The organism is Actinomycetospora chiangmaiensis DSM 45062 (assembly GCF_000379625.1).
GTDB classification, from domain to species: Bacteria; Actinomycetota; Actinomycetes; order Mycobacteriales; family Pseudonocardiaceae; genus Actinomycetospora; species Actinomycetospora chiangmaiensis.
In genome coordinates this window covers 171,074-397,608 of record NZ_KB903218.1, presented here as the reverse complement: position 1 = coordinate 397,608, position 226,535 = coordinate 171,074, and the positions used below count along the sequence as shown (strand labels likewise).

Genomic DNA, 226,535 nt, shown 5'->3' with positions numbered 1-226,535 from the left:
CGACCCCGACCACCTGCACGGCGGCGCGCGGGCCGCGGTCCCCTCACAGGTGAGCCGGTCGCAGGCCGACGCCACCGCGGCCCTGCAGCGGGCCGGTTACACGGTGCGAGCCGTCCCCCTCGCCAGCCGGGTACCGGCGGGGACCGTCGCCGGGCAGACCCCCCAGGGACCCGGGGCGAGCCCCGGCGAGCAGATCACCCTCTACGTCAGCACCGGCGTCCCGCCCGCGCTCCCGCCCCTGCCGGGCTGACGGGTGCGATCCTGGCGACCGTGCGCCTCTCCCACCGCGTCGCCGCCGGGGTCGACTCGCCGATGGCCGCCGCCTACGACGGGCTCCGGGCGGCGGGTGGGCGCCGGCCCCTGCTCGACCTCGCCCGCGCCGCGCCCGCCTACCCGCCGGCCCCGGAGGTCGTCGAGCACGTCGCCGCGGTGGCCGCCGACGCGCGCTACGCCGCGCAGGCCGGGCTCCCGCACCTGCGCGAGGCGTTCGCCGCGGACCTGCGCGCCGACCACGGCGGCGACGTCACCGCCGACGACCTCGTCGTCACCGCCGGCTGCAACCAGGCGTTCTGCCTCGTCGCGGACGCGCTCTGCGCGCCGGGCGACGAGGTGGTCGTGGCCCGCCCGACCTACTTCAACCACGCGATGTGGCTGCGCATGCGCGGGGTCGAGCCCGTGGTGCTCGAACCCGACGCCGCCCTCGTCCCCCGGGCCGCGGACGCCGAGGCGGTCCTGTCGCCGCGGACCCGCGCGATCGTGCTCGTCACGCCCGGGAACCCGAGCGGCGTCGAGGTCCCGCCCGACGAGCTCGCCGCCTTCGCCGACCTCGCCCGTCGTCACGACCTCGCTCTCGTGCTCGATGAGACCTACCGCGCCTTCCGGTCGACCGGTCCGCACGCGTTGTACGCCGCGCCGGACTGGCGCGACACGGTGGTCACCCTGCACAGCTTCTCCAAGGACCTGGCCCTGGCGGGGTACCGCGTCGGCGCGCTCGCCGGCGGGGAGGCGCTGCGACGGCAGGCCCTGAAGCTGCTCGACTGCGTCGCGATCGGTGCGCCACGGGTCGGGCAGGAGGCCGCATGGGCCGGTCTCGAGAAGGCACACGCGTGGCGGGCGGAGCGGGCGGCCGAGGTCGGGGCCCGGCGGGCGGCGTTCGCGGCCGCGATGCGCGAGCGCCCCGGTGGGTTCGAGGTCGTCGCGCTCGGCGGGTTCTTCGCGTGGGTCCGGCACCCGCGCCGCGACGCGACCACCCCCGACGTCGTGATGGCCCTGCTGCGCGAGCAGGACGTGCTGGTGATGGCCGGGACCGACTTCCAGGACGTCGACGACGCGACGTTGCGGGTCAGCGTCGGGAACCTCACCGACGTCGACGACCTGGTCGCGCGGCTGCGGGAGTTCGGCGCGTGAGCGTCGCGGTCAACGTCTCGATCCGCTACCCCGACGTGCCGGTGCTCGAGCGCCCGGCGCGCGCCCGGGCCGACGGCTTCGACGTCGTCGAGTCCTGGTGGCCCTTCCCGACGGCAGGTCCTGCCGCGGCCGAGGTGGACGCGTTCTGCGCCTCGATCACCGACGCGGGCGTGCAGCTGATCGCCATGAACCTCTTCGGCGGGGACATGGCGGCAGGCGAGCGGGGCATCGTCGGGGACCGTCCGGTCGAGTTCGAGGACTCTCTCGCGACCGGGCTCGCGATCGGCCGGCGGCTGGGCTGCACGATGCACAACACGCTGGTCGGACGGGGTCCGGTGGCGGACGCGGCGGTGGAGCGGCTCGCCGCGGCGTGCGCAACGGCGGCGGCGCAGGGGTCGACGCTGCTGATCGAGCCGCTGTCGGCGGTGGCCGACTACCCGGTCCTGACGACGGGCGACGCGTTCGCGCTGGTCGAGCGCCTCGGCGTCGGTTCGGGTGTGCTCGCCGACCTCTACCACCTGGCGGTCAACGAGGAGGACGTCGACGCGGCGATCGCGGGCCGGGGCGCGGAGTTCACGCACGTGCAGATCGCCGACGCGCCCGGCCGCGGCGCGCCGGGGACGGGCTCGCTGCCCCTCGCCCGGTGGCTGCGGTCGTTGCGCGCCGTGGGGTACGCCGGGTGGGTGGCGCTGGAGCACGTGCCTCCGGCAGGTGAGCAGAAAGTGGGCCTCTAGCCCCACTTCCTGCTCACGAGGCGAAGCCACCCTCGAGCAGGATCCGCAGCAGGACCACGACGAGGCCGACGCCGAACGCGCCCACGGCGCCGAGGAGCGCGCCCCACCACCGGCACAGTGCCCGCCACCCGCCGACCCCACCCAGCACCACCAGCGCGACCCACCCGAGGTCGACCGTGATGTGCGCCGACTCCACGGGCCCCTGCACACCGGCGAAACCGGTCGCCGCCACGACCGCCACCACCACGAGCGGCACGATCCCCGGCAGCAGGTACTGCGCGGCCTGCCACGTCAGCGCCCGCAGTCGCCGGCCCGACGGCAGGGCCTGGTCGGCGTGCACGGCCTTCAGCGACGTGGCGAACAGGTGCGCTGCGGAGGTCGCGACGAGCGGGCCCAGGCCCAGCGACAGGACGTCGCGGAAGTCCGCGAGGCCGCGGTCGATCGCCAGCGCCAGCACCGTCATCATCACGACGGTGCTGTTCACCGCGGGCTCGATGTCGAGCGCGACCCGCCGCCTCATGCGCCGACGCTAGCCACCGCGCCCGATCAGCTCCAGGAGTGGAACCCCTGGCCGCTCTTGCGCCCCAGCTCCCCGCGCTCGACCTTGTCGCGCAGCAGCTGCGGCGGCGCGAACCGGTCGCCGAGCTCCGTCGCGAGATGCTCGGCGATCGCGAGCCGCACGTCGAGTCCGACGACGTCGGTCAGCCGCAGCGGCCCCATCGGCCACCGGTAGCCCAGCTCCATCCCGGTGTCGATGTCCTCGGCGCTCGCCACGCCCTCCTCGACCATCCGGATCGCCTCCAGCCCGACGACGAGCCCGAGCCGGGAGGTCGCGAAGCCCGGCGAGTCGTCGACGACGATCGGGGTCTTGCCGAGGTCGCCCACCCACTGCTGCACCCGCTCGACCACCTCGGCCGAGGTCTGCGGGGTCCGGATCAGCTCGACGAGCTTCTGCGCGGGCACCGGGTTGAAGAAGTGCATGCCGATCACGCGGTCGGCGGGCAGCTCGGCGCCGATCGCGGCCACCGACAACGAGGACGTGTTGGACGCCAGCACGGCGTCGGGGCACCGCTGTGCCACATCACCCAGGATCTGCTGCTTGAGGTCGATCTTCTCGGGCACCGCCTCGACCACGAGGCCCGCGTCGGTCGGCAGCTCCCCCGCCCCGACGACGAAGCGCGCCCGCTCCAGCAGCGAGTCCACCGTCTCGCCCTCGGGCAGCTTCCCGCGGTCCGCCGCCCCCTGCAGGCTCGTCCCGACGGCGGACCGGGCGGCAGCCGCCCGGGCGTCGTCGCTCTCCACCACGGTCAGCCGGACCGCACCCGCCGTCAGGAGGACGTGGGCGATGCCCGCGCCCATCGTGCCGCCGCCGATCACGCCGACGCTCTCGGGAATCGTCATGCGCGCACCTTGGCGGAGATTGCTCCGATCGACAGGACGGAGGATGGCGAACGCTGATCGAACATAGGTTCGAATGGCGCCTGTCGTCGCAGTTCGCAGGCCTCTACCATGGTCATCATGAGCATGAGTGCCTCGGACGAGGCGGTGATCGACCGGGCCCGGACCGCCATGACGGCCGCCCGCCTCGCCGAACACGCCCTGCTCGCCGCGATCGGCGACCTCGCCGAGACCGCCGCCTGGACCGCCACCGGACACCGCACCCTCGGCCGCTTCCTCGAGGAACTCTGGCGCGTCGACCACGCCCACGCCGACCACCTCGTCCGCCACGCCGAACACACCCTCCCCCTCGTCGCGCTGTCCGGGCAGACCCTGCCCCCACGCCTGCCCGGTTCGGCCCTGGCCGCCGCCGAGGGCGCCGCCGGAGAGGAACACCTGCGCGTCCTCGTGCGCGCCATGGACCGCATCGCCGCCATCGAGGACATCGACCCCGAGCAGGTCGCCGCCGCCGAAGATCTCCTCGCCGCCTCCGCACGGCAACTGTCCCCGCACGGCCTCGAACGGGTCGTCGCCCGGCTGCTGGCCACCCTCGACCCCGACGGCGCCGCCCCCGCCGAGCCCGGCGAGCCCGACGACGAATGGCTGCTCGTCCCCCGCCGCGACGGCACCCTCGCCTTCACCGGCCACATCCACGGCGCCGCCGACGTCGAGCTGCTCCTCGAGACCCTCGACGCCCTCGCCGAGCCCGCCGGCCCCGACGACACCCGCTCCCTCGGCGCCCGCCGCGCGGAGGTGCTGCTCGACCTCTGCGCCGCCGCCCACACCCCCGCCGGCCTCATCGACCCCGACGACCCGGAACCCCTCAACGAGCCCCGCGACGAACCCCGGTCCGACGCCGGCCGCACGGGGGACGACGGCGAGGACGGCGACGAGGACGAGGACGAGGACCTCGAACGTCGGCACGGCCGCCTTCACCTCGTGGACCCGGACCCGGACCCGGACCCGGACCCCGACCCCGACCCCGACCCCGACCCCGACGAGGACACCGCCGAGGACACCGCCGGACACACCGCCGACGCCACCCCGGTGCCGTCACGGCCGCGTGCGGCCCGGCCGGGGTCGCACCGGGCGGCCCGACTGCCGATCCCGACGCGGGCGCAGATCGCGGTCACGATCCCCCTCGACTGGCTCCGTGAGCAGGTCGGCCACGCCGAGTTCGACACCGGCCGCGCCCTCGACCCCGCGACCGCCCGGCGCCTCGCCTGCGACGCCCAGGTCCTCCCGGTCGTCCTCGGCACCCGCGGTGAGCCCGTCGAACTCGGCCGCGCCGCCTACGCCGTCACCGAAGCCCTCCGGCGCCTCCTGACCCTGCGCGACCGCGGCTGCGCCCATCCCGGCTGCACCCGCCGGCCCCGCCGCTGCCACGCGCACCACATCCGACACTGGGTCGACGGCGGGCCCACCGAGCCGGACAACCTCGTCCTGCTCTGCCGCTACCACCACCACCTCGCACACCACGGCGACTGGCAGATTCGCATGATCGCCGGCCGCCCCTGGTTCGTCCCACCCCGCTGGGTCGACCCCGAACGACGGCCCGTCCCCGGCGGCGGCAGCCCCCCGCGCACGGCCGCGGCATGAGGATCGCCGCGTCACACCTGCACGGCGAGCACCTGCCGGAGACACCTCGGCCGGTCGGTGATGATCCGATCCACCCCGAGGTCGAGCATCCGCCGCATCTCGGCGCCCTCGTTGACGGTGTAGACGCCCGGCGACATCCCGCGGTCGCGGATCGCGGTCGCCAGGTCGGCGTGCATCGCGCGGTGGTCGACGGTGACGAGCTCCGCGTAGGTCGCGATGTCGTCGAGCAGCGCGGCGTCGGGTGCGGCGGCGAGGAGCTGGCCCACGGTGGTTCCCGGCGAGGACACGGAGCGCACCGCGCCCGCGTCGAACGAGATCACGACGGCGGGTCGTCCGGCCAGCTCCGCCGTCACCTCGTCGGCGATGCCCGGGTAGTGCCAGGGGTCCTTGAGCTCGAGCAGCAGGTCCAGGTCGCCGGCCGCGTCGAGGAGCTCGGTGAGCGTCGGGACCCGCTCCCCGTTCCCGGCGTCGAGCGAACGGAGCTCCGCGAGCGTGAAGGAACCGATCGGCTCGTCGGCGCGGTCGCCGAGGACCGCGGCGGCGTCGGTGGTGCGCCGCGGGGTCGCGTCGTGGTGGAGCACGAGCGCGCCGTCGGCGGTCCGCTGCACGTCGACCTCGATGGCGACCGCTCCCTGGCGGCGGGCCTCGGCGACGGCGGCGAGCGTGTTCTCCGGGGCGTCGGCTGAGGCTCCGCGGTGGGCGACGACGTCGGTCATGCCCGCATCGGATCAGAGCCGCATGACGGGGAGGCGAACAGCTTGCGTCCACCTCGGGAGTCGGGCACCATCGGTAACCGAACGAACATTCGGGAGGGCACGTGGACGGGGACGAGCAGCAGCTGGCCGAGGCGTTCGACGCCACCGTGGCCGCCGAGGGCCGGATCGAGCCGCGCGACTGGATGCCGGAGGGCTACCGGAGGACGTTGATCCGGCAGATCGCCCAGCACGCGCACTCCGAGATCATCGGCATGCAGCCCGAGGGCAACTGGATTCTCCGCGCCCCGAGCCTGCGCCGGAAGGCCATCCTGCTCGCGAAGGTGCAGGACGAGGCCGGCCACGGGCTGTACCTGTACTCGGCCACCGAGACCCTCGGCGTCGACCGCACCGAGCTCACCGAGAAGCTGATCGACTCGCGGCAGAAGTACTCGTCGATCTTCAACTACCCGACGTTGACCTTCGCGGACATCGGCGTCATCGGCTGGCTCGTCGACGGCGCCGCGATCTGCAACCAGGTCCCGCTGTGCCGCTCCAGCTACGGCCCCTACGCGCGGGCCATGGTGCGGATCTGCAAGGAGGAGTCGTTCCACCAGCGCCAGGGCTTCGAGCTGCTCATGACGCTGATGGCGGGCACCGACGCGCAGCGCGAGATGGTGCAGGACGCCGTGAACCGCTGGTGGTGGCCCTCGCTGATGATGTTCGGGCCGGCCGACGGCGACTCCCCCAACACGCAGCAGTCGATGGCCTGGCGGATCAAGCGCCACACCAACGACGAGCTGCGCCAGCGCTACGTCGACATGTCGGTGCCGCAGGCCGAGAAGCTCGGGGTCACGTTCCCCGACCCCGACCTGCGGTGGAACCCCGAGCGCGGTTCCTACGACTTCGGCGAGATCGACTGGGACGAGTTCACCGCCGTCGTCAAGGGCGCCGGCCCGTGCAACGCGCAGCGCCTGGCCCACCGCCGCGCCGCGCACGAGGGCGGGCAGTGGGTCCGTGACGCGGCCTCGGCCTACGCGGCCAAGCAGGCGGAGCGCGAGCAGCAGGCGGTCGCGGCATGAGCATGGCCGACGACGTCACCGCGCACCCCGAGGGCGAGCCGGAGATCCGGCCCGGCGTCACGCCGGACCGCACGTGGCCGCTCTACGAGGTGTTCGTCCGCGGCAAGCGCGGACTGAACCACGTGCACGTCGGCTCGCTGCACGCCCCGGACGACCACATGGCTCTGCACAACGCCCGCAACCTCTACACGCGGCGCAACGAGGGCGTGTCGATCTGGGTGGTGCGGGCCGACGCGATCACCGCGTCGAGCCCCGACGAGAAGGACCCGTTCTTCGCACCGTCGGGCGACAAGGTCTACCGCCACCCCACGTTCTACGAGATCCCCGAGGACGTGCCGCACCTGTGAACGACACCGGGCACCACACGGACAACCACACGGACAACCACACGGACAACCACACGGACAACCACACGGACAACCACACGGACAACGTCTACGACGCCCTCGGCCAGGCCGATCACGAGGGGCGCTGGGCGTACGGCGCGGGCTTCGACGAGACGGTCGTCGAGGTCACCGCACCCGCTCCGGACGGGGTGGACCGCGAGGACCTCGCCGTGTACTGCCTCATGCTGGCGGACGACGCCCTCGTGGCGAGCCAGCGCCTCTCCGAGTGGGCCACGCACGCCCCGGAGCTCGAGGAGGAGGTCGCGCTCGCGAACATCGCGCTCGACCTGCTCGGCCAGGCCCGGGTGCTGCTCTCCCGCGCCGGTCACCTCGGGGCCGCGGAGCGCTTCCGGACGCCGGGTCTCGCCGCCGGACTGTCCGACGAGGACGTCCTCGCCTACTTCCGCGACGACCGGTTCTTCCGCAACGTCACCCTGGCCGAGTCCGACCTCGGGGACTTCGGCCGGACGATGGCGTGGATCCTCGTGTACTCCTCGTGGCGCCTCGCGCTCATGACGGCGCTGCGGGGCTCGGCCGACCCGGTCCTCGCCGCCGTCGCGGCCAAGGCCGTCCCCGAGCTCGCCTACCACCGCGAGTACGCGGCCGGCTGGGTCGTCCGCCTCGGCGACGGGACCGACGAGTCCCACCGCCGCATGCAGGCCGGGCTCGACGACGTCTGGCCGTTCGTCACCGAGCTGTTCCTCGCCCACCCCGTCGAGACCCGGCTCGTCGCGCGCGGCGTCGCCGTCGAGCCGGCGTCGCTCAGGGCCGCCGTGGACGACGATCTCGCCCAGGTCCTGCCCGTCGCCACGCTGACCGAGCCGACCCGCCCCGCCGTCGGGCTGGTGGGGGGACGCGGCGGCCGCGACGGGGTGCACACGGAGTCCCTCGGCCGCGTGCTCGCCGTCATGCAGTCGCTGGCCCGCGCGCACCCGGACGCGACGTGGTGAGCACGGTGGACCCCGACCTGTGGGAGGCGGCGGCCGCGGTCACCGACCCCGAGATGCCGATGCTGACCCTCGCCGACCTCGGCGTGCTGCGCTCGGTCGCGCACGACGACGGGCGGATCGTCGCCACGATCACCCCCACCTACGCCGGCTGCCCCGCACTCGACGCCATGGCGGCCGACCTGCGTTCGACCCTGAGCGCGTTCGGCGAGGTCGAGGTCACGGTGACCCTCACCCCGCCGTGGACCACCGACCTCATCTCCGACGAGGGCCGGCGCAAGCTCGCGGAGGCCGGGGTCGCGCCGCCGGCGCACATCGGCCCGCGGTCGACCGGCCCGGCGCCGCTCACGCTGGCCGCCCCGCCCCGGCGCGTGGACTGCCCACGCTGCGGCAGCGCCGACACCGAGGAGCTCTCCCGCTTCGGACCCACCGCGTGCACCGCACTGCGTCGCTGCCGGGCCTGCTCCGAACCGTTCGAGCACATGAAGGACATCTGATGACGACGGCTCCCGAGGCGCCCCCCGACACCGGGTTCCACGCCCTCCGGGTGGCTGCCGTCGAGCACCTCACCGACGACGCCGTCGCGATCACCTTCGACGTCCCGCCCGAGCTGCGCGAGCACTACGCGTTCCGCGCCGGGCAGTACCTGACGCTCGCCCAGGACGGCGAGCGGCGCTCCTACTCGATCTGCGCGCCGGAGGGCGCGGCGCCGCGCATCGGGGTGCGGCGGGTGGAGGCCGGGCTGTTCTCGGAGATGCTGGTCGACCGGCTGGCGGCCGGCGACACCCTCGAGGTCGGCCCGCCGGACGGCCGGTTCACCCCGGACCCGGTGGATCCGGGTGGGCCCGGCGAGCACCACACCCTGATCGCTGCGGGTTCGGGCATCACCCCGGTGCTCTCGATCGCCGCGACCGTGCTGGCCGCGCACCCCGACACCCACGTCACGTTGCTCTACGGCAACCGGCGCGCCGACACCGTGATGTTCGCCGAGGAGCTCGCCGACCTGAAGGACCGCTACCGCGCGCGCCTCCAGCTCGACCACGTGCTCTCGCGGGAGCCGGTCGAGGCCGAGATCTTCGCGGGGCGGCTCGACCGGGAGAAGCTGCGCACCCTGCTGACCCACCTCGTCCCGACCCCCCAGGTCGACCACTGGTGGCTGTGCGGGCCGCTGGAGATGGTGACCGGCGCGCGGGAGGAGCTCGCCGAGCTCGGTGTGCCGCGCGAGAAGGTGCACGCGGAGCTGTTCTACGTCGACACCCCACCACCGCAGCCGGTGCGGCACGAGGACGCCCCGGCCGAGGGCGCGACCGCGCGCATCATCCTCCACGGCCGTGAGATCACCGCGACGATCCCGGCCGACTCCTTCGTCCTCGACGCCGCCCAGAAGGTCCGCTCCGACCTGCCGTTCGCCTGCCGGGGTGGCGTGTGCGGGACGTGCCGGGCCAGGGTCGTCACCGGCGAGGTGGCGATGCAGCGCAACTTCGCGTTGGAGACCGAGGAGGTCGAGGCCGGGTTCGTGCTCACGTGCCAGTCGGTCCCGGTCTCCGACGAACTGACCATCGACTACGACGTCTAGGGGTTCGAAGTGCCGGTCGAGAGCTATCTGCAGGGTCGCTGGCAGGCCGGGTCGGGCGAGGGCCGGCCGATGTTCGACGCCGTGACGGGGGAGGAGGTCGACCGCCTCTCCACGGCAGGCCTCGACCTCGCGGGCGCCGCCGCCCACGCGCGCCGCACCGGCGGTCCGGCGTTGCGGGCCCTGTCGTTCCACCAGCGCGCCTCGCTGCTCAAGGCGCTCGCCGGGCACCTGCGCGAGCACCGCGAGGAGCTGTACGCGCTCTCCGCCCGCACCGGCGCCACGCTCGGCGACTCGAAGTTCGACGTCGACGGCGGCATCGGCGTCCTCCAGGCGTACGCCTCGAAGGGGAGGCGTGAGCTCCCCGCGGGCACCGTCCTCGTCGAGGGCGACGTCGAGCCGCTCTCGAAGGACGGCTCGTTCCTCGCCCAGCACGTGCTCACCCCGCTCCAGGGCGTCGCCGTGCAGGTCAACGCCTACAACTTCCCCTGCTGGGGCCCGCTGGAGAAGCTCGCGCCCGCCTTCCTCGCCGGGGTCCCGTCGATCATCAAGCCCGCCACCCCCACGGCCTTCCTGACAGCGGGTCTGGTCCGGCTGATCGCCGACTCCGGGCTGCTGCCCGAGGGCGCCGTCCAGTTCGTGGCCGGGAGCGTGGGCGACCTGTTCGACCACCTCACCGAGCAGGACCTGGTGTCGTTCACCGGCTCGGCGTCGACCGCCCGCCAGCTGCGCACCCACCCGAACCTCGCCGCCCGCGCCGTCCGCTTCACCGCGGAGGCCGACTCGCTGAACTGCTCGATCCTCGGCCCGGACGCGACGCCCGGCACGCCCGAGTTCGACCTGTACGTGAAGCAGCTGGTCACCGAGATGACGGTCAAGGCCGGCCAGAAGTGCACCGCGATCCGGCGCGCGTTCGTGCCCGTGGAGCACCTCGACGCCGTGGCCGAGGCGGCCTCCGAGCGCCTCGGCAGGATCGTCGTCGGGAACCCCACGAACCCGGACGTGCGGATGGGGGCCCTGGCGGGGCTCGAGCAGCGCGAGGAGGTGCGGCGGTCGCTGAAGGCGCTGGGCGGACGTCGGCTCTTCGGGTCCCCGGAGACCGTGGAGGTGACCGACGCCGACGCCGAGCGCGGGGCCTTCCTCTCGCCCGTGCTGCTCGCCGCCGACCCCGACTCCGCCGCCGTGCACGAGGTCGAGGCGTTCGGCCCGGTGTCCTCGCTCGTGCCCTACACATCGACGGAGCAGGTCATCGAGCTGGCGGCGCGCGGGCAGGGATCGCTGGCCGGATCGGTCGTCACCGGGGACGCGGACTTCGCCCGCGAGGTCGTCCTCGGCGTCGCGCCGTGGCACGGGCGGCTCCTGGTGCTCGACCAGGCCGACGCGACGAGCTCGACGGGCCACGGCTCGCCGATGCCGCAGCTCGTCCACGGCGGTCCCGGGCGCGCGGGCGGCGGCGAGGAGATGGGTGGGGTCCGCGGCGTGAAGCACCACATGCAGCGCACCGCGATCCAGGGCTCGCCGGAGATGCTCACCGCCGTCACCGGGCAGTGGGTGCCGGGGACGACCCGCACCGTCACCGACGTCCACCCCTTCCGCAAGCACCTCGAGGAGCTGCGCCTCGGCGACACCGTCGTCGGCGGCCCACGGCGGGTGACGCTCGAGGACGTGGAGCACTTCGCCGAGTTCACCGGCGACACGTTCTACGCGCACATGGACGCCGAGGCCGCCGCGGCGAACCCGTTCTTCGGGGAGCGCGTGGCGCACGGCTACCTCGTCGTCTCCTTCGCGGCCGGGCTGTTCGTCGACCCGGCGCCGGGGCCGGTGCTCGCCAACTTCGGCATCGACGCGCTGCGCTTCCTCACGCCCGTGAAGTTCGACGACGAGCTGACGATCACGCTGACCGCCAAGCAGATCACCCCGCGCGACACCGCCGCGTACGGCGAGGTCCGCTGGGACGCCGACGTCACCAACCAGCACGGCGACTCGGTCGCGCGCTACGACGTCCTCACGCTGGTGGCGAAGCAGTTGTGATCGCCGCCTCGGTCAAGCGCATGTGGGACGACGACGCCGCGTCCCGCAAGCTCGGGATGGAACTGCACGCCGCCGCGCACGGCGAGGCCCGGCTGACGATGCGGGTCTCCTCCGACATGGTCAACGGCCACGGCATGTGTCACGGCGGCTACCTGTTCCTGCTCGCCGACTCCGCCTTCGCGTGCGCGTGCAACTCCCCCGGCCCGGTGACCGTCGCGGCAGGCGGCGACATCACGTTCGTCGCCTCGGCCCGCGAGAACGACGTGCTGGAGGCCATCGCCATCGAGCGGACCGTGTACGGCCGCTCCGGGGTCTACGACGTCACGATCACCCGCCCCACCGACGGCCGGGTGATCGCGGAGTTCCGGGGCCGCTCCCGGGTGCTCCGCTCGTGAGCGCACTGCGGCTCACCTGGACCTCACACCGCTGAACGCCCCGACGACCGACCCCGCACGCCGCACGTCCGTGACCGCGCGTCGACGGCCGTTCGGCGCGTGCGGCCGGTCGCGGTCCTCAGGCGCGCGACGCCCGGCGCCGATGGGCCCCTAGCGTCCCGCCGCTGACGACCCGGGGGCCGGTGACAGGAGGACGTGCGTGCAGCCAGTGGGAGTCGGCCGGGGACCCGGCGACGGAGGACCCCACACGACGTCGGGCCCGGGCCCGACGCGCCGTCGGGATGCCGTCCCCCGCGGGGCCGTGCTGCTCGGCGGGGCCGCCGCGCCGCCTCGCACCCTGCTCGACGTCCTCGACACCACGGTCGGGAGGCACCCGCAGGCCCCGGCGATCGACGACGGCGAGCGGCGCCTGGACTACGTCGGCCTCCGCCAGGCGGTCGGTCGGGTCGCGCGGCTGCTCGCCCATCACGGTGTCGGGCGCGGCGACCGGGTCGGGATCCGCGTCGCCTCCGGCACGGTCGACCTCTACGTCGCCGTCCTCGGGGTGCTGGCCGTGGGCGCGGCCTACGTGCCGGTCGACGCCGACGACCCGCCGGAACGGGCGTCCCTCGTGTTCGGTGCCGCGGGGGTGCGCGGGATCCTCACCGGTCCGGACCGGTTCGAGCCGCTGCGGCGCGGCCGGTCCGCCCCGGGGCGTCCCCGTCCCTCCGACGACGCGTGGATCATCTTCACCTCCGGCACCACCGGCACCCCGAAGGGCGTCGCGGTCACCCACCGCAGTGCGGCGGCCTTCGTCGACGCGGAGGCCCGGCTCTTCCTCCCGGACCGGCCGCTCGGCCCGGGCGACCGGGTCATGGCCTCGCTGTCGGTCGCGTTCGACGCGTCCTGCGAGGAGATGTGGCTGGCCTGGCGGCACGGCGCCTGCCTCGTGCCCGCACCGCGGACCCTCGTGCGCTCCGGCGCGGAGGTCGGCGACTGGCTGCACGAGCGGGGGATCACCGTCGTCTCCACGGTCCCCACGCTCGCCGGGCTGTGGACCGCGGAGCAGTGCCGCGGCGTCCGGCTCCTGATCCTCGGCGGCGAGGCGTGCCCGGCGGCGCTCGCCCACCGGCTGGCCGCGGTGTGCGACGAGGTGTGGAACACCTACGGTCCGACCGAGGCGACGGTCGTCGCCTGTGCGGCCCGCCTCCTCCCGGGTGCCCCCGTACAAATCGGCCTGCCGCTCGCCGGGTGGCAGCTCGCCGTCGTCCACCCGGACACCGACCTCCCGGTCTCCGCCGGTGAGGTCGGGGAGCTCGTCATCGCCGGCGTCGGCACGGCCCGCTACCTCGACGGGGCCAAGGACCTCACCGCGTTCCGGCCCCTGCCCGCCCTGGGCTGGGGCCGCGCCTACCGCAGTGGCGATCTCGTCCGCGCCGATCCGGCGGGGCTGACCTACGTCGGCCGCGCCGACGCCCAGGTCAAGATCCGGGGCTACCGGGTGGAGCTCGGCGAGATCGAGGGCGTCCTCACGGCGGTCCCGGGGATCGCCCAGGCCGTCGTGTCGACCCACACCCCGGACTCCGGGATCACCGAGCTCGTCGGCTACTACCGCACCGAGTCGGGTCTGGCCCTCGACGAGGGCGCACTCGTGGCCCGGCTGCGCAGCGCCCTCCCGGCCCACATGGTGCCGGCCTACCTGGAGCGTCTCCCGGCGATCCCCGTCACCACCAGCGGCAAGGTCGACCGGGCGGCGCTGCCGGTGCCGTCGGCACGCCGCGGGGGCGGCACCGGCCCGGTCGTCGCTCCCGCGACCCGTGTGGAGGAGCTCCTCGCGGCGGCGTTCGCGGCCGTCCTCGACCTCGACTCGGTGTCGGTCGAGAGCCACGTGATCGACGACCTCGCGGCCAACTCGCTCTCGCTCGCCCGCGTCTCCGCACAGCTCCGCGACGAGACCGACCTCCCCCCGGTCCCGCTCCGGCTGATGTACGCCCACCCGACCGTCCGGTCCCTGGCCGCCGCGCTCGGCGGTGCCGCCGTCGACCGGCCGCACGTGCCGGCGGCCGGGGATCGTCCGGCCGCGCCGGTCGGCCGCCTCGCGCACGCCCTGTGCGGGCTGCTGCAGCTCGTGGTGCTCGCCGGTCTCGCCGTCGGCGGCGTCCTCGTCGCCGACGTCGACGTGGACTGGGTCGACGGCAGCCAGGACCTCGGCGATCTCTACGTCCGGATCCTGGGGGCCCTCTCGGCGACCGCCGCGGTGGTCTGCGCGCTCCCGATCGCTGCCAAGTGGCTCCTGGTGGGGCGCTTCCGGCCCGGCTCGATCCCGTTCTGGAGCGTGGACTACCTCCGGTTCTGGATCGTCGCGACGCTGATCCGCTCGTCCCCGCTCGGGCTCCTCGCCGGCTCGCCGCTCTACTCGCTCTACCTGCGCGCGCTCGGCGCCAGGGTCGGGCCGGGCGCGGTGATCCTCACGCGGACGGCGCCGGTGTGCGCCGACCTGATCGAGATCGGTGCCGGCGCGGTGGTCCGCTCCGGGGTGTCCTTCGCCGGGTACCGGGCGTGGTCCGGAGCGATCCGTACCGGCCGGATCCGCATCGGTGCGGGCGCCGTCGTGGGAGAGGGCTGTCTGCTCGGGACCGCCACGGTGATCGGGGAGCACGCCCGTCTCGCGCACGCCTCGACCCTCCACCCGGGGCAGGTCGTGCCCGACGGCGCCTCCTGGCACGGCACGCCCGCCCGCGCGGCCGGGCACACTCCGCCGCCGCTCCCCTCCGCCCCCACGTCCCGGTGGCGACGGGCCCGGTGGGCCCTCGTCGAGCCGGGGATCGTGCTGCTCGCGCTCGCGGCCCTGCTCGCCGGCCTCGTCGTCGCGTCCGACCGGCTGCCGGCCCTCGGCGACGACGTGCTCCCGGGACCCTCCGGGCTCGCCGACCCGGCCTTCTACCTCCGGGCGCTGGGCCTGTCGGCCGTCCTCTACGCCGTCGCCCTGGTCCTCGGCGTGGTCGCGGTGTGCACCCTTCCCCGGCTCCTCGGACGGGCCGTCGTCCCCGGGAGCAGCCACCCGCTCCACGGCGTGGCCCACAGCTGCCAGCGCGCCCTCGCGTGGTTCACCAACGTCCCGTTCCTGGTCCGGCTGCTCGGCGACAGCTCCTACGTCGTCGGTTACCTGCGGGCGCTGGGCTACCGGATGACCGACGCGGGGCAGACCGGGTCGAACGTGGGTGCCGAGCTGCGGCACGAGAACCCCTACGCGATCACCGTCGGACCCGGCACGATGCTCTCCGACGGCGTGGACCTGGTGAACGTCGAGGTGTCGGCGACGGCGTTCCGCGCGGAGTCCCTCGACATCGGCGCCCGGTGCTTCCTCGGCAACGCGATCACCGTCCCGCCGGGTGCCCGGCTCGGCGACGACGTCTTCATCGGCAGCAAGACCGCCATCCCGGTCGACGGCCGGGACCGGTCGGGGGTCGGGCTGCTCGGTTCCCCGGCCTTCGAGATTCCCCGTCGACGGGCCGACGAGGCGGACTTCGCCCTGAGCCGCACGGGCCTGCGACGCCGCCTCGCCCGCAAGAACGCCCACAACCTGCGCACGATCGTGCTGTTCCTGCTCGGCGAGTGGGCGCGGCTCGCCGTGACGATGCTGCTCGGACTGGTCGCGGTGAACCTCGACGACACCGTCGGGTTCTCGGTGCTCGCCTGTGCCGCCCTGCTCGCCGGCGTCGTCGACCTCGGCCTCCGGGTGCTCATGGAGCGGCTGACCACCGGGTTCCGGGCGCTGCGCCCGCAGTACTGCTCGATCTACGACGAGTACTTCTGGTGGCACGAACGGTTCTGGAAGTTCTCGATCCAGCCGGGCCTGCTCGACGGCACCCCGCTGAAGAGCGCGGTGTGGCGGCTGCTCGGGGTGCGGGTCGGGCGCCGGCTGTTCGACGACGGGGCGAGCATCAGCGAGAAGTCGCTCGTCGAGATCGGCGACGACGTGACCCTCGGCGCCGGGGTGGTCCTGCAACCGCACTCGATGGAGGACGGCGTGTTCAAGTCGGCGCCGATCACCGTCTGCTCCGGGGCCCAGATCGCCTCGATGGCGTTCGTGCACTACGACACCGTGCTCGGCGAGGGCTCCTCCCTCGGCGGCAACGCGTTCCTGACCAAGGGCAACCGCCTCGCCCCCGGCGCCCGCTGGATCGGCAACCCCGCCGAGGAGGTGCCTCACTAGCCTCCACCCCGTGTCCTCCACCGAGATCGGTCTCGCCGTCGCCGACGGGATGGCGACGATCACCCTCGACCGCCCGGACCGGATGAACGCCTTCACCCCGACGATGGCCACGGAGATCGTCGCCGCGTTCGACCGGACCGACGCCGACGACGACGTCCGCGTCGTCGTGCTCACCGGCGCGGGGCGGGCGTTCTGCGCGGGAGCGGACCTCGGGCGGGGCGGCTCGACCTTCGACTACGCGGCCGTCCGCGACGCCCGCCTGCGCGCGGGCGGCACCATCGACGGGATGCCGCGCGACCTCGGCGGGGTCGCGGTGCTGCGGGTCGCCGCCAGCGTGAAGCCGGTGATCGCGGCGGTCAACGGACCCGCCGTCGGGATCGGGGCCTCGCTGCTCCTCCCCGCCGACGTGCGGATCGCCGCGGAGTCCGCCCGGTTCGGCTACGTCTTCACCCGCCGCGGCATCGCCCCCGACGGTGCGTCGAGCTGGTTCCTCCCCCGTGTCGTCGGGATCTCGCAGGCGATGGAGTGGGTGGCCACGGGACGCGTCTTCCCCGCGGCCGAGGCCCTGGCCGGCCGCCTGGTCTCGCGGGTGGTTCCCGACGACGAGCTCGGCGCGGCCGCGCGGGCGCTCGCGACGGAGATCGTGGCGAACACGTCCGGCGTCTCGGTCGCCCTCACCCGTCGGATGATGTGGTCGATGCTCGGCGCGGACTCCCCGTGGGACGCGCACCGGACGGACACCCGCGTGATCGCCGCTCTCGGGGCCGGGCCGGACGCCGCCGAGGGCGTGACGTCGTTCCTCGAGAAGCGGCCGCCGTCGTTCACGGCGTCCCCGCGCGGCTACCTGGACCTCGTCGACCCCTGGCCGGGTGTCCCCGACGACGTGGTGCCACCGACGTAGGCCGCGTCGCGCGCCGAGGGTGACGGGAGGCAGGCCGCCGGGCGTGCCCGACGGACACCTCGCGGCGCTGCGCCGTCCGCGGGCGGCGCTCAGTCCGCCGGGCGGGCGTCGGTGATCTCGAACGGTCGGCCCCCGAGACGGCGGAGCCGGATCCGGAGGCTCCGCTTCGGGGCCACCACGGTGAAGGCGACCCCCCGCGCGTGGGCGTCCCCCGCGACCGCGGGGATCACCCAGAGGCCGAGGTCGTCGTCGGCGGTGACGTCGGTCAGGTCGAGCACGACCGTCGTCGGCCCACCGTCGAGCGCCCCCTCCACCGACTCCCGCAGGAGCCGCGCGGTCCCGGCGTGCAGACCGCCGGAGAGCCGGACGACCGTGCCCCCGGGGCGGACCGCGAGGCAGGCCGTCAGCTCCGCCGCTCCCCCGGCCCGGGCGCCTCCGGCCGACGGCGCGGCCGGCTTGATCACCATCACAGCTCCCCCTCGTCCCCTGGGCAGGCGGCGTCGCCCCGTCGCCCGTGGGTGGCTGACGTGGGTCCCCGACTCCGTGATCGCGCGGCGGCGGGGCGGGGCCCCGGCGGCGCCGGACCGCGATCGTGTCGCTGGACCATAGGCGGCGCCGGGGGCGGCCGGAAGGGGACCGCTCGGGCTGAAGCAGCGCGGAAAACGAAACGTCGCACACCGTTCACCCGACTGCGCTGGTCATCGCCGGTGCGGCCGGGGCCACTCGACCCGCCCGGTTACCCCGCACGCAGCAGAAGGCGGCTGTGCACACGTGCACGTGTGCAGGGGTGCTTGTGAGCACCCGCGCACGGGTGTCACTGTGCTCCCCCGGTACCGCCGCACCCGGCAGGCGCGCCGGTCGGGGACGTCGGGGCGGGGGTGCAGGCTCGATGCGCGTCGCGGTGGCCAACAACAAGGGCGGAGCGGGCAAGACGACCGCCATCGCCCACCTGGCCGAGGCGCTCGCCGCGCGCGGCCGGCGGGTCCTCGCGGTCGACCTCGACCCGCAGGCGAACCTGTCGCGACGCCTGGGCTACGGCGAGGCCGACCTCGCCGACATGGTCACCGCCGCGGAGGTGGTCGCGGCGAACCAGAAGGGGTGCGCCGCGGACGCCCTCGTCGGGTGCCGCTGGGGCGGGAGCGCCGCCGATCTCGCGACCCGGATCGACCTGCTGCCCGCCCGCTACGACCTCGAGGCCCGGGTCTCCGAGGCCGGCCAGCTCGGGTCGCACGAGCGCCTCGACGTCGCCCTGACCGGCGTCGCCGAGGACTACGACGTCACGCTGCTCGACTGCCCGCCCTCCCTCGGGCACCTCACCCAGCTCGGCCTGGCGGCGGCGGACGCGGTCGTGCTCGTGCTGCGCCCGGAGTACGACCACCTGCAGGGTGCGATCCGGGTCCGGGACTTCGTCGCGGCCTACCGCCGCCACCTCGGGCGCCCCGAGCTCGCCGTGGTCGGGGTGATCGTCAACGAGCACGACCGTCGTCGCGGCCTGCACGCCTGGCACACCGACTCGGTGGCGGACACCTTCGGCGACCTCGTCTGGTCGCCGCCCGTGCCGTCGCGGGCGGTGCTCGCCGAGGCCATCGACGCGGCCCAGCCCCTGCGGGCGCGCGGCGCCCCGGCCCGGCCGCTGGTCGAGATCTTCTCCACCCTCGCCGACCAGCTGGAGGTCCGGCTCGATGACGCCGTCTGAGCCCCGCGCGACCCCGCCGTCCGGCCGGTCCGGGCCCGACCCGGCGGCGGCCCGTCGTCGCGCGGTCCCGCCGTCGGCCGCGCGTCGTCGTCCGGAGCCGACGTCCATGCTCGCGCCGTCGCCCAGTCCCCTCATGCCCGTGGACGCCGCGCCGCGCGGGCGCCGGTCACCTCGCCAGGAGCTCGTCTACCTCTCCGGACGGGTACCGCGGGCGTTGCGCGACGAGCTGCACATCCGGGCGATCGAGGAGGGCCGCCCCGTGGTGGAGCTGCTCCGCGACGCGATCCGGGGCTATCTCGACGCCGGCGCGACACCCCTCTGAGGGTCGGCGGGGGACCTTCGACCCTGTCGTGGAACGGCACCTGCGGCCACGCTGCGGTGGTCCCCCGAGTCCCGGTCGGAGAGGCCCGCGACATGAGCGAGCACGCGCCAGCAGCGGTGTACCGCCTGATGTACACCAGTCACAGCCGCATCCCCACGGCGGACCGCCCGACCGTGCTCGTCGATCTCTTCCGGCAGGCCAGGTCGCACAACCGGGCCGCGGGGATCACCGGCGCGCTCCTGATCACCGACCACTACTTCGTGCAGGTGCTCGAGGGGGCGCAGGAGGCGGTCGACGCGCTGTACGGCCGCATCGGGGCCGACCGGCGGCACGAGGCGGTGACGCTGGTCGAACGAGCGTACGCCGTGCCCCGGGTGTTCGCCGGCTGGGCCATGGCCGAGGTGTCCGCGATGGGCCGGGCCGACATCCCGCTCCACGTCAGCGACGGGGAGCTGCGGCCGCGCGCCGCCACCCGGACCTCCCCCGCGCAGGAGCAGGTGCTCACCCGCATGCGCAACATGATCGGCGCGGACACCGTCTGACCGGGAGGTGGCCTGCGGCCCTGTGAGAAGTACTCACGGGCGGAGCACCTCAGTGGATGTGCGACCCGCCGTTGACGTCGTAGGTGGCCCCGGTGATGTAGCCGACTGCTCGCGACACAGGAAGGTCACCAGGTTCGCGACGTCCTCGACCGAGCCCAGCCGGCCCGTGGGGATGCCGGCCAGCATCGCCTCGAGCCGCTCCCCGGTGATCGCGCCGCCGGTGATGTCGGTGTCGACCAACCCGGGCGCGACGGCGTTCGCGGTCACCCCACGCGGGCCCAGCTCCCGGGCGAGGGCCCGCGCGAAGCCGAGCAGACCCGCCTTCGCCGCGGAGTACGCGACCCCGCCGAACACGCCGCCGCCCCGCTCGGCGGACACCGAGGACAGGAAGACGATCCGCCCGAACCCCCGCTCGGCCATCCCCGGGGCCACCCGACGGGTCACCGTGTACGAACCGCGGACGTTCACCGCGAACACCCGCTCCCACTCCTCGTCGGTGACCTCCAGGAACGGGATCGGCGACGTCACGCCCGCGTTGTTGACCAGCCCCCCGACCGGCGGCAGCGTCGCCTCCACCTCGGCGACCGCGGCGTCGACCGCGTCGCGGGAGGTGACGTCGCAGGCCAGCCCCAGCGTGGCGTAGCCGTGCCGGTCGGCGACCTCGGCGGCGGTGTCGCCGGGGTCGAGGTCGAGCACGGCGACGTGCCAGCCCGCGGCGGCGAGGTGGTGGGCGGTGGCCCGGCCGATGCCGCGGACCGAGCCCGCCCCCGTGACGATCGCGGTCCGGTTCATCGGGTCTCCTTCACGACGATTCCCCTCCCCGTCGCTGCGCCCGCCCCGACAGGTCCTGCCGCACCCGCTCCACGACCGCGGCGGTCGAGAGCCCGTACCGGTCGTGCAGGGTCGGCAACGCCCCGGCCGCCAGGAACTCGTCCGGCAGCCCGATCCGGCCCAACCGCACCGCGCGCCCGGCCAGCGCCAGCGCCGCCCCGACCGCCTCGCCGAGCCCGCCCGCCACGGTGTGGTTCTCGGCGGTCAGCACGAGCCGGCCCCCGGACGACGCCTCGGCGACGATCGTGTCCACGTCGAGCGGCTTGATCGTCGGGACGTGGAGCACGGCGACGTCGACGTGGTCGGCCTCGAGCGCACGGGCGGCGGCCAGCGCGCGCATCGTCATGAGCCCGGTGGAGACGATCAGGACGTCGCGGCCCGGCCGGATCGCCACGGCCCGCCCGAGCTCGAAGCGGTAGTCGTACTCGTCGAGCACGCTCGGGACCGCCCCGCGGAGCAGCCGGAGGTACGAGGGGCCGTCGAGCGCGGCCAGCGCCGGGACGATCTGCGCGAGGTCGACGGCGTCGCACGGGTCGACGATCGTGAGGTTCGGGCAGCCGCGCAGGATCGCCAGGTCCTCGGTGGCCTGGTGGCTGGGCCCGTAGCCCGTCGTCAGGCCGGGCAGCCCGCCGACGACCGTCACGGGCAGCCGGGGCTCGGCGATGTCGAGGCACAGGAAGTCGTAGGCGCGCCGCGTCGCGAACACCGAGTACGTCGACGCGAACGGCCGCAGCCCCACCTCGGCGAGGCCGGCCGCCGCGCCGAGCAGCACCTGTTCGGACATGCCGAACTGGAAGAACCGGTCGGGGTGCGCGTCGCGGAAGACGTGCATGTCGGTGTACTTCGTGAGGTCCGCGGACAGTCCGACGATCTCGGGCCGCTCCTCCGCCAGCGCCGCCAGCGCCCGGCCGAACGGGGCCTGCACCGTCCGCTGCCCCGGATCGGCGAACGAGGCGATCATGGCCGAGGTCCGCGTCACGTCAGCTGCTCCCTGGCCTGCGCCCACTCGTCCTCCCGCACGGGCAGGAAGTGTGCGCGCTCCCGGTCCTCGAACATCGGGACACCCCGCCCGGGGCGCGTGTCGGCGAGCAGGATCGACGGGCCCGTGGGCGCGGCCGTGAGCTCGTCGAACGCCGTCACGAGGGCGTCGAGGTCGTGACCGTCGGTCCGGCGCACCGTCCAGCCGAACGCCTCCCACTTCCCGACGAGGCTCCCGCTCGCCAGCACCGTCGCGCCGTCGGCCTGCAGCCCGTTCACGTCGACGACGGCGAGCACGTTCGCCAGCCCGAACTGGGCGCACGCCATCGCCGCCTCCCACGTCGAGCCCTCGTCGAGCTCGCCGTCCGAGAGCAGGGTGACCACCCGCGCGGACGAGCCGCGATGACGCAGGCCGAGCCCCATCCCGGTGGCGATCCCGAGCCCGTGCCCGAGCGACCCGCCCGAGATCTCCATGCCGGGCGTGGACGACGCCATGGCCGACATCGGCAGCGACGAGCCGTCGGCCCCGTAGTCCGCCAGCTCGGACGGCTCGACGATGCCCGCCTCGGCGAAGGCCGCGTACGCCGCGATCGCGTAGTGGCCGACCGAGAGCAGGAACCGGTCGCGTTCCGCCCACGCCGGGTCGTCCGGGCGGAACCGCAGTACGTGGCCGAAGAGCACGGCGAGCACGTCGGCCACGCCGAGCGCCTGCCCGATGTAGCCCTGGCCCTGCACCTCGCCCATCTCCAAGGCGTACCGGCGGATGTTCCGGGCGGAGTCGGCGAGGCCCGTCCTCATGACCGCCCTAGGTGTCCGATGATCAGCTCCGCCAGCTCGCGGGGCTTCTCCTCGGGCACCCAGTGCCCGCAGTCGTCGAGCACGTGACCCGTGACGTTGTGCGCCATCCGGCGCAGGGACTCCTCGACCTCGGCGCCCCGGCCGAAGGACGTCGCGCCCCCGACGGCGAGCACGGGCACGTCGGTCTTCGCCAGCGTCTCGTTGGCGGCGATGTCCAGCGGCACGGTGCGGTACAGCTCGAATCCGGCACGGAGCGCCCCGGCGGCGGTGTAGCAGCGCAGGTACTCGGCCACGGCATCGTCGGGAAGGACCTTCTGGTGGTGGCCGTAGTGCTCGTAGAACCAGCGCAGGAACACCTCCTCGCGGCCGCTGATCAGGGCCTCGGGGAGGTCGAGCGTGCCGAGGAAGGCGTGGTGCCAGCGGCGTCCGCCCTGCGAGATGTTCGGCTGCCCGTCGCCGGGTATCGCGACGTCGACGACGCCGAGCCTGCTCACCCGCTCCGGGTGCCGCGCGGCGATCGAGAAGGCGACGACCCCGCCCCAGTCGTGCCCGACGACCGCACACCGGTCGATCCCGAGGGCGTCGAGGAGCCGGACGAGGTCCTCGCCGAGGGTCTGCTTGTCGTACCCGTGCAGCGGCCGGGTGGAGTCCCCGAGGCCGCGCAGGTCCGGGATCACGCACCGGTACCCGGCGTCGACCAGGAGCGGTGCGACCTGCGTCCACGAGTACCAGGTCTGCGGGAACCCGTGGATCAGGAGGACCGGTGCACCCTCGCCGACCTCGGCGACGTGCAGGACCACCTCGCCGACGTCGACGTAGGAGTGCCGGTGGTCGGCCATGGCCCTCGGATGCCCCGCGCCGACCCCGGCCATGCCAGGGTGGGCGACCGTGCCGATCTTCCCGCCGGGTTTCCACTGGGGCAGTGCCACCGCGAGCCACCAGGTCGAGGGCAACAACACGAACAACGACTGGTGGGACTGGGAGCACGACCCGGCCTCACCCTGCGTCGAGCCCTCCGGCGACGCGATCGACCACTACCACCGCTACGACGACGACTTCGCGCTCCTCGCCGCGCTCGGTCAGAACGCGCACCGGTTCTCGCTGGAGTGGTCGCGCATCGAGCCGGCGGAGGGCGAGTTCTCGACGGCGGCCCTGGACCACTACGCCCGGATGCTCGACTCGCTGGCCCGCCACGGCCTGACGGCGTTCGTGACGCTGCACCACTTCACGCTCCCGCGCTGGTTCGCCGCCCGCGGCGGGTGGCTCGCGCCCGACGCCCTCGACGTGTTCGGCCGGTACGTCGCCCGGGTCTCCGCCGCCCTCGGCGACCGGATGCCGTACGTCTGCACGATCAACGAGCCGCAGATCGTCGCCCGCGAGTGCTATCTCTCCGGGCAGTTCCCGCCCGGGCACCGCGACCTCACCGAGGCCGTGACCGTCAACGGCGTCCTCGCCCGGGCCCACCGGACGGCCGTCGAGGTGATGCGGGCCGGGCCGGGGTCGTCGCAGCTCGGGACGTGCCTGCACCTGCCGCACCTCGAGCCACTGCGCCCCGGCGACGAGGCCGACGAGGGCGCGACGGCGGCGGCGCGGCTGGTCATGGTCGACACCCACCTCGACGACCTGCGGGCGGGCGGCGACGTGGGCGACTTCGTCGGGCTGCAGTACTACTCGCGGGCGCTGATCGACGCGACCGCCGCCGACCTCACCGCTCCCCCGCCCGAGGGCGTGGAGACGACGCTCATGGGCTGGGAGGTGTACCCCGCGGGCTTCGGCGCGGTGCTGCGCCGGATTGCGGCGGCCGGGCTGCCCGTCGTCGTGACCGAGAACGGGATCGCGACGGCGGACGACGACCAGCGGGTCCGCTACCTCGCCTCCCACCTCGCGGAGGTGGCGTCGGCGCTCGCGGACGGGGTCGACGTGCGCGGCTACCTGTACTGGTCGTCGTTCGACAACTTCGAGTGGGCCGTAGGCTACCGGCCGACCTTCGGGCTCGTCGGGATCGACCGCACCGACGGGCTGCGCCGCACGCCCCGACGCAGTGCGGAGCTCTTCGGCGAGGTGGCCCGGACCGGGGACCTCACGGTGCTCAGGCCCGCCTGACCCAGCCCGTGACGAACGCGAAGTGGTCCTCGAAGCGCAGCACCGGCTCCTCGCGGTAGGCGTGGCGGAACTGCGCGATGCCCTCGGCCAGCTCGGCCTCGGAGAACTCGCCGAGCACCGACATGTACCGCGCCTCGAGCATGCGCACGTAGCGCTCGCGGTCGATCGCGACGGGGAAGGTGCGCCGGCTGACCGACGCGCGCAGACCCGCCGTCGTGAGGGCGTCGGCGATCTCGGCGGGGTCGGGCTGGAGGGCCTCGAAGCGGTCGTGGGCAGCGGCGAAGAGCGGGTGCCCGATCGTGCGGGGCAGCATCACCACGAGCATCCGGCCACGGTCGGAGAGCAGCCCGGCCAGCCCGCGCAGCGTCCCCGCCCGGTCGGACACGTGGTGGATCGCCTCCTTCACCAGGATCGCGTCGACCGGGCCCGGCCCCGGCAGCGACACCCGCCCGGAGGCGACGTCCTCGGCGCTCGCGAGCACCGGGCGCAGCAGCGGCGAGACGGGGACGCGGTCGAGCATGGCCGCGGTCGGGTCGACGGCGGTGATCGGCCGCAGCGGCTGCAGGTCGTCGGCGAGCTGGCGGGTGTAGAGCCCGGTGCCGCACCCGACGTCGACGATGCCGTCCCCGGGATGCAGCCGCAGCGCGCCGGCCATCGCCCGGGCGAACGCCCGGACGTACTCCGGGTCGTAGGTCCAGTGGTCGTCGTAGGTCGCGGCGAGCCGGCGGTAGTGGTCGGCGAGCTGTCCGGTCATCCGGACCAGCGTGACAGGTCGGGGCGCCCGCGGGCGGCCCTCGATCGGGTCAGCTCGCCGGGCGCATCCGCCGCGCGGAGCCGGCGGCGCCCAGCCCGACCATGAGCACGACGACGCCGCAGAGCACCAGCGCGACCGTCGCCAGCCCCCACACGTCGACCGCCAGCCCCGCGAGCAGGCTCGACGCCGCGGCCGCGAGGTAGCAGTACAGGTAGACCGCCGACAGGGTGCCGGCATGGGCCCCGGCGGGGCTCCGGTCCAGCAGCACCCGCATGGCCCCCGCGAACGCGGTGCCGAACCCCACCCCGGCGACGACGGCCGCGGCGAGGTAGACCGCGAAGCTCGCGACGAGGATGCCGACGACGTAGCCCCCGACGCCGAGCGCCAGCACCGCCGCGCCCCCGGTCAGGGCGTGCGCCGCGCGCAGGCGGCTCGACGCCAGCCCTGCCGCGGGGCCCACGAGGTGGAAGACGCCGACGGCCAGGGCGCCGCTGAACAGGTCCTGGCGGCCCAGCACCGACACCGCCAACGACGGCGCGAGGGCCTGGGTGAAGCCGCCGAGGACGTAGGTCGCGGCGACGAGCACGCAGACCGCGGGGAACACGGGCCGCGCGCTCGGCGGGATCCGCACCACGGGCCGCAGCGAGGCGAGCGCGCCGGGCCGGCCGCCCGAGGTCTCCGGCAGGAGCGCGACGGTGACGCCTGCCGCCGTCAGGACCCCGGCCATGACCAGGAAGGACACGACGGGCGCCGTGTGCGGCGCGAGCTGCACCGCCGCGCCCGAGGCGAGGGAGCCGATCGCGATGCCGCCGGGCGGGGCGCCACTGGTGACCGCCCCGGCCGCACCCGGCCGGGACACGGGCGCGAGGTCGACCACGAACGCGCCGAGGGCGCTCAGCGCGAGGCCGATCGAGAGGCCCTGCAGCGCGCGTCCCAGGATCAGGGGCGCGGCCGAGTCGACCGTCGCGAGGACGAGGCAGGCCGCGATCCCCGCGAGCACCGCCGGCAGCGCGACCCGCCGTCGCCCGAGGTGGTCGGAGAGGCTGCCGCAGCAGAGCAGCGCGACGAGCAGCGGCAGGATGTAGACGGCGAAGGCGCCGGTGAGCGCGACGGTCGGGACGCCGTAGGTGCGGGCGTAGACGACGTACAGCGGGGCCGGGACCCCGGCCGCGGCGCACACGGCGACCAGCGAGACCGATGCGGCGACGAAGGCCGTCGTCCCGGATCGCCGCACCCCTCCGATCGTAGGCGTGGGTGTCGGGGGGTCTCGCTAGTGTCGCGTCACGTTCCGGGGGCGGGCCGGGTCGAGGTGGTGGACCGGCCGGCGGACGAGGGAGAGCGGATGAGCAGCGACACGCACACGGCGGACACCCACGAGCGGATCCGCGTCCTCGGCGCGCGGGAGAACAACCTGCGCGACGTCGACGTGGACCTGCCGAAGCGCCGGCTGACGGTGTTCACCGGCGTGTCGGGCTCGGGCAAGAGCTCGCTGGTCTTCGCGACGATCGCGGCCGAGTCGCAGCGGCTGATCAACGAGACGTACCCGTCGTTCGTGCAGGGCTTCATGCCGACGCTCGCCCGGCCGGACGTCGACGTCCTCGACGGCCTGACCACCGCGATCATCGTCGACCAGCAGCGGCTCGGGGCCGACCCGCGGTCCACGGTGGGCACCGCGACGGACGCCGGCGCCATGCTGCGCATCCTGTTCAGCCGCCTCGGCGAGCCGCACGTCGGCTCCGCGCAGGCCTTCTCGTTCAACGTCGCGTCGATCAGCGGGGCCGGCGCCGTGACGATGTCGAAGAACGGCCAGCAGGTGAAGGAGCGGCGCGAGTTCGCGATCACCGGCGGCATGTGTCCGCGGTGCGAGGGACGCGGCGCCGTGTCGGACTTCGACCTCACGGCGCTCTACGACGAGGAGCGCTCCCTCGACGAGGGGGCCATCACCATCCCGGGCTGGAGCATGGACGGCTGGTTCGGCCGCATCTTCAAGGGCAGCGGCTTCTTCGACCCCGCGAAGCCCATCAAGAAGTACACGAAGAAGCAGCTGGCCGACCTCCTGTACAAGGAGCCGACGAAGATCCAGGTCGACGGCATCAACCTCACCTACGAGGGCCTGATCCCGAAGATCCAGCGCTCGATGCTGTCGAAGGACCGGGAGGCGATGCAGCCGCACGTCCGCGCGTTCGTCGACCGCGCGGTCGTGTTCACCACCTGCCCGGAGTGCGAGGGGACGCGGCTCACGGCGGCGGCCCGGTCGTCGCGCATCCGCGGGGTGAACATCGCCGAGGCGAGCGCGATGCAGATCAGCGACCTGGCCGCCTGGGTGCGCACCATCGACGCGCCGTCGGTGGAGCCGCTCGTGGAGTCGCTGTCGCACACGCTCGACTCCTTCGTGCGGATCGGGCTCGGCTACCTCAGCCTGGAGCGGCCGTCGGGCACCCTCTCCGGCGGCGAGGCGCAGCGGACGAAGATGATCCGCCACCTCGGGTCGGCGCTGACCGACGTCACCTACGTCTTCGACGAGCCGACGATCGGGTTGCACCCGCACGACATCGCCCGGATGAACGAGCTGCTGCTCGCACTGCGCGACAAGGGCAACACGGTGCTGGTCGTCGAGCACAAGCCCGAGACGATCGCGATCGCCGACCACGTCGTCGAGCTGGGGCCCGGCGCGGGCACCGACGGCGGCACCATCCGGTTCGAGGGCACGGTCGACGAGCTGCGGGCGAGCGACACCGTGACGGGGAGGCACCTGGACGACCGGGCGGCGCTCAAGGACGCGGTGCGGACGCCGTCGGGGCAGCTCGAGGTCCGGGGGGCGGGCACGCACAACCTGCGCGACGTCGACGTCGACATCCCGCTCGGGGTGCTCGTGGCCCTGACCGGCGTCGCCGGGTCGGGCAAGAGCTCGCTGATCAGCGGGTCGGTGGCGGGCCTCGACGGCGTGGAGGTCGTCGACCAGACGCCGATCCGCGGGTCGCGGCGCAGCAACCCGGCCACCTACACCGGCCTGCTGGAGCCGATCCGCAAGGCGTTCGCGAAGGCCAACGGCGTGAAGCCCGCCCTGTTCAGCGCGAACTCCGAGGGCGCCTGCCCGAACTGCAACGGCGCGGGCGTGATCGACACCGACCTCGGGGTGATGGCCTCGGTGTCGGTGCCCTGCGAGGTGTGCGAGGGCAAGCGGTTCTCGGCCGACGTCCTGGAGTACCGGTTCGGCGGGCAGGACATCAGCGAGGTGCTCTCGATGTCGGTGGCGGAGGCGGAGGGCTTCTTCGCCGACGGGGAGGCGAAGCTGCCGGCGGCCCACAAGGTGCTCGCGCGGCTGGTCGACGTCGGGCTCGGGTACCTGCGGCTCGGCCAGCCGCTGAACACCCTCTCCGGCGGCGAGCGGCAGCGGCTCAAGCTCGCCGACCACCTCGGCGCGAAGGGTGGAATCTTCGTGCTCGACGAGCCGACCACCGGGCTGCACCTGGCCGATGTCGAGGCCCTGCTCGGGCTGCTCGACCGGCTCGTCGACGGCGGGACCTCGGTCATCGTCATCGAGCACCACCAGGCCGTGATGGCGCACGCCGACTGGATCATCGACCTCGGTCCGGGCGCCGGTCACGACGGCGGGCAGGTGGTGTTCACCGGGACGCCCGCCGAGCTCGTCGCCGCCCGGTCCACGCTGACCGGCGAGCACCTGGCCGACTACGTGCGGTCTCCCGCGACGTAGCCGGGCGCGATCCACGGCGGGAGCCGGTCGGGCGTCTCGACGACCACGCGGTGCTCGCGGAACCCGACCTCGGCGAGCCGGCCGTCGAGCGTGACCTCGACCGGCTCGAGGTTCTCCGGCTCGCCGGGGTCACGCCCGATGGCCGCGGCGACGAAGGCCCGCATCGGTCCGGAGTGGGTGCTGACCAGCGCGATCTCGTTCCGGGCGGCGAGCGCGGTGATCCCGGCCCAGAGCCGGTAGACCGCGATCTGGGGCGGCTCGAACCGCAGGGTGGTGGAGCTCAGCCAGCGGTCGATCGGTCCGCCGGTCTTCGACAGCTCGCCGTAGTTCGTGTCGAACCGGTCGAACTCGAGCGCCCAGTCGGGGTCGGCGCCGCTGCCCGGGTCGAGGGCGCGGCGGTCCTTCGCGACGCCGGACGACTCGCGCGCGGCCCCGTCGTGGAAGAACTGCAGGCTGTCGAAGTGCGCGTCGGGCTCGAGCCCGCCGAGCACGAGGCCGTGGTCGTCGCCGAGCGCCTCGGCCACGGTGGCGCGCAGCGTCACCGCGGTGGCCGTGCCCCGGGCGGTCGGCGCGTGCGGGAAGCGGATCCGGGTCCCCGCCGGGGCGGTGGCGGCGAGTTCCTTCGCGAGCTGCCGACCACGGTCCCGGGCCTGGGACTCCCCCAGCTCGGTCAGGCCGAGGTCACCGAGGTAGCCGTGGGTCTCGCCGTGGCGCAGGAGGACGACGCGGTACATGCATCCACCGTGCCGCACGGTCCGCGCGGTGCTCCACCCGTCGGTTGCGGCAGCGCGAACGCGCGAGGGGCACGCCCGGCACCGGCGGGCGCTCCGGGACCTGCCGGACATCACCCTCGCGACGCGACGGGGCCGACCGACCGTGGTGGGCGCACTCGGGATCGAACCGAGGACCGACGGCTTGTAAGGCCGGCGCTCTACCGCTGAGCTATGCGCCCTTCGACGGGCCCCGGGAACGCTACCCGGGGTCCGTCGTCGGGAAGGGGCACGATCTCAGGCGGCGGCCTTGAGCTGCTCGATCGCGTCCTTCCAGCCCTGCTGGTCGCGGGCCTCGCCGGGTCCGTTCTGCTCGGCGAAGCGGACGACGCCGTCGCGGTCGATCAGGAAGGTGCCGCGGAAGGAGAAGCCGAGGTCCGCGGAGAACACGCCGTAGCTGGCGCCGACCGCGCCGTGCGGCCAGAAGTCCGAGAGCAGCGGGAAGGAGTAGCCCTCCTGGTCGGCCCAGGCCTTCAGGGTCGGCGCCGGGTCGCAGGACACGCCGATCAGCTGGACGTCGTCGTTGACGTACGCCGACAGGTCGTCGCGCGCCTCGCAGAACTCGCCGGTGCAGATCCCGGAGAACGCGAACGGGTAGAAGACCAGGAGGACGGCCTTCTTGCCGCGGAAGTCCGCGAGCGAGACCTCCTCGCGGTCCTGGTTCGGGAGGGTGAACTCGGGGGCCTTCGATCCGACCTCGACCGTCATGGCGCGTACATCTCCTCGTGAGGGTGTGCCGGCTGGTGCCGGCGCCACCCTAGCGACCTCAGCGCCTTCCCTTGCCCCCCGACTTGGGCGCGACGAGCCGCGTCCCGACCCAGCCGTCGGAGATGTTGACGTTCGAGGTCTGGGAGAGGCCCGCCGTCGGGGCGGCCTCGGCGATCTCGGAGGGCTCGACGTGGCCCTCGTGGCCGGTCTTGGGTGTGAGGACCCAGACCACGCCGTTGTCGGCGAGGGGCGAGCGGGCGTCCATGAGGGCGTCGACGAGGTCCCCGTCGTCGTCGCGCCACCACATGAGCACCACGTCGACGACCTCCTGCGCGTCCTCGTCGAGGAGGTCCTCGCCGGAGCGGTCCTCGATCGCGGAACGGACGTCGTCGTCGACGTCGGAGCCCCAGCCCACTTCCTGGACGATCATCCCCGGCTCGACCCCGAGCTTGCTGGCCAGATCACTCCGGTTGCCGTCGGAGTCCCCCGCGGCCGCGACCACGTCTCCCGTCCCTCCTCCGTGTCCGGGCGCACCCCGACGGGCCCGCCTCCCCCGACGCCCCGTCGGGGCCTCGTGACGCACAGCGAACACGGCCGCGGTGCCGGACGCAACCAGCCACGCGGCCGCAGGTGTCGACGACGTCGGGTCGTCGCGTTACTCGACGAGGGTGGGCTACCCGCCGGTAGAGATGACGTTCCGGCGACACGGGGTGACGATGGAGGGGCCCGACGGTGAACTCGCGGGCAGAATCGGTTCCGATCGCCCGAGTCACACCTGACCGGTGGACCGGGAACAAGACCAGAGCACGAGGAGTGGCAGCAGTTGTCAGCGCAGAACGACTCCCGTAACGACAACCGCGTGCACGTCATCCGGGACGGGCTCTCCACGCACCTGCCGGACATCGACCCGGACGAGACCGCCGAGTGGATCGAGTCCTTCGACGGCGTGCTGGACTCGGCGGGCCAGCAGCGCGCGCGGTTCCTCATCCTGCAGCTGCTCCAGCGCGCCCGCGAGCGACGCGTGGCGGTGCCGTCGCTGTTCTCCACCGACTACGTCAACACGATCCCCACCGACCAGGAGCCCTGGTTCCCGGGCGACGAGGACACCGAGCGCCGCTACCGCGCCTGGATCCGCTGGAACGCCGCGGCGATGGTGCACCGGGCGCAGCGGCCCGGCGTCGGGGTCGGCGGCCACATCTCCACCTACGCCTCCGCCGCCTCGCTCTACGAGGTCGGCTTCAACTGGTTCTTCCGCGGCAAGGACCACCCCGGCGGCGGCGACCACGTCTACATCCAGGGCCACGCCTCCCCCGGCATCTACGCGCGCGCCTTCCTCGAGGGCAGGCTCGGTGCCGAGCACCTCGACGGGTTCCGCCAGGAGCTCTCCCACGCCGGGCCGGGCGGCGGCCTGCCGTCGTACCCGCACCCGCGGCTCATGCCCTGGTTCTGGGAGCACCCGACGGTGTCGATGGGCCTCGGCCCGATCAACGCGATCTTCCAGGCCCGCTTCGACAAGTACCTGCACAACCGCGGCCTGAAGGACACCTCCCGGCAGCACACCTGGGCGTTCCTCGGCGACGGCGAGATGGACGAGCCGGAGTCCCGCGGCGCGATCCACGTCGCCGGCGCCGAGGGCCTGGACAACCTGACCTTCGTCATCAACTGCAACCTGCAGCGCCTCGACGGCCCGGTGCACGGCAACGGCAAGGTCATCCAGGAGCTGGAGTCGTTCTTCCGCGGCGCCGGCTGGAACGTCGTGAAGGTCATCTGGGGCCGGGAGTGGGACCGGCTGCTGCACGCCGACCGCGACGGCGCCCTGATCAACCTCATGAACACCACGCCCGACGGCGACTTCCAGACCTACAAGGCCAACGACGGCGCCTACGTCCGGGAGCACTTCTTCGGCCGCGACCCCCGCACCAAGGACCTCGTCAAGGACCTCTCCGACGACGACGTCTGGAACCTCAAGCGGGGCGCCCACGACTACCGGAAGGTCTACGCCGCCTACCAGGCCGCGATGGAGCACGAGGGCCGCCCCACGGTCATCCTCGCGAAGTCGATCAAGGGCTACACGCTCGGCCCGACGTTCGAGGGCCGCAACGCGACCCACCAGATGAAGAAGCTGACGCTGCAGGACCTCAAGACCTTCCGCGACGAGGTCCGCGTGCCCATCAGCGACGCCGAGCTCGAACGCGACCCCTACCTGCCGCCGTACTACCACCCCGGCAAGGAGGCGCCCGAGATCCAGTACATGCTCGAGCGCCGCCGCCAGCTCGGCGGCCCGTCCCCCGAGCGCCGGCTGCGGAACAAGCCGCTGGTGCTGCCGGGCGACAAGGCCTACGACGTCGTCAGGCGCGGCTCGGGCAAGCAGGAGATCGCCACGACGATGGCCTTCGTCCGCCTCGTCAAGGAGCTCACCCGCGACCAGGGCATCGGCAAGCGGGTCGTCCCGATCATCCCCGACGAGGCCCGCACCTTCGGGATGGACTCGTTTTTCTCCAACCTGAAGATCTACAACCCGCTGGGGCAGCTGTACACCTCGGTCGACGCCGACCAGCTGCTCGCCTACCGCGAGTCCGAGACCGGCCAGCTGCTCCACGAGGGCATCAACGAGGCCGGCTCCGTCGCCTCGTTCACCGCCGTCGGGACGTCGTACTCGACGCACGGCGAGCCGATGATCCCGATCTACATCTTCTACTCGATGTTCGGGTTCCAGCGGACCGGCGACGGCATCTGGGCCGCCGCGGACCAGATGGCCCGCGGCTTCCTGCTCGGCGCGACGGCGGGCCGCACCACGCTGGTCGGCGAGGGCCTCCAGCACAACGACGGGCACTCGCACCTGCTCGCGGCGACCAACCCCGCCGTCGTGGCCTACGACCCGGCGTTCGCCTTCGAGATCGGGCACATCGTGCGCGACGGCCTCGAGCGGATGTACGGCCAGGACGAGCAGGAGACCCCGCCCGCGGAGCCGGACCACGAGGCGTCCGCGTCGACCCGGCGCGACCCGAACGTCATGTACTACCTCACGGTCTACAACGAGCCCTACCGGCAGCCGGCCGAGCCCGACGGGGTCGACGTCGACGGCCTGCTGCGCGGGCTCTACCGCTACGCACAGGCCCCGGGCGGCCCCGGGCCGCGCGCGCAGATCCTGGCGTCCGGGGTGGCCATGACGTGGGCGCAGCGGGCCCAGGAGATGCTCGCGACCGAGTGGGGCGTGCAGGCCGACCTCTGGTCGGCCACCTCCTACGGCGAACTGCGCCGCGACGGCGTGGCCTGCGAGCAGCACAACCAGGCCCACCCCGAGGCGGAGGCGCTGACGCCGTACGTCACGACGGCGCTCGCCGAGGCCGCCGGACCCGTCGTCGCGGTCTCGGACTGGATGCGGGCGGTACCCGACCTCATCCGTCCGTGGGTGCCCGGCGACTACACCACGCTCGGCACCGACGGCTTCGGCCTGTCCGACACCCGGCCCGCCACGCGTCGGCACTTCGGGGTGGACGCCGAGAACGTCGTCGTGGCCGTCCTCGCGGCGCTCGCGCGGCGCGGGGAGGTCGACCAGTCGACGGTCCGCGACGCCGCGACGCGCTACCAGATCCACGACCCGCAGGCGGCCGGGCCGCAGGAATCGGACAGCGGGGTGGCGTGACCACCCCGGCGTCCCGGCGGGCACGGACGACCTCGTGACCGCGCGGTGACTTTTCAGGGCTCGGGGCTGGATTCCTCCCCCGGGGGTGCCGCTAGGCTATGGCCGACCGCCCGCTCCGCCTCGTAGCCAACGCAGGCGAGCGGCGGGTCCGGCGGTTGGAGTACATCGCTCCGGCGGCGGCTCGAAGGCCGGGGGCAGGAAGAAGCCCCCGGGACATCGGTATGAGGAGCAGGAATGGCAGAAGGCACCGTCAAGTGGTTCAACAGCGAGAAGGGCTTCGGCTTCCTCGCTCCCGACGGTGGTGGCGCTGACGTCTTCGTCCACTACTCGGCGATCCAGTCTCGTGGGTTCCGGACCCTGGACGAGGGGCAGCGCGTCTCGTTCGACGTCGAGCAGGGCCAGAAGGGCCTGCAGGCCGTTCAGGTCACGCCGCTGTAAGTAGCGCGAACACGCGTTCACCACGAGCGGGGCTCCGGCCGGCACCCGATGCCGGGCGGGGCCCCGTTCGTCGTTCCGGCTCCGGGGAGGGGGTGTCCTCGTGACACGCGTCTCCGCCGACACGTTCCGCCGCCTCGAACTGGCCACCGGCGGGGTCGCCGGGGCCGGCGTGGCCGAGATGTCCGCCCGGCTGCCGTGGTTCGACCGGCTCACCGCCGAGCAGCGGGCCGGGGTCCTCATGGTCACCCAGCTCGGCGCCGCCAACTTCGTCGCCTGGCTCCGCGACCCCGACGCGACGCCCCGCCTCACCGCCGAGGCCTTCCGCAGCGCCCCGCCCGACCTCGCGCGCCAGATGACGCTGCGCCAGACCGTCGAGCTCGTCCGCATCGCCACCGAGGTGTTCGAGGCGCGGATCCCCGTCCTCGGCGGCAGCCGCACCGAGCGGGCCACCCTCGTCGCCGCCGTCCTGCGGTTCGGGCGCGAGGTGGCCTTCGCCGCCGCGACCGTCTACGCCTCGGCCGCCGAGGCGCGCGGCGCCTGGGACGCCCGCCTCGAGGCCCTCGTCGTCGACGCCGTGGTGCGCGGCGACCACGACTCGGCCGGGGCGGTGCTCTCGCGCGCCGCGGCCCTCGGGTGGGATCCCGCGGCCCGCGCCCGCGTCCTCGTCGGCAACCCGCCCGCCGCCGACCCCGACCCCCGGCGCCCCTCCGGCCCCGACCCGCTCCACGGCGTGCGCCGCGCGGCCTACCGCGCCGGGACCGCGGTGCTGCTCGGGGCGCACGGCCGGCACCTGCTGATGATCATGTCGGCGGACGAGGACCCCGACGACGGCGGCGGCGGGTTGCGCGGGGAGTCCAAGGCGGTCCTGACGCTCACGGACGCCTTCGGCGCCGGACCGGTCGTCGCCGGCCCCGTGGTGGGCGGCCTGCTCGAGGCCCACGAGTCCGCCTCGAGAGCGCTCGCCGGGCACCGGGCGGTGGCAGCGTGGCCGGGGGCGCCCCGCCCGGTCGACGCCGACGACCTGCTGCCCGAACGCGTGCTCGCGGGCGACCGTGCCGCCGCGACCACGCTCGTCGAGGAGGTCGCCCGGCCGCTGCGCGAGGCCGGCGGGTCGCTCACCGAGACCGTCGAGTCCTACCTCGACCACGCGGGGGTGCTCGAGGCGTGCGCGCGGACGCTCTACGTCCACCCCAACACCGTGCGGTACCGCCTGCGTCGAGTGGCCGACCTCACCGGGTCCCATCCCGGCGACGCGCGCGGCTCGACGTTGTTGCGAATGGCCATCGCCCTCGACCGGCTCCGGGCCGCCGGCGTCGCCCCGGAGCCCGACGGATCGCTCTGAGCTGCACCGACGGCGTCGAGCGGCGCGGACCCGGCCGCTGTGGCCGGTCCGGTGGTTGCCGAGCGACCCGCCGTCGGGAAGGGTTGTTGTGGGAACCCGACAACGAACCCCGGCGAGGATTCGTCGTCGGATGAGCTGCTGCCGACCACCCGCCCGTGATGGAGTACGCCCCGTGATCGCGATCCTCGCGCCCGGCCAGGGCGCCCAGAAGCCGGGGATGCTCGCGCCGTGGCTGGAGCGGCCCGGCGCCCGGGACCGGCTGGCCGAGTTCTCCACGGCCGCGGGGCTCGACCTGGAGCACCTGGGCACCGAGGCCGACGCCGAGGCGATCGCCGACACCGCCGTCACCCAGCCGCTGCTCGTGGCGAGCGCGCTGCTGTCGTGGGAGGCGCTGCGGGACGAGTGGGGAGACGCAGCGCAGCGGAGCTCGACCGGCGGGAGCGGCGAGCTGCCCGAGGGCACCGTCGTCGCCGGGCACTCCGTGGGCGAGATCGCCGCCGCCGCCATCGCGGGCGTGCTCGCGGCCGACCGTGCCGTGGCCCTCGCGGCGGTGCGCGGGCGGGAGATGGCGGCGGCCTGCGCGGTCGAACCGACGAGCATGGCGGCCGTCCTCGGTGGGGACCCTGACGACGTGCTGCGCGCGCTCGCCTCCCGCGACCTCGAGCCGGCCAACCGCAACGGGGCCGGTCAGGTCGTCGCGGCCGGTCGCACGAGCGACATCGAGGCGCTCGCCGCCGAGCCGCCGGAGGGGGCCCGGGTCCGCCCGCTCGCCGTCGCCGGCGCGTTCCACACCCGCTTCATGGAGCCGGCCGAGAAGGCGCTGGGCTCCTGGGTCGCCGAGCACCGCTCGGAGCTGGCCCCGGCCGACCCGACGACGCCCCTGCTCTCCGACGCCGACGGCGCGGTCGTCACCTCCGGGGACGACATGCTCGACCGGCTCGTCGCGCAGGTGACGCTCTCGGTGCGGTGGGACGCCTGCATGGACACCCTGCGCGACCGCGGGATCACCGCCGCGATCGAGCTCACCCCCGCCGGCACGCTGACCGGGATGGTCAAGCGGCAGATCAAGGGTACCGCCACCGTGAACGTCTCCACGCCCGAGCACCTCGCGTCCGCCGTCGAGACCCTGCGGGGCACGTCGTGACCTCGCTGCGTACCGCGCCCCCGGTCGCCGGGGCCCGCATCATCGGTCTGGGGAGTTCCCAGCCCGACCGCGTGGTCACCAACGACGAGCTCGCCCAGCGCGTCGAGACCAACGACGCGTGGATCCGCAGCCGGGTCGGCATCGCCGAGCGCCGGTTCGCCGCGGACACCGACTCCGTGGTGTCGATGGGCGCCGACGCCGGGTCGAAGGCCCTGGCCGACGCCGGGCTGGCCCCGACCGACCTCGACGCCGTCATCGTCGCCACCTGCACGATGCCCAACCCGATCCCGAACGCGGCGGCCCAGCTCTCCGACCGGGTCGGGGTGAACGGGATCGCGGCGTTCGACCTCAACGCCGCGTGCGCCGGCTTCTGCTACGGCGTCGGCGTGGGCTCCGACATGATCCGCGCGGGCAGCGCCCGCAACGTCCTCGTCGTCGGGTCGGAGAAGCTCACCGACTGGCTCGACATGGACGACCGCAGCGTCTGCATCATCTTCGCCGACGCCGCCGGGGCCGCCGTGCTCACCGCCGCCGAGACCCCCGAGGAGGTCGGGGTCGGTCCCGTCGTGCTCGGGGCGGCCGGCGACCTCGTCAAGACCATCGGGATCGACGAGCAGAACTACCTGCGCCAGGAGGGCCAGGCGGTCTTCCGCTGGGCCACCACGAAGATCGCGCCGGTCGCGCTGAAGGCCGTCGAGCGGGCGGGCCTGACCCCGGCCGACATCGACGTCCTCGTGCCGCACCAGGCGAACCTCCGGATCGTCGAGGCGATCGCCAAGAAGCTGCGCTCCGAGGGTGCGCGCGACGACCTCGTGGTCGCCGACGACATCGTGTACTCCGGCAACACCAGCTCCGCGTCGATCCCCATGGCGATCGACCACATGCGCGCCGCGGGGCGCGTGCGCTCCGGGGACATCGCCCTGCTGGTCGGGTTCGGAGCCGGCCTGTCGTACGGCGGCCAGGTCGTCGTCCTCCCCTAGTCTCCGGCTGCACCACCTCCAAGGAAAGGAAACCGAGTGGCTTCCAAGGAAGAGATCCTCCCCGACCTCGCGAGCATCGTCGAGGAGGTGGCCGGCGTCGACGCCTCCGAGGTGACCCCGGAGAAGTCGTTCGTCGACGACCTCGACATCGACTCGCTCTCCATGGTCGAGATCGCCGTGCAGGCCGAGGACAAGTTCGGGGTGAAGATCCCGGACGACGAGCTCGCGAAGCTCACCACCGTGTCCGACGCCGTCGACTACATCTCCTCCCACTCGTGAGCGCCGCCGGCCAGGGGGTCGTCGTCACCGGGATGGGAGCGACGACCCCGCTCGGCGGAGACGTGCAGTCCACCTGGGACGGTCTCCTGGCCGGCGCCAGCGGGACGCGCCCGCTGTCGGAGGACTACGCCCGCTTCGAGCTGCCCGTGGACTTCGCCTCGCAGCTCGCCGTCGAGCCGTCCGAGGTCCTCAAGCGGGTCGAGCTGCGCCGTCTCGACCGATCCGAGCAGGTCGCGATCATCGCGGCCCGGCAGGCCTGGGAGCACGCCGACCTCGGGGACTACCCCTCGACCGACGGCGGGTCCCCCAAGGTCGACGGGCTGCGGCTCGCCGTCATCATCGGCACGGGCATCGGCGGCGCCACCACGCTGCTCAACCAGGACGACCTGCTCGAGCAGCAGGGCCTGCGCAAGGTCGCCGTCCTCACGATCCCCATGCTCATGCCCAACGGACCCGCAGCCCACGTCGGCCTCGAGTTCGGGGCCGCGGCCGGTATCCACGCCCCGGTCTCCGCCTGCGCCTCCGGCGCCGAGGCCATCGCCTGGGCCTGGCGGATGCTGCAGGCCGACGAGGTCGACGTCGTGGTCGCCGGGGGCGCCGAGGCGTGCATCGCGCCGATCACGCTCGCCGGCTTCTGCCAGGCCCGCACCATGGCGCACGACTGGGACGACCCCACGCAGGCCTCCCGTCCGTTCGACGCGAAGCGCAACGGCTTCGTGCTCGGCGAGGGCGCGGGCATGGTCGTCCTCGAGCGGGCCGAGTTCGCCGAGGCCCGCGGCGCGACCGTCCACGGCCGGCTCGCCGGAATCGGGACCAGCGCCGACGCCTACCACATCACCGCCCCCGACCCCGAGGGCACGGGCCAGTCCCGCGCCATCGCGGCGGCGCTGCGCACGGCGGGCCTCGACCCGTCCGACGTCGGGCACGTCAACTGCCACGCCACGTCGACGCCCGTCGGCGACGTCGCCGAGACGGTCGCGGTGCGCAAGGCGATCGGCGACCACCCCGTGCTCACCGCCCCCAAGGGCTCGCTCGGCCACCTGCTCGGCGCCGCCGGTGCCGTGGAGGCGATCGCGACGATCCTCGCGGTCAAGGAGGGCCAGATCCCGCCGACCGCGAACCTCACCGACCTCGACGGCGACGTCGAGCTCGACGTGGTCGCCGGCGAGGCACGCAAGGTGTCCCTCGACGCGGCGATCAACGACTCGTTCGGCTTCGGCGGCCACAACGTGTCCCTGTGCTTCGCTCGTGAGCACTAAGTGGGGCTATAGCCCCCTTCAGTGCTCACGAGCGCACCGCGCGCACTCGATGAACTCGCCGTCCCGGCCCAGCTGGACGAGGCGGGTCCAGAGGGTGCGCGCGGTGGCGCAGGAGTCGCCGTGGACCTCCTCGTAGCCGAACGTGAGACGGGCACGGCCCTCGAGCTCCGCAGCGTTGTCCCGGGCCCGGTCACTCAGGGCCGTCAGCCGATTGGCGTGGTAGATCCAGCCATCGAGCCGCACGGTGAGGATCCCGAGTGGCATCCGGTACTCGACGTCCTCGTACCGGTTGCTGTCGCCGACACGGTGCAGGACCTGACGGATGCCGACCGGCAGGCCGTGGGCCTGCTCGACGTCCACCGCCCAGTCGCCCTCGAGAACAGAACCGACGCCGGAGACCAGGAGCTCGGCGGCGGCTCGCAGTGCCTTGCGGTACCGACGCGGCCGACGGACGTCGAGGCTCTCGACGAGCTTCGTGGGGTCGATCCGCGCCGCAGCCGCTCCCGCCGTCAGGAACCGCATGCCCTCCCTGGCAGTCGGCGCCTCGACCGCGAGGTCGATGAGCGTGACGACCTTCGACGTGATCGCGAATCCGTCGCGCTCCGCGCCGATGTGCGCGAACGCGCGACTGCGGTGGACGACGAGGCCGTCGCATCCGCGGGCCGAGGAGCCGTAGGGCACAGCACCCATCGCCGGGCTGCGACGTTCGCGCGGACGACGTCCACGGTGAGCTGTTGGTCGAGCACCTGTTTCAGGCTGACGACGTTCTTCTGGATGTTCCGCAGGACCTGCCACGCGTCGTGTTCCTCCACACGGGCTTGGAGTGACGCGGGGCCGATCCGGTTCCCTGTGCTTCGCTCGTGAGCACTAAGTGGGGCTATAGGCCCACTTAGTGCTCACGTGGCTAGCCACATGGAGTCCGCAGCGAGCTCCCCGCCGACGGGTCGACGATCTTGAGCTGTCCCCGTTCGGTCACGATCGTCAGCGACACCTGCCAGCACAGCCGCGCGGCCGGGACGTCGGGCGGGGCGGCGGCGGGGTCCTGCGTGGTGATCCAGCCGGTGGGGACGACGTACTCGCCGCCGCCGACGGGGTCGATGCGGCGCAGGATCACGGAGCCGACGCGGACGGTGCGGTTCCGATCCGCGAACTGCGCCTGGGAGACCGCGGCGACCGACGTGGCCGACGAGGTGGCCACCCAGCCGGCGAAGTCGCCGGCGTTGCGGGCGTCGACCTGGCGCTGCACGAGGTCGCGGATCTCGGCCCCGCGGGGGGCGCCGGCGGCCGAGGGCGAGAGCGCGACGGTGGGCGGCCCGGCGGAGCCGTCCTCGGGGAGCGCCACCCCGGCGAGGGCGGGCCCGGTGTCGCCGAGCGCGTCGCGGGCGGTCCCGGCGGCCCGGCCGGCGAGCAGTGCCGCGACCGTCCCGAGCGCTGCGAGCACCAGCACCAGGGCGATCGGCACGGTCACCGCGGGCCGCAGGAGTCGCATGCCCACATCGAACCAGTCCGGGTCAGCCGACCTGGTGCAGCCACCCCACGGCGGAACCCTCGCCGGCGAAGCGGTAGGGCTCGAGGGCGTCGTCCCAGCGGCGGCCCAGGAGCTCGTCGAGGCGGTGGTGCAGGGCGTCGGGCCCGGTGCGGCGCGCAGCGGCCATGGCGGAGCGCAGCTGGTCCTCGCCGATCACGACGTCGCCGTTCGCGCTCGTGCGGCCGTGCCAGAGGCCCAGGCCGGGGACGTGCGAGAACCGCTCGCCGTCGGTGCCGGGGCTCGGGTCCTCGGTCACCTCGAACCGGAGCATGCCCCAGGCCCGCAGCGCGCTCGCTAGACGCGCGGCGGTACCGACCGGCCCCGTCCAGGAGCATTCGGCCCGCATCTGTCCCGGAGCCGCGTCCTGCACGGTCCAGTCCAGCTGAACACGGGCGTCCAGGACGCCCGAGATGGCCCACTCGACGTGCGGATTGACCGCAGGCGGCGACGAGTGGACGTAGACCACGCCACGGGTGCTCACTGCTGACCTCCGGTCGAGACGAGAAGCGTCTTCCCCAACGTCCTCGAACTCGGTCCTCGGGCTTCGCGATGACCAACCGGTGCAGCAGTGTGCCCTGTGATGCCCCTGGTACGCCAGTGCACCGCGTGCCTCGGCGTGTCGCGGGCACGAGCGCCGTGGATCTCGACCCGCCGTTCGCCTAGCGTGGCCGGACGATGACGGGGGGCGATCAGCGGGAGGACGACCGTCCCGCCACGTTCCGGGACGCGCTCGCCGTCCCGGCGTTCCGGTGGCTCTGGGCCGGGCAGCTGCTGTCGATCCTCGGGGACCAGGTCGCCCGCGTGGCGCTCTCGGTGCTCGTGTTCGACCGGACGTCCTCGGCCGCGCTCACGGCGCTCACCTACGCGCTGACGTTCCTGCCCGACCTCGTCGCCGGCCCGTTGCTCTCCGGCCTCGCCGACCGGTTCCCCCGCCGACGCGTCATGGTCGTCACCGACGTGGCCCGCGCGGTGCTGGTGGGCGCGATGGCGATCCCCGGCATGCCGCTCCCGGCACTCGCCGTCCTCCTCGTCGCGGGTCAGCTGCTCGCGGCCCCGTTCCTCGCCGCCCGCTCGGCGATCCTCCCCCACCTGCTCACCGGGGACCGCTACGTCGCGGGCAACGCGGTCATCAGCACGACCTACCAGGTCGCGCAGGTCCTGGGGTTCGCCCTCGGTGGCCCGCTGGTCGCACTCGTCGGGGTCTCCCCTGCTCTCGCGGTCGACGCGGCCACGTTCGTCGTCTCCGCGGTCGTCCTGCGGTGCGGGCTGCCGGAGCAGCAGGCCCTGGCTCCCGACGATGCAGCTGGGCACGCCGACAGGGGGTCGGCGCGGCCGGGGCTGCGCGGCGAGATCGCGCGGGTGGTGGCCGGCGCGCGCGTGGTGGGGTCCGACCCCCACCTGCGCTCACTCATCGGCCTGGCGTGCATCTCCGCGTTCGTCGTCACGGTGGAGGGGCTGGCGGCGCCCTACGCGGCGGAGCTGGGGGCGGGGACCGCGGCCGTGGGCCTGCTGCTCGCGGCGAACCCGCTCGGGCAGGTGCTCGGCATCCTGCTCCTCACGCGACTGGTCGCCCCGACGAGGCGGTCGCGGCTCATCGGGCCGCTGGCGGTCGCGTCGTGCGTCCCGCTCGTGGTGTCCGTGTTCGGGCCGCCGCTGTGGGTGCTCGTCGTGGCGTGGGTCGTCTCGGGGATGGCGTGCGCCTACCAGGTCCCGGCCAACGCGACGTTCGTGACGAGCGTCGACGACGCACGGCGGGGACAGGCGTTCGGGCTGGCGGTCACGGCGCTGCGGGTCACCCAGGGGCTGGGCGTCCTGCTCGCCGGCGTGCTCGCCCAGCGGACGAGCCCCTCGACGGCGGTGGCCGTCGGCGGGGCGGCGGGCGTCGTGGTGGCCCTCGTCATGGCGAGGGGGTGGCGGCGGGCGCGCGCGGGGGCTGTCGACGCGCGGGAGGCCGGCCCGGCGGCGGGGACCCCCGACTCCGCCTGACGGCGACGCCGGAGAGGTCCCGCCCTGCGGATGACCTGGACGCTCAGCGCCAGTGGGCGTCGCGCCAGTGGGCGTCACGCACCCAGTTCGAGTCGTCGCCGCGCACGGCGGCGCGCACCCAGTTCGAGTCGTCGCCGTGGACGGCGGAACGCACCCAGTTCGAGTCGTCGTGGCGCATGGGATCTCCCTGTCGTCGTTGCGCCCCGTGATGGACGGGACGCGGGTACGGTCGAGGTGTCGTCACCTGGAGTGACATCGACGGCTCGGCCGCGTCGGAGTGCTCGGTGACTCCCTGCGGTCGGCCGACTTCACTGTGCCAACTGTGGCTTTGGGTGACCAGGCGGCGACCAGGCGTCAACTGAACAGGTGAATCGCCACGAAAGGGTGATCCAGTGGGTCGCCTCAGGTGGGGCCCCCGGTACCGTTGCCCCCGGCGAGGTGCCACGGATTCCAGTCGGGATCGGGGGGCACGGGCATCTCGCCGGCGTCGGAACCCGAAGGCAGCCGAGCCTGGGAGGCAACAGAACGTGACCGCGCGCCGTGCGGAAGCACGAGGTCGGAGCACCGCGGCGGTCACGCGCCGCGACCGGCCCGGCGCTGTCGCCCTGCTCCCCACCCGGTGGAGCCTGTGGACGCTGCGGCCCCGCGCGCTCGCCTACGTCCTGGCCGTCGACGTGCTCGCCGTGGCCGTGATCGTCGCGTCCTTCGCCTGGCGTCCGGTCGACGCCCGGGACTGGGTCGTCGTGGGCCTGCTCTTCCTGGGGGTCGCGGTCCACGCGGAGGCGGCCCGGCACATCGAGCGCGTCCGCATCACCCAGGATGACCGTCCCTTCATCGACCTCAAGTCGATGTGGACCTTCGCCGGGCTGCTGCTCGTCGACCTCGGCCCCGCGCTCGTCCTGGTGGCCGCGACGTTCGCCTACTGGTGGATCCGCAACGAGCAGCACCCGCCCGTGCACCGCTGGTTCTTCTCCTGGGCCACGGTGGTCCTCGGCACCGGCGCGGCGGCTCTCGTCCTCGTCGACGTCGACCGGGCCCGGCTGCTCACGGCCGCGGCCGGACCCACCGGACTCCTGCTGGTCGCGCTCGCGGCGGTGGTGCGCTGGACCGTGAACCACGGCCTGGTCGTCGGCATCATCCTGCTGCTCTCGGCGCCGACCCCGTCGGTCCGCCGTCACCTCGCCAGTCCGGCGGACACGCTCCTCGGCCTGGGCGCCCTGGCGCTGGGCGCCGCGCTCGCCGTGCTGGCCTCGGTGTCCCCCTGGCTCGTCCCGATCCTGCTCGTCCCCGTGATCATGCTGCACCGCGGCGTCCTGGTGGACCAGTTCCGCCAGGCGTCCCGGACCGACCCCAAGACCGGCCTGGTGAACGGCGCGGCCTGGGCCGACATCGCGGCCAAGGAGATCGAGCGGGCGCGCCGGCACCACATCGGCCTGGCCGTGCTCATGGTCGACCTGGACAACTTCAAGGCCGTGAACGACCTCCACGGCCACCTCGCCGGCGACGAGGTGCTGCGCGCGGTGGCGGCCGCCCTCTCCGCCGAGGTCCGCGCCTACGACGCCGTCGGACGGTTCGGCGGCGAGGAGTTCGTGGTGCTCCTCTCGGGGGTCGACACCACGTCGGCGAGCGTCGCCGCCGAACGCATCCGCGGTCGGATCGGCCGACTCGAGGTCACCGTCAGTGGTGCCGGGGGCGGCCACCGCATCCAGGGGCTCACCGCCTCGGTCGGCTGCGTGGTGAGCCCGACCGCGAGCGGGGGCGTGGACGAGCTCGTCGGCGCCGCCGACGCGGCCCTGTACGCGGCGAAGCGGGCCGGGCGCGACCGACTGGTCTGCGCCCCGCCCGCCTGACCCGGCGTCGGGAGAACCCCTAGCGGAACGCGGCGAGCCCGGTGAGCGCCTGGCCGATCGAGAGCGTGTGCATCTCCTCGGTGCCCTCGTAGGTCAGCACCGTCTCGAGGTTCGTCATGTGGCGGAACACCGGGTACTCGAGGGTGATCCCGTTGCCGCCCAGCACGGTGCGGGCGGTCCGCGCGACGTCGAGCGCGGCGTGCACGTTCGCCATCTTCCCGAAGCTGACCTGCGCGGGGTGCAGCTCGTGCGCGTCCTTGAGCCGGCCGATGCGGGCCGCGGTGAGCGAGGCCTGGTTGACGGCGACCACCATCTCGGCGAGCTTGCGCTGGGTCAGCTGGAAGCCCGCGATGGGCTTCCCGAACTGCTCGCGGTCCATGGCGTAGGCGAGCGCCGCCTCGTAGCACGCCCGCGCGGCCCCCACGGCGCCCCAGAGGATGCCGTAGCGCGCCTCGTTGAGGCAGGACAGCGGGCCCTTCAGGCCGGCCACCTCGGGGAACATCGCGTCGGCCGGCAGCCGCACGCCCTCGAGCACGAGCTCGGCGGTCAGCGAGGCCCGCAGCGAGAGCTTGTGCTTGACCTCGATGGCGGTGAAGCCGGGGGTGTCGGTCGGGACGACGAACCCGCGGATGCCCTTCGACCCGGCGTCGGGGTCGGTCTGCGCCCAGACCACCGCGACGTCGGCCAGCGTCCCGTTGGTGATCCACATCTTGGAGCCGTCGAGGATCCAGTCGTCCCCGTCGCGGCGCGCGCGGGTGCGCATCGATGCCGGGTCGGACCCGGCGTCGGCCTCGGTCAGCCCGAAGCAGCCCAGCGCCTCTCCGGTGGCCATGCGCGGCAGCCAGGTCTGCTTGTGCTCCTCGCTGCCCCAGCGGTGGATCGCGAACATCGCGAGCGAGCCCTGCACCGACACGAACGACCGCAGCCCGGAGTCGACCGCCTCCAGCTCCCGGCACGCGAGGCCGTAGCTGGTGGCGTTGGTGCCGGCGCAGCCGTAGCCCTCGAGGTGCATGCCCAGCAGCCCGAGCGCCCCGAGGCCCTTCGCGATGTCGCGCGGCAGGGTGTTCGACTCGTACCACTCGCTGATGCGCGGGGCGAGCTCCGCGGTCGCGTAGTCGCGGACCGCGTCGCGGATGTCGCGCTCCTCCGCGCTCAGCTCGGCGTCGACGGCGAGGAAGTCACTGGGGTCCGGAGCGCTCATGCGACCACGCTAGGCGCTGGGCCCAGAACGCGGCGAATCCCGGGTGGAGGTCCAGGTCACCCACCTCGGCGACGGGGACCCAGCGCAGCTCGGAGGCCTCGCCGTCGGCGGGTTCCAGCGGCAGCGGCGCCTCCAGCGAGGCGTGGACCGTCGCGTAGCTCCACCCGCCGTGGTCGTCGGTGGAGACGGTCCCGACGACGGGTGCGGCCGGGTCGAGCCCCGTCTCCTCCGCCGCCTCCCGCAGCGCCGCCTCGACGGCGGTCTCGCGCTCGTCGCGCGCGCCGCCGGGGATGCCCCACGTGTTGCCGTGGTGGCTCCAGTAGATGCGGTGCGCGAGGAGGACCCGGTCGTCGGCCACCAGGAGCAGCCCGGCGGCCCCGTAGCGGCCCCAGTGGCGGTGTCCCTGCCCGCAGACCACCCAGCCGTCGCCGTTCGCTCCGCGTGGCACCCGATCTCCTGTTCGTCCGCCGACCCCTCCTGGGAACATCCCCCGTCGTGGAACGATCGACACGGCGCATGGGGGTCGAGGAGGAGCTGCTGCTCGTCGATCCCGACGACGGGACCCCGCTGGGGCTGGCACCGGCGGTCCTGCCCGCCGCGGCGGACCTCGACGGGGAGATGCGCGCCGAGCAGGTGGAGACCGGCTCGATCCCGCACGACGACCCCGGGGCGCTCGCGGCCGACCTGCGGCGTCGCCGGGCCGACGCGGCGCGGGCCGCGAGGATCTCGGGGGCGGCGGTCGCGGCGCTGGCCACCTCGCCGGTCGCCCCGGGCCCGGCCACGTCGGTCGAGGGCCGCTACGGCCGCATCCTCGAGCGGTTCGGCCGGATCGCCTCGGCGCAGCTGACCAACGGCCAGCACGTGCACGTCGAGATCGCCTCCCGCGAGGAGGGGGTCGGGGTCCTCGACCGGATCGGCTCGTGGCTGCCCGTGCTCCGGGCGCTGTCCGCGAACTCGCCGTTCTGGCAGGGCGAGGACACCGGCTACGCGAGCTACCGGTCGCTGGTGTGGGCCCGGATGCCCTCGGCCGGGCCCTCGCGGGTATTCGGCTCCGTGGCCGCGTACGACGAGGCGGTGGCGGCGATGGTCGCGACCGACACCATCGTCGACGACGGGATGGTCTACTTCGACGCCCGGCTCGCCGCGCACTTCCCGACCGTCGAGGTCCGCGTCACCGACGTCTCCCTCACCGTCGACGACGCGGTGACGGTCGCGCTGCTCGCCCGTGCCCTGGTGGCCACCGCCGCGGCGGCGTGGGCGGCCGGCGCACCGCCGGACACCGCGCCCGTGGAGGCGCTGCGCCTCGCCCACTGGCGGGCGGCCCGGGCGGGCTGCGTGGCCTCGGACGGCGAGACCGGCGTGCTCGTCCACCCCGTCACCGGACGTCCCGTCCCGGCGCCCGAGGCGGTCGCCGCGCTGCTCGACCACGTCGACGACGCCCTGGGGGACGACCGCGAGGCAGTCAAGGCGGGCGTGGCACGGGTGCTCGACGGAGCGACCGGGGCGGCCGTCCAGCGGGCCGCGTTCGCCTCCGGCGGCCTGACGGCGGTGGTCCGCGCGGCGCTCGTCGACCCGTAGCGGCCTACTCGGCGGCGCGGACGGCACCCCGCGCCATCGGGCCGAACACCAGCGGGGCGCCCACCCGCAGGACCGCCCCGTACGCGACCCCGGCCAGCCCCGACGGTGCGAAGGCGACCTCGAGGGTCAGGGCCGCCCCTCCCCCGTCGTCGGGACGGACGGTGAAGACGAGCCAGAGTCGGCCCGGCACCTTGAGGTCGGCGCGCAGCCGCAGCGAGCTCAGCCCGTCGTCGTGGTCGAGGGACCCGACCCGCCAGCCGTCGATGACGTCGCCGACGACGAGGTCGCGCCCGTGCGGGCGGCCCCGGTAGCCCCCGACGCCGCCGAGCAGCTGGTCGGCCCAGCCCAGGGCGCCGAACACCCCGGGCGGGGCGTACCAGCCCGTGTCGCCCCCGATCCGCTGCACCGCGGCCCAGAGGTCCTCCGGCGTCGCCGTGCCCCGCACGGTGGTCGACCAGCGCCACGTGGCCCCGCCCGACCCGATCGGGTCGGAGGGCAGCGCGAGGGCGGCGGGCCGACCGGGCTGGCCGAGGACCGGGGTGGGGTCGCGGTCGGCCGGGTCGACGCCGTCGGAGCGCCGTCCGAGGGCCGCGCGCACGGCCGCTCCGTAGGTCGTGGGGCCGCCGGGCGGGTCCCCGAGCAGCCGCCGGGCGTCCGCGAGGGACGCCGGATCGCACACGAGCTCGTGGCGCAGTGACTCGATCAGTGGCTCGACGAGCCGGCGCGGCAGCGGCGAGAGCAGCTCCATCGCCATGGCGGCGACGACGGGGCCGCCCGGTGGGACCGGGAGCGGCACCGGCACGGCCACCCGCTGCGGGAGGCCCGCGAGCCGGGCGTAGCGCTGGACGAGGTCGAGGTAGGTGAGGACGTCCGGGCCGCCGACGTCGAACCGGCGGTCGACCTCGGACGGCAGCACGGTGGCCGCGACGAGGGCGTGGAGGACGTCGTCGACCGCGATCGGCTGGGTCCGGTGGGCGAGCCACGGAATCGCCGGCAGGACCGGCACCCGCTCCGCCAGGTACCGGATCATCTCGAAGCTCGCCGAGCCGGAGCCGACGACGATGCTGGCCTCCAGCGCCGCCGTCGGGATCGCGGAGGCCAGGAAGACGTCGGCGACCTCGGCCCGCGAGGCGAGGTGGCGGGAGCTCGCCGTCCCCGCCGTTGGGCGCAGCCCCCCGAGATACACCAGGCGCCCGACACCCGCCGTGGTGGCCGCCCCGACCACCGTGTGCGCCGCGGCCCGGTCGCGCTCGGGGAAGTCGGACTGCTCGAGGGCGTGCGCCAGGTGCACGACGACGTCCGCGCCCGCCACGAGGTGCGCGACGGCCTCCGGGTCCTCGAGGGAGCCCGGGACCACGTCGACCGCGTCCGCCCAGGTGGTCAGGGCGAGCTTGCCCGGCGACCGCACCAGGACCGCGACCTCGTCGCCCCGGTCCAGGAGTCGGGGCACGAGCCGGGTCCCCAGGTAACCGGTCGACCCGATGACGGCGCAGCGCATCCGATCATCCTGGCGTGACGCGCCCACGCGTGCGCGGGTTTCCGGTCAGCCGCGCACGTTCGGCTTGCCCTCCCGGTCCGCCCAGCGCTGGTCGATGCCGATGATGCTGGGCCGCCCGTTGAAGATCCGGACCACCTGCCAGAGCCCGATCACGCCGAGCACCAGGCCGATGATCGGGTAGTGCAGGACGAACGCGACGAGGGCACCCGCACAGATCGCCGTGACGACGACGTCGCGCAACGCCAGGACGATCGAGCGCACGTCACCCTCCCGGTGTCATCGGTATCACCGGCCAGTGTGCCTCCCGGCGCCGCCGGATGCACGTACGGTGGTCCGAGCGAGATCGTCACCGACTGCGACCGTGGTCTGTGGTGCAAATCACAGTTCACCCGGACGCTGATCGGGACGACACTCGTTTGTTCGCGATGTTGTCCGGATATACATGAAAGCCGGATGGCGCCGCGAGCGCTGTCGGTCCGAGATCGCTCCACGTCCGCGGGAAACCGCTGGACGCGCAAGCGGATCGGGCGGCCTGATGTCACAGGCAGCAGGGGTCCCACCCAGGGATCGAACTGCGGCCCGCATCGGCGTGTCCCGGCTGGCAGCACCCACCGATGACTGACCCGTCACGGCGTCCGCACTCCAGGGCGCCGGGCGCGCGAGCGTGCGCACGCGCCACGACGGGAGCCCCACCGCGCGCAGGCGACACGACACAGGCGAGACCGGAAAGGACAGCAGGACCCATGGACTGGGAGCTCGCGGCCTGCCGCGACCACGACCCCGAACTCTTCTTCCCCGTCGGCACCGAGGGCCCCGGGGCGGAGCAGCTGACTGCCGCGAAGTTCATCTGCGGCACCTGCCCGCTCCAGGCCGCGTGCCTGCGCTGGGCGCTCGACACCGGCCAGGAGGCCGGCGTGTGGGGCGGCACCTCCGAGGAGGACCGCCGCGACATGCGGCGTGCGCGCCTCGCCGGCCGCTCGCTGGGCGTCACCGCCTGACGGTTCGATCAGCACGCAGGGCCCGTTCCCGGGACGACCGGGAGCGGGCCCTTCGTCGTGTCAGGGCGCCGACACCGGCCGACCCCTGGAACGAGCGAAGGGCCCCTCCGGTCGAGTAGATCGACCGGAGGGGCCCTTGGCTCAGGACGGGGTGGCTACCGGCGGCCGGTGACCTTCCGGGCGGCACCGGAGAGCAGCGAGCCGCCCGCCGAGACCACGGCCCCCGTCACGCTGAACGCCGTGCGGACCGCGAAGCCCGCGACCTGACCGGCGATGCGGACCGGGTTGTACGACGGCGCGGCGGCGGCCGCCTGCTTCGACGCCTCCTCCACGGCGGCGTCGACCTTGCGGGCCTGGGCCTCGGTGACGCTCGTGATGTCGCCGGCGAGGTCGTCGCCGACCGTGTTCAGCTCGCGGTCGACGCCCCGGCTCACGCGGGCGGCACGGTCGCCACCCTCGACGGCCTTCTCCCCCGCCTCCTCGGCGGCGGCACCGACCGTCTGGCCGGCACGCTTGCCCGCCCGGGCGGTGTCCTTGGCGATGCGCTCACCGGCCCGCGTGGTCGTCTCCGCGACCTGCGACCCGGTGGTCTGCGCGATGGTCGCGGCGTCCTCGGCCGCGGCCTTGGTGGACTTGCCGTTCGTGGCGGCCTTGGCCTCGTCGACCACGCCCTCGGCGCCGGCCTGCGCCTGCGCGCCGGCCTTCTTCGCCGAGGTCTCCGCGCGGTCGGCCACCTTCTCGCCGGTGGCCTTCGCGTCGGAGGCGACGGCCTGCGCGGTCTTCCCCGCCTTGTCGGCCGCGGCCTTGCCCGTGGCACGCGCCCCGGCCGCCGTCGCCTTCGCGGCGTTCTTCGGCGCCTCGGTGGCGGTGTCCGCGCCCGCCTTCACGGTCTGGCTCTCGCGGACCTTGCCGTCGGTGCCGTAGACGACGACCTTGCCGCCACCGTCCTTCGACACGATCTCGGTCGCCCGCGCGACGGCCTCCACCTGCGTCGGGGCCTTCGCGCTCGCACGCTGAGCCCCCTTCTTCAGCACCTGCCAGCCGTCGTCGGTCGGCTTCACGTCGCGGTCGGCCATGGCGGTTCCCACTACTCCCTGGTTCCGGGTGCGTTGCTACGCACAGTGTTCCCCGCCTCCTACCTGCACAAACACCGGGGAGTGACCAGTGCCACTCACCCGGTCAGTGCAGCGGTGGCCTTCTCCTGCAGCTCGAGGTAGCGGGCGCCCGCCTCGTCGCGGACCTCGGCCAGCCGCTCGAGCAGGGCGGCGATCGCCGACCCCTCGGGCGCGACGACGTCGCCGTAGCGGCGGACCAGTTCCGGCCCGACCATCGAGGCGGCGGTGGCCAGGGCCGCCGAGCCCGCGGCCTGGCCCCAGGCGATCGGACCCAGCGGGGTGCAGCCGAAGAACTGGCTCACCCCCGGCGTCTGGACCACCGCGAACAGCGCGCCCGCGGAGACCACGGAGGCCCCCACCACGAGCGGGCTGCGGTGCCCGCCGGCGGCCACGGTCTGCCCCAGCTGGGTCCCGACGAGGGCCGCGAGCGCCACCGTGCGCGCCCGGGCCGGGCTGCCGTACGGGGTGGCCTGCGCCTGGATCCACGCCAGGGTGGCGCCGCCGGCGGTGGCCGCCGCCCGCAGCCCGATCTCGCGGTTGAGCGCGTCGCCCAGCGAGGCCTCGGGGCCCTCGGCCAGCAACGACCGGGCGTCGCCGGGTGCCGGGGCCCGCACGGCCAGCGCCAACGAGGGCGCGAGGTCGGTGAGCAGGTTGACCAGCAGCAGCTGGCGCGCGGTCAGCGGGGACGTCCCCGTGGTCGAGGCGCCGAGGACGGTGAACGCGATCTCGCCGATGTTGCCGCCGACGAGCACGCCGAGCGCCTCGCGCACCGACGCCCACATGGCCCGGCCCTCGACCAGCGCCGCGAGGATCGTCTCGAGCCGGTCGTCGGTGACGACGAGGTCCGCGGCCGCCCGCGCCGCGGGGGTGCCGCGACGCCCCAGCGCGATGCCCACGTCGGCCAGCCGGATGGCGGGGGCGTCGTTCGCCCCGTCGCCCGTCATCGCGACGGTGCGGCCGAGCCGCTGGAACGCCTGCACCGCGCGGACCTTGTGAGCGGGCGTGCCCCGGGCGACGACGCGCACCGTCGGCAGGACCGCGTCCAGGGCGTCGTCGTCGAGCTCGTCCATCTCCTGGCCGGTGATGACGATGCCGCCGTTCAGGACGTCGAGCTCCGCCGCCACCGCCTCGGCGGTGCTCGGGTGGTCGCCGGTGATCATGACGACCTGGACCCCGGCTTCCCGGAGGTCGCGCACCGTGGCCTGCGACCCGGCGCGCACCGGGTCGGTGAAGCCGACGAAGCCGACGAAGCTGAGGTCGGCGACGTCGTCGTCGGTGACCTCGAGCCCCTCCTCGGGGCGCTCCCCCCACGGCTCCGCCCGCTCGGCCACCGCCAGCACGCGCATGCCCTGGCCGGCGAGCAGGTCGGTGTGCTCGACGAGGCGCTGGCGCGCCTCGTCGTCGAGCGCGGCCCCGGCCCAGTCGACGCACCGGGCGATGACCACCTCGGGAGCGCCCTTGACCGAGAGCACCTGCTCCTTGACGCCCTCCTCGTCGCGCGCCTCGCCGAGGGTGGCGTGGTAGCCGCGGCTCGGGTCGAAGTCGAGCGAGGCGACCGGCCACCAGGCGGTGCGCTTGTGCTCCGGGTCGACGTCGAAGGACTGCGCGCCGAACACGACCGCGCGGTCGGTGAGGTGGGCGAGCCGCTCCCCCGCCTTCGGGCGCGGCGTGGCCCGCAGCGCCGCGGCGAGGACCCGACGCTGCCGCTTGCGCAGCCGGTCGGTGGGCCGCAGCTTCACGCCGTCGGAGATGGCGGAGAGGGCCAGCTTGCCCTCGGTGAGGGTGCCGGTCTTGTCGAAGCACAGGACGTCGACCCGGCCGACCGCCTCGATCGTCTTCGGGTTCCGGACGAGCGCCCCTTCCGCACTGAGCCGGCGGGCGGAGGCCAGCTGGGCGGCGGAGACGATGAACGGCAGGCCCTCGGGCACCGACGCGACCGCGAGGCCGACCCCGGAGTGCAGGTTCTGGTTCATCGGCAGGCCGCGCACCGCGCCCGCCCCGACGACGGCGGCCGCGGAGGCCAGCGCGAGCGGCGTCGTGATCTTCGTGATGCCCGAGAGCCGCTGGTCGACGCCGGCGACCGGGGCATTGGCCCGCGCGGCGGCGGTGGAGCGGCCGACCTCGGTCGACGACCCGGTCGCCACGACCACGGCGCGGCCCCGGCCGGTGGCGACCGTGGTGCCCTCGTAGAGCATCGACCGGCGGTCGGCGACGGAGCGCGCGATCACGGGGGCGGCGGTCTTCGTCACCGGCAGCGACTCACCGGTCAGCGAGGACTCGTCGAGCTCGAGCGCGTCGGCGCGCAGCACGCGGCAGTCGGCGGGCACGACGTCGTCCGGGCCGAGCTCGACCACGTCGCCGACGACGACGTCCTCGGCGGTCACCGTGGTCGGCACCCCGTCGCGCAGCACCCGGGCGCGGGTGGAGGAACGCTCCAGGAGCCCGGCGACGGCGCGGTCGGTGACCACGCGCTGCACCCCGCCGATCAGCGCGGAGGCGGCCGTGACGCCGACGACGATGGCCGCGTCGGCGATCGCGCCGATCGCGGCGGAGAGCACCGCACCGCCGGCGAGCACCGGGGTCAGCGGGTTGTTCAGCTCGTCGATGAAGGCGCGCCCGAGGGAGGTCGTCTCCTCGGCGGCGGCCGGGTCCTCCCGGGTGCGCCGCACCGCCTCGGCGGCGGAGAGTCCCCGCTCGGAGGCATCCAGGCGCGTCAGGACGGTCTCGGCCGGCATGACGTGCCACGGCGTGCGGGAGACGCCGGGGACGAGGGTCTTGCGGCCGAGCTCGGAGGCCGACCAGGCGCCGGCGCCGAGCGCGACGCCGGCCGCGCCGTTCACCGCGAGCCCGGCGAGCGATGCGCCCCGAGGCGCGGTCCCGGCGGTGGCCATGGCGGCGCCGAGCACGGTGCCCGCCCGGGCCAGGGCGACGGAGCGGCCCGAGGTCGCCTTCGCGACCTTGACGCCCTCGATGAGCAGGGCCGCGGTGGTGAGGTCGTCGCCGACCAGCACGTGCGCGCCCCAGGCGGGGATGCCGTCGGCACGGGTGATTCCGATGCCGAGGTCGGCGGCCGCGAGCGCCCGGCGGTCGCGGGAGACCACGAGCACCCCCGCGCCCTCCGTCTGCAGCATGCGCACCGCGCCGGCCAGCCCCTCGCCGCCGGGGACCTGCCGGTCCACGGTCCGGCGCGTGGCGGGCACGGTGCCGTCGGCGCCGGGGAGGGCGATCCCCCCGCCGTCGTCGCCGTCGTCGCCGTCGGCTCCGGCGTCGTCCGCGCGGGCGGCGGTCGGCGTCCCCAGCGTCTCGTCCGTCCCGACGACGAGCGTGAGGCCGGCCCGGCGGGCGGCGGCCCCCAGGGCCTCCGCGGCGGCCGCGGGCTCCGGCAACGCACCGACGACGGCGACGAGGGCCTCGTCGTGCGAGAGCCCGAGCACGACGGTCGCGCCGTCGGTGCGCAGCGCGTCGACCGCCTCGGCGACGACGGGCTCGTCCTCCCGGCCGGCCGGGAGCGGGGCCAGCGACCAGCCGGCGTGGTGGGTGACCGCGCGCGTGGCGTCGGACGGGTCGAAGAGCTCGTGGACCAGCGGCGTGAGGGACTCGACCGACACCGGGGTGCCGTCGGGGGCGGTGAGGCCCTCCCCGTCGACGAGCGCGAGGTCGCCGAGCATCAACGCGCCGGTGGTGAGGGCGGCGGCGTCGAGGACGACGGTGTCGATCCGGTCCATGCGCCGGAGCACGGTGGGCTCGACGACGACCGCGCCACGGCGCGAGAGCACGCGCCCGAACGTCGTCGCGAACCCCTCGCGGCCCATCCGGCCGGCCTTGGGCAGCGTGGACAGGGCGACGCCGACGGCGCGGCGCGGACCGCCGAGGGCGAGCGTGGTGCCGAACCCGCCGAGGGCGGCGAGGCCGACCTGGTCGCCGTGGCGCTCCACCGGGCCGAGGGGGAACGGCACCGGGCGGGCGTCGAGGGACAGCGAGTCGTCGGCGCTCGCGCTCACCTGCTCGGGGTCGGCGAGCATGCGGGGCTCGGCCTGGGCGAAGGCGTCGTGCGCGGCCCGGGCCTCCGCGATCTGCAGGGCGCGGTAGGCCGCGTCGACGAGCAGGCCGGCCGACCCCTGGCCGAGGCCCTGCCCGGCGGCGTTGGTGAGGGCCAGCAGGATGTCGGCCCGCTGGCGCCCGAGGGCGCGCTCGACGGCGGCCCGCAGGCGGGGCTGGTGGTCGACGAACGAGGCCGCCGACGCCAGCTCGACGGGGAGGGGGGTGCGGCGCAGGATCGACCCGAGCCCGGCGGCGCCGAGCCCGGCGAGATCCGCGGCGAAGGTGGTGAGCGCCTGCGAGACCGCGGTCGGCGAGTGGCCGCCGACGGGGTGGAGGTCGCCGTCGGCGACCCGCTCCTGCTCCTCGAGCACCTCGACCAGGTCGACGAGGTCGTCCACGGTCTCGTCGAGGTCGTCCGGGGCGGACCCGTCCTCGGCGAGCGCCACGACCACCACGCCCAGCGCGGCGTTCACGCTCGCCCAGTCGACCGCCGGGTGCGCGGTCAGGGCCTTCTCCACCGCCCGCAGCAGCTCCGAGCCCGCCTCGCGGGACGTCGCCGGGACACCGATGTGGACGCGTCCGTCACCGCGCCACACCCGCCGTCCCCGGTACCGCGAGGGGTCCAGGGCGTCGACCGCGGCCCGGGCGACGCCGAGCGGATCGGCGAGACGCGCCAGCAGCGAGCGGGAGCGTCGGGGGCCGTCGGTGGCGGTCTCGGGATGCATGGGGGGTGGGACTCGTCCTTTCGACACGACGTGCGGGGTGTGACGGGAGGCCACGTCGGCGGAGCGCCCCGAAGGTGTCTCTTTCCCGGCTTCCACGGCGCCGAAAACGGCGGTGCCCTGCGACGATGGGCCATCCGAGCGTACGCCGGAGGGTGAAGTACCGATCGAGCGACAGTCTACGGAGTCCGGCCGCCCGGCCTCCCGGACGACGCGGTGACCGTCCGGTGAACGTCGGCGTCGCGGATCCGGGCGCCGCTGCCGAACAGCCGCGACACGATCGGCCGGGACGCGACGCGCAGCGCGGTCGCCCGCAGGGCGGTGACCACTCGGTTGCCCGGGAGGAAGAAGTGCCGCGCGCGACGGGCCGCCGTGCGGGCGGTGCGGGTCCCGGGTCGGCGCTCGGCCTCCCACGCCGCGAGCGCGGCGGGCACGTCCGGCCCCGACCGGTCGTCGGGAACGCGCAGGTGACGACCGAGCGCCTCGCCGCCGGCGAGGGCGAGCGCCGAGCCGTGGCCGGAGTAGAGCGTCGGACACCAGGCCGAGTCCCCGAGCAGCACCACCCGGCCGCTGCTCCAGCGCTGCAGGTGGATCTGGCCGACCGTGTCGGCGTGCGTGGCCCCGGCCTCGACGACGAGGTCGAGGATCTCCGGCATGAGCCCGTCGAAGTCGCCGTAGACCGCGCGCAGGGCCTCCTCGGGCCGGACGGTCGGATCCGTCCCGGCCGCCTGCGCGAGGTCGGAGCGGTAGGTGAAGAACACCACCGGGTCGTGGCCCGCCATGCCCATGAGGTGGGCCGTGCGTCCCGGCTCCACGAGCACCACGTAGTCGCCCTCGACGAGCGCCCCCGGCAGCCGGGGCAGCACCGCCGAGATCACCACGTGGTCGAAGTCGTGGCGGAAGGCGGCCTCGGGGCCGAACACCATCGCGCGCACCGCCGACCGGACGCCGTCGGCGCCGACCACGAGATCCCAGCGTCCGGACGTGCCGTCGAGCGTGACCGTGCCGTCGTCGGCGACGGCGTCCGGGGCGGCCCCGAAGCGGACCTCGACCTCGTCGGGCAGCCCCGCCCACAGCGCGGCCTCGAGGTCCCCGCGCACCAGCGCGAGGCTCACCCCGTCCTCGACGATCGCCGCGTCGACCCGGGAGGTGGTGCGCCCGCGGCCGTCGAACCCGGTGATGATCCCGTCGGCGGGCAGCCGGCTGCGCAGCGTCTCGTCGACGCCGAGGCGTTCGGCCGCCGCCACGCCCTCGGGCGCGAGCCGGACGAAGTACCCACCGGTCCGCCGGGCGGGGGCGCGCTCGCAGACGACGACCCGCCAGCCCGCGCGGTGCAACGACGTGGCCGCGGCCAGCCCGGCGATGCCGGCGCCGACGACGAGGGCGCGGGGCCCCGGCCGGACCGGCGGGAACACCGCCGCGGCGCGCGCCGGATCGTCGACGGTCGTCACCACACCGAGAGTAGGCGGGTGCGGCGTAGCACGCCGTCGGAAGCGATGCGGGTCTCGTGGTGCCCCCGGGGACGCGGAAGGCCCCCGGCCCGCGGTCGGTGACGGCGGGGCGAGGGCCCGGGTCGGCGCGGGCTCAGATGCCCGCGGGCTCCCAGCGGACGAAGGCGCGGCAGTCGCACTGCGCGCAGTCCTGGGCGGCGTGGTAGTGCTCGTGGGACTCGCGCGGGTGCTTGCAGGTGCACAGGTCCACGAGCGGGATGCGGGCCAGCGAGGGCGGCATCGGGCGGCGGAGGACAACCGGGCGGTGGGTGCGGGTGGGCTCGATGAGCTTCATGGCGAGGTGATGTCCGTCGTGGTCGCAGGGGTGGTCGACGAGCGCGCGCCGGCCGGGGACGTCCCGGCGACGCGTGGGAGTCCGGGCACGCGGTTCACGTGCACGGACGACCCGGACCGAGCGGTGCTCTCGGTCAGGGCCTTCGTGCTGGCCTTGACTGCCTCGGCCGACTCCCGGCGCACGCGGGCCAATTCCCGGCGCGTGCGGTCGAGCTCGGCCAGGGCGACGTCGCGCTCACGCTCGACCTCGCCCACCCGGTCCTCCAGGGAGACGACCTTCCAGGCCGCGGTGAGGGTCAGCCCCTCGTCGAAGAGCGCGCGCACCCTGGCGGCGAGGGTCAGTTGCCGGCGTGTCCAACGCCGGTGCCCGCCCGCCGATCGCTGCGGGCGAAGCATCCGACCCGCGTCCAGACTGCGCAGGAATGCCGGTTGCACCCCGAGGACGTCCGCGGCCTGACCGGTGGTCAGGGCGGGTACGTCCTCGTCGTCGAGGCCCTCGGCGCCCACTGCTCGTCGCGTCCTTGCGGTTCGTCCCCGGGAGGCCCGGGACTGCTTTCGGTGCAGGTCGCGCGCGGCTCGACCACGTGCGACCCGTGCGAAAGTTCTACTCGGCACTGCAACTTCTGTCAACGATTCAGACGGCCGTGTCACCCGGGCTCCGGACGGCTCACATCTTCGGGGGAATCGAGACGTGTTCGGCGGCCGATCGGGGTAACCGCACGGGACTATTCGTTGGCCCGCGAGCGGTGGAGGTTGACCCGGCATGACGACGGTGGGCGTCCCGACGTTGCCGACACGCCTGTCCGCCCGTTACGAGACCGGCGCGGTCCTCGGCCGGGGCGTGGGCTCGGTGGTGATCCGCGCGCACGACACGCTGCTCGGGCGCGACGCGGCGGTGAAGATCTTCCGGGTCGAGTGCGACCCGCGGGCGGACCGCGAGCTCAGCCTGCTCGCCCGCTTCGACCACCCCGGGCTGGTCCCCGTCTACGACGTCGAGGAGAGTGCCGGCCGCGCCTTCGTGGTGATGGCCCTGCTCGACGGCGGGTCCCTGGTCTCGCGGCTCGCGGCCGCCGACGACGGGCTGGGGCTCGCCGACGCCCTGCGCACCGCGGCCACCGTCGGGGGCGCGCTCGACCACCTGCACCGGGCGGGCGTCACGCACCGCGGGGTGACGCCCGCGAACGTCCTCTACGACGTCGACGGCCGGGCGCACCTCGCCGACTTCGGGGTCGCGCTGGTCGCCGACGCCCCCCGCATCACCGACACCGGGCTCTCCGTGGGCGCCGCCCCCTACCTCGCCCCCGAGCAGGTCCGGGGCGAGGTCGCGGGCGCCCCCGCGGACGTGTACGCCCTCGGCCTGGTCCTCGTCGAGGCGCTCACCGGACGCCGGGCCTTCCCGGGCGACCCGCTCTCCGCCGCGCAGGCGCGCCTCGACCGTGGGCCGGTGCTGCCCGAGGGCCTGCCCGACGACGTCCGCGCGCTGCTCACGGCGATGACGGCGACCGACCCCGCCGACCGGCCCGACGCCGCGACCGCCTCCGGGACGCTGCGCCGGGCCCTGGTCCGGGCCGAGCCGCCGACCGCCGCCCTGCTCACCGCCCCCGGCGTGCGCGCCGTCGGCCCCGCGGCGACCACGGGCCTCGGCGCGCTCGTCGGCGCGGGCGGCACGTCGGGCCGGGCCCGTTCCGACCGACGCGGAACGCCGCGGGCGACCGGGACGCGCGGGGTCCTCGTGCTCGCGGGCCTCGCCGCCAGTGCCGTCCTCGCCGGTACGGTGGCCATCGCGTCCTCCGGGCCCGTCGCCGAGGTGTCCGCCGACGACCGGCCGGCCGTGGTCGCCGGCGGCGCCACCGTGGGCGCACCCGACGCGGCCCCCGCACTGCCGGCCTTCGTCGTGCCTGCACCGGCGTCGTCCGCCGGGGACCCCGGCTCGGCCGGCTCCGGCACGTCGGACGCGTCCGCGGCCCTGGAGGCCCCCGCGACCTCGGGGAACACCTCGGCGCAGCCGGTGCGGCGCGTGACGAGCCCCGCTCCCCAGACCGCCACGGCCCCCACCACGACCCACACCGCGCCCACGCGCACCGGCGGACCGACCCGGCAGCCGGCCGCACCCGCCCCGACCGACCCGGACGGGTCGGCGGCACCGACCGGGACGACCGGCGCGGGCGACACGCCCTCCCGCCGTCCGGGCGCGGTCGGCGAGGTGCTGCAGGGCGTGGGCGGACTGGTCGGCGGCGTCCTCGGCGGCGGCCGCTAACGCTCGACGGCCTCCACGACCACCTCGCCGCCCGCACCGTCCGCGAAGCCCGCGAGCCGCGCCTCGATCCCGGCCAGGGAGGCGGCGGCCCGGCTGCACGGGAAGCCGTACTTCGCACGGACCCGCTCGCTCGCCTCGGTCAGCGCCACGCGACTGCGCCGGCCGAACTCGTCGAGCGGGTAGGACGCGCCCTCCTCCAGGTACTCGGCGAGCACCAGCGACGGCGAGTAGACGCGGTCGGTGCGACCGTCGGGCCAGCGGAGGCGGACGTGCATCTCGGGCATGCCGACCATCCTCACCGACCCCGATGACGACCGTGTCACCGACGGCGACGCGTCACCGGCCCGCCGGGAACGGCTCGCCCGGCTTCGCCCGGCACGGCGCGCCCCACAGGCCGCGGTCGCCGTCGACGGCCTCGCCCTGCTCCCGGGCGAACACGGGCGCGTACCAGAGCTTGCGCGAGGTGTCGGCGGCCACGACGCCCGCGAGCAGGGCCGCGTCGGTGTAGCTGAGCTGGGAGGGCAGGACGACGTAGGCGAGCCGGCGCCCGGCGTCGTCGACCTCGGGGATCGTCGGGTCCGGGACGAGCGTGACCGTCTGCCCGGAGAGCGTCCGGTCCGCGAAGCGCAGCGCATCGTCGGCCCCGCACTCCCCCGTCGCCCGCTGCGGACCGGCGGACCGGGGCGCGTCGATCCCCAGCACGGCGACGACCATCTCCGTCCCGTCCACCCGGACCACGACCTCGTCGCCGGAGTCGACCCGCACCACCTGACCGAGCAGGGTCGGGTGCGAGGCGGTCGGGCCCGCGACCGGGGAGGTCACCACCGTCGTCGTCGGGACCGTCGCCGTCACCTCCGCCCCGCGCGGCGCGACGAGCAGGCCGACCCCCACCCCGACGGCGAGCAGCACGATCCCCGCGAGGACGAGCCACGCCCGGGACGGGCCGCGGCGCGCTGCGCGGTGGGCACCCGTCGAGGGCCCGTGCTGGATCCCCATCGGCCTCCTGTCGTCGAGGACGTACTCATTGCCGCTCTCCGCGCGCGTCACACCCCGCGGTTCGGAGGCAACGGGGTGAGGACGGTGGCTGAACGGGTGATCTCCGCGGGTACCCGGGCCGCGTGAAGAAGCTGATCAACGACGCCGGGGACGTGGTGCGCGAGGCGCTCGAGGGCGTGGTGCGCTCCACGCCGGGCGCGGCGCTCGTCGAGGGCACCACCGTCCTCGTCCGGACGGACCTGCCGACCGACCGGGTCGCGGTCCTCTCCGGCGGCGGCTCTGGGCACGAGCCCGCCCACGCCGGGTACGTCGGGCCGGGGCACCTCGCCGGCGCGGTCTGCGGCGAGGTGTTCGCCTCGCCCTCGGCCGACGCCGTGCTCTCCGGCATCCGCGCCTTCCGCGACCACCCGGGGGTCCTGCTCGTCGTCATGAACTACACCGGCGACCGGCTGAACTTCGGACTGGCCGCCCAGCTCGCCCGCGCCGAGGGCATCGCGTGCGAGATGGTCACGGTCGCCGACGACGTGGCCCTCGAGGCCGACGACGACGTCACCGCCGGCCGGCGCGGCCTCGCCGGCACCGTGCTCGTCACGAAGGTGGCCGGAGCGGCCGCCGACGCCGGCGGGTCGCTCGAGGAGGTCACCCGGGCGGCGCGGGAGGCCGCCGACGCGGTGGGGACGATGGGCGTCGCCCTCTCGGCCGCCACGGTCCCGACGGCGGGTGAGCCCGGCTTCTCGCTCGACGCCGACGAGGTGGAGATCGGCCTGGGCATCCACGGCGAGCAGGGGGTGCGGCGCGAGTCGCTGCGGCCCGCGGACGAGCTGGTCGACGAGGTGCTGGAGACCGTCTGCACCGACCGCGGGTTCGGCTCCGGCGACCGCGTGGCCGTGCTCGTCAACGGCACCGGGGCCACCCCGCCCATGGAACTGTCGATCCTGCTCCGCCGGGCGCTCGGGACCCTGGCGGACCGCGGGGTCACGGTCGAGCGGGCGTGGGCCGGCACCTTCCTGTCCTCGATCGACATGGCCGGCTTCTCGATCGCGGTCCTCGGGCTCGACGACGCGCGGCTGGAGTTCCTCGACGCGTCGGCGCGGGCGGCGGCGTGGCCGTCCGGGTCGGGCGTCGTGGCCGACGGGGTCCCGACCGTGCCTGACGCCGCCGAGGAGACGGTCGCGGGCGAACCGTCGGGCGTGGCGGCCCCGGACGGGCTGCGCAAGGCCGTCGAGGCGGTGTGCGCGGCCGTCCGCGAGGCCGAGCCGCACCTCACCGAGCTCGACACCGCGACCGGCGACGGCGACCTCGGCACGTCGCTGTCCCGCGGGGCGGCCGCGATCACCGACGAGCTCGACTCCTACCGCTGGGACGACCCCGTCGCGGTGCTGCAGGGTCTCGCCGCGACCCTGCGCCGGGCCATCGGCGGCACCTCGGGCCCGCTGTACGCCACCGGCCTGCTCCACGCGGCGGAGCACCTGGCTGACGCCGGATCGTGGGCGACGGCGTTGCAGGCGGGCGCCGACGGGGTCTCGGACCTGGGCGGGGCGAAGGCCGGGGACCGCACGATGCTCGACGCGCTCCTGCCCGCCGCATCCGCCCTCGCGTCCTCGGGGTCGCTGTCCGACGCGGTCGACGCCGCGCGGGAGGGCGCCGCGTCGACGGAGACGATGTCGCCGCGCCGGGGTCGCTCGTCCTACCTGGGCACCGGGTGCAGGGCCACCGCGACGCCGGGGCAGAGGCGGTCACGGTGTGGCTCGCGGCGCTCGACGGCTGAGCGCCGGGCCCGGGCCTCACCCGGCGCCGCCCAGGCTGCGGACGTCCAGCCGACGGAGCACCCGGTCGGCGACCTCGGGGTCGACGCCGGGTTCGGCGCGGGCGGCCACGACCTCGCGCCGGGCCGCGGCGAGCGCGACCGACTGCAACCGCTGCCACTGCTCGCGGCGCCGCTGGAGGCGGGCGAGGCGCTCGGCGTAGTCCCCGTCGACGTCGTCGTCCTCGTCGCCCGGCCGGGGCACGTCGTCGCCCGCCAGGGTGCGGCCGATGCGGGTGAACCGGGCGCGGACGGCGTCGAGGACCTGCTCCCCCTGTTCGTCGTCGACGCCGAGGGCCTCCCGGTCGACGGCGGCGAGCTCGTCCAGGGCCGCCCGCCGGGCGCGGGTGGCGAGCCGGCGCTCCGCCTCGGCCGCGACGCCGTCGTCCTCCCGCAGGCCCAGTCGACGCACCAGCCACGGCAGCGTCAGCCCCGGCCCGACGAGGGTCACCACCAGCACCGAGCAGGCGATGATGACGAGCTCGGCGCGGTCGGGGAACGGCGAGCCGTCGTCGAGGGTCAGCGGGATCGCGAGCGCCAGCGCGAGGGTGGCCAGGCCGCGCATCCCGGCCCATGTGAGCACCACGGTCTCGGCGGCCGTGGCGGGCGCCCGCTCCTCGCCGCGGCGGACCGCCCGGCCGGCGTAGGTCAGCCAGGTCATCGTCATCCACACCGCCCGGACCCCGATCACGACGAGGCAGACGATGCCGGCGTGCGCGAGGATGCCCCCGAGCGACCGGTCGGCCTGCTCCACGACGGTGCGCAGCTCCAGCCCGATCAGCGCGAACGCCACGCCCGTCACCAGCATCTCGACGACGTTCCAGAACGACGCCGACGTGAGCCGGGCCTCCGAGGCGTCGGCGTCGGCGTGCTGGCGCAGCTGCAGCGCCGCCACCACCACGGCGATCACCCCGGAGGCGCCGAGCGCGTCGGCGGCCAGGTACACCGCGAACGGGAGGACGAGCGTCAGCCCGTTGCCCGCCACCACGTCGGTGAGCCGCTCGAGCAGCCACCGCGCGAGGCGGGCCGCGACGACGCCCAGCACCACCGCCACGACGGCCCCGTAGACGAACCGGAGGAAGATCGTCACCCCGCCGAGCTCGCCCCCGGCCGAGGCGGCCGTGATCGCAGTGGTGAACACGACCAGCGACGTGGCGTCGTTGAACAGCCCCTCGCTCTGCAGCGTCGCGACGAGGCGGCGCGGGACCCGCAGCGGCCCGGCGACCGCCTCCACGGCGACCGGATCGGGCGGGGCGACCGCGGCCCCGAGCGCGAGCGCCGCGGCCACGGGCACCGCGGTGAGGGCGACGAGCGTGCCCGCCACCACGGCCACCGTGGCCGCCACCAGCCCGACGGCGAGGAACACGATCGCGCGCCACCGCAGCCGGAACAGGGCCCACGACGTCCGCTGCGCCGTGGCGTAGAGCAGGGGCGGCAGGAACAGCGGCAGGATCAGCTCGGGGTTGATGTCGGGCGCCTCGATGCCCGGCACGAACGCCGCCGCCGCGCCGAGGAGCAGCAGCAGGACCGGCCAGGGCAGCCGCAGCCGGTCTCCCGCCCCGGCGAGGAGCACCGCGGCGAGCATGGCGCCGACGACGACGAGGAGGACGGCCACCGTCCGACCCTAGGGGCCGTTCGGCATGCTGTGCGCCATGGCCGGATTCGGGGACTTCGTGGGCAGGGCGCTGCAGGTCGGGCTGGACCTCCTGACCTCCACCGAGAACGACGCGGGGCGCCGGGAGCCCGCGGGTACGCCGGCGCCCCCGTCGGCACCGGCGCCACCGGCGCCGAGCGGGGTCCGGACCGTGCCGTCGACCGAGCGGGCCCGGCAGATCAGCTACGCGCCCGACCTCGACGGCGCCGCCGACCCGGGCGAGATCGTGTGGACCTGGGTGCCGTTCGAGGAGGACGCGTCGCAGGGCAAGGACCGCCCCGTGCTCGTGGTCGCCCGCGCCTCGGAGGCCGACGAGGTGCTCGGGCTGATGCTCTCCTCGCAGGGCCACCGCGCCGGCGACGCCAACTGGCTGCCGATCGGCTCCGGGCCCTGGGACCGGGAGGGCCGCGACTCCTACGTGCGGCTCGACCGTGTGCTCGAGGTGCCCGAGCACGGCATCCGCCGCGAGGGCGCCGTCATGCCGCAGGACCGGTTCGACCGGGTCGCCGCCGAGCTGCGGTCGGCCTACGGCTGGCACTGAGTCCGGCTCCGGGGCCGGCTCCGGGGCTCAGGACAGGCTGAACCACGCCAGGCAGGCGGCACCCGCGACGATGCAGTAGACCCCGAAGGGGCGCATCGAGCGGTGCTCGAAGTACCGCGTGAGGAAGCGGACCGACACGTACGCCCCGACGCCGGAGAGCACCGAGCCCAGGAGCACCTGGCCACGGATGCCGTCGCCCGCCGGGCCGAACAGCTCCGGCAGCTTGAGCACCCCGGCGGCGAGGATGACCGGCGTCGCGAGCAGGAACGCGAAGCGGGCCGCGTCCTCGTGGGAGAGCTTCGAGAGCAGACCGGTGCCGATCGTGGCGCCGGAACGGCTGATGCCGGGGAGCAGCGCGAGGATCTGGGACGCGCCGATCAGCACCGCCGTGAGCAGCGGCAGGCGAGCCAGACGCGCGTCCGCCTGCTCCTCGGCGGTGGTCGGCGCGGCGACCCCGACCGACCCGCCGCGCATCACCTGCGTGGGCGCGTCGAGCCGCACGGTGGGGGCGTCGACCGAGGCCGCCGCGGGTCCGGGTGCCGGTGCCGGTGCCGCCCGGCGTCGGGCGAGCTGCTCGACGGCGATCAGCAGCACCCCGTTGGCCACGAGGAACGCGGCGGTGGGCACGGGCTTCGCGAGCAGCGTGCGGAAGAGCTGGTCGAGCACCAGTCCGGCCAGTCCCACCGGGATGGTCGCGAGGACCAGCATCCAGGCGAGGCGCTGGTCGTCGGTGGCCACCCGCCGGTCCCGGATGCTGGTGACGAGCCCGGTGAGGATCCGGACCCAGTCACGCCAGAAGTAGACGATCATCGCGAGCGCGGTCGCGACGTGGAGACCGACCACGAAGGCGAGGTAGGGCGAGTCCTTCGCGGTCACGTCGAGGTCGCGCGCCCACGAGCCGCCGATGACGGCCGGCAACAGGATGGAATGGCCCAGACTGGACACCGGGAACAATTCGGCGACGCCCTGCAGCGCCCCGATCACGGCGGCTTCCAGCCAGCTCAGATGTGCCGACACGAATGACGGTCCTTCCGGTCGACGTCGTCGCGGGGATCGTATCGGGGAAAGGATCGGCAAAGTCCCGCCCGACGACACGGAAAGGAGTCGGGGCGGACTGGCGGATCACGAAACGGTTGCTACTGTGACCCGGTCGGATCACGGCCCGGTCACGCTCCCCCCGCTCCCCCGACCGGGCCGCCGTCTGGAAGGTGACCCCGCACCATGACCGCTGCTCTCGGCGCCTCGTCCCTCGGCGTCAACCCGCTCACCGCCGTGCTCGGCCTCGCCGCCGGCGCGGTCGGCGCCGCTGCCCTCGGCGGCGTCGCGTCGCACGCGCCCTCGATCTCCGCGCCGTCGATCACCACCGTCGCCGCAGACCTGCACCTGACCGCCGGGAGCACTCCCGCGGCCTCGACCGCGCACACCGCCGTCGCCCCCGTGACCGCGGAGCCGACGTCGGCCGCCGCCACCGTGCCGGAGCTGACCAAGGCCGCGGGGATGGCCCAGGAGGTCCGCAAGGTCGACGCGGCGATCGCGAACTTCGAGTCGAAGATCGGGTCGACGAACTACGAGAACTGGTGCGAGCGGGCGGTGGAGAACGCGTTCGGCGTCCAGGGGCACTACGCCAGCGCGATCCAGGACTGGGAGTCCCAGCAGCAGCACAGCGACTGGCGGCACGCCCCGCGCGGCGCGATGGTCTTCTACGACACCTCCTCCGACGGCCACGTCGCACTGTCGCTCGGCGACGGCCGCGTCGTCTCCTCCAGCGCCCACCACCAGGTCGGCATCGTGCCCGTCGACTACTTCCAGCACCCGCTGGGCTGGGCCTACGCGCCGTACTGAGCCGGCGTCGGCCCGCCGCTCGACCCCGCCACGTCGTCGGTCCCCTCGGCTAGGGTGATCGACACCACGACGGGAGGGGGTGGACACGGTGAGCGTGACGGCGGAGCGGCTTCCCGACGCCGGGTCGTCCCCCACCTGGCGGACCCGGGTGGCCGACGCGGCGGAGCTCGGCCGCACCACGCGCGTGGGCCAGCTCGCCCGTGCCGCGCTGGTCACCCTGCTGCTGGTCCTGCTCGCGGGCGTGCTCGCCCTCGTCGCCGCGCTGCGCACCCAGGCGGCCGCCGACGACGTCGTCCAGCGCAGCGGTCCCCTCACCGCGTCGGCCCAGGAGCTCTACCGGGCGCTGTCGGACGCGGACACCAGCGCGGGGCAGGGCTTCCTGCTCGGCGCGGACGAGCCCCCGGGCCTGCGGCTGCGCTACCAGACCGACCTCGCGGCCGCGGGCCGTGCGCTGGCGGTCCTCGGCTCGGCGTCGACCGGCACGGGCGCCGACGACGCCGCGGTCACCACGCTCACGCAGGGGCTCCCGGCCTACACCGGGCTCGTCGAGACCGCCCGCGCCCTCGACCGGCAGGGCCTGACGTACGGGTCGGCCTATCTGCGCGAGGCGTCGTCGTTCCTGCGCACGGACCTGCTGCCGGCCGCCCAGCAGATCGGCGACCTCCAGGCCGCGGCGCTGGCCGACGCCCAGGACGGCGCGGCCGGCGGGGTGTGGGCGGTGCTCGCCCTCGTCGTCCTCCTCGCCGCCCTCGTCGGGACGTGGCGGCTGCACCGGCGCATCGCGCACACCACGAAGCGGCGGCTCACCCCGGGCGTGGCCCTCGCGGGCGTGGCGCTCGCCCTCCTCGGCGCGTGGGGGGTGATCGCCCTCGGGGTGTGCGCCCTGGCCACCACCACGGGCCTGGACGACGGGACGGCCCCCGACCGGGAACTGGTCGCCGCCCGTGTCGCGGTCCTGCAGTCGCGCGGCGACGAGATCCTCACCCTGGTCGCGCGGTCCACCGGCGGCTCCTACGAGCAGGACTACGTGCGCCGCAGCATCACCCTCTACGGCTGGCAGGGCACGCTCGACCGGGCACGGGCCGCCGCCGGCGGGGGTGCGGTGGCCGACGAGGCCGCCGCCGCACAGACCGCCGGGCGGCGCAACATCGTCGTGCACGAACTGGTGCGCACCCTCGACGCGGCCGGGCAGTACGACCAGGCGGTCGGCCTCGCGCTCGCCACCGGGGCCGACGGCGGGCAGGGCTCGGTGCAGCAGGTGCTCGACCCGCTCGACCGCGCCGTCGCCTCCACGGCGGCGACGAGCGCGGACGCCGCGGCGACCGCGCGGGCCGCGACGGTCCTGCTCCCCCTCGGTGTGGTGGTGCTGACGCTCGTGGCGGCCGGCGGGCTGGCCGCGGGCGTGTGGCCGCGGCTGCAGGAGTACCGGTGAGGGCCGCCCGGTGGGCGGCGCCGCTCGCGGTGCTCCTCGCGCTGCTCGCGGGCTGCTCGGCGACCACGCCCGCGGCCCCCGTGGCGCCGGTGCGCCCGGTCCCGGCGGGCACCACGATCGTGGCCGGGCCGGCCACGGCCGCGCGGGACACCAGCTGCGGCGACCCGCGCGTCAGCCTCACCCCCACCCCGCCGCCGGCGCCCGGGGCGATGCCGCCGGGGTCGACGATGGCGGCCGTCGTCGCCCGGGGGGCGCTCATCGTCGGGATCGACCAGGCCACCGTCCCGCTGAGCTACCGCGACCCGCGCAGCGGTGAGCTGACCGGCCTCGACGTGGCCGTGGCCCGCGAGATGGCCCGCGCGATCCTCGGCGACCCGAACCGCGTGCGCTTCCGCATCGAGAGCTCCGCGCAGCGCATCCCGAACCTGCTCTCCGGCTCGGTCGACATGGTGGTGCAGGCCATGACCATCACGTGCGAGCGCAAGCGGCAGATCGGCATGTCCGCGGTGTACTACGAGGCGGCGCAGCGCCTCGTCGTGCCCCGGACCTCACCGGTCACCGGGATCGCCGACCTCGGGGGCCGCCCGGTGTGCGCGCCGCTCGGCACCACCTCGATCGCCACCCTGCAGAACAGCCGCGGCGCCGACGGCCGGCCGCCCGTGGTGGTCGGCGTGCCCGAGAACAGCGACTGCCTCGTGCTGCTCCAGCAGGGCCAGGTCGACGCCGCGAGCACCGACGACGCGATCCTCACCGGCTTCGCGCTGGAGGACCGCCGGCTCGAGGTCCGCGGTGCCGCGCTCGACGCCGAGCCCTACGGCATCGGGGTCGCCCCGGGGCGGACCGACCTGCTGCGCTTCGTCAACGGCGTGCTCGACCGGATGCGCGCCGACGGCACGCTCGCCGGCATCGCCACGTCCACCGTCGGGAGCGCGGCCGCCGTCCCGCCCGCCGTGACCTACGCCGGGTGACCGCGATGAGCCCCGGGACCACCGCGCCGGACCGCGACCGGCTCGACGCCGACCTCGCCGCCGCCGAGGACGCCGTCGTGCGGGCGTCGGCGTCCCTGGTCGACCTCGAGGCCCACCCCGGACACGGCCTGCTCGCGCCCGGCGGCTTCACCGGGGTGTCCGCCCGCCGTCGCGAGGAGACGCTCGCGACCGTCGCGGAGCTGCACCGGGACCTCGCGCTGTACCGCCGCGCCGTCGCCGCCGCCCGCGCGGCGCGCGGCACCCGCTCGCGGCCCGGCGCCGAGGAGCTGGCGGCCGCCGACGAGGCGCTGCACGGGCACACCGTCGTCGTCGCCGAGGAGGCGGTGCCGCTGCAGCGCCGGGGGCTGCTCGGACCGACGTCGCACGTCACCCGCACCAGCGCCGACGCCCTGCTCGCCCGCATGACGGCGGGCTTCGACGCGGCCACCGAGGTCGTCGCCGCGGTGGCCGCGGTATGGGACGCCGTCGCCGTCCAGCTCGGCCCCCTCGAACGCGCCCTCGACGGGCTGCGCGGGCAGCTCCGGGCCGAACCGGACGAGCTCGCCGCCGGGCCCGCCGCCGCGCTCGAGGGCTGCGCCGCGCGCGCCGACGCACTGCGGGCCGCGGTGCTCGCCGACCCGCTGGCGCACACCGGCACCCCCACGCCCGTCGACGCGGCGGGTCTCGCGGCGACCGCGGCGGACGTCGACCTGATCCGCTCCGCGCTCGCCGAGGCCCGGGCGCTGCGGGAGGGCCTGGCCGACCGCGTCGCGGAGCTGACCGCCGCCGTCGATGCCCTGGCGGGCCTCGAGACGGAGGCCGCCGCGGTCGCCGCCGACGTCGCGGCCCGGATCGCCCCGACGCCCGGGCTGCCGGTTCCCGTGCGCCGGGCGCCGGCGCTCCGGGCGGCGCTCCGGTCGGCCCACGACCAGGCGCGGGCGGGACGCTGGACGGCGGCCGCGGCCGGGTTCACCGCCGTGGCCACCGACGTCGACGCCGCGCGTGCGACCGCGACCGCCGACCGGGACGTGCTCGCCGGCCTGCTCGACCGCCGAGCCGAGCTGCGCGGCCGGCTCGGGGCGCTGCGGGCCAAGGCCGCCGCGCGCGGCCGCAGCGAGGACCTCGACCTCGACGCGCTGCACTCCCGCGCCCGGGACCTGCTCTGGACCGCACCCTGCGACCTGCCGGCGTCGACCGTCGCCGTCCGTGCCTACCAGCGGGCCCTCGAGGACGGGGCGGGGTCGTGACGAGCGCCCCGCCCACGCCCTGCGCCCGTCCCGGTTGCGACGGCGCGCTCGAGGACGACGGGTTCTGCGACACCTGCGGCCGCGCGGCGGCACCCGCTGCACCGGCGGCACCCGTCGTCGAGGAGGGGCCCGCGACGGCGGCGTCCGTGGCGTCCGGGCTGTCCCACGGCTCCGGCCCGCCCACCGGCTCGGGCCCGTCCACCGGCTCGGGGCCGACCCCCTCGGGGCGCAGCGGATCCGGGGCGGGCGGGTCCGGACGGACCCGGTCGGGGTCGAGCCGGCGGCGCATCGGGGCGGGGCTGGTCCCCATCGACCCGGAACCGGCCGCGGACCCGGCCGACGCCGTGATGGCCGACCCCGTGGTGCCCGAGCGGAGCCGCTACTGCGGCGCGTGCGACGCGCCGGTCGGGCGGGGGCGCGACGACCGGCCGGGGCGCACCGAGGGGTTCTGCCCGCAGTGCGGCACCCGCTTCTCCTTCACCCCGTCGCTCGCCGCGGGCGACCTGGTCGCCGACCAGTACGAGGTGCTCGGCTGCCTGGCCCACGGCGGTCTCGGCTGGATCTACCTGGCCCGGGACCGCCGGGTGCGCGACCGGTGGGTGGTCCTCAAGGGCCTGCTGAACACCGGCGACGCCGCCGCGCTGGCCGCCGCCGACGCCGAGCAGGGTTTCCTCGCCCAGCTCGTCCACCCGCACATCGTGCGCATCTACAACGTCGTGACCGACGGGGACGCGACCTACATCGTCATGGAGTACATCGGCGGGCGGTCGCTCAAGGCGATGCGGGACCCCCGGGAGCCGATGGACCCCGAGCACGCCCTGGCCTACGTGCTGGAGGTGCTGCCCGCGCTCGCCCACATGCACGAGCGGGGCCTGCTCTACTGCGACTTCAAGCCGGACAACGTGGTGCAGACCGGCACCGACGTCACGCTGATCGACCTCGGCGCCGTCCGCCGGATCGACGACCCCGGCGGCGACGTGTGGGGCACCGTCGGCTACCAGGCGCCGGAGATCGCCCCGGACGGCGCCGGGCCGTCGGTCGCCTCCGACGTGTACACGGTGGGGCGCACGCTCGCGGTGCTCGTGGCGAACTTCGACTTCCACGGCGCGATGCGCGACGTGCTGCCGCTGCCCGAGGACGCCCCGGCCCTCGAGCACGAGCCGCTGCGTCGGCTGCTCGACCGCGCCACCGCCCCCGACCCGGCCGACCGGTTCGTGAGCGTCGACGAGCTCGCCGAGCAGATGCTCGGCGTGCTGCGCCAGCTCACCGCGGCCCACACCACCCCACCGCCCCGGCTCTCGACGGTGCTCGCGGCGCCGCCCGCCGCCGTCGGGGTCGACGGACCCGCCACGCCGGCCGAGCTCGCGACCGCGCTGCCCCCGCCCCTGCCCGACCCGGACGACCCGTCGACCCCGGAACTCGTGGCGGCCGCGGCCCAGGGCCCGCGCGCGGTCCTCGTGGCCGTCTCGGCCGAGGGGGCGCTCGACACCGACCAGGCCCGGCAGTCGGCGGTGACGGCCCACCTCGACGCCGGTGAGGTCGAGGCCGCGGGCCGGGCGCTCGAGGCCCACGCGGTGCCCGGCGAGTGGGCCTGGACCTGGCTGCGGGCCCGGCACGCGGCCGCGGCCGGACGGGCCGGGCTCGCCGCGCAGCTCGCCGACGAGGTGGCCGACGCGCTGCCCGGCGAACTGGCCCCGCCGTTCGCCCTGGCCGTCCTGGGCGAGCACGAGTCCATCGCGGTCGGTGGCACACCCGACGCGGACACGGCCGAGCGGTTCGCGCGCGTCTGGCGCACCGACCGCACCTGGACCGGCGCGGCGTTCGCCCTGGCCCGGCTCCGGGTTGGTGCGGACGACCGCGCGGGAGCGGTGGCCGTCCTCGACGAGGTGCCGCCGACGTCGGTCCACGCCGCCGACGCGCGGGTCGCCGCCGTCCGGGTGCTCCTCGGCGCGCCGCGTCTGACACGCTCGACGGTCATGGAGGCGGGAGCACGCACCGAGGCGGTCGACCTGGACCCGCTGCGCGCCGCGGGACTGCAGACCGAGGTCCTGCAGGCGTGCCGGGCGCTGCCGGCCGACGAGCGGACCGGCACGGTGCTCGGCTGCGCCCTCGACGACGACGACGCGCTCGGCTTCGCCCTCGAGGAGCGCTACCGGCTGCGGGCCCGCTTCGCCCGCACGGCCGCCGAACGGTTCGCCCTGGTCGACGCCGCCAACGACGCCCGGCCCTGGACCGCACGGTGAGCGCGGCCGTCGGCGCGGTCTGTCTCGGGTGCGGGGAGCTCGGCGAGCCCGGGGACCGGTTCTGCGAGGGGTGCGGCACGGCGCTGCCGGAGACGGCCGGTCCGCCGGCGGAGCAGCGCCCGGGCACGCGCGCCCGCCCCGTGACGGCCCGGGTGACGCTCGGCTCCGGCCCGCCGGTCGCCCCCGACGGGCCGGGGGCCGAGAATCCGGGGGGACCGGGCACCGGACGGTCCGCCACGACCGACAACGAGACGCCGTGCGCGGCGTGCGGGGAGGGCACCATCGCCAATCCGGACGAGCACGCCGATAGGGGCTTCTGTGACGAGTGCGGGCGTCCCGGCACCGCCGGGGAGGGCACCGTCCCCGAGGACGCGCGGGACCACGCCGAGCACGCCGTCGCCGGCGCCGCCGCGATCACCGACCTCGGCCGCGTCCGGGCGGCCAACGAGGACGCCTACGGTCTCGCCCGGCTGCCGCTCGCCGGCGACGCGGGCGACCTCGTCGTCGGGGTCGTCTGCGACGGGGTGGCCTCGGTCCCCGGCAGCGAGCGGGCCTCGCTCGCCGCGTGTGCCGCGGTCCTCGACGCCGCCCGGGACGCGCTCGCCCACCCCGACGTCGACGACCCCGACCTCGCGCCCACCGGTGGGGTCGACCTCACCGAGCTGGCCCACGTGTGTGCGGACGCCGCGACCGAGGCGGTGACGGCGCTGGCCGAGGGCCGGGACGCACCCGCGTGCACGTACGTGTCGGCCCTCGTGGTCGACGAGATCCTCGTGATCGGCTGGGTCGGGGACAGCCGCGCCTACTGGCTGGTGCCCGACGCCCCGGAGGAGTCGGTGGTGCTGACCACCGACGACTCCTGGGCGGCCGAGGCCGTCGCCATCGGCCTGCTCGACGCGGACGCGGCCTACGCCGACCCGCGGGCCCACGCGATCACCCGCTGGGTCGCCGCGGACGGGCCGCCCGGCCCCGCCCACGTCGTCGCGCACGCCGCCGACCGGTCGGGGGTCGTGCTCATCTGCAGCGACGGGCTCTGGAACCACGTCCCCGCGCCAGCCGACCTCGCCCGGCTGCTCGCCGACGACCCGGCCGAGACCGCCCGGACGATGCTCGACGCCGCGCTCGACGACGGCGGCACCGACAACACGACACTCGTGGTCGTCGACGTGATCGCCCCGGAGCGGGACGCGTCGTGACCGGCCCACGCTTCACCGTCGAGGCGTTCCACGAGGCGCACCTGCCCGAGGGCGGCCGCGAGGTCGACGCGATCGTCGCCGTGACCGCGGCGGACACGGCCGGGGCGGCCGCGACGACCGGGTCGGCGGTCGTCGTGATGATCGACTGCTCGGGCTCGATGGGCGACCCGGCGACGAAGATCGCCTCGGCCCGGCGGGCCACCCTCGCCGCCCTCGACGCGCTGCCCGACGGCGTCCTCGTCGCGGTGGTGGCGGGCCGGCACCGCGCGCAGCCCGTCTTCCCCACGGCGGAGCGCCTCGTGGTGCTGGACCGCACCACCCGGGCGCAGGCCCGCGCCGCCGTCGCGGACCTGACTCCGTCGGGTGGCACCGCCATCGGCACGTGGCTGACGCTCGCGCAGCGGCTGCTCGCCCCGCACCCGCGGCGGCTGCGGCACGCGATCCTGCTGACCGACGGCCGGGACGAGCACGAGACGCCCGAGGACCTCGCCGCCGCCGTGGCCGCCTGCGAGGGCGTCTTCACGTGCGACGCGCGGGGGGTCGGCACCGACTGGGTGGTCGAGGAGGTGCGCGGGATCGCGAGCGCGCTGCTCGGCACCGCCGACATCGTCGCCGCCCCCGAAGATCTCGCCGCGGACTTCGAGGGGATCGTCGCTGGGGCGATGGGCCGTGGCGTCGGCGACGTGGCGCTGCGCGTGTGGGCGCCGCGCGGGGCCACGGTGGTCTCGGTCAAGCAGGTCTCCCCCACCGTCGAGGACCTCACCGACCGGCGGACGCCCGACCCGGCCAAGCCCCTCGTCGGGCTCTACCCCCTCGGGTCCTGGGGGGACGAGACCCGCGAGTACCACGTCCGGATCGCGCTGGAGCCGCTCACCGTCGGGGAGGAGATCCTCGCCGCGCGGGTGGGGGTGGCCGCTCCCCCGACGGCTGACACCGCGACGGCGGAGATCCTCGCCGAGACGCGGGTGCCGGTGACCTGGACCGGCGACCCGGCGTTGTCGACCCGGCTGAACCCGCGGGTCGCGCACTACACGGGACAGGCCGAGCTCGCCGACGCCATCCGGGAGGGGCTCGACGCCCGCCGCTCCGGGGACGTCCGCGTCGCCACCGCCCGGCTGGGACGCGCGGTGGCGCTGGCGGCGGCGTCGGGCAACGACGAGACGTCGGCCCTGCTCGCGAAGGTCGTCGAGGTCGAGGACCCGGCGACCGGACGGGTCCGGCTGCGCCGCGAGGTCACCGCCGCCGACGAGATGACCCTCGACGTGCGCTCCACCCGGACCGCCCGCGTGCGGGGGGACGGGTGAGCGCGACCTGCCGGAACGGGCACGTCTCGGAGACCACCGACTTCTGCGACGAGTGCGGGGCGCCGATGGGCAGCGCCCCGGCGTCGTCGGGGGCCGCGGCGGTCCCGGCACCCCAGCAGCCGGTGGCGGGACCGGCCGAGGTGTGCCCGGTGTGCGGCTCACCGCGGACCGGGCGCTTCTGCGAGGAGGACGGGCACGACTTCGTCGTCGGGGGCTCCGCTCCCGCGGCCCCGGCCGCACCGGCCTCCGCCGCACCCGCCGCACCCGCCGCCCCGGCCGCACCCGCGGCCCCTGTCGCGCCGGACCCGGCGTCGGGAACGGGGATCTGGCGCGTCGCCGTCGAGGCCGACCGGCGCTACTACGAGACCGTCGTGGCCCGCGAGGGCCCCGACATCGCCGCGGTGACCTTCCCGACCTACTACCCCCGGACCGAGCTCACGCTGACCGGCGCCGAGGTGCGGATCGGGCGCCGCCGGGTCCACGGCAGCACCCCGCCGCCCCAGATCGACCTGGCCGGGCCCCCGCTCGACCCCGGGGTGTCGCACCTGCACGCGGTCCTGCTGCCCCGCCCCGACGACGACGGGTGGTCGGTGCTCGACCCCGGCTCGACGAACGGGACCACGATCAACTACGGCGAGGACCCGATCGCCCTGGACACCGTGGTGCCGCTCGACGCGGGCGACCGGGTGCACGTGGGGGCGTTCACCACGCTCGTGATCACGCGCGACTGACCCTGCGACCGACCCCGGGACCGATCCCCCGGGCCCGTGCCGGTCAGCTCGAGGACGCCTGCCACTGCGAGAACGGCACCGCCCAGTCGCCCCAACGGTCCCAGATCGGCAGGGCCGGGCCGCCGGAGTTGGTGACCTCGACGACGTCGCCGATGGAGAAGTGGTCGAAGAACCACTGCGCGTCGGCGGGGCTGAGGTTCACGCAGCCGTGGGAGACGTTGTCGGTGCCCTGCTGGCCGACCGACCACGGCGCGGAGTGCACGAACTCGCCGTCGTTGGAGATGCGCTCGTCGAGCAGCACGGTCTCCTTGTAGTAGCCGGGCTGGCCGGGCATGACGCCGTAGGTGGCGGAGTCCATGACGACGCTCGGCTCCTTGTCGGAGATCACGTGCGTCCCGGTGTGCGTCGGGAACTGCGGCGAGCCGAGGCTGATCTTCATCGTCTTCACGAGCGCGCCGTTGTCGAAGATCTGCATCTGCTCGGCGCCTCCGTCGGCCTTCGCGACCCAGGCGTCGTGGACGTGGAAGGTCTCGTGGATGTCCTTCGCGCCGAACGCGTCGCCGCCGAGGTCGGTGCCGTAGAGCTTGCCGTCGAGCCGGACGGTGCTGCCGGCCTTCCAGTAGTCGGCGGGCCGGTAGTCCACCTGGGTGGAGGAGATCCAGTGCCAGGCGCCGGTCTGAGGCGGGTTCGAGGTCACCGTGAGCGCCTTGACGGCGGCGTCCTTGTCGGTCACCGCGTGACTGAACGTGACCGCGAGGGGCTGCCCGACCCCGACGTCGGTGGTGCCGGGGTCGACCGCGGCGGTGTCGGTCTGCTTCGGGTCGAGCGTGGTGACGGTGGACTGCAGGTGGGTCGGGGCGCCCTGCGGGGAGACGGCGTCGGTGACGACCGTGTAGGTCCGGCCGTAGGCGAGGGGCTCGTCGGTGGTCCAGGTGGACCCGTCCGGGGAGGTCGTGCCGGCGATCTGGTCGCCCGCCGGGTTGGTCATCCGCACCCCGGTGAGGCGCCCGCCGTCCGCGTGCACGCGGACCGGCGTGGCCGGGTTCACGGCGACGGCCGGGTCCACCGTCACCCGGGGGCCCGGGGGCAGGGCCGGGGAGGCCGCGGCGGCCGGGGAGGCGTTCGGCGCACCGGCGGGGGCCGCGGACGAGCAGGCGGCGAGGACGGCGAGGGCGACGACGAGGACCGCCGACAGCACCGTGCCGCGGGCGCGCGCGCCCGTCGGGGTCGAGCCCAGCACGTCGGTCCCTCACTTCCCGGCGCTGCGTGCGCCGGGCACCACAGTGACACACCGGGGGTCGGGGGTCGGTGATCGCCCCGCCCCGTTTGCCCAGGTGAAACGCCTGATTCGTGCCCCGCTAGGTCCTGCGCGTGCGGTTCGGGCGGTACGTCTAGAGGGGTCGGCGCCCGCTCAGGTGCGCCGGCGTGGACGACAGGGCGACGACGATGTCGAAGACGTCGGTGTACTCGCGGTCCGGGATCTGCTCGATCTTGCGGCGCGTCAGCGTGTCGACCCCGTGGTGGTCGGCGGCCGCCGCGATCTGCCGGGGCCGCACCGGGAAGGCGACCCCGCGCATCACGTCGGCGAACAGGGAGGCCCTCACGTCCTCCACTCGTACCGGCGGTAACAGGTACTCGTCAACGTGACCCGGCCCGCCGACCGGCCCTGGCTTCGAGTGCGCTCGAAGACCTACGTTCTCCCGTGTGACGACCACGCTCGAGCACCACCACCCGGCCTCCCGCCTGCGGACCGTCCTGGAGTCCGCCGCCGCCGAGGACGGCACGCTGCCCCCGCTCGACGGCGAGCTGGTGCGGGCGATGGCCCTCCCCGACGACCTGCCCGAGACGCTCGGCATCGCGGAGGTCGCCGACCTCACGGGCATCACCGCCCACACGCTGCGTTACTACGAGCGCATCGGCCTCCTCGCGGTGGCCCGGGACGCCGCGGGGCGACGGACCTACGACCGCGCCGCGCTCGGGCGGGTCATGTTCATCACCTGGCTGCGGCTGTCCGGGATGCCGATCGCGTCGGTGACGCGCTACATCGAACTGGTCCAGGCCGGGCCGCACACCTCCGACGAGCGCCTGGCCCTGCTCCTGGCGCACCGTGCGGCCGTCGTGTCACACCTGCGGGATCTCCAGGCCGCCCTCGCCGTGGTCGACTACAAGATCGCGGCGTACGGCGGGACCTGCGGCAGCTGATCCGCGCCCATCGCCCGACACTCGTCCGGATGGCGTTCGTGTTACACCTGAACGGCGTAGGACGATGAGCCAACCATGACAGCGGTGACGGGGAGCGTGATGGAGCGGATCCTGGACGACGTCGAGTCGACCGACCCGACGGCCCTGGGACGACCGAACCTCGCGCGGGCGACCAACTACCTCGTCGGGGGCGGCGCCAACTTCGCCGCCGACCGCGCCGCCGTCCAGACGCTGCTCGCGATGGACCCCGGTGTCGGTGACCGGTTCCGGGCCTCCCGCGCCTTCGTCGGCCGGGCGGTGCGGACCGCCCTCGACCGGGGCTGCGACCAGTTCGTCGACCTCGGCTCCGGCATCCCCTCGCCCGGCGGCCTCCACTCCCTCGTCGGTCTCGGGAGCGCGACAGTCGTCTACGTCGACGTCGACCCCGTCGCGATCGCCCACGCCTGCGAGCTGCTCGAGGGGCCGCGGGAGTCCGACCGGACCGCGGCCGTCCGCGCCGACCTCCGGGACGCCTCCCGGGTGCTCGACGAGGTCCTGGACACCGGGCTCGTCGACCTGGACCGCCCCGTCACCCTCGTCTGCAACGCGGTCCTGCAGTGGATCGCCGACAGCGACGCGGACGACCTCGCCGCGGTCCTCGAGCGCTACCGCGAGGCCCTGGCGCCCGGCAGCCTGCTGGCGCTGAGCGTGCCCCACCCCGACCTGCTCGACGGCGCCGAGGCCGACGAGGTGCCGGTGGTCATCGAGGCCGCCGTCGCCCCGCTGCGGCTGCGCCGCCGCCGCGAGGTCACCCGCATCCTCGGTGCCTGGGAGATCCTCCCACCGGGGGTCGTCGACGTCGTCGACTGGCCGGTCGCCACCGGCGCCGAGCCCGTCGGCTACTACGGGGTGTGCGCGACACGCCGCTGACCCACTCCCCGCCACGCGGACGTCATCCCATCGTGTAGGCGCGAGCGGCGTGTCGTCACGAGCAGACTCCACGCCGCGACCCGGCCGGGTCGCGACGCGTGGCGCGGGGGGCGACGATGCGGGTGGGACGGGTCAGGACGACGATGCTGGCGGGGGCGACGGCGGTCGTCTGCGCGTTGACGACGACCGGGCCGGCGAGCGCCGCCACCCCGGCTCCGGCGCCGGCGGGGGCGACGGTGGTGGGTGTCCGGACGGCCCGCTGCCCGGCCACGGCGACGACGATCCAGGCCGCGGTGGACGCGGCGGCGCCGGGCGCCACGATCTTCGTGTGTGCCGGGACCTACCGGGAGCGCGTGACCGTCGACAAGCCCGTGCGGCTGCTCGGCGCGCAGTACGGCCGCGACGCCCGGGCCGGGCGCACGAACCCGGCCGACGAGTCCGTGGTGACCGGGTCGACGGGTGCGGCCTTCGAGGTGGGCGCGGTGGACGGCGTGGTGATCGACGGGTTCACGCTCACCGGCAATGCCGGCAACGGCATCGATGCCTTCGCGCGCGGGGCGGGCTTCTCCTTCGTCGACAACGTGATCGCCGGCAACGCGAACGGCATGAACGTCAATGCACGCGGCCCGGCACCGTCGACGATCGCGCGGAACCGGTTCGTCGCCAACAACGCCGTGCCCGACCCCGAGGGCGGTGCCGGGGTCCTGATCACCTCCGGGCCGGGCAACGACCTGACGATCTCCGACAACCTGTTCACCGGGCACGTCAGCGCGGCCGTGAACTCCATCGGCGACGGGTCGAACCGCTCGCTCGGCCTCGTCGTCCGCGACAACCGCAGCGTCGACGACGGCAACCTCGCGGTCATCAACAACGCGGACGGGGCGCTGGTGACGCGGAACATCGCGACGAAGTCTCCGGCCGCGGTCGCCGGGACCGGGGTCTACATCGTCGGGAACACCGACCGGCTCACGGTGAGCCGGAACGTCCTCACCGGCGGGACCGGCACCGGGCTGTCCTCGAACGCGGCGTTCGGGGCCGCGCCGAGCACGAACCTCCTGGTCGACACCAACACGATCCGCGGGCGGTCCGGCAACGGCATCACGGTGAACGCGGGCACCGGCACCGTCGTCGGCAACGTCGTGCAGTCCGCCGGCGGGAACGGCCTCGCGGCCGCGGCCTCGTCGTCGGGGATGGTGTTCACGCGGAACGTCGCGATCGGCAGCACGGGGAAGGACTGCGCCGACGCCTCGACCGGCACGGGCACGCTGGGGACGGCGAACACGTGGACCCGGAACGTCGGGCAGACGGCCACGCCGACCGGGTTGTGCATCCCCGGAAGGTGATCACCTGTGAGTACTTTTCCGTGTCAGAGCGCGGAAAAGTACTCACAGGCCGCTAGGCACCTCCCTCGGCGTCACCCTCCGCCTCGAGGTACGCCTCGCGCAGCGACTCCACGAGGGCCGGGTCCGGGTTCTCCCAGAGTCCCCGGTCCACGGCCTCGAGGAGCCGCTCGGCCATGCCGTGCAGCGCCCACGGGTTGGCGTCGCGCAGGAACGCCCGGTTCTCCGGGTCGAGGACGTAGTTCTCGGTGAGCGACCCGTACATCCAGTCGCTGACCGTGCCCGCCGTCGCGTCCCAGCCGAACAGGTAGTCCACGGTCGCCGCCATCTCGAAGGCGCCCTTGTACCCGTGCCGGCGCATCGCGGCCATCCAGCGCGGGTTGACCACGCGGGACCGGAACACCCGCGCGGTCTCCTCGATCAGCGACCGGGTGCGCACCGACTCGGGCCGCGTCGAGTCGCCGACGTAGGCGGCCGGCGCGGCCCCGGTCAGCGCGCGGACCGTCGCGATCATGCCGCCGTGGTACTGGTAGTAGTCGTCGGAGTCGGCGATGTCGTGCTCGCGGGTGTCGATGTTCTTCGCCGCGACCGCGATGCGCCGGTAGGCCGCGTTCATCTCCTCGACGGCCGACTCGCCGTGCCGGTCGCGGCCGTAGGCGTGCCCGCCCCACGTCGTGTAGATCGCGGCGAGGTCGGCGTCACCGCGCCAGTCCCGCGAGTCCATGGCCTGCAGCAGTCCGGCGCCGTACGCCCCGGGCGGCGACCCGAAGATGCGGGTCGTCGCGGCCTGCCAGCTCGACCCGGACGCCGCGTCCGCCCGGGCGTGCGCGGCGACGAAGTTGTCCTCGTCGGGCTCGTCGAGGGCCGCGACGAGCTGCACCGCGTCGTCCATCGTCGCCACGACGTGCGGGAAGGCGTCCCGGAAGAACCCCGAGATGCGCAGCACGACGTCGACGCGGGGACGGCCGAGCTCCGCGGCGTCGACGACCTCCAGGCCCGTGACCCGGCGTGACGCCTCGTCCCACACCGGCCGCACGCCCATCAGCGCGAGTGCCTCGGCGACGTCGTCCCCGCTGGTCCGCATCGCCGCCGTGCCCCAGAGCGACAGGCCGACGCTGGTGGGCCACTCGCCCTCGTGGTCGGCGCGGTAGCGCTCGAGCAGGGAGTCGGCCAGCATCTGGCCGGTCTCCCACGCGAGCCGCGACGGGACCGCGCGCGGGTCGATCGAGTAGAAGTTCCGGCCGGTCGGCAGCACGTTGACCAGCCCGCGCAGCGGCGAACCCGACGGTCCCGCCTCGACGTGCCCGCCGTCGAGGGCGTGCAGGACCCCGTCGATCTCCTCGGTGGTGCGGCCCAGCCGCGGGACCACCTCGGTCGCGGCGAACCGCAGGATCCGCTCGACGGTCTCGTCCCGGCGGCCGAGCACCTCGAGGACGACGTCGGACCCGTCGTCGGGAAGCCAGTCCCGCTTCTCCATCCCGACGACGAGGCTGTGGGCCAGTTCCTCCGCCCGGTCCACGTCGATGCGGCTCGCCGCACCGGCGGACTCGTCGAGGCCCAGCGCCTCCCGCAGGCCCGGGAGCGCCTGCGTCCCCGACCACATCTGCCGGGCCCGGAGCACCGCGAGCACCATGTCGACGCGCTCCTGGCCCGCCGGCGCCCGACCGAGGACGTGCAGCCCGTCGCGGATCTGCGCGTCCTTGATCTCACAGAGCCAGCCGTCGAGATGCATGATGAAGTCGTCGAAGCGCTCACCATCCGGCGCCTCGGACACCCCCAGGTCACTGTCCAGCTTGGCGGCCTGGATGAGCTGCCAGATCTGCCCGCGGATCGCCTCGATCTTGCCCGGGTCCATCGCCTGGATCGACGCGTACTCGTCGAGCAGCTGCTCGAGACGGGCGAGGTCGCCGTAGGACTCGGCGCGCGCCATCGGCGGCACCAGGTGGTCGACGAGGGTGGCGTGGGCACGGCGCTTGGCCTGCGTGCCCTCCCCCGGGTCGTTGACGAGGAACGGGTAGACCAGCGGCAGGTTCCCGAGGATGGGGTCGGGCGCGCAGGAGGCGCTCGACGCGACCGTCTTGCCCGGCAGCCACTCCAGGTTCCCGTGCTTGCCGACGTGGACGATCGCGTGGGCCCCGAACCCGCTCTGCAGCCAGCGGTAGGCGGCGAGGTAGTGGTGCGAGGGCGGCAGGTCGGGGTCGTGGTAGATCGCGATCGGGTTCTCCCCGAAGCCGCGCGGCGGCTGCATCATGACGACGACGTGCTCGCGCCGGATCGCCGCCAGGACGATGGCGCCGTCGTCGAGGAACATTTCGCCAGGGGCCGCGCCCCAGTGCTCGGTCACGCCGTCCCGGAAGTCCTCGGGCAGCGTCTCGAACCACGCCGTGTACTCGTCGGCGTCGATGCGGACCGGGTTGGCCGCCATCTGCTCCTCGGTGAGCCAGTCCTGGTCGTAGCCGCCGGCGTCGATGAGGGCGCGGATGAGCAGGTCGCCGTCGTGCTCCTCGAGGCCGGGCACGTCGCCGATCCGGTACCCGGCGTCGCGCATGGCGTGGAGCAGGGCGACGACGGAGGCCGGGGTGTCGAGGCCGACCGCGTTGCCGATGCGGGCGTGCTTCGTCGGGTAGGCGGAGAGGACGAGCGCGACCTTCTTGTCGGCGTTGGTCAGGTGGCGCAGCCGGCCGTGGGAGACGGCGAGCCCGGCGACGCGGGCGGCGCGCTCGGGGTCGGCGACGTAGACGGGCAGGCCGTCGGCGTCGGTCTCCTTGAAGGAGAACGGGACGGTGATGATGCGGCCGTCGAACTCGGGGACCGCGACCTGGTTGGCGGCGTCGAGCGGGCTGACGCCGTCGTCGTCGGAGAGCCACTCGTCGCGGGTCCGGGTGAGGCACAGCGCCTGCAGGATCGGGACGTCCAGCGCGGCGAGCGCACCGGTGTCCCACGACTCGTCGTCCTCCCCGGCGGACGCGGCCGCGGGCTTGGAGCCCCCGGCGGCGAGCACCGTCGTGACCAGCACGTCCGCGGTCTCCAGGACGTCGAGCAGCTCGGCGTCCGGGCTGCGCAGGCTGGAGCAGAAGACGGGGTCCGGCACTCCCCCGGCCTCGACCACCGCGTGGCAGAGCGCGTCGACGAACGCGGTGTTCCCGGCCATGTGGTGGGCGCGGTAGTAGACGACGGCGACCCTCGGCCTCTCCTGTGCCAGCAAAGCGTCGTTGCTGTCGCCCAGTGGCAGTTCCGCCACATCGTCGGCGGTCCACCCCGGCAGCCGACCCCAGGTCGGCAGCTCGGCCGGCGGCGCGAACCCGTGCCCGGTGAGCAGCACGGTGTCGGAGAGGAACGCGGCGAGCTCGCGGAGGTTGTCCGGGCCGCCCTGGGCGAGGTAGAGGTGCGCCTGGGTCGCGACACCGATCGGGACCGTCGACGACGCCATCAGCTGCGCGTCGGGCGCCTGCTCCCCGCCCAGCACGACGACGGGTCGCGGGCCCGCGGCCAGCAGGTCGAGCCCGGTCTCCCACGACTGCCGCGACCCGAGCAGACGCACGACGACGAGGTCGACCCCGTCGAGCAGGCCGGGCAGGTCCGCCTCCGGGTCGATCCGCGACGGATTCGCCCAGCGCCAGGTCAGGGCCTCGTCGGCCGCCCCCTCGCTGCCGGCCCGGGCCGAGCGGAGGTCGGTGTCGGACGTGGAGAGGAGGAGCAGCACGCGCGACATCTCATCATCTGCGCACACCGTGTGTCAGCGCCCGTACTGTGTGGCCGATGCCCCGCACCCGCTCGCGCCCCGACGCCTGCCCCGGCGCCTGGCGCCGACACGACGCCGCCGACGGGGCGCTCGCCCGGTTCCGACCGGTCGGCGGGGCCACCACCGCCACCGAGCTCCGCCTGCTGGCGGGCGCGGCCGCGGCCGGGGGGTCGCCGATCGAACTGACCTCCCGGGGATCGTGGCAGGTGCGCGGGCTCGCCGGAACCACCGCCGACGACCTCGCCGACGCACTCCGTGACGACCGCCCGGACGCGCTGGTCGACCTGCAAGGCCGCGACGTGCCCTGCTCCATCATCGCCTCCCCCCGCTCGGCGGCGGTCGACCCGGTCGCCGGCGCGGTTGCGACGGGGCTGCGGGGCCGGGTGGACGTGCCCGGGCGGCTGCTCGTCGCGATCGAGGACCGAACCGTGAGTGTCGTGAGGGGAGGTTCCGAGCGCTCTTTCGGCGCCAGGGTTCCCCTCACGCCGGGGGTGGGGGACGTCAGCGGGCAGGGCGCCGACGTCACGGTGGTGATCAACGGTCCCGCAGCGGGCCCGCCGACCCCCGCCGACCCCGCTGAAGGTCTTCTCGACGACGGGGCGGCGCTCCTGCTCGACGGCGTCGACACCGGACTCCGGCACGCCGACCCGGCCGCCCTCGCGCTCGCCGCCGTCGACGCGTTCACTGCCCACCGCGGGTCGGCCTGGCGGGTGCGCGAGCTCGACGACGCGGCCCGCACCGCCGTCCTGGCCGCGCTGGGCGCGGCGACCACGCCCGGCGTCGGGACCCTGGAGCCCGGACCGGCGGACCCGACCCGCCTGGGCGCGGACGGGACGACGCTGGAGGTGCTCCCCCGGCTCGGGGAGGTCGACCTGCCGACGGTGATGGCGCTGCTCGAGCTGCTGGACCGGGGCGCGACGCTGCGCGCGACACCCTGGCGCACGCTGGTCCTGCGCGACGCCCCCGCCGATGCCGTCGAGCGGCTGGGCGGGCTGGTGGAGACCGACCCGGCGTCGCCGTGGCGGGGGATCTCGGCGTGCGTGGGGGCGCCGCGGTGCCGGAAGTCGTTGACCGACGTGCGGGGCGACCTGGCGGCGGCGGTGGCGTCCGGGCACGTCGGGGGGCAGGTCCGGGCGCACTGGGTGGGCTGCGGTCGGGCGTGCGGGACACCGGGTGGCAGGGTCGCCGTGGTGGAAGCGGTGGAGACGAGCGGCACGTACCGCACGGTCGTGCGCTCGGGGAAGGTGAACGGATGATCTCGGGCGACGTGGCCCCGGTGGCGGGCGTGATCCAGGCCGGGCGAGCGCAGCGACGGGAGATCCGTCAGCCGGACTCCCGGGCGGTCCCCGCGTATGTGGTCGACGGCGACGAGATCTACCGCCGTTCGTTCGCGATCATCCGGTCCGAGGCCGAGCTGGGGCACCTGCCGGCCGACGCGCACGACCTCGTCGTCCGGATGATCCACTCCTGCGGCATGACCGACCTCGGGCTGGACACCGCCGTGACGCCGGGTGCGGTCGCCGCCGCCCACGCGGCGCTGCGGGCGGGCGCCCCGGTGCTCTGCGACGCGATGATGGTCGCCTCGGGGATCACGCGGCGGTTCCTCCCGGCGGGCAACGACGTGGTGTGCACGCTGAACGACCCGGACGTGCCCGCGCGCGCCGCGGCCCTGGGCACGACGCGCTCCGCCGCCGCGTTGGACCTGTGGCTGCCGCTGCTGGAGGGCGCCGTCGTCGCGATCGGCAACGCCCCGACCGCGCTGTTCCGCCTGCTCGAGATGATCGAGGCCGGCGCGCCGCGACCCGCCGTCGTGCTGGGGCTGCCCGTCGGGTTCGTCGGCGCGATGGAGTCGAAGGCCGCGCTGGCGGGGCACCCGTCCGGGCTGGAGCACGTGGTGGTGCACGGACGGCGCGGCGGGTCGGCGATGACCGTCGGTGCCGTGAACGCGCTGGCCCTGGGGGCACGCGCATGACCGGCCGCCTCTTCGGCGTCGGCGTCGGCCCGGGCGATCCCGGGCTGATGACGGTGAAGGCGGTCGACCTGATCCGCGCCGCCGACGTCGTCGCCTACCACTGCGCGCGGCACGGGCGGTCGAACGCGCGGCGGATCGCGGCGCAGTACCTCGGCACGCAGATCGAGGAGGCCCTGACCTACCCGGTGACCACCGAGGACACCGACGACTACCAGGGCCGGATCGACGCCTTCTACACCGAGGCCGCCGCCCGCCTGGCCGCGCACCTCGACGCCGGCCGCGACGTGGTGGTGCTCTCCGAGGGCGACCCGTTCTTCTACGGGTCGTACATGCATCTGCACAAACGGCTGGCGCACCGCTATACGGCCGAGGTCGTGCCCGGGGTGACCAGCGTGTCGGCCGCCGCCGCCACGCTCGGGACGCCCCTGGTGGAGCGCGACGAGGTCCTCACCGTGCTCCCCGGCACGCTCCCGCCCGACGAGCTCGCGCGGCGGCTGGCCGACACCGACGCGGCAGCCGTGATGAAGCTCGGCCGCACGTTCACGGGTGTTCGCACGGCGATGCGGGTCGCCGGGCGCGCCGACGAGGCCCGCTACGTCGAGCGGGCGAGCCAGGCCGAGGAACGCCAGGGCCTGCTGGAGGACGTGGACCCGGCGTCGGTGCCGTACTTCAGCGTCGGGATCGTGCCCTCGCGGGTGCACGTGGCGACGACGGAGCGGGCGCGGGCGGACGGCACCTCCGGTGCAAGCAACGCGTCACTGCGTGCACCCAGTGGCAGTGAACCCACACCGTCGACCGGCCTCGTCACCGTCGTCGGCCTCGGCCCCGGCAGCCGCGACCGGCTGACGCCCGAGGCGTTCAGCGCGCTCGCGGCCGCGGACGACGTCATTGGGTACACCACCTACGTCGCGCGCGTGCCGGTGAACCCGCGCCAGCGGGTCCACGGGTCGGACAACAAGGTCGAGTCCGAACGGGCCGCCTTCGCGCTGGATCTCGCCCGTTCCGGACGACGGGTCGCGGTCGTCTCCTCGGGGGACCCGGGGGTCTTCGCGATGGCGTCGGCCGTCGTCGAGGTGGCGGCGGAGGACTACCCCGACGTCGAGGTCCGCGTGCTTCCGGGCGTCACCGCGGCGCACGCCGTGGCCGCCCGGATCGGCGCCCCGCTCGGCCACGACTACGCGACGATCAGCCTGTCCGACCGGCTGAAGTCGTGGGACGTCGTGGCGCGCCGCCTCGCCGCGGTGGCCGACGCCGACATGGTGATCGCGCTCTACAACCCCGCGTCCCGGTCCCGCACCTGGCAGGTCGAGGCGGCCAAGGAGATCCTGCTCAAGTACCGCGACGAGACGACGCCGGTGATCGTCGGACGCGACGTCGACGGGCCGGCGGAGTCGGTGCGGGTGGTCGAGCTCGGCGCGCTGGAGCCGTCCGAGATCGACATGCGCACGCTGCTGATCGTCGGCTCGTCGCAGACGCGGTGGGTGGGCGAGCGCGTGTTCAGCCCCCGCCGCTACCCGTAGCCGGCCACCCGCCGTCAGCGGGCGGTCGTCGCCGGATCGAGGTCGGAGGCGTCGGGCACTGCCGGCACGTCCTCGTCGCCGTCCCCGTCGCCGTCCTCGTCGCCCTCCGCCGGCGGCTCCGGGGGCACGTCGTCGGCCGGCACCCGCGGCGCGGGCACCAGCGTGCGCGACGCACTCTGCTCGGCCAGGCGCTGGTAGAGGCGTCCGAGGTCGATCAGCACCACGACCTGCCCGTCCCGGTCACCGTCGTGCTCGTAGAACTGCACGGCCTCGGAGAGGCTCTCGACCGCGTCCTGCTCGTGCCCGAGGAGCAGCTGCAGCCGTCCGACCTCCCGCAGCGCGTTCGCGCACGCCGCGGGTTCGGTGTCGCCGTCGTAGAGCGACAGGGAGAGTTCGAACGCCTCGAGGGCCTTCCGGTGGGCGCCCTCCTCCCCGGAGTCGCCGAGGCGGTCGTAGAGGACGCCGAGGCTGAAGGCGCGGCCGGCGCGCGTGGCGGGGCTCATGTCGCCCGACCGGCCGATGAGCTCGGCCGCCTCCTCGGTCACGGCACGTGCCTCGTCGAACTGCGCGCGGTCGATGAGGCGGGAGGCGAGCGTCTGGAGCGTCACGAGGAGATCGGCCGTGGCGGACCGTCGGCGCTTGGCCGCGGCGGACCGTCGGTAGAGGTCGACCGCCTCGGACTCCCGACCGGTCGCCTCGTAGAGCTCGGCCATGTCGTGGAGGATCACGCCGTACAGGTCCGGACGCTCGTCGGCGTCGGCCAGTTCCCGCGCGCGCTCCACCGTCCTGAGCGCCAGGTCGAGGTAGAACTCCGACGACGGCGTCGTGTCGGGGGCATCCGTGCTGCTCACGGGACGATTGCACCTCCTGGGCCGCATCCGTGTCGAGGTGGTTGCGCGCCTCTCCCACACTTGACAGCGCTGTAAAGTCCGGTCCGACACGCCGCCGTGGGAGGGGACGACCGTGGGCCTGCCCGCACTCGAGGACCGAACCCTGCTGGCGGCGGTCGAGCGGGCCCTCGCGGCCGGGGACGCCGTCACCCAGACCGACCGGGACGGCACCTGGACCCTGGCGCAGGCCGTCGAGCGCGCCCTCCGCCTCGGCGGGGGCCTGGCGGCCGGCATGGACCGGCCGGTCGCCCTGCTGCTCGACAACTCCCTCGACGCGGTCCACGTGTGGCTGGGCGTCGTGCTCACCGGGGGCGTCGAGGTCCCCGTGAACACCGCCTACAAGGGCACGTTCCTCGCCCACGTCCTGCGCGACTGCGGCGCCGAGACGCTCGTCGTCGAGGCGCACTACCTCGACCGGCTCGCGCGGGTCGCGGACGAGGTCCCGGCGCTGCGCACGGTGGTGGTTCGGGGCGACCCGGGCGACATCCTGCCGCCGGGACGCTTCCGCGTCGTCCCGCTCGACGCGGTGGACGCCCCGGCGAGCCCGGTCCGCCGCGGGCCCGACGAGCTGCACGCGATCATGTACACCTCCGGGACGACCGGGCTCTCCAAGGGCGTCCTGGTCCCCCACGCGCACGCCTACACCTACGCGAGCCGCGAGCACCAGGCGCGTCCACACACCGGCGATCGGGCGCTGGTCACGCTCCCGGTGTTCCACCTCGCCGGCCAGTGGTACGGCGTCTACCAGGCCCTCATCCACGCGATCCCCTGCGTGCTGGAACCCGGGTTCTCGGTCGGCGGGTTCTGGCCGACCGTGCGCGAGCACGGCATCACCGTCACCGTGCTGCTGGGCGCGATGGCCGAACTGCTCGCGCAGCGTGCCCCCGCCCCCGACGACGCCGACAACCCGCTCGAGCTCGCGATCATGGCGCCGCTCGCGAGCGACGTCGCCACCTTCCGGCGTCGGTTCGGCGTCGACCTCGCGGCCGTCTACGGCATGAGCGAGATCGGCGCCGTGCTCGACGGGCCGCCGGAGACGGTGGTCGGCGGCGAGGCGGGCTTCCCGCGCGCGGGGTACGACCTGCGGCTCGTCGACGCCGAGGGTCACGACGTCGGGTCGGGCGAGATCGGCGAGCTCCTGGTGCGTCCGCAGGTGCCGCACACCGTGATGGCCGGCTACCACGGCCGCCCGGAGGAGACGGCCCGCGTCGTGCGCGACGGCTGGCTGCACACCGGCGACGCCTTCCGCACCGACGCCGACGGTCGCTTCTTCTTCTGCGACCGCATGAAGGACGCGCTGCGCCGCCGCGGCGAGAACATCTCCAGCTTCGAGGTCGAGCGCACGGTCAACGAGCACCCCGCCGTCTACGAGAGCGCGGTGGTCGCGGTGCCGTCGGCGCTCACGGAGGACGAGATCAAGGTCGTCGTGGTGCTCCAGCCCGACGTCGGGCTCGACCCGGCGGAGCTGACCGCGTTCCTCGTCGACCGGCTGCCCTACTTCATGGTGCCGCGGTACGTCGAGGTCGCGGACGCCCTGCCCAAGACCCCGACCCACAAGGTGCAGAAGAACCTGCTCCGCGACGCCGGGGTCGGTCCCACCACCTGGGACCGCGAGGCCGCAGGCATCCGCGTGACGAGGAACAGCTGACGTGCACCGGGTCCTGATCGCCAACCGCGGCGAGATCGCCGTCCGGATCGCCGACGCCGCCGCGGCCCTCGGGCTGGAGTCCGTGGCCGTCCACGCCGCCGACGAACCGCCGCCCGACGGTGTGGCTTTCCTGCCACTGGACGCCAGCAACGACGCTTCGCTGCCACGGGAGGTACGGGCGCTCCCCGGCACCGGACCGGCCGCCTACCTCGACGTCGACGCCGTCGTCGCGGCCGCGAAGGAGTCGGGAGCCGACGCCGTGCACCCCGGGTACGGGTTCCTCTCCGAGAACCCGGCCCTTGCGCGCGCGTGCGAGGACGCGGGCATCACCTTCGTCGGTCCCTTCCCCGCCACGCTCGAGGCGTTCGGCGACAAGACCCGCGCCCGGGATCTCGCCGTCGGGCTCGGGGTGCCGGTGCTCGACGACGACGGGACCTCACCGGTCGTCGTGAAGGCCGTGGCCGGCGGCGGGGGCCGCGGCATGCGGGTGGTCCGGGACCGGACGGAGCTCGACGAGGCCCGCCGCGCGGCCGCCGCCGAGGCCCGCGCCGCGTTCGGCGACGGCCGGGTGTTCGTCGAGCGCTACCTCGAGGGCGCACGGCACGTCGAGGTCCAGCTGCTCGGCGACGGGACCGATGTGGCCGTGCTCGCCGACCGGGACTGCAGCCTGCAGCGTCGCCACCAGAAGATGGTCGAGATCGCTCCGGCGCCGGACCTTCCCGACGACGTCCGGGCCCGGCTCCACACCCACGCGCACGCCCTCGGCACCGCCACCGGACTCCGCGGGCTCGCGACCGTCGAGTTCCTCGTGGCCGGTGCCGAGATCGCGTTCCTCGAGGTGAACCCGCGGCTGCAGGTGGAGCACACGGTCACCGAGGAGGTCCTGGGTGTCGACCTGGTGGTGGCCGCGCTCCGGATCGCCGCCGGGGCACGGCTCGGCGAGCTCGGGCTCGACGACCACCCGCGGGGCGTGGCCGTCCAGGCCCGCGTCAACGCCGAGACGCTGGGCGCCGACGCCTCGGTGCGCAGCACCGCCGGGACCCTCACGCGCTTCACCCCACCGACCGGCCGGGGGGTGCGGGTGGACACGCACGGGCGGGTCGGGCTCGTCGTCGATCCGCGGTACGACTCGCTGCTGGCCAAGGTCGTCGTGCACGACACCGACCTCGGCCCTGCCCTCGCCCACCTCGACCGGGCGCTCGCGGCGTTCGACCTCGACGGGGTCCCGACGACGATCCCGGTGCTGCGGGCGCTGCTCGCCCGCCCCGAGGTGCTCGCCCCCGACACCGGGCTCGTCGAGCGCCTGCTGCCCGAGATCGTGAGGGGAGGATCCGAGCGCTCCTACGGCACGAGGGCTCCCCTCGCGCCGGACGGGACGGAGCTCCGGGCGACCACCGCAGGGACGGTCGTCGCCGTCGAGGCGGAGAGCGGGCGCACCGTCGCGGCGGCCGCACCCGTCGTCGTGCTCGAGGCGATGAAGATGGAGCACGTGGTCGGCGCGCCGACGGGCGGCACGGTCGTCGACGTCGTCGTCGCGGTCGGGGACGTGGTCGCCGAGGGCGACGTGCTGGCGGTCCTCGAGCCGGGCGACGACACGGGCGCCGCGGCGAGCGAGCGCGCCGCGGACCCCGACCACGTCCGCCCCGACCTCGCCGAGGTCCTCGACCGGCGCCGGCTCACCCGCGACGAGGCCCGCCCGGCCGCCGTGACCCGCCGTCGGGAAGCCGGGAGACGCACCGCCCGGGAGAACGTGGCCGACCTCTGCGACGAGGGCACGTTCGTCGAGTACGGCGCGTTCGCGGTGGCCGCCCAGCGGAAGCGGCGCACACTCGCGGACCTGCGCGAACGCACCCCGGCCGACGGGATCGTCACCGGGATCGGCGCGGTCGACGGGCGCCGCGTCGTGGTCCTCGCCTACGACTACACCGTGCTCGCGGGCACACAAGGCGTCCTGTCGCACGCCAAGACCGACCGCGCCCTGCACCTCGCGCTGGACCACGACCTGCCCGTCGTCCTGTTCGCGGAGGGCGGCGGCGGGCGGCCCGGCGAGACCGACACGATCGCGGTCGCCCAGCTCGACGTGCCCACGTTCGCCCTGTTCGCGCAGCTGTCCGGCCGGGTCCCGACGGTGGCCGTGGTCGCGGGCTACTGCTTCGCCGGCAACGCCGCGCTCGCCGGGTGCGCCGACCTCGTCGTCGCCGTCGACGGCGCGAACCTCGGCATGGGCGGCCCGGCGATGATCGCGGGCGGCGGGCTCGGCGAGGTCGACCCGCACGACGTCGGGCCGACGTCAGTCCAGGTGCCGAACGGGGTCGTGGACGTGCTGGTCGACGACGAGGCGGCGGCCGTCGACGTGGCCCGGCGCTACCTCGCGCTCGACCGGGTCGTCCCCGGCGACCGTCCCGACGCGCGCCGGCTGCGCCACGTCGTCCCGGAGAACCGGCTGCGGGTCTACGACGTCCGCGCCGCCGTCGAGGGCCTGGTCGACGTCGGCTCGCTGCTGGAGCTGCGGCCGCGGTACGGGGTGGGGATCGTGACGGCGTTCGCGCGGATCGAGGGCCGGCCGATCGGGCTGCTGGCCAACGACCCGCGGCGGCTCGGCGGCGCCATCGACGCCGAGGCGGCGGAGAAGGCGGCCCGGTTCCTGCAGCTCTGCGACGCCCGCGGGCTGCCGGTCGTCTCGCTGTGCGACACCCCGGGCTTCATGGTCGGGCCCGACGCCGAGGCCACCGCGACGGTGCGCCGCTTCTCCCGGATGTTCGTGGCCGGGGCGAACCTGCGCGTGCCGGTGGTGTGCGTCGTGCTGCGCAAGGCCTACGGACTGGGCGCCATGGCGATGGCCGGCGGGTCGATGCGGGTGCCGGTGGCGACCGTCGCCTGGCCCAGCGGAGAGTTCGGCGGCATGGGGCTCGAGGGCGCGGTCCGGCTCGGCTACGCGAAGGAACTCGCCGCCCTCCCCGACGACGGGACGCGTCGGGCCCGCTACGACGAGCTCGTCGCCGCCCTCTACGAGCAGGGCAAGGCGCTCTCGGCGGCGGAGGTGGTGGAGATCGACGACGTGATCGACCCGGCCGACACCGCCGCCGTCGTGCTCGGGGCGCTGGCGGCCGCCGACGGGCCCCTGCCGCCGCGCCGTCCCGTCGTCGACCCGCGGTGACCACCCGGGAGGCGATCCTGGCGGGCGCCGAGGCGGTGTTCGCGCGCCGCGGGGTGGAGGCGGCGTCGATCGGCGAGCTGGCCGGGGCCGCCGGGGTCACGCGCCCGACGGTGTACGCGCACTTCTCGGGCGGGAAGGCCGACGTCGTCGCCGCGCTGGTCGCCCGGGTGCGCGACGACGTGCTCGCCGCGCAGGAGGTCCGCGACACCGAGGAACCGCTCGTCATCGCCCGCCGGGCCGTCACCGAGTACCTCGACCTGACGGTGCGGCACCGCCGCGTCCTGGAGCTCCTCGCGCAGCTCGCCCGCACCGACGCCGCGTACTCCACGGTGCAGGACGAGCTGCTGGACCGGGTGCACCGGCGCAACGCCCGGTTCCTGCTGCGCCTGGCCGAACAGGGCCGGGCCGCGCCCGTGATGGCCCCGGTGCTGGTCTCCGAGGCGATCACGGGGGTGATCCGGCGCTTCGCGGAGCGGATCGACGAGGACCCCTCGCTGCGGGACGAGCTGGCCGGGGCCGCCGTCGCCGCGTACGTGGCGATGGGGGGACTGATTCCGCCGGCTCCGTGACTCAGCCGTGCACCAGCTCCGCCGAGAGGTCCCACAGCCGGCGGGCGACGTCGGCGTCGCGGGCCGCCCGTGACCGTCCGATCACCTGCGCCCCTCCCCGCATGTGCATCATGTGCTGGGGTCCGACGAACGAGTCGCCCGGCACGTCCTCGGTCAGCGCGTAGAGCGTGGGGAGGGCCCCGGCGTCCGCGTCCTGCCCGAGACGGGGCAACAGGCGGTGGAAGACGGTGGGTCGGGCCCCCGGCGCGAGGTCGTAGATCGGGGTCGCCACGAGACCGGGGTGGACCGCGATCGCACGGACCGCGGAGCCGGTGGCCACCAGCCGTCGCTGCAGCTCGGCGGTGAAGAGCAGGTTGGCGAACTTCGAGTCGTTGTAGGCGCGGCCCGACCGGTACGGACGCCGTTCCCAGTTCGGGTCGTCGAGGTCCAGCCGCGCGCCGCGCTCGGCCTGGGAGGACACCGTGACCACCCGCCCGACGACGGACCCGAGCATCAGCTCGGTCAGCGCGAAGTGTCCGAGGTGGTTGACCCCGAAGTCCATCTCGAAGCCGTCGACGGTCCGCCGCAGCGACGGCTCCGAGACGCCCGCGTTGTTCACCAGCGCGTCGACCGGGCCGTCCCACGACGCCGCGAACGCGCGCACCGAGGCGAGGTCGGCCAGGTCGAGGCGGCGGACCTCGACGGTCCCGGGCAGGCTCGCGGCCACCCGCTCCCCCTTCGCGGGGTCCCGGACGCCGAGGACGACCCGCGCGCCGGCCGCGGCGAGCGCCTGCGCCGTCGCCCGGCCGATGCCGCTCGAACCGCCGGTGATGACGACGGTGCGCCCGTCGTACGCGTCGAGCCCGCGAGCCGTGTAGTCGGTCATGACGCCAAAGTAGGCAGCGACAACATAGTTGTCAATGACTACATTGCGGTACCGTCCCCGCGTGGAGTCCAGCTATCACCACGGGGCCCTGCGCGAGACGCTCCTCGCCGAGGGACGACGCGTGCTGGTCGAGGACGGCGTCGACGCGGTCACGCTCCGGGAACTCGCGCGCCGTGCCGGGGTCAGCCACGCCGCCCCGCGGCGGCACTTCGCGGACCGCCACGCCCTGCTGGAGGCGATGGCCGCCCGGGGCTTCGACGAGCTCACCGAGGCCCTGCGGGTGGCGGGGGCGGCCGGCGACCCGTCGGCACGGCTCGCCTCCTACGCACGGAGCGCGGTGCGCTTCGCCCGCGAGAACGGGCCGCTCCTCACCCTGATGTGGACCGCCCGGGGCGACGGCACCGGGCCCGCGGCCCAGGCCGCCCACCGGTTCCTCACCGCCGGGACCACCCTGCTCGGCGAGGACCCCGCCACCGTGAGCCCCCTGCCGTTCCTGGTCGCGGCGACGCTCGAGGGCATCGGCGCCCTGGCGGCCGCCGGTCGGATCCCCGACGACCGCATCGACGAGGTGGTGGACGCCGCGGTGGCGATGCTGTCCCCCGCTCTCCCCGCTCACCCTCCCGCGCCGGGACCGACGCGCGGTCGGCCCGCGACGTAGGCGAGCTCCCCGGCGATCAGCCCGTCGGGCACCCGCTCAGGGCCGGGCTTCGAGCACGAGGTTGAACGGCGTCTCCGCCGCCCGCCGGAAGCGGGTGAACCCCGCCTCGGTGGCCACGTCCCGGAGCCTGGCCTCACCGGCCTGGGCACCCAACGCCCGGTCGACGGGCTGGGAGCGCGAGTTGGGTGTGCAGATCGCGCTCGACGCCGAGTAGAAGACCCGGCCGACCGGGGTCAGGTTGTCCTCGACGCGGTCGCCCGCGTAGGGCTCGACGAGGAGCATCGTCCCGTCGGCGGCGAGGGACTCGCGGATGTGCGACGCGACGCCGACCGGGTCGCCCATGTCGTGCAGGGCGTCGAACACGGTCACCATGTCGTGGTCCCGGCCGGGGAAGTCGTCGGCGTCCGCCCTCTCGAACCGGACGTTCGCCAACCCGGCCTCGGCCGCGATCTTGGCGGCGCCGTCGACGGAGGGCCGGTGCGAGTCGTAGCCGACGAAGGTCGACGCCGGGAACGCCCCCGCCATCAACAGGGTCGAGGACCCCAGCCCGCACCCGACGTCGGCCACGTGGGCCCCGGCGCGGAGGCGCTCCTCCATCCCGTCGAGCGCGGGTATCCAGTTCCCGACGAGGTTGCCGATGTAGTTGGCGCGGAAGAACCGGCAGGTGCCGGCGAACAGTTCGACGTGGTGATCACCCCACGGGACGCCGCGCCCGGTGCGATAGGCGTCGGTGAGCATGTCGAGGTCGTGGAACACCGACGACGCGACCTGCAGCCCGCCGGGCACGAACACCGGGTTGTCCTCGCTGGCGAGGGTGAACGCCTGTTCCGGGGGAAGGGTGAACGTCCCGTCCGCGGGGTCGTACTCGACGTACCCGCTGGCGGCCTGCGCACAGAGCCATTCCCGCAGGTAGCGCTCGTCGCACCCGGTGCGCTCGGCCAGCGTGGCCGGGGTGACCGGCCGGCTGTCGCCCATCGCCCGGTACAGCCCGAGCCGATCGCCGATCAACACGGTGCCCGCATGCATCACCGCGCCGAGATCGCCGACGAACCGGCCGACGAACGCGTGCAGTTTCTCCTCGTCCATGACCCACCACCAGGGATTCGCGCCGTTCCCCCGGCGGGCACCCTCACACGCCCCCGACGCACCGCGACAGGGCCACTCGGCCCGGGGTCGGGAACAGTGGTGCTGCCGCGTTCGGCGCAGTGCTCCCGGAACGGTCCGGCCGCGCCGGGCCCGGTCGCCGTACGTCGCGTGCGACGACCGTTCCAACCTCCGCGGATGACGTCGACCCGCCCGCACGACGGTCGGTATCCCCGGCGGAGTGGGGGACTGCGCCGTCCGCAGCGGAGGTGGGCGAGATGGACGGGCCGGAGCGCACGCACGCGGTGGTGCTCGGAGGAAGTCTGGCGGGACTGCTCGCGGCGCGGGTCCTCGCCGACCGCTTCGAGCACGTCACGGTCGTCGAGCGCGACGACCTCGGCACGGGCGTCGCGCACCGCCGCGGGGTTCCGCACGGCCGGCACGTGCACGGGCTGCTCCCCCAGGGCGGTCGGATCCTCAAGGGCCTCTTCCCGGGGCTGACCGCGCAGGCCGTCGAGGACGGTGCCGTCCTCGCCGAGGACGTCGGCCAGGTCCGCTACCTGCACGAACCGGCGGCATCACGCGGACGTGTCACCGATGGACCGTCCGGCGGTCGCGACGTAGCCCGCCGGCGCTGTCTCCTCCCCGACGGCGGGTCACCCGGTTCGCGCCGACGCCGACGGGCCGTCACGCACCCGGGGCGGGCGGCCGCGGGCACTCCCTCGGCCCGACCCGTCGTCGGGAAGGGGATCAGGCCGAGGCCAGCTCCTTCGCGTCGCGCGCGGCGAGCAGCGAGGCGTGGGTCGGCGCGTCGGGCACGTGGGCCGGCTTGAGGGCGGCGAACTCGCGGCGCAGCACCGGCACGACCTCCTCGCCGAGCAGGTCCATCTGCTCCAGGACGGTCGTCAACGGCAGGCCGGCGTGGTCGATGAGGAACAGCTGGCGCTGGTAGTCGCCGACGTAGTCGCGGAACCCGAGGGTGCGGTCGATGACCTCCTGCGGCGAGCCGACCGTCAGCGGGGTCCGGGTGGAGAAGTCCTCGAGCGAGGGCCCGCCGCCGTAGACCGGGGCGTGGTCGAAGTACGGGCGGAACTCGTTCACCGCGTCCTGCGACCGCTTGCGCATGAACACCTGCCCGCCGAGCCCGACGACGGCCTGGTCGGCGGAGCCGTGGCCGTGGTGCTCGAAGCGGCGTCGGTAGAACTCGACCATCTGCTTCGTGTGCGACGCGGGCCAGAAGATGTGGTTGTGGAAGAACCCGTCGCCGTAGAAGGCGGCCTGCTCGGCGATCTCGGGCGAGCGGATCGAACCGTGCCAGACGAACGGGGCGACGCCGTCGAGCGGGCGCGGGGTCGAGGTGAACCCGTGCAGCGGCGTGCGGAACCGCCCCTCCCAGTCCACGACGTCCTCGGTCCACAGCCGCCGCAGCAGCGCATAGTTCTCGATCGCCAGCGGGATGCCCTGGCGGATGTCCTGGCCGAACCAGGGGTACACGGGGCCGGTGTTGCCGCGGCCCATCATGAGGTCGACGCGCCCGCCCGCGAGGTGCTGCAGCATCGCATAGTCCTCGGCGATCTTGACCGGGTCGTTGGTCGTGATCAGCGTCGTGGACGTGGAGAGCACCAGCCGCTCGGTGAGGGCGGCGATGTGTCCGAGCAGGGTGGTCGGCGACGAAGGCACGAACGGCGGGTTGTGGTGCTCACCGGTGGCGAAGACGTCGAGCCCGACCTCCTCGGCCTTGCGCGCGATCGTGACCATCGCACGGATGCGCTCGGCCTCGGTCGGCTCGCGGCCCGTGGTCGGGTCGGGCGTCACGTCGCCGACGGTAAAGACCCCGAACTGCATGGCGACCTCCTGACGTTGAACTATCAACTACTGTAGCGGCCAGAACTCTCCGAGGTCCATCCGCATTCCCTCACCGCGCGAGGCCCCGCAGCCGCAGCGCCAGGTGCAGCTCGAGGGTGCGCTCGGGGTCCTGCCAGTCGTCGCCGAGCACGGCGCGGACCCGATCGAGGCGCTGCGTGACGGTGTTGACGTGCACGTGGAGCGCGCTCGCCGCCCGCGTCGGGGACCGACCGGCGGCGAACCAGGCGGCGAGGGTGCCGACGAGGTCCGTGCCGCGGCGGCGGTCGTGCTCGAGCAGCGGGCCGAGCACGCTCTCGACGTAGCCGCCTACGTCCGGGGTCCGGGAGAGCAGCAGCGCCGCGAACCCGAGCTCGGCGACCGAGCCCGCCCGTCCCTCCCGCCCGAGCGCGACGAGGGCCTCGGCGGCCCGCCGGGCGTCGGCCGCGGCGCCGAGCAGCCCGTCGGCCGGGAGCACCGGTTCGGACACCCCGACGGTCACCGCGGTCGACTCGTCCGACGCCGGACGGGCGAGGTCCTCGGCCAGCCGGGCCGCCCCGTCGTCGGGCCCGAGCACGACGACGGCGTCGGGGCGTTCCGCGACCAGCCCGGCCCGGCCGACCGCGTGGGCGGCGTCGACGGCGAGGCGGGCCCGCTCGTGCTCCGCGCAGCGCGCGACGAGGACCCGGTGCGGGCGCCGGATCTCGACGCCGAGCGCCCGGACCCGGTCGCGCAGCGCCGCGCTCGGTGTCTCCCCGCCGAGCAGTTCCAGCAGCGCCTCGCCGCGGTGGCGGTGCTCGGACTCGGAGGCCTGGGCGCGGAACAGCAGGACCAGCGCGCTCACCGTCGCCGCGCGCTCGACGATCCGCGACCGCGGTCCCTGCGAGGTGGTGCCGGGGGCGGGCGGGGAGACGACGAGGGTCGCGAGCTGCTGGTGGGCCGCGACGACCGACACCGCCTCGGCGCCCGCCACCGTGACGAGCCGGCCGGGGTCGGCCGCCGCGGCCCGGACGCAAGCGGCCAGGTCGAGACCGGCCGGGACCGGACCGGCCGACGCGACCGGGGACCCGCCGTCGTCGACCACCCGCACCCAGCCGTCGAGCAGGTCCGCGAGGGCGGCCGCGAGGTCGGTGACGTCGCCCCCGCCGAGGACGAGCGCGGCGAAGCGGTCGTGGGCGTCGGCGGCCCGGGCGAGGTCGGCGTGCGCGGCCCGCAGGCCGGCCAGCGCCGTCGCCGTCTCCGCGGCCGCCCGCGTCTGGGTGAGCGACACGGCCGCGAGCGCGGCGAGCGAGCCGAGCAGGGCCACGTCGTCGGGGGTGAACGGCCGCGCGGAGCGGTTCGCGGCGAACAGCACGCCGACGAACTCCTCGCCCACCAGCAACGGCGTCCCGCAGATCGCGACGATGCCCTCCTCCCCCACCGCCGCGTCGATCTCGTCGGTGTGGCGGTAGCGGGGGTCGGCCGGGTAGCGGGTGGTCCAGTGGGCGTGCCGCGACTGCGCCACCAGCCCGCCGAGCCCGGCCCCCACCGGCAGCCGGAGCGCCTGGAAGGCGGCGGACACCGACCCTGCCGTCGCGCGCATGAAGGTGTCGCCGCGCTCGGGGTCGTAGAGGGTCAGGTAGGCGACGTCGGTGCCGAGCAGCGCCCGGGCCCGACGGACGATCGCGTCGAGCACCTGGCCCGGGTCGGACTCCGCCGCGAGGTCCCGCGCCGTGTCGACCAGCGCCGCGAGCTCCGCCTCCCGCCGCCGACCCGCCTCGATCGTCGACCGCACGCGCAGCACCAGGGCCGCCGACTCCGGGTCGGAGGCGGCGAGCGCGGCCGCGGCCCGCTCGAGATCCACGGCCGGGCCGTCGTCGGCGAGCAGCCGCAGGGCGTCCACGAGCACGCTGCATGGGAGCACTCCGGACGGCCCGCGCACCAGGGCTACGCCGGGGCGCGCTCCACCCACCCGACGGCACCGTCGACGTCGGCGACCACCATCGCTCCCCCGGGCGGTGCCGGGCGATCGACCAGGACGACGACGAGCCCCGCCTCCCGCGCCGCGACCAGCTTGGCCTCGGTGGCGCCGCCCGAGTCCTTCGCGACGATCGTGTCGATCCCGTGCCCGGCGAGCAGCGCGCGTTCGTCGTGGAGTGCGAACGGGCCGCGCGCCAGGATCAGGTGCGCGCGTGGCGGGAGCACGTCGGGCGGTTCGATGGCACGGACGAGCCGGACGTTCGCGAGGCCCGCGAAGTGGTGCACGCCCTGGCGCCCGATCGCGAGGAACACGGCGGTCGCGTCGCCCAGCATCCCGGCGGCCGCGGCCGTCGTCGGGACCCGGAGCCAGCGGTCGCCGGGCTGCTCGACCCAACCGGGGCGGCGCAGCACCACCCACGGCGTGCCCGTGGCCGCGGCGGCCCGCGCGGCGTGGTCGGTCATGCGGGCGGCGAAGGGGTGGGTGGCGTCGACGAGCAGGTCGACGTGGTGCAGCGCCGCGACGAGGCCCTCGACGCCGCCGAACCCGCCGGTGCGCACCTCGCCGGCGGGCAGGCGCGGGTCCCGGGTGCGGCCGGCGAGCGAGGTGGTGACCGCGTGTCCCCGGGCGGTCAGGGTGTCGGCCAGGCCCCGGGCCTCCGCGGTGCCGCCGAGGACGAGGACCCGCCGTCTCTGACGAACGGGTCGTTCGTGGCCTCTATATGCACGAACGACCCGTTCGTCAGGTGGGGCCGGCTCGCTCACGGCCGAACGCGCTGCGCCGAGTAGAGGTGCGACTCGCAGCCGTCACGGGTCCCGACGACGGGTCCGACCACGATCACGGCCGTCCGCGTCACGCCGGCCGCCTCGACCTGATCCGCGATGTCGGCGAGCGTGCCGCGCAGGACGAGCTCGTCGTCGCGGGAGGCCCGGGCGACGACGGCCACCGGCTCGTGGGGCGGGCGGTGCTGCCGCAGGGTCGCGACGACCTCCGCGCACCGCTGCACGGCCAGGTGCAGCACGAGCGTGCCGCCGGTGGCGGCCCAGACGTCGAGCGACTCGCCGTCGGGCATCGGCGTGGCGTTCGCGGCGTCACGGGTGAGGACCACCGACTGCCCGACGCCCGGCACGGTCAGCTCGGTGCGCAGCGCGGCCGCCGCGGCGGAGAACGCGGGGACACCGGGCACGATCTCCCAGGCGATCCCGGCCTCGTCGAGCCGACGGGTCTGCTCGGCGACGGCGGAGAACACCGCGGGGTCGCCGGAGCACAGGCGGGCGACGTCGTGGCCCGCGGCGTCGGCGGCGACGAGCTCGGCGACGATCTCGTCGAGCGTCAGGCGCGCGGTGTCGACCTTGTGGGCGTGCGGCGGGCACTGCGCGAGCAGGTCCTCGGGCACGAGCGAGCCGGCGTAGAGGCAGACCGGGCTGGTCGCGATCGCCCGCAGCCCGCGGATGGTGATGAGGTCCGCGGCGCCGGGGCCCGCGCCGACGAAGCGGACGGTCACTGCTGTCTCCAGGGGGGCGGGGTCAGCGGTGGCACACCGCTGACGTCGGATGTCGGCCGTGTGCCACCGCTGACACTGCGCACGCCCACGTGCAGCACCCACTGCGTCACGGGCGCGAGGGCCTTCCACCCCAGGTAGCGGCCCACGGGTCGGCCGCGCGAGACGGCGATCCGCCGGACCTCGCCGCCGTACTCGGCGCGCGCGGCCGCGAGGGCCGCCTCGCCCTCGAGGGTCACGGCGTTGGCGACGAGCCGCCCGCCGGGGCGCAGCGCCCGGCGACAGGCCTCGAGCATCCCCGGCGCCGACACTCCGCCGCCGACGAAGACGGCGTCCGGCGCCTCGAGCCCCGCCAGCACCTCGGGCGCCCGGCCCGGCACGACCCGCACCGCCGGCACCCCGAGCGCCGCGGCGTTCTCGGCGATGCGGGCGGCGCGGTCGTCGCGGGACTCGATGGCGATGGCCCGGGCCGTCGGCTCGGCCCGGCACCACTCGATGCCGATCGAGCCCGCTCCCCCGCCGACGTCCCACAGCAGCTGCCCGGGCAACGGGCGCAGCGCGGCGACCGACAGGGCGCGCATCTCGGCCTTCGTCAGCTGGCCGTCGTGGGTGTAGGCGTCGTCGGGGAGGCCGGGGGCCCGGCCGAGCAACCCGTCGTCGGGAAGGGCGGGGCAGTCGACGGCGACGACCGCGAGCGGGTCGCCGTCGGGGGCGTTCCAGTGCGCCGCGACCCCGTCGGTCCGCGTCTCGTGCTCGGCGCCCAGCGACGCGAGGACGCTCAACCGCGCCTCGGCGTACCCGGCGCCGACGAGCAGGGCGGCGAGGCGACCGGGCAGCGCGCCCGAGTCGGCGAGCACGAGCAGCCGGCGGCGCGGCGCCAACGCCGCGCGCACCGCCTCGAGCGGTCGGCCGACCGCGGAGACGACGACGACGTCCTGCTCCGCCCAGCCCAGCCGGGCACAGGCGAGCGCGACCGACGACGGGTGCGGCACCACGGTCGCGTCCGGGCGCAGCCGCAGCACGCTCGTGCCGATCCCGAAGAACATCGGGTCGCCGCTGGCGAGGACGACGAGCTCGTCCCCGCCGAGCCGCTCCAGCAGGCTCGGCAACGACGGCATCATCGGCGCCGGCCACTCCTCGCGCCGGGCGGTCACGACGGCGGGCAGCAGGTCCAGCTGGCGCGGCGCCCCCAGGACGACGGCCGCCTTCTCACAGGCCGTGCGCGCGGGCGGGGCGAGACCGGGCCACCCGTCGGCGCCGATGCCGACGACGGTGACGGTCACCGGTCGGCGGCGTCGGCGGGGTCACGGTCGGGCACGGCCGCCACCCTAACGGCCGGGCCACCCGCGGCGGGCGTGACGATCACCGCGGGTGTCCCTGCTCCCTGTCCGACGATGTGGCGTTCCTGCCACTGGACGCCAGTAACGACGCTTCGCTGTCAGGGAGGTGGGGTCAGCCCTTCGACGCCACCTCGTCGGCGTACTTCTGCGTCATGTGCTCGACGGCCGAGAGCTGGGTGGCCGCGTACTCGTCGCGCTTCAGGCCGGCGCGCTCCTTGGCCTGCTGCGTCGACTCGGCGTGCGACACCCCGCCCCACGTCCGGCCCTGGAAGTGCGGCATGACGTGCTGGGCGAGGAGCTCCCACGAGCGCTTCGTCGCCTCCGGGTTGGCCCACTCGTGCCCGAGCAGCAGCATCGCGCCGAAGCCGCCCGACTGGTCGGCCAGGCGCTGCACCTGGGCGCGGGCGTCCTCGGGCGTGCCGATCGCCCCGATGCCGGCCTCGTTGATGAAGTCGATCATCTCCTTGACGTCGCCGCCCTCGACCGCCATCTGCGGGAACGCCGCCGTCTTCTGGAAGTACCGGAACCACGACTCGATGCCGTACTCCACGTCGCGGTAGGCCTGCTCCTTGGTCTCCGCGATGTGCATGAGGCCGACGAGCCGCCACGAGTCGCGGTCGGGCTCGGGCTGCCCGTAGTGCTCGGCCCGCTCCGTCACGACGTTCCAGTGGTGGGCCAGGGCGTCGAAGCCGTCCTGGGTCATCGTCGCGCCGATGTTGAGCAGGCCCACGCCGTGCCGGCCCGCCATGCGGGGCCCGGTCGGCGAGGCCACCGCGGCGACGACGATGTCGAAGCAGGGCTCGGTGTACGGCCGCAGCTGCAGCTTCGCCTCGACGAGCGTGTGGGTCTTCGTCTGCGCGGTCACGGTCTCGCCCGCGAGCAGTCGCATGATGATGTCGAGGTTGACGTCGAGCAGTTCGCGGGTGTCGGTGGGGTTCAGCCCGATCATCGCGGAGTCGCTCGGGAGCGAGCCCGGCCCGACGCCGAGCATCGTCCGGCCACGGGTGAGGTGGTCGAGCAGGACCATGCGGTCGGCCACCCAGAGCGGGTTGTGGTAGGCCGCCGAGGTCACGCCCGTGCCCAGCTTGATCCGCTTCGTGCGCTCCGCCGCCGCCGCGATGAAGATCTCCGGGGAGGCGATGATCTCGCTGCCCGCGGAGTGGTGCTCGCCGATCCAGGCCTCGTCGACGCCGAGGCGGTCCAGGTGCTCGATGAGCTCCAGATCGCGCTGCAGCGCGAGCGTCGGGTTCTCCCCGGCGCGGTGGAACGGGGCGAGGAACGTACCGAAACGCAACCGGCTCACGAGCTCTCCTCCACGACGAGTGTCAGCCACGTCACGCTAGGTCGCCCCGGTCGCCGATGTCCACGGGCGGTTTCGCGACGCCGGGACGGTACCTCGCCGCGAGACGCACACCGGGCAGGTCCGCGACCGTCGGACCATGACCGACGTCGACCTCGGCGAGACCATGTCAGCCCGCGGCGGCGATCCGGGCGTGGACGTGCGCGACGACGGTGGGCAGATAGGCCGCCGCGACCCGCCCGAGCGCCGCGCGCAGGTCCGCGCCGGGCCAGTCGGCGGGCAGCAGCTCGACGGGCAGGCCGGGGTCGCGCAGCAGGTCGACGTACACGGGGCCGGTGGCGTCGGAGAGGCGGCGCAGCGCGAGGGCGCCGTCGTCCGGGACCGGACGGTCCAGGAGGGCCACCAACCGCGCGTGGTGGGCGCGCAGGTCGTCGGCCACCGCGTCGAGGGACCACGCCCGCCGGGCCATCGCGGCCGCGACCGTCGTGGACGATGTCCCGCTGCTCCCGCCCGAGGCGTGCGGCGCGCCGTCGTCACGCGAGCTCTCCGACGTCGATGGCGCGTCGCTGCCACTCGACGGGAGAACGGCGCCGTTCGCACCCGCCGGCACCCACCCGTCGTCGGGAACGAGGCGCCCGAGCACCACCGACGCGTCCGGCGGGACGTCCGCGAGGACCTCGCGCAGCCCGGCGGAGCGGTCGACCGGGCTGATGAGGACTCCGGGCTGCCAGGGGCCGTAACCGACGAGGACGGCGGCCCGTCGCAGCCGGTCGCGGTAGGGGCGGGCGGACTCGGGCACGTGGTGCAGCAGCGTGTGGAACGCCCCGTCCCAGGGCGGCGGGGTCCCGCGGTCGTCGCGCAGCCGCAGCACCGAGGCCCCGAAGGCGCCGGCGAGGTGGTGGTCGACCCGACGGCCGCGCCGCGTGGTGGTCAACTGCCCGGCGTCGCGCATCCGGGCGAGGGCGCGGCGGGCGGCGTCGGGGCGCAGGCCGAGGTCGCCGAGCAGGGCGACGAGGGCGGGCCCGGGCAGGTCGGTGCGCCCCGACGTGCCGAACAGGGCGGCGACCAGGGCGACGGGGGTTCCCTGACGACGATCTCGGTGTACGTTCTGGTTCACGGTCGGGAGCGAGTGTGTCACACGACGGGGGCGTCGCGATGCTGGTCAGGATCCTTCCCTGGGTGTCCATGACGGTCCTGGACATCGCCGCGCCGATCGTCGTCTTCGACGTGGCCTCCGGCGCCGGACTCGCCGACGTCCCAGCCCTCCTGCTCTCCGCGATCGGCCCGGCGCTGAGCACGCTGCTCTCGGTGGCCGTCCGCCGACGGGTCGACGAGTTCAGCGTCTTCATCCTGACGCTGCTCGCCATCGGCGTGGTCACGTCGCTGTTCTTCGACGACCCCCGGCTGCTGCTGCTCAAGGACTCGGCGGTCACGGGCCTGGTCGGCCTGGTGTTCCTCGGCAGCCTCCTCGCGCCCCGGCCGGTGATGTTCCTGTTCGGGCGCCGTTTCGCCACGAACGGCGACCCCGCGCGGATCGCCTGGTGGAACGGGCTGTGGCAGTACGAGGGGTTCCGCCGGGCCCAGCGCGGCATGACCGCGATGTGGGGCCTCGGGCTGCTCGGCGAGGCGGTGCTGCGGGCGGTGGTGACCTTCCGGCTCGCGGTCCCGACGATGGTCGTGGTCAACGCGGTCGTGCCGGCCGTGGCGATCGGGGTCCTGATCCTGGCCACGGTCGTGTGGGGCCGGGCGTCGGCGCGGGCCGGTCGGGCGCGGGAGGCGGCCGCCGCGCCGCTCAGTGCCTGAAGGCGGTCCCCGACGCGGTCGCGAGGAGCCGACCCCGGTCGTCCACGAGCTCGGCCCGCCCGACCCTCATGCGGCGGCCGCCGTGCTCGACCACCACGCGGCAGAACACCGGGTGGTCGCCGGGGCGGACCGAGCGCACGAAGCTGACCGCGAAGTCGTCCGGGATGATGTCGAGCGCGTGGGAGAGCCCGCGGGCGGCCAGGCCGGCCAGCGCTCCGCCCTGCACCACGCCCGCCGAGTTGCGGGTCGCCGTATCGGGGTGACCGACCAGGGTGGTGCCGTCGCGGGTGGGGTTCTCGCCGCGGTGCGGCATGAGCAGCCGCCACGCCGACGGACGCTTCGCCCAGGTGGGGGCGGTGCGGCCGTACTGGTCGGCGAGCCCGTCGGTGAGCACGGCGTTGCGCCCGACGCAGCGCGCGACCGTGCGGCCCTCGCGGTCGGTGATCGTGGCGGAGCTCAACCCCACCCCGCGGCGGGCGTCGTCGAGCGTCCCGGAGGCATACAGGTCGTCCCCCGCGAGCGGCCGGCCGATCAGCTGGATGCCGAGCCGGACGGTCACGATCCGGTCCCCCGCCCGCAGGGAGCTCGAGTAGGCCACCCCGAGCACGAAGTCGGCGAGGACCAGCACCGACTCGAGGAGCCCGTCGCCGATCGTCGTCGGCATCCGGGCCTCGCAGCAGCCGCGCTCCACCCGGGTGAGCCGGGCGTGCGTGGCGGCGTGGATCGGCGCGAGCGGCATCTCCTCGGTGACGAGGCGGCGCAGGACGGCCAGCGGCGTCGGGTCGTCCGATGCCTCGTCGCCGCGCTCCGCTCGGTCGTTCACGCGCCGATCATGCCCAATCGAGCCGACGGTGCGACGGTCGGGCGGCGATATGTACGCCGTGTCCCCCGAACGGCCGTGTCAGGCCACGGCGACCGCTACGCCGGTCAGCTCCTCGCAGGCGCGGACGAGCGCCTTCTGGACCTCGCGGTCGTGCGAGGCCGCCGTCGACCCCACCGGGATGGGGTGCCCCCAGGACTCCGCCGGGCCGTCCGGGCCGATGTAGACCCCGCCCGGCAGGTCGGGCACCGTCGCCGCGTACAGCTCGGGCAGCGCCCCCGTCTCCGGGCCCTGCGCGACGATCCGGTTGAGGACGCCCATGACGGCGTCCTGGAAGGACTCGGTGCGCGACTGCAGGTTGGTCGCGCTGTAGCCCGGGTGCGCGGCCATCGAGCGCAGCGGGGACCCGGCGGCGACGAAACGGCGCTCCAGCTCGTAGGCGAACATGAGGTCCGCGAGCTTGGACTGCCCGTACGCGAGCCAGCGCTGGTAGCGGCGCCGCTCCCAGTTGAGGTCGTCGAGGCGGATCGAGCCCAGGCGGTGGGCCAGGCTGGACATGGTCACCACGCGGTCGGTCAGCCGGTCGAGCAGGAGCCCGGTGAGGGCGACGTGGCCGAGCACGTTCGTGCCGAACTGCATCTCGAAGCCGTCGACGGTGCGCTGCGCGGGGACCGCCATGAGACCGGCGTTGTTGATCAGCACGTCGACCGGCCCCTCGAGGCGGGCGGCGAACTTCCGGACGGAGCTGAGGTCGGCGAGGTCGAGCTCCTCGACCGCCGTCGTGCCCGGGCCACCGGCCGCGGCGATGCCGGCCGCCGCCTGCTCGCCCTTGTCGGTGTTGCGGCAGGCGAGCACCACGTGGGCGCCGTGCGCCACGAGCTCGGTGGCCGCGACGAGGCCGAGGCCGGAGTTCGCCCCCGTCACCACGAACGTACGGCCGGACTGGTCGGGGATGTCGGCGGAGGTCCACGGAGCCATGGGGGCCTACTACCCGCCGGGCTCAGAGCAGACGCGCGATCCGGGAGTAGACCTCCGCGTTGACGCACAATCCGAGGTGGCTGCCGCGCACGGCCACGTTGTCGGCGCCGTCGACCACGCAGGACTCCGGGCGCACGATGCCGTCCTCGACGGTGCGGATGCTGGTCAGCGGCACCGCCGTGGCCGCGCGCAGGTCCCGCCCGAAGGCGCACGGACAGTCGGTCGTCAGGCACTGCGGGCGGGCCGGGCGCAGCAGGTTCTGGCCCAGCCGGGCACCGCCGACGGCCGCGAGGGTGAGCACCGAGGCGTCGAAGGGCGACGCCAGCGGGCTGCCGAGCGTGATCACGCGGCGGACCCGGCTCGGGCGCCGCACCGCCACGGCGTGCGCGAGGAGCCCGCCCCGGCTGTGCCCGATGACCGTCACGGGCCGCCCCGCGCGCTCCGCGACCTCGGCCAGCCGACGGTCGAGGCGCCGCACCGCGGCCTCCGAGCAGTCGACGTTCCAGGCGATCCCCGACCGGTACGCCCGGTAGCCGCAGCGGCGCAGCCACGCCCGCAGCACGGCCAACGACGCGTCCCCGGCGAGGAAGCCGGGCACCGCGAGCACCGGGTCGCCGTCGCCGGGCCGCACGCCGACGCCCCGGTGCACGGCCGAGGCGAGCAGTCCGACGAACTCGAGCTGGAACCGGGCCTCCCCGAGGAGGTTCCCGCGGAACGGCGGGACGATCGGGGACGGCGCGGAGCCGGGCTCGGCCGTCGGGAGGGGCGCCACCACGTACCGGCACGCTACCGGGCCGACGGTTCCCCGACGACCGTGTGCCGCTGCTGACGCTCGACGTCCACCGTGTGCCACCGCTGACGCCCACCGGCGTGTGCCGCCGCCCGTGGGATACTCCGTCCGTGCATCTCACCGGGGATCCGGACGCCGTCGGCGTCGACGGCGACCACCGCGTCTGCGCGGCCGTCGAGGCGCTGCCGGACGCGGCGACGATGCACGGCTGGGTGTCCCGGTTCGCGCTGCTGGCCGACCCGACGCGGCTGACGCTGCTGCTCTGCATCCACGAGGTCGGGGAGATCTGCGTGTCCGACCTGGCGCTCGCCGCCGGGTTGAAGGACTCCACGACGAGCCAGGCGCTGCGCCTGCTGCGCGCGCAGAACCTGGTCAGCGCGCACCGCGACGGCCGGGTGGTGCGCTACCGGCTCGCCGACGCCGTCGTGAAGGATCTCCTGGACCGCATCCACGACGGCGGGTCGGTCGAGCCGTTCGCGCCGCTCACCCCGTCAGCGTCGACAGGATCTCCGCGAGGCGCCGCGTCTCGATGAGGAACGCGTCGTGTCCGTACGGGGACTCGATGCGCTCCACGGGGCCGGCGTCCGGGATGAGCGCCGCCAGCTCCTCCTGCTGCGAGAGCGGGTAGAGCCGGTCGGTCGTCGACCCGGCGACCACCGTCCGCGCCGTGACCCGCCCGAGGGCCTCGGCCATGCTGCCGCGGCCGCGGGACACGTCGTGGCCGTTCATCGCCGCGGTCAGCGCGACGTAGGACCCGGCGTCGAAGCGGTGGACCAGCTTCTCGGCGTGGTGGTCGAGGTAGGACTCGACGGCGAAGCGCCCGGGCGCGGTCGCGTCGTAGGGGTCCTCGCCGGGCTGCGGCCGGCGCCCGAAGCGGGTGTCGAGCTCCTCGGCGGTGCGGTAGGTGGCGTGCGCGATGCGCCGCGCCACGCCGAGCCCGACGTGTGGGCCCTCGCCCCGGCCGCGGTCGTGGTAGTCCCCACCGCACCAGTGCGGGTCCTCGCGGATGGCCGCGAGCTGGGGGGACGCCCACGCGATCTGGTCGGCCGAGGCGGCCGCGCTGCACGCGAGCAGGAGCAGCCGCTCCACGCGCTCCGGGTGGGTCACGGCCCACTCGACGGCGCGCATGCCGCCCATCGAGCCGCCGAGCACGGCCGCCCAGGAGCCGATGCCGAGCTGGTCGGCGAGCCGGACCTCGAGGGCGACCTGGTCGCGGACGGTCGTGCGGGGCCACCGCGAGCCCCACGCCCGCCCGTCCGGAGCGGCCGACGCGGGCCCGGTCGTCCCCTGGCACCCGCCGAGGACGTTGGGGGCGACGACGTACCAGCGGTCCGTGTCGATCGTCAGGCCCGGACCGATGATCCCGCCCCACCAGCCGGGCGTCGGGTGTCCGAGCCCGGCCGGGCCGACGACGTGGGAGTCGCCGGTGAGGGCGTGCAGCACGAGGATCGCGTTGGAGCCGTCGAAGCGGCCCCAGCTCTCGTAGGCGACCGTGACGTCGGGCAGCGCCGACCCGCTCTCCAGCGGGAGCGGGTCGGGCAGCGTCACGAACCGGCGGTCGCCGACCGGGTCCCCCTCCCGCCACGCACCGGTGGCGGGAGGGAGGACCGGCACCGACCCGTCGTCGGGAAGGGGCCCGGGGGAACCCGCCGCACGGCCGCCGGGCAGGAGTTGCGTCACGCAGTCTTCGACTTCGCCGCGGTGAACCCCGCCTCGAGGTCGGCCTTGAGGTCCTCGACGTTCTCGATCCCGACGGCGAGGCGCACCAGGCCGGGGGTCACGCCGCTGGACTCCTGCTCGTTCTCCGAGAGCTGGCTGTGCGTGGTCGACGCCGGGTGGGCGATGAGCGAGCGCACGTCGCCGATGTTGACCAGCTGGGAGTGCAGGCTGGTGCCGTCGACGAACGCCCGGCCGGCCTCGACGCCGCCGCGCAGCTCGAAGGAGACGATGGCGCCGACGCCCTTCGGCAGGTACTTCTTGCCGGCCTCGTACCAGGGGCTCGACGGCAGGCCCGCGTAGTAGACCTTCTCCACCTCATCGCGCGCCTCGAGCCACTCCGCGAGGGCCTGGGCGTTCTGGACGTGGCGCTCCAGGCGCAGCGAGAGGGTCTCGATGCCCTGGATGATGAGGAAGGAGTTGAACGGGGCGATCGCCGCGCCGGTGTCGCGCAGCAGCTGCACGCGCAGCTTGGCCGCGTAGGCGCCCGGGCCGAGGGCCTCCCAGAACTTCAGGCCGTGGTAGCTCGGGTCGGGCTCGGTGAAGCCGGGGAAGCGGTCGCCGTGGGCGCCGAAGTCGAAGGTGCCGCCGTCGACGACGATGCCCGCGACCGTCGTGCCGTGCCCGCCCAGGTACTTGGTGGCCGAGTGGATGACGACGTCGGCGCCGTGCTCGATCGGGCGGAGCAGGTAGGGCGTCGGCACCGTGTTGTCGACCAGCAGCGGGACGCCCGCCTCATGCGCGACCCCGGCGACCCCCGCGATGTCGAGGACGTTCGAGCCCGGGTTCGCGATCGTCTCGGCGAAGAACAGCTTGGTGTTCGGGCGGACGGCGTTGCGCCACTGCTCGAGGTCGTCCTGGTCCTCGACGAACGTGACCTCGATGCCGAGCTTGGGCAGCGTGTAGTGGAACAGGTTGTACGTGCCGCCGTAGAGGCTCGGGCTGGACACGAAGTGGTCGCCCGAGTTCGCGATGTTGAGGATCGCCGCGGTGGTGGCGGCCGAGCCGGACGCGAACGCGAGTGCGGCGACGCCGCCCTCGAGCGCGGCGACGCGCTGCTCGAACACGTCCTGCGTCGGGTTCATGATCCGCGTGTAGATGTTGCCCGGCTCGGCCAGCGAGAAGAGGTCGGCGCCGTGCTGGGTGTCGCGGAAGACGTAGGACGTCGTCTGGTAGATCGGCGTCGCGCGGGCACCGGTGGCGGTGTCGGGCGCGGCGCCGGAGTGGATCTGCTTGGTCTCGAACGACCAGTTCGCCCCGGGGGCGTCAGGGGTGCTCATCTGCGGTGTCTCCTGGAGTGCGTGGGTTCCGGACGGGGAATCGGACAGCGTCTCAGCGTCGACAGAACTCGTCGAACGCGTCGAGGCGGCGACTCGGCCAGAACTCGTCACGCACTTGCTCGAGCACAGCGGTGTGGAGCACGTCCGACACCTTAGAGGCCGCACGCGCGGGCGCCGAGCGACGACGGTGTGACGCCGGTCGGCCCCGGCTCAGGCCCGCAGGCGCAGCGGCAGCTCCCGCAGGCCGCGGATGAGCAGGTTGGGGCGGTAGACCGGCTCGCCCGCGAGCTCCAGCGAGCCGACGCGGCGCGCCAGCTCTGTCCAGAGGATCTCGCCCTCGAGGCGCGCGAGCGCGGCGCCCATGCAGTAGTGGATGCCGAGGGCGAACCCCAGGTGGCGTGGGGTCGCGACGGCGCCGGCGTAGCGGGCCACGTCGAAGGCGTCGGGGTCGGCGTAGGCGCGGGGGTCGCGGTTCGCGGAGGCGACGAGCACGCACACGTTGTCCCCGTCGGCGAACGTCCGCTCCCCCACGACGAGCTTCCCGCGGGCCGTGCGCGTGGTCATGTGCACGGGCGAGTCGTAGCGGAGGATCTCGTCGACGGCCGGACCCGCGAGCTCCGGGCGGTCCCGGACGCGGGCGAGCTGCCCGGGGTGGCGCGCGAAGGCGAGCAGCCCGTTGCCCACCATGTTCACCGTCGTCTCGTGACCTGCGATCAGCATGGTGATGCAGGTGGAGAGCATCTCGTGCTCGTCGAGCACGTCGCCGCCCTCGTGCACGCGGCCGAGGGCGCTGACGAGGTCGTCGCGGGGCTCGGCGACCCGGCGGGCGATCAGGTCGCGGAAGTAGGCGATGAGCTCGCGGGCCGCCTCGTCGCGCGCCCGGCGCTCCCGCTCGTCGAGGACGGGGTCGGGGTCGAAACCGCGGGCCAGGGCCGGCCCGACGCGGTGGACCATCTCCTGGTCGGGCTCCGGCACGCCGAGCATCTCGCAGATGACGATCAACGGGAGCGGATAGGCGATCGCCTCGATGGCCTCGACCTGGCCCGCCGCGAGCGCGCGGTCGAGCATCCCGTCGACCAGCTCGCGGATGCGGGGTGCGAGGTCGACCACCCGCCGCGGCGTGAACGCCTTGCTCACCAGGCTGCGCAGCCGGGTGTGGTCGGGCGGGTCCATCCACAGGAACGAGGTCGGCAGGTCCACGCGCTCGGCGTCGGGGTGGAAGAGCTCGGCCTCGTCGCGGTGGCTCCACCGCGTCTCGGAGAGGATCGCCGTGCACTCGGCGTGGCGGGTGACGAACTCGACGCCGAGCCCGCTGTCGAGGAACGGCACGGCCTCGCGCACGAGGGCGTAGCGCCGGTACGGGTCGGGGCGGTGCTCGGGCGCGAAGGCGTCGAACACGATGGGGGCGGTGGTCATCGTCGGTCCCGTCGCGGAGGTCGGTACGCCGGCGCGGAATGGATACGCCGCCATGGACGGAATCCGATCTTGCCCCGCCGACGAAGCGTCGAAGAATGGCGATCGGCCCCCGCTATCGACGACGCCGGACGGGCGGATGCACATTGACCGGTCTCGCCGGCGGCCCGTTGACTCGGTATCCGTCCGCTCCGATCAGCGATTCGCGAGGACACCATGCCGAGACCCGGCACGCCCTCCCCCGCCGACCTCCGGGTCCCCGGCCCACCTCCTGCGGCGACTCCGTGCGACCCGACCCGCACCCGTCCGCTCCCCCTCCACGACGCCCTCGACGAGGTCGCCGCGCTGGTGCCCGACCAGCGGGTGCACTTCCCCGACGAGGACGCCGTGCTCACCCTCGCCGAGCTCGCCGCCGCGTCCCGGCGCGTCGCCGGCGGACTCGCGGCCCACGGCGTCGGCCCGGGTGACCGGGTCGGCCTGCTCGCCCCGAACGCCCCCGAGTTCCTGACGACGCTGTTCGGCTGCTCGCGGCTCGGCGCGGCCACCGCGCCCCTGGCGCTGCCGATGACCGCCGACGTCGTCGAGTGGTTCACCCGGCTGCGGCGCGTCCTCGACGCCGCCGGCCCCGCCGCGGTGGTGGTGTCCCACCGCCTCGCCGACCGGCTGGCCCCCGCTCTGGGCGGGCTCGGCGACGTCCCCGTCCTCGACACCGCCGACCTCGACACCGTCGGCCTCGACGCCGTGCCGGTCACACCGGTCCCCGTCCGCCCGGACGCGGCGGCGATCGTCCAGTTCACCTCGGGCAGCACCGCCGACCCGAAGGGCGTGGTGCTGACCCACGGCAATGTCTGGCACTGCGCCCGCGCCATCACCGCCGCCATCGCCCTCGACGCCGACGACGTGCACGGCTCGTGGCTGCCGCTCTTCCACGACATGGGCCTGTTCGGCGCCCTCACCGGCCTCTTCCGCGGGATCCCGGTGCACCTGTGGTCCCCCGCCGGCTTCGTCCGCAGGCCCGCGCGCTGGCTCGCGGCGTTCGCGCAGGTCGGGGCCACGATCGGCACGATGCCGAACTTCGGCTACGACACCCTGGTCGGCGCCGTGGACGAGGCGACCGCGGCCACGTTGGACCTCTCGGCCTGGCGGGTGGCGTTCAACGGGGCCGAGGCCGTCTCGGCCGACGCCACCGACGCCTTCCTCGCGCGCTTCGCCGCCGCCGGGTTCCGGCCCGCGACGATGACCCCGGCCTACGGGCTGGCCGAGGCCACCCTCGTGGTCACCCTCCCGCCGCGGGGCCGCCCGCCCGTCGTGGTGCACGTGGACCGGGACGCCCTCGCCGCCGCGGGGACCGCCCGTCCGGTCCCCGCCGACGATCCGCGCGCCCGCCCCATCGTCGGCCTCGGCCGGGCGGTGCCCGGCCTGGCGCTGCGCACCGCCGCCCCCGACGGCGGGTCGTGCCCCGACGACGTCGTCGGGGAGATCCAGGTGCAGGGCCCGACCGTGACCGCGGGCTACCTGCGCGGTCCCGCGCCGCTGACCGCCGACGGCTGGCTGCGGACCGGTGACCTCGGCTTCCTGCGCGAGGGCGAGCTGTTCTTCACCGGACGTGTCAAGGAGCTCATCGCCGTCGGCGGACGCAACGTCTACCCCGCGGACGTCGAGGAGGCCGCCCGCCCCGTTGCCGGGGTGCACCGCGGCCGCTGCGTCGCCTTCGCCGACACCGACGCCACCGGGGCGGAGCGCGTGGCCCTCGTCGTCGAGGCCGCCGCCCCGGACGAGCCCGCCCTCCTCGCCCGCGTCCGGGTCGCCGTGGCGCGGGCGGTCGGCGCCGTGCCGCTCACCGTCCACGCCGTCGCGCCCCGGACGATCCCCCGGACCACGAGCGGGAAACTGCGCCGCCTCGAGATGCGCGCGCGCCTGCGGTCCACCCCGAACCCCTCCGAGGTGACGACATGACCACCGTTCCGACGATGGCGGGGATGCACAGTTTCGACGTGTTCCGCCACTACGACCGCGGGCACTGGCGACTCGCGGAACTGCCCCTCGAGACCATTGACCGTTCACTCGTGCGCCCCGAACACGTCACCCTCGTGAAGAGTGCCGTGATGGGCGAGTCGAACGTGATCGCGGCGGTGCACGGATTCCTCGAGGAATTCGTCGACGACTACGATTTCTCGGCCTTCGCGGTGGTGTGGGGATACCAGGAGGTGCAGCACCACTACGCGTTCGCGGCTTGGCTGCAGGCGGTCGGCGAGACCGTCGACGAGCGCGCGGTGGCGGCGATGCGCGCCCCCTACGCCCCGGGCAGCACGCCCCTGGCCACCCTCGCCACGAACATCATCTCCGAGCTCACCGTCAACCACGTCTACCGCGCCGCGTCGGCGCGCGTGGCCGAGCCGGTCCTCGCGGACCTGCTGCTGCGCGCGAGCCGCGACGAGGCGGCGCACGCCCGCGAGTTCCGCTTCTTCGCCGCCCGCCGGCTCGCCGGGCACCCCGACGAGCTCGGCTCGCTGCTCGAGACGCTGTACGTCTACACCTCCGACGACTCGATCCGGCACCCGGTGAGCATGTTCAAGTCGGGGCTCGAGGCGCTCGAGGGCCACGAGACGATCGACACCGGCTTCCGACTCTTCCTCGACCGCATGGCCGCCGACGGCGAGCTCGACGCGCTCCAGACCAAGATCCGCCGGACGTTCGCGGGCCTGACCGACCTCGACCTGTCCTCGAACGCCCGGGTGCGCCGCGCCCTGGCCGAGGTCCTGCGGTGACGGTCGCACTCCCGTGGCAGGGCACCCTCGGGCACTCCTGCTTCGGCTGCGCCCCCGACAACCCGGTCGGGCTCGGCCTGCACTTCCGCGCCGAGGGCGACGACCTCGTCACCGACCTGCACGTCGACCGCCGCTACGAGTCCTACCCGGGCGTCGTCCACGGCGGGATCGTCGCGCTGGTCTGCGACGAGACGATGGGGAACCTCGCCGTCCTGCGTCACGGCCGCGCCGTCGTCACGACGAGCCTGCGCACCCGCCACGTCGGGGTCGTCGCCACCGGCGGCCGCTACCGCTGCCGCGCCTCGCTCGCGGGCGAGCCCCCGACCCTGTCCGCCCGCGCGGAGGTCCTCGACGCCGACGGCGCCGTCGTCGCGACCGCCACCGCGGGCTACCGCGTGCCCACCGCCGACCCGGGAGGACCCCGATGACCGCCGACCTCACCACCACCACCGAGGCGACCCTGCGCGAGGCCGTGCGCGGCATCGTCACCGCCGAGCTGGGCCTCGCCCCCGACGCGTTGCGCGACGACGACGACCTGCGTGCCGTCGAGGGCGCCGACTCGATCAAGGTCCTGCGGATCATCGCCCGCATCGAGCAGCGCTTCGACGTCGAGCTCGAGGACTCCGACGTGTTCGGGGTGAGCACCGTCGACGGGATCGTCGGCGTTGTCACCGCCGCGCTCCCGGAGCCGACGTGAGCGCGCCCGTCGTCGCGACCAACCAGCACTACGACCTGGACCCGGAGATCTTCGCGCGTTTCCTCGACCCGACCCGCAAGTACAGCGCCGGGCTCTACCTCCGTCCCGACGACGACCTCGCCACGGCCCAGCGGCAGAAGCTCGACTTCGTCGCGGGCCGCCTGGCGTTGGCCGGGGAGCACCCCCGGGTCCTCGACGTCGGGTGCGGCTGGGGGTCCCTGACCCTCGACCTGGCCGGTCGCGGCGCCGTGGTCACCGGGGTCACCCCGGCCGCCCGGCAGCGCGACCACGTGCTCGCGGTGGCCGCGGCGCGGGGCCTCACCGACCGCGTGACCGTGCACCACGGGACGTTCGAGGCCTTCGAGGGTCGGCCCGGGTCGTTCGACGCCGGCGCGGCGCTGGGCTCCGTGGTCCACATGCCCGACCTGCCCGCCGTGCTCCGGCGCGCCCGCCGGCTGCTGCGCCGCGGAGCGCGCTTCTACCTCTCGGAGAGCGGGTTCCGCAACGCCGCGGTCCGCGCCCGCTGCGACGCGCTGCCGGGCACCGAGTTCGTGCGGCACACGGTGTTCGGCAACGGGCGGCTGCGGCCGCTGTCCGAGCTCGTGGCCGCGGCCGAGGACACCGGGTTCGCGATCGAGGCGGTCGACGACCTGACCGAGCACTACCGCCGCACCATCGACGACTGGATCGCGAACGTCGCGGCCGCCGCCGACGAGCTCGACGCGCTCGACCCCGGTGCGGCGGCCCGGCTCACCCACTACCTCGAGATCGCCAACGCCGGGTGGGGCCTGACCACCAAGCACTACGGCCTGACGCTGCGGAACGGCCGATGACGACACTCATCCCCACCGGCGAGATGGCCGCGGCGGTGGACACCTTCCTCGCCGCGCAGCCGCCCGCGCGCCGCTGGGACGCGGACCACCTCGACTGGACCCACGCCGACGCCGGCCGGCTCACCGAGGGGCAGCGCTCGGCGGTGCGGTTCGTGACGATGATCGAGGACCACCTGCCCGGCTACGTCGACGTCTACCACCGCCACTTCCCCGTCGACGCGAGCGTCGGGCCCGCGGTCTTCGCCCACCACCGGGAGCTGTACCACTTCACCGCCCGCTGGGCCGCCGAGGAGGACACCCACGCCCGGGCGCTCGCCCGGTACCAGTGGGAGTCCGGCCTGGCCGACCGCGACGCGCTGCGCACCGAGCTCGCCGGCCCGGGCGCCCACCCGTTCGGCCTCGACTACACCCACCCCGTCCAGTACTTCACCTACGCGCTGGTGCAGGAGAAGGCCACCCAGATCTACTACCGGCAGCTGCGCGACCTCGTCGACGAGCCGGTGCTGGCGACGCTGCTCGGGCTGCTCGCCCGCGACGAGGCCCGGCACTTCTCGTTCTTCGCCGACGTCGTCGGGCGCTACCTGCGCGCCCACGGCGACGCCGTCGTCGCCCCGATCCGCGACGTCGTCGCCGACTTCCGCATGCCGCTGGCGGACATGGGCGGCTACTGGCGCTGGGCGCTGCGGATCGCCGACGTCGCCCGCTACGACCACACCGACGCCTACGCCCACCTCGTCCGCGCCGTCGACCGCGCGGTCGACACCCGGACCGACCGCCTCGACGAGCTCGTGCGGTTCGTCGACTCCTGCCGCACCCTCACCCCGACCGGAGGCCCCGCATGACCGCCACCGCCACCGCCGCCCACGCCGACGTCGTCGAGATGGGCCACCGCACCCACCTCACCGTGCGCGGCTACGAGATCGACGCGCTCGGCCACGTCGCCGGCACCGTGTACATGCAGTACGCCGAGCACGCCCGCTGGGAGTGCCTCGCCGCCGCCGGGCTCACCGTCAACGACCTGCTCGGCGCCGGGATCATGCCGGTGATCCTCGAGATCACGATCAACTACCGCACCGAGCTGCGCTTCGGCGACGACGTGGTCATCGGCTGCGTCTTCGCGTGGGGCGAGCGCAAGACCGCCACGATCACCCAGCGCATCGAGCGCGGTGACGGCGCCCTCGCGGCCGAGGTCACCCTGCTCACGGGGCTGCTCGACCTGCAGACCCGCAAGCTCGTCGCCACCCCGCGGGAGCGGCTGCGCGGCATCGCGACCGCGCCCGAGCTGCTGGGCGTCTGATGCGCCGCGCGGTCGTGGTCGGCGGCGGCTTCGCCGGGCTGCTCGCCGCCCGGGTCCTCACCGACGTCGCCGAGGAGGTGGTCGTCGTCGAACGCGACGACCTCGCCGGCACCGGAGGCGACGCCGCCGCGGCCGCGCCCCGCCGCGGGGTCGCCCAGGGGGCGCACCTGCACGGCCTGCTCGACGGCGGGCGACGGATCCTCGAGGAGCTCCACCCCGGGATCACCGCCGAGCTCACCGCGGCCGGCGCCCCCACCGCCGAGCCGCTGCGCGACACCCGCTGGTACCTGCACGGCCGCCGGCTCGCCCCCACCGGGACCGGCCTGCGCTCGGTGCTCGCCACCCGCCCGTTCCTCGAGGCCGCCCTGCGCCGCCGCACGCTCGCCCACCCCCGGGTCGTGCTCCGCGACCGCACGACCGTGACCGGCCTGCTGGGCCCGGTCGGCGGCGCCGTCACCGGGGTCGCGGTCGCCGATCGCGACGGCGGGTCGTCCCTGGCGGCCGACCTCGTCGTCGACGCCTCCGGGCGCGGCTCCCGGGCGCCGTCGTGGCTGACGCGCCTCGGGCACACCGCACCCGCCGAGGACGTCGTCGACGTCGACCTCGGCTACGTCACGCGGCTCTACCGCCGCGCGCCCGACGAGACGGAGTTCGGCGTCACGGTCTCGACGGTGCCCCGCTTCCGGGGCGGGGGCGCCGTGGCCGTGGAGGGCGGACGCTGGCTGGTCACGCTCGCCGGCATGCTCGGCGACCACCCGCCGACCGACCCGGCAGCGTTCGAGGCCTGGGCGGCGACGCTGCCCGCCCCCGACGTCGCCGCGATCCTCGCGCGGTCGCAGCCCCTGTCCGACCCGGTGCCCTACCGCTTCCGCGGGTCCCGACGACGACGCTTCGAGCGGTTGCCCGACCCGCCCGCCGGACTCGTCGCGCTCGGCGACGCCCTGTGCAGCGTCAACCCGCTCTACGCCCAGGGACTGTCGACCGCGGCGCGGCACGCGGCGCTGCTCGCGCCGTGGGCCGCGGGCGCCCGGGACCCCCGCGCCTACTTCCGGGCGGCCGCCCCGGTCAGCGCGGCCGCGTGGGACACCGCGACGCGCGCCGACCTGGCCCTGCCCGAGGTCCGGGGTCACCGCCCCCTCGCCGCGCGCCCGCTCGACGCCTACGTGGCCCGGCTCCAGCGGGTCGCCCACCGCGACCCGGTGGTCGCCCGGACGGTGATCCGGGTGGCGAACCTCGCCGACGACCCCGCGACCCTGCTCGCCCCCGGCATCCTCGCGCGGGCCCTCCGGCCCGGCGCGGCCCGCCGTCGCGACGTGACCCCGGACGCGGCGACCGTGGTGGCCGTCGGGTGAGCGTGCGGCACACGGTGCGGTGGGCGTGCACCGACGGGCTGCTGCTCGCCGCGGTCCGCCGTCGCGCCCGTGCCGGGATCCCCGACGCGCGACTCTTCTGCGACCCGGCCGCCCAGGACGATCCGGCGGCGTTCCACCGCCGGATGCGCGTGGACCGACCCTTCGGGCCCGCGGCCTATCCCGACGCCCTCGTCACCGTCCACCACGCCGTGGCCCGCCGCGTGCTCGCCGGCGCCGACTTCGGGCAGGTGGCGGGCCGGCGCGACGCCCTGCCCGCCGCGGCGCGGCTGGCGCTGCGGCTGGTCGGCCCGCCGCCCGTCGACGGGCCGCTCGTGCCGCCGTCGATGCTCGTCGTCGACGGCCCCGAGCACGACCGGCTGCGGCGCCTCGTGGCCCCCGCCTTCAGCGCCCGGGCCGTCGCCGCGCTCCGCCCGGAGATCGCGGACCTCGCCGCGCAGCTGCTCGACGAACTCGCGGAGCGGGCCGTCGGCGGAGCGTCCGTGGACCTGGTCGAGCACTACACCGCGCGGCTGCCGCTCGCGGTCGTCTGCCGGATCCTCGGCCTGGAGCCCGGCTCGGAGCGGACCCTGCTGCGATGGGGCGACAGCGTCGCCGCCGCGCTCGACCGCGGACAGCGACGGTCCGACCACCGGCGGGCGGAGCGCGACCTGCTCGACCTCCATGCCTGGATCGCCGACCGGGTCGCCGCGATCCGCCGCGGCGAGGCCCCCGACGACGGACTCCTGGCCCGGATGGCCGCCGAGGTCGATGCGGGCGGCCTGAGCGAGCACGAGCTCCTGGCCAACGCCGTGTTCGTCATCGCGGCCGGCTTCGAGACCTCGGTCAACGCCCTCGCGGGCGGCACCGAGCTGCTGCTCGCCCACCCCGAGCAGCGCGCACTGCTGGCGGCCGGGCCCGACCGCTGGGCGGGCGCCGTCGACGAGATCCTCCGCTGCGCGAGCCCCGTGACCCGGGCGGCCCGGCGCGCGCGCCACGAAACCGAGGTCGAGGGCGTCGCCGTCCCGGCGGGGACGATCGTCACCGTCGACCTCATCGCCGCCAACCGGGACCCCACGGTGTTCGCCGACCCGCACCGCTTCGACGTCACCCGCCCCGACGCCCGCCGCCAGCTCGCCTTCTCCGTCGGACCGCACCACTGTGCGGGGTCCGCGCTGGCCCGCGCCGAGATCGAGATCGGCCTGCGGACCCTGCTGGACCGCTTCCCGGAGCTGCGGATCGCCGGGCCGCGGGAGATGCGGACGACGCGGATCGTGCGGGGCTACCGACGGCTGCCGGTGGTGCCCGGCCGGGACACGGGGGCGGGACGCAGCGCCAGCGTCGCCACCAGCGCGACGAGCGCGAGCACGCCCACCCCGAGGCCGTAGACCATCGCCGTGGGCCGCAGCCCCACCTGCGAGGAGGCGACGCCCGCCGCGACCGCCGGCAGCCCGAAGGAGAGATACGCGAGCACGAACATCGCGGCCGCGACCCGGCCGCGGTCGGTGGCGGGGGCCGCACCCATCACGGTGGTCACCGTGCCGAGCAGGCCCAGGCCGAAGCCCACCCCGGCGACCGCGGTGCCCACGTAGAACACCGCGACCGCCCCGTGGTCGATCCCGAGGAGCGTCAGCGCCATCCCGGCGAGCAGGAAGACGCACGCGGCGACCAGCACCGTGCGCGGCGCACGGCCCCGGGCGGAGACGGCCGCGACGGCGCCGCACCCGGTGAGCAGCGTGACCACGAGGGCGCTGAGCAGCCGGTCCGGCGCACCGAGCAGGGACGCCGCGAGCGACGGACCGAGCGAGAGGTGCAGCCCCGAGAGCGCCCACACGGCGACGACGCAGGGCGCGGCGGCGAGGAACGCGGGCCGGGCCTCGCGGGGCAGGCCGACGCGGGGCACGAGCACGTCCGCCCGCAGCGGGCGCGTCGCCACGGGCTCGGGCAGGCACCACACGGCGACCGCGCAGGCGAGGAACCCGACGATCAGCACCAGGTAGACGAGCACCGTGGGGGCGGGCGCGAACTGCACGAGCGCCCCGGCCCCGACCGCCCCCAGGGCCTGCCCGGTGGTCGGACCGCCGGTGGTCACCACCGACGCGCTCGAGGGCCGGTCCGGCGGCGCGAGGTCCACCAGGGCCGCCGACAGCGCGCTGGTGGCGAGCCCCGTCGCGAGGCCCTGCACCGCGCGGGCCGCGAACACCCAGCCCACGCCGTCGGCCGTGGCGAACAGCACCATCGCCACCAGCTGCGCGGCGATCGCGGCGAGCAGCACGGGCCGGCGTCCCACCACGTCGGACAGCGAGCCGGTGGTCAGCAGCGCGACCAGCAACGCGATCGCGTAGACGGCGAACACCTCGGTCAGCACGGTCACCGAGAACCGCCACTGCGCCTGGTAGAGGGCGTAGAGCGCGGAGGGGGCCGCCGCGGCGAAGAAGAACAGGCCGAGGACGAGGCCGACGGCGACGAACCCGCCGCCGCGCGAGAGACGGGGCCCCGGACGGGACGGGGCGAGGGCGGCGGAGGAGCTCACGGATGGTGAGCCTGGCGAACGATCTGCCCCACCCGGCCCCTCGATCGTCGTTTCCGATGAGCTGATCGGCGTCCTGACCAGCACCGACTGTCAGGGTTGGTCGCGCCGCCGAGGGCTGCCCCGCGGCGCACCGCTCCCCGTCTCCACCTCCTCCGACGGAGTCGACCATGTCCCGCTCCGCCCCTGCCGCTCCCTCCGCCGCTCCGCCCGTCCCGGCCGTCGGCCCGGCCGCCACCCGCCCGCTGCGCGTCGCGCGCCGCCACGTCGAGTGCGCCGACGTCGTCGCCCTCGACCTCGTCGACCCCCTCGGCGCGCCGCTGCCCGGGTGGTCGGCCGGGGCGCACGTCGACGTCGTGCTCAACGCCGCCACGGTCCGCCAGTACTCGCTGTGCGGCGACCCCGCCGACGCGGGCCGCTGGCGTCTCGGGGTCCTGCGCGACGCCGGCGGCCGCGGCGGCTCCGTGGCCCTGCACGACGAGGTCGACGTCGGCTCCGTGCTCGAGGTCGGCGATCCGCGCAACAACTTCGCGCTGCCCGACGCCCCCGCGCACCTGCTGCTGGGCGGCGGCATCGGCATCACGCCGCTGCTGCCGATGGCCCGCGAGCTCGCGGCCGCCGGGGTCCCCCACCGGCTGCTGCACGCCACCCGCTCGGCCGCCCGCTCCCCCTTCGCCGCCGAGGTCGCCGCGCTCGGCGGACAGGCCCACCACGACGACGCCGACGGGCTCCTCGACGTCGCCGGACTGCTCGCGGGTCTCGCCCCGGGCACCGCGGTGTCCTGCTGCGGGCCCGAGGGGCTGCTCGCCGCCGCCGAGGCCGCCTGTCCGGCGCACGTGACGCTGCACGTCGAGCGCTTCGCCCCCCGCGAGGTCGAGACCGACGCGGCCGCCGACGGTCCCTTCGAGGTGCTGCTGCGTTCCACGGGCGCGGTGGTGCAGGTCGCCGAGGGACAGAGCGTGCTCGACGCGGTGAGCCGGGCGGGCGCCGACGTGCCCTCCTCCTGCCGCGAGGGCACCTGCGCGAGCTGCGAGACCGAGGTGCTCGAGGGCCTCGTCGACCACCGCGACTCGATCCTCTCCGACGAGGAGCGGACGGCGGGCACGTCGATGTTCCTGTGCGTCTCCCGCGCCCGTTCCGCCCGCCTCGTCCTCGACCTGTAGGAGACACCCGACATGAGCCGCATCCGGCTGAGCGGACTGCGCAAGGCCTACGGCGACACCGTCGCCGTCGCCGGCATCGACCTCGACGTCGCCGACGGCGAGTTCCTCGTCCTGCTCGGCCCCAGCGGCTGCGGCAAGTCGACGCTGCTGCGGATGGTCGCCGGCCTCATCGCCCCCACCGGGGGACGCGTGCTCGTCGACGACGCCGACGTCACCGACGTCGCGCCCCGCGACCGCGACCTCGCCATGGTGTTCCAGAGCTACGCGCTCTACCCGCACCTGACCGTCGAGTCGAACATCGGCTTCCCGCTGCGCGTCCGCGGCGAGCGCCGGGCGGTGGTGCGGGAGAAGGTCGCCGCCGTCGCCGCGGAGCTCGGCCTCACCGACCTGCTGCGGCGCCGCCCCAAGCAGCTCTCCGGCGGACAGCGCCAGCGGGTGGCGCTCGGTCGGGCGCTGGTCCGCGAGCCCGGCGCCTTCCTCATGGACGAGCCGCTCTCGAACCTCGACGCCAAGCTGCGGACCACCACCCGCGCCGGGCTCACCGAACTGCACCGCCGGCTGCGCGCCACGGTCCTCTACGTCACCCACGACCAGGTCGAGGCCATGACGATGGCCGACCGCGTCGCCCTGCTCGACGGCGGGCGCCTCGCCCAGGTCGGCACGCCCGCCGAGGTCTACGACACCCCGGCCTCGACGTTCGTCGCGGGCTTCCTCGGCGCACCGCCGATGAACCTGCTCGACGTGGCCGCCGTCGTCGGCGCCCACGGCGTGCGGGCGAGCGCGGCGGGCCTCGACCTCGCGCTGCCCGACGACGGCGCCGGGCAGGTCAGCCCCGAGGGGTCCCGGCGGGCCCTGGTGCTCGGGGTGCGTCCCGAGCACCTCGTCGTCCGCCCGCCCGGGGCCGCCGACGCCCCGTTCCGGGGCCGGGTGCTCGCCGTCGAGAACCTCGGCAGCGAGGAACTCGCCCGCTGCGTGCTCGGCGACGCCGACGACGGGCCCGTCGTCACCGTGCGCGGCGCCCGCCCCCTCGGCCTCGCCGCGGGCGACCACGTCGGCCTCGCCGTCGATCCCGCCCGCGTCCACCTGTTCGACCCCGACTCCGGCCGGCGCCTCGAACGCCGCCCCGGCAGCAGCACCCCGTCCTCCCCCACCCCGTCCTCCCCCACCACCCCGACCTCCCCCGCCGTCGAGCCCGGGCTCCACGGCGACCGCCCGCTCGCGAGGAGCCTCCCGTGACCCGCCCGTCCGCACCGCCCCACCGCCGGGGCCCCGCCCGACCCGCCCGCGTCGCCCGACTCGTCGGCCTCCTGGCCGCCGCCGCCGTCTCGCTCACCGCCTGCGGGATCGGGGCGCCCACCACCTCCGGCGGCACCGCGTTCGCCCCGGAGCTGGCCCCGGACCAGAAGGTCGACATCACCTTCGAGAGCTACAACCTCTCGCAGGCGGGCAACTGGACCGACACCTTCACCGAGCTGCTCGGCGAGTTCTCCCGCGAGCACCCGAACATCACCGTCAAGGCGCAGAAGCCGCAGGGCACCAGCCCCAACGGCGTCACCAACGCCGTCCCGAGCGTCCAGGCCCAGCTGGCCACCGGCAACCCGCCCGACGTCGCGCAGCTGACCTTCGGCGACCTCGACTTCGCGGCGAAGGCCCTCGGCGCCAAGCCCTACGACGACCTCGTCGGCAAGCCCGCCGTCGACGCCCAGTTCGGCGGGGAGCACCCGTACGCCCCGACGGCCGCGGCCCTGGGCAACCTGGACGGCAAGACGTACGGCATGCCGTTCGTCTTCTCCACCCCGGTGCTCTACTACAACGCCTCGCTCTTCACCGCCGCCGGGCTCGACCCGAACCGGCCGCCGCAGACGTGGGCCGAGCTGAAGTCCGACGCCCAGGCCATCAAGGCCCGCACCGGCCGCGACGGCAGCTACGTCGACTGCCTCACCCAGGTCGCGGGCGACTGGTGCTACCAGGCGCTCGTGCGGTCCAACGGCGGCGCCATGCTCTCCGCGGACCGCACGAAGCTCGCGTTCGCCGACCCGGGCGCCGTCGGCGCGGTGGCGATGGCGCAGGACCTGGTCAACTCCGGCGCGAGCCCGAAGCTCTCGCAGGCCCAGGCCTACCCGCAGTTCGCCCGCGGCGACATGGGCATGCTGCTCGAGACGAGCGCCCTGCAGGGCACCTTCCAGAAGGGCGCGGCCGGCAAGTGGGACCTGCGCGCCGCGCCGATGCCCTCGTTCGACGGCCGTCCGACCGTGCCGACCAACTCCGGGGCGGCGCTGTTCGTCCTGTCGAACGACCCGGCCAAGCAGCGCGCCGCCTGGGAGCTCGTGCAGTTCCTCACCAGCGACCGCGCCTACACCGCGATCTCCTCGAAGATCGGTTACCTGCCGCTGCGCACCGGGCTCGTCGACGACCCGCGCTACCTGCAGACCTGGGCGCGGAACAACCCGCTCCTCGCCCCGAACCTGGCCCAGCTCGCCCGCCTGGAGCCCGCCCAGGCGCTGCCGGGCAACGACTACTCGCGGATCCAGGACGAGATGATGGGCGCGGTCGAGACCGTGGTCTACCAGGGCGCCGACCCGCGGACGACGATGAGCGCGGCGCAGACCAACGCGCAAGCGCTCATGCCCACGCAGCGATGACCCTGCTCGTCGAGGTCCCGGCTCCGGCGGCTCCCGCGCCGCCGGAGCCGGCGACGGTCGGGCGCCGCCGGCTCCCGCGCCGCCTGCGGGCCCTCGCGCCCTACCTCTACCTCGCCCCGGCGCTCGCCCTGCTGGTCGTCTGGACCTACCGCCCGCTGCTGCAGGCCGTGCAGCTCTCGACCTATTCGTGGAACCTGCTGCCCACCTCGCCCGCCACCGAGGTCGGCCTCGCCAACTTCCGCGAGGTGCTCTCCGCCCCGGAGCTCGGCGACGCGGTCGGCGTCACGATGCTGATCATCGTCGGCATGCTGCCGTTCACCATCGTGGTGCCGGTGGTGGTGGCGCTGCTCGCCCGCCAGGTGCACGGCCGGGCCCGCAGCGTCTACCAGGCGCTCGTGTTCGCGCCCATGCTCGTCGCCCCCGTGGCGAGCGCCGCGGTGTGGCAGTGGCTGCTCGATCCGAGCTCGGGCGCCGTCAACCGCGTCCTCGGACTGCACGTCAACTGGCTGGCCGACGCGAACGGCGCCCTGGTGGCGATCATCGTCATCACCGGCTGGCACGTGCTCGGGTTCGCCACGCTCATCGTCTCGGCCGGGCTGACCGGGGTCGACGACGAGTACGCGGCCGCGGCCGCCGTCGACGGCGCGCGGCCCCGGCAGATCACGTGGCGGATCACGCTGCCGCTGCTCTCGCCCACGCTGGTGTTCCTGACCCTGATGACCGTGCTGCTCTCCGCCCAGTGGAGCTTCCCGCTCATCGACACCCTCACCCAGGGCGGTCCGGGCACGGCGACGACGAACATCTACTACCTGCTCTGGGAGTACGGCTTCCGGTCCTTCGACGCCGGCCACGGCGCGGCCGCGGGACTGGTCTTCTTCGTCGTGTTCCTCGCCGTCGCGTGGGTGCTCGTGACGATGTCCGACCGCCTGAGCTTCCACGACGACTGAGGACCTCCTGATGACCGACCGGATGCGGGCGGTGCGCGGCCACGTCGTGCTCGTGCTCGTCGGGCTCGCCTGCGTGTTCCCGATCTACTGGATGTACGCCACGTCGCTGCGCCGCCCGAACGACGTGTTCGAGACGTCGCTGCTGCCCTGGCCGCTGTCGCTGGCGAGCTACGGCGAGGCGGCCCGGGAGCTCGACGTGCTCGGGCTGCTCGCGAACACCACGCTGGTGGCGGTCGCGGTGGCGGTCGGCCAGCTGCTCGTGGCGCTGCTCGCCGCGTACGCGTTCGCGGCGTACCGCTTCCGCGGGGAGAAGCTGCTCTACCTCGCGATGATCGGGACCTGGCTGGTGCCCTTCCAGGTGACGATGCTGCCCAACTACGTGCTGCTCTACCAGCTCGGCCTGCTCAACACGCTCTCCGGCGTGGTGCTCCCCCAGCTGCTCTCCGGGGTGGGGGTGCTGCTGCTGCGCTCGCACATGCGCTCGATCCCCGCCGAGCTGCTCGAGGCGGCCCGGATGGACGGCCGCGGCTCGTGGGGCACGCTGTGGACGGTCGTGGTGCCGGTGCTGCGCCCGGCCCTGGCCGCCCTGGCGATCCTGCTCTTCGTCACGGCGTGGAACGAGTACTTCTGGCCGGCGATGGTGCTGCAGCGATCCGGCGCGGTGATCCAGCTCGGCATCCGCGGGTTCCTCGGCACCGAGGGCGTGCGGTGGGGCCCGCTGATGGCGGCGTCGGGCCTCGCCTGCCTGCCGGTGTTCGCGCTCTACCTCGTCCTGCAGCGCCAGGTGGTCAGCGCGTTCGTGCGCTCCGGGCTGCGGTGAACGACCTCCGGCGCCGGTGGGCCGCCTCGCACGGCGTCGTCCGCGGCGCCGTGCGGCGGCGGGCCCGCGCCGGGGTGGCCGACGCGGTGCTCGCCGACGACGGGGCGGACGCCGGGCGCCGGCACCAGGCGTGGGCCGAGCTCCGCCGTCACCGTCCCTTCGCCCCGGGCGCCCTCCCGGGGACGCTCGTGACCGTCCACCACGACGTGGCCCGCGAGGTCCTGGCCTCCCGCGCCCTCGCCATGCCCCACCCGCCGTCGGGCGGAGGGCCCCCCGGGCCGCAGCACCGGCCGTCCCTCATCGCGCTGGACGGCGCCGACCACGCCCGTCACCGGGCCCGCCTGGCCCGCGCCTTCGCCCCGCGCGCGGTCGCCCGGTGGGCCGGCGAGGCCGCACGGATCGCCGACGAGCTCCTCGACGACCTGCCCGCGACCGCGGACGACGACGGTGTCGTCGACCTCGTCGCGCACTACGCCCACCCGCTCCCGCTGCGGCTGGTCACGGCATTGCTCGGGCTGCGCACGCCGTTGCCCGACGACCTGCCGCGATGGAGCGAGTCCGTCGTCGCGGCGCTGGACACGGGGCTGACCTTCGAACGCTTCGCCGCCGTCGAGGACGACCTGGCGGCCGCTCGCGGCGTGGCTGCGCGACGAGGTCCGGCACGCCTCGGGGCTGCTGGGCGCGCTGACCGACGGCGACCCCGACGACGCCGACGACCTGGTGGTCACGGCGATGTTCCTGCTCGCCGCGGGCTTCGAGACGACCACCCACCTCGTCTCCGCGGGCGCGGTCACCCTGGCCGCGCACCCGGACCAGGCCGCGCTCCTCGACGCGGAGCCGGAGCGCTGGCCGGACGCCGTCGACGAGCTGCTCCGTCGGGAGGGCCCGGTCACGCGGGCGGCCCGGCGGGCGGTGGGCGACGTGGCGATCGCGGGGACGACCGTGCCCGCGGGCACCCTGGTGCTCGTGCACGTGGCCGCGACGGGCCACGACCCGGCGGTGTTCCCCGACCCGGACCGCTTCGACGTCCGACGGCCCAACGCCCGGGCCCACCTGGCCTTCTCCCACGGCCCGCACCACTGCCTCGGCGCCGGGCTGGCCCGGCTCGAGGCGGCCACCGCACTGGCGGCGCTGCACCGCCGCTTCCCCGCGCTGACCCCGGTGGGGCCGGGCCAACGGCGGCCGACGGTGCTCGTCGCCGGCCGCGCGACCCTGCCGGTGCGGCTCCACGCCTGATACCTGTCGGTTGACACCTGTCATACGATAGCTTTCATGGCAGGGGACGAGACCGCGCGGCTGTTCAAGCTCGCCGACCGGATCCTCGCCGTGGGACGACTGATCCACGCGGCGAAGGACCCGGCGTTCGCGGGGCAGTCGTGGACCCCGCTCGAGAGCGCCGTGATGCGGGTGATCGACCGCGAACCCGGCGTCACCGCCGGCGCCGCGGCCGCGGCCACCCAGCTGGTGTCGAGCAACTTCAGCCGGGCGCTGCGCGGGCTCGAGCGCAAGGGCCTCGTGCGCCGCGTGCCCGATCCGGCCGACGCCCGCCGCGTCCACCTCCACCCCACCGACCGGGCCCACGCGAACCTGCGGGAGCTGCAGCGGATCTGGAGCGACCTGCTCACCGGGATCATCACCGATCCCGCCGAGCTCGACACCGTCGTCGAGGTCCTGCGCCGGATCGAGACCGAACTCGCCGACCGCCGGGCCCGGCCCGGACGGACGGCCACCGAGGAGTCGACATGACCGAACTGACCGGGAAGACCGCCCTCGTCGTCGGGGCGTCCCGCTCCCTCGGGCTCGCGCTCGCCCGCGAGTTCGCCGAGCGCGGGTGGCAGGTCGTCGCCACGGTGCGCGGCCGGGAGCCCGAGGCGCTCACCGAGCTCGCCCGGACGACCGGACGGGTGCGCGTCGAACACCTGGACATGACCGTGCCCGAGCAGATCGGGGCGCTGGCCGCACGGCTCGCGGGCACCCCGCTCGACCTGCTCTTCGTCAACGCGGGCATCACGGGCGAGGACCGACCGGTCGCGGAGGTGCCGACCGAGGAGTTCGTCGAGGTGATGGTCACCAACGCGCTCGCCCCGCTCCGCGTCGTCGAGGGCCTCGGCCCGCTCGTGGTCCCGACCGGGACCGTGGCGGTGATGTCGTCCCGGCAGGGCAGCCTCACGATGAACACCCGCGGCGGCCACGAGGTCTACCGGGCGAGCAAGTCCGCGCTCAACCAGCTGATGCGGTCCTACGCCGCCCGCCACCACGACGACCCGCGGACGCTGCTCCTCCTGCACCCCGGCTGGGTGCAGACCGACCTCGGCGGACCGGGAGCACGGCTCACCGTCCCCGAGAGCGCCCGCGGCGTCGCCGACGTCGTCGAGAAGCACGCCGGCGAGCCCGGCCTGCAGTTCCTCGACCACACCGACCAGGTGGTGCCGTGGTGAGCCCGACGCTCACCCCGACGGCGCCGCCCCGGGCGCCGGGAAGCCCCCGGCGAGGTGCATCTCCCGGGCGGCCCGACGACGGATCTTCCCGCTGCTGGTGCGCGGGAGGGCGCCGGGACGGGTGAGGACGACGGCCGCGAGCGCCAGGTCGTGCTCGCGCAGGACCGCGGCGCGCACCGCGCCGGCGATCCCGTCCCGGTCGGCGTCGTCGCGCACCTCGCCGACGACGACCACCCGCTCGCCGCCACCCTCGTCGTCGGGGAGGCCGAAAGCGGCCGTCGTCGCGGGGCCGCACGGGGCGAGCGCCGGGTGGGCGCCGAGCACGGTCGCCTCGAGGTCGCCGGGGTGGTGGTTGCGGCCGCGGACGACGACGACGTCGCTGCGCCGGCCCACGACGTAGAGCTCGCCGTCGACGAGCGCACCGAGGTCGCCGGTCCGCAGCTCGCCGCCGCCGAACGTCGCGGCCGTGGCCGTGGGGTTGCGCCAGTAGCCCGCCGTGACGTGCCCGCCCGCGACCCGGATCTCCCCGACCTCGCCGTCGGCGCAGGGGGCTCCGGTGTCGGGGTCGACGATGCGGACCTCCTCCCCCGGGAGCACCTCCCCCGACCCGACGAGGGTCCGCGTCCCGGGCCGGAGGCGGCCGCGGGCGAGGGCGTCGGGGTCGACGTCGAGGAACCGCGGGCCGCGACCGGGCCGGCTGCCCGTCACCAGGAGCGTGGCCTCGGCCAGGCCGTAGCAGGGATAGAGCGCGCCGGGGTCGAGACCGGCGGGGGCGAACGTCGTCGCGAAGTCCCGGAGGGTGGACGGGCGCAGCGGCTCGGCGCCGTCGAAGGCGACCGTCCAGCAGCTCAGGTCGAGCCCCTCGGGGAGCCCCGTGCGGCGGGCGGCCGCGACGCACGCCGCGAACGCGAAGTCGGGCCCGCCGCTGGTGCGTGCCCGGTAGCGGGACACCGTCTCGGGCCAGAGGAGCGGGCGGCGGATGAACGTCGACGGGGCCATGAGCACGGCGAGCGTGCCGAGGTGCAGGGGCTGCAGGACGTTCCCGATCAGCCCCTGGTCGTGGAAGAGCGGGGCCCAGCCGACGAAGGTCGACGTCGCGTCGTGGCCGAAGGCGCGCCGGATCATCTCCTGGTTGGCGGCGAGGGCGCCGTGGGTGACGACGACGCCCTTCGGTGCGGCGGTCGAGCCCGAGGTGTACTGCAGGAACGCCGGGGTCGCGGGGTCCGCGGGCCCGTCGTCGGGCGGCCCCGCGGCGACGCCGCCCACCCTCAGCCACCGCAGGTGCGGCGCGAGGGCGGCCCGGGCCGCCGTCGTCGTGGCGGCGTCGGCGAGGACGAGCGCGGGGTCGGCGTCCGCGACGATGCGGCGCGTCGCGTCCTGCACGTGCCCGCGGCGGGGCGGCGCGACGGGGACGGCGATCACCCCCGCCTCCAGGCAGGCGAAGAAGGCCACCAGGAACTCCAGGCCCGGGGCGAACACCAGCAGCGCGCGGTCGCCGGGGCGGGCGTGCGCGGTCAGCCGCACCGCCGTGCCCCGGGCCCGGGCGTGGAGCTCGCCGTCGGTCAGCGCGTCGACCTCGGCCCCGTGCTCGTCGAGGAAGACGTAGGCCCGGCGGTCGGGGGTCTCGCGGGCGCGGCGACGCAGGACCTCACGCGGGCCGGCCATCGGCGACCTCCGCGGCGTCGGTGAGCACGGCCCAGTCCTCGCGCAGCCCGGCGACCAGGGCGGCGCGTGCGGCGTCGTCGAGCAGGTGGCCGCCGGGCAGCCGGCGGGCCCGGAAGCGGCCGGCCGTCACCCGGCCCCAGGCGAGGGTCTCGGCGCGGTCCACCGCCGGGTCGTGCTCCCCGACGAACGCGGAGACCGGGACGGCGAGACCCGGCCGCTCCCGGTGGGCGTAGGTCTCCCCGAGCTCGAGGTCGGCGCGCGCCACGCGCAGGGCGTAGCGGCGGCCCGCCGGGGTGCGCACGGGCGGTGGCGGGCCGTCCGGGGTGCGCGCCATGGCGTCGAGGCCGGCGAGGAGCTCGGCGTCGGGCAGGAGGTGCAGCAGGGGGAACCGCCGGGGCAGGTGGGGTGCGCGGCGACCCGACACGGCCAGGTGCACCGGCGGGAGACCGACCGCCTCCAGGGCGCGGGCGAGCTCGTAGGCGACCAGCGCGCCCATGCTGTGCCCGTAGAGCGCCACCGGCCCGGTGAGCGCGAGCCGGGCGACCTCGGGGCCGAGCCCGGCGACCGCCTCCGCCACCCGGCGGACCGGGGGTTCGTCGGCCACCTCCTCGCGGCCCGGCAGCTGGACGCGCACCACCCGGACGTCCGTGCCGAGCAGGGCGGGCCACCGCGCGAACGACGAGGCGCCTGCCCCGGCGTGCGGGAGGCAGACCAGGGTGAGCGGGGCCCCGGCGTCGGGGACCCGCAGCCAGCTGCGCCGGCTCCTCACCGGAACGCCACCGGCAGGCGCGCGACGCCCCGGACGATCCGGCTGTGCTCCTGCCAGGACACCGGGCCGTCGAGCCGCAGCGTGCCCGGGAGGACGAGCAGGGCGTGGAGCGCCACCTCGGCGACGAGGCTCGCGAGCGCGGCGCCGACGCAGCCGTGCAACCCGCGGCCGTAGGCGAGGTGGGCCGTGGGCGCGCGGGTGACGTCGAGGACGTCGGGGTCGTCGAACGCCTCCGGGTCCCGGTTCGCCGCGCCGAGGCAGAGCAGGACCTGCGCGCCGCCGGGGACGACGGCGTCGGCGAGCGGGATCTCCCGCGTGGTGGCGCGCCGGGTGAGCTGCAGGGGGCTGTCGAAGCGCAGCAGCTCGGCCACGGCGGCGGGGAGGCGCCGTGGATCGGCCCGCAGCAGCGCGGCCTGGTCGGGGTGGGTGAGCAGGGCGTGCAGGCCGTTGCCGAGCAGGGCCGCCGTCGTCTCGAGCCCGGCGACGAACGTCATGATCGCGACGAGGACGAGCTCCTCGTCGTCGAGCCGGTCGCCGTCGGGGGTGCGGGCGGCCGCGAGGGCGCTCAGGAGGTCCTCCCCCGGGTCACGACGGCGGGTGGCCACGACCTCGTGCAGGGTCGCGGCGAAGGCGTCGAGGGCGGCGGCGACGTCGGGGAGGTCGGCCGCGGTGAGCAGGCCGGGCTCGAGCAGGAACCGGATGCGGTGGGTCCAGGCGGCGAGGTCGCCACGCAGCGCGGGCGGCAGGCCGAGGGCGTCGGTGAGGACCGCCAGCGGGAGCGGCGCGGCGAGATCCGCGACGGCGTCGCCCCCACCCGCGAGCCGGAGGGCGGTGGCGAGCCGGCGGGCCGCGGCGGTCGCGCGCGGCCGCAGCGCGCCGAGCGTGCGCGGGCCGAAGGCCCGGCCGGTGAGGGCCCGCAGCCGCCCGTGCCCGGGGGCGTCGGTGAACACCAGCGAGGTGCGCGCGAGCCGCCCGATGCGTGCGAGGGACCCCGGCGCCACGGGGGCGGCCGGGCCGAGCCGCTCGGTCTGCCGGTCGACGAGGTCCGGGATCAGGCCCACCGAGGTCGACCGGTCCCGGAGCACGACCGTGACGTCGGCGTGGCGGGTCAGCACCCACTGGCCGAGGGCGCGGTGGACCGGCGCCTGCTCGCGCAGGGCGCGGTAGTGCGGGTAGGGGTCGGCGCGGAACCCCGGGTCGAAGGGGTTGAACCGGACGGTCCCCGACGCGGTCACCGGGTCCCCGTCCAGGCACGTCCCCGCGGGGCGAGGACCAGGCGCAGCAGCCCGATGCGGCCCATCCGGAACCCGAGCGCGGACTGACGCAGGTAGCGCTCGTAGCGGGCGGTGACCTCCTCGCCGACGAGGGCGACGGCCTCGGCCCGGCGCGCCCGCAGGTTCGCCGCCCACCGCTCGCAGGTCCAGGCGTAGTCGAGCGGGTCGTCGCGCAGCCGCCGGATCTCCATGAGGCCGTCGGCGGCGGCGGCGAGGTCGAGCAGCGACGGCAGGTCGGCCGCCGGGAAGATCTCCTGCTGGATGAACGCGCTGGCGTCGGCGCGGTCCATCGACCCGTAGGCGATGGTCTGCAGCGAGAGCACCCCGCCGGGCGCGAGCCAGTCGCGGCACCGGGCGAGGAAGTCACGGTAGCGGCCCACGCGGCGCCCGTCGTCGTCCTCGGGACGGGCGAAGTGCTCGAGGGCGCCGACCGAGACGATGCCGTCGTAGGGCGCGTCGGGGACGTGGTCGGTCCAGTCCTCGACGCGCACCTCGACGCCGGGGCGGGCGGTGGCCCGGACGTGCGCGGCCTGCTCCTGCGCCAGGGTGAGGCCGACGGCCGTCGTGGTCCCGCGCCGCACGGCCGCGTCGAGCATCCCACCCCAGCCGCACCCGACGTCGAGCAGCCGCGGGCAGGGCCCGACCGCGTCGAGGTGGAGGGCGACCTTGCGCGCCTGGGCCGCGGCGAGCCCGTCGTCGGGACCCTCGGGCAGGGCGCAGGAGTAGGTGAGCCCCGGGTCGAGCCAGAGGCGGTAGAAGTCGTTGCCGACGTCGTAGTGGTGGCGGACCGCCGCGGCGGTGGACGTCACGCCGCGACCAGCTCGGCGTGGACGGTCGCGGCGACCGCGGCCAGGGTCGGGTTCTCGAACAGCGACTCCGGGGGGACGTCCACGCCGTAGCGGGCCTCGATCTCCAGGAGCAGGGAGACGGCGAGGGCGGAGTCGACGCCGAGCTGGTCGAAGTCGGCGTGCGGGTCGAGGGAGGCGGGGTCGGCGCCGAGGAGGTCGGCGAGGTGGCCCCCGGCCCAGGTGAGGATCTCGTCGGTGCTCATGCGGTGACCTTCTTCGCGGCGATGCGCTCGGCGGTGGGCGTCCTGAGATCGCGGGCGAGGCCGACGGCCTGCAGCGCGCGGATGAGCCAGAACCCGGGGTCGGGCCGATACCACTGCAGCCCGAAGGTGGGCGACTCCGGGAACGCGTGGTGGTTGTTGTGCCAGGACTCGCCGAAGGTCAGCAGGGCGAACACCCCGCCGTTGCGGCTGTTCTCCCGGGACGCGTACGGCTTCGTGCCCCACCGGTGCAGCAGGCTGTTGATCGCCCAGATGATGTGCTCGAGGACGACGATGCGGACCAGGCCGCCCCAGAGCAGCCCGGACAGCGCCCCGGCCCAGCTGAGGTGGACGAGCCCGCCGATCAGGGTGGGCAGCGCGAGGCCGAGGAGGACCCACGTGTCGTAGCGGCGGCCCACGGCGACGATCCGCCGGTCGCGCAGCAGGTCGGGCGCGTAGTGGGCGACGTTCGGGTACTCGTGGCGGCGCATCCACAGGAAGTGGGAGTGCAGGAGCCCGCGCAGCACGCCGCGCCAGCCGTCGCCCGAGAGGTTCGGGGAGTGCGGGTCGCCCTCGCGGTCGCTGCACTCGTGGTGGCGGCGGTGGATCGCCACCCACGACACCACCCCGCCCTGCCCGGCCATCGACCCGGCGACCGCGAGGGCGGTGCGGGTCGCGGGGGACGCGGTGAACGTGCGGTGGGTGAACAGCCGGTGGTAGCCGACCGTGATGCCGAGGCCGGTCACGATCCACATGCCGACCAGCAGGGCGATCTCGGTGACCCCGAACGGCAGCACCGGGAGCAGGGCCAGGGCGGCGACGGCCCCGACGATGGGGGCGACGTCGAAGAGCAGGAAGTGCCGGCGCTGCAGGCGGTGCAGGTAGGGGTTGCTGATCGTCCTGCGGGCGGGCTCACGGGGGGCGGTCGTGTCGACCATGGGGAGCTCCGGGAGGGGCGGGGGCGTCGTGATCGATCGTGGTGCGTGGGACGACGACGTGGTCGGCGCAGAGGGAGGGGCTCTCGGGCGATAGGAGGTGCTTCGCTCGTGAGCACTTTCCGTGGCTGGAGCCACGGAAAGTGCTCACGGGAACCGCAGGTTCACCCCGCGACTCCAAGCCCGTGTGGACGAGAATCCGGAGTACTGGCAGCGGTTGCGGCGCGAGCAGGAGAACGTCGCGAGCGTGCAGCAGGCCCTCGCGCAGGGGATCACCGAGAACGCGATCCGGGCCCACGTGGCCGCCGGCCGGTGGGTCCCCCTGTTCCGGGGGGTGCTGGCCCTCGTCAGCGGGGAGCCGACGGCGAGCATGTGGCGGCGGGCGGCGCTGCTGTTCGTTCGCGGGCCGGCGCTGCTGAGCCACGCGTCGGCGGCCGCGGTGCACCGGATGCCGGGCGCCTCGGACGTCGGACCGATCCACGTGACGGTGCCCTACGGCTCGTCGGCCCGCGGCTGCCCGGGCATCACGGTGCACCGCAGTCGCGCCTTCGCCCACCTCGCCGCGGCAGGGGTCGATCCCCCGGTCACCGGCCGGATCGTGACCCTCGTCGACCTCGCCGTGCAGCGCGACGACGCCCGCGGGGCGATGCGCTTCATGACGGCGGGTGCGAGCGCGTCGCGGCTGCCGGGCGCCGACATCCGGAAGACCCTCGAGCTCCGGCCGCCCCGTCGCTACCGCGACGCGCTGCTCGCGGCCGCGGAGCTGCTGGAGTCCGGCGTCCAGTCGGTGCTCGAGGCCGACTACGTCACGGACGTCGAGGCTCCTCACGGGCTCCCGCCCGCCACCCGGCAGGTCCGGCGGCGGACCGAGGCCGGGACCTTCGTGGAGGACGCGGAGTACGACCTCCCGCTCGGCACCCTCACCGTGCGGCTCGACGGCTGGGCCACCCACCGGACCCGCCGCACCGCCTACCGGGACCGGAAGCGGGACAACGTCGCCGAGCTCGAGGGCCGCGCCCGGCTCGTGTTCGGCACGGAGGAGGTGTGGACCGAGACGTGCGGGACGGCGCGCGTCGTCGCCCGTCGGATGCGTCAGCTGGGCTGGCAGGGCACGTTGGTGCGCTGCCGCGCCTGTGAGCACTTGCCGTGGCCATAGCCACGGAAAGTGCTCACATGGCGTCAGCCACCGTCGAGGTGTCGTGCTCCACCGCGACGACGCGGGGGTGGTCGAGCAGGTCGCGCAGGAAGCCCGCCGTCGTCGCGATGCCTGGGCCCTCGATGCGGACCTCGGACAGGGCGCCGCGCATCCGGGCCAGGGCGCGCTCGCGGTCGGGGGCCCAGACGACGACCTTCGCTAGCAGCGAGTCGTAGGCCGCCGGCACCCGGTACCCGGCGTGCACGTGGGTGTCGACGCGCACGAACGGCCCGGCGGGCAGGTCGCACCGTGCGATGAGGCCGGGCGTCGGGACGAAGCCGCGGGCCGGGTCCTCGCAGTTGATGCGGCATTCGAGGGCGGCGCCGCGGACCACCAGGTCGGCCTGGGTGTACCCGAGCGGCTCCCCCGCCGCGATCCGCAGCTGTTCGGCGACGAGGTCCATCCCGGTCGCGATCTCGGTGACCGGGTGCTCGACCTGCAGCCGGCAGTTGACCTCCATGAAGAAGAACGCCGGGATCGTGGGGTCGACGAGGAACTCCACGGTCCCCGCGCCCACGTAGCCCGACGCCTGCACCATGCGCACGGCGGCGTCGGCGATCTCGGCGAGGAACGACGGCGGCAGGGCCGGGGCCGGGCACTCCTCGACGAGCTTCTGGTGCCGGCGCTGCAGGGTGCAGTCGCGGGTCCCGAGGTGGACCGCGTGGCCGTGCGCATCGGCGAGGATCTGCACCTCGACGTGGCGGGCGGAGTCCAGGTACCGCTCCAGGAACAGGCGGCCGTCGCGGAACACGGCGACGGCCGCGGCGCGGGTCTCGGCCCAGGCGCGTGGGACGTCCGCCGCGCGGCGCACCACCGCCATCCCGCGCCCGCCCCCGCCGGCGACCGCCTTGATGATGACCGGGTAGCCGATCTCGTCGGCGAGCGTCTGGGCGGCGTCGGCGTCGGCGAGCTCGCCGCGGGAGCCGGGCAGCAGCGGCAGCCCGGCCTCGATCGCGGTGGCCCGGGCGCGGGCCTTGTCCCCCAGCGCCTCGATCACCGGGACGGGAGGCCCGACGAAGGTCAGGCCCTCGGCCGTGCACACCTCGGCGAAGTCGGGGTTCTCGGAGAGGAAGCCGTACCCGGGGTGCACCGCGTCGGCGCCCCGGATGCGCGCGGCCTCGACGAGCGCCGGGATGTTGAGGTAGCTCGCCCGCGCCGCAGCCGGCCCGACCTGCACCGACTCGTCGGCCAGCCGCACGGCCAGCGAGTCGCGGTCGGCCGCCGAGTGCACGGCGACGGTGCCGAGCCCGAGGTCCCGGCACGCCCGGATCACCCGGACCGCGATCTCGCCGCGGTTCGCGATCAGCACCTTCTTCACGACGGCGCCCCCGCGTCGCCCACCAGCCGCAGCACGGGCTGCCCGTGCTCGACCGCCTCGCCGTCGCCGACGAGGAACTCCGCCACGGTCCCGGACCGGTCGGACTCCAGCGGGATCATCAGCTTCATCGCCTCGACGATGCCGATCTGCTGCCCGACCGACACGCTGTCGCCCTCGCCGACGAACGGCGTCGCCCCGGGCTCGGCGGCCCGGTAGAACACGCCGACGGTCGTCGAGCACACCGTCGGTCCCTCCCCGACGACGGCGGCGGGCGCCGCCTCCGTCACGGGCGGCCCGACGGCAGGTGGGGGCGCGGGGGCGGGCGCCGCGGCGGGGGCGGGAGTGCCCGGCCCGACCTCGACGGTGACCGCGCCGGCGGCGACCCGCACCGTGCCGAGGGGTGCCAGGTCACGGACGTGGCGGACGAGTACGGCGAGCACGGCGTCCAGCTCGGCGGGCGGGGGCGCGGCCCCGTCGTGCGCGGGTGGCGCCGTCCCGGCGTCGGAGGTCAGCAGCGTGCCGTGGCCGTCCCGGGCGGCGGGCGCGGTGCTCATGCGGACTCCCGGACGTCGAGCTCGGCGGGGGCGTCGGTCGGCGTGGTCCCGGTCGGCGTGGTCCCGGCCGGCGTGGTCCCGGCCGGCGTGGTCCCGGCCGGCGTGGTCCCGGTCGGCGTGGCGTCGGCGGCACCGACCGCGGTCTCGGCGCCGTAGGCGCGGAACCGGGCCCGGCGGGAGGCGACGAGCGACCCGCCGTCGTGACCCTCGAGGGTCTGGAGGGCCGCGGACACGGCGTCGCGCAGCGTGCGGGCGGCGACGAGGTGGTCGGAGTCGGCGCCGTCGCCGGGCTCGGGAACCACGCCGTCGGCGATGCCGAGCCGGAGCAGGGCGCGGGCGTCGACCTGCAGGGCCGCGGCCGCGCGCGGGGCCTGCGCGGCGTCCTTCCAGAGGATGGAGGCGCAGCCCTCGGCGCTGATCACCGAGTAGACGGCGTTGGCGCAGACGAGGACGCGGTCGGCGACGGCGAGGGCGAGCGCCCCGCCGCTGCCGCCCTCCCCCGTGACCACGGCGACGACCGGCACCGGCAGCGAGGCCATCAGCCCGATGTTCTCGGCGATCGCGAGCGCCTGGCCCTGCTCCTCGGCGGCGACGCCCGGGTAGGCGCCGGCTGTGTCGATCAGCGTGACGACGGGCAGGCCGAGCTTCGCGGCCAGGGTCATCACGCGGGCCGCCTTGCGGTAGCCGGCCGGGCCGGACATGCCGTAGCCGCGGGCGGCGAGGGAGGCCGCGTCGTGGCCCTTCTGGGTCCCGACGACCGCGACGGGCCGGCCGTCGAGGCGGCCGAGGCCGGCGACGATCGCCGGGTCGTCGCCGTGGCGGCGGTCGCCGTGCAGCTCGACGAAATCCTCGACGACGTGGGTGAGGTAGTCCAGCGTCGTCGGGCGCCCGAGCCGGCGGGCGAGTCGCACCGCCTCCCAGGGGTCGCGCTCGGGCAACGTCGCGGGGTCCGTGACGAGCGGGGAGGTGCGCAGCGGCCGGGGACCGCCGGCGGACGCGGCGCCGAGCAGCCGGCCGATCGTGGTCCGCAGCTCGGCGCGCGGGACGATCAGGTCGAGCATGCCGTGCGCGAACAGGAACTCGGCGGTCTGGAAGCCCTCGGGCAGGTCCTCGCGGATGGTCTGCTCGATCACGCGGCGGCCGGCGAATCCCAGGCGGGCGCCGGGCTCGGCGATCACGACGTCGGTCAGGGTGGCGAAGGACGCCGCGACGCCCCCGTAGGTCGGGTCGGTGACGAGCGAGATCGTCAGCACCCCCGCCTCGTCGAGGGCCCGCAGGGCCGCGACGGTCTTGGCCATCTGCATGAGGGCGACGACGCCCTCCTGCATGCGGGCGCCCCCGGAGGCGCAGACGAGCAGCAGCGGCGTCCGCTCGGCCAGGGCGGCCTCGGCGGCCGCGGTGATCCGCTCGCCGACCGCCGCGCCGAGGCTGCCGCCGAGGAAGCGGAAGTCCATGACGGCGGCGACGACGGCGCGGCCCGCGACGGTGCCGCGGACGCAGAGGACGCCCTCGTCGAGCCCCGTGCGCGCGCGGGCCTCGGCGACGCGCTGCGGGTAGGGGCGGCTGTCGACGAAGCCGAGCGGGTCGACGTCGGTGGCGGTCGGTTCCCAGGTGCGGGCGGTGTCCGCGTCGAACAGGTCGGCGACCCGCTCCGGGGCGGTCAGCGGGGCGTGGTGCCCGCAGTCGGGGCAGACCTGGCGGTGGCGGCGGAAGCGGCGGGCGTAGAGCAGGGTCCGGCAGCCGGCACAGACCAGCCAGTCGCCGGTGTCGTCGGTACGGGCGGCGGTCATCGGTTCTCCCGGGTGGCGAGAGCACGGGCGGTGGCGTGGGCGGCGACGGAGCCGGGCCCGTCGTCCGTCGGCGGTGACGGGCGGTAGGTGCTCGCCGAGGCGGGCAGGCGCAGCCCGGCCAGGCGCAGGGCGGTGGCGCGGGCCTCGACGGCGGCGCCGTGGAGCAGGGCGTCGGTGACGTCGGCGACGCGGCGGTGCGCGGGGGCGGCGAGGTGGGTGCCGGCGACCCAGGCGTTGAACGCGCCCATCGCCGGGCCGCACCAGATCTGGTAGTCGAGGACCCGGTCCGGCTCGCCGCGGCTCGACCAGGTGGACGACAGGCCGAGGTACCAGCGGAACACCAGGGCCATCCGCCGCTTCTCGTCGGCCTCGGCGCGACTCACCTGCGACGGGTCCCGCTCGGCGAAGAAGCGCCGGGTGTCGTCCCAGACGTCGACGACGGGCCGGCGCAGGATGCGCTCCTCGAGCTCGGTGCGCTCGGCGGTGGTGAGGTCGGCCAGCGAGTCGCGGCTGCGGTAGAGCTCGTACAGCCGCCGGGCGCGGGCGGGGAACATCGTGCCGCGTCCGAGCACCTGGACGTCGACGCCGAGTTCGAACATGTCTGCCGAGGGCGCCATGACGGTGTCGGCGACCCCGGCGGCGGCGAGCAGCTCCTTGGTCGCGGCGCACTGGTCGGCCTCGACGCAGGACTGGTTGACCGAGCCGGTGACGACGTAGGCGGCGCCGGCGGCGAACGCGGCGGCCATCGCCATCGGGGTGCCGATGCCGCCTGCGGCGCCGACCCGCGCCGTCGTCGTACCCGTCTCCCGCGCCACCTGCTCGGCGAGCGCGAGCATGGCGGGCAGCAGGACCGGGAGCGGACGGCGGTCGGTGTGGCCGCCCGAGTCGGCCTCGGCGGTGAGGTCGTCGGCCACCGGCACCCGGCGGGCCAGGTCGGCCTGCTCGGCGGTGATCGCGCCGCGTCCGACGAGCCGCTGCAGCAGCGGCGCCGGGGCGGGCCGCAGGAAGACCGACGCGACCTCGGCGCGGGAGACCTTGGCGATGACGCGGTGGTCGGTCGCGACGCTGCCGTCGGGCTCACGCCGCAGGCCCGTCGCCCGATACCGGACGACCTCCTCGGTGAGGTCGAGGAACGCCGACGCCTCGACCGTGCGCACCCCGTGCCGCAGACAGGCGTCGACGATCATGCGCTCCAGCGCCGGCTCGTGCGGGCTGTGGATGAGGTTGACCGCGTACGGGGCGCCGACGCGGTCCAGCTCGGTGAGGGCCTCCTCGATGCGGGCGGCGGTGAGGCCTGCCGCGCCGAACGAGCCGAGGTAGCCCGCGCGGGCCATGGCGGCGACCAGGGCGGCCGACGCGATCCCGCCCGCCATGGCGCCGCTCATCACGGCCCGGCGCACACCGTGGTGCCGCCGGAACGCCGCGGCGCCCAGCGACTCCTCGCGGATCGGCCCGACGGCGGCGAGCACACGCTGCCCGGCCGCGGGAGGCTCCGTCGTCAGGACCGGGCCCCGGGGACCGGCGACGGCCCAGCAGGGGCGGTCGAGGGTGGTCAGGGCGTCCACGGTGCAGCTCCGTCCTCGCGCAGCTCGACGGTCGCGTTCAGCACCTCGTAGATCCGCAGCCCGGGCTTCCACAGGCTCGCGTCGGCGCTGACGCGGATGCGACCAGGTCGGCGCTCGACGCCCCGCAGGTGCACCTCGAAGGTCACGGTGCCGTCGGTCGGAACCACCTGGCCCCGGTAGCGCCAGGTCAGCGGGGCGCCGACCGGGACGACGAAGGCCGGGTCGTCGAGCTCGTCGGCGAGCCCGGCGTCGAGCGCCCATTCCTGCATGGCCTGGAGCACCTGCTCGACACCGAGCGACCCGGGGATGACGGGGTCGAGGTGGAAGTGGCGTGCGAAGTACCAGGCGCCCGGGTCGATGGGCTGGGAGACGTGGAGGTAGCCCTGCCCGTGTTCGCCGCCGTCGTCGACGACCGTGACGTGCTCCAGGAGGGCGAGGTGGTCGACGGGTGTCCGGGGTCCGCCGGCGGCACAGCGCGCGGCCGCGTCGAGGGTCCGGCGCCGGGCGGGCCGCTCGCGGTCCAGCCAGGTCGGGACGTCGCGTCCGCCGTCGAGCCCGGTCTGGTTGGCCATCGTCGTGGCGGTGAAGAACCCGAACATCGACTCGCCGTCGTAGAAGGGCTCACCGTCGACGGTCAGGGAGTACGTGAAATCCTGCAGGATCGAGCCGGGCATCGGCGTCGTGGCGGTGATCCGGGAGTGCTGGCGGATCGTCCGGTCCCGGAGGTCCAGCTCGCGGCGCAGGGTCGCCGTGCCGCCGAGGTTGCGCAGCACGTAGTCCTGTCCGGGGTCGGACAGCGTGGCCCCGAGGTGGTAGCCGACGAGCAGCGCGGACTGCAGCGACGTCTCCATGAGCATCACGTTCGGGGCGTCGACGTTGCCGGTGTCGTGGAAGTACCAGGCGTCGGCCGGGGCGTCGTACTCGGTGACGTACGTGGCGTCGGTGAAGGCGCCGCGCTCGCCGTCGATCGACACGACCCGGTCGACCAGCTGCAGCCCGTGGCTGGGCAGCCGCGTCGCCCGTCGCCCGACGAGGTGGGCGTACTGCGGGCCGTGGGCGAGGCCCGGTTCACCGCGCGCCATGTGCGTGAAGTGGAACTCGCCGAGCACGGCGAGCTCGCCCTGCGAGCAGACCCGGCCGGAGGTGGCGAGCCGGCCGGTGGCGTCGGGGCCGACCACGGTCCCGGGCAGCTCCCGGACGGTGACGGTCACCTCATGGGCGCCGACCCGGGCGACGACGTGCGGCCGCGGGATCAGGTCGACCTCGAGGGCGTCGACGGTCAGGTCCCCGCCCACCGGAGTTTCGGGGGCGTCGGTCGTGGCCGCCAGCGCGGTGCCGGCCAGCACGAGTGGCAGCCCGAGCGCGACCGCCAGGACCTCGACCGCCTCGACGGCGGCGCCGCGCAGGGTGGCGCCGGCGGCCGGGGTGGCCCGGAGTCCGCCGCGCCCCCCGGCGCCGCCGCGGACGTCGAGCCCGGCGACGGCGTCGAGCTGCCCGCCGGAGGTGCGGACCGCCGGGTTGGTGCCGTGCTGGTCGTAGGCCGGCCCGAACACCCCGGCCAGGTCCCCGGCGGCGAGCGCGTCGAGGGCGGCGCGGTCGAGCTCGGCGCGCTCCGGCCGGGCCGGCGGCTTGAAGGCGGCCTCGCGGGTGGGTGGGGGCGGTGCGTTCGGAATGAGCGGCCCGTTCGTGGCTTCTCGCTGCACGAACGACCCGGTCGTTCCGGTCCGGTCGGTCCGGGCGGGGCCGGACGGGCTCGGGCCACCGATCAGCACACGGCGGGCCAGTGCGGTCTGCGCGGTCAGGGCGCTCGCGTGGGCGGCGACCACGCCGGCGCGCAGCCGGGCCAGGGTCGCGGCGGGCCCGGGCGAGCCGGCACCCGTCGTCGGGACGGCCACCGGGGCAGCGGGGGCAGCCGGAGCAGCGCTGGGGGCCGGGGCCGCGAGCGGGTCGAAGGCCTCGCCGTCGAATTCCAGGACGGCGCTCATCGGCCGGCCACCGTGGCGGTGCCGTTCCAGGAGGCGACCCCCCGGGCGAAGCGGTCGTCCATGCCCGCGGTGGTCACCACCTCGACGTCGATCCACCGCTGCAGGACCCGCCCGTCGGCGGCACACACGGTGACGTCGCAGCGCAGCGTGCTGCTGCTCGCCCGCGGGTTCTCGACGAGGAGCACGAACCGCTCGCCCGCCGGGATCACCGCGTCGAGCTCGATCCGCCCGACCGCGAGCGGCAGGCAGGCCGAACCCAGGAGCCGGTGGCCCAGGACCAGCGGGCCGTGCAGGACGACGTCGGCGGTCACCGGGTCGTGCCGTCGACCGGCGTAGGCGCCGCGGGCGAGCGGGGTCAGGGGCAGCTCGCAGGCGAGCACGACGCGCTGGTCGGACTGCTCGAGGACCCGTCGGACGCCCTGCAGGACGGGGCCGTGGAAGAGGACGGCGCGACGGTAGAGCCCGCTCGCGTCCTCCCCCGCTCCGGTGGGGAGGTCCCGGACCGGCGGCGCGGTCGTGCCGGGCGGCCCGAGTCGGAGGGTCGCGGAGTAGCGCGGGGCGGACCCGGCGCCGCGGACGGCGACCGCGACGGTGCCGTCCGGGCCCGGCGCGTCGAGGTCGGCGGTGAGCCGCTCGGCGGGCTCGGCGCCGAACACCAGCCCGGTGCGCACGGCGAGGTCGCGGACTCCGGTGACGACGCGGTCCGGACTGCGTCGCTCGGTGGCGTCGATCATCCAGCCGAGGGCCACGGTCGCGGGGAGCACCGGGTCGTCTCCGATGCGGTGCGCGGCGAGGACGGGGTCCTCGCGCAGCGCCTCGAGGTCGCGGGAGGTGGTCGCCGGCAGGGCGACCGGTCGGGGCTCGTCCCCGGTGAGCGGGTCGGGTGCGCCGAGCAGGACCCAGCCGGTGGCCCCACCGGTGAGGTGGTCGGCGAACGCGCGGGACCCGTCGTCGGGATCGATGAGCGGGACGCCGAGGGCGCGGAAGTGCTCACGCAGGTCGGGCGTGACCATGCCGCCGTCCCAGGCGCCCCAGGACAGGGTGGTCACGTGCCGGGGGGCGCGGTGGCGGTCGGCGCTGGCGCCGATGCGGGCGAGCGCCTCGTTGGCGAGGGCGTAGTCGGCCTGGCCGGGGTTGCCGTGCACGCCCGCGACCGAGCCGAAGAGCACCACCGTGTGCAGCGGGGCGTCGCGCAGTGCCTCGGTGACGTGGTGCAGGCCCGCGAGCTTCGGGGCGAGCACCCGGTGCACGGCGGCGCGGGTCTTGTCCTCGAGCTTCGCGTCGGCGAGGGCCCCGGCGGCGTGGACGAGCACGGTGGCGCGGTGGGCGACGTCGGCGAGGGCGTCGCGGACCTGGTCGGCGTCGGTGACGTCGACCGCGGCGTAGCGTGCCGTCGCCCCGTGGGCACGGACGGCCTCCAGCGTGGCCCGCACCTCCCGCTGGGCGAGGACGTCGTCGCGGGCGGCGGCGACGTCGCGCGGGCTGGGCCGTCCGTCGGCGCCGAGCGCGGCGGCGGCGGCCGCGGTGAGCCCGTCGTCGGGAACGCCGACGGCCCACGCGGGCTCCTCGGCGAGCGCGGTCCGACCGAGCAGCACGACCTCCGGGGCGACCCGGCGCACCAGCTCCCGGACGCACGACGCGGTCACGCCGCGGGCGCCGCCGGTGACCACGACGACGTCGTCCCCGCCGACCGGCGTGCCGTCGCCGGTGGCCGGCGCGGGCCGGTCGGCGACGCGGACCGTGCGCCGGTGGCCCTCGGCGTCGACGCCGACCTCGACGACGTCGGTGGCGGCGTCGCCGAGTTCCGCGAGCACGACGGCGGCGGCCGCGTCGGGCCCGTCGACGGGGGCGATGTCGAGGGCCCGGCAGAACAGCCCGGGCGCCTCGCGGGCGAGGGTCTTGACGAGGCCGCCGACCCCGGCGAGCGCTGCGTCGGCGGCGATGCGGTGGCCGAGCAGGCCGAGGCCGCCGTCGATCCGGGTGACGGTGACGAAGGCGGCGCGGGTACCGGCCGCGGCGGTCCGGGTGAGCGGGGTCTTCGCGGCGCCGGCGATCAGCACCGCGTCGGCGAGCTGGCAGACGCTGCCGGGCAGGTCCTCGTCGTCGCGCAGGGCGACCAGGACGGCATCGACCCGGCCGGTCAGGGCCTCGTCGAGGCCGTCGACCGTGCGCTCGTCGTGGGCGTTTAGCCAGTCGCACCCGATCGTCTCGGGCAGGCCGACCCGGCGGACCGTCCAGCCCGCCGCCGTCAGCGCGGCCTCCAGCGCGTCGGGCTCGGGGCCGCCGCGGTCGACGAGGACGGCGACCGGGTCGGCGGCGAAGGCGGGCGCCCCGTCCTCCCGGTCGGGGAGGTCGACGAGCTCGACCGCGTGCCGTCCCAGGTCCCCGTTCCCGACGACGGGTGCGGGCGCCGGTGCGGGGGTGGCCGGGGTGTCGGTGGTGTCGGTCGTGTCGGTCGGCTCGCTGGCGAAGTGGGCGACGATCTGGTCCAGCGTGCGCAGCTCGGCCATCGACTCCGGGCCGATCGCCGGCAGCTGCGGATAGCGCTCCTGCACCGCCCCCAGCACCTGCACCCGCTTGATCGAGTCGACCCCCAGGTCGGCCTCCAGGTCCAGCCCCGGGTCCACCATCGACGCCGGATAACCCGTCTTGTCGGCCACCACCTCGACGAGCACCCGCCGCAGCGCGGCGGCGTCGAACCCGCCGACGGCCGGTGCTGCCGGGGCGGCCGGGACGTCGGCCGCGAAGTGCTCGACGATCTGGTCCAGCGTGCGCAGCTCGGCCATCGACTCCGGGCCGATCGCCGGCAGCTGCGGATAGCGCTCCTGCACCGCCCCCAACACCTGCACCCGCTTGATCGAGTCGACCCCCAGGTCGGCCTCCAGGTCCAGCCCCGGGTTCACCATCGACGCCGGATAGCCCGTCTTGTCCGCCACCACCTCGACCAGCACCTGACGCAACGCGGCCGTGTCGAACCCGGTGGCCTCGGGGGCCGGCTCCGGCGTGGACGGCGTCGTCGGCGCGTGCCCGTTCGTCGCGATCACCTCGTGGCGAGGGGCGCCCACGAGCGGCTCTACCGCGCGAGGGGCCCCGTCGCTCGGAACGACGACGGGCGGAACGTCCCGGCGAAGGGCGCCCGCCGCCGGCTCTATGGCGCGAGGGGACCCTTCGGTCACGACGTCGGCCGCGATCGCTGCCGGGGCCGCCGCGCCCTGCTCGAGCGCCGGCGCGCCGTCGAGCGCCGCCAGGGAGGCCAGCACCTCGTTGGCGCGCACGTGCGCCCGCGACATCGCGTCGGCGTGGTCGGCGACGGCGCGCAGACGCTCGGTCGTGTCCGGGCCGGCGTCGGTCCGCCAGGTGTCGACGAGGCGCTGGGCGAGGTCGAGCTGTCCGTCGAGGTAGCGGGTGTGCAGGGCGGCGTGCTGGGCGAGGACGTCGGTGGACGTCTCGGGCACGGGGACCTCCGGGGTGATCGGGCGGGGGGCGCCCACGGCCTGCTCCACTGCGCGAGGGGACCCGTCACTCGGGACGACGGCGGCCGCGCTCCCACCGTGAGGGGAGGAATCGAGCGCTCTTGTGGCGTGAAGGTTCCCCTCGCGCAGGGCGACGGCGGGAGCGGCCACGGCGGGAGCGGTGACCGCGGGGGCGGACGTGGTGGCGGCCGCCGCGACGGCCTCCAACGGCCGCTCGTCGGCCAGGGCCGCCGCGTACGCCTCGGTCCGGGAGGCCGGGACGTGCTCGGCGCCGCTGAGGGTGACGGTCATGCCGCCGGAGCGGCGTTCGGGCAGCGCCGGCACCGCGCCGCGCACCGGGGCGGACAGCGGCACGCCGAGGACGGCGAGCCGGGCGGCGGCCTGCTCGAGGGCGAGGTCGGAGTCGCCGACGGGGCCGGCGTCGGTCGCGATGGCGACGACCTCGTCGCCCAGGACCCGGCGCACGAGGCCGGTGAGCACCTGCTTCGGGCCGAACTCGACGACGATGCCGGCCGCGGGCCGCAACGCCTCCAGCCCGGCGACGAACTCGACGGGCGACGAGAGCTGCCCGACGAGCACGTCCCGGTTCGCCGCGACGTCGGCGCCGTACGCGGCGCCCGCGGTGTTCGCGACGACGGGGACGCGCGGCTCGGCGATCTCGACGGCGGCGACGGCCTCGCGGAACGGCGCCACGGCGTGCGCCACGTGCGCGGTGTGGAACGCGGCGGCGACCGGCAGCGCCTTCGCGCCGATCCCCTGCTCGCCGCACCGCGCGACGAACCGCTCGACCTGCTCGGTGCCGCCGCCGACGACGACCTGCTCGGAGGCGTTGTGGTTGCACACCGCGACGTCGTCCAGCCCGGCGTCGGCGATCAGCGCCTCGACCCGGTCGCGCGACGCCGAGACGGCCGCCATCGTCCCCGGGTCGCCCGAGCCGGTCGGCGCCATCGCGGCACCCCGCGCCCGGGCGAGCGTGAAGAAGTCGGTGTCGGTGAGCGAGCCGGCGGCCCACAGTGCGGTGAGCTCGCCGAAGCTGTGGCCGAGCGCGGCCGACACCGTGAGCCCGCGCTGGGAGAGCGACCGGAACTGGCCGGCCGACAGGGCGCCGATCGCCGGCTGGGCGGACGCGGTCGCCCGCAGCGCCGCCTCCTGCTCCCGGCGCTGCGCCGCGTCGAACACCGGCGGCGGGAAGATCGTGGCGCCGAGCCCGGGCACCGCGGCGTCAGCGACGTCGAGGGCGTCGGCCACGGCCGGGTCGTTCAAGGCGGCGTCGAGGCCCATGTCGAGGTACTGGCTGCCCTGGCCGGCGAACACCGCCGCCACCCGGCGGTCGGCGAGCGGGCGGCGGCGGAACCAGATGCCACGCGGGTGCGACCACTCCGCGGCGTCGTCGGCGAGCGCCCGCAGGCCGGACGCGGCCAGCGCCCGCAGCTCCGCCGCGTCCTCGTCGCCGACCGCGGCGAAGCCGACGCGGACGTGGTGGTCCGGCACCGGCCCGTCGTCGGGACGGGCGTCGGAGTCGAGCAGCGCCACCAGCGCCGGCACGTCGGCGGCGTGGAGGACGCACGACCGCGCGGTCCGGTGCAGCACCGGCCGCGGCCCGGTGACGGGCTCCTCGGCGAGCACGACGTGGAAGTTGGTGCCGCCGAAGCCCATCGCGGAGACGGCGCCGCGGCGCGGCCGGCCGCTGACCCAGGGGCGGGTGCGGGTGTTGGCGTAGAGCGCGGAGTCGGCGCCGAGGGCCTCGTTCGGCTGCTCGACGTTGATCGTCCCGGGCAGCACCCGCTGGTGCAGGGCGTAGGCGACCTTCATGAGGCTCGCGGTGCCGGCGGCGCCCTTGGTGTGGCCGATCTGGGACTTCACGCTGCCGATCGCCACCGAGCGGGGCGCGGCGCCGTGGTCGGTGAGCAGGCCCCCGAGCGCGGTGAGCTCGGTGCGGTCGCCGACCGCGGTGCCCGTCGCGTGGGCCTCGACCAGGCCGAGCTCCGACGGGGAGAGCTGCGCGTCGTCGTAGGCGCGCTCGAGGGCGAGGCGCTGCCCCTCGGCGCGGGGGGCGTAGATGCTCTTGTGCCGGCCGTCGCTCGACGAGCCGAGGCCGGAGATGACCGCGTAGACCCGGTCACCGTCGCGGCGGGCGTCCGCGAGGCGCTTGAGGGCGAGCATGCCGATGCCCTCGCCGATGAGCGTGCCGTCGGCGGACGCGTCGAACGGACGGATGCGGTCGGTGTGCGAGAGCGCCCCGACCTTGGCGAAGCACAGGTAGATGAAGATCGAGTTCTCGGTGTCGGCGCCGCCGGTGAGCATGAGGTCGGCGCGGCCGTCGACCAGCTCGGCGACCGCGACGCGGATCGCCGACAGCGAGGCCGCGCAGGCCGCGTCGACCGTCGAGTTCATGCCGCCGAGCCCGAGCCGGTTCGCGACCCGCCCCGCCGTCACGTTCGGCAGCAGCCCCGGGAACGAGTTCTCGACCCACGGCGCGAAGGCCTGCGCGTAGGTGTCGGCGATGCGGCGGCCGTCGTCCTCGGAGAGCCCGCAGCTGCGCACCACCTCCCGCAGCACCGGCGTCGAGAGCCGCGCCGCGAGCGGGTGCATGAGCGGGACCGGCCCGGTGACGCCGAGGACGCACCCGGTGCGGCTCGGGTCGTACCAGCCCGAGCCGGGGGCCCCGGCGTCGGCGAGGGTGCCCCGGGCGACGCCGAGCGAGAGCGTCTGCAGCGCGCTGGTGACCTCGAGCTGGTTGGGCGGGAGCCCGAACTCGAGCGGGTCGAACTCGACGTCGGGGACGAACCCGCCGCGGCGGGAGTAGGACTTGTCCGGCGCCGCCGGGTCCGGGTCCCAGTGGTCGGCGATCCGCCAGCGGTCGGCGGGGACCTCGGCGGTGCAGTCGGTGCCGTCGACGATGTTCTGCCAGTAGTGGCGCGCGGTCGGCGCCTGCGGGAAGAGCCCACCCATGCCGACGACCGCGATCGGGGTCCCGGCGAGCCGCCGGGCGGAGAACTCGTCGGGGCGGTGGGGGGAGGCGGGGACGGCGGTGCTCACGGTGCTCCTCGAGGGGCCGGGGCAGCGGACGGGAGGGTCCCGACGACGGGTCGGGTCAGGCGGCGGCGGGCAGGGCCGCGGGGAGCGCGGCGGCGCCCCACCCGTCGTCGGACAGGACGGCGGCGGCCGCGGCCGCGAAGCGGCGGTGCCCCGCGGCGTTGGGGTGGAGCCCGTCGGCGCTCCACACCTCGTCGGCGGCCCAGTGCGGGCAGCGGGCGAGGTCGAGGACGGCGACGCCGTGACGACGGGCGGTGGCGGCGAGGACGGCGTTGGCCTCGCCGAAGCGGCCGCGCAGCAGGTCCCGGAACCGCTCGGGGACCGGGAGACGGGATGGCATGTCGGGGTAGCCGGCGGTGAACACGACGGTCCCGGGCCCGGCGAGCGCTCCGAAGATCATGTCGAGGTTGGCGGCGAAGCGGGGCGCGGACCAGTCCGACACCACGTCGTTGGTGCCGACCACCACCCCCACCACCGGGGCCTGGTCGGCCACGGCGCGCGGGAGCTGGCGGTCGACCACGTCCTGCGTGGTGGCGCGGTAGGCGCCGAGGTTGCGCCAGCGCTCCGCGCGCACCCCGAGCGACTCGGCGAGCAGCGGGGCCCAGGCGCGGAACCCGCCGTCGGGATCGGGATCGCCCCGGCCCTCGACGAAGCTGTCGCCGAGCACGGTCAGTCGCATCGTGGGCACGGGGACGCTCCTCGAGAGGTGGGGATGTCGCGGACGACCGGGGCGGGAGGCCTCCGGCGGCGATCTCGAGGAGAAGTCTGCGGACCGGGTGGGGGGCGGGCAACGACGAAGGGGCGGCCGGCATCGCGTGATTGACGCCGACGATGACCGACCCCCGGTCGGGGTCGGTCAGCCGGTCACGACGGCAGGTCGGGGCGCCTCCAGGCGGTCGGTCCACCCGTCGCGGGCGACGTGCACGGGGCCGTCGTACACCGCCCGCGCGTCGGCGCACCGGGCCGCGCGCCAGGCCGGGTCGTCGCTCGTCCAGTGCGTCAGCAGCAGCTCCCGCGCGCCGGCGCTCGCGGCGGCGAGCCCCGCGTCGCCGCCGCTGAGATGGCCCTGCGGTCCGGTGTCGGTGGCCTCGAGCGAGCACTCGGCGACGAGGAGGTCGGCGCCGCGGGCGAGGTCGTCGAGCGCCGGCGTCGTGCCGGTGTCGCCGGTGTAGGCGAGCGTCGTGGTGCCGTCGGTGACGCGGGTGCCGCAGTTCGGGGCGCCGTGGCGCAGCTCGTGCAGTTCGAGCTCCAGCCCGGCCACGTCGACGGTGTCGCCCGGGCGGTACTCCCGCACGTCGAAGGCGACGTCGAAGGCGCGGTCGAGCTGGGGCAGCGTCGGGACCGGGAAGAGCGCCTGCCAGCGTCGCAGGAGGTCCGCGGTGCCCCGTGGCAGGTAGAGCGGCAGCGGGTCGGGCGCGCACTCGGGGCGCGGCGGGCCGCCCGGGTAGTGCAGCGCCATCGTCAGGAGGGTCTTCCCGACGGGCAGGAGGTCGTAGCAGTGGTCCAGGTGCAGGTGGCTGATCACCACCGCGCCGAGACCGGCGGGGCCGCCGCGGGCCCCGAGGGCGGTCGCGACGCCGGGGCCGCAGTCAAGCAGCACCGCCGTCCCGCCGCCGCGGACCAGATAGCCCGAGCTCGCCTCACCGCCCGCGGGCATCCCCGAGCAGCATCCGAGCACCGTCAGCTCCACGTCGCCTCCCTCGCCCCGGGCCGACGGGGCGCCGACCGGGCCCCCGATGGTCGGGAGGCGGGTGCCGCGGCGGCAAGATCGGAGTTCCGATCGTGCGATCGTCGCGGGCGATGCGCGCTCAGGCGCCGACGGCGCGGGTCTCGGTGCGCAGGCCGGGCATGCCGAACGGCCCCGCCGTCTGCACGCAGCGCAGGAACTCCTCGACGAGCATGTGCTCGACGTCGACCCGCCAGACCACGTTGAGCTCGAGCACCGGGGTGGGGTCGACGAGCGACAGCGCGACCGGCCGGATGCCGGTGGCCGTGGAGCACACCGCCGCGGCGCGCGGCGCGGAGCAGAACCCGACGACGGGCCGGGTCGACACCACGATGGAGGTGGCCACCGGGTCCTCGACCTGGTCGACGACGTCGAGCGTGAAGCCCGCGGCCTGGGCGGTGTGGGTGATCAGGTCGTACATCGCGGGGCTCTGGTCGCGGCGGAACAGCAGGCACTGCTGGTGGGCCAGCTCGGCGAACGGCACCTGGGTCAGCGACGCCCACGGGTGCCGCTCCCCCACCAGCGCCACGAGCGGCAGCCGCAGCAGGCGACGGTGCCCGAGCGACGGGTCGGTGGGCCGCCCGTAGACCATCCCGACGTCGAGCTCGTCGTCGAGCAGGGCCCGCAGCTGTGGGCCCGTCCGCATCTCCCGGGGCGTGACGACGACCTCGGGCAGCTCGGCGTGGACGCGGGCGAGCACCCGAGGCAGCACCCCCTGCCCGGCCGGGAAGTTGTAGCCGACCCGCACGGTGCCGGTGCGACCGGCGGCGGCCTGGCGGGCGGCCTCGCGGGCCTTCTCCACCCGGGCGAGGACGGCGCGGGCCTCCGGGCAGAACGCCTCCCCCGCCGGGGTGAGGCGCACCTCGTGGGAGGAGCGGGCGACCAGTTGCACCCCCACGCTCTGCTCGAGCCGTTGGAGTTGCTGGCTCAGCGACGGCTGCGCGAGGTGCAGGCGCTGCGCCGCGCGTCCGAAGTGCAGTTCCTCGGAGATGGCGAGGAACGAGTGCAGGTGCCGCAGTTCCATGAGGTCTCCTCGGCGGTGGTGATCCGACCGTAGGAGGCCGCGGGCAACGTCGTGTGAACGGTGGAGGAACTCGATCGTGCCGCCGTGTGGGCACCCGACACTCCGGGTAACGGCGGTCACTCCGGGGCGGCCCCGGAGGGGATCGCGAAGAGCAGGCAGGTCGCGGATCCGTGGGCCACGAGCGTCCCGTCCGACGCAAGCACCCGCGCCTCCGCGGTCGCGGTGCGCCCACCGAGGTGCAGCACCCTCGCCTCGCAGCACACCTGCGGGTCGTCCACGCGGACCGAGCCGACGAACGAGGTGGAGAGCTGGCTCGTCGTCTGCGTGGTGCGCGGCGGCAGCCCGGCCTGCACGGCGCTGGACATGGCGACCTCCATGAGCGCCGCCAGCACCCCGCCCGCCAGCGTGTAGCGGGCGTCGGCGGCGCGGGCGGAGGGCGTCAGCGACCAGACCGATCGGCCCGCGCCGAGCGACTCGAGCCGCAGCCCGAGCGAGTGCCCGAGCCCGATGCCGGCGGCCAGCCCGTAGTCCACCAGCGCCCGGTAGTCCCGCGCCCGGTCGGTGCCGTCCCGACGGTCGTCGACGTCCGTCATGCCCCTGGTCCCCCTCGGTCCCCTCGCTGCGACCCCCGTGATGCTGCCGAGCCGGCGGGCGCCGTGCGGCGGTCGAGAGGCGGCGTCGATCGGACGATGCGTCATGCCGGGCCGGCCGTGGTGAGGTGGCGTCGCGGGACGTCCACCAGCATCGTCGTGAGCTGCCCGTCGGTGACCCCGGCGGCCCGCAGCGCCGGGAGCACCGCGTCGTGGATGAAGGTGAAGTGCCAGTCGGGGGCGAGGGCGGCGAGCGCCTCGGGGCGGAACCAGTCGATGCGGCAGGACGCGTCGTGGGCCAGCACCATGCGGTCGGCGTAGCCCGCGGCGGCCAGCGCGGCGATGGTGGCGACGCGCCGGTCGGTCGGCAGGATGACGTCGAGGCCGAAGCGGTCCATGCCGAGGATCGCGCCGCGGTCGGCCAGGGCGCGCAGCGCGTCGACGTCGTCGGAGTCGCCGCTGTGCCCGAGGACGACGTGGCGCGGGTCCACGCCCTCCCGCTCGAGCACGTCGAGGGCGACCGCCCCGGTGCCGTGGGCGGGGCTGGTGTGCACGGTGATCGGGGTGCCGGTCGCCCGGTGCGCGGCCGCGACGGCCACGAGGACCCGCTCGACCCCGGGCGTCAGCTCCGTCTCGATGGCGCACTTGAGCATCCCGGCGCGGATGCCGGTGTCGGCGATGCCCTCGGTGATGTCCCGGACGAACAGCTCGACCATCGGGTCCTCGCCGCCGAGCAGGGTGCCGGGGCCGTACTGGGAGAAGAAGAACGGCACCGAGTCGTAGGTGTAGACGCCGGTGGCGACGACGACGTGCAGGTCGACGTGCGCGTTCACGCGGGCGACCCGCGCCACGTCGCGGCCGAGCCCGAGGACGGTCGGGTCGACGATGGTGCGCACGCCGCGGTCCACCATCGCCCGCAGCCGGGTGACCGCGTCGGCCACCCGCGCCTCCTCGTCCCACAGGTGCGGGTAGTTGCGCAGGATCTCCTCGCTGCGCACGAAGACGTGTTCGTGGGCGAGGACATCCCCGAGGTCCTCGGCGGCCACGGGACCGCGGACGGTGGGCACCGTCGTGCTCGTCATGGGCCGAAGGATGACGGCGGGGCCGCCGCCCCGGGTGCGGCGATCGACGCCGCCGTCCGCGCGTGTGGCGTGGGCGATCACCGCCCGCCGGGTACACCGGTGACCATGGCGGAGACGAGGGAATGGCTGGACGCGCAGTACGACGCGCGGGCGCTCGTGGACGACGCGGACGCGATCATCGCGGACTGGGCGGCCCGCAGCGACGCGGTGCGCCGGGAGCACCCGCCGCTCACGATCCGCTACGGCGACGACCCACGGCAGGCCGCGGACGTGTACTCGCCCCCGCCCGGCGGCGGCACCTCGCCGCTCGTGGTGTTCGTGCACGGCGGGTACTGGCAGGCGCTGGACAAGGAGACCTTCGGGTTCCTCGCCGAGTCCTTCCTGACGGCGGGTGCGGTCTTCGCCTCGCTCGACTACCGGCTCGTGCCGGACGTCGCGATCACCGACGTCGTCGCCGACGTCCGGGCGGGGATCGCGGAGCTCGCCCGGCGCGCGCCCGACCTCGGGGCCCGGCCCACGTCGATCGGCCTGGTCGGCCACTCCGCCGGCGGGCACCTCGTGACCACCGCGATGGCGACCGACTGGACGGCCCACGACCTCCCGGCCGACACCGTCGGACCCGTCGTCGGGATCAGCGGCCTCTACGACCTCGACCCGATCCGACGCTCCTACCTCAACGACGTGCTGGCCATGGACGAGGCGACGGCCCACGACGCGAGCCCGGTCCACATGACCCCGACGGGCCCGGGTCCGCTGCTCCTGACCTGCGGCGGCGACGAGCCGGGCGAGTTCGACCGCCAGCAGCGCCTGCTCGTCGACGCCTGGCCCGGCGTGACGATCGACGTCCTGCAGCAGGAGGGCGGCACCCACTTCGACGCCTGCGACCGGCTCGCGCTCCCGGGGCCGCTGCGCGACATAGCGGTGCCGCTGCTGACCAGCCGGTAGCCCTGGCGCTCCGGCGCCGGCGACCACCTGGTCGTCCTCCCCGCGCTCCGTCCGACACTCACCCGTAGGTGACGGGGCTCCCCAGCTCGACGACACCCGACGTCAGGACCCGGCAGATCGCCCCGCCGCGCTCGTGCATCGCCCGGGCCGCGCCGGGGCCGACGGCGGTCTCCATGACGCGGCACGGGGCGGCCTTGCGGACGACCTCGAGCTCGACGTCGCCGAGCGTGATCCGCGCTCCGGGCGTCGTCGGGACACGGCCGGTGTCGACCGTGACCATGCGCCGGGTGTCGCCGGCGGGCACCGGGGCGCCGCGCGCGTCGGCGGCCTCGGCCAGCTCCTCGAGCGACTGGACCGAGACGTGGCGGTGCCGCGTGCCGAAGTAGCGGTCGCCGACGACGCCCTTCCCGGCCTCGCACGCGATCCGCTCGACGGCCTCCGTCGGCGCCTTGCGCTCCGGCGCGACGTGGAGGGCGGCGACGATCACGGCTCCAGGGTAGGAGTCGGAGGACGAGATCCTGTCGGGCCGCGCGGAGCGATCACGCGCGGCCCGTTCGGCTCTCGCGCTGCTCACGGCAGCACGACGCGGCCGACGGCGGAACCCGCGGCGGGACCCGTCGTCGGGACGCCAGGGTCGTGGCCATGACCGACCCGACGTCCTTCTCCCCCGACCTGCGGGCGCAGCTGCTGCGCCACCGCGTGCTCGTGCTCGACGGCGCGCTCGACGACGACAACGGCACCGCCCTCGCCACCCACCTGCTCACCCTGGCCGCGGAGAACGACGCGGCGGACATCGCGCTGTGGATCCACTCCCCCGGCGGCTCGGTGCCGGCGATGCTCGCGATCCGCGACGTCATGCGCCTCGTGCCGGTCGACGTCTCGACGCTCGCGCTGGGCCTCGCGTGCAGCGCCGGCCAGTTCCTGCTCTCGGCCGGCACGCCGGGCAAACGGTTCGCCCTGCCGCACGCGAAGATCCTCATGCACCAGGGGTCGTCCGGGATCGGAGGGTCCGCGGTGGAGGTCGAGGTCCAGGCCAACGACCTGCGGCACACGCGCGACACCGTGCTCGGCCTCATCGCCGCCGACACCGGGCAACCGCCGGAGCGGGTCTTCGAGGACTCGCTCCACGACCGGTGGTTCACCGCCGACGAAGCCCGGGACTACGGGTTCATCGACGGGATCGTGTCGGACTTCGACCAGGTCATGCCCGTGCGGCGACTGCGGGTGGGCATGGGGGTGGCGGCATGAGCAGCTACACGATCCCGAACGTCCTGACCCGCGACTCGCGCGGCGAGCGGATCACCGACGTCTACTCCCACCTGCTCAGCCAACGCATCGTGTACCTGGGGACGGCGATCGACGCCGGGGTCGCGAACGCGCTGATCGCCCAGCTGCTCCACCTCGAGGCGGAGGCCCCGGAGCAGGAGATCGGGCTGTACGTGAACTGCGAGGGCGGCGACACGGCGGCGATGCTCGCGGTCTACGACACGCTGCAGTACGTGCGCGCGCCGGTCGCGACGACCTGCGTCGGGCAGGCGGTCGCCGCGGGTGCGGTGCTCCTCGCGGCCGGCGCGCCGGGGCGACGCTCCGCTCTCCCCCACGCGCGGGTGGTGCTGCACCAGCCCGCCGCCCAGGGTCGTGGTGCGATCCCCGACCTCATCCTCGCCGCCGACGAGGTGGTCCGGGTGCGCGCCGAGATGGAGACGATCCTGGCGAAGCACACGGGACGCTCGTCGGAGACGCTACGACGCGACACCGACCGCGACCTCGTGCTCACCGCCGCCGCGGCCCGCGACTACGGGATCGTCGACCAGGTGATCGACCGGCACTGATGTCACGCCGCCAGCAGCACCGGCCCGCGCGACCCGGCGCCGCGAGCGAGGTCGGCGTGGGCCAGCCCGATCAGGTCGCGCAGCGGCACCTCCAGCGCCCCGGCGACGGCCGCGAGGATCTCGCTCGACGAGTCCTTGCGGCCGCGCTCGATCTCCGACAGGTACTGCGGCGACATCCCGGCCCGCTCGGCGGTGTCGGTCAGCCGCTCGCCCCGGTCCCGGCGCACGGCACGGATCCGTCGGCCGACCACCTCGCGCCACAGGGGTTCGGGGGCGTGGGCGGTCCTCGACCTGACGAACGGGTCGTTCGTGGCCTCGTGGTGCACGAACGACCCGTTCGTCAGGTCCGGGCCGGCGCCCCGCCCGGGGCGGCGCGCGTCCAGCCGAATCAGCTCACCCATGCCGAGCACCGTCGCAGACCCCGCCGCCCGCCGTCCCCCGGATCCGCCAGGAGCAGAACGCCCGTGAGCACTTTTCCGTGTCAGGGCACGGAGAAGTACTCACAGGCGCGCAGCGCACCCTGTTGACAAGCTGCCAACAAGCGGCGCACAGTTCTCGTCATGGACTACGACGTCCTCGTGATCGGCTCGGGATTCGGCGGCGGCGTGGCCGCGCTGCGGGCCACCGAGAAGGGGTACCGGGTCGGGGTGCTCGAGGCGGGTCGGCGGTTCGCCGACCACGAGTTCGCCCGCACCTCCTGGCACCTGCGCGACTTCCTGTGGGCCCCGCGCCTGGGTCTGCACGGCATCTTCCGCGTCGACCCGCTGCGCCACGTGCTCGTGCTCTCCGGCGCGGGCGTCGGCGGCGGGTCGCTGGTGTACGCGAACACGCTCTACCGGCCGCCGGCCCGCGTGTTCGCCGACGGCACCTGGCCGGTCGGGGTGAACTGGGACGACGAGCTCGACCGCCACTACGACCAGGCCTCTCGCATGCTCGGCGTGCAGACCTACCCGCGCACCTCCGCCGCCGACGCCGTGATGCGCGACGTCGCCGAGGAGCTCGGGGTCGGGCACACCTACCGCAACGCCGACGTCGGGGTCCTCTTCGGCGACCGGCCGGGCGTCGAGGTCCCGGACCCGTACTTCGGCGGCGTCGGCCCCGCCCGCCGCACCTGCATCGACTGCGGCGAGTGCATGACCGGGTGTCGGCACAACGCCAAGAACACCGTCGCGAAGAACTACCTGCACCTCGCCGAGGCCGCGGGCGCCACCGTGCACCCGCTGACGACGGCGACCGTCATCCGGCCCCGCCACGGCGACCTCTCGGGCGCCTCCGGCTACGAGGTCGAGGTCCGCGAGACCCCGCGCCCCGGACGCCGTTCCCGACGACGGGTCCTGACGGCGGGTCAGGTGGTCGTCTCCGCCTCCGCGCTCGGCACGCAGCGGCTCCTGCACCGGCAGCGGGACAAGGGCTTCCTCCCCCGCGTCTCGCGCCGGCTCGGCCACGGCGTGCGCACCAACTCCGAGGCCATCCTCGCGGCACGCACGCCCGACCCGACCGCCGACTTCACCGACGGCGTCGCCATCACCTCGTCGATCCACGTCGACGAGAACACCCACGTCGAGCCGGTCCGCTACGGGCACGGGTCGAACCTGCTCGCGCTGATGTCGGCGATGCTCATCGACGGCACGGCGGACCCGGACGACCCGACGATCGGCCGGCAGGGACCCGGCTGGCGGCGGGTCCTCCGGGAGTTCGCGACCCGTCGTCGGGAAATCCCCCTGCTCCACCGGCCGAAGCGCTGGTCGGAGGAGTCCATCGTCCTGCTGGTGATGCAGACGCTGAACAACTCGCTCACCGTCAAGCGGCGACGGTTCCTGCCCGGGCTCACCAGCGCGGCCCCCGACGGCGAGGCCAACCCGCCGTGGATCCCCGCGGGCCACGAGGTCGCCCGACGGGTCGCCCGACGGATCCGCGGGGTGCCGGTCGGCGCGGCGTCGAGCCTCGCGAACATCCCCGTGACCGGGCACTTCCTCGGCGGGGCGCTGCTGGGCTCCACCCCCGACGACGGCGTGGTCGACGCCTACCACCGCCTGCACGGCCACCCCGGCGTGCACGTGATCGACGGGTCGACGATCCCGTCGAATCTCGGGGTCAACCCGTCGCTGACGATCACCGCGCTCGCTGAGCGGGCGCTGTCCCTGTGGCCGAACGCCGGGGAACCCGACGTGCGGCCCGCGCCCGGGGAGGCCTACCGCCGGGTGGAGCCGATCGCCCCGACACGGCCCGTCGTCCCGGCCGAGGCGCCCGGCGCGCTGCGGCTCCCGCTCACGGTCCTGCGGTGAACGAGCTGGCGGCGCGTCGGCGGCTCGACCCCGACGCCCGCCGCACCGAGATCCTCGACGCCGCGCTGCGGCTCTACGCCGTCCGTCCCTACGCGGAGGTCTCGACGACGGACCTGGCCCGGGAGGCCGGCGTCGCGCGGGCCCTGCTGAACCACTACTTCGGCACCAAGCGTGCGCTGTACCTGGAGGCCCTGCGCGAGCTCCTGACGATCCCCGAGCAGGCGGCCGCCGACCTCGCTGGACAACGGCGGGAGGACCGGGTCGCGGCCGCCGTCGACTGGTTCCTCGACACGGTGTCCGAGCGGCGCACGCTGTGGCTCTCCGTGGGGATCGGGCTCTCCGGGGACGCCGAGGTCGACGCCGTCGTCGAGGACGCCGACGAGACCGCCGTCGACCGGGTGCTCACGGCACTCGACCGCGACCCCTGCGACGAACCGCTCCGCGCCCGCGTGCGCGCCTTCTTCGGCATGGTCCGCGCCGCCTCGCGCGAGTGGCTGGTGCGCGGCGCCCTGGACCGACCCGCCGTCCGGAAGCTCCTGACCACCGCGCTCGTGACGATTCTGGAGGACTGATGGATCTCGGCAACCGCGAGTTCTGGGCACTGCCCTGGAAGGACCGTTACGCCACCTTCGCCGAGTTGCGGGCGACCGAGGGCCTGCCGTGGTTCGAGGAGCCGGAGTTCCCCGGGTTCCCGCAGGGCAACGGGTTCCGGGTGGTCTCCCGCCACGCCGACGTCGACGAGGTGAGCCGGGACCCGCAGCGGTTCTGCTCGGGCCGCGGCGCCGTGTCGATCCTCGACCTGCCGGCCGAGGCGCACGAGTTCTTCGGCTCGCTGATCAGCATGGACGCGCCCCGGCACACCAAGATCCGGCGGATCGCCGCAGCGGCGTTCACGCCGAAGCGCGTGGCGGGCCTGATCGACGACGTCGAGCGGATCGCCGACGAGGTGCTCGCCCGGGCACGGGAGACCGCGGCGGCGAACGGCGGCGAGTTCGACCTGGTCGCCGAGATCTCCGCGCCGCTCCCGCTCCTGCTGATCTGCGACATGATGGGCATCCCCGAGTCGCGCCGCGCGGACGTGTTCACGTGGTCGAACATGATCCTGGCCGGGGACGACCCGGAGTACGTGACCTCGGAGAACCCGCTGCAGGACTACCTGACGGCGGGGGCGGGCCTGTCGGGGCTGATGACGGAGCTGGCGGCGACCGTCGAGGACGACCCGCGGGACGACGTGCTGTCGGCGCTGGTCCACGGGGAGGTCGACGGCGAGCGGCTCACCCACCAGGAGATCGCGTCGTTCTTCATCCTGCTCTGCGTCGCCGGGAACGAGACGACCCGCAACGCCGTCACGCACGGGGTGTGGGGGATGCACCTCGACCCCGACGTCCGCGCGCTGTGGGCGGCCGAGCCGGAGCTGCCGACCGCGGTCGACGAGGTGGTGCGCTGGGCGTCGCCGATCAACTGGATGCGGCGCACCGTCGTCGCGGACACCACCGTCGGTGGGGTGCCCGTGACGGCCGGGGACAAGCTGCTGCTGCTCTACGGGTCGGCGAACCGCGACGAGTCCGTGTTCACCGAACCCGACCGGCTGGACCTGCGCCGCTCCCCCAACCCGCACCAGGGCTTCGGCGCCCACGGACCGCACTTCTGCCTCGGGGCGCACCTCGCGCGTCGCGAGGCCGGCGTGATGTTCCGGCGGCTGCTGACCGAGATGCCGACGCTCGAGGTCGTGGGCGAGCCGGACCGCCTGCAGTCGATCTTCGTGAACGGGATCAAGCACCTGCCGGTGCGTCTGGCGGGCTGACCGGCTCGGCCGGGACGTCCGGCATACGGAGGCCGCGGGCGGTGAAGCAGACGCTGCCCGCGACGAGCACGCCGGTGCCCACCGCGGCGATCGCCCCGACGTCCTCCGGGAGGCCGGTCGCGTACGAGAGCACGATCGTCGTCACCGCCCCGATGCCGAGGAAGGCCGGGACGCCCGAGAGCGTGCGGGCGAGCGTCGCCTGCCAACTCCACACCGGGCTGCGAAGCAGCCGGTGGGTCAGCACGGCGGAGACGAGCGGGATCACGAGCAGCCCGAGGCCGAGGAACACCCAGCCGGCGACGGAATCCATGTCGAGTTGTTCGTCCGTTCGGAGCAGTGCGTTACCTCAAGGGATGGCATAGCCCGCCGCGGCGACGAGGCGGTACCACTCGGGGCGCGTGAGTGTGAGGTCCGCGCCGGGCGCGGCCTCCCGGATGCGCTCGGGGCGCGTCGACCCGAGGACGACCTGCATCCGCGCCGGGTGGGTCGTGATCCAGGCCGTGGCGACGGCGGCGGGCGTGACGCCGTGCGCGTCCGCGATCTCCTCGAGCGCGTCGTTCAGCTCCGCGTGGTGCTCGCGGTCGCCGAGCACGATCCGGCCCTGCGTGTCGGCGAACGGCGACCACGCCTGCACCGTGATACCCCGCAGCCGGCACGCGTCGAGCACCCCGCCGTCGCGGTCGACCGACTGCTCGAGGCCCGCCACGTTCGCCGCGAGCCCGGCGGCGATCATCGGCGCGTGGCCGAGGCCGAGCTGCATCTGGTTGGCGACGACCGGGTGCGGCAGCGCGCGGGCCAGCAGCTCGATCTGCCCCGCGGTGTGGTTGGAGACGCCGACGGCGCGGACCTTCCCGGCGGTGACGAGTCCGTCCAGCGTCTCGGCGACGTCGTCCGGGTCGGCGAGGGCGTCGGGCCGGTGCAGGAGCAGGACGTCGACGTGGTCGACCCGCAGCGCGTCGAGGGACTCGTCCACCGAGCGACGGACGTGCTCGCGCGAGAAGTCGTAGTACCCCTGGCGGATGCCGACCTTCGTCTGGAGCGTGACCTGCTCGCGCCGCGCGCCCGTCAGCCCCGCCGCCTCACCGAACCGCCGCTCGCAGGCGTGGCGGGTGGAGCCGTAGATGTCGGCGTGGTCGAACGCGGTGATCCCGACGTCGAGCGCGGTGTCGACGAGCGCCCGCACCGACCCGTCGTCGAGACCCTCGATGCGCATGCAGCCGAGGACGAGCCTGCTCACGTGGGCCTCCATCCCGACGGCGGGTCTTCTCCCACCGTGCCGTCGACGTACTCGCGGATCAGGTCGGCGTGCCCGGTGTGGCGGCCGTACTCCTCGACGAGGTCGCAGACGAGTCGACGGAGGCTGACGGCCTCGTCGTCGGGACCGGTGAGGTGGACCGCGCGGTCCAGGCCGCCGTCGTCGAGGGCCTCCTGCAACGCCGCTCGGGAGTACGCGACCGCCCGGTCGTAGCGGTCGTAGAGCGTGGCCGGGGCGTCGGCGGCCGCGGACGTGAACTCCCAGGGGTCGTCGTCCCAGGGCGCGTCGTCCCACTCCGGGCCGAGCGGATCACCGTGCAGCTTGGCCCGGAACGTCAGGGCCTCGACCCACGCGAGGTGCTTGAGCAGGCCGCCGATCGTCAGCGCGGACACCCCGACGCCGGCCGCGAGACCGTCCTCGTCGAGCCCGTCGGCTTTCCACCGGAACGTCGCCCGCACCCGTTCGAGTGCCCCGACCAGCTGCTCGGCCTCGGTGCCTGCGAACGGCGGTTCCCAGGGCGTGTCGGTCACGAGCGGTGACGCTATCGGCCCATGGTGCGGCCCGATGCCCGACGGCCCGGCGGCGACCAGGGGAGGTGCGCCGCCGGGCCCTCGGCGGCCGGGGGCAGGCCGGCCGTCGATCGCCGGTCGGTCGGCGCGGTGACCGACCGGCTATGTGGCTTCCTGGGCTGTGTGGCACCGGGCGCACGTCGGTGCCCCCGGTGCCACACGAGTCACTTCCGGGTGAGGACGACGAGCGTCCGCGCCTCGTCCGCCGCGTCGTGGAGCTCGGTCTCCGGTTCCGGCTCGGCGTCCGGGGCCGCGTGACGCGGCTGGTACTCGGCCGCGGGCAGCTCACGGTTCTTCATCCGGCTGATGATCCGGTGCCGGACGGCGAAGCCGACGAGGCAGGCCAGGATGATCACACCGATGGTCACGGGCGTGCCGTAGCCGTCGCCCACGGTCGTCGGGAGGACCTCCGCATGGCTGACGGTCGTGACGTCGGTGTCGGCCTTCGGCGAGAACAGCGCGGACGCCGCGTTGCCCAGCGGGCTGCCGAAGAGCAGGCCCGGGTCGTAGGCGTTGGCGCTGAACAGGTTCGACGCCAGTCCCGCGGGCGCCACCCCGGCCAGCGGCGGCAGCGCCCCGAGCGGCCCGGCGGCACCCAGCGCAGCCGGCGCGGCGAGGGGGGGTGCGGCCAGAGCGGCAGGAGCGGCGACAAGCGGCGCGGGAGCACCGCCCTGCCGCGCGGCCTGCTGCTGCTTCTGCTGAAGCGCAGCTTCGTCAGCCGCCTTCTTGTCTGCCGCAGCCTGGTCCGCGGCCTTCTTGTCAGCAGCAGCCTTCGCCGCCTTGTCCGACGCTGCCTTCTGTGCCGCGATCTCCTGGGTGGACTCCGACACAGGGCCGAGAACGACGGGGCCGGCCAAGGCGGATGTCGCAGCGTTCGCGGTCGCAGCCACCGTGTCGGCCAAGGTGCCCTTGGGCTCAGGCTGATCGCAGTTCGCTCCGTTCACCGTGCCGATCCAGGCTCCACCAGTCGCCACGGCACGGGTGTCCGCCGGCCGCGTGGTGATGGTGCAGGGTGCGCCGTCCACCAGAATCTGCGTACTGCCTGCAGCGCCCGCGACCCCGGCCCCGAGGGCCAGTCCAGAGATCAGTAGTCCGCCGACCATCAAACTCGGCAGCAACCGCCCGGGACGTACTCGCATCCTTGCGACCCCTTCGCTCGTTGGCCCCGACGACCGGTCCAGCACCTGATCTGGCCGACTCATCGGTAGACGCACGATCGCGTTACACCCGCATGGCCGTACGTGATCGCTTCACTGAGTTGGCCTAGTGCTCACCCCCTGTGCTTGCTCCGCACAGACCTGCAGGTCAGGCCGTTCGCCTGCGGAAAATAGTCGGGTCACGATGCGGTAACGGGCGGAGTGTCGACACCCGTACGGCGGCTATGTGTGTGCTCCCGGGTCACGATCGGTCGCAATGAGTGAGACTCGACGCATGACCGGCGAATCTCTCCGCGTCGAGTTCCGACGCCAGGTACGCGAACGCGTGCTGGACACCGCCGCCGCGCTCGCCGTCGAGCACGGGTGGGACCGGGTCCGTATCGGTGAGGTCGCGACCGCCTCGGGGGTGTCCCGGCCCACCCTCTACCGCGAGTTCGGCACCAAGGACGGGGTCGGCGAGGCGCTGGTCGCGCGCGAGGCGGAGCGGTTCTTCACCGGGATCGGCACGGTGCTCGACGACGCCGACAGCGTGCCGGAGGGCATCCGCGGCGCCGTGCGCTTCACCCTGGACGAGGCGGCCGACAACCCGCTGCTGCGCGCCATCCTCACCGGCAGTCGCAGCGGCGACACCGGCCTGCTGCCCTTCCTCACCACCCGCGGCGACGCGATCATCGCCGGCGGCAGCGGCCTCGTGGGCAGCTGGGTGCACGAGCGCCTGCCGGAGATCGAGGGCCGGGTGGTCGACGACGCCGTCGACGCGGTCGTCCGCCTGACCATCAGCCACCTCGTCACCCCCGGCCTGAGCCATGCCGACGCCGCGGACCGGCTCGCCCGGATCGCCGCCTGCCTGTTGAACCGGCCGTGATCACGTCGGCGGGACGCCCATGGCTCTCCCGGAAGATCGACATCAGCCCTGGACGTCCCCCGACGTGATCATGACCTGCCGGGTACTCCGCCGGGCGTGATCACCTGCGTCGTCCGCTACAAGATCGACCCCGCGAAGATCGACGCCTTCGAACGCTTCGCGACCGCCTGGATGGGCCTCGTCGACCGCCACGGTGGCACCCACCACGGCTACTACCTGCCGGGTGAGGGCTCGAGCGACGAGGCCCTCGCCCTGTTCAGCTTCCCGAGCCTCGCCGCCTACGAGGTCTACCGGCAGCGCTTCGGCACCGACCCCGAGTTCGTCGCCGCCGACCGTATCCGCGACGAGTCGGGCTGCGTGCTGCGCCACGAACGCACCTTCATGCGGCCCCTCCTCCCCTGATTCCCGACGACGGGTCGCGCCCCGGCTCCCCGGGTCGCCCCCCTGTCGCGGGGACCCGCACCCCCGTCGACGCCCTGTCGTTCGGAGTCACGACGACAAGGCGTCGCAGGCCGGGAGGAATCCCGCGACAGGATCGACCCGCCGTCGGGAAGAGAACGACGAAGCGGCGAACCACCCACTGGACGCCGGCAACGACGCATTGCTGCCACAACCGGGCCGGTGCCCGAACTGATACAAAAACTCGGTCTTGTTTCTATCGCGACGCCCTGTCACAGTTATTCGTGTACGGGGAGCGTGAGGAGGCCGACGATGACCATCGAACAGGCACGGGAACCGGAGCTCGAGAAGCAGGAGCCGTGGCGCGACCGGCGCCGGTACCTGTGGCCCCTGGGCACGCTGATGCCCGCCCTGCCGATCGCGGCCTACGGCCTCGTGCACGCGACGGGCCTGAATCTCTTCTGGTGGCTCGGCCCGATCATCCTGTTCGTGGTGCTGCCCGCGCTGGACCTGCTGATCGGGACGACCGACGACAACCCGCCGGAGTCCGAGCGGGCCCGTCTGGAGGCCGACCGGTACTACCGGTGGATCACCTTCCTGTTCCTGCCGGTGCAGTACGTGAGCCTCGTGTTCAGCTGCTGGGTCTGGGCCACGCAGGACCAGGGCGTCATCAGCGACATCGGGCTCGCCCTGACCATGGGCGTCGTATCGGGCGTCGCGATCAACACCGCGCACGAGCTCGGGCACAAGCGCGAGGAGAACGAGCGCTGGCTCTCGAAGATCGCGCTCGCCACCTCCGCGTACGGCCACTTCTACGTCGAGCACAACCGCGGGCACCACGTGCGCGTCGCGACCCCCGAGGACCCGGCGAGCTCGCGCCTCGGTGAGAACTTCTGGCTGAGCTTCCTGCCGCGCAGCGTCTGGGGATCGCTCTCCAGCTCGTGGCACCTGGAGAAGAAGAAGTTCGCGCGCCACGACAGGAGCCACTGGACCTGGCGCAACGACATCCTGATCGCCTGGGCGATGACGATCGTGCTCTTCGGCGCGCTGATCGCGGTGTTCGGCCTGGCCGTGCTCCCGTGGCTGCTGGTGCAGGCGTTCGTCGGGTTCAGCCTGCTGGAGGTCGTGAACTACCTCGAGCACTACGGGCTCAAGCGCCAGCGCCGTGCCGACGGCCGGTACGAGCGGGTCGACCCGCGGCACTCCTGGAACGCCGACCACACCGTGTCGAACCTGCTGCTCTACCAGCTGCAGCGGCACTCCGACCACCACGCGAACCCGGTCCGCCGGTACCAGACGCTGCGCCACTTCGAGGAGTCGCCGCAGCTGCCCAGCGGCTACGGCACGATGATCGTCGTCGCGGTGATCCCCCCGCTGTGGCGGGCGATCATGGACCCGAAGGTCCGGGCGCACTACGACGGCGACCTCGAGCTCGCCAACGTGCTGCCCCGCAAGCGCCGCCGCTACGGCGTGAGTGCCTGAGCTCCGCCCAGGAGCTTCCCGACGAGGGCCCGTACCCGATCCCCGGGTGCGGGCCCTCGCTGCTGCGCGGGGACGAACAGCGCGGCGTAGTACAGCGGCGACAGCAGACCGTCGACCACGGCGTCGACCTCCGGCACCTCTCCCCCGCGCGCGGTCTCGCGCTCGAGGATCGCCGTGATCTGGGCGCGGCGGTCGGCGGTGCAGGCGCACGCGGCGGTCTCGCCGGCGCCGATGGAGGCGCGCATGAGGGCGAGGGAGTCCGGGTCGGCGAGGTCCCGGGCGACGTCGGTCGCCCACCGCTCGAGGTCGGCGCCGAGGCTGCCGGTGTCGGGGACGACGACGTCCCCGGTGAAGCGGTGCTCGGCCACGGAGGTGAGGAGCTCGGCGACCGAGCCCCACCGCCGGTACACCGTCGTCGCGTGCACGCCGGCCCGCGCGGCGATCACCGGGATCGTCAGGTCCTCCGTGCGCACGCCCTCCGCGACGAGGTTGGCCACCGCACGATGCACCGCCGCCCGCACCCGGGCCGACCGGCCACCCGGCCGGGAACCGCTGGTCTCGCTCACATCCCGATCCTAACGCAGCGATCTTTGCTCGACACGTGCTAGCGTCGCCGACGTGCAAACGCAGCGATCTGTGCGTCCCGAGGATCGGACCCGCGCCCGGCTCTTCGCGGCCGTCGGCGGCATCGTCGTGCTCTTCCCGGCCGCCTCGAGCGTGCCGAGCCCGCTGTACCCCGTCTACCAGCAGCTCTTCGGCTTCTCGGCCGCGACGCTGACCGTCGTCTTCGCGGTCTACGTCGTCGGCCTGCTGGGGGCGCTCCTCGTCGTGGGCGCGCTGTCCGACCACGTCGGCCGCCGCCCGGTCCTCGCGGGGGCGATCGCCCTGGAGGCCGTCGCCTTCGTCGTCTTCCTGACGGCGGGTGGGGTCCCGGCGCTGCTCGTGGCCCGGTTCCTGCAGGGCATCGCGACCGGCGCCGCCATCACCACCCTGGGCGCCACGATGGTCGACCTCGCCCCCCGCGAGGCGCCGCACCGGGCCGGCATGGTCACCGGGGTCGGCACCCTCGCCGGGCTGGCGGCGGGCGCCGTCGGCGCCGGCGCGCTCGTCCAGCTCGCCCCGGCCCCGACCCGCCTCGTCTGGATCGTGCTCCTGGTCCTCCTCGCCGGCTCCGCGCTGATCGTGGCCGTGCTCCCGGAGACCGCGACGCGACGGCCCGGGGGCTGGGCGTCCCTGATCCCCCGGGTCGGCGTCGCGCCGCGCCTGCGAGGCGAGGTGCTGGCCCTGACCCCGGTCCTGGTCACGAGCTGGGCGCTGGGCGGGCTCTACCTGTCGCTCGGGCCGTCGATCGCGGCGACGCTGCTCGGGGTGCAGTCCCGGCTCGTCGGCGGCCTCGTGGTCACGCTGCTGTGCGGCACGGGCGCGGTGGCGTCCTACCTGCTGCGCACCCGACCCATGCGCTCCCTCGTCGCCCCGGCCTCCGGGCTGCTCGCGGTCGGCACCCTGGTGACACTGCTCGGGATGGCCCTGGCCTCGGTGCTCGTCGCCGGGCTCGGCACCGTGATCGCCGGGGTCGGGTTCGGCGCGGCCGCCCTCGCCTGCTTCGGGGTCTTCGCCGAGATCGCGGAACCCCACGAACGCGGCGAGCTGTTCGCGACCTTCTACGTCATCTCCTACACCGCGTTCTCCGTGCCCGCCGTCCTCGCGGGAGTCGGCAGCGGCATCGTCGGTCTGGCCACCGCCGCGGAGACCTACGGCGCCGTCGTGGTGGTCCTCGGGGCGGCCGCCGGGGCGCTCACCGTGGTGCGCTCCCGCCGTCGTCGCCCCGCCTTGACAGGAACGTCCTGAGTGGATTCTGAGAAGGTCCGCCCTTGACGGGTCTTTGGTTTCGGGGCCGGTCCCTTGACCGGAGGATTGATGCATTCACAGACATGTGCGCATCACTCGATCGGGTGACAGCTGGCTCACAGCAAATCCTTAAGTCGTGACCCGATCGTGACCAGGCCTCGCCGACCGGCGAGGGATGGTTCCTTCCCCCGAGAGGATCGATCGTGGGCTTCTCCCTGCTGGATGGCTGCGCTCCCCCAAAGCACAAGCACCACCACCACAAGCACTGCCACTGCCACGAGTGCAAGCCGCAGCACTGTGAGCCGAAGCGCGAGTGCAAGCCGAAGCACTGCTGCGACGACTGACGCAGTCCGTGTGAGCGGCGCGGGCCCGGACCACGGGCCCGCGTGACGACGACGGTCCGGCCGGTGACCTCCTGGGGGAGGTCCCCGGCCGTTCTGCCGAGCGGGACGGGAGGAGACCGTGGGCGCGCACTCGCCGACGACGACGGCGGACTCCGGGGTGACGGGCGACGGCGTGGCGGACGACGGACCGGACCTCGCCGCTCCCCCGCTCACCCTGCGGGCGATCGTCCGGCGGTTCGGGCGCCACACCCACGGCGACCGCACCAAGCTCGTCCTCGCCTTCTTCTTCATGGCCGCCTCGACGGCCTGCGACACCTACGTGGTGACGATGTTCGCCCGCATCGTCGACGGCGCCACCGTCGCGCGGTCCATGGCCGCGGTGTGGCCCTCCGCGATCGAGTGGATGGCGCTGACCGCGCTGGGCGGCGTGCTGTCGGTGACCGGCGGCTGGCTCATGGTCGGCGCCGCGGAACGATTCGTGTTCCGGCTCCGCCACGACGTGTTCGAGCACCTCCAGCGGCTCGGCCCCTCCTTCTTCTCCCGCCACGCCACCGGCGACCTGATCTCGCGGCTCTCCACCGACATCGACGGGGTCGAGGCGCTCGCCTCCTCCGGGATCGTCACGACGCTCATCGCGGTCGGCACCGCGATCGCCTACGCCGCCGCGGCCGTGCTCGTGCAGTGGCAGCTCGCCCTGATCGTGGTCGCGCTCGCCCCGCTCATGTGGCTCACCAGCCGCATCACCGGGCGGTTCACGCGCACGGCGGCGCGCGTGGAACGGGCCGCCGCGGGCGAGGTCGGGACGTCCATCCAGCAGTCGCTGCAGAACCTCCCGATCGTCCAGTCCTACGGCACCGAGAGCGTCGAGAGCGCCCGCCTCGACCACCACGCCGAGGTCTGGTGGCGCGCTCGGGCCCGCGAGAGCCGGCTGCAGATGATCTACGCGCCGATCTCGACGATCATCCAGAGCGGCGCGCTGCTCGCGGTGCTGATCGCGGGCGCGGCGTTCATCGCGGCGGGCGAGCTGACCGTCGGCGGCCTGTTCGGCTTCGCCGCCTACCTCGGCTACCTCTACCCGCCGCTCTCCCAGCTCGGGTCGCTCAACCTCACGATCACGGCGGCGTCGGCGTCCTGCGAGCGGCTGCTCGAGATCCTCGACGCCGAGCCCGACGTCATCGACGTCCCGGACGCCCTCGGCTCCCCCGTGCGCACCGGCCGGGTGGAGCTCCGCGACGTCCGCTACGTGTACCCGGGCACCGAGTCCGCCGGGCTCGGCGGCGTGTCGCTCGACGTGCGGCCCGGACAGTTCGTGCTGGTCACGGGCCCGAGCGGCGCCGGGAAGTCGACGCTCACCCGCCTGCTGCTGCGCTTCGTCGACGTGCAGTCCGGCGCGATCCTGCTCGACGGCGTCGACGTGCGGGACCGGACCCTCGCCGCCGTCCGCGGCGCTGTCACGCTGCTCCCGCAGAAGCCCATGCTGTTCGACCTCACGGTGCGGGAGAACATCGCGTACTCCCGCCCCGACGCCACCGACGCCGAGATCGAGGCGGCAGCCCGTGACGCCGGGGCGCTCGACTTCGTCCGCGAGCTCCCGAACGGCTTCGACACCCTCGTCGGCGAGGACGGCGCCGTACTCTCCGGCGGCCAGCGCCAGCGGCTCGCGATCGCCCGTGCCCTGCTGCGCACCTCCCCGGTGCTGGTCCTCGACGAGCCCACCACCGGTCTGGACGCGCCCACCGCTCGCGCCGTCCTCGACCCGCTGCGCCGCCTGTCCGGCGGGCGCACCACGATCGTCGTCAGCCACGACCTCACGCCCGCCCGCGACGCCGACCTCGTCGTCGTCCTCGACGCCGGCAGCATCGTGCAGCAGGGCCGCCACGCCGACCTGCTCGCCCGGCCCGGGGTCTACGCCGACCTCTGGGCCGCGCAGCAGGGCGACCGTCGCGACGTCGAGCCGGTGCCGGTCGCGCCCGCCCGCCCGGCCCGGCCGGTGCCCCCGCGGCGCCCGCAGCCCGTACCGGCCCTCGTCGACGCGGTGGTGACCAACCCGCTCCGCCTGCTCGCGCTCGCGGCCGCCGACGCCGCGATCTCCGCCACCACCCGCCCGACGCCCCTGCACGTCCGTGGCGGCACGGCGTCACGGCGCGCGCCCGCTGACCGGGGATCGCGCACCGTCGCGCCGGCTGCGTCGGGACCACGGCCGGGCCGGACGACGCCGGCACCCGCGCCCTCACGCGGACGCGCGCCCTCACCCGTCGCCACACCGTCACCTGGACCCACGCCGTCACCCACGCCGGCGCTCGGAACCGCGCCGGCGCCCGGACCTGCGGCGGCGCCCGGACGACCGGGCCGTTCATCACGCTCCATCGGCACCGACGACCCGTTCGTGCCGAACGGACCCGTCCCGCGCCCCACACCGCCGCCCGTTCCCACGCCCCCTCACGCGCCCGCCGTGCCCGGGCCGCGCGACCCGGCGTCGGGACCGACCCCCGCGAGCCGGGCGCACCCGACGTCGGGACCCTCCCGTCACGACGGAGCCTCCCCGCGTCGGCGCACGGTGGCCGACCTGGTCAGCGGCGCCCCCGAGGGCCGCTCCGCCCACCGCCGGCCCGACGCGGAACCGGTCCACCCCCGCTGACCGGCAGCTGGTGCTGCTCCGTCCGGGTGGTTCGGTCACGAAAGTGTGACGGGACGGTCTCGGACGCCCCTTCCCGGGTGACACGGTCGACGAGGCCATCGGGGAGGCCCACATGCACGAGCACCGCCGGACGGACCCGCCGGGCCGGAGGGGCGCCACGCCCTTCCCGGGCGAGCGGTGACCGGCCGCACCCCGCAGGACGACGACTTCGACGCCTTCGTCCGTCGTGGTCACCAGGACCTGCAGCGCCGGGCCTGGAAGGTCGCCATCCAGAACGGCACCGACCCGGCCACGCTGTTCTCCCACGCGCTCGAGGTCCTGTGGCGCAAGTGGCCGCAGATCGTCCCCGAGGACGGTGTGCGGTTGCGGTTCGCCGCGATCGTCATGGTCCGGAAGGCGCACGGCGAGCGCACGTCCTCGTGGCGCCGCCACGAGTTCCCCGACGACGGGTCGACGGCGCTCGACCGGGAGGTACCCGCAGGGCAGTGGGGGGCCGACCCGGCGTCGGAGGTGGTGCGCCGCGAGCGCCGGCTGGAGTTCCACCGCGCTGTCGCGCGGCTGCCCGAGGAGGAGAAGCGGATCATGATGTACCGGACGCAGGAGATCGGTCTCGAGCAGATCGCGCGGGAGATGGCCACCGGCATCGGGACGGTGCGCAATGGCATCGCCCGGGCCAACCGCCTCCTGCGCAAGGACCTCGGGTTGCCGCCGCGGGAGGACGACGATGCGCGCTGAGCCCTCCGCCGCCCGCCTGTTCTCGGGCGTCGCCCCCCACGACGAGGGTCCCGACGCCCGCCTCGACGGTCTCGTCGACCGCGCCCGCACCGGCGACCGGGGCGCGCTCGAGCAGGTGTTGCGCGTCGTGCGCCCGCTCGTCGTCCGTTACTGCCGGTCGCGGCTGGGGCGCACCGCGACGTCCGCCGGGGAGGCCGACGACGTCGCCCAGGAGGTCTGTCTCGCCGTGCTCCGCGCCCTGCCCGACTACCGCGACCAGGGGCGTCCCTTCCTCGCCTTCGTCTTCGGCATCGCCACCCACAAGGTCGCCGACGCCCACCGGGGCACGGCACGGCGTCCCGTCCCGGTCGAGGTGACGCACGACAGGGCCGATCCCGACGACGGACCGGAGACGCTGGCCGTGCGCCGGGCCGGCGAGCCGGGCCTGCTGCGCGTGGTCGCCGCCCTCCCCGCCCGACAACGGGAGGTGCTCCACCTCCGCGTCGTCCTCGGGCTGTCCGCCGAGGAGACCGCGGCGGCGATCGGTTCGACGGCGGGTGCCGTCCGGGTCGCGCAGCATCGCGCCCTGGCCACCCTGCGGCGCAGCTTCCCGAACGGGCCTGCCGACGCCGGTCCGACCGGTGACGCCGAGCTGGACGCGCTGGTCGTCGACGCCGACACCGCGCTCGGCGACCTCGTCGACGGCTGAGGTCGGGGGCCGGGTCCCGGCCCCCGACTCGCCTACTTCAGGCCGTTGGCGGCGAGGAACTGCCCGGCGACGTCGGCCGGCTGGGCGCCGTGACCCTGGACCGCCGAGTTCAGGGCCTGGATCGCCTGCGTCGAGAGCAGCGAGCTGACCCAGTTCAGGGTCTGGGTGAACTCCGGCCCCTCGGACTGGACCACCGACTGCTTGACGATCGGCGCCACGTACTGGAACCCGAAGATGCCCTTCGGGTCGGCGAGCGCCGTGTACTTGTTCGAGAGCAGCTGGTAGTCCGTGCTGAAGGCGTCGGCGGCCTGGGCGGTGCCCTGGTCGATCGCCGTGTACTGCGAGCCGGCCTGCACGGGCAGGTAGCCCATCCCGGTCAGCCCGTACTGCTGCTGCATGCCGAGGAAGCCGGTCTGGCGGGTCTTGAACTCGACCGGCCCGGCGATGGTGGCGCCGGCACCGCCCGGCCCGACCTTGTTCAGGTCACCCACCGCGGCCAGCCCGTGCTGCTGGGCGTAGGCGTTCGGCACGATCACCGTGTCGGTGTCCTGGAACGGCGTCTGGAGCAGCACCGTGGACTGCCGCTGCGACTCCTCGAACTGCTTGGCCGCCTGGTAGGTCCCGGACGCGCTGGTCGGGGGGTTGGTCTGCTTGGCGACGCTGGTGACGATCTCGCCGAGGTACTCGGGGTACATCTGGATCTGGTTCGAGCTCAGCGCCGTGTCGATGAGCTCCGACCCGCCGATGTTCGACTTGATCGAGACCGCGTAGCCCTTGGCCGCCAGGGCCTGGCGGTAGAGCTCGCCGAGCACGAACTCCTCGGGGAAGTTCTTGTCCCCGATGACGATCGCGGGCTTCCCGGCGCCGGGCGTGCCCGCGGGGAGCTGGATCGACCCGGGCATCGCGGTCACCGAGACGGCATCGGCGGGGACGCTGGAGTTCGCGCTGCTCGGGGCGGTGCTCGGCGCGGCCGACGAGCTGCTGCCTCCCCCGCCGCAGGCGGCGAGGAGGAGCGCCCCGGCGGCCGCGACGCCGACGAGGGACAGTCGCCCGAGGCGACCGCCGGTGGTGGTGGACATGGATGTCTCCTTCTGCAGTACCCGCCACGGTCGGCGGTGTCGATGGGGCGTGCGGAGGCTGGATCCGACCGGGCTCAGGCGGGCACCGGGGCCGGGACGCCCCGGGCCTGGGTCGCCAGCAGGCGCAGGCCGGTCGGGGTGACGGCCCGCTCGATCAGGCCCAGCAGGTAGTCGCCGGCGAAGGCCAGCACGACCGAGACGGTCGCCGCGGCCATCACGCCGGCGTAGCCGTAGCCCGCCTGGTCGTTGATGATGTCGCCCAACGTGTCCGTCCGGCCCGCGAACACGGCGAGGTAGGCGGTCGCGACGACGTACACCCACGAGGTGCGGACGCCGGTCATGATCAGCGGCACCGACGAGGGCAGCTCGACGCGGAAGAGGATCTGCGGGCCGGTCATGCCCATCCCCCGCGCGGCCTCGACGGTGCCCGGGTCCACCCCCTCCACCGCGGTGAAGGTGTTGGTGAGCACGAGGGGGAAGGCGAGGACCACGAGCGCGATGAGGATGTTGGTGAAGCCGAACCCGACGAAGGCGATCGCGATCGCGACGAGCGCGAGCGTGGGCAGGGAGCGGAACACGTTCGTCACCGTCACGACGGCGAACGAGAAGCGGTGCAGGTGTCCGATCCAGGCGCCGAGCGGCAGCGCCAGGACGACGGCCACGAGCACGGCCACCACCGACAGGAGGATGTGCCCGAGGGTGATCTGCAGCAGCAGGCCCGCGTTCTCGCCGAAGAAGGAGAAGTAGCTGCTCATCGGGTGCTCCTCATCGCGCGGCCCGCAACCACGGGGTGACCGCCCAGCGGATGCCGAGGACGACCGCGTCGGCCACGAGCGCGAGCAGGATCGTCAGGATCCCGGTCGCGACCAGTTCGGTGTCGAACAGCGTGTGGATGGCGTCGAAGATCGGTTTGCCGAGGCCGAGGGGGGCGACCGCGGCCGCCACGGTGGCGAGCGAGATGACGGTGACCGTGGCCACCCGGACCCCGGCCATGATCGACGGCAGGGCCAGCGGGAATCGGATGCGGAAGAGGATCTGGGCCGGGGTGAGCCCCATGCCCTCGGCCGCCTCGATCGCGTTGCGCGGCACGGTCCGCAGGCCGGTGAGCGCGTTGCGGAACAGCAGGAGCAGCGTGTAGCTCGTCAGGCCGATCTCGATCGTCGTCAGCGAGATCCCGGTGATGGGGACGAAGGCGATGAAGAAGGCCAGGGACGGGAACGTGTAGAGCAACGTGGAGAGGCCGCCGAACCCGGTGGCGAACCAGTCCCGGGAGAACGCGAACAGCGCGGCGGCCAGCGAGATCACCAGACCGGCGACCACTGCGATGAGCGTGATGTACACGTGCTGGACCAGCGCGGGGGCGAGCACCGAGCTCCAGTTCCCGGTCACCCAGGACCAGCACAGGGGGTCGTCCGGCGAGCACTCGGTGCCCGAGAAGACCGGGATGACCTGCGCGGGAAGGCCCGTCACACCGTGCTCCCGGAGACCGCGCCCTGCAGCTGCGCGAGCGAGACGCGCCCGAGGACCCGGTCGCCGTCGGTGACCCGCACCGAGTCGGTGCCCGCCGCGAACAGCGTCGAGAGCCCGATGCGCAGCGAGGCGTCGGCGTCGACGCTGGGCCCGGACCCGTCGTCGGGGAGCCCGTCCGGGGCGACGATCTCGCGCATCGTGCGCAGCGAGAGCCGCTTGAGGCCGCGGTCGGCGCCGACGAAGTCGGCGACGTAGTCGTCGGCGGGGTGCGCGAGCAGCCCGTCGGCGGTGCCGTACTGGGCGAGGACGCCGCCCTGGCGCAGGACCGCGATCCGGTCCCCCATCTTGATGGCCTCGTCGATGTCGTGGGTGACGAAGATGACCGTCTTGTCGATCTCGCTCTCGAGGTTGAGGAACTCGTCCTGGATCTCGGTGCGGGTGATCGGGTCGAGCGCCCCGAAGGGCTCGTCCATGAGCATCACCGGCGGGTCGACAGCCAGCGCGCGGGCCAGCCCGACGCGCTGCTGCTGGCCCCCGGAGAGCTGGGCGGGATAGCGCTTGGCGAACGCCCGGTCGAGGCGCACCAGGTCGAGCAGTTCGTCGGTGCGCGCCCGGATGCGGTCGCCCGACCAGCCGAGCAGGTTCGGGATCACCGCGATGTTCGCCGCGATCGTCATGTGCGGGAACAGGCCCACCTGCTGGATCACGTAGCCGATGTCGCGGCGCAGGGAGGTGACGTCGACCGACCGGATGCTCCGGCCGCCGATGGTGATGTCGCCGGAGTCGAAGTCGATCAGGCGGTTGACCAGCTTCATCGCCGTCGTCTTGCCGCCGCCCGAGGGGCCGACGAGGCAGCAGGTCTCCCCGGCCCGCACGGTCAGCGACAGGTCGTCGATGGCCGGGGTCTCCTGGCCCGGGTACCGCTTGACGACGTGGTCGAAGACGATGTCGGCCGGGGGTCGGTCGGGGGTGCGGGGCTCAGGGGTGGCGGTCATGTCTGGGCGTCCTCGGGGTCCGGGGCAATGGGGGTCGGCGGGGCGGACGGCCGGGCTCCGGGCCCGCGGGGCCGGCCGGTCAGGACGGACCGGCGCACGGGCGGCGGGCCGCCGAGCGCGCCGGAGAGGGCGTCCGCGGCCGCGACGAGAGCCGCCGCGGCGTCCTCGAGAACCGGCGCGAGGCGGGAGCGCGGCCCGCTCAGCCCGACCGCGGCGACGACCCGGCGCGTGGCGTCCCGCACCGGCACCGCGAGGGCGGCGAGTCCCCCGGCGTCGTCGTCGTCGAGGCTCCACCCGCGCCGCCGGTCCTCCCGCAGCCCGACCAGCAGCGCGTCGAGCGAGCGGGGGGCGACCGCGCCGGGCAGACCGCCGAGGACGACCAGGCGGGCGACGTCGTCGTCGGCGAGGTCGGCGAGCAGCGCGCGGCCGAGCGCGGAGCCCGCCAGGGGCACGGTCCGGCCCACCCAACCCACGGTGCGCAGTTCGAGCCCCGGTGCGGCGGTGGCGAGCGTCAGGCACAGCCCGCCCGTGCGGACGCCCACCTCGACGCGCTCACCGAGGCGCACCGACTCCCGCTCGACGAGGAGGTCCGCCTCGGTCCGCAGCCGCTCGTCCACCGCGTGCGCGGCGAGCGCGAACAGCCGCGCCCCCAGGCGGTAGCGCGCCGAGCGCGGTTCCCGCTCGACGTAGCCCTCCTCGGCCAGCCCGCGGAGCATCCGGGAGACCGAGGACTTGTCCCGGCCGAGCCGCCGCGCGATCTCGACGACGCCGAGCCCCGTAGCGCCCTCGGGTGCCCCCAGCATCTCCAGCACGGTGAGCGCCCGCGACCAGGCCGAGGACCCGTTCTCGTGCTCCCCGGCCGGCTCCGTCGCGGCACGCGTGCTCCGGCTCGCGGCCACGGGCGCTCCTCCCTCCCCGGGAGTTGCGGCCCGGACAATGCGTCCGCGAATCCTGACCGCGGGGCGTGAAGATGTTGTCAGGAAAACAACGGCAGGAGCGCCGCGGCCGATCTCGTGATGTTTTCGTGATCCCTTTCGGGACGATCACGTCAGAACGGACGCAGCGACTCGTCGCGAATGATTCCGATGGCGGGATCGGCCAGGAACCTGCCGATGACGGCGGACATGGGCGGTCCGTCGTTTCCGGTCGGCCATGCGTGCGCATGTCCGGGATAGAGCCGGAACACGACACGCGTCCCGCTCGCGCACCGCCAGGTGGTGGTGTCCCCGGCGACGGCGGGCGGAGTGGCGCAGCCGTCGCGGGTACGGAGCCAGGCGAGCCCGGTCGCGACCGGGGGCTCGGGCGTCGACCCGTGATCGCGCCCTGCGAGGGGCATGACGGTGTCCGCGGAGCCGGCCGCGAGGAGGTAGGACACCGGCCGGGGCGCAGCCGGGCCGGGACAGCGCCCGAGCGGCACGGCCCCGTAGGTCGCGAGCGCGGAGAAGGGCGCCCGCGGGTCGCAGGTGAGGTCGTAGGCCAGCTTGCCGCCGTTGGAGTAGCCGACCAGGGCGATGCGCCGATCGTCGATGTCGACGTGTTCCTGCAGGTCGGCGACGGCGGCCTGCACGAAGGCCGCGTCGTCGGGCCGGTGCACGGCCGCCGGTCCGCAGCACCCGTGGCCCGCGTTCCACGAGGCGCCGAGGCCCTCGGGGTAGAGCAGCGCGGCGCGACCCTCGGCGGCGAGCGCCCCCAGGTCACTGACCGTCACCGCCGCCCCGGGCGACTGCCCGCGCCCGTGCAGCACCACCACCAGTGGGAGCGCACCCCGCGTCCCGACGGCGGGCCGGACGAGCACCGAGGTCCGCCGGAGCCCGTCGACGACGACGCTGCGGGTGCTCAGCACCGTCCCGGCGGGCGCCACGAGCGGCATCGTCACGGCGGCGACGGCCGGGCCGGTGCTGACCGCCGGGACCATCGGCGGTGGCGCCGGCGGTGGTGGCGCGGGACGGAGCGCGACATATCCGACGAACGACACGAGCAGAACGGTCACCACGGCCGTGATCGCACCGGCGGGCCGCAGACGACGTTCCATCGTCGGCCAGCCTAGAACGACCGGGAAGTATTTCCGTGAATCGTCGACTTCAGCGGACCTCCAGCGCGCACACAGCTCGAACACAGCCGGTCGGGCCACGGTCGGAGCGGTGAACGGAATCGCGGAACTGCTCTCGCACGGCGCGCACCACCGTCCGGTGTTCCTCGCCGCGCGCGGCACGGCACGCATCACGCACGGTGACCTGCGCGGTGCCGCGGACCGCTGGGGCGACGCGCTGGACCGCGCTGGGATCGCCCGCGGGGCCCGGATCGCGATCGCCGTCGCCGACCCGCTGACCTTCGCCACGGTGCACCTGGCCGTCCTCGCCGCCGGCCGGGTGTCGGTGCCGCTCGACCCCGGCGCGCCCGCGGCGGAGCGCCGCCGGACGACGGGCCGGACGCGCCCGGTCCTGCTCGTGACCGACGGCGGCCCCGCCACCGGCGACCTCCCCACTGTCGTCGTCGACCACGCCGGGCGCCCCGGGCCGCTCCCGGTCGTCGGCCCGCACCGCGGCAGCGACGACGGCGGGGCGACCCTGCTGGCGACGTCCGGGTCGACCGGGGAGCCGAAGGGCGTCCTGCTCACCGCCGACCGCCTCCGCCACGTCGCCCGCGCGGTCGCGGACCACCTCGAGCTCACCCCCGCCGACCGTGGCCTGACCCCGCTGCCGCTCTTCCACGTGAACGCCCAGGTGGTCGGCCTGCTCGCGACCCTCACGGCCGGCGCCTCCCTCGTGCTCGACGCCCGGTTCCACCGCACCGACTTCTGGGAGCGCGCCCGCGCCCACGACGTCACGTGGATCAACGCCGTCCCCGCCGTCCTCACGGTGCTCGGCCGGGACCCGGTCGACCCCGTGCCGCCCCCGGGGCTGCGCCTGCTGCGCTCGGCCTCGGCCCCCTTGCCCGCCGCGGTCCGCACGGCCGTCGAGGAGCGGACGGGCGTCCGGGTCGTCGAGAGCTACGGGATGACCGAGGCGGCCAGCCAGATCACCGCGGCGCCGCTGCACGAACCGTGTCCCCCCGGCTCGGCCGGTCGGGCGGCGGGCGCCGAGGTCGCCGTCCATGACGCCGCGGGCCACCCCGTCGGTCCGGGCGTGCGCGGTCGCGTGTGGATCCGCGGGGCCGGGGTGATCACGGCCTACGAGGACGGTCGCGCCGCCGAGCGGTTCGCCGCCGGGTGGCTCGACACCGGCGACGTCGGGCACCTGGACGACGCCGGCTTCCTCTTCCTCGCCGGCCGCGACGACGACGTGATCAACCGGGGCGGGGAGCTGCTGCACCCCCGCGAGATCGAGGAGGTGCTGCTGGGCGACCCGCGCGTCGCCGAGGCGGTCGTCGTCGGCCGGCCCCACGACGTGCTCGGCGCCGTCCCCGTGGCCTGCGTCCGCGCGACTCGGGGCGGCGCGGAGCTGGCCGACGCCCTGCACGCCCGGTGCCGGGCGGAGCTCAGCCGCTGGAAGTGCCCCGTCGACATCCAGGTCCTGGCCGACCTCCCGCGCGGCGCCACCGGCAAGGTCCGTCGGGCCGACCTCCGCGAGCTCGTGGCGGCCGGCGCGTGACACCCGGGGACCGGGTCTGGCCCGCGGAGGTGATGCGGGTCCTGACCTTCGCCGCCGTCATCGCCGTGCACGCCACCGCGGTGGGCACGGCGACCTCGAGCGTGGGCGCCGGCGCGGTGCTGATGCTCCTGCACGCCACCCGCGAGGCGTTCTTCGTGCTCACGGCCTTCGTCCTGGTGCTGCGCTGGGCCGGGCAGCCGCTGCCGTACGGCACGTTCGTGCGCCGCCGGTTCCTGCTCATCGGGGTGCCCTACCTCGTCTGGTCCCTGCTCTACGCCGGACTGTTCGGCGACGACCTGCGCACCGCCGCCGTCGCGGTGCTCACCGGCACCGCCGAGTACCACCTCTACTTCCTGCTGGTGTCCCTGCAGTTCGCGGTCCTGTTTCCGCTGCTGCGCGGGCTCCTCGCCCGCACCCACGGCCACCATGGCCTGCTCCTCGCGGGCGCCGCCGCGCTCCAGCTCGCGATCGACGCCCTGATGCACGCCGACCCCGGCGCGCAGAGCTGGGCCGGGGTGCTCGCCCCGACCTACGTGGGCTGGTTCGTCGGCGGCGGCCTGCTCGCCCTGCACCGCGACCGGGTCCGCCGGGCGCTCGCCGGGCGCGGCACCCTCGTCGCCCTCGGGGTCCTGACGACGGCTGCGCTCGCCGAGGCCGTGTACCTGCTCGCCGTCCGCGGCGGCACGACACCGGCGCTCGCCGCCGACGTCTTCCACCCCGCCGTCGCGCTCTGGTCGGCCGCCGCCGTCGTCGGGATGTGGACCCTCGGCGAGGTGTGGTCCACGCGGGCGGGCGGCGTGCCGACCGGCCGCGCCGCTGCGGCCGTGCGCTACGGCTCGGACCGCTCGTTCGGCGTGTTCCTCGCCCACCCGATGCTGATGTACCTCGCCACCGTCGCCGGATCGGCGGCCCTGCTGCGCGACCTGCCCGGCCCCGTCGTCGCCGTCGTGCTCTACGCCGTCGGCGCGGTCGGCTCCCTGGTCGTCGTCGCGGTCGCCCGCCGCACCCCCCTGAGCCTCGCTCTCACCGGCAAGTCCCGTCCCTCGAGGAGGAACCCGTGTTCATCGACTCGCCGTACGCCCCGCCCGCCGTCCCGCTCCGCCCCGCCAAGCCCCGCCCGCGCGGGCGGACGATGGTGATCGACACCGGGACGCCCACCCGGGCCTTCGAGGACCTCGTCGAGAGCCACGGGGACCTCGTCGACGCCGTGAAGTTCGGCTGGGGCACCTGTCTGGTCACCCGCGACATCAAGACGAAGATCGACATCTGCCGGGCGGCGGGGGTCGACGCCTACTTCGGCGGGACGCTGTTCGAGCGCTACGTCGCGGGCGACGCCGTGGACGACTGGGTGGCGCTGCAGCGCGCGGCCGGCGTCACCACCGTCGAGATCTCCGACGGCACCGTCGTGATGTCCGCGACCGAGAAGTCGGGCTGGATCCGGCGGATGGCCGAGGAGTTCACCGTCATCAGCGAGGTCGGGTTCAAGGACGGCGGCCGGTCGATGACCCTGACGCACGCGGACTGGGCGTGGTCGGTCTGCTCCGACCTCGCCGCGGGCGCGACGACCGTGACGCTGGAGGCGCGGGAGAGCGGTCGCAGCGGCTTCTGCACCGCCGACGGGACGCCCCGCGAGGACGTCCTCGAGGCGCTCGCCGGGTGCGGCGCCCCGCTCGACGACCTGCTGTTCGAGGCGCCGACGCGGGCGTTGCAGGTGGACCTGCTCGGCCGGTTCGGCACGGACGTCAACCTCGGGAACGTGGCCACGGCCGACGTCGTCGGGCTGGAGACGCTGCGCCTGGGGCTGCGCGCCGACACGTTCGGACGCTGCTGATGCGCGAGACCCGCGACGCCTTCCACCTCGCGATCCCCGCCCGCGACCTCGACGAGGCCCAGGAGTTCTACCTGGCCGGGCTGGGGTGCCGGCTCGCCCGCCGCTACGCCGACCGCATCACGCTCGACTTCTTCGGCGACCAGGTCGTGTGCCACCTCTCCGACGGGTGGGAGCGGCATCCCGCGCTCTACCCCCGCCACTTCGGCGTGACCTTCCGGGAGGGCGCGGACTGGGACCGGCTCCTCGCCCTCGTGGAGACCCGGAAGCTCCCGCTCTTCGCCGAGCCGTCCCGCCGCTTCGAGGGCCTCGTCGAGGAGCACCGGACGTTCGTGGTGGCCGATCCGTCGAACAACCTGCTGGAGTTCAAGCACTACGACGATCCGCGGATGATGTACTGAGCCCGCCCGGGTACACCCCTCGTGTGAGCTCTGATCCACTCGAGGGTTATGTCCCCGCCCACCTCCGCGACGACCGCGCCGACGAGACCCCACCCTGGCCCGCCGACGAGGTCGTCCCCGGGCTCTGGCAGTCCGGGCACCCCAGCCCGGGCGAGTCCTGGGACGCGGTGTTCGACCTCTCGGGCGAGCAGCCGCCGCTCGAGGACGTGGAGTTCTACGTCCACTGGCTCATCGAGGACGGGCCGAAGCCCGACCGCGACACCCTGATCTCCCTCGCCGACCTCGTCCGCTCGATGCACGCGAACGGCAAGCGGGTGCTGATCCACTGCGCGGCCGGGATGAACCGGTCGGGGCTGCTGTCGGCCGCGGCGCTGATCCGCGACGGTTACACCCCCGACGAGGCCGTCGCGACGGTGCGCGAGGCCCGCCACGGGGCGCTGAACAACCCGGAGTTCCTGGAGATGCTCTACGAGCTCTGAGCCCACGCCAGGGGCGCCGCGCCGCGGGCGTCGAGCACCGGGTCGTACGCGCCGGGCGTCACCGACATGTCGACCTGGTCGGTGACGCCCTGGTAGGCGCCCATCGGCGTCGCGGCCGTGAACGTCTCCGGGTCGAGGTACTCGTGCTCCCCCGCCGTCCCCGCCACGGCGTGCGCCCACTCCTTCTCGAAGATCCCGAGCGAGAGGATCCACAGCGCCACCCGGGTCAGTGACACGTGCACGTGCCACGACCCGCCCTCCTCGGCCCGACGCCGCAGCGCCGCGGCGACCCCGGCCTGCGCGAGCCACGGGACGATGTAGTCGTTGACCACCGTGATCGGCGGCAGCCGCGGCCGGTCGGTCGATCCCTCGAGCAGCATCATCCCGGTGACCGACCCGGCGGACTGGTCGAACCCGGGCCGCCCGGCCCACGGACCGCTCAGCCCGTGCAGCGAGACCGACACGTAGACCAGGCCCGGCCGCTCGGCGCACGCCTCCGCCGGCGTCAGCCCGATCTCGGACAGGAACTGCTGGCGCCGGTTGTGGAAGAACACGTCGGCATGGTCGAGGAGGTCGAGGAGCACCTGTCTGTCGGCCCGCGGGTCCAGCCACGCCGAGCGCATCCCGACGTTCGCCGACGCGTACGTCGACTCGTGCTCCCCCTCGCCCGGGCGCCAGAGGTTCAGCACGTCCGCACCGTGCAGCGCGAACGACCGCCCGAACCCCGCCCCGGCGATCACGTGTCCCATCCCCAGCGCCCGCAGCCCCTCGAAGGGCTGGTTCCCGACGGCGGGCAGGGGCTGCGGATCCGCCTCGCCCACCTTCGTCAGCTCGATCAGCGGCAGGTCGGCCAGGTGCGGGTACTGCTCGGAGGCGAGGAACTCCGGGACCGTCCGCAGCATCGGCATGACGACGCCCGCCTCGGCCGCCGCGGTCTCCAGCTCGGGCGCGGTCCACGTCGCGATCGCGTCGCGGACCCGGTCCTTCGTCAGCGGGACGCCGAGCAGCTCCTGGGCGCGTCGCCGCAGGCCCGGGTACATGTTCTGCGGCATCACCCACCGGTCGTCGGCGCACCGGAAGAAGGAGAACGCCATGGCGTTGCCGCGCTCGAGCGACGAGCCGACGGGGTAGCGGCCCAGCCGTTCCCAGCGCCGGTCGTAGAACGGGCAGAGCCGGTGCGGCGTGCGGCGCAGGTCGACGTGCACGTCCTGGCCCGGCCCGCCGCGCCACCGGTGGACGGCGGCGGCCGCCACCGACTTGGTCAGCAGCCCGAGGGTCGCCGCGCCCCCGATCCGCATCGGGGAGGGCACCACCGGGTCCGCACCCGTCGTCGTGATCGCACCGCCCGCGTCCGCGGCCGAGAGCCCGACGCCGCGGAGCACCGTCTCCAGCTCACCGAGCAGGTCGAACGGCTGCTCGGCCGCGACCGGCTTCTCCCACGCCTGCTCCAGGCGCTCCGTCAGGCCGCTCACGCCACTCCCCCGTCCGGCGTGAGGGGAGCCCTCGTGCCACCAGATCGCTCGGAACGTCCCCTCACGACAGCAGCTCCTCGGGGATGTCGACGTGCCGGGCACGGAGGAACTCCGCGACGGCCTTGCCCGCGATGTCGGGGCGCCCGTTCGACGAGGCGCCCTTGCCCAGGATCCCGTGGATCACCAGGTGCACCGCCCGCAGGCCGGGGAACTCGTGGCGCTCGACCCCGGCACCTGGATAGACCGCCGCGATCCAGTCGGCCGTGATCGCCGACCGCAGCCACGCCCACGCCTCGTCCGAGTCCCCGCGCGGCCAGAACCCGACGTTGGAGTTCCCGCCCTTGTCCCCGCACCGGCCGTGTGCGACGAACCCGAGCGGGGCCCGCCGCGTCGCCGCGACCTCGCGGGGCGGGGCCGGTACCGACGGCGGCTGACCCCCGAACTCGCTGCGGACGGGCGTGTCCTTCACCGGCACCCGCGAGCCGTCGGCGAGGACCACCTCGTGGTGCAGCGCCTCGGTCGGCACGAGCGTCGGCCAGTACTCGACGACGGGCGCGGCGACCTTGAGCGGGTTGACGTAGAGCCCCGGGTAGCCGGGCAGGAACAGGCCGGTGAGCGGGGCGATGAAGCGCTCGGCCCCGACCTGGGCGCGGTCCCGGGCCTGCGCGGTGACGAGGATCTGCTGGGCGGCGGCCCACTGGTCGGGCGGGTCCTCGACGGGCGTGCCGATGCGGTCGACACGGAGCAGCGAGAGGTCGAGCCGCGCGGTGATCCGGTCGACGTGGGTGCGCAGCAACGCGACCTTGGCCTCGAGGTCGAGCCCGGTCGCGTAGAACGACACGCTCGACTCGAAGCCGCCGGGGGCGGTGATCGCGAGCTTCGTCGTCGGGCTCGGCGGGGTGCCGCGCACACCGGTCAGCGCGACCCGGTCCGGCGCCTCCTGCGTGACCGTGACGTCGGTGAGATCGACCGTCACGTCGGGGTTGAGGTAGATCGGGCCCTGGATCTCGTAGAGCAGCTGGGCGGTGACGGTGTCGGTGGTGACGGTGCCGCCCGCGTCGTCGTGCTTCGTGATCACCGCGGTGCCGTCGGCCGCGATCTCGGCGATCGGGTAGCCGAGGTCCTCGACGCGCGGCACGGTGGTGAAGCCCGAGAAGTTGCCGCCGGTGGCCTGGGGGCCGCACTCGATGACGTGCGCGGCGGCGACCGCGCCGGCCAGCGCGTCCCAGTCCTCGGATCCCCAGCCGTGCCACCAGGCGGCGACGCCCGTCGTCAGGGACGCGTCGGTGACCCGGCCGGTGATGACGACGTCGGCGCCCGCGTCGAGGGCCGCCGTGATCCCCCAGCCGCCGAGGTAGGCGTTCGCGGTGCCGGGGTCGTGGCCCCACGCGGCGAGCGCGCGCCCGTCGTCGAGATGGGGCAGCGGCCCGAACCCGCCGAGCCGCCCCAGCACGTCGTCGCCCTCCACGTGCGCGACGACGAGGGTGTGCCCGTGCTCGGCGATCACGCGGCGGCACTCCTGCGCGAGCCCTGCGGGGTTCAGACCGCCCGCGTCGACGACGAGCTTGGCGCCGCGCTCGACCAGCAGGTCCACGGCGTCGGTGAACTGGGCGAGGAAGCTCCGGGCGTAGCCGAGCGACGGGTCCCGGGTGCGCTCGAGCGCGAGCTGGCGCAGCGTGGGCTCGGCCAGGTAGTCGCCCGTGACGACGTCGACCGGGCCGGCGAGCGCGTCGCGCAGGCCGGAGAACCGGTCCCACAGCCACCCGGCACAGTTGGCAATGCGCACGGCCGCCATGGACGATCACCCTAGCGCCGCGGGGGACGCACGGTGCGCGTGTGACTTCGGTCGCGCGCGATCGATTTCCGTCGGCGTTCACGTCGAGTTGCCGGAGCGCGCTTACGTTCGCGGGACCGACCCGTGAGGGGAACCCGTGGAACTCCGGCACCTGCAGTCCTTCCTCGCCATCGCCGACGAACTCCACTTCGGCCGGGCCGCCGCCCGGCTGCACCTGGCCCAACCGTCGCTGAGCCAGCAACTGCAACGCCTCGAGCAGAGCGTGGGCGTCCAGCTCGTCGCCCGCAGCTCGCACGAGGTCCGGCTGACGGCGGCCGGCCGGGCCTTCGACGTCGAGGCCCGGGAGGTCCTCGCCCTGGTCGAGCGGGCCGGTGATGCCGCCCGGCAGGCGGCCGCGGGCCGCACCGGGACGATCCGGGTGGGCTACAACTACCCCGCCGGGCAGTTCGTGCTGCCCCGCGCCCTGCCCCGGGTGCACGCCGAGCTGCCGGACGTGGTCGTCGTCCCGCGCGAGATGCGGACCGGTCCGCAGACCGAGGGGTTGCTGGACGGGAGCCTGGACGTCGCCGTGCTCTACGGGCGCCCGACGGAGGCGTCGATCGGGTCGCGGCGACTGATGCGGCTGCCGCTGGTCGCGCTCGTCGGCGAGCGGCATCCGTGGGCGAGCCGCCCCCACGTGCCCTTCGCGGAGCTCGCCGACCAGCGCTGCGTGCTGTTCCGGCGCGAGCAGAGCCCGTCGATGTACGACCTGCTCACCGGCACGGCACAGTCGCTCGGGTTCGCCCTCGACGTCGTCGACCAGGTCGACGACCCCGTGGCGACCGCCATCGTGGTGTCGACCCGCGACGTCGTGGGCTTCTGCTCGGCGCCCCGCGCGAGCCTCGTGTGCTCCCCCACCACCGGGATCCGGCCGGTGGCGCTGCCGCTGGTCGAGCCCACCCCGGCGCTGGACCTGTGCGCGGCGTGGCGACTCGACCAGGACAGCACCCTCGTCGAGGAGTTCATGCGCTGCGTCGAGGCGGCGGGACCGTTCCGGGCCCCCGGATCGCGCGGCGCCCGGACGACGGCGCGCACCCGGCCCCCGGGCGTGCGCGCGGCGGGCGGCCGATAGGGCGGCGCGATCGCCTCATCGGAAGCCCGCCACGGGGCTCCGACGGGGGCGGCGGGCTGGCGATGATCGCCCTCGAGTCCGCAGCCCCCGCCCCGTCCGGAGCCCCGAGATGACCACCGAGTCCACGCGCCCCGCACCGAGCTCCCCGTCCGGCTTCACGGCCCTGGAGACCCTGACCGTCACCCCGGAGGCCGGCGTCACCCTCACGGTCCGCGTCGCGCCGGCGGCCGACCCCACCGCCCCGGTCGTGCTCGTGCTGCCGGCCATGGCCATGAAGGCCAAGTTCTACTTCCCGCTGCTGACGGCGCTGCGCGCTGCCGGGCTGTCGGCCGCCTCGGTCGACCTGCGCGGCCAGGGTGAGGCACGGCCCGCCCTCGACCCCGCCTCGCGCTTCGGGTACCGCGAGCTCGTCGAGACCGACCTGCCGGCCGTCGTCGACGCCGTCGCCGCGCGCTTCCCCGGCGCCCCGCTCCACCTGTTCGGTCACAGCCTCGGTGGCCAGCTCGCCGTGCTGCACACGGCGCGGTGCCCCGACACCGTCCGCGGCGTCGTGCTCATCGGCACCGGATCGGTGTGGTGGCGCGCCTTCGGGCCCCGCTGGTTCGAGGCCCTGTGGAAGATCCAGACGATCGGGGTGCGCTCCTGGTGGGCGGGCCACTGGCCGGGCGGCATGCTCATCGGTGGCCCGATGGCGGGCCGGGTGATGACCGACTGGGCCCGCCACTCGCGGACCGGCCGCTACCGGCCCGCCGGCTCCTCGGTCCGCTACGACGACCTCGTCGCCGCGCTGGAGCGCCCGCTGCTCGTCATCTCCCTCGACGAGGACCCGCTCGGGCCCCGCTCCACCGTCGACCACCTCTGCCGGCGCCTGCGCTCGGCCGCGATCACCCGCCTGCACCTCGACGCCTCGTCCGACGTCCGCCACCGCGACCACTTCGCGTGGGTCAAGGACAGCGACGTCCTCGGCCCCACCGTGGCGGCGTGGATCGCGGGCGACCACCGGCTCCCCGACGGCGCGGCCCGGCGCGCCCGATGACCCGCCCGCCCACCTCGACGTCCCGCGCGACCTCCCCCGCGACCTCCCCGAGGAGCCGGCCATGACCGCCACCCCCGCGCCGCTGCGCCCCGCCGCCCCCGTCGCCGACCCCGAGGAGCTCGCCGCCCGCACCCGCGCGTTCGTGGAGACGACCGTGACCCCGGCCGAGGCGGAGGTGATCGCCGGCCGTCCCGTCGACGACGCCCTGCGCGTCGAGCTGCAGGCCGCCGCCCGGGAGGCGGGTGTCTTCGGCCCGGTGTCGCCGCGGGAGTACGGCGGCCTCGGCCTCGACATGCGCGGCCAGGCCCTCGTCCTCGAGGCGGCCGGCCGCAGCCTGCTCGGGCCCCTGGCCGTGCACGGTTCGGCCCCCGACGACGCGAACATCGAACTGCTCGCCGCGGTCGCCGACCCGGTGCAGGCCGAGAGCCACCTCGCGCCGCTGGCCCGGGGTGAGGTGCGGTCCGCGATCGCGATGACCGAACCCGCGCCGGGCGCCGGGTCCGACCCGTCGATGCTGCTCACCCGGGCGGAGCGGACCGGCGACGGCTGGCGCGTCACGGGCCGCAAGACCTACGTCACCGGTGCCCAGGGAGCGGCGTTCCTCATCGTCGTCGCCGCCACCGACGAGGGACCGACGATCTTCCTCGTCGACGCGGGCCGGCCCGGGGTGCGGATCGGCCGGCGCATCCCGACGATCGACCGCGCGGCGGTCGGCGGGCACTGCGAGGTCGACCTCGACGGTGTCGCCGTCGCCCCCGGCGAGGTCCTCGGCCCGGTCGGCGGCGGACTGGCCCAGGCGCAGACCCGGCTCGCCCCGTCACGGCTGACGTTCTGCATGAAGTTCCTCGGCCTCGCCGCCCGCGCCCACGAGCTCACCTGTGCGCACCTGCGCGGACGGCATGCCTTCGGGGTCCCCGTCGCGGAACTGGGGATCGCGCAGGCGCAGGTCGCCGACTCCGAGATCGACCTCACCGCCGCCCGCGCCCTCGTCCGCGACGCCGCCGCCGTCCTCGACACGGCGGGACCGACGTCCGCCGCTGCCCGCCACGCCGCCGCGGTGGCCAAGACGTTCGTCTCCGAGGCGGTGTGGCGGGTGCTCGACCGCGCCGTGCAGCTGCACGGGTCGGTCGGCGTCGCCGAGGACGAGCTCGTCATGCGGTTCCTGCTCGAGGCCCGCGCCTTCCGCATCTACGAGGGCCCGTCCGAGGTCCTCCGCTGGTCGATCGCCCGCCGCGCGCTGCGCGCGCCACGCTGACCCGACGCCCTGGAGCCCCGGTGTCCACCACCTCGCCCCCGTCCCTCCCGACCACCGACCCGTCCACCGAGCCGTCCACGGACACGACCGTCACCGTCGCCCGTGCGACCACGCCGCCCGGACCCGACCTGCCGCCCGACGCCGGGCTCGCGGCCGTCCTCGACGCCCTCCCGGCCGAGCGGGTGGTGATCGACGACCCCGCCGCTCCCGTCGACGCCGCCACGCTGCGCCGGGACGTCCACGCGGCGGCCGCCCGGCTGGTGGCCGCGAGGGTGGGGGCCGGCGACCGGGTCGCCGTGCTGGGCCGCACGAGCCTCGACTGGGTGGTCGCCGACCTGGCCTCCCTCGCGGTCGGTGCCGTCGTCGTCCCGATCTACCCCACCTCCTCGGCGGAGCAGGTCGCGCACGTGCTCGCCGACTCCGGCACGGTGCTCGCCCTCGCCGAGACCGAGGAGGGCCGCGACCTGCTGCGGGCGCAGGGCCCCGGGCTGCGCGCCGTCCTCCCGCTCGCGGGTCTCGCCGCGACCCCGCCCACGCCCGAGCTCGAGGCGGAGACGGTCCGCCGCCGCGTCGCCGTCCGCCGCGACGACCTCGCGACCATCGTCTACACCAGCGGCACGACGGGCCGCCCCAAGGGCTGCATGCTCTCCCACCGCAACATGTTCGTGGCCGCCGCGGGCGTGGTGGCCCAGACCGGGACCCTGTTCGCCGGCGGCCCGGACGAGCAGGCGCGGACCGTGCTCGGGCTCCCGCTCTCCCACGTCTTCGGGCGCACGGTGCTGTTCGCCTGCCTCGTCGGCGGCACCCGGACGACGCTGGCGCCCGGGGTCCCCGAGCTGCTCGGCGCACTGCCCACGGTGCGCCCGACGTTCCTCACCCTCGTGCCCTACGCGCTGGAGAAGATGCGCAAGGGCGGGGTCGGGACGGGCGGTGCCCTCACCGCCGTCATCAGCGGGGGCGCCTCCCTCGACCCGTCCACCGAGCAGTGGGCCACCGACGCCGGGATCACCGTCTACCAGGGCTACGGGCTCACCGAGACCGCGACCGCCGCCACCATCAACGGGCCCGGCGCGGCCCGGCCGCGCACCGTCGGCCGCCCGATCCCGGGGGTGACGGTGGCCCTCGCGGCGGACGGGGAGGTGCTCGTGGCCGGAGCGAACGTCACGGCCGGGTACTGGGGTCGCGAGCCCGAGCACACCGACGGCTGGCTGCACACCGGCGACCTCGGCCGGCTCGACGCGGACGGCTTCCTCACCATCACCGGCCGTGCGAAGGAGATCCTGGTGACCTCCGGGGGCAAGAACGTCGCCCCCGCACCGCTCGAGGACCGCATCCGGCTGCACCCGCTGGTGGCGAACGCGATGGTGCTCGGCGACGGCCGCCCCTACGTGACCGCGCTGGTGACCGTCGACCGCGCCGCCCTCGCGGCCTGGGCGGCCCGGACCGGACACGGCGTCGACACGAGCCGCGACGACTGGACGGCGGACCCGGCGCTGCGGGCGGAGATCGCCGAGGCGGTCGGGAACGCGAACGACCTCGTGTCGCGCGCCGAATCGGTGCGGGAATTCCGCATCCTGCCCGGCGATCTGACGATCGCGGCGGGACATCTCACCCCGTCGCTGAAACTGCGGCGCGCGGCGGTCCTCGCCGAATTCGCCGCCGACGTGACGGCGCTCTATTCGTGACGGCGGGTGGGGCCGCGACCGGCACGGATCGCGGCCCCGGCCGGCATCAGTTCACGACGCACACGTAGTCGAGGGACATCCGCGCCACGACGACCCCCGCGTCGTCGGTGAGCGTCGCGCGCCCGTCGAGGTCGAACCGGCCCCGCGTGCGGCCGGCGAGCACGTCCGCGACGACCCGGTCGTCGACGTGCGCGTGGGCGCGGATCCGGCCGAGGGCGGGCTTGAGGAACTGGGTGCGGGCGTCGCGCAGGACGAGGCGCTCGACGCCCGCGAGCAGCGGCGCGAGCTGCCCGCAGAACGCGGCGGCCCCCGCCACGTCCCCGAGCAGGAAGAGCACCCCGGCGTGCACCGTGCCCATCTGGTTGTGCAGGGACTCCGACACCGGGTTCTCGACGACCGCGCCGTCCGGGCGCACCTCGGCGATGCGCAGGCCGACGAAGGAGTTGAAGGGCACCATCGCCTCGGCGGTGGCCCGGATGTGGTCGTAGTCCGGGGCCGCGCCGGGCGCGGGGGCGAGGTCCGCGAACGTGGCGGGCCGGAACGAGGACAGCGACGGCGTCGTGGTCATGGCGTCACCGAAGAGGTCGCGTCCGACCATCCGGTGAACGAACGGCGACGAATCGTCGTGAATCGTCAACGACGATCGGGCGATGAGTACGGGACCGACCGCGTTGACCCCTCCCGCGGCGCTCACGAGACTCGAATGCGAACCCGCCGCCGAATTGCCCCATCCCGAGGAGCGGAAAACACATGTACGACGTCATCGTGGTCGGCGCCCGCGTCGCCGGCTCCCCGCTGGCCATGCTGCTCGCCCGCCGCGGCCACGACGTCCTGGTCGTCGACCGGGCCAGCTTCCCGTCCGACACCGTGTCGAGCCACTTCATGCAGCAGACCGGACTCGCCCGCCTGCGCGAGTGGGGCATCCTCGACCGGGCGCTGGCCGGTTGCCCCCCGTTCCGGAACATCACGCTGACCTACACCGGGATCGAGTTCGACGGCTTCGCCGACCCGATCGACGGCTTCACCGAGACCTACGCGCCGCGCCGGACGAGCTTCGACGCCGCCCTCGTCGACGCCGCCCGCGAGGCGGGGGCCGACGTCCGCGAGAACACCGCGGTGGAGGACCTGCTCTGGGAGGGCGACCGCGTCGTGGGCATCCGCGCCCGCGAGGGCGACGGGCCCGCCTACGAGGCGCGGGCCCGCGTCGTGGTCGGCGCCGACGGGGCCAACTCGATCGTCGCGGACAAGGTCGGCGCCGAGATGTACGACCGCCACCCCGGCGGCTGCTTCATCTACTACTCCTACTTCAGCGGCCTGGACTGGACCGGCGCGCACCACCGCACCGGCTTCGGCCACGAGCAGATGGGCGCCTGGCCCACCAACGACGGCCTCACCCTCGTCGCCACGATGGCGCGCCGCGAGAAGCTGCGCAGCTACCGCCGCGACGTCGAGGACAACGTCGCCGGCACCATCTCGCGCTGCGCCCCCGAGCTGGTCGAGGAGCTGCGCGACACCGGCGTCCGCGAGGAGCGCTGGCGGCCGATGGTCTACCCGGACAACTACTACCGCCGCTCGGCCGGCGCCGGCTGGGCCCTGGTGGGCGACGCCGGGTACCACAAGGACCCGTTCACCGGGCAGGGCATGAGCGACGCGCTCAAGCACGCCGGGCTGCTGGCCGACCGCCTGCACGCGGGCCTGTCCGGCGAGCAGGACCTGGAGGCGGCCCTCGCGGCCTACGTGCGGGAGCGCGACGAGCGCACCCACCACACCTTCCGGTTCACCCTGGCGATCTCCGAGCTCGAGCTCTCCGCCGAGTGGGACGCGATCTTCCGGGCCGCGGCCGCGAGCCCGGAGTACACCCGCAAGTTCTTCGGCATGGTCGCGGGCGGGGTCCCGGGCGAGGAGTTCTTCGCCCCCGACAACCTCGCCTGGCTGTTCGAGACGACGGGGATGTCCCCCGCTCCGGCGCTCGCCGGCTGAGCACCGCCCGGTCGGGCGCCGGAGCGGCTCAGCGCTGCGGGACCAGCCCGACCGGGGCCGGCAGCTCGGCGAGGCGCAGGACGAGGGCGAAGCGGCGCCGGAGCTCGTCGGTGTCGAGCGGGAGCAGGCGCGACTGGAATCCGATCAGGGCGTCGACTGCGAGGTCGGCCACCTCGTCGCCGTCCTCGGGACGCAGCTCGCGCACGCAGGCCGAGACCACCTGGCGTCGGGCGTCGTCGACGCGGCGCTGCACCCGGGCGACCCGGGTGTCCAGGTGGGCCCACGCCCGGATCGCGGCCTCCGCCTCGTGGGGGAACGTCACCGCGAGCTGGGTGAGCAGCGCGAGCCGCTCCCCCGCGTCGGCCTCGCGGGACGCCGCCGCCACGAGCCGGGCGGTCTCGGTGGTCTCCCAGTGCTCGAGCAGCGCGAGGACGAAGCCGTCCCACCCGTCGAAGTGGTGGTAGAACGACCCGGTCGTCACCCCCACGGCCCGGCACAGCGGCGCGAGCTTCAGGCCCGTCCGCGCGACCGAGCGGGCCGCGGACCCGTCGTCATGACCCGCGGCCAGCAGCCGGAGTGCAGCGTCGAAGAACGCCTCCCGTGTGGCCGTCGCCATGCATCTATCTTGTCACGCACGCATGCGCGCTCCGGACAACGGGTGCGGTCAGCGATCAGATACTCAACCCGTCGGTGTACAGCGAGGACGCCGCGCGCAACCACATCGCACGCCGTTCGTCGGCGTCCGGCTCCGGGTAGCGCTCGCAGCTGTGCGACCGGCCGCCCGCCTCCTCCGAGGGGCCCCAGACCTCCACGTACTCGAACGGCCGGGCCGGCACCGAGGCGAGCATGGCCCCGCCGTCGGGACCGTTCCCCGCGACCAGCGCGTGGGCGATCACCACCGCGTCGTCGTGCGTGGGACAGAACGCCACCGTGTGCCAGCCGGTCCGCTCCTCCGACGGCGGCGGCGGGGGCTGCCAGCCCCGGACCTCCCAGCAGTGCGAGGGCGGGGCCGGGACGACGTGCTTGCGCTCGGACATCGGTCGGTCGGACATGGGACACGCTCCCCGGAGCGACAATGTGTCCCTCTGGGATACACCTGGTGGCCACCTCGCGACCACCGGACGTTCGGCGTCATTCGCCCAGGTCAGCGCGGATCATGGTGTATCGGGCGACCGCTCGTCGATCGTCACCCGGCGGCACCCCACCGCCACGCCGCGGCGTCGACGACGTCGAGCCCGAGGGCCTCGGCGCACGCCCGCACCGGCTCGCTCGCGGCGACCACGAGGGCCATCCACACCGGGTAGCGCTCCCGCTGCCGCAGCGCGACCTGCTCCTGCCCGGCGATGAGCATCCCGGGCAGCGGGGGCCGGCACCAGCACCGGGCGAGGTCGGGCGTCGGGGCGTCCGGGTCGTGCGGGCAGTGCATCAGCGTGTCGAAGGGGTTGCCCGCCCGCTCGTGGATCGTCCAGAGCAGGCGGACCGCCATCTCCTCGGCGAGCTCCCCCCGCGCCACCGCCGGCAGGTGGGCGAACCCGACGGCCCGCCCACCCCCGGCCTTCCACAGCCGCAGTCGCTCCACCGCGTCCAGGTGCACCTCGACGTCCAGCGGCCCGCGGTAGGGCCGACCGAGGTCGGCCTCGGTCCGGCGGACCGCGTCGAGCTCGACGAAGAGCATCGGCACCTGGGGGGCGGAGAGCACGTTCATGAGGTGCCTCCGGCCCGTGAGTACTCATCCGTGTCCTGGCACGGAAAAGTACTCACGCGGCGGCTGCCTCCCCCTGCGCGGCCTCCTTCAGCAGCGGCTTGACCCGCTCCCCGAACTTCGTGACGCCGTCCACGAAGTCCGGCCAGGTCAGCAGGGCCCCGTCGATCCCGGTGGTGACCGCGATCTCGTCGAGCTGGGCGGCGACCCGCTCGTAGGACCCCTTGACCACCGGCAGCGACAGGAACGCCATGTTCCCCTCCGCGGCCGGGCGCTCGAGGGAGGCGAGGAGCTGCGCCGAGGTCCCGTCCGGGTTGGAGTCGAGCGAGGCACCCGTGGTCATGTGGCTGATCGCGTCGAGGTCGGCGTTCTTCACGATGTGGTCGCAGAGCGCGTCGGCCGCCTCGTCGGTCTCCTCGGCGATGATGCAGTAGAGCGCGAAGGTGCCGACGTCGCGGCCCTCCTTCCCGCCGAGTTCCTTCACCCCGCCGGCGATCGACCCGACCTTCGAGCGCTCGGCCATGATGAAGTTGCGGTCGCCGTGCTTCGCCGTGAACGCCTGGCCCGCCGGCGACTGGCCCGCGCACACCACCGTGGGCGTGTGCAGCGGCTTCGGCCGCATGTCCGCCTCGTCGAAGGTGAAGAACTCGCCGTGGTAGGTCGTCGGACCCTCGCTCCAGAGCGCCCGGAGCACCTCGACGTACTCGGCGGCGTACTCGTAGCGGCGGTTGAAGTAGTCGTCGCCCGGCCAGAGGCCCATCTGCGTGTACTCCGGCTTGTTCCAGCCGGTGACGATGTTGAGCCCGCAGCGCCCGCCCGAGATCTCGTCGATCGTCGCGACCATCCGCGCCGCCATGATCGGGTGCGTGGCGAGGGTGGTCACCGACGGGTAGAGCCCGATCCGCTCGGTGACCGCGGCGAGCCCGCCGAAGAGCGTGAACGACTCCAGGCACTCGCCCCAGAAGTCGCTCGGGCCGCCCGTGCCACGGTGCTTCATCATCGACAGCACGAAGTCCAGGCCCTGCTTCTCGGCCTCCTGCGTGATCGCCACGTTGTGCGCGAAGCTGGGCCGGTACTGCGGGCTGCCCGTCGAGATGATGTAGCCGTTGGTCGCGTTGGGGATGAAGACGCCGTACTGCATCTAGATGCCTCCGAGGTGGGTGAGTGCTTCGGCGAGTCCGACGACGTCGGCGTACTTCGCGTCGAGATCGGCCAGGTTGTTCTCGTGGAGCGCCTCGCTCCGGTCGCCGCAGGCCTCCGCCACGACGACGGGCCGGAATCCGGCGGCCAGCGCGTCGGTGGCGGTGGCACGGACGCAGCCCGAGGTCGACACCCCGCTGACGACCACCGTGTCGACCCCGCGGGCGCGCAGGGTCCCGGCCAGGGAGGTCCCGACGAAGGCCGACGCGTGCTGCTTCACGACGACGGCGTCGTCGGCGCCGGGCGCGAGCGCGAGCTCGCCCCACCCGCCGTCGGCACCCTCGGCGAAGCAGGCGAGCGCTGGCACCTTGACCGGGAAGAACCCGCCGTCGGCCAGGTCGGGCGCGTAGCGCACCACGGTCCACAGCACCGGCAGCGCCGCGGCGCGCGCCGCGCCGAGCAGGTCGGCGGTGGCCGTGAGGACCCGGTCCTGCTGCCCGTCGAGGAAGAAGGGTCCGGCGGGCTCGGTGTAGGCCCGGACGAGGTCCACCACGACGACGGCGGGGCTGCTCCCCCACCCCAGGCGGCCGGCGAAGTTCGAGCCGTGGGGGTTGCTCATGTCTGCCTCACCATCACGGCCCGGGCGTTGCGGATGTGACTGCGCATGACCGCGGTCGCCCACTCCGCGTCGGCGACCCGGAGCGCCGCGACGATCTCCGCGTGATGGGCGAGGCTGCGCTGCAGCGACGCCGGGTCGTAGGCGTGGAAGGTGCGTAGGACGACCGGCAGGTGCACCACGTTCGCGAGCGCGGTCGAGAGCGCGGGCGCGGCGGCGGCGGCGAGCAGCCGGGCGTGGAACTCGCGGTTGAGGCCGACGAGGGCGTCGAGGTCCTGGTCCGGCCCGGGGGCACCGATCACCAGCATGCGGGTGGCGAGGTCGTCGAGGTCGGCCAGGTCCGTCGCCGTGACCCGGGCCGCGGCCCGACCGGTCGCGCGGGGTTCGAGGGCGAGGCGGACGTCGAAGATCGCGTCGAGGTCGTCCGTGCTGAAGTCGACCACCCGGGCCCCGCGGTGCGGGAGCACCTCGACGAGGCCCTCCGCGGCGAGGCGGGAGAGGGCCTCGCGCACGGGGGTCCGGGAGACCCCGAGCCGGTCGGCGAGCTCGACCTCGCCCAGGCGGGTGCCGGGCGGGAGCGCACCGCGGAGGATCTCGTCGCGCAGCGCGAGGTGGGCCCGCTCGCTCGCCCGTCCTGCGAACGTCGTCGCCATCACACCTCCCGCTCCGCGTTGTGTGCAACGTAAGGTGAGTGCGGCCGGAAGACCAGTAAAACTTCCCCGGTTGTACACAAACTCGGAAGGACGGTCATGGCGGACCTGCTCAGCCACCCCACCGGTCGGCGCGCGCGCCTGCGCGAGCTGCTGGCCTCCGGGGCGCCCGTCGTCGCGCCCGGCGCCTACGACGCCCTCTCCGCGCGGCTCGTCGAGCAGGCCGGCTTCGACGTCGTGTACATGACGGGCTTCGGGACGACGGCCTCGCTGCTGGGCCGCCCCGACGTCGGGCTGCTCGGGCAGGCCGAGATGGTGGACAACGCGCGGCGCATGGTCTCGGTGGTCGACGTGCCGCTGATCGCGGACGCGGACACCGGCTACGGGAACCCGATCAACGTCATCCGGGCGGTCCGCGAGTACGAGCAGGCCGGGGTGGCGGGGCTGCACCTCGAGGACCAGGTGATGCCGAAGAAGTGCGGTCACCTCGCCGGCAAGGAGGTCGTCCCGCTGGGCGAGATGACGGCCAAGATCCGAGCGGCCGTCGACGCGCGGACCGACCCCGACCTCGTCCTCATCGCCCGAACCGACGCGGCCCAGACGCACGGCGTGGACGCCGCGATCGAGCGCGCGCGGGCCTTCGCCGACGCCGGCGCCGACCTCCTCTTCGTCGAGGCCCCGACGTCGGGCGACGACCTGGAGAAGGTCGCCTCGTCGCTCGCGGGGTTCCCCCTCGTGTTCAACGGCGCCGAGGGCGGGCGCACCCCCCTGCCGCCCCTGTCGCGGCTGGCCGAGCTCGGGTTCGCGCTCGTGCTCTACCCGGTCTCGACGCTGCTCGCCGCCGCCTCCGGCGTCCGGACGATGCTCGGGCACCTCGCCGAGCACGGCTCCCCCACCGGCGCGCTCGAGCAGCTCGACGTGTCCGGCCTCGACCGGTTCACCGAGATCGTGGGGATCACCGAGGTGCGGGAGCTGGAGGAGCGCTACCGGGCCTGAGGTGGCTTCGCCCCGTGAGACCGGGCTCGATCGGGCGAGGCCGCCGATCAGGTGATCGGACCGGTCACACGGGACCGAGCGCGGTCCGCATCCGGTCGATCTCGAGCTGCTGGCTGCGCAGGACCGTGCGCGCGAACTCGCTGAGCGCCCCCGGCGGGCCGGCGAGGTACTGCCGGGACATCGTCAGGGCGCCCTCGTGGTGGGCGACCATCGTCTGCAGCCACAGGCGGTCGAAGGCGGGTCCCGACGAGGCGCGGAGCCGGTCCAGCGTCGCGGCGTCGGCCATGCCCGCCATGGCCCCCGTCGGCGCCGGGGCCGGCGCCCCGCGCAGGGCGAGGAACCCCTGCAGCTGCCCGACCTCCTCGACCTGCTCCCGGTCGATGCGGAACGCCAGGTCCTGCACGGTCGGGTCGGTCGTCCGGCCCGCCACCAGCGCCGACAGCTCGAGGGCCTGCTCGTGGTGCGGCACCATCATCGCGGCGTACCCGGCGTCGTCGGCGGCCGCGGCCGTCGGAGCGGGGACGGCCGTCGGCCCAGCCGCGGCCGTCGGACCAGCCGCGGTGGCGCATCCGGCGCACAGCAGGACGGCCGTGAGGACGAGCAGGAGGGTGCGGCGCACGAAGATCAGGGTGCCCGATCACCTGTTGGCGCGCCGTACACCCGATGGCGCTGGTCAGCGGTCCGGGAAAGCGGTAGGGAGCAGGCATGACCTCCTCGATCGACCTGCGTCAGGTCTCCGCGCGCTGGGGCTGGATCCTGGCCGACGGCATCCTCGGGGTGATCGTCGGTCTGATCGCCCTCATCTTCCCCATCGCCACCGTCCTGGTGCTGGCGGTGTTCCTCGGGATCGGCCTGCTGATCTCCGGGATCATCGAGGCCACCGTGGCGCTGCGCGTGCAGCACGGCGCGCCCGGGCGGTGGTGGGTGGCCATCTTCGGCGTGATCACCGCGCTCGCCGGCATCCTCGTGATCTTCTTCCCGGGCACCGGCGTGACGATCATGGTGGTCGGCCTGCTGCTCTGGTTCCTCTTCGTCGGGATCAACGACCTGTTCGTCGCCGCCCGCTCGAAGGAGCACCGGGGCTGGAACATCGGGATGGGCGTGCTCGCCCTGCTCGCCGCCGTGATCCTGCTGTTCTCGCCGGGCGCCGCCGTCGGGACGATCGCCCTGCTCGCCGGGTTCGGGTTCCTCCTGCGCGGCGCGTCCGAGATCGGCCTCGCCCTGAGCCTGCGCCGCGCCTCGCGCTGAGGCCGACCCGATCGGACGACCGCACGACGGCGGCCCGGTCCCTAGGGTCGAGCGGCATGATCCACCAGGACACGACCGGCCTGCAGCACGTCGCCACCTTCTGCGGCCAGTGCAACTGCGGCTGCCCCGAGCTCTACCTCGACCCGGCCGCCGACGACGACCGCCGCGTCGTCATCACCGACGACTTCGGCCAGCGCATCCGGATGAGCCTGGGCCAGCTCGCCGACCTCGTGGCGGACGCCCGCAACGGGGTGCTCGACGAGGTGCTGGCGGCGGGCTGATCCGGCTCGTTCCGGACGAACGAGTCGTTCGTGCAGCTAGAGGCCACGAACGACTCGTTCGTCCGGAACGGAGGTCAGGCGCCCCGCAGCTCCCGGCGCAGCAGCTTCCCCGTCACCGTCTTCGGCAGCTCGTCCCGCAGCTCGACCTGCCGCGGGTACTTGTAGGCCGACATGCGCTCCTTGCAGAACGCGATGAGCTCCTCGGGCTCCGCCGCCTGCCCGGGCCGCAGCGAGACGAACGCCTTGACCGTCTCGCCCCGGTACTCGTCCGGGACCCCGACGACGGCCGCCTCGCGGACCGCCGGGTGCTCGTAGAGGACGTCCTCCACCTCGCGCGGCCAGACCTTGTAGCCGCCCGCGTTGATCTGGTCCTTCTTGCGGTCGACGACGTAGAACCAGCCCTCGGCGTCCATGTACCCGACGTCGCCCGTCTTGAGCTCGACGACCCCGCCCGGTCCCCGCAGGGCCTTCTCGGTCTCCTCGGGCTTCCCCCAGTAGGCCGGCACCACCTGCGGGCCGCGGGTGACGATCTCCCCGACCTCCCCCACGTCCGCGTCGGTGCCGTCGTCGCGCACGATCCGCACGACCGTGTCGAACACCGGAACCCCCACCGACAGCGCGCCCGAGGCCTCGTCGACCGGCGCCGTGGCACCGAGCGGCACCCCGTGCGACGGCGAGTTGGTCTCGGTGAGCCCGTAAAAGTTGTGGATGTAGTGGCCGAACTGGTCCTGGAACGCCTTGACCGTCGACGGCGGGATGGGCGCCCCGCCCGAGTACACCTTGACCATCGAGGACAGGGCGTCCCGGTCGGCCCCCGGCGCGTTCATCATCGCGATGAACACGGTGATCGAGCCGATCGAGAAGGTCGGCCGGTGCTCGCGGATGGCGTCGACCACGACGCCGGGCTCGAACCGGTAGGCCAGCACCAGCGGGCAGGGCAGCAGCAGCGCGATCGCCATGTGCCCCACGACGCCCGTGATGTGGAACAGCGGCGCCACCCCGAACACGGAGTCGTCCCGCCCGAGCTGGATCCAGTCCCGGTAGGTCTGGGCGTTGAACACGATGTTGGCGTGCGTGTTCATCGCGCCCTTGGGCGGACCCGTCGTCCCGCTCGTGTAGCCGAGGAAGGCCACGTCGTCCCCGGTGAGCGTGACCGGCTCGGGCGTCCGGCCCCGGAACTGTTCGAGCACCGTCGTCAGGTCCTCGGCCCCGTCGCAGTCGATGCGCTGCATGCCCGTGAAGAGGCGCTCGTCGTGGCGGGTCTGGAACTCCAGCGGCGAGGTGGTGAAGGCGATGCGGACGCTCGTGTTCGGCACGACCTCGCTCGCGATCGACCACAGGTCCTCCTGCGCGACGATCGCCGTCGCCTCGCAGTCGGTGAGGATCGTGGTCAGCTCCCGCTGCCGCGACATCGGGTTGACACTGACGACGATGCCGCCGGCCTTCCAGGTCCCGACCACGACGACGAGCACCTGCGGGATGTTCTGCAGGTAGGTGGCAAGGCGGTCGCCCTTCGTGAAACCGCGCTCGACGAGGGCGACCGCGAACGCGTCGGACAGCTCGTCGAGCTCCCGCATCGTCAGGGTGCCGTCGAAGTAGCGGACGATCTCGCCGTCGGGGTCCCGGTCCACCGCGGCCCGGACCATGTCGAGCGCGCTCGCGAACTCGATGGTGACCGCGCCGTGGTTGTAGTCGTCCCGGTAGCGCGCGAGCCACGGCTTCGACTCGTAGACCGAACCGGTACTCATCGTCCGGCTCCGCTGCGCTCCGCGTCCCTCATCGGATGGCGATCGGGTTCACCGGCGACCCGCAGGCCTCGAAGACCTTGAGCGGCGCGGCGGTGTAGAGGAAGTCCCACCGGCCGTCGGCGGCGCACGCGTCCGCCAGGTCGTCGAGCCACGTGATCTCGGTGAGGCTCACGCCGAGGTTGCGCAGCAGGGCGGCGTGCAGCGGGAGGGCGACGCCGGTCTCGGGGTCGTAGGTGACCTCGTTGGCGATGGTGTCCGTCACCAGGTTCGGGATCTCGCGGCGCTGGAACCACTCGACGAGTTCGCGGGAGTACCGCAGGCCGGGCTCCACGAGCCCGTCGTTGAACTCCTCGTTGGGCACCGAGTAGAAGTACTTCAGCCAGCCCATGCGGATGCAGATGATGTCGCGGTCCTGGATCGGCGTGCCCTGCGCGTTCGCCGCCTCCTCCAGGTCCTCGTGGGTGAACGTCTCGCCCTTGTCCAGCCACTCCTTGCCGCGGTAGCGCGCCATGTCGATGAGCACCCCGCGGCCGACCGCGCCGCGCTCGGCGATCGGCATGATCGAGTTCTTGCTCATGCCCCCGTTGGTCTCGGCCGCGGAGACGCCGTTCCAGAGTGTGTCGTCGTACCAGGCGTGGCCCAGGGCGTCGTACTGCGTCGACCCCTGGAGGAACATCGTGGCCTTGTCGTCGGAGTAGCAGATGCCCCCCGGGAACTTCGGCCCGTTGCCGCCCTCCTTGAACGAGTTCTGGTCGTAGACCATCTCCCGCTCCACCCCGGTGCGGCCCGGGAAGACCGGGTCGCCGTGCGGGAGTCCCATCGGGCACTGCAGGGTGAAGACCTGCCCGTCCTTGACGCTCGCGATACCCCGCATCACCTGCGCGGCGTCGAGGTAGTTGAGCGCGCCGACCTCGTCGTCCGGACCCCACTTGCCCCAGTTCTTGGGGGTGTCGTCCCCGAGCAGTTCCGCCATCGAGGGTGCGTCGGCCATGGTCTGTCTCCTCGTCATCGAGTAGCAGTCGGTGCGTGACCCGGGTCTCACCGTGCCATGCGCATGCGGCTGCGGGAAGCGAGCAGCGGGATCTTCCCGATCTTCTCCTCGGTCAGTTCCGTCCAGACGATCTCGGGATCGTGACGGGGTTCCCGACGGCAGCGGTGGGTGCGTCCGGGGGTCACGACCAGGTCCAGGGTGACGTCGTGCGCGACGGTCGGGATCGCGTCGACGACCTGCAGCTCGTGCACCGTCGTGACGACGGGCGTGTCGGTGCGGATCAGCCCCGCCGCGAAGGCGACCGCGTACTCCAGGTCCGAGAAGCCGCCGCCCTTGCCGAGCCGCGCGCCCGCCTCCGTCACCGCCACGCAGCCGGCGACGACGAGGTCGACCGGCTCCAGGTCCTCCACCGCGACCGTCCGCCCGGCCGCACTCGCCCCCTTGATCGACGACGCCTGCCGCGGGGTGCGGCCGCCGAGGTCGTCGGGGTCGAGCAGGAAGAAGGGGTTCTCCTCCGCGAGGCGGGGCACCGCCATGTAGACCGTCTTGCCGTCCTCGAGCGCCCGCTGCCGCACGGGCCACTGCGCCGAGTCCGGGTTGCACTTGATCGTCCGCGCGTTCCGCCAGACGTCGGTATCCCGGAGCCGTTCGGCCGCCTGCTCCGCCCCGACGAAGTTCGGGATGCGGTTACGTGCGCCCGGGAAGCGCGCCTGCTTCTCCTCGGACAGACGCGCCCACACGTGCTCGCGCAGTTCCTGCTTGGCCGCGAGTGTGTCGGCGTCCCCGCCGGCGTCGTGGTCGTGGGCCTTCGGCATGTTCGGATCCTCGCGCACCACCCCACGGGACCGATGTCGCCGACACCGGTTCCTGCCCCCGGGCCGGTCCTCGGGGATCGCGGGTTGGACCTGCGCGCCCGGAGGCACCCCGGAGCGATGAGCATCCCGACCACACCCCTGCCCGACGGCACGCCGGTCCCGGTCCTCGGGGCCGGGACCTGGCACTACGCGGAGGACCCGTCCCGCCGTCGGGACGAGATCGCCTCCCTGCACGCGGCGTTGGACGAGGGCATCACCCTCATCGACACCGCCGAGATGTACGCCGACGGCGGGGCCCAGGAGCTGGTGGGCGAGGCCCTGGCGGGCCGACGGGACGAGGCGTTCCTGGTGGACAAGGTGCTGCCCTCGAACGCCTCGCGGCGAGGGACCGTCGAGGCCGCCGAGCGCGCCCTGCGGCGGCTGCGGACCGACCGGATCGACCTCTACCTGCTGCACTGGCGCGGGCGGTACCCCCTCGCCGACACCGTCAGCGCGTTCGAGGAACTGCAGGCCGCCGGGAAGATCGGGGCCTGGGGCGTCAGCAACCTCGACACCGACGACCTGGAGGAGCTCTACGGGCTCGCCTCCGGCACGGCCGTGGCCACCGACCAGATCCTGTACAACCTCACGCGGCGCGGTCCCGAGTACGACCTCCTGCCCTGGTGCGCCGACCACGGGATCCCGGTCATGGCCTACTCGCCGGTCGAGCAGGGGCGGCTGCTCGGGGAACCGACCCTGCGCGCCGTCGCGGACCGGCACGGCGCCACGTCCGCGCAGGTCGCCCTGGCCTGGGTACTGCGCCGACCCGGCACGATCGCGATCCCGAAGACGTCGACGCCGGCGCGGATCGCCGAGAACCGCGGTGCCCTCGACGTCCACCTGACCGACGACGACCTCGCCGACCTCGACGCCGCCTTCCCGCCCCCGGACCGCAAGCGACCGCTCGAGATCCTCTGAGCACGTAGCCGATCCGAGACCACTCGTTAGTCCATTCGAGCTATCTGCAGATCCGCATCCGGCCTAACGTTCCGCCGCGTCCGCAACCCCGCGGACCACGGCGAGAGGCCCGGGATGACCCACGACGAGTTGATGGCGGAGGCCTGCCGGTTGGCGGCGGAGTCGGTGCGCAAGGGCTGGGGCGGCCCGTTCGGCGCCGTCCTCGCGAAGGACGGCGAGATCGTCGCGCGCGGCCAGAACCGGGTCCTGCTCACCGGCGACGTCACCGCGCACGCCGAGGTCGAGATGCTGCGCAAGGCCGCGACGGTGCTGCACCCCTACGCCCCGACGATCGCCCCCGAGCAGCGCGCCGAGGGCCACCTCGCCCTCGTCCCGCGCCCGGAGGGCTCCGCGGACGTCGTCGAGGCACGGGCCCGGATGTTCATGGGCACCGAGGTCTACACCAGCGGGATCCCCTGCCCCATGTGCATGGGCGCGATCTACTGGGCCCGCTGCGACGCCGTCTACTTCGCCAACGACCTCGAGGCCACGCGCGGGGCGGGCTTCGACGACCAGTTCCAGTACGAGGACTTCCAGCGGCCCCTGAACGAGCGCCGCATCAAGATCGAGCAGCTCCGCCCGGACCTCGGGGCGGCGGTGTACGAGGAGTACCTGACCGTCCCCGACCGCCACCCCTACTGATGAGCGCCGACCCGACCACCGACCGGGCGACCGACCTGGTCACGGTCGTCGTCGCCCACCACGTCCCGGTCCACGACGAGGCCGCCTTCCTCGCCTGGCAGCAGCGGATGACCGACGCCGAGCGCCGGTCCCCGGGCCACCGCGGCACCGAGCTGCACCCGCCGGTCGCGGGCGTGCAGGACGACTGGGTCGCGGTGACCCGGTTCGCCTCCGAGCACGACCTGGAGACCTGGCTCGACTCCCCGGAGCGCGCCCACCTGATCGGCGAGAGCGAACGGTTCCGCGACTTCCGGCTCCAGCGGGTGCCGGCCTCCTTCGGCAGCTGGTTCCCGACGACCGGTGCCCCCGGCCCGGTCACGCCGTCCTGGAAGACGGCGTTGTCGGTGCTGGTCGGGCTCTACCCGACGGTCGTGCTGCTCACCCTCGGGCTCGCCGCGCTGTGGCCGACGGCCCCGCTCTGGGCGGCCCTGCTGGTGGGCAACGTGGCGTCGGTGAGCGTGCTGACGTGGGTCGTCATGCCCGTCGTCACCCGGGCCCTGGGCCGCTGGCTCGAACCCGCGTCCGACACGCCCCAGCCTCGGACCGACGTCGTGGGCACGCTCGTCTCCCTCGGGGTGCTGACCGTGGCCGCCGCGGTGTTCGCCCTCGTCACCTGACACCCCTACCCACGGGTAGCCGACCGTGGTGGGATCGGGCCATGGCGCCCACCCACGTCGTCACGAACCAGGCCCCCGACCTCGTCGGGTTCGACGCGGCCGCCGACCCGCCCCTGCTCGAGGCCCTCGAGCGGGAGGGCGCGGGCTGGTCGCTCGACGACCTGCACGAGACGGGCCGTCGGGTGGGCAGCGCCGAGGTTCGCGAGTGGGCGGACGCCGCGCACCGCAACGAGCCGCGGCTGCTCACGCACGACCGGGTCGGGAACCGCGTCGACGAGGTCGACTACGACCCCGGCTACCACGCGCTGCTCGGCGAGGCCGTGCACCGCGGGTTCGCCGGGGCCGTGTGGGAGGGCCGCCCGGGGCAGCACGTCGCGCGGGCGGCGGGCTTCCTGGTGTGGTCGCAGGCCGAGGCCGGCCACGGCTGCCCGGTGTCGATGACCCACGCGGTGGTGCCCGCGCTGCGGGCCGCGCCCGAGCTGTTCGCGCAGTACGGGCCGGGCCTGATGTCCCGGAGCTACCAGCCGGGGCTGACCGACCCGTCGTCGAAGGCGGGGCTGCTGGCGGGCATGGGGATGACCGAGAAGCAGGGCGGCTCGGACGTCCGCACGAACACGACCACGGCGACCCCGAACGCCGACGGCACCTACACCCTCACCGGCCACAAGTGGTTCACCTCGGCGCCGATGTGCGACGTCTTCCTGGTGCTCGCGCAGACCGCCGCGGGCGTGACCTGCTTCCTCGTGCCGCGCATCCTCCCCGACGGCACCCGGAACCCGTTCGCGATCCAGCGCCTCAAGGACAAGCTGGGCAACCGCTCGAACGCCTCGTCGGAGCCGGAGTTCGACGGGACGATCGGGTTCCGGATCGGCGACGAGGGCCGCGGGGTCCGCACGATCATCGAGATGGTCGCCTGCACCCGCCTGGACAACGCGCTCGGCTCGGCGGCCGGGATGCGTGACGCCGTGCGCCGCGCCGTGTGGCACGCCCGGCACCGGTCGGCGTTCGGGTCGGCGTTGATCGACAAGCCGCTGATGCGCGCGGTGCTCGCGGACCTGACGGTGGAGTCGGAGGCCGCGGTCGCGCTGTCGATGCGCCTCGCGGGCGCCCAGGACCGGGCCGCGACCGACGAGCACGAGGCCGCCTTCCGCCGCATCGGGGTGACGCTCGGGAAGTACTGGATCTGCAAGCGTCAGACCGCGGTGGTCGGCGAGGCGCTGGAGTGCCTCGGCGGGAACGGGTTCGTCGAGGAGTCGGGGATGCCGCGGCTGTTCCGCGAGTCGCCGCTCAACTCGATCTGGGAGGGCTCGGGCAACGTCAACGCGCTCGACCTGCTCCGGGTCCTCGCCCGCGAGCCGGCCGCCGTCGAGGCGTACCGCGCCGAGGTCGAGCTCGCCGCGGGCGCCGACCACCGGCTCGACGCGGCGTGGAAGGCCGTCCAGGACGACCTCCGCGACGTCGCCGAGGACCGCGCCCGCTGGCTCGCCGAGCGTCTCGCGATCGTGCTGCAGGGGTCGTTGCTGGTCCGACACGCGCCGGCCGCCGTGGCCGACGCGTTCGTCGGCTCGCGCGTGGCGGGCGAGCACGGTGCCGCCTTCGGCACGCTCCCCCCGGGTGTCGACGTCGACGGGATCCTCGCCCGGGTCCCCCTCGGCTGAGTCCTTCCCGACGGCGGGTGCGCGCCGCGCAAACAATCCGCTCCCCCACCGACACAGGTCTGCAGACCCCCGCGCGCCGCGCACACGATCCGCTCCACCACGGACACAGGTCTGCAGACCTCCGCGCGCCGCGCACACAATCCGCCCCCCCGGCGGACACGGGTCTGCATACCCCTGCGCGCCGCGCACACGATCCGCTCCCCCACGGACACGGGTCTGCATACCCCTGCGCGCCGCGCACACAATCCGCTCCCCCACGGACACGGGTCTGCAGACCCCTGCGCGCCGCGCACACCGTTCTCGGCCGAGGCGGCGTCGGCTCCTGGACCGGCCCTCAAGATCACGTCGAGTGGACCGTCATGGCTGTTCCGAAGATCGACATCAGCCCTGAGCGTCCACTCGACGTGATCATGAGGAGGGGGGCGTGCGCTCGTCCCGGTGCGTGCGCCACGCAGAGGAATCTCCGCACCCGGCCGGGTCGCCGAGCGGAATGTGTGCGCAACGCGTAGGAGTCCGCGGAACCGCTCGCGTCGCCCGGCAGATCGTGTGCGCCGCGTGCAGGACTCCGCGAGACCGGTCCCGGCGCCCAGCGGACTGTGTGCGCGGCGCGGAGGACTCCCCCAGACCGGTCGTGTCACTTAGCGGCGTGTGTGCGCGACGCGCAGGAGTCCCCGGAATCGCTCGCGTCCACGGACGGACTGTGTGCGACGCGCAGCGGCACCGGCACGGGCACACCCGTCGTCATGAAGGTCGTTCCGCGGACGGCCGCGCGGCACTAGCGTCCCGGGCACCATGAGTGAGCTGCTCCCCGGTGTCGAGGCCGGGACCGTCGAGGCCCGTATCCGCATCCACCACCTGACGTCGGGCCCGGCGGACGGCGAGCCGGTCGTGCTGGTGCACGGCAACCTGTCGACCGGCCGGTTCTTCGAGCACCTGATGTCGCCGGCGAGCGACCGGTGGCGGTTCCTCGCCCCCGACATGCGCGGCTTCGGGCGCACGGAACCGGCCCCGATCGACGCCACCCGGGGCCTCGGCGACTGGGCCGACGACCTCGTCTCCTACCTCGACACCCTCGGGATCGAGCGCCCGCACCTCGTCGGGTGGTCGACGGCGGGCGCGGCGATCGCGCTGGTCGCGCGGCAGCGGCCGGTGGCGAGCCTGCTGTTCCTCGATCCCGTCAGCCCGCACGGCTACGGCGGCACGCTCGCGGACGGGCGGCCGTGCTTCGCGGACTTCGCCGGGTCGGGCGCGGGAGTCGCCAACCAGCAGTTCGTCGCGAAGCTGCGCGAGGGCGACCGCTCCGGCGACGACGCGCTGAGCCCGCGCAACGTCATGGCCGGCACCTACTGGTCACCCGACTTCCGGCTGCCCCAGGAGCGCGAGGACCTGCTCGTCGACGAGATCCTGCTGTCGCAGATCGGCGACGACGGCTACCCCGGCGACGCCACGACCTCGGAGAACTGGCCCGGCGCCGCCCCCGGCACGCGCGGCCTGCTGAACGCGCTGTCGCCGAAGTACTGCGACTGGTCGTGGCTGCCCGAGCTGGACCCGAAGCCGCCCGTGCTGTGGACGCACGGCACCCGGGACGTGGTGGTGGCCGACGGCTCGATGCTGGAGCTCGGCACCCTCGGGCAGGTCGGGATCGTGCCGGGCTGGCCCGGGGACGACGTGTTCCCCCCGCAGCCGATGGTGTCGCAGATCCGCGAGGTGCTCGCCCGCTACGAGCAGGCGGGCGGCCGGGCGCGGACGGAGATGTTCGCCGAATCCGGTCACGGTCCCCACGTCGACGCCGCCGAGCGCTGGCTCGAGGTCGCGACGGAGTTCTGGGCGAGTGCGTGACAGCCGCGAGAAGATCACGGTGGTCGTCGCGGACGACCACGAGATGTACCGCGACGGCGTCGTCCGCGCGCTGACCGGCAGCGGCTGGATCGACGTCGTCGGGGAGGCCGAGGACGGGGACGCCGCGCTGGCGGCCATCGTCGAGCACCGCCCCGACGTGGCGCTGGTCGACCACCGGATGCCCGGGCTCGACGGGACGGAGATCGTCCGACGCGCCGCGCGCGACGGCGTGGCCACGCGCATCGTCGTGCTGTCGGCGTTCACCGACCCGACGCTCGTGTACGGCGCCCTCGAGGAGGGGGCGGCGGGCTACCTGCCGAAGGAGACCCGTCGTCGGGAACTGGTCGAGGCGGTCCGGACGGCGGCCGACGGCGGCACCGTGCTGCCCGCGGACCTCGCCGCCGGGCTGGCCGGGGAGATCCGGCACCGCCGGGCCGACCGAGGACCGGCACTCTCCGAGCGGGAGACCGAGATCCTGCGGCTCATGGCGCAGGGACTGACGACCCCGGCGATCGCGAAGCAGCTCTACGTCGCGCCGAGCACCGTGAAGACCCACGTGCAGCGGATGTACGAGAAGCTCGAGGTCACCGAGCGGGCGGCGGCCGTGGCCGAGGCGATGCGGCGCGGGCTGCTGGAGTGAGCACGCCGGCCGAGCGGGCGCTCGCGCAGTTCCAGGCCGAGGCCTCGCGGACGACGAGCCTGCTGCGGTTCGGCCTGGTGGCGCTGCTCGGTGTGACGGGCGCGCTCGACCAGACGCGTGTGGAGGGCGTCGGGTTCTGGGTGGTGCTGGCCGCCTACGGGCTGTTCGCCGTCGGCTGGTTCACGCGCGTGACGCGGCGGCCGGTGGCACCGACGACGGGGCTGGTCGCGACGACGACCGACCTCGTCGCGATCACGGTCCTGGCCCTGCTCGCCGGGGGCGGCGGGACCCTGCCGACGCTGGCCTACGTCGTGATCCCCGTGATGGCGGCGTTCCGGTACCGGCCCGCGCTCTCCGCGGCGGTCGGGGTGGCGACCCTCGCGTCGTTCGTCCTCACGGCGGCGATCGAACGGCCCGCGATCGAGGTCACCACCCTCGCCGCCGAGGCCGCGGTGCTCACGCTCGTCGCGGTGGCGACGTTCCTGCTGTCGGTGGTCCTCGCCCGCCGGGCCACCCGCATCCGTGCCCTGCTCGCCGACGCCGACGCGCTGACCGCCCAGGCGCTCGACGCCGAGGCCCGGGAGCGACGACGGCTCGCCGAGGACCTGCACGACCACGCGCTGCAGACGCTGCTCGTGGCCGGCCAGGAGCTCGACGAGCTGGACGGCGCCGAGGCCGCCGACGACGCGTTGCGCGCAGGCATCCGGGAGATCCGCGAGGTGGTGTTCGCGCTGCACCCCTACGTGCTCGACGAGGCCGGGCTCGTGGTGGCGGTGCGGCGGGTCGCGGAACGGGCGGCCGCGCAGGCCGGGTTCGCGGTGACCGTGGACGGCGGGACGTTGCCGTCCGGGCCGCACGACCGGCTGCTGTTCGGGGTGGCCCGTGAGCTGCTGACGAACGTCGCGAAGCACGCCCGGGCGGCGCACGTGACGGTCGCGCTGCACGACGGTCCCGGGGGACGGTCGCTGGAGGTGGCCGACGACGGGGTCGGGATCGACCCCGCGGTGCTCGCGACCCGGCTGGCCGACGGTCACATCGGGCTGGCCTCGACCCGGGCGCGCGTCGAGGGGGTCGGCGGGACCTTCTCCCTGGACACGACGGGCCCCGGGACGCGCACCGTGGTCCGGGTGCCCGGCCCGTCGGGGCCCGCCGGGACGTTCTAGGCGAACTTCGGCGGCCGCTTCTCGGCGAACGCGGTGAACGCCTCCTGCAGGTCGGCGCTGGGCAGGAACGCCGCGTTCCAGGCCGCGACGTAGCGCAGGCCCGCCTCGACGCGGGGCGCACGCTCGGCGTCGAGCACGTCCTTGATGCCCCGGGTGACGAGCGGGGAGTTGGCGGCGATGCGGCCGGCGAGCTCGAGGGCCCCCGCGGCGAGCTCCTCGGCCGACCCGAAGGTCCGGTTGACCAGACCGATCCGCTCGGCCTCCGCGGCCGGGACGTCGTCGCCGGTGAGCGCGAGCTGACGCAGGTGCCCGTCGCCGACGATGCCGACGAGACGCTGCAGCGACCCGATGTCGGCGACCATCGCCATGCGGACCTCGCGCACCGAGAACAGCGCGTCGGCGCTCGCGAGGCGCACGTCGCAGGCGGTCACCAGGTCCACGCCGCCGCCGACGCACCAGCCCTCGATCGCGGCGACCGTCGGGGTGGGGCAGTCGGCGACCGAGGTGATCGAGCCCTGCAGCTCCCGGACGTGGCGCAGGAACCACTCGCGGTTCTTCGCGCTCGGATCGCCCAGCACGCCACCGAGCGAGCCGGCCGCGGCCATCAGGTCCAGGCCGTAGGAGAACCGGCCGTCGACGCCGGTGACGACGATCGCGCGGGTGTCGGGATCGGCGTCGAGGGCCGCCATGACCCGGGGCAGCTCGGCGAAGAAGGTCGGCGACATCGCGCGCGCCACGAGCGAGACCCGGGCGACGTGCTCGGCGGGCCGGTCGACGGCGAGGGTCTCCAGGGTTTCGGGCAACGTGGTCATACGTCGGACTAGATCACCCGTCGTCCGGCCGGTTCAACCCGACCCGGCGACGCCGAGCACCCGGTCCAGGCCGGTGAGCCGCAGTGCCCGCGCGACCTGACCGTGGACGCCGCGCAGCCCGAACGACCCGCCGGCGGCGTCGATGCGCTGTGCGGCCCCGAGCAGCACCCGCATGCCGCAGGAGTCGCAGTAGGGCACGGCGGCGAGGTCGACGACGAGGTCGAGCGGCGCGTTCGCCCGCGCGATCTCGTGGTCGATCGCGGCCTCGAGCGCCTCGTGGTGGGTGTAGTCGATGTCGCCCGCGACGACCAGGAGGACCCGGGGCCCGACGTCGGGCACCTGTTCCTTCTCGGTGCGGACCGCGAACTCCGGCGCCTCCGGGCTCATGCCACGCCCGTCCCGGAACACGCCTCCTGCACGGGCTCGGAGCGGAGCAGCGTGGCCGTGCGGGGCGAGTCGGCGAGGCGGGCGGCGAGGTCGTCGACCGCGGGCCGCAGCTCCTCGCGGGTCAGCCCGCCGGGCACGGCGACGGTGCCGACCCAGCGCACGAAGCGGGCGAGCAGCCCGGGGTCGTCGACGTAGACGGCGGCGGCCAGGAAGTCGACGAGGTGGCCGAGGTCGTCGGTCAGCTGGTCGTCGGAGAGCGGGTCGGTGCCGTACCCGGCCCGCACGCGCGCGGCCAGCCAGGCGACCAGTTCCGGACGACGGGTCCGGAGCAGGGACTCCTCCTCGCGGGAGGCGTCGTCGACGCGCCCGTCGTCGCGCCGGGGCAGGGTGCCCGCGAGCAGGGCGGCCGCGGCGCGGGCGTCGGGGGCCCAGCCGTCGGCGCCGACCGCGGTGGCCCACTCCCCGGCCGGACCGAACGCGGCGCCGCCGGCGACGATCGGGACGCCGGACGCGCGGCAGGCCTCGACCATGCGGCGGGCCGCCGGCAGGCGGGAGGGCAGCGAGCTGGAGACCGCGACGACGTCGGGCCCGGTCTCGTGCAGATGCACCGCGAGCTGGGCGGCGGGCACGCTGGAGCCGAGGAAGGTGACCTCCCACCCGTGCCGGGCGAGCACCTCGGCGAGCAGGCGGGCGGGCAGGGCGTGCCACTCGCCGTCGAGGCAGGCGACGGCAATCCGACCGACGCCGGTCGGCGGGTCGGCCGGGCGGTGCCGGGTGACGGCCGAGACGACGCGCTCGGAGATGTGGGTGGCGATGTGCTCCTGCACGACGGTCCACGTGCCGGCCGCCCAGCGCTCGCCCACCTCGCGCTGCGCCCCGGCGACGACGTCGAGCAGCACGTCCTCGACGTCCAGGCCGGCGTCGAGCGCGGTGAGGGCGACCGCGATCGCGCCCTCCTCGTCGGAGGCGGCGAGGCGGTCGAGGTACTCCGCGCGGAGGGTGGTCGTCGACGTCGTCGGAGCGGTCACGCGCGCCTCCCGGTGGGCGCCTGCAGGGCGAGCAGCGCGACATCGTCGTGGTCCCGCCCGCCCAGCCAGCCGCCGAGCAGCTGCAGCACGCGTTCGCAGATCACCTGGGGCGGGGCCCCGACGCAGCCGGCGAGCGCGGCCTCGAGGCGCTCCTCGCCGTAGAAGTCGCGGCCGGTGGGCCCACCACGCGCCTCGGTGACACCGTCGCTGTAGAGCAGACAGGTGTCGCCCGGGGCGAGCACGACCTCCGCGGCGCCGACCTCGGCGTCCCGCAGCGCGCCGACGAGCGAGCCCGCGACGTCGACCTCCTCGACGCGACCGTCCGCCCGCAGCACGTAGGGCGGCGGGTGGCCGCCCGTGGCCAGCCGCAGCCGCGACCCGCCGTCGGGAAGGCCCGCCGCGTCGCCGAGCACCATCGTGGCGAAGCGCGGCATGGCCACCGCCGCCCCCGGGGTGCCGGGGGCGTCGAGGTCGGCGGCATCGAGCAGGGCGACGTTGAGCAGGCGCAGGAGGGTCGCCGGGTCCTGCTCGACGAGTCGCAGCGCGTGCAGCGACTGCCGGACGCGGCCGGAGAGCACGGCGGCCTCGATGCCCTTGCCGCACACGTCGCCCAGCAGGAACGGGGTGCGGCCGGCGTCGGTGCGGGGCAGCACCTCGTAGAAGTCGCCGCCCACCCGGAGGCTCTCCCGGGCGGGGCGGTACGCACTGCCGACGAGCAGGCCGCCCGCGGTGTCGGAGGGCAGGGGCGGCGGTTCGAGGCTCGCCTGCAGCACGTGCCCGAGGTGGGCCTGCTCGCGGTAGAGCGCGGCGGCCGAGAGCGCGGTGCCGACGCGGACGGCGTACTCCTCGCCCAGCGGCAGGGCGTCGGCGTCGGCCGCCGGGCCCACCAGGACGAGCACGCCCTGCACGAGGGCGCCGGGCACCGGGACGACCACGACCTCGCCCGCCGGCCGCTCGTTCCAGACCGGCAGCTCGGCGAGCTCGACGGTCACCCACGGGTCGACGGGCGCGCGGCCGACGAGCGCCTCGTGCAGCCGGGGGGCGGAGCGCAGCGCGGTCCGAGTCAGCTCCCCGGTGTGCGGCCGGCTCTCCCCGCCGTCGGCGCGGGCCCACCGGACGGTGTCCGAGCCGTCGGCGAGCATCACCAGCACGGTCGGCGCGAGGACGCCCGCCGCGAGGGAGACGGCGGTGCGCAGGGTGCGGTCGAGGTGGAGCACGCCGTGCAGTGCACGGCCGGCCTCGGCGAGGAACTGGGCCCGGGCCTGGGCGCGCACGAGCGAGGCCGACCCCCGGCGCTCCTCGGTGACGTCACGCAGGTACCAGCAGGTGAGGGCGTCGACCACCGCGCCGTCCTCGTCGAGCCGCACCGCCCGCGCCGCGAGGACGCGGCCGTCGATCTCGGCCTCGAAGCCCGGCCGGGCCCGGACGAGCGCGTCGGTGAGGGCGTCGTACCCCGCGTCCGCGACGACCGTCCCGACGACGAGGCCCGGCAGCAGCCGCGCGGCCGCCGGGTTCGCGGCGTGCACGATCTCCTCGCCCCCGGGGTGGACGGGGCCGGTGACCAGCACGGCCTCGGTCAGCCCGGCCAGCATCCGTGCCTGCAGGCTGCGCAGACCTCTCGGCGGTGTCGGCGTGGGAGCCCCCGCCGGCATCGTCGGGTCCATGCGTCCCACGGTATCTCCCGGAGTCGGCCCGGCTCGCGGGACGGTGGATGACGCGGCGCGTCGCGGGGAAAGGAAGGGCCATGAGCTCCCTGACCTACGAGCACGCCCGCACCATCGTCGCCGAGGCGCTCAAGCACGGCGAGTCGGCGGGCTACAAGCCCCTCACCGTGGCGGTCCTGGACACCGGCGGCCACCTCGTCGCGCTCGGCCGCGCCGACGGGTCGGGCTTCCTGCGACCCGACGTCGCGATCGCCAAGGCCCACGGCGTCATCGGCCTGATGATGGACAGCCGCGCGATCGCCCAGCGCGCGTCCGACTCCCCCGAGTTCTTCACCTCGGTCGCCGCCCTCGCGGGTGGGAAGGTGTTCTCGGTGCCGGGCGGGGTCTTCATCGTCGACGCGGACGGCGAGGTGATCGGCGCCGCCGGCGCGTCGGGCGACGCCTCCCTCGCCGACGAGGAGGCCGTCGTCGCCGGGATCGAGGCGGCCGGGCTGGTGGCGCGCACAGGGGCGTAGGCCCCCGCCGGTGGCGGCGACGGCCCGTCGCCGCCACCGGACGACCGTGTGCACCCGACCACGTTCGGTTGCTACCAATCGATCATCCCGGCTAGCTTGTATCCATGTCGTCCACCAGTGGTGCCTCTGCGTGCTCCGCTGCCGACCTCGTCTACCGCCACGTCAAGGAACGGGTACTGACCGGCGAGCTCGAGGGCGGCCGGATGGTGAGCGAGGGCGAGATCGCGGCCGTGCTCACGGTGTCGCGCACCCCGGTCCGCGAGGCGTTCCTGCGCCTCGAGGTCGAGGGATGGCTGCGGCTGTTCCCCAAGCGCGGCGCGCTCGTGGTCCCGGTCGCCCCGCGCGAGATCGACGAGGTGCTCGACGCCCGGGCCCTGCTCGAGACGCACGCCGTCGCCGACGTCGCCGCCCGGCCGCACGATCTCGACGCCCTCGTCGGCGAGCTCGACGACGCCATCGCGGTCCAGCGCAAGACCCACGACGACGGCGACCTGCCGGCCTTCGTCGCGGCGGACGCCGAGTTCCACCGGCTCATCGCCGACGCCGGGGGGAACTCGCTGCTCACCGGCTTCTACCGCAGCCTGCGCGAGCGCCAGCAGCGCATGACCGCCGAGTCCGTCCGGGGCCGGAGCGCTGCCGCGGAGTCGGTGCTCGCCGAGCACCGGACCCTGCGCGACCTCATCGCCGCGGCCGACGTCGAGGGCTTCCGCGCCGCGCTGGTGACCCACCTGGACGACACCCACCGAGGAGGACGCACCCGATGACCGCGACCCTGGAGGACCGGGACGCACCCGTCGTCGGGCGCTCGACCAGCTGGCTCCCCGTGGGGCTGGCGCTCTTCGTGGTCGCGTGGGGCGGCAACCAGTTCACGCCGCTGATGGTGATGTACCGCGAGCTCGGCGGTTTCTCCACCGCGACGGTCGACGTGCTGCTCGGCGCCTACGTCCTCGGGATCGTGCCCGGCATGCTCGTCGGCGGCCCGCTGTCCGACCGGTTCGGGCGCAAGCCGCTCATGCTCGCCGCGCCGCCGCTCGCGATCGCCGGCAGCCTGGTGCTGGCCCTCGGCGGCGACACCGTGCCGCTGCTCTTCCTCGGCCGCGTGCTCGCGGGCCTCGCGCTCGGCGTCGCGATGGCCGTCGGCTCCACCTGGATCAAGGAGCTCTCCGGCACCGGCGGCGCCTCGCGCGCGGCCATGTCGCTGACCCTGGGCTTCCTGCTCGGGCCCGCCGCCGCCGGGGTGCTCGCCCAGTGGGCGCCGTACCCGGAGGTCCTCTCCTACGCGGTGCACGTGCTCGTCGGGGTGCCGCTGGGCCTGCTCGCGGTGCGGACCGCGGAGACGCTCGCCGCCCCCACGTCGGGACGCCTCCGCGACGACCTCCGCATCCCCGTCCGCGGGCACCGCGAGTTCTGGACCGTCGTCGCACCCGTCGCGCCGTGGGTGTTCACCTGCGCGGGGATCGCCTACGCGGTGCTGCCGTCCCTGGTCGCCGCGGCCGTCCCCGGCCACGCCGTCGCGTTCGCGGCCCTCATGACCGCGGTGACCCTCGTGGCCGGTGTCGGCGCCCAGTCGCTGGCGAAGCGGCTCGGGTTCGACGACGCCCGGGGTGGCATGGTCGCCGCGCTCTTCGCCGTCGTCGGGATGGCGCTCGCGGCGTGGACCGCGGCGACCCCGGGCGTGGTGCTCGCGATCGCCGCGGCCGTCGTCCTCGGCGTCGGCTACGGCTTCGCGCTGGTCAGCGGCCTCGCCGAGGTCCAGCGCCTGGCCGCCCCGCGCCACCTCGCCGGGCTGACCGCCGTGTTCTACGCGCTCGCCTACGTCGGGTTCATCGTTCCCGCCGTGCTCGCCGTGGCCTCCCTCGCCGTGTCCTACAGCGTGCTGTTCGGGGTCCTCGGCGGCCTCGCGCTGGTCTCGCTCGCGGTGGTGGCACGTGGCCGCCGGGTCACGACGACGGGTGCACCACGGCCTTGAGCGCCATCGGGTCCCGGCGGGCCGCGAGGAGGGCGCCGACGGCGTCCTCGAGCGGGTGGTGCGAGGTCACCATGTCGTCGAGCCGGATCCGGCCGGTGGCCGCCAGGTCGATCGCCGCCGGGTAGACGTGGGCGTACCGGAAGGTCCCCTTCACCACGAGCTCGCGGGCCTGGACGACGTCCAGCGGCAGGGTCACGGTCGCCCCGGTCCCGACGAGCACGACGGTCGCGGCCGGCGCGGTGGCCGCGACCGCGAGGTCGATGGCGGGCTGCACGCCGGTGCACTCCAGCACCACGTCGGCCTGCCCGAGCACCGCGTTGACGACGGCGAGGCCCGCGTCGTGGTCGTTGGCGTCGACGACGGCGGTCGCGCCGTACTCCGTCGCCGCCTCCCGGCGCAGCGCCATGACGTCGGTGACCACGACCGCCGACGCCCCGCGGGCGAGCGCCACCTGCAGGCACAGCAGTCCCACGGGCCCGGCCCCGCTGACCAGCACGCGTGAGCCCGGGCCGATGTCGGCCTTCGCCGCCGCGTGCAGTGCCACCGACAGCGGCTCGATGAGCGCGGCGGCCTCGTCGGACAGGGTGTCCGGCACCGGGTGCGCCCGGTGGGCGGGCACCACGACGTACTCGGCGAACGAGCCGTCGACCGGCGGCGTCGCGAAGAACTGGATGTACGGACACAGGTGGTAGCGGCCCTGCCGGCACTGCGCGCACTGCCCGCACTCCTCCTGCGGCTCCACCGCCACCCGGGTCCCGACGACGGGTGCGGTCACCCCGGGCCCGAGAGCGGTCACCACGCCCGCCGTCTCGTGCCCGAGCACGAGCGGGGCGTGCATGACGAACCCGCCGATGCGCCCGTGGTCGTAGTAGTGGACGTCCGAGCCGCACACGCTGACCGCGCGTACCTGCACCTGGACGTGCCCCGGACCCGGTTCCGGGATCTCCCGGTCCTCCAGGACGACGTGGTCCGGCTCGGTCAGGACGGCGACGCGCTGCATGCCGCCCAGTGTGCGCGTCAGGGCACCTGTGTGCGGATCCGCCGGGCGGGCGTGAAGACGCGGAGGTCGAGCATCCCGGGCGGGTCGGCCACCCCCGGGCCGCCGGCGTGCACCCACGCCACGATCTCGTCCTCGGTGTCGCGGTCGAGCACCCCGAGCAGCCAGACCGGCTTCCCGCCCGCCCGCCGCCCCTCGGGCGAGGGCGAGACCACGGCGACGGTCGACTGGGCGCAGGCGTCGAGGCAGTCGGAGAGCTTCACCCGGCCCGCCCCGGCCGTCCCCTCGCGCAGCCGCTCGACCTGCCCGGCGTGGTCGACCCCCGGGTGCTTGCGGACGGTGCCGCAGCAGCAGCCCCGGCAGAGGGTGACGGTGGGGCCCGAGGAGGAAGGCATCGTCTCCACCGTAGCGATCTCGCCCCGGGGGCGGCGCCGGGCGTGTTACGGGGTCGCGTCGACCGTCCGGCCTGCAGCCCTGCTTCACGCTCCCCCTCGCTTTTCTCGCTTCTCCTCCCGGCGGCCGCGCGCCAGGGTCCGGACATGGTCGATCCCGCCGGGCTCTGGGTCCCGCTCGTCACCCCCTTCACGTCCCGCGACGAGGTCGACCTCGACGCGCTGCGCCGGCTCGCCACCGAGGTCCTCGACGACGGGGCGCGGGGCCTGGTGGCCCTCGGCACCACCGGCGAGCCGACGTCGCTGACGCCCGAGGAGCGGCGCGCCGTGGTCGGCGTGTGCGCCGAGGTGGCGGCCGCGCGGGGCGCCGGGCTGATGGTGGCGGCCGGGACGAACGACACCCGGAGCACGCTCGCCCGGCACGCCGCCCTCGCCGACGTGCCGGGTGTGACCGCCGCGCTCACCGTGGTGCCGTACTACGTGCGGCCCACCGAGGCGGCGGTCGTCGCGCACCTGACCCACGTCGCCGACCGGTCCCCGGTGCCACTGGTGGTCTACAACGTGCCGGCGCGGACCGGGCGCGGTCTGGGCGCGACCGCGCTGCTGGACCTCGCCGCCCACCCGCGGATCGTGGGGCTCAAGCAGGCGACCGGCGCCCTCGACCTCGACACCGCGGCCGTACTCGCCGCCGCTCCCCCGGACTTCGCCGTCCTCGCCGGGGACGACGCGTTCATCGCCCCCACCGTGCTCCTCGGCGGGCGGGGCGCGATCGCGGCGTCCGCGCACGTCGCCACGGACCGGTTCGCGGCGCTCGTCGCCGACGGGCTCGCCGGCCGCGCGACCGCCGTCCGGGACCACCACGACGCGCTCCTGCCGCTGGTGACCGCCCTGTTCGCCGAACCCAACCCCGTCGTCGTGAAGGCCCTGCTGCACGCGACCGGCCGCATCGCGACCCCGGACGTGCGCATGCCGCTCGCCCCTGCCTCGCCGGCAGCCCTCGAGCGCGCGGCGGCCGCGGTCGGGCGGGCCGGGACCTCGGGTCACCGTCGGACGTTCGCGGACCGTGATCGTCAGGGGGTCGGGTTACCGTGAGACCGATCCCGTTCCCGAGCCGCGGAGAGCCCCCATGACCACCGTCGCCCCGGCACCCGTCGTCGCCACGCTGCGGGCGTCGCTGCCCGCGGACCGGGTGGTGGACGACCCCGACGTCCTCGCCTCCTACGCGCACGACGACGCGGAGTGGGCGCCGTGGGAGCTGCCGGCGGCGGTCGTGCGCCCGCTCGACGCGGCGCAGTGCCAGGCGGTGGTGCGGGCGTGCCTGGAGCACAGGGTGCCGGTGGTCCCCCGCGGTGCGGGCACCGGCCTCTCGGGCGGCGCGAACGCCGTCGCGGGCAGCGTCGTGGTGAGCCTCGAGCAGATGACCCGCATCCACGAGATCGACCCGGCCGAGCGGCTCGCCGTCGTCGAGCCGGGGATCGTCAACGACGACCTGCGGGCCGAGTGCGCGAAGCAGGGCCTCTGGTACCCGCCGGACCCGGCGTCGAGCCCCTGGTCGACCATCGGCGGCAACGTCGCCACCAACGCCGGCGGCATGTGCTGCGTCAAGTACGGCGTCACGCGGGACTACGTCCTGGGCGTCCAGGTCGTCAACGGCCTCGGCGAGCTCGTCCGCCTCGGGCGCCGCACCGCCAAGGGCGTCGCGGGCCTCGACCTCGCGGGCCTCATGGTCGGCTCGGAAGGCACCCTCGGGCTGATCACCGAGATCACCGTCAAGCTCCGTCCCGCCCGGGCGCCCGAGCAGACCGTCGCCGGGTACTTCGCGAACCTCGTCGACGCCGGCCGCGCGGTCGCCTCGATCACCGCCGCCGGTCTGACGCCGAGCGCGCTCGAGCTGGTGGACAGGACGTGCCTGCAGGCGGTGGACGACTGGAAGAACCTCGGCATCTCCGCCGAGGCCGACGTCCTGCTGCTCGGCCGTTCCGACGCGCCGGGCGCCGCCGGGCAGGCCGAGGCGGAGGAGATGATCCGGCACTTCGACGCCGCCGGCGCCTCCTTCTCCGCCCGCGCCGCCGACGCCGAGGAGGCCGACGCGCTGTTCGCGGCCCGACGCCTGGCCTACCCCGCGCTCGAACGGCTCGGGCCGGTGCTCACCGAGGACGTCTGCGTCCCGCGCGCGGCGGTGCCCGAGATGCTCGCGCGCATCCAGGCCATCGGCGAGCGGGCCGGCACCACCATCGCCAACATCGCCCACGCCGGCGACGGGAACCTGCACCCGCTGCTGGTCACCCCCGTCGGCGACGAGCCCGCCCGCGAGCGCGCCCAGGCCGCGTTCCACCAGATCATCGCCGACGCGATCGACCTCGGTGGAACGGTCACCGGCGAACACGGCGTCGGCCTCCTCAAGCGTGACGGCCTCGTCGCCGAGCAGTCCCCCGAGAACCTCGCCATGCAGCGCGCGGTCAAGGCCGCCCTCGACCCGCACGGCATCCTCAACCCGGGCAAGGTCCTGTGAGGCGCATCGTCGCCGCCCTCCTCGGCGTCCTGCTGGGGACGTGGGCCGTCGGGACGGCGCGTGCTCTCGCGCGGGTCGCACCCGAGCTGCGCACCCCGCGGCTGCTGATCTCCTACGCCCGGGTGCCCCTGGCGGTGCTCCCGGCGCTGCGCGCCCGGATGCGCGAGGACACGGCGGTCGCGCCGGGCGTGGAGGTCACGGAGCGGACGGTTCCGGGCGGAGTCCCGGTCCTCCTCTACGACGGCGGGTCGCGGCCCACCCCCAGCGGTGCGTTGCTGTGGATCCACGGCGGCGGGCACCTCGTGGGGCACCCGGGCATGGACCACGACCTCGCGAGCCGCTTCGCCGCGGAGGCGGGCGTACTGGTCGTCAGCGTGGACTACCGGCTCGCCCCCGAGGACCCGTTCCCGGCCGACCTCGACGACTGCGTCGTCGCCCTGCGCTGGTTGCAGGACCACGCCGCCGAACTCGGCGTCGACCCGGACCGCATCGCCGTGGGCGGGGCCAGCGCCGGCGGCGGACTCGCGGCGGCCACCGTGCACCGCGCGCACGACGAGGGCCGCCCGGTCGCGTTCGCGCTGCTCGAGTACCCGATGCTCGACGACCGGACGGCGCTCGCCCGCGTCCCCGGCGGTCGCGGCCGGTTCGTGTGGGACGCGCGGATGAACCGCCGCGCGTGGACGGCCTACGTGGGGCGCCCCGCGGGCTCGGCCGGTGTGCCCGACGGCGCCGCGCCGGCCCGTCGTCGGGACCTGGCGGGCCTGCCGCCGACCTGGATCGGGGTCGGCGACCAGGACCTCTTCCACGACGAGGACGTCTCCTACGCCGGGCGGCTGCGTGCCGCCGGGGTGCCGGTGGAGCTCCACGTCGAGCCCGCGATGTACCACGGGGCCGACGCGAACGTGCCGGCCGCGCCGTCGATGCGCGCCTTCCGGGGACGCATGGTGACGGCGCTGCGGACGGCCGTGGGCTGACGTCGGGCCGGGCCGACGCCGCTCAGGGGCGCGCGGTGCCGTGGATCCGGACCGCGCGGCGGGCGTAGATGCGCGGCGCGATGCGCGGCACGATCGCCCGCGGGAGCGCGGGAGCCGCGGCGAGCATCGTCGCGAGCACCTCGGGGTCGCCCTCGTAGGCGAACATCCCGAACACCAGCGGCAGCACGGGCTTCGGCACCGCCGCCGCGCCGGCCTCCCCGACCGCGGCCCACTCGGCCTCGGTGAGGTGCACCGCCGCGAGGGGCAGCAGGGTGCGCTCCTCGAGGTCGAGGTGCTCGGCGAGCAGGCCGTGCAGGTCGGACAGGGTCGTGACCAGCGCGTCCCGGCCCGCCGCGTCGACCGTGGCGGTCCAGGTCCGGCGCGCCGCGGCGACCCGGTCGAGGGCGGCGTCGATCTCCACGTGCTGCGCCTCGGCCGCCTCGAGGCGGGCGAGGGCGGCGTGTGGAACCCGGTCGCGCAGCGGCGGCCACAGGAGCTCGTCCTCGCCCTGGTGATGGTGGTGGAGCAGGTCGCACAGCAGCCGCAGGTGCTTCCCGACGGCGGCGGCCCGGCGCCGGTCCCCGAGAGCCACCCGGCCGACGGCGGCCGGCGCGAGGCGGAACTCGCGGAGCAGGGCGGTGTGCACGACGAGCATGTCGCGGACGTCGACGGGGGGACGCTCCGGCGTCCGGGTCACGGGCGGGCAGACCCAGCCGGCCTGCAGGTGGTCCCACCAGCAGCGGGAGTCGTGGCGGTGGCGGGACTCGAGGGCGTTCGTCGTGGTCATGGCATCGAGCCTGCGGCGCCCGCCGGGCCGGTCCCATCCCAGGAACCTGGGGTTCTCCCCCACCGGTTCCGGGCGCAGCATGGTGGCCATGGGGGGATCCCGAGCACTGCTCGACCGACTGCGACGCATGCCCACGGTGGCCGCGGACCGCGACGCACTGGCCCGCACGGTCTACACGGCCGTCGCGCGTCACGTGGCGTTCGACTTCGCCTGCTTCGCCACCACCGACCCGACGACCGGCCTGATCACGTGGGCCTCGAAGACCCGCGACCTCGGGGTCGGCGACGAGGAGTTCGCCGCCACCGAGTACGGCCCGCCGGACGTCAACGGGTTCGGCGAGATCGCCCGGCGCCGGCCCCCGGTCGGGGTGCTCTCCGTCGACACCGACGGGGACCCCGACCGCTGCCGGCGGCACCGCGAGTTCATGGCGCCCCGGTTCGGTTTCACCGACGAGATCCGGGTCGCGTTCACCGACCGCGGGGCGATGTGGGGCGCGCTCGCGCTCTACCGGGGTCCCGGTGACCCGCCGTTCACGGCCGGCGAGGGCGACCAGCTGGGCGTGGTGAGCACGGTGGTGGCCGAGGCGATCCAGCGCTGCCTGTTCCGGGCCGACCGCGACGTCGTGCACGCGGCCGCCGACCCCGGACCCGCGGTCCTCGTCGTCGACCGGACCGACCAGGTCACGCACCTGACCCCGGCCGCCGAGGTGACCATCGGCGAGCTCGGCGGCCGGGAGCACGGGCAGCTCCCGGCGAGCATGCTCGCGGTGGTCGCGAGCACCCGTCGTCAGGAGGTCCCGGGGCAGTCGCGGGTCCTCGGCGCCTCGGGCCGCTGGCTCAGCCTGCGCAGCGCGCCGTTGTCCGGACCGGGCGCGGAGGGCCACGTCGTCCTCACGGTCGAGCCCACGTCCCGCGCGGAGCTGAGCCGGCTCGCCCTCGCCGCGCACGGCCTCACCGCCCGCGAGGAGGAGGTGGCGCTGCTCGTGCTGCAGGGCGTCGACACCCGGGGCATCGCCGCCTCGCTGCACCTGTCGCCGCACACGGTGCAGGACCACCTCAAGGTCGTGTTCACCAAACTCGGTGTGTCCAGCCGCCGCGAGATGACGGCCCGGCTGGTGCTCTGACTCAGTAGGCGATCGCGCCGGCCTGGCCCGACTTGGCCGCGGCCAGGAACGCCTGCCACTCCGCACGGGACAACACGAGCGTGCCCTGCTCGGCGTGTCCGCCGTGGCGCAGCTCGACGCTGCCCGCGTCGACCCGCCACTCGACGCGGTCGGTGCCGCTCGCGAAGCTGCTGGAACGCCAGGTCGTGTCCACGTCGTCCGTCCTCGGGGGTCGTCGGTGATCATGCGGGTCCGACGCTAGGAGCAGCTCTTCGTCGCGGAGGGGCTCTTGACGCGGCGTTGACGGAGGCCGGTCGGACGTTGACGTCCTCGAACAGGCCCACGGTGTCGGGGGGCGTCGCTACGCTGCGGGGCATGACAGCCGAGCCGGTCGCCGGGGAGGGGCCGCTGCCGCGCGGGGCGTCACCCGCCCAGGTGCGGGACCGTCTGCCCGAGCCGGAGCGCAGCCGCTTCCTCGCCGAGTACGAGGCCGCCCTCGACGAGGCGCGCCGCACCCTCGACCTCGCACCGGTCCACGCTTCCGTCGAGCACTACCGGGCCATCGCGATTCTGTGGATGGACCCC

General features: G+C 74.9%; 213 protein-coding genes, 1 tRNA gene and 1 pseudogene (2 of these 215 running past the window's edge). 111 read left to right on the top strand and 104 right to left on the bottom strand.

Going from position 1 to position 226,535, the window contains the following annotated elements:
* The 3 genes in view from A3CO_RS0106580 to A3CO_RS0106570 are tightly spaced (at most 20 nt apart) and all read left to right on the top strand, a layout consistent with a single transcriptional unit that may run on beyond the window.
* Window positions 1-250: the end of a transglycosylase domain-containing protein gene (locus tag A3CO_RS0106580; protein ID WP_051085855.1), read on the top strand. Its footprint begins 2,042 nt before the window's first position; the window shows 250 of its 2,292 coding nt (coding positions 2,043-2,292); its start codon lies beyond the left edge, outside the window; it ends in the stop codon at window positions 248-250.
* A gap of 20 nt (window positions 251-270) precedes the next feature.
* On the top strand, window positions 271-1,407 hold the full coding sequence (locus tag A3CO_RS0106575; protein WP_018331448.1) for an aminotransferase: 1,137 nt from the start codon (window positions 271-273) through the stop codon (window positions 1,405-1,407).
* Window positions 1,404-2,141, top strand: coding sequence for a TIM barrel protein (locus A3CO_RS0106570; RefSeq protein ID WP_018331447.1), 738 nt, complete (start codon window positions 1,404-1,406; stop codon window positions 2,139-2,141). The genes A3CO_RS0106575 and A3CO_RS0106570 overlap by 4 nt, the downstream gene beginning before the upstream one ends.
* A gap of 13 nt (window positions 2,142-2,154) precedes the next feature.
* Here A3CO_RS0106570 and A3CO_RS0106565 read toward each other — a convergent pair whose 3' ends face one another.
* Window positions 2,155-2,661 (bottom strand): hypothetical protein, encoded by a 507-nt coding sequence (locus A3CO_RS0106565; protein WP_018331446.1) that lies wholly within the window; start codon window positions 2,659-2,661, stop codon window positions 2,155-2,157.
* Window positions 2,662-2,687: 26 nt separating this feature from the next.
* Window positions 2,688-3,542: a 3-hydroxyacyl-CoA dehydrogenase family protein gene (locus A3CO_RS0106560; protein ID WP_018331445.1), complete on the bottom strand. Its 855-nt coding sequence runs from the start codon at window positions 3,540-3,542 to the stop codon at window positions 2,688-2,690.
* Window positions 3,543-3,659: 117 nt separating this feature from the next.
* On the opposite strand from A3CO_RS0106560, the gene A3CO_RS35390 reads away from it, so the two are divergent.
* Entirely contained in the window at window positions 3,660-5,177 is a 1,518-nt protein-coding gene (locus tag A3CO_RS35390) for an HNH endonuclease signature motif containing protein (protein WP_169510927.1), read from the top strand.
* 11 nt (window positions 5,178-5,188) lie between these two features.
* Here A3CO_RS35390 and A3CO_RS30490 read toward each other — a convergent pair whose 3' ends face one another.
* The gene (locus A3CO_RS30490) at window positions 5,189-5,893 is read right to left on the bottom strand and encodes a glycerophosphodiester phosphodiesterase (RefSeq protein WP_018331443.1); all 705 of its coding nucleotides are present in this window, start codon (window positions 5,891-5,893) and stop codon (window positions 5,189-5,191) included.
* Between the two features lie 101 nt (window positions 5,894-5,994).
* Between A3CO_RS30490 and paaA the strand changes: the two genes are divergently transcribed.
* The 9 genes from paaA to A3CO_RS0106505 all read left to right on the top strand — a co-directional run bounded on the left by paaA (window position 5,995) and on the right by A3CO_RS0106505 (window position 17,379).
* Window positions 5,995-6,951, top strand: a complete 957-nt coding sequence (gene paaA / locus A3CO_RS0106545; RefSeq protein WP_018331442.1) for a 1,2-phenylacetyl-CoA epoxidase subunit PaaA — start codon at window positions 5,995-5,997, stop codon at window positions 6,949-6,951.
* A gap of 2 nt (window positions 6,952-6,953) precedes the next feature.
* Entirely contained in the window at window positions 6,954-7,298 is a 345-nt protein-coding gene (gene paaB / locus A3CO_RS0106540; RefSeq protein WP_026204343.1) for a 1,2-phenylacetyl-CoA epoxidase subunit PaaB, read from the top strand.
* The gene (gene paaC, locus A3CO_RS0106535; RefSeq protein WP_018331440.1) at window positions 7,295-8,287 is read left to right on the top strand and encodes a 1,2-phenylacetyl-CoA epoxidase subunit PaaC; all 993 of its coding nucleotides are present in this window, start codon (window positions 7,295-7,297) and stop codon (window positions 8,285-8,287) included. Before paaB ends, paaC begins: the two co-directional genes overlap by 4 nt.
* On the top strand, window positions 8,281-8,781 hold the full coding sequence (paaD, locus tag A3CO_RS0106530) for a 1,2-phenylacetyl-CoA epoxidase subunit PaaD (protein WP_018331439.1): 501 nt from the start codon (window positions 8,281-8,283) through the stop codon (window positions 8,779-8,781). Before paaC ends, paaD begins: the two co-directional genes overlap by 7 nt.
* Window positions 8,781-9,860, top strand: a complete 1,080-nt coding sequence (gene paaE / locus A3CO_RS0106525; RefSeq protein ID WP_018331438.1) for a 1,2-phenylacetyl-CoA epoxidase subunit PaaE — start codon at window positions 8,781-8,783, stop codon at window positions 9,858-9,860. Before paaD ends, paaE begins: the two co-directional genes overlap by 1 nt.
* Window positions 9,861-9,869: 9 nt before the next feature.
* Window positions 9,870-11,888 (top strand): phenylacetic acid degradation bifunctional protein PaaZ, encoded by a 2,019-nt coding sequence (paaZ, locus tag A3CO_RS0106520; protein ID WP_018331437.1) that lies wholly within the window; start codon window positions 9,870-9,872, stop codon window positions 11,886-11,888.
* A gap of 20 nt (window positions 11,889-11,908) precedes the next feature.
* Entirely contained in the window at window positions 11,909-12,283 is a 375-nt protein-coding gene (paaI, locus tag A3CO_RS0106515; RefSeq protein WP_051085875.1) for a hydroxyphenylacetyl-CoA thioesterase PaaI, read from the top strand.
* Window positions 12,284-12,482: 199 nt separating this feature from the next.
* Entirely contained in the window at window positions 12,483-16,478 is a 3,996-nt protein-coding gene (locus A3CO_RS0106510) for a Pls/PosA family non-ribosomal peptide synthetase (protein WP_084681591.1), read from the top strand.
* Between the two features lie 10 nt (window positions 16,479-16,488).
* Window positions 16,489-17,379, top strand: coding sequence for an enoyl-CoA hydratase-related protein (locus A3CO_RS0106505; protein ID WP_018331434.1), 891 nt, complete (start codon window positions 16,489-16,491; stop codon window positions 17,377-17,379).
* 89 nt (window positions 17,380-17,468) lie between these two features.
* On the opposite strand, the gene A3CO_RS0106500 is transcribed toward A3CO_RS0106505, so the two are convergent.
* Window positions 17,469-17,846, bottom strand: a complete 378-nt coding sequence (locus A3CO_RS0106500; protein ID WP_018331433.1) for an STAS domain-containing protein — start codon at window positions 17,844-17,846, stop codon at window positions 17,469-17,471.
* A gap of 422 nt (window positions 17,847-18,268) precedes the next feature.
* Between A3CO_RS0106500 and A3CO_RS0106495 the strand changes: the two genes are divergently transcribed.
* The 3 genes from A3CO_RS0106495 to A3CO_RS30485 all read left to right on the top strand — a co-directional run bounded on the left by A3CO_RS0106495 (window position 18,269) and on the right by A3CO_RS30485 (window position 19,939).
* Window positions 18,269-19,075: a ParA family protein gene (locus A3CO_RS0106495; protein WP_018331432.1), complete on the top strand. Its 807-nt coding sequence runs from the start codon at window positions 18,269-18,271 to the stop codon at window positions 19,073-19,075.
* Complete coding sequence (locus tag A3CO_RS37865) at window positions 19,062-19,397, top strand: hypothetical protein (protein WP_157647115.1); 336 nt, start codon at window positions 19,062-19,064, stop codon at window positions 19,395-19,397. Before A3CO_RS0106495 ends, A3CO_RS37865 begins: the two co-directional genes overlap by 14 nt.
* A gap of 92 nt (window positions 19,398-19,489) precedes the next feature.
* A complete protein-coding gene (locus A3CO_RS30485; protein WP_084681589.1) occupies window positions 19,490-19,939 on the top strand; it encodes a BLUF domain-containing protein in 450 nt (149 codons plus the stop codon).
* Window positions 19,940-19,972: 33 nt separating this feature from the next.
* On the opposite strand, the gene A3CO_RS34915 is transcribed toward A3CO_RS30485, so the two are convergent.
* From A3CO_RS34915 to A3CO_RS0106465, 4 genes are read right to left on the bottom strand one after another with little or no spacing between them, the layout of a single operon-like run.
* Window positions 19,973-20,731: an SDR family NAD(P)-dependent oxidoreductase gene (locus A3CO_RS34915; protein ID WP_245561442.1), complete on the bottom strand. Its 759-nt coding sequence runs from the start codon at window positions 20,729-20,731 to the stop codon at window positions 19,973-19,975.
* Window positions 20,732-20,741: 10 nt separating this feature from the next.
* The gene (locus tag A3CO_RS30475; protein ID WP_018331429.1) at window positions 20,742-21,749 is read right to left on the bottom strand and encodes a transketolase family protein; all 1,008 of its coding nucleotides are present in this window, start codon (window positions 21,747-21,749) and stop codon (window positions 20,742-20,744) included.
* Window positions 21,746-22,546, bottom strand: coding sequence for a transketolase (locus tag A3CO_RS0106470; protein ID WP_018331428.1), 801 nt, complete (start codon window positions 22,544-22,546; stop codon window positions 21,746-21,748). Before A3CO_RS0106470 ends, A3CO_RS30475 begins: the two co-directional genes overlap by 4 nt.
* Window positions 22,543-23,385 (bottom strand): alpha/beta fold hydrolase, encoded by an 843-nt coding sequence (locus A3CO_RS0106465; RefSeq protein ID WP_018331427.1) that lies wholly within the window; start codon window positions 23,383-23,385, stop codon window positions 22,543-22,545. The genes A3CO_RS0106470 and A3CO_RS0106465 overlap by 4 nt, the downstream gene beginning before the upstream one ends.
* A 49-nt stretch (window positions 23,386-23,434) precedes the next feature.
* Here A3CO_RS0106465 and A3CO_RS0106460 point away from each other — a divergent pair, with 49 nt between their 5' ends.
* Entirely contained in the window at window positions 23,435-24,649 is a 1,215-nt protein-coding gene (locus tag A3CO_RS0106460) for a glycoside hydrolase family 1 protein (RefSeq protein ID WP_157647113.1), read from the top strand.
* Here the strand turns inward: A3CO_RS0106460 and A3CO_RS0106455 are convergent.
* Both A3CO_RS0106455 and A3CO_RS0106450 read right to left on the bottom strand, forming a co-directional pair.
* Window positions 24,636-25,403, bottom strand: a complete 768-nt coding sequence (locus tag A3CO_RS0106455; protein ID WP_018331425.1) for a class I SAM-dependent methyltransferase — start codon at window positions 25,401-25,403, stop codon at window positions 24,636-24,638. The two genes, A3CO_RS0106460 and A3CO_RS0106455, sit on opposite strands and share 14 nt — an antisense overlap.
* Window positions 25,404-25,452: 49 nt before the next feature.
* The gene (locus A3CO_RS0106450; RefSeq protein WP_018331424.1) at window positions 25,453-26,637 is read right to left on the bottom strand and encodes an MFS transporter; all 1,185 of its coding nucleotides are present in this window, start codon (window positions 26,635-26,637) and stop codon (window positions 25,453-25,455) included.
* 108 nt (window positions 26,638-26,745) lie between these two features.
* On the opposite strand from A3CO_RS0106450, the gene A3CO_RS0106445 reads away from it, so the two are divergent.
* Window positions 26,746-29,118, top strand: coding sequence for an ATP-binding cassette domain-containing protein (locus A3CO_RS0106445; RefSeq protein ID WP_026204338.1), 2,373 nt, complete (start codon window positions 26,746-26,748; stop codon window positions 29,116-29,118).
* Here the strand turns inward: A3CO_RS0106445 and A3CO_RS0106440 are convergent.
* From A3CO_RS0106440 to A3CO_RS0106420, 4 genes are all read right to left on the bottom strand, one after another.
* Window positions 29,094-29,852 (bottom strand): histidine phosphatase family protein, encoded by a 759-nt coding sequence (locus tag A3CO_RS0106440; RefSeq protein ID WP_018331422.1) that lies wholly within the window; start codon window positions 29,850-29,852, stop codon window positions 29,094-29,096. The two genes, A3CO_RS0106445 and A3CO_RS0106440, sit on opposite strands and share 25 nt — an antisense overlap.
* A gap of 143 nt (window positions 29,853-29,995) precedes the next feature.
* Window positions 29,996-30,070: transfer RNA gene (locus tag A3CO_RS0106430), tRNA-Val, on the bottom strand.
* Window positions 30,071-30,125: 55 nt separating this feature from the next.
* Window positions 30,126-30,596, bottom strand: a complete 471-nt coding sequence (locus tag A3CO_RS0106425; RefSeq protein WP_018331421.1) for a peroxiredoxin — start codon at window positions 30,594-30,596, stop codon at window positions 30,126-30,128.
* Window positions 30,597-30,654: 58 nt separating this feature from the next.
* On the bottom strand, window positions 30,655-31,098 hold the full coding sequence (locus A3CO_RS0106420; RefSeq protein ID WP_018331420.1) for a DUF3052 domain-containing protein: 444 nt from the start codon (window positions 31,096-31,098) through the stop codon (window positions 30,655-30,657).
* Between the two features lie 321 nt (window positions 31,099-31,419).
* On the opposite strand from A3CO_RS0106420, the gene aceE reads away from it, so the two are divergent.
* From aceE to A3CO_RS0106385, 7 genes are all read left to right on the top strand, one after another.
* A complete protein-coding gene (aceE, locus tag A3CO_RS0106415) occupies window positions 31,420-34,242 on the top strand; it encodes a pyruvate dehydrogenase (acetyl-transferring), homodimeric type (protein WP_026204337.1) in 2,823 nt (940 codons plus the stop codon).
* Window positions 34,243-34,476: 234 nt separating this feature from the next.
* On the top strand, window positions 34,477-34,680 hold the full coding sequence (locus A3CO_RS0106410; RefSeq protein ID WP_018331418.1) for a cold-shock protein: 204 nt from the start codon (window positions 34,477-34,479) through the stop codon (window positions 34,678-34,680).
* Between the two features lie 100 nt (window positions 34,681-34,780).
* On the top strand, window positions 34,781-36,022 hold the full coding sequence (locus tag A3CO_RS0106405; RefSeq protein ID WP_018331417.1) for a PucR family transcriptional regulator: 1,242 nt from the start codon (window positions 34,781-34,783) through the stop codon (window positions 36,020-36,022).
* Between the two features lie 172 nt (window positions 36,023-36,194).
* On the top strand, window positions 36,195-37,166 hold the full coding sequence (locus tag A3CO_RS0106400; protein ID WP_018331416.1) for an ACP S-malonyltransferase: 972 nt from the start codon (window positions 36,195-36,197) through the stop codon (window positions 37,164-37,166).
* Window positions 37,163-38,146, top strand: coding sequence for a beta-ketoacyl-ACP synthase III (locus A3CO_RS0106395; RefSeq protein ID WP_018331415.1), 984 nt, complete (start codon window positions 37,163-37,165; stop codon window positions 38,144-38,146). The genes A3CO_RS0106400 and A3CO_RS0106395 overlap by 4 nt, the downstream gene beginning before the upstream one ends.
* 36 nt (window positions 38,147-38,182) lie before the next feature.
* On the top strand, window positions 38,183-38,425 hold the full coding sequence (locus tag A3CO_RS0106390) for an acyl carrier protein (protein WP_018331414.1): 243 nt from the start codon (window positions 38,183-38,185) through the stop codon (window positions 38,423-38,425).
* Window positions 38,422-39,684 carry a beta-ketoacyl-[acyl-carrier-protein] synthase family protein gene (locus tag A3CO_RS0106385; RefSeq protein WP_018331413.1) on the top strand — a complete coding sequence of 421 codons (1,263 nt, stop codon included), beginning with the start codon at window positions 38,422-38,424 and terminating at the stop codon, window positions 39,682-39,684. The genes A3CO_RS0106390 and A3CO_RS0106385 overlap by 4 nt, the downstream gene beginning before the upstream one ends.
* 18 nt (window positions 39,685-39,702) lie before the next feature.
* Here A3CO_RS0106385 and A3CO_RS30470 read toward each other — a convergent pair whose 3' ends face one another.
* The 3 genes from A3CO_RS30470 to A3CO_RS0106370 all read right to left on the bottom strand — a co-directional run bounded on the left by A3CO_RS30470 (window position 39,703) and on the right by A3CO_RS0106370 (window position 41,693).
* Window positions 39,703-40,374: a hypothetical protein gene (locus A3CO_RS30470; protein WP_157647109.1), complete on the bottom strand. Its 672-nt coding sequence runs from the start codon at window positions 40,372-40,374 to the stop codon at window positions 39,703-39,705.
* Window positions 40,375-40,588: 214 nt separating this feature from the next.
* Window positions 40,589-41,173, bottom strand: a complete 585-nt coding sequence (locus A3CO_RS0106375) for a hypothetical protein (RefSeq protein ID WP_026204335.1) — start codon at window positions 41,171-41,173, stop codon at window positions 40,589-40,591.
* Between the two features lie 22 nt (window positions 41,174-41,195).
* Window positions 41,196-41,693 (bottom strand): DUF3145 domain-containing protein, encoded by a 498-nt coding sequence (locus A3CO_RS0106370; protein WP_026204334.1) that lies wholly within the window; start codon window positions 41,691-41,693, stop codon window positions 41,196-41,198.
* A 194-nt stretch (window positions 41,694-41,887) separates the two neighbouring features.
* Here A3CO_RS0106370 and A3CO_RS0106365 point away from each other — a divergent pair, with 194 nt between their 5' ends.
* Window positions 41,888-43,198, top strand: a complete 1,311-nt coding sequence (locus A3CO_RS0106365) for an MFS transporter (protein WP_018331408.1) — start codon at window positions 41,888-41,890, stop codon at window positions 43,196-43,198.
* A gap of 43 nt (window positions 43,199-43,241) precedes the next feature.
* Here A3CO_RS0106365 and A3CO_RS39940 read toward each other — a convergent pair whose 3' ends face one another.
* Window positions 43,242-43,376, bottom strand: a complete 135-nt coding sequence (locus A3CO_RS39940) for a hypothetical protein (protein WP_018331407.1) — start codon at window positions 43,374-43,376, stop codon at window positions 43,242-43,244.
* Between the two features lie 349 nt (window positions 43,377-43,725).
* On the opposite strand from A3CO_RS39940, the gene A3CO_RS0106355 reads away from it, so the two are divergent.
* A complete protein-coding gene (locus A3CO_RS0106355) occupies window positions 43,726-45,048 on the top strand; it encodes a GGDEF domain-containing protein (RefSeq protein ID WP_018331406.1) in 1,323 nt (440 codons plus the stop codon).
* 19 nt (window positions 45,049-45,067) lie between these two features.
* Here the strand turns inward: A3CO_RS0106355 and A3CO_RS0106350 are convergent, their stop codons facing one another.
* The gene (locus A3CO_RS0106350) at window positions 45,068-46,249 is read right to left on the bottom strand and encodes an acyl-CoA dehydrogenase family protein (RefSeq protein WP_018331405.1); all 1,182 of its coding nucleotides are present in this window, start codon (window positions 46,247-46,249) and stop codon (window positions 45,068-45,070) included.
* The gene (locus tag A3CO_RS30465; RefSeq protein ID WP_018331404.1) at window positions 46,227-46,697 is read right to left on the bottom strand and encodes an NUDIX domain-containing protein; all 471 of its coding nucleotides are present in this window, start codon (window positions 46,695-46,697) and stop codon (window positions 46,227-46,229) included. Before A3CO_RS30465 ends, A3CO_RS0106350 begins: the two co-directional genes overlap by 23 nt.
* Before the next feature lie 47 nt (window positions 46,698-46,744).
* Here A3CO_RS30465 and A3CO_RS0106340 point away from each other — a divergent pair, with 47 nt between their 5' ends.
* Window positions 46,745-47,827: a carboxylate-amine ligase gene (locus tag A3CO_RS0106340; protein WP_245561441.1), complete on the top strand. Its 1,083-nt coding sequence runs from the start codon at window positions 46,745-46,747 to the stop codon at window positions 47,825-47,827.
* A gap of 4 nt (window positions 47,828-47,831) precedes the next feature.
* On the opposite strand, the gene A3CO_RS0106335 is transcribed toward A3CO_RS0106340, so the two are convergent.
* Complete coding sequence (locus A3CO_RS0106335) at window positions 47,832-49,325, bottom strand: DUF2867 domain-containing protein (protein WP_018331402.1); 1,494 nt, start codon at window positions 49,323-49,325, stop codon at window positions 47,832-47,834.
* A 45-nt stretch (window positions 49,326-49,370) separates the two neighbouring features.
* Window positions 49,371-49,586 carry a hypothetical protein gene (locus A3CO_RS0106330; RefSeq protein WP_018331401.1) on the bottom strand — a complete coding sequence of 72 codons (216 nt, stop codon included), beginning with the start codon at window positions 49,584-49,586 and terminating at the stop codon, window positions 49,371-49,373.
* 482 nt (window positions 49,587-50,068) lie between these two features.
* On the opposite strand from A3CO_RS0106330, the gene A3CO_RS0106325 reads away from it, so the two are divergent.
* Complete coding sequence (locus tag A3CO_RS0106325) at window positions 50,069-50,323, top strand: WhiB family transcriptional regulator (protein ID WP_018331400.1); 255 nt, start codon at window positions 50,069-50,071, stop codon at window positions 50,321-50,323.
* 155 nt (window positions 50,324-50,478) lie between these two features.
* On the opposite strand, the gene A3CO_RS0106320 is transcribed toward A3CO_RS0106325, so the two are convergent.
* The 5 genes from A3CO_RS0106320 to A3CO_RS39355 form a co-directional block, all read right to left on the bottom strand.
* Complete coding sequence (locus A3CO_RS0106320) at window positions 50,479-51,399, bottom strand: DUF2188 domain-containing protein (protein ID WP_018331399.1); 921 nt, start codon at window positions 51,397-51,399, stop codon at window positions 50,479-50,481.
* 95 nt (window positions 51,400-51,494) lie between these two features.
* Window positions 51,495-56,204, bottom strand: a complete 4,710-nt coding sequence (locus tag A3CO_RS30460) for a cation-translocating P-type ATPase (protein ID WP_018331398.1) — start codon at window positions 56,202-56,204, stop codon at window positions 51,495-51,497.
* A gap of 176 nt (window positions 56,205-56,380) precedes the next feature.
* Window positions 56,381-57,652 (bottom strand): FAD-dependent monooxygenase, encoded by a 1,272-nt coding sequence (locus tag A3CO_RS30455; RefSeq protein ID WP_169510926.1) that lies wholly within the window; start codon window positions 57,650-57,652, stop codon window positions 56,381-56,383.
* 133 nt (window positions 57,653-57,785) lie between these two features.
* Window positions 57,786-57,986, bottom strand: coding sequence for a hypothetical protein (locus tag A3CO_RS38615; protein ID WP_018331396.1), 201 nt, complete (start codon window positions 57,984-57,986; stop codon window positions 57,786-57,788).
* The gene (locus A3CO_RS39355) at window positions 57,983-58,492 is read right to left on the bottom strand and encodes a MerR family transcriptional regulator (RefSeq protein WP_018331395.1); all 510 of its coding nucleotides are present in this window, start codon (window positions 58,490-58,492) and stop codon (window positions 57,983-57,985) included. The genes A3CO_RS38615 and A3CO_RS39355 overlap by 4 nt, the downstream gene beginning before the upstream one ends.
* A 256-nt stretch (window positions 58,493-58,748) precedes the next feature.
* On the opposite strand from A3CO_RS39355, the gene A3CO_RS35385 reads away from it, so the two are divergent.
* Window positions 58,749-60,242, top strand: a complete 1,494-nt coding sequence (locus A3CO_RS35385; RefSeq protein WP_018331394.1) for a serine/threonine-protein kinase — start codon at window positions 58,749-58,751, stop codon at window positions 60,240-60,242.
* Here the strand turns inward: A3CO_RS35385 and A3CO_RS0106290 are convergent.
* Complete coding sequence (locus A3CO_RS0106290; protein ID WP_026204332.1) at window positions 60,239-60,526, bottom strand: MSMEG_0570 family nitrogen starvation response protein; 288 nt, start codon at window positions 60,524-60,526, stop codon at window positions 60,239-60,241. The genes A3CO_RS35385 and A3CO_RS0106290 overlap by 4 nt on opposite strands.
* A gap of 52 nt (window positions 60,527-60,578) precedes the next feature.
* The gene (locus tag A3CO_RS35380) at window positions 60,579-61,238 is read right to left on the bottom strand and encodes a thermonuclease family protein (RefSeq protein WP_018331392.1); all 660 of its coding nucleotides are present in this window, start codon (window positions 61,236-61,238) and stop codon (window positions 60,579-60,581) included.
* A gap of 122 nt (window positions 61,239-61,360) precedes the next feature.
* On the opposite strand from A3CO_RS35380, the pseudogene A3CO_RS39350 reads away from it, so the two are divergent.
* Window positions 61,361-62,905 (top strand): annotated as a pseudogene (locus A3CO_RS39350) (dihydroxyacetone kinase family protein); the annotation flags it as partial.
* Between the two features lie 117 nt (window positions 62,906-63,022).
* Here the strand turns inward: A3CO_RS39350 and A3CO_RS0106270 are convergent.
* Window positions 63,023-64,657, bottom strand: a complete 1,635-nt coding sequence (locus tag A3CO_RS0106270; protein WP_018331389.1) for a Na+/H+ antiporter — start codon at window positions 64,655-64,657, stop codon at window positions 63,023-63,025.
* A gap of 37 nt (window positions 64,658-64,694) precedes the next feature.
* Here A3CO_RS0106270 and A3CO_RS0106265 point away from each other — a divergent pair, with 37 nt between their 5' ends.
* On the top strand, window positions 64,695-65,237 hold the full coding sequence (locus A3CO_RS0106265; protein ID WP_245561440.1) for a type II toxin-antitoxin system PemK/MazF family toxin: 543 nt from the start codon (window positions 64,695-64,697) through the stop codon (window positions 65,235-65,237).
* Between the two features lie 27 nt (window positions 65,238-65,264).
* Here A3CO_RS0106265 and A3CO_RS0106260 read toward each other — a convergent pair whose 3' ends face one another.
* A complete protein-coding gene (locus A3CO_RS0106260; protein WP_026204331.1) occupies window positions 65,265-66,254 on the bottom strand; it encodes an undecaprenyl-diphosphate phosphatase in 990 nt (329 codons plus the stop codon).
* A gap of 204 nt (window positions 66,255-66,458) precedes the next feature.
* On the opposite strand from A3CO_RS0106260, the gene A3CO_RS35375 reads away from it, so the two are divergent.
* The 8 genes from A3CO_RS35375 (at window position 66,459) to A3CO_RS0106220 (ending at window position 76,200) form a co-directional block, all read left to right on the top strand.
* A complete protein-coding gene (locus tag A3CO_RS35375) occupies window positions 66,459-67,079 on the top strand; it encodes a C40 family peptidase (RefSeq protein WP_018331386.1) in 621 nt (206 codons plus the stop codon).
* A gap of 88 nt (window positions 67,080-67,167) precedes the next feature.
* The gene (locus tag A3CO_RS0106250) at window positions 67,168-68,511 is read left to right on the top strand and encodes a hypothetical protein (RefSeq protein ID WP_157647107.1); all 1,344 of its coding nucleotides are present in this window, start codon (window positions 67,168-67,170) and stop codon (window positions 68,509-68,511) included.
* Window positions 68,508-69,479, top strand: a complete 972-nt coding sequence (locus tag A3CO_RS30430) for a glutamate ABC transporter substrate-binding protein (RefSeq protein WP_018331384.1) — start codon at window positions 68,508-68,510, stop codon at window positions 69,477-69,479. The genes A3CO_RS0106250 and A3CO_RS30430 overlap by 4 nt, the downstream gene beginning before the upstream one ends.
* 5 nt (window positions 69,480-69,484) lie before the next feature.
* Window positions 69,485-70,726, top strand: a complete 1,242-nt coding sequence (locus A3CO_RS0106240) for a hypothetical protein (protein WP_033413866.1) — start codon at window positions 69,485-69,487, stop codon at window positions 70,724-70,726.
* Entirely contained in the window at window positions 70,723-72,969 is a 2,247-nt protein-coding gene (locus tag A3CO_RS30425) for a serine/threonine-protein kinase (protein ID WP_018331382.1), read from the top strand. Before A3CO_RS0106240 ends, A3CO_RS30425 begins: the two co-directional genes overlap by 4 nt.
* A complete protein-coding gene (locus A3CO_RS30420) occupies window positions 72,966-74,165 on the top strand; it encodes a PP2C family protein-serine/threonine phosphatase (RefSeq protein WP_018331381.1) in 1,200 nt (399 codons plus the stop codon). Before A3CO_RS30425 ends, A3CO_RS30420 begins: the two co-directional genes overlap by 4 nt.
* Window positions 74,162-75,469: a vWA domain-containing protein gene (locus tag A3CO_RS0106225; RefSeq protein WP_018331380.1), complete on the top strand. Its 1,308-nt coding sequence runs from the start codon at window positions 74,162-74,164 to the stop codon at window positions 75,467-75,469. Before A3CO_RS30420 ends, A3CO_RS0106225 begins: the two co-directional genes overlap by 4 nt.
* Window positions 75,466-76,200: an FHA domain-containing protein gene (locus A3CO_RS0106220; protein ID WP_026204329.1), complete on the top strand. Its 735-nt coding sequence runs from the start codon at window positions 75,466-75,468 to the stop codon at window positions 76,198-76,200. Before A3CO_RS0106225 ends, A3CO_RS0106220 begins: the two co-directional genes overlap by 4 nt.
* A gap of 43 nt (window positions 76,201-76,243) precedes the next feature.
* On the opposite strand, the gene A3CO_RS0106215 is transcribed toward A3CO_RS0106220, so the two are convergent.
* Entirely contained in the window at window positions 76,244-77,440 is a 1,197-nt protein-coding gene (locus A3CO_RS0106215; RefSeq protein ID WP_018331379.1) for a L,D-transpeptidase, read from the bottom strand.
* 151 nt (window positions 77,441-77,591) lie between these two features.
* Window positions 77,592-77,804, bottom strand: a complete 213-nt coding sequence (locus tag A3CO_RS0106210) for a DUF2795 domain-containing protein (RefSeq protein ID WP_157647105.1) — start codon at window positions 77,802-77,804, stop codon at window positions 77,592-77,594.
* A 100-nt stretch (window positions 77,805-77,904) separates the two neighbouring features.
* Between A3CO_RS0106210 and A3CO_RS0106205 the strand changes: the two genes are divergently transcribed.
* Window positions 77,905-78,402 carry a MerR family transcriptional regulator gene (locus A3CO_RS0106205; RefSeq protein ID WP_018331377.1) on the top strand — a complete coding sequence of 166 codons (498 nt, stop codon included), beginning with the start codon at window positions 77,905-77,907 and terminating at the stop codon, window positions 78,400-78,402.
* Window positions 78,403-78,486: 84 nt separating this feature from the next.
* Window positions 78,487-79,311 carry an SAM-dependent methyltransferase gene (locus A3CO_RS30415; protein WP_157647103.1) on the top strand — a complete coding sequence of 275 codons (825 nt, stop codon included), beginning with the start codon at window positions 78,487-78,489 and terminating at the stop codon, window positions 79,309-79,311.
* A 55-nt stretch (window positions 79,312-79,366) separates the two neighbouring features.
* Here A3CO_RS30415 and A3CO_RS38605 read toward each other — a convergent pair whose 3' ends face one another.
* A complete protein-coding gene (locus tag A3CO_RS38605; protein ID WP_018331375.1) occupies window positions 79,367-79,630 on the bottom strand; it encodes a hypothetical protein in 264 nt (87 codons plus the stop codon).
* A 34-nt stretch (window positions 79,631-79,664) separates the two neighbouring features.
* Between A3CO_RS38605 and A3CO_RS0106190 the strand changes: the two genes are divergently transcribed.
* On the top strand, window positions 79,665-80,654 hold the full coding sequence (locus A3CO_RS0106190) for a right-handed parallel beta-helix repeat-containing protein (protein WP_169510925.1): 990 nt from the start codon (window positions 79,665-79,667) through the stop codon (window positions 80,652-80,654).
* A 52-nt stretch (window positions 80,655-80,706) separates the two neighbouring features.
* Here the strand turns inward: A3CO_RS0106190 and cobN are convergent, their stop codons facing one another.
* Complete coding sequence (gene cobN / locus A3CO_RS0106185; RefSeq protein ID WP_026204326.1) at window positions 80,707-84,354, bottom strand: cobaltochelatase subunit CobN; 3,648 nt, start codon at window positions 84,352-84,354, stop codon at window positions 80,707-80,709.
* 56 nt (window positions 84,355-84,410) lie between these two features.
* Between cobN and A3CO_RS0106180 the strand changes: the two genes are divergently transcribed.
* The 3 genes from A3CO_RS0106180 to A3CO_RS0106170 are packed head-to-tail and all read left to right on the top strand — an operon-like array spanning window position 84,411 to window position 87,885.
* Window positions 84,411-85,649, top strand: a complete 1,239-nt coding sequence (locus A3CO_RS0106180; RefSeq protein WP_157647101.1) for a hypothetical protein — start codon at window positions 84,411-84,413, stop codon at window positions 85,647-85,649.
* Entirely contained in the window at window positions 85,646-86,365 is a 720-nt protein-coding gene (locus A3CO_RS0106175) for a precorrin-8X methylmutase (RefSeq protein ID WP_018331371.1), read from the top strand. Before A3CO_RS0106180 ends, A3CO_RS0106175 begins: the two co-directional genes overlap by 4 nt.
* On the top strand, window positions 86,362-87,885 hold the full coding sequence (locus A3CO_RS0106170; protein ID WP_018331370.1) for a precorrin-2 C(20)-methyltransferase: 1,524 nt from the start codon (window positions 86,362-86,364) through the stop codon (window positions 87,883-87,885). The genes A3CO_RS0106175 and A3CO_RS0106170 overlap by 4 nt, the downstream gene beginning before the upstream one ends.
* Window positions 87,886-87,899: 14 nt before the next feature.
* Here the strand turns inward: A3CO_RS0106170 and A3CO_RS0106165 are convergent, their stop codons facing one another.
* A complete protein-coding gene (locus A3CO_RS0106165) occupies window positions 87,900-88,736 on the bottom strand; it encodes a tetratricopeptide repeat protein (protein ID WP_018331369.1) in 837 nt (278 codons plus the stop codon).
* A 112-nt stretch (window positions 88,737-88,848) separates the two neighbouring features.
* Here A3CO_RS0106165 and A3CO_RS0106160 point away from each other — a divergent pair, with 112 nt between their 5' ends.
* The 3 genes from A3CO_RS0106160 to A3CO_RS0106150 are packed head-to-tail and all read left to right on the top strand — an operon-like array spanning window position 88,849 to window position 94,149.
* Window positions 88,849-90,423 (top strand): AMP-binding protein, encoded by a 1,575-nt coding sequence (locus A3CO_RS0106160; RefSeq protein WP_018331368.1) that lies wholly within the window; start codon window positions 88,849-88,851, stop codon window positions 90,421-90,423.
* A gap of 1 nt (window position 90,424) precedes the next feature.
* A complete protein-coding gene (locus tag A3CO_RS0106155; RefSeq protein WP_018331367.1) occupies window positions 90,425-93,580 on the top strand; it encodes a carboxyl transferase domain-containing protein in 3,156 nt (1,051 codons plus the stop codon).
* A complete protein-coding gene (locus A3CO_RS0106150) occupies window positions 93,577-94,149 on the top strand; it encodes a TetR/AcrR family transcriptional regulator (RefSeq protein ID WP_018331366.1) in 573 nt (190 codons plus the stop codon). Before A3CO_RS0106155 ends, A3CO_RS0106150 begins: the two co-directional genes overlap by 4 nt.
* Before the next feature lies 1 nt (window position 94,150).
* Here A3CO_RS0106150 and A3CO_RS0106145 read toward each other — a convergent pair whose 3' ends face one another.
* Entirely contained in the window at window positions 94,151-95,014 is an 864-nt protein-coding gene (locus tag A3CO_RS0106145) for an oxidoreductase (RefSeq protein ID WP_018331365.1), read from the bottom strand.
* Window positions 95,015-95,075: 61 nt separating this feature from the next.
* Between A3CO_RS0106145 and A3CO_RS30405 the strand changes: the two genes are divergently transcribed.
* Complete coding sequence (locus A3CO_RS30405; protein ID WP_018331364.1) at window positions 95,076-95,672, top strand: TetR/AcrR family transcriptional regulator; 597 nt, start codon at window positions 95,076-95,078, stop codon at window positions 95,670-95,672.
* A 36-nt stretch (window positions 95,673-95,708) separates the two neighbouring features.
* Here A3CO_RS30405 and A3CO_RS0106135 read toward each other — a convergent pair whose 3' ends face one another.
* From A3CO_RS0106135 to A3CO_RS35370, 8 genes are all read right to left on the bottom strand, one after another.
* Window positions 95,709-96,758, bottom strand: a complete 1,050-nt coding sequence (locus A3CO_RS0106135; protein WP_018331363.1) for a class I SAM-dependent methyltransferase — start codon at window positions 96,756-96,758, stop codon at window positions 95,709-95,711.
* A gap of 747 nt (window positions 96,759-97,505) precedes the next feature.
* Window positions 97,506-98,600 carry an LLM class flavin-dependent oxidoreductase gene (locus tag A3CO_RS0106125; RefSeq protein ID WP_018331361.1) on the bottom strand — a complete coding sequence of 365 codons (1,095 nt, stop codon included), beginning with the start codon at window positions 98,598-98,600 and terminating at the stop codon, window positions 97,506-97,508.
* A 70-nt stretch (window positions 98,601-98,670) separates the two neighbouring features.
* A complete protein-coding gene (locus A3CO_RS0106120; RefSeq protein WP_211214401.1) occupies window positions 98,671-100,479 on the bottom strand; it encodes a helix-turn-helix domain-containing protein in 1,809 nt (602 codons plus the stop codon).
* A 44-nt stretch (window positions 100,480-100,523) separates the two neighbouring features.
* A complete protein-coding gene (locus A3CO_RS30400; RefSeq protein WP_084681584.1) occupies window positions 100,524-101,318 on the bottom strand; it encodes a cobalt-precorrin-6A reductase in 795 nt (264 codons plus the stop codon).
* Window positions 101,315-102,058, bottom strand: a complete 744-nt coding sequence (cobM, locus tag A3CO_RS0106110; protein WP_018331358.1) for a precorrin-4 C(11)-methyltransferase — start codon at window positions 102,056-102,058, stop codon at window positions 101,315-101,317. The genes A3CO_RS30400 and cobM overlap by 4 nt, the downstream gene beginning before the upstream one ends.
* The gene (gene cbiE / locus A3CO_RS0106105) at window positions 102,055-103,338 is read right to left on the bottom strand and encodes a precorrin-6y C5,15-methyltransferase (decarboxylating) subunit CbiE (RefSeq protein WP_018331357.1); all 1,284 of its coding nucleotides are present in this window, start codon (window positions 103,336-103,338) and stop codon (window positions 102,055-102,057) included. Before cbiE ends, cobM begins: the two co-directional genes overlap by 4 nt.
* Before the next feature lie 169 nt (window positions 103,339-103,507).
* A complete protein-coding gene (locus A3CO_RS0106100) occupies window positions 103,508-104,698 on the bottom strand; it encodes an LLM class flavin-dependent oxidoreductase (RefSeq protein ID WP_018331356.1) in 1,191 nt (396 codons plus the stop codon).
* A gap of 166 nt (window positions 104,699-104,864) precedes the next feature.
* Complete coding sequence (locus A3CO_RS35370; protein WP_169510924.1) at window positions 104,865-105,812, bottom strand: PaaX family transcriptional regulator C-terminal domain-containing protein; 948 nt, start codon at window positions 105,810-105,812, stop codon at window positions 104,865-104,867.
* Between the two features lie 68 nt (window positions 105,813-105,880).
* Here A3CO_RS35370 and A3CO_RS0106090 point away from each other — a divergent pair, with 68 nt between their 5' ends.
* Window positions 105,881-106,498 (top strand): VC0807 family protein, encoded by a 618-nt coding sequence (locus A3CO_RS0106090; protein WP_018331354.1) that lies wholly within the window; start codon window positions 105,881-105,883, stop codon window positions 106,496-106,498.
* On the opposite strand, the gene A3CO_RS0106085 is transcribed toward A3CO_RS0106090, so the two are convergent.
* From A3CO_RS0106085 to A3CO_RS35365, 3 genes are all read right to left on the bottom strand, one after another.
* On the bottom strand, window positions 106,488-107,321 hold the full coding sequence (locus A3CO_RS0106085; RefSeq protein ID WP_018331353.1) for a PaaI family thioesterase: 834 nt from the start codon (window positions 107,319-107,321) through the stop codon (window positions 106,488-106,490). The two genes, A3CO_RS0106090 and A3CO_RS0106085, sit on opposite strands and share 11 nt — an antisense overlap.
* A gap of 78 nt (window positions 107,322-107,399) precedes the next feature.
* Window positions 107,400-108,296, bottom strand: a complete 897-nt coding sequence (locus A3CO_RS0106080; RefSeq protein ID WP_018331352.1) for an oxidoreductase — start codon at window positions 108,294-108,296, stop codon at window positions 107,400-107,402.
* Window positions 108,297-108,318: 22 nt separating this feature from the next.
* A complete protein-coding gene (locus A3CO_RS35365) occupies window positions 108,319-109,071 on the bottom strand; it encodes an esterase/lipase family protein (RefSeq protein WP_018331351.1) in 753 nt (250 codons plus the stop codon).
* A 125-nt stretch (window positions 109,072-109,196) separates the two neighbouring features.
* On the opposite strand from A3CO_RS35365, the gene A3CO_RS30385 reads away from it, so the two are divergent.
* Entirely contained in the window at window positions 109,197-109,619 is a 423-nt protein-coding gene (locus tag A3CO_RS30385; protein WP_342663146.1) for an ArsR/SmtB family transcription factor, read from the top strand.
* Here the strand turns inward: A3CO_RS30385 and metX are convergent.
* The 3 genes from metX to A3CO_RS0106050 form a co-directional block, all read right to left on the bottom strand.
* Window positions 109,570-110,700, bottom strand: a complete 1,131-nt coding sequence (gene metX, locus A3CO_RS0106065) for a homoserine O-acetyltransferase MetX (protein WP_018331349.1) — start codon at window positions 110,698-110,700, stop codon at window positions 109,570-109,572. The two genes, A3CO_RS30385 and metX, sit on opposite strands and share 50 nt — an antisense overlap.
* A 62-nt stretch (window positions 110,701-110,762) precedes the next feature.
* On the bottom strand, window positions 110,763-112,082 hold the full coding sequence (locus A3CO_RS0106060) for a bifunctional o-acetylhomoserine/o-acetylserine sulfhydrylase (protein WP_018331348.1): 1,320 nt from the start codon (window positions 112,080-112,082) through the stop codon (window positions 110,763-110,765).
* 210 nt (window positions 112,083-112,292) lie between these two features.
* Window positions 112,293-113,498, bottom strand: coding sequence for a cytochrome P450 (locus A3CO_RS0106050; protein ID WP_018331346.1), 1,206 nt, complete (start codon window positions 113,496-113,498; stop codon window positions 112,293-112,295).
* 213 nt (window positions 113,499-113,711) lie between these two features.
* Between A3CO_RS0106050 and A3CO_RS30380 the strand changes: the two genes are divergently transcribed.
* The 9 genes from A3CO_RS30380 to A3CO_RS36580 are packed head-to-tail and all read left to right on the top strand — an operon-like array spanning window position 113,712 to window position 121,827.
* A complete protein-coding gene (locus A3CO_RS30380) occupies window positions 113,712-115,451 on the top strand; it encodes an AMP-binding protein (RefSeq protein ID WP_018331345.1) in 1,740 nt (579 codons plus the stop codon).
* A complete protein-coding gene (locus tag A3CO_RS0106040; RefSeq protein WP_018331344.1) occupies window positions 115,448-116,263 on the top strand; it encodes a ferritin-like domain-containing protein in 816 nt (271 codons plus the stop codon). Before A3CO_RS30380 ends, A3CO_RS0106040 begins: the two co-directional genes overlap by 4 nt.
* On the top strand, window positions 116,260-116,691 hold the full coding sequence (locus A3CO_RS0106035; RefSeq protein ID WP_018331343.1) for a PaaI family thioesterase: 432 nt from the start codon (window positions 116,260-116,262) through the stop codon (window positions 116,689-116,691). The genes A3CO_RS0106040 and A3CO_RS0106035 overlap by 4 nt, the downstream gene beginning before the upstream one ends.
* On the top strand, window positions 116,688-116,960 hold the full coding sequence (locus tag A3CO_RS0106030) for an acyl carrier protein (protein WP_018331342.1): 273 nt from the start codon (window positions 116,688-116,690) through the stop codon (window positions 116,958-116,960). The genes A3CO_RS0106035 and A3CO_RS0106030 overlap by 4 nt, the downstream gene beginning before the upstream one ends.
* The gene (locus A3CO_RS0106025) at window positions 116,957-117,793 is read left to right on the top strand and encodes an SAM-dependent methyltransferase (RefSeq protein ID WP_018331341.1); all 837 of its coding nucleotides are present in this window, start codon (window positions 116,957-116,959) and stop codon (window positions 117,791-117,793) included. Before A3CO_RS0106030 ends, A3CO_RS0106025 begins: the two co-directional genes overlap by 4 nt.
* Complete coding sequence (locus tag A3CO_RS0106020) at window positions 117,790-118,635, top strand: acyl-ACP desaturase (protein ID WP_033413722.1); 846 nt, start codon at window positions 117,790-117,792, stop codon at window positions 118,633-118,635. The genes A3CO_RS0106025 and A3CO_RS0106020 overlap by 4 nt, the downstream gene beginning before the upstream one ends.
* On the top strand, window positions 118,632-119,090 hold the full coding sequence (locus A3CO_RS0106015; protein WP_018331339.1) for an acyl-CoA thioesterase: 459 nt from the start codon (window positions 118,632-118,634) through the stop codon (window positions 119,088-119,090). The genes A3CO_RS0106020 and A3CO_RS0106015 overlap by 4 nt, the downstream gene beginning before the upstream one ends.
* Entirely contained in the window at window positions 119,090-120,442 is a 1,353-nt protein-coding gene (locus A3CO_RS0106010; RefSeq protein WP_018331338.1) for a hypothetical protein, read from the top strand. The genes A3CO_RS0106015 and A3CO_RS0106010 overlap by 1 nt, the downstream gene beginning before the upstream one ends.
* A complete protein-coding gene (locus A3CO_RS36580; RefSeq protein ID WP_018331337.1) occupies window positions 120,439-121,827 on the top strand; it encodes a cytochrome P450 in 1,389 nt (462 codons plus the stop codon). Before A3CO_RS0106010 ends, A3CO_RS36580 begins: the two co-directional genes overlap by 4 nt.
* Here A3CO_RS36580 and A3CO_RS0106000 read toward each other — a convergent pair.
* Window positions 121,722-122,972, bottom strand: a complete 1,251-nt coding sequence (locus A3CO_RS0106000) for an MFS transporter (protein ID WP_026204320.1) — start codon at window positions 122,970-122,972, stop codon at window positions 121,722-121,724. The two genes, A3CO_RS36580 and A3CO_RS0106000, sit on opposite strands and share 106 nt — an antisense overlap.
* Before the next feature lie 167 nt (window positions 122,973-123,139).
* Here A3CO_RS0106000 and A3CO_RS0105995 point away from each other — a divergent pair, with 167 nt between their 5' ends.
* Genes A3CO_RS0105995 through A3CO_RS0105975 form a run of 5 tightly spaced genes read left to right on the top strand, consistent with a single transcriptional unit; the run spans window position 123,140 to window position 128,541 of the window.
* Window positions 123,140-124,132 (top strand): PDR/VanB family oxidoreductase, encoded by a 993-nt coding sequence (locus A3CO_RS0105995; protein ID WP_018331333.1) that lies wholly within the window; start codon window positions 123,140-123,142, stop codon window positions 124,130-124,132.
* A gap of 12 nt (window positions 124,133-124,144) precedes the next feature.
* Window positions 124,145-125,368, top strand: coding sequence for an ABC transporter ATP-binding protein (locus A3CO_RS0105990; RefSeq protein ID WP_018331332.1), 1,224 nt, complete (start codon window positions 124,145-124,147; stop codon window positions 125,366-125,368).
* Entirely contained in the window at window positions 125,365-126,774 is a 1,410-nt protein-coding gene (locus A3CO_RS0105985) for an ABC transporter substrate-binding protein (protein ID WP_018331331.1), read from the top strand. Before A3CO_RS0105990 ends, A3CO_RS0105985 begins: the two co-directional genes overlap by 4 nt.
* A complete protein-coding gene (locus tag A3CO_RS0105980; protein WP_018331330.1) occupies window positions 126,771-127,721 on the top strand; it encodes a carbohydrate ABC transporter permease in 951 nt (316 codons plus the stop codon). Before A3CO_RS0105985 ends, A3CO_RS0105980 begins: the two co-directional genes overlap by 4 nt.
* 10 nt (window positions 127,722-127,731) lie before the next feature.
* Window positions 127,732-128,541: a carbohydrate ABC transporter permease gene (locus tag A3CO_RS0105975; RefSeq protein ID WP_018331329.1), complete on the top strand. Its 810-nt coding sequence runs from the start codon at window positions 127,732-127,734 to the stop codon at window positions 128,539-128,541.
* On the opposite strand, the gene A3CO_RS35360 is transcribed toward A3CO_RS0105975, so the two are convergent.
* On the bottom strand, window positions 128,484-129,011 hold the full coding sequence (locus A3CO_RS35360) for a hypothetical protein (protein ID WP_018331328.1): 528 nt from the start codon (window positions 129,009-129,011) through the stop codon (window positions 128,484-128,486). The genes A3CO_RS0105975 and A3CO_RS35360 overlap by 58 nt on opposite strands.
* A 250-nt stretch (window positions 129,012-129,261) precedes the next feature.
* On the opposite strand from A3CO_RS35360, the gene A3CO_RS35355 reads away from it, so the two are divergent.
* The 3 genes from A3CO_RS35355 to A3CO_RS0105960 are packed head-to-tail and all read left to right on the top strand — an operon-like array spanning window position 129,262 to window position 130,979.
* The gene (locus tag A3CO_RS35355; protein WP_018331327.1) at window positions 129,262-129,777 is read left to right on the top strand and encodes a cytochrome P450; all 516 of its coding nucleotides are present in this window, start codon (window positions 129,262-129,264) and stop codon (window positions 129,775-129,777) included.
* Between the two features lie 36 nt (window positions 129,778-129,813).
* On the top strand, window positions 129,814-130,287 hold the full coding sequence (locus A3CO_RS0105965; protein WP_018331326.1) for a MarR family winged helix-turn-helix transcriptional regulator: 474 nt from the start codon (window positions 129,814-129,816) through the stop codon (window positions 130,285-130,287).
* Window positions 130,284-130,979 carry an SDR family NAD(P)-dependent oxidoreductase gene (locus tag A3CO_RS0105960; RefSeq protein WP_018331325.1) on the top strand — a complete coding sequence of 232 codons (696 nt, stop codon included), beginning with the start codon at window positions 130,284-130,286 and terminating at the stop codon, window positions 130,977-130,979. The genes A3CO_RS0105965 and A3CO_RS0105960 overlap by 4 nt, the downstream gene beginning before the upstream one ends.
* Before the next feature lie 9 nt (window positions 130,980-130,988).
* On the opposite strand, the gene A3CO_RS0105955 is transcribed toward A3CO_RS0105960, so the two are convergent.
* From A3CO_RS0105955 to A3CO_RS0105930, 6 genes are read right to left on the bottom strand one after another with little or no spacing between them, the layout of a single operon-like run.
* A complete protein-coding gene (locus A3CO_RS0105955; RefSeq protein WP_018331324.1) occupies window positions 130,989-132,644 on the bottom strand; it encodes a fatty acyl-AMP ligase in 1,656 nt (551 codons plus the stop codon).
* Window positions 132,628-133,413, bottom strand: coding sequence for a thioesterase II family protein (locus tag A3CO_RS30365; RefSeq protein WP_018331323.1), 786 nt, complete (start codon window positions 133,411-133,413; stop codon window positions 132,628-132,630). The genes A3CO_RS0105955 and A3CO_RS30365 overlap by 17 nt, the downstream gene beginning before the upstream one ends.
* A complete protein-coding gene (locus A3CO_RS0105945) occupies window positions 133,410-134,648 on the bottom strand; it encodes a cytochrome P450 (RefSeq protein WP_018331322.1) in 1,239 nt (412 codons plus the stop codon). The genes A3CO_RS30365 and A3CO_RS0105945 overlap by 4 nt, the downstream gene beginning before the upstream one ends.
* Window positions 134,645-135,496, bottom strand: coding sequence for an SAM-dependent methyltransferase (locus tag A3CO_RS0105940; protein ID WP_018331321.1), 852 nt, complete (start codon window positions 135,494-135,496; stop codon window positions 134,645-134,647). Before A3CO_RS0105940 ends, A3CO_RS0105945 begins: the two co-directional genes overlap by 4 nt.
* Entirely contained in the window at window positions 135,493-135,738 is a 246-nt protein-coding gene (locus A3CO_RS0105935; RefSeq protein ID WP_018331320.1) for an acyl carrier protein, read from the bottom strand. The genes A3CO_RS0105940 and A3CO_RS0105935 overlap by 4 nt, the downstream gene beginning before the upstream one ends.
* Window positions 135,735-136,673, bottom strand: coding sequence for an acyl-CoA desaturase (locus A3CO_RS0105930; RefSeq protein WP_018331319.1), 939 nt, complete (start codon window positions 136,671-136,673; stop codon window positions 135,735-135,737). The genes A3CO_RS0105935 and A3CO_RS0105930 overlap by 4 nt, the downstream gene beginning before the upstream one ends.
* A gap of 184 nt (window positions 136,674-136,857) precedes the next feature.
* Here A3CO_RS0105930 and A3CO_RS0105925 point away from each other — a divergent pair, with 184 nt between their 5' ends.
* On the top strand, window positions 136,858-137,826 hold the full coding sequence (locus tag A3CO_RS0105925; protein ID WP_018331318.1) for a type IV toxin-antitoxin system AbiEi family antitoxin domain-containing protein: 969 nt from the start codon (window positions 136,858-136,860) through the stop codon (window positions 137,824-137,826).
* A gap of 13 nt (window positions 137,827-137,839) precedes the next feature.
* On the opposite strand, the gene A3CO_RS0105920 is transcribed toward A3CO_RS0105925, so the two are convergent.
* The 11 genes from A3CO_RS0105920 to A3CO_RS0105870 form a co-directional block, all read right to left on the bottom strand.
* On the bottom strand, window positions 137,840-139,183 hold the full coding sequence (locus tag A3CO_RS0105920; RefSeq protein WP_018331317.1) for an acetyl-CoA carboxylase biotin carboxylase subunit: 1,344 nt from the start codon (window positions 139,181-139,183) through the stop codon (window positions 137,840-137,842).
* Window positions 139,180-139,737: an acetyl-CoA carboxylase biotin carboxyl carrier protein gene (locus A3CO_RS30360; protein ID WP_018331316.1), complete on the bottom strand. Its 558-nt coding sequence runs from the start codon at window positions 139,735-139,737 to the stop codon at window positions 139,180-139,182. Before A3CO_RS30360 ends, A3CO_RS0105920 begins: the two co-directional genes overlap by 4 nt.
* On the bottom strand, window positions 139,734-141,527 hold the full coding sequence (accD, locus tag A3CO_RS30355; protein WP_018331315.1) for an acetyl-CoA carboxylase, carboxyltransferase subunit beta: 1,794 nt from the start codon (window positions 141,525-141,527) through the stop codon (window positions 139,734-139,736). Before accD ends, A3CO_RS30360 begins: the two co-directional genes overlap by 4 nt.
* Window positions 141,524-143,092 carry a PfaD family polyunsaturated fatty acid/polyketide biosynthesis protein gene (locus A3CO_RS0105905; RefSeq protein WP_018331314.1) on the bottom strand — a complete coding sequence of 523 codons (1,569 nt, stop codon included), beginning with the start codon at window positions 143,090-143,092 and terminating at the stop codon, window positions 141,524-141,526. Before A3CO_RS0105905 ends, accD begins: the two co-directional genes overlap by 4 nt.
* Complete coding sequence (locus tag A3CO_RS39935) at window positions 143,080-145,077, bottom strand: hotdog family protein (protein ID WP_018331313.1); 1,998 nt, start codon at window positions 145,075-145,077, stop codon at window positions 143,080-143,082. Before A3CO_RS39935 ends, A3CO_RS0105905 begins: the two co-directional genes overlap by 13 nt.
* Complete coding sequence (locus tag A3CO_RS0105895) at window positions 145,074-151,589, bottom strand: type I polyketide synthase (RefSeq protein WP_018331312.1); 6,516 nt, start codon at window positions 151,587-151,589, stop codon at window positions 145,074-145,076. Before A3CO_RS0105895 ends, A3CO_RS39935 begins: the two co-directional genes overlap by 4 nt.
* 55 nt (window positions 151,590-151,644) lie before the next feature.
* Window positions 151,645-152,265 carry an SGNH/GDSL hydrolase family protein gene (locus tag A3CO_RS0105890; RefSeq protein ID WP_033413833.1) on the bottom strand — a complete coding sequence of 207 codons (621 nt, stop codon included), beginning with the start codon at window positions 152,263-152,265 and terminating at the stop codon, window positions 151,645-151,647.
* A 177-nt stretch (window positions 152,266-152,442) separates the two neighbouring features.
* A complete protein-coding gene (locus tag A3CO_RS0105885; protein WP_018331310.1) occupies window positions 152,443-153,276 on the bottom strand; it encodes an MBL fold metallo-hydrolase in 834 nt (277 codons plus the stop codon).
* A gap of 118 nt (window positions 153,277-153,394) precedes the next feature.
* Window positions 153,395-154,336, bottom strand: coding sequence for a LysR family transcriptional regulator (locus A3CO_RS0105880; protein ID WP_018331309.1), 942 nt, complete (start codon window positions 154,334-154,336; stop codon window positions 153,395-153,397).
* 116 nt (window positions 154,337-154,452) lie between these two features.
* Entirely contained in the window at window positions 154,453-154,929 is a 477-nt protein-coding gene (locus A3CO_RS0105875; RefSeq protein WP_018331308.1) for a PaaI family thioesterase, read from the bottom strand.
* Between the two features lie 101 nt (window positions 154,930-155,030).
* Window positions 155,031-156,008: a phosphotriesterase family protein gene (locus tag A3CO_RS0105870; RefSeq protein ID WP_026204318.1), complete on the bottom strand. Its 978-nt coding sequence runs from the start codon at window positions 156,006-156,008 to the stop codon at window positions 155,031-155,033.
* Window positions 156,009-156,113: 105 nt separating this feature from the next.
* Here A3CO_RS0105870 and A3CO_RS0105865 point away from each other — a divergent pair, with 105 nt between their 5' ends.
* Complete coding sequence (locus tag A3CO_RS0105865; RefSeq protein ID WP_018331306.1) at window positions 156,114-156,953, top strand: alpha/beta hydrolase; 840 nt, start codon at window positions 156,114-156,116, stop codon at window positions 156,951-156,953.
* A 58-nt stretch (window positions 156,954-157,011) separates the two neighbouring features.
* Here A3CO_RS0105865 and A3CO_RS0105860 read toward each other — a convergent pair whose 3' ends face one another.
* Complete coding sequence (locus A3CO_RS0105860; RefSeq protein WP_018331305.1) at window positions 157,012-157,440, bottom strand: MOSC domain-containing protein; 429 nt, start codon at window positions 157,438-157,440, stop codon at window positions 157,012-157,014.
* Between the two features lie 155 nt (window positions 157,441-157,595).
* On the opposite strand from A3CO_RS0105860, the gene A3CO_RS0105855 reads away from it, so the two are divergent.
* Window positions 157,596-158,201, top strand: coding sequence for a ClpP family protease (locus A3CO_RS0105855; protein ID WP_018331304.1), 606 nt, complete (start codon window positions 157,596-157,598; stop codon window positions 158,199-158,201).
* A complete protein-coding gene (locus tag A3CO_RS0105850) occupies window positions 158,198-158,785 on the top strand; it encodes a ClpP family protease (protein ID WP_018331303.1) in 588 nt (195 codons plus the stop codon). Before A3CO_RS0105855 ends, A3CO_RS0105850 begins: the two co-directional genes overlap by 4 nt.
* A 2-nt stretch (window positions 158,786-158,787) precedes the next feature.
* On the opposite strand, the gene A3CO_RS0105845 is transcribed toward A3CO_RS0105850, so the two are convergent.
* On the bottom strand, window positions 158,788-159,186 hold the full coding sequence (locus A3CO_RS0105845; RefSeq protein WP_084681582.1) for a helix-turn-helix domain-containing protein: 399 nt from the start codon (window positions 159,184-159,186) through the stop codon (window positions 158,788-158,790).
* A gap of 159 nt (window positions 159,187-159,345) precedes the next feature.
* Between A3CO_RS0105845 and A3CO_RS0105840 the strand changes: the two genes are divergently transcribed.
* From A3CO_RS0105840 to A3CO_RS0105830, 3 genes are read left to right on the top strand one after another with little or no spacing between them, the layout of a single operon-like run.
* Window positions 159,346-161,070, top strand: coding sequence for a GMC family oxidoreductase N-terminal domain-containing protein (locus A3CO_RS0105840; RefSeq protein ID WP_018331301.1), 1,725 nt, complete (start codon window positions 159,346-159,348; stop codon window positions 161,068-161,070).
* On the top strand, window positions 161,067-161,642 hold the full coding sequence (locus A3CO_RS0105835) for a TetR/AcrR family transcriptional regulator (protein WP_018331300.1): 576 nt from the start codon (window positions 161,067-161,069) through the stop codon (window positions 161,640-161,642). Before A3CO_RS0105840 ends, A3CO_RS0105835 begins: the two co-directional genes overlap by 4 nt.
* Window positions 161,642-162,874 (top strand): cytochrome P450, encoded by a 1,233-nt coding sequence (locus A3CO_RS0105830; protein ID WP_018331299.1) that lies wholly within the window; start codon window positions 161,642-161,644, stop codon window positions 162,872-162,874. The genes A3CO_RS0105835 and A3CO_RS0105830 overlap by 1 nt, the downstream gene beginning before the upstream one ends.
* Here A3CO_RS0105830 and A3CO_RS0105825 read toward each other — a convergent pair.
* The 4 genes from A3CO_RS0105825 to A3CO_RS37410 form a co-directional block, all read right to left on the bottom strand.
* Window positions 162,843-163,184 carry a hypothetical protein gene (locus tag A3CO_RS0105825; protein ID WP_018331298.1) on the bottom strand — a complete coding sequence of 114 codons (342 nt, stop codon included), beginning with the start codon at window positions 163,182-163,184 and terminating at the stop codon, window positions 162,843-162,845. The genes A3CO_RS0105830 and A3CO_RS0105825 overlap by 32 nt on opposite strands.
* Before the next feature lie 36 nt (window positions 163,185-163,220).
* Window positions 163,221-164,111, bottom strand: coding sequence for an aldo/keto reductase (locus A3CO_RS0105820; protein ID WP_211214400.1), 891 nt, complete (start codon window positions 164,109-164,111; stop codon window positions 163,221-163,223).
* Window positions 164,108-164,659 carry a mycothiol transferase gene (locus A3CO_RS0105815; RefSeq protein WP_018331296.1) on the bottom strand — a complete coding sequence of 184 codons (552 nt, stop codon included), beginning with the start codon at window positions 164,657-164,659 and terminating at the stop codon, window positions 164,108-164,110. Before A3CO_RS0105815 ends, A3CO_RS0105820 begins: the two co-directional genes overlap by 4 nt.
* 203 nt (window positions 164,660-164,862) lie before the next feature.
* A complete protein-coding gene (locus A3CO_RS37410; protein ID WP_157647093.1) occupies window positions 164,863-165,723 on the bottom strand; it encodes a hypothetical protein in 861 nt (286 codons plus the stop codon).
* Window positions 165,724-166,129: 406 nt separating this feature from the next.
* Here A3CO_RS37410 and A3CO_RS0105805 point away from each other — a divergent pair, with 406 nt between their 5' ends.
* The 3 genes from A3CO_RS0105805 (at window position 166,130) to A3CO_RS0105795 (ending at window position 168,601) form a co-directional block, all read left to right on the top strand.
* A complete protein-coding gene (locus A3CO_RS0105805) occupies window positions 166,130-166,720 on the top strand; it encodes a TetR/AcrR family transcriptional regulator (protein ID WP_018331294.1) in 591 nt (196 codons plus the stop codon).
* 96 nt (window positions 166,721-166,816) lie between these two features.
* Window positions 166,817-167,122, top strand: a complete 306-nt coding sequence (locus A3CO_RS0105800; RefSeq protein WP_018331293.1) for an NIPSNAP family protein — start codon at window positions 166,817-166,819, stop codon at window positions 167,120-167,122.
* A gap of 309 nt (window positions 167,123-167,431) precedes the next feature.
* The gene (locus tag A3CO_RS0105795) at window positions 167,432-168,601 is read left to right on the top strand and encodes an alkane 1-monooxygenase (RefSeq protein ID WP_018331292.1); all 1,170 of its coding nucleotides are present in this window, start codon (window positions 167,432-167,434) and stop codon (window positions 168,599-168,601) included.
* Here the strand turns inward: A3CO_RS0105795 and A3CO_RS0105790 are convergent.
* Window positions 168,583-169,167 (bottom strand): TetR-like C-terminal domain-containing protein, encoded by a 585-nt coding sequence (locus tag A3CO_RS0105790; RefSeq protein WP_018331291.1) that lies wholly within the window; start codon window positions 169,165-169,167, stop codon window positions 168,583-168,585. The two genes, A3CO_RS0105795 and A3CO_RS0105790, sit on opposite strands and share 19 nt — an antisense overlap.
* Before the next feature lie 70 nt (window positions 169,168-169,237).
* Between A3CO_RS0105790 and A3CO_RS0105785 the strand changes: the two genes are divergently transcribed.
* The 4 genes from A3CO_RS0105785 to shbA all read left to right on the top strand — a co-directional run bounded on the left by A3CO_RS0105785 (window position 169,238) and on the right by shbA (window position 174,854).
* The gene (locus A3CO_RS0105785; RefSeq protein ID WP_018331290.1) at window positions 169,238-170,449 is read left to right on the top strand and encodes an MFS transporter; all 1,212 of its coding nucleotides are present in this window, start codon (window positions 169,238-169,240) and stop codon (window positions 170,447-170,449) included.
* A gap of 462 nt (window positions 170,450-170,911) precedes the next feature.
* Window positions 170,912-173,431 carry an ABC transporter ATP-binding protein gene (locus A3CO_RS30350; RefSeq protein WP_018331289.1) on the top strand — a complete coding sequence of 840 codons (2,520 nt, stop codon included), beginning with the start codon at window positions 170,912-170,914 and terminating at the stop codon, window positions 173,429-173,431.
* A 177-nt stretch (window positions 173,432-173,608) separates the two neighbouring features.
* On the top strand, window positions 173,609-174,166 hold the full coding sequence (locus A3CO_RS0105775) for an RNA polymerase sigma factor (RefSeq protein WP_018331288.1): 558 nt from the start codon (window positions 173,609-173,611) through the stop codon (window positions 174,164-174,166).
* Window positions 174,156-174,854, top strand: coding sequence for an RNA polymerase sigma factor ShbA (gene shbA, locus A3CO_RS30345; RefSeq protein WP_018331287.1), 699 nt, complete (start codon window positions 174,156-174,158; stop codon window positions 174,852-174,854). Before A3CO_RS0105775 ends, shbA begins: the two co-directional genes overlap by 11 nt.
* Window positions 174,855-174,886: 32 nt before the next feature.
* On the opposite strand, the gene A3CO_RS30340 is transcribed toward shbA, so the two are convergent.
* The 6 genes from A3CO_RS30340 to A3CO_RS35350 form a co-directional block, all read right to left on the bottom strand.
* Window positions 174,887-175,933: an ABC transporter substrate-binding protein gene (locus tag A3CO_RS30340; protein WP_018331286.1), complete on the bottom strand. Its 1,047-nt coding sequence runs from the start codon at window positions 175,931-175,933 to the stop codon at window positions 174,887-174,889.
* Window positions 175,934-176,007: 74 nt separating this feature from the next.
* Complete coding sequence (locus A3CO_RS30335; protein WP_018331285.1) at window positions 176,008-176,688, bottom strand: ABC transporter permease; 681 nt, start codon at window positions 176,686-176,688, stop codon at window positions 176,008-176,010.
* Window positions 176,689-176,698: 10 nt separating this feature from the next.
* Complete coding sequence (locus A3CO_RS0105755) at window positions 176,699-177,403, bottom strand: ABC transporter permease (protein ID WP_018331284.1); 705 nt, start codon at window positions 177,401-177,403, stop codon at window positions 176,699-176,701.
* Window positions 177,400-178,398 carry an ABC transporter ATP-binding protein gene (locus tag A3CO_RS0105750; protein WP_018331283.1) on the bottom strand — a complete coding sequence of 333 codons (999 nt, stop codon included), beginning with the start codon at window positions 178,396-178,398 and terminating at the stop codon, window positions 177,400-177,402. Before A3CO_RS0105750 ends, A3CO_RS0105755 begins: the two co-directional genes overlap by 4 nt.
* Window positions 178,395-179,297, bottom strand: a complete 903-nt coding sequence (locus A3CO_RS30330; RefSeq protein ID WP_018331282.1) for an IclR family transcriptional regulator — start codon at window positions 179,295-179,297, stop codon at window positions 178,395-178,397. Before A3CO_RS30330 ends, A3CO_RS0105750 begins: the two co-directional genes overlap by 4 nt.
* Before the next feature lie 149 nt (window positions 179,298-179,446).
* Window positions 179,447-180,430, bottom strand: a complete 984-nt coding sequence (locus tag A3CO_RS35350; RefSeq protein WP_018331281.1) for a CE1 family esterase — start codon at window positions 180,428-180,430, stop codon at window positions 179,447-179,449.
* A gap of 109 nt (window positions 180,431-180,539) precedes the next feature.
* On the opposite strand from A3CO_RS35350, the gene A3CO_RS30320 reads away from it, so the two are divergent.
* The 5 genes from A3CO_RS30320 to A3CO_RS30315 are packed head-to-tail and all read left to right on the top strand — an operon-like array spanning window position 180,540 to window position 184,696.
* The gene (locus A3CO_RS30320) at window positions 180,540-181,988 is read left to right on the top strand and encodes a class I adenylate-forming enzyme family protein (RefSeq protein WP_018331280.1); all 1,449 of its coding nucleotides are present in this window, start codon (window positions 180,540-180,542) and stop codon (window positions 181,986-181,988) included.
* Window positions 181,989-182,020: 32 nt separating this feature from the next.
* Window positions 182,021-183,127, top strand: coding sequence for an acyltransferase (locus A3CO_RS0105730; RefSeq protein WP_157647089.1), 1,107 nt, complete (start codon window positions 182,021-182,023; stop codon window positions 183,125-183,127).
* Complete coding sequence (locus A3CO_RS0105725) at window positions 183,046-183,819, top strand: phosphosulfolactate synthase (protein ID WP_018331278.1); 774 nt, start codon at window positions 183,046-183,048, stop codon at window positions 183,817-183,819. The genes A3CO_RS0105730 and A3CO_RS0105725 overlap by 82 nt, the downstream gene beginning before the upstream one ends.
* On the top strand, window positions 183,819-184,217 hold the full coding sequence (locus A3CO_RS0105720) for a VOC family protein (protein ID WP_018331277.1): 399 nt from the start codon (window positions 183,819-183,821) through the stop codon (window positions 184,215-184,217). The genes A3CO_RS0105725 and A3CO_RS0105720 overlap by 1 nt, the downstream gene beginning before the upstream one ends.
* A gap of 23 nt (window positions 184,218-184,240) precedes the next feature.
* The gene (locus tag A3CO_RS30315) at window positions 184,241-184,696 is read left to right on the top strand and encodes a protein-tyrosine phosphatase family protein (RefSeq protein WP_018331276.1); all 456 of its coding nucleotides are present in this window, start codon (window positions 184,241-184,243) and stop codon (window positions 184,694-184,696) included.
* Here the strand turns inward: A3CO_RS30315 and A3CO_RS0105710 are convergent.
* Both A3CO_RS0105710 and A3CO_RS0105705 read right to left on the bottom strand, forming a co-directional pair.
* A complete protein-coding gene (locus A3CO_RS0105710; protein WP_018331275.1) occupies window positions 184,684-186,168 on the bottom strand; it encodes a CoA transferase in 1,485 nt (494 codons plus the stop codon). The two genes, A3CO_RS30315 and A3CO_RS0105710, sit on opposite strands and share 13 nt — an antisense overlap.
* Before the next feature lie 61 nt (window positions 186,169-186,229).
* Window positions 186,230-187,963: an acyclic terpene utilization AtuA family protein gene (locus A3CO_RS0105705; protein WP_018331274.1), complete on the bottom strand. Its 1,734-nt coding sequence runs from the start codon at window positions 187,961-187,963 to the stop codon at window positions 186,230-186,232.
* Window positions 187,964-188,099: 136 nt separating this feature from the next.
* Between A3CO_RS0105705 and A3CO_RS0105700 the strand changes: the two genes are divergently transcribed.
* From A3CO_RS0105700 to A3CO_RS30310, 4 genes are all read left to right on the top strand, one after another.
* A complete protein-coding gene (locus tag A3CO_RS0105700) occupies window positions 188,100-189,074 on the top strand; it encodes a LysR family transcriptional regulator (protein ID WP_018331273.1) in 975 nt (324 codons plus the stop codon).
* Between the two features lie 109 nt (window positions 189,075-189,183).
* Complete coding sequence (locus A3CO_RS0105695) at window positions 189,184-190,110, top strand: alpha/beta hydrolase family protein (protein ID WP_018331272.1); 927 nt, start codon at window positions 189,184-189,186, stop codon at window positions 190,108-190,110.
* 61 nt (window positions 190,111-190,171) lie between these two features.
* Window positions 190,172-191,365 carry an acyl-CoA dehydrogenase family protein gene (locus tag A3CO_RS0105690; protein WP_018331271.1) on the top strand — a complete coding sequence of 398 codons (1,194 nt, stop codon included), beginning with the start codon at window positions 190,172-190,174 and terminating at the stop codon, window positions 191,363-191,365.
* 20 nt (window positions 191,366-191,385) lie between these two features.
* Window positions 191,386-193,050, top strand: a complete 1,665-nt coding sequence (locus A3CO_RS30310) for an AMP-dependent synthetase/ligase (protein ID WP_018331270.1) — start codon at window positions 191,386-191,388, stop codon at window positions 193,048-193,050.
* A 46-nt stretch (window positions 193,051-193,096) separates the two neighbouring features.
* On the opposite strand, the gene A3CO_RS0105680 is transcribed toward A3CO_RS30310, so the two are convergent.
* Window positions 193,097-193,618 (bottom strand): PaaI family thioesterase, encoded by a 522-nt coding sequence (locus A3CO_RS0105680; protein ID WP_033413816.1) that lies wholly within the window; start codon window positions 193,616-193,618, stop codon window positions 193,097-193,099.
* Window positions 193,619-193,800: 182 nt separating this feature from the next.
* On the opposite strand from A3CO_RS0105680, the gene A3CO_RS0105675 reads away from it, so the two are divergent.
* Window positions 193,801-195,030: an NAD(P)/FAD-dependent oxidoreductase gene (locus tag A3CO_RS0105675; RefSeq protein ID WP_018331268.1), complete on the top strand. Its 1,230-nt coding sequence runs from the start codon at window positions 193,801-193,803 to the stop codon at window positions 195,028-195,030.
* Between the two features lie 28 nt (window positions 195,031-195,058).
* Here A3CO_RS0105675 and A3CO_RS30305 read toward each other — a convergent pair whose 3' ends face one another.
* The 6 genes from A3CO_RS30305 to A3CO_RS0105645 all read right to left on the bottom strand — a co-directional run bounded on the left by A3CO_RS30305 (window position 195,059) and on the right by A3CO_RS0105645 (window position 199,141).
* Entirely contained in the window at window positions 195,059-195,646 is a 588-nt protein-coding gene (locus tag A3CO_RS30305) for a TetR/AcrR family transcriptional regulator (protein WP_018331267.1), read from the bottom strand.
* A gap of 55 nt (window positions 195,647-195,701) precedes the next feature.
* Window positions 195,702-196,082, bottom strand: a complete 381-nt coding sequence (locus A3CO_RS0105665; protein ID WP_018331266.1) for a hypothetical protein — start codon at window positions 196,080-196,082, stop codon at window positions 195,702-195,704.
* A gap of 134 nt (window positions 196,083-196,216) precedes the next feature.
* Window positions 196,217-196,735, bottom strand: a complete 519-nt coding sequence (locus tag A3CO_RS30300; RefSeq protein ID WP_018331265.1) for an HAD family hydrolase — start codon at window positions 196,733-196,735, stop codon at window positions 196,217-196,219.
* Between the two features lie 52 nt (window positions 196,736-196,787).
* Entirely contained in the window at window positions 196,788-197,873 is a 1,086-nt protein-coding gene (locus A3CO_RS0105655; protein ID WP_018331264.1) for an LLM class flavin-dependent oxidoreductase, read from the bottom strand.
* On the bottom strand, window positions 197,874-198,491 hold the full coding sequence (locus tag A3CO_RS0105650) for an isochorismatase family protein (protein WP_018331263.1): 618 nt from the start codon (window positions 198,489-198,491) through the stop codon (window positions 197,874-197,876). It lies immediately after the preceding gene.
* Window positions 198,488-199,141, bottom strand: a complete 654-nt coding sequence (locus tag A3CO_RS0105645; RefSeq protein WP_018331262.1) for a GntR family transcriptional regulator — start codon at window positions 199,139-199,141, stop codon at window positions 198,488-198,490. The genes A3CO_RS0105650 and A3CO_RS0105645 overlap by 4 nt, the downstream gene beginning before the upstream one ends.
* A 96-nt stretch (window positions 199,142-199,237) precedes the next feature.
* Here A3CO_RS0105645 and A3CO_RS0105640 point away from each other — a divergent pair, with 96 nt between their 5' ends.
* On the top strand, window positions 199,238-200,134 hold the full coding sequence (locus tag A3CO_RS0105640) for an isocitrate lyase/PEP mutase family protein (protein WP_018331261.1): 897 nt from the start codon (window positions 199,238-199,240) through the stop codon (window positions 200,132-200,134).
* Window positions 200,135-200,198: 64 nt separating this feature from the next.
* Here the strand turns inward: A3CO_RS0105640 and A3CO_RS30295 are convergent, their stop codons facing one another.
* Window positions 200,199-200,753, bottom strand: coding sequence for a DUF305 domain-containing protein (locus A3CO_RS30295; RefSeq protein WP_018331260.1), 555 nt, complete (start codon window positions 200,751-200,753; stop codon window positions 200,199-200,201).
* Between the two features lie 86 nt (window positions 200,754-200,839).
* On the opposite strand from A3CO_RS30295, the gene A3CO_RS30290 reads away from it, so the two are divergent.
* Window positions 200,840-201,382, top strand: a complete 543-nt coding sequence (locus A3CO_RS30290; protein WP_018331259.1) for an HdeD family acid-resistance protein — start codon at window positions 200,840-200,842, stop codon at window positions 201,380-201,382.
* Between the two features lie 56 nt (window positions 201,383-201,438).
* Complete coding sequence (locus tag A3CO_RS0105625; RefSeq protein WP_018331258.1) at window positions 201,439-201,663, top strand: hypothetical protein; 225 nt, start codon at window positions 201,439-201,441, stop codon at window positions 201,661-201,663.
* A 74-nt stretch (window positions 201,664-201,737) separates the two neighbouring features.
* Here A3CO_RS0105625 and A3CO_RS0105620 read toward each other — a convergent pair whose 3' ends face one another.
* The 3 genes from A3CO_RS0105620 to A3CO_RS0105610 are packed head-to-tail and all read right to left on the bottom strand — an operon-like array spanning window position 201,738 to window position 205,217.
* Window positions 201,738-203,411 (bottom strand): class I adenylate-forming enzyme family protein, encoded by a 1,674-nt coding sequence (locus A3CO_RS0105620; RefSeq protein WP_018331257.1) that lies wholly within the window; start codon window positions 203,409-203,411, stop codon window positions 201,738-201,740.
* A 28-nt stretch (window positions 203,412-203,439) separates the two neighbouring features.
* Window positions 203,440-204,402, bottom strand: coding sequence for a cyclase family protein (locus A3CO_RS0105615; protein ID WP_018331256.1), 963 nt, complete (start codon window positions 204,400-204,402; stop codon window positions 203,440-203,442).
* Window positions 204,403-204,449: 47 nt separating this feature from the next.
* Window positions 204,450-205,217, bottom strand: coding sequence for a 5-formyltetrahydrofolate cyclo-ligase (locus tag A3CO_RS0105610; protein WP_051085866.1), 768 nt, complete (start codon window positions 205,215-205,217; stop codon window positions 204,450-204,452).
* A 117-nt stretch (window positions 205,218-205,334) separates the two neighbouring features.
* Here A3CO_RS0105610 and A3CO_RS0105605 point away from each other — a divergent pair, with 117 nt between their 5' ends.
* The 7 genes from A3CO_RS0105605 to A3CO_RS30275 all read left to right on the top strand — a co-directional run bounded on the left by A3CO_RS0105605 (window position 205,335) and on the right by A3CO_RS30275 (window position 212,811).
* Entirely contained in the window at window positions 205,335-206,174 is an 840-nt protein-coding gene (locus tag A3CO_RS0105605) for an aldo/keto reductase (protein ID WP_018331254.1), read from the top strand.
* A gap of 114 nt (window positions 206,175-206,288) precedes the next feature.
* On the top strand, window positions 206,289-206,855 hold the full coding sequence (locus tag A3CO_RS30285) for a nucleoside deaminase (protein ID WP_018331253.1): 567 nt from the start codon (window positions 206,289-206,291) through the stop codon (window positions 206,853-206,855).
* Window positions 206,855-207,511 (top strand): putative antibiotic biosynthesis monooxygenase, encoded by a 657-nt coding sequence (locus A3CO_RS30280; protein ID WP_018331252.1) that lies wholly within the window; start codon window positions 206,855-206,857, stop codon window positions 207,509-207,511. Before A3CO_RS30285 ends, A3CO_RS30280 begins: the two co-directional genes overlap by 1 nt.
* A gap of 41 nt (window positions 207,512-207,552) precedes the next feature.
* Window positions 207,553-209,169 (top strand): acyl-CoA dehydrogenase family protein, encoded by a 1,617-nt coding sequence (locus A3CO_RS0105590; RefSeq protein WP_018331251.1) that lies wholly within the window; start codon window positions 207,553-207,555, stop codon window positions 209,167-209,169.
* Window positions 209,170-209,961: 792 nt separating this feature from the next.
* On the top strand, window positions 209,962-211,008 hold the full coding sequence (locus A3CO_RS0105580; RefSeq protein WP_018331249.1) for an alpha/beta fold hydrolase: 1,047 nt from the start codon (window positions 209,962-209,964) through the stop codon (window positions 211,006-211,008).
* Entirely contained in the window at window positions 211,001-211,648 is a 648-nt protein-coding gene (locus A3CO_RS0105575; protein WP_018331248.1) for a response regulator, read from the top strand. Before A3CO_RS0105580 ends, A3CO_RS0105575 begins: the two co-directional genes overlap by 8 nt.
* Complete coding sequence (locus A3CO_RS30275) at window positions 211,645-212,811, top strand: sensor histidine kinase (protein ID WP_018331247.1); 1,167 nt, start codon at window positions 211,645-211,647, stop codon at window positions 212,809-212,811. Before A3CO_RS0105575 ends, A3CO_RS30275 begins: the two co-directional genes overlap by 4 nt.
* Here the strand turns inward: A3CO_RS30275 and A3CO_RS0105565 are convergent.
* Genes A3CO_RS0105565 through A3CO_RS30270 form a run of 4 tightly spaced genes read right to left on the bottom strand, consistent with a single transcriptional unit; the run spans window position 212,808 to window position 216,702 of the window.
* Window positions 212,808-213,623, bottom strand: a complete 816-nt coding sequence (locus A3CO_RS0105565) for a crotonase/enoyl-CoA hydratase family protein (RefSeq protein WP_018331246.1) — start codon at window positions 213,621-213,623, stop codon at window positions 212,808-212,810. The two genes, A3CO_RS30275 and A3CO_RS0105565, sit on opposite strands and share 4 nt — an antisense overlap.
* 33 nt (window positions 213,624-213,656) lie before the next feature.
* Window positions 213,657-214,010: an STAS domain-containing protein gene (locus A3CO_RS0105560; protein WP_051085852.1), complete on the bottom strand. Its 354-nt coding sequence runs from the start codon at window positions 214,008-214,010 to the stop codon at window positions 213,657-213,659.
* Window positions 214,007-215,038 (bottom strand): cobalamin B12-binding domain-containing protein, encoded by a 1,032-nt coding sequence (locus tag A3CO_RS0105555; RefSeq protein WP_018331244.1) that lies wholly within the window; start codon window positions 215,036-215,038, stop codon window positions 214,007-214,009. Before A3CO_RS0105555 ends, A3CO_RS0105560 begins: the two co-directional genes overlap by 4 nt.
* A complete protein-coding gene (locus A3CO_RS30270) occupies window positions 215,035-216,702 on the bottom strand; it encodes a PP2C family protein-serine/threonine phosphatase (protein WP_084681580.1) in 1,668 nt (555 codons plus the stop codon). Before A3CO_RS30270 ends, A3CO_RS0105555 begins: the two co-directional genes overlap by 4 nt.
* An 80-nt stretch (window positions 216,703-216,782) precedes the next feature.
* Between A3CO_RS30270 and A3CO_RS0105545 the strand changes: the two genes are divergently transcribed.
* The 3 genes from A3CO_RS0105545 (at window position 216,783) to A3CO_RS0105535 (ending at window position 219,186) form a co-directional block, all read left to right on the top strand.
* Window positions 216,783-217,217: a GlcG/HbpS family heme-binding protein gene (locus A3CO_RS0105545; RefSeq protein ID WP_018331242.1), complete on the top strand. Its 435-nt coding sequence runs from the start codon at window positions 216,783-216,785 to the stop codon at window positions 217,215-217,217.
* Window positions 217,218-217,321: 104 nt separating this feature from the next.
* Window positions 217,322-217,981: a GntR family transcriptional regulator gene (locus A3CO_RS0105540; RefSeq protein WP_018331241.1), complete on the top strand. Its 660-nt coding sequence runs from the start codon at window positions 217,322-217,324 to the stop codon at window positions 217,979-217,981.
* A complete protein-coding gene (locus A3CO_RS0105535; protein WP_018331240.1) occupies window positions 217,978-219,186 on the top strand; it encodes an MFS transporter in 1,209 nt (402 codons plus the stop codon). The genes A3CO_RS0105540 and A3CO_RS0105535 overlap by 4 nt, the downstream gene beginning before the upstream one ends.
* On the opposite strand, the gene A3CO_RS0105530 is transcribed toward A3CO_RS0105535, so the two are convergent.
* Window positions 219,158-220,186: an NAD(P)-dependent alcohol dehydrogenase gene (locus tag A3CO_RS0105530; RefSeq protein ID WP_018331239.1), complete on the bottom strand. Its 1,029-nt coding sequence runs from the start codon at window positions 220,184-220,186 to the stop codon at window positions 219,158-219,160. The two genes, A3CO_RS0105535 and A3CO_RS0105530, sit on opposite strands and share 29 nt — an antisense overlap.
* A 17-nt stretch (window positions 220,187-220,203) precedes the next feature.
* On the bottom strand, window positions 220,204-220,578 hold the full coding sequence (locus A3CO_RS0105525) for a hypothetical protein (protein WP_033413803.1): 375 nt from the start codon (window positions 220,576-220,578) through the stop codon (window positions 220,204-220,206).
* Window positions 220,579-220,722: 144 nt separating this feature from the next.
* Here A3CO_RS0105525 and dapA point away from each other — a divergent pair, with 144 nt between their 5' ends.
* Genes dapA through A3CO_RS30265 form a run of 3 tightly spaced genes read left to right on the top strand, consistent with a single transcriptional unit; the run spans window position 220,723 to window position 224,061 of the window.
* Window positions 220,723-221,667 carry a 4-hydroxy-tetrahydrodipicolinate synthase gene (dapA, locus tag A3CO_RS0105520; RefSeq protein WP_018331237.1) on the top strand — a complete coding sequence of 315 codons (945 nt, stop codon included), beginning with the start codon at window positions 220,723-220,725 and terminating at the stop codon, window positions 221,665-221,667.
* A 34-nt stretch (window positions 221,668-221,701) separates the two neighbouring features.
* Entirely contained in the window at window positions 221,702-223,087 is a 1,386-nt protein-coding gene (locus tag A3CO_RS0105515; RefSeq protein WP_018331236.1) for an FAD-binding oxidoreductase, read from the top strand.
* Window positions 223,084-224,061 carry an alpha/beta hydrolase gene (locus A3CO_RS30265; RefSeq protein ID WP_018331235.1) on the top strand — a complete coding sequence of 326 codons (978 nt, stop codon included), beginning with the start codon at window positions 223,084-223,086 and terminating at the stop codon, window positions 224,059-224,061. Before A3CO_RS0105515 ends, A3CO_RS30265 begins: the two co-directional genes overlap by 4 nt.
* Window positions 224,062-224,083: 22 nt before the next feature.
* Here A3CO_RS30265 and A3CO_RS0105505 read toward each other — a convergent pair whose 3' ends face one another.
* A complete protein-coding gene (locus tag A3CO_RS0105505; protein WP_018331234.1) occupies window positions 224,084-224,848 on the bottom strand; it encodes a hemerythrin domain-containing protein in 765 nt (254 codons plus the stop codon).
* Between the two features lie 88 nt (window positions 224,849-224,936).
* Between A3CO_RS0105505 and A3CO_RS0105500 the strand changes: the two genes are divergently transcribed.
* Complete coding sequence (locus A3CO_RS0105500; RefSeq protein WP_033413800.1) at window positions 224,937-225,971, top strand: helix-turn-helix transcriptional regulator; 1,035 nt, start codon at window positions 224,937-224,939, stop codon at window positions 225,969-225,971.
* Between the two features lies 1 nt (window position 225,972).
* Here the strand turns inward: A3CO_RS0105500 and A3CO_RS30260 are convergent, their stop codons facing one another.
* Window positions 225,973-226,164: a DUF397 domain-containing protein gene (locus A3CO_RS30260; protein WP_018331232.1), complete on the bottom strand. Its 192-nt coding sequence runs from the start codon at window positions 226,162-226,164 to the stop codon at window positions 225,973-225,975.
* 161 nt (window positions 226,165-226,325) lie between these two features.
* Between A3CO_RS30260 and A3CO_RS0105490 the strand changes: the two genes are divergently transcribed.
* On the top strand, window positions 226,326-226,535 hold the 5' portion of the coding sequence (locus A3CO_RS0105490) for a DUF6247 family protein (RefSeq protein ID WP_026204306.1). It continues 105 nt past the right edge of the window; only the first 210 of its 315 coding nucleotides appear in the window; its start codon is at window positions 226,326-226,328; its stop codon lies off the right edge, out of view.

What these genes read in the sequence shown, in the direction of transcription:
- A3CO_RS0106240 (WP_033413866.1), top strand. Translation starts at nt 69,485, where the DNA reads ATGAGCCCCGGGACCACCGCGCCGGACCGCGACCGGCTCGACGCCGAC.
- A3CO_RS0106455 (WP_018331425.1), bottom strand. Translation starts at nt 25,403, where the DNA reads ATGACCGGACAGCTCGCCGACCACTACCGCCGGCTCGCCGCGACCTAC.
- A3CO_RS0105560 (WP_051085852.1), bottom strand. Translation starts at nt 214,010, where the DNA reads ATGAGCCCGGAGGCGCCGGAGTTCGCGGTCCGCACCGAGAAGGAACAG.
- A3CO_RS0105960 (WP_018331325.1), top strand. Translation starts at nt 130,284, where the DNA reads ATGACCGAACTGACCGGGAAGACCGCCCTCGTCGTCGGGGCGTCCCGC.
- A3CO_RS0105875 (WP_018331308.1), bottom strand. Translation starts at nt 154,929, where the DNA reads ATGACGGACGTCGACGACCGTCGGGACGGCACCGACCGGGCGCGGGAC.
- accD (WP_018331315.1), bottom strand. Translation starts at nt 141,527, where the DNA reads ATGACCGCCGCCCGTACCGACGACACCGGCGACTGGCTGGTCTGTGCC.
- shbA (WP_018331287.1), top strand. Translation starts at nt 174,156, where the DNA reads ATGCGCGCTGAGCCCTCCGCCGCCCGCCTGTTCTCGGGCGTCGCCCCC.
- A3CO_RS0106060 (WP_018331348.1), bottom strand. Translation starts at nt 112,082, where the DNA reads ATGAGCACCCCTGACGCCCCCGGGGCGAACTGGTCGTTCGAGACCAAG.
- A3CO_RS39940 (WP_018331407.1), bottom strand. Translation starts at nt 43,376, where the DNA reads ATGCGCCACGACGACTCGAACTGGGTGCGTTCCGCCGTCCACGGCGAC.
- A3CO_RS0106290 (WP_026204332.1), bottom strand. Translation starts at nt 60,526, where the DNA reads ATGCCCGAGATGCACGTCCGCCTCCGCTGGCCCGACGGTCGCACCGAC.
- A3CO_RS39935 (WP_018331313.1), bottom strand. Translation starts at nt 145,077, where the DNA reads ATGAGCGCCGTCCTGGAATTCGACGGCGAGGCCTTCGACCCGCTCGCG.
- paaE (WP_018331438.1), top strand. Translation starts at nt 8,781, where the DNA reads ATGACGACGGCTCCCGAGGCGCCCCCCGACACCGGGTTCCACGCCCTC.
- A3CO_RS0105805 (WP_018331294.1), top strand. Translation starts at nt 166,130, where the DNA reads ATGACCGGCGAATCTCTCCGCGTCGAGTTCCGACGCCAGGTACGCGAA.
- A3CO_RS0106410 (WP_018331418.1), top strand. Translation starts at nt 34,477, where the DNA reads ATGGCAGAAGGCACCGTCAAGTGGTTCAACAGCGAGAAGGGCTTCGGC.
- A3CO_RS0105730 (WP_157647089.1), top strand. Translation starts at nt 182,021, where the DNA reads ATGCGGGTCCTGACCTTCGCCGCCGTCATCGCCGTGCACGCCACCGCG.
- A3CO_RS0106135 (WP_018331363.1), bottom strand. Translation starts at nt 96,758, where the DNA reads ATGGACGAGGAGAAACTGCACGCGTTCGTCGGCCGGTTCGTCGGCGAT.
- A3CO_RS0106125 (WP_018331361.1), bottom strand. Translation starts at nt 98,600, where the DNA reads ATGCAGTTCGGGGTCTTTACCGTCGGCGACGTGACGCCCGACCCGACC.
- A3CO_RS0105990 (WP_018331332.1), top strand. Translation starts at nt 124,145, where the DNA reads ATGAGCCGCATCCGGCTGAGCGGACTGCGCAAGGCCTACGGCGACACC.
- A3CO_RS30485 (WP_084681589.1), top strand. Translation starts at nt 19,490, where the DNA reads ATGAGCGAGCACGCGCCAGCAGCGGTGTACCGCCTGATGTACACCAGT.
- A3CO_RS35385 (WP_018331394.1), top strand. Translation starts at nt 58,749, where the DNA reads ATGACGACGGTGGGCGTCCCGACGTTGCCGACACGCCTGTCCGCCCGT.
- A3CO_RS0105880 (WP_018331309.1), bottom strand. Translation starts at nt 154,336, where the DNA reads ATGGAACTGCGGCACCTGCACTCGTTCCTCGCCATCTCCGAGGAACTG.
- A3CO_RS0105690 (WP_018331271.1), top strand. Translation starts at nt 190,172, where the DNA reads ATGACCGCCACCCCCGCGCCGCTGCGCCCCGCCGCCCCCGTCGCCGAC.
- A3CO_RS37865 (WP_157647115.1), top strand. Translation starts at nt 19,062, where the DNA reads ATGACGCCGTCTGAGCCCCGCGCGACCCCGCCGTCCGGCCGGTCCGGG.
- A3CO_RS0105580 (WP_018331249.1), top strand. Translation starts at nt 209,962, where the DNA reads ATGAGTGAGCTGCTCCCCGGTGTCGAGGCCGGGACCGTCGAGGCCCGT.
- A3CO_RS0105845 (WP_084681582.1), bottom strand. Translation starts at nt 159,186, where the DNA reads ATGGGTGAGCTGATTCGGCTGGACGCGCGCCGCCCCGGGCGGGGCGCC.
- A3CO_RS0105615 (WP_018331256.1), bottom strand. Translation starts at nt 204,402, where the DNA reads ATGGCCGACGCACCCTCGATGGCGGAACTGCTCGGGGACGACACCCCC.
- A3CO_RS0105935 (WP_018331320.1), bottom strand. Translation starts at nt 135,738, where the DNA reads ATGAGCACCGACGAGATCCTCACCTGGGCCGGGGGCCACCTCGCCGAC.
- A3CO_RS0105705 (WP_018331274.1), bottom strand. Translation starts at nt 187,963, where the DNA reads ATGGCGGCCGTGCGCATTGCCAACTGTGCCGGGTGGCTGTGGGACCGG.
- A3CO_RS35390 (WP_169510927.1), top strand. Translation starts at nt 3,660, where the DNA reads ATGAGCATGAGTGCCTCGGACGAGGCGGTGATCGACCGGGCCCGGACC.
- A3CO_RS30490 (WP_018331443.1), bottom strand. Translation starts at nt 5,893, where the DNA reads ATGACCGACGTCGTCGCCCACCGCGGAGCCTCAGCCGACGCCCCGGAG.
- A3CO_RS0105540 (WP_018331241.1), top strand. Translation starts at nt 217,322, where the DNA reads ATGTCGTCCACCAGTGGTGCCTCTGCGTGCTCCGCTGCCGACCTCGTC.
- A3CO_RS0105665 (WP_018331266.1), bottom strand. Translation starts at nt 196,082, where the DNA reads ATGTCCGACCGACCGATGTCCGAGCGCAAGCACGTCGTCCCGGCCCCG.
- A3CO_RS30285 (WP_018331253.1), top strand. Translation starts at nt 206,289, where the DNA reads ATGACCCACGACGAGTTGATGGCGGAGGCCTGCCGGTTGGCGGCGGAG.
- A3CO_RS0105625 (WP_018331258.1), top strand. Translation starts at nt 201,439, where the DNA reads ATGATCCACCAGGACACGACCGGCCTGCAGCACGTCGCCACCTTCTGC.
- A3CO_RS0106425 (WP_018331421.1), bottom strand. Translation starts at nt 30,596, where the DNA reads ATGACGGTCGAGGTCGGATCGAAGGCCCCCGAGTTCACCCTCCCGAAC.
- A3CO_RS0105695 (WP_018331272.1), top strand. Translation starts at nt 189,184, where the DNA reads ATGACCACCGAGTCCACGCGCCCCGCACCGAGCTCCCCGTCCGGCTTC.
- A3CO_RS0105515 (WP_018331236.1), top strand. Translation starts at nt 221,702, where the DNA reads ATGACCACCGTCGCCCCGGCACCCGTCGTCGCCACGCTGCGGGCGTCG.
- A3CO_RS0106040 (WP_018331344.1), top strand. Translation starts at nt 115,448, where the DNA reads ATGACCACCGTTCCGACGATGGCGGGGATGCACAGTTTCGACGTGTTC.
- A3CO_RS0105975 (WP_018331329.1), top strand. Translation starts at nt 127,732, where the DNA reads ATGACCGACCGGATGCGGGCGGTGCGCGGCCACGTCGTGCTCGTGCTC.
- A3CO_RS0105590 (WP_018331251.1), top strand. Translation starts at nt 207,553, where the DNA reads ATGGCGCCCACCCACGTCGTCACGAACCAGGCCCCCGACCTCGTCGGG.
- A3CO_RS0105865 (WP_018331306.1), top strand. Translation starts at nt 156,114, where the DNA reads ATGGCGGAGACGAGGGAATGGCTGGACGCGCAGTACGACGCGCGGGCG.
- A3CO_RS0105850 (WP_018331303.1), top strand. Translation starts at nt 158,198, where the DNA reads ATGAGCAGCTACACGATCCCGAACGTCCTGACCCGCGACTCGCGCGGC.
- A3CO_RS0105645 (WP_018331262.1), bottom strand. Translation starts at nt 199,141, where the DNA reads ATGGCGACGACGTTCGCAGGACGGGCGAGCGAGCGGGCCCACCTCGCG.
- A3CO_RS0105535 (WP_018331240.1), top strand. Translation starts at nt 217,978, where the DNA reads ATGACCGCGACCCTGGAGGACCGGGACGCACCCGTCGTCGGGCGCTCG.
- A3CO_RS0105620 (WP_018331257.1), bottom strand. Translation starts at nt 203,411, where the DNA reads ATGAGTACCGGTTCGGTCTACGAGTCGAAGCCGTGGCTCGCGCGCTAC.
- A3CO_RS0106170 (WP_018331370.1), top strand. Translation starts at nt 86,362, where the DNA reads ATGACCGGCCGCCTCTTCGGCGTCGGCGTCGGCCCGGGCGATCCCGGG.
- A3CO_RS0106020 (WP_033413722.1), top strand. Translation starts at nt 117,790, where the DNA reads ATGACGACACTCATCCCCACCGGCGAGATGGCCGCGGCGGTGGACACC.
- A3CO_RS0105610 (WP_051085866.1), bottom strand. Translation starts at nt 205,217, where the DNA reads ATGCCGAAGGCCCACGACCACGACGCCGGCGGGGACGCCGACACACTC.
- A3CO_RS30470 (WP_157647109.1), bottom strand. Translation starts at nt 40,374, where the DNA reads ATGGGTGCTGTGCCCTACGGCTCCTCGGCCCGCGGATGCGACGGCCTC.
- A3CO_RS30340 (WP_018331286.1), bottom strand. Translation starts at nt 175,933, where the DNA reads ATGTCCACCACCACCGGCGGTCGCCTCGGGCGACTGTCCCTCGTCGGC.
- A3CO_RS35375 (WP_018331386.1), top strand. Translation starts at nt 66,459, where the DNA reads ATGACCGCTGCTCTCGGCGCCTCGTCCCTCGGCGTCAACCCGCTCACC.
- A3CO_RS0105545 (WP_018331242.1), top strand. Translation starts at nt 216,783, where the DNA reads ATGAGCTCCCTGACCTACGAGCACGCCCGCACCATCGTCGCCGAGGCG.
- A3CO_RS0106080 (WP_018331352.1), bottom strand. Translation starts at nt 108,296, where the DNA reads ATGGCTCCGTGGACCTCCGCCGACATCCCCGACCAGTCCGGCCGTACG.
- A3CO_RS0105605 (WP_018331254.1), top strand. Translation starts at nt 205,335, where the DNA reads ATGAGCATCCCGACCACACCCCTGCCCGACGGCACGCCGGTCCCGGTC.
- A3CO_RS0105855 (WP_018331304.1), top strand. Translation starts at nt 157,596, where the DNA reads ATGACCGACCCGACGTCCTTCTCCCCCGACCTGCGGGCGCAGCTGCTG.
- A3CO_RS0106030 (WP_018331342.1), top strand. Translation starts at nt 116,688, where the DNA reads ATGACCGCCGACCTCACCACCACCACCGAGGCGACCCTGCGCGAGGCC.
- A3CO_RS0105505 (WP_018331234.1), bottom strand. Translation starts at nt 224,848, where the DNA reads ATGACCACGACGAACGCCCTCGAGTCCCGCCACCGCCACGACTCCCGC.
- A3CO_RS30335 (WP_018331285.1), bottom strand. Translation starts at nt 176,688, where the DNA reads ATGAGCAGCTACTTCTCCTTCTTCGGCGAGAACGCGGGCCTGCTGCTG.
- A3CO_RS0106560 (WP_018331445.1), bottom strand. Translation starts at nt 3,542, where the DNA reads ATGACGATTCCCGAGAGCGTCGGCGTGATCGGCGGCGGCACGATGGGC.
- A3CO_RS0105840 (WP_018331301.1), top strand. Translation starts at nt 159,346, where the DNA reads ATGGACTACGACGTCCTCGTGATCGGCTCGGGATTCGGCGGCGGCGTG.
- A3CO_RS0105870 (WP_026204318.1), bottom strand. Translation starts at nt 156,008, where the DNA reads ATGACGAGCACGACGGTGCCCACCGTCCGCGGTCCCGTGGCCGCCGAG.
- A3CO_RS0106145 (WP_018331365.1), bottom strand. Translation starts at nt 95,014, where the DNA reads ATGACCGACTACACGGCTCGCGGGCTCGACGCGTACGACGGGCGCACC.
- A3CO_RS0106175 (WP_018331371.1), top strand. Translation starts at nt 85,646, where the DNA reads ATGATCTCGGGCGACGTGGCCCCGGTGGCGGGCGTGATCCAGGCCGGG.
- A3CO_RS0105750 (WP_018331283.1), bottom strand. Translation starts at nt 178,398, where the DNA reads ATGACCGCCACCCCTGAGCCCCGCACCCCCGACCGACCCCCGGCCGAC.
- A3CO_RS0105980 (WP_018331330.1), top strand. Translation starts at nt 126,771, where the DNA reads ATGACCCTGCTCGTCGAGGTCCCGGCTCCGGCGGCTCCCGCGCCGCCG.
- A3CO_RS0106320 (WP_018331399.1), bottom strand. Translation starts at nt 51,399, where the DNA reads ATGGCCGACCGCGACGTGAAGCCGACCGACGACGGCTGGCAGGTGCTG.
- A3CO_RS0106265 (WP_245561440.1), top strand. Translation starts at nt 64,695, where the DNA reads ATGGCCGGATTCGGGGACTTCGTGGGCAGGGCGCTGCAGGTCGGGCTG.
- A3CO_RS0105640 (WP_018331261.1), top strand. Translation starts at nt 199,238, where the DNA reads ATGGCGGACCTGCTCAGCCACCCCACCGGTCGGCGCGCGCGCCTGCGC.
- A3CO_RS0106335 (WP_018331402.1), bottom strand. Translation starts at nt 49,325, where the DNA reads ATGCGCTGCGCCGTCATCGGGTCGACCGGTTACCTGGGGACCCGGCTC.
- A3CO_RS0105825 (WP_018331298.1), bottom strand. Translation starts at nt 163,184, where the DNA reads ATGGATTCCGTCGCCGGCTGGGTGTTCCTCGGCCTCGGGCTGCTCGTG.
- A3CO_RS0106375 (WP_026204335.1), bottom strand. Translation starts at nt 41,173, where the DNA reads ATGCGACTCCTGCGGCCCGCGGTGACCGTGCCGATCGCCCTGGTGCTG.
- A3CO_RS0106325 (WP_018331400.1), top strand. Translation starts at nt 50,069, where the DNA reads ATGGACTGGGAGCTCGCGGCCTGCCGCGACCACGACCCCGAACTCTTC.
- A3CO_RS0106465 (WP_018331427.1), bottom strand. Translation starts at nt 23,385, where the DNA reads ATGGCCGACCACCGGCACTCCTACGTCGACGTCGGCGAGGTGGTCCTG.
- A3CO_RS0105995 (WP_018331333.1), top strand. Translation starts at nt 123,140, where the DNA reads ATGTCCCGCTCCGCCCCTGCCGCTCCCTCCGCCGCTCCGCCCGTCCCG.
- A3CO_RS0106445 (WP_026204338.1), top strand. Translation starts at nt 26,746, where the DNA reads ATGAGCAGCGACACGCACACGGCGGACACCCACGAGCGGATCCGCGTC.
- A3CO_RS0105565 (WP_018331246.1), bottom strand. Translation starts at nt 213,623, where the DNA reads ATGACCACGTTGCCCGAAACCCTGGAGACCCTCGCCGTCGACCGGCCC.
- A3CO_RS0105955 (WP_018331324.1), bottom strand. Translation starts at nt 132,644, where the DNA reads ATGGCCGGCCCGCGTGAGGTCCTGCGTCGCCGCGCCCGCGAGACCCCC.
- A3CO_RS0105890 (WP_033413833.1), bottom strand. Translation starts at nt 152,265, where the DNA reads ATGCGACTGACCGTGCTCGGCGACAGCTTCGTCGAGGGCCGGGGCGAT.
- A3CO_RS0106180 (WP_157647101.1), top strand. Translation starts at nt 84,411, where the DNA reads ATGCCCCGCACCCGCTCGCGCCCCGACGCCTGCCCCGGCGCCTGGCGC.
- A3CO_RS0106470 (WP_018331428.1), bottom strand. Translation starts at nt 22,546, where the DNA reads ATGAGGACGGGCCTCGCCGACTCCGCCCGGAACATCCGCCGGTACGCC.
- A3CO_RS0105830 (WP_018331299.1), top strand. Translation starts at nt 161,642, where the DNA reads ATGGATCTCGGCAACCGCGAGTTCTGGGCACTGCCCTGGAAGGACCGT.
- A3CO_RS30270 (WP_084681580.1), bottom strand. Translation starts at nt 216,702, where the DNA reads ATGGACCCGACGATGCCGGCGGGGGCTCCCACGCCGACACCGCCGAGA.
- A3CO_RS30460 (WP_018331398.1), bottom strand. Translation starts at nt 56,204, where the DNA reads ATGCATCCCGAGACCGCCACCGACGGCCCCCGACGCTCCCGCTCGCTG.
- A3CO_RS0106495 (WP_018331432.1), top strand. Translation starts at nt 18,269, where the DNA reads ATGCGCGTCGCGGTGGCCAACAACAAGGGCGGAGCGGGCAAGACGACC.
- A3CO_RS0106010 (WP_018331338.1), top strand. Translation starts at nt 119,090, where the DNA reads ATGCGCCGCGCGGTCGTGGTCGGCGGCGGCTTCGCCGGGCTGCTCGCC.
- A3CO_RS0105930 (WP_018331319.1), bottom strand. Translation starts at nt 136,673, where the DNA reads ATGGTCGACACGACCGCCCCCCGTGAGCCCGCCCGCAGGACGATCAGC.
- A3CO_RS0106440 (WP_018331422.1), bottom strand. Translation starts at nt 29,852, where the DNA reads ATGTACCGCGTCGTCCTCCTGCGCCACGGCGAGACCCACGGCTACCTC.
- paaI (WP_051085875.1), top strand. Translation starts at nt 11,909, where the DNA reads ATGTGGGACGACGACGCCGCGTCCCGCAAGCTCGGGATGGAACTGCAC.
- A3CO_RS30290 (WP_018331259.1), top strand. Translation starts at nt 200,840, where the DNA reads ATGACCTCCTCGATCGACCTGCGTCAGGTCTCCGCGCGCTGGGGCTGG.
- A3CO_RS0106090 (WP_018331354.1), top strand. Translation starts at nt 105,881, where the DNA reads ATGACGGTCCTGGACATCGCCGCGCCGATCGTCGTCTTCGACGTGGCC.
- A3CO_RS0105525 (WP_033413803.1), bottom strand. Translation starts at nt 220,578, where the DNA reads ATGCCTTCCTCCTCGGGCCCCACCGTCACCCTCTGCCGGGGCTGCTGC.
- A3CO_RS0106350 (WP_018331405.1), bottom strand. Translation starts at nt 46,249, where the DNA reads ATGAGCGCTCCGGACCCCAGTGACTTCCTCGCCGTCGACGCCGAGCTG.
- A3CO_RS0105655 (WP_018331264.1), bottom strand. Translation starts at nt 197,873, where the DNA reads ATGCAGTACGGCGTCTTCATCCCCAACGCGACCAACGGCTACATCATC.
- A3CO_RS30360 (WP_018331316.1), bottom strand. Translation starts at nt 139,737, where the DNA reads ATGAGCACCGCGCCCGCCGCCCGGGACGGCCACGGCACGCTGCTGACC.
- A3CO_RS0105720 (WP_018331277.1), top strand. Translation starts at nt 183,819, where the DNA reads ATGCGCGAGACCCGCGACGCCTTCCACCTCGCGATCCCCGCCCGCGAC.
- A3CO_RS35380 (WP_018331392.1), bottom strand. Translation starts at nt 61,238, where the DNA reads ATGGGGATCCAGCACGGGCCCTCGACGGGTGCCCACCGCGCAGCGCGC.
- A3CO_RS30300 (WP_018331265.1), bottom strand. Translation starts at nt 196,735, where the DNA reads ATGAACGTGCTCTCCGCCCCCCAGGTGCCGATGCTCTTCGTCGAGCTC.
- A3CO_RS0105500 (WP_033413800.1), top strand. Translation starts at nt 224,937, where the DNA reads ATGGGGGGATCCCGAGCACTGCTCGACCGACTGCGACGCATGCCCACG.
- A3CO_RS0105680 (WP_033413816.1), bottom strand. Translation starts at nt 193,618, where the DNA reads ATGACCACGACGCCGTCGCTGTCCTCGTTCCGGCCCGCCACGTTCGCG.
- A3CO_RS30280 (WP_018331252.1), top strand. Translation starts at nt 206,855, where the DNA reads ATGAGCGCCGACCCGACCACCGACCGGGCGACCGACCTGGTCACGGTC.
- A3CO_RS30305 (WP_018331267.1), bottom strand. Translation starts at nt 195,646, where the DNA reads ATGGCGACGGCCACACGGGAGGCGTTCTTCGACGCTGCACTCCGGCTG.
- paaB (WP_026204343.1), top strand. Translation starts at nt 6,954, where the DNA reads ATGGCCGACGACGTCACCGCGCACCCCGAGGGCGAGCCGGAGATCCGG.
- A3CO_RS0106365 (WP_018331408.1), top strand. Translation starts at nt 41,888, where the DNA reads ATGACGGGGGGCGATCAGCGGGAGGACGACCGTCCCGCCACGTTCCGG.
- A3CO_RS35350 (WP_018331281.1), bottom strand. Translation starts at nt 180,430, where the DNA reads ATGGAACGTCGTCTGCGGCCCGCCGGTGCGATCACGGCCGTGGTGACC.
- A3CO_RS0105650 (WP_018331263.1), bottom strand. Translation starts at nt 198,491, where the DNA reads ATGAGCAACCCCCACGGCTCGAACTTCGCCGGCCGCCTGGGGTGGGGG.
- A3CO_RS0106500 (WP_018331433.1), bottom strand. Translation starts at nt 17,846, where the DNA reads ATGGTGATCAAGCCGGCCGCGCCGTCGGCCGGAGGCGCCCGGGCCGGG.
- A3CO_RS0105795 (WP_018331292.1), top strand. Translation starts at nt 167,432, where the DNA reads ATGACCATCGAACAGGCACGGGAACCGGAGCTCGAGAAGCAGGAGCCG.
- dapA (WP_018331237.1), top strand. Translation starts at nt 220,723, where the DNA reads ATGGTCGATCCCGCCGGGCTCTGGGTCCCGCTCGTCACCCCCTTCACG.
- A3CO_RS30380 (WP_018331345.1), top strand. Translation starts at nt 113,712, where the DNA reads ATGCCGAGACCCGGCACGCCCTCCCCCGCCGACCTCCGGGTCCCCGGC.
- A3CO_RS38615 (WP_018331396.1), bottom strand. Translation starts at nt 57,986, where the DNA reads ATGAAGCTCATCGAGCCCACCCGCACCCACCGCCCGGTTGTCCTCCGC.
- A3CO_RS0106565 (WP_018331446.1), bottom strand. Translation starts at nt 2,661, where the DNA reads ATGAGGCGGCGGGTCGCGCTCGACATCGAGCCCGCGGTGAACAGCACC.
- A3CO_RS0105530 (WP_018331239.1), bottom strand. Translation starts at nt 220,186, where the DNA reads ATGCAGCGCGTCGCCGTCCTGACCGAGCCGGACCACGTCGTCCTGGAG.
- A3CO_RS0106050 (WP_018331346.1), bottom strand. Translation starts at nt 113,498, where the DNA reads ATGACCACCGCCCCCATCGTGTTCGACGCCTTCGCGCCCGAGCACCGC.
- A3CO_RS34915 (WP_245561442.1), bottom strand. Translation starts at nt 20,731, where the DNA reads ATGAACCGGACCGCGATCGTCACGGGGGCGGGCTCGGTCCGCGGCATC.
- A3CO_RS0106015 (WP_018331339.1), top strand. Translation starts at nt 118,632, where the DNA reads ATGACCGCCACCGCCACCGCCGCCCACGCCGACGTCGTCGAGATGGGC.
- A3CO_RS0105965 (WP_018331326.1), top strand. Translation starts at nt 129,814, where the DNA reads ATGGCAGGGGACGAGACCGCGCGGCTGTTCAAGCTCGCCGACCGGATC.
- A3CO_RS0105675 (WP_018331268.1), top strand. Translation starts at nt 193,801, where the DNA reads ATGTACGACGTCATCGTGGTCGGCGCCCGCGTCGCCGGCTCCCCGCTG.